The sequence below is a fragment of the Rubrobacter marinus genome (assembly GCF_011492965.1).
In the GTDB taxonomy this organism is placed as follows: Bacteria; Actinomycetota; Rubrobacteria; order Rubrobacterales; family Rubrobacteraceae; genus Rubrobacter_F; species Rubrobacter_F marinus.
Map to the genome: position 1 here is coordinate 3556164 of NZ_CP045121.1, position 228494 is coordinate 3784657.

A 228494-nucleotide genomic window follows, 5' to 3' on the forward strand; every position below is an offset into this window, starting at 1 on the left:
AGTCCGAGATCATGATCCCGAGGATCGGCCCGAGGAAGGCCGAGTAGAAGTTGATGAACGTGAAGAACCACTGGCTCGTCAGGAGCACCCACGGGAACGTAACCACCGAGAGCACCCCGGTGAGGATCGTCCCCTGCTTCCAGGTGAGGTTGAAGATGTCCTGGAAGACGACGGTCGGCGGCAGGATGTTGATGGTGAGGTTCGTCGTCACCTGCGCCAGCACTATAAACACGAGCAGCGCGATCCCGATGCCCACCGAAGGCGCCACCTCCATCAGGGCGGCGACCGGATCCCCCTGTCCCGCGACGGTCGCGGTGACCACCCCCATGGTGAAGATGAAGATCCAGGGGGGAACCACCCCGAGGACGTGCCCCCAGACGTTCGTCCGCACGTTCGCGGGCTTGAGGTAGCGGGTCAGGTCGGAGATGTTGAGCATGACCGTGGCGAGGATGCCAATGGCCGCGGTGAGCGCCGTGAAGAACGGCAGGCCCCAGGAGCCCGCCCCGAACCACGCGCCCTGCAACGCCACGCCGTTGGCGCGCACGATCACGAACAGGAAGAACGCCATGAGCACGAAGATGACGACGCTCATCGAGGCATCGAAGAGCTTTATGGACTTTATGCCGTACCAGGAGATGACGGTCTGCACGGCCGTAAAGAGCACGAAGTAGATCGCCGTGTAGTTCGGCAGGCCGAACACCGTGTTCGCCACGGCGTTGACGGAGAGGGCACCGATCCAGGACCCCACCCCGTACCAGGCGATCGCCGGGAGTATGCGCAAGACCGCCGGCACGACCGCACCGCGGCTCCCGAACGCCGAGCGACACTGCACGGCGAAAGGGATGCCGTACTTGAGCCCGGGGGTCCCGTTTATGCAGAAGAAGATCACCACGAGCACCGCCGAGACCAGCATCACCACGCCGGCCTGGAAGATGTTCAGGCCCCCCGCCGGGGCATCATGTTCGCCCCAGAACGAAGATCTGGATCACGATCAAGGACGCCCACCACATCAGTACGTAGGACGTCAGCCCGAAAACCCTCTCCCCTCGGGACCGGCAACAGCCCGTCCCTGCGCTGTCCGGCCTGTGAAGCGGAAACGCGATCCTCGCTCCCCATCTCGCTCCTCCCCTACGCTTCTTGTAACATCGGCAACGGTAGAGGACCGATCCGTATTTGTCAAACAAATACGCCGGTATGGCATAATCCCTGCGGATCCGGCCAAAACTGGAGGGCTTCTGGGGTGCGCGGGGAGAGGCGGCGCGGCGAGACGCGCAAGAGGAAGACGTACGAGCGGATAGCGGCACGCATTCGGGCGTCGATCTCCTCGGGAGAGCTGCGTCAGGGGGACAGGCTGCCGAAGGAGGCGGACCTCGCGGCGAGCCTGGAGGTGAGCCGTCCGACGGTGCGCGAGGCGCTCAAAGTGCTGGAGGCGATGAGGGTGCTGGAGAGCTCCACCGGCCCGACGGGCGGAACGTTCGTCCGGACGCTCAACGGCGCGGGGGTAGCGGAGCACCTTTCGGAGTCGATCGGGCTCTTGCTCGACGTCGACGCGCTGACGCTCGAGGAGTTGCACGCTTCCAGGGAAGCGATCGAGATACCGGCCGCAGGGATGGCCGCCCTTCGGCGGACGCCCGAAGACCTCGCGGCGATAAAGGAGACCATCGAGCGTGACGGCCTCAAGGATTCGGACAGTTTGGTGGCAGACGTCTCTTTCCATCGCGCGGTCGCGGCCGCTTCCGGCAACAGGATGCTGAGCGTCTTTATGGGCTCGGTGCATCTGACCGTGAGGAGACTGGCCGAGCGCTACGAGATGCCGGAGGTCAAGCAAGCCTCCCAGACGCAACATCAGCTCATCTACGAGGCGATCGAAGCCGGGGACGAAGACCTGGCTGGATCCCGCATGCGCGAGCACCTGAGGTTCGCGGGCGAAGTCTACCGCCAAGCCATCCCGAGGTCCGATCCGGACGAGCGCTCAGGGAAACGTTAGAAGACCGCGCTTCTCCGTCCGGCGCGGCGGACTTCGTGCCCTTGCCCCTGGGGTGGTGGCCGACGACCGGCTCCGCGAGGCCGGAGCGCAGGCCCCGCCCGACCGGCTCGCCGCCCGCGCCGGCCAGCTCGTATGGATGGACGCCGAGGAGGCCGCGGATGCAAACTCCTGCTCGCGAACGCTACAATGCGCGGGAGCCACGACCTTTGATCTCGTACACCGGCGCCCGGCGCCGCCGACGCGCACCCCGAGGACTCCGTGATGATCGGCGACACGACACGGACACCGACGTCAACACGGTCATCGAGAGCGGCCTGGAGACCATCCCCGTCCTCTCGGGCATTACGAGCCGCGCGGACATCGAGCGGTGCTCTCACCGTTCCCTCGCGTCGTCGACCCCGTCGCAGAGGTAGAGCCATAGATGTAGGGAAGGGACGGCTTTGGCGGAGGCGTCAGCGGGCAGAGATCGAGGACCGTCTGCCCGCGCGGGAGCGGATGGCGTGAGAGGACGGGAGGACAAGGGGACCACTATCGTCTGCCTCGACTTCGACGGTACGCTCGTGGACGACGAGGGCCGTATCCACCCCGCCGACGTCGAGCTCCTGGCGAACGAGCGCTCCGTCGCCTTCGTTCCGGCGACCGGACGCCCGCTCCACTCGGTGCGACGCACGTTCGAGCGCTACGAGCTCTTCGTGGGTCGCCCGATACCGTTCCCGCTCGTCCTGGAGAACGGGGCGGCGGTCTACGACGAGAACGAGGAACTGCGCGCCCAGCGCTGCTTCGACCCCGACCTCCAGGACGCCCTCATGCGCGTCGTCCTGGCCTCGACGGGGGCGAACTTCCTGATCTACAGCCTGGACGAAGTCGGGTTGCTGCGGCCCGACGAGAAGCTCCTGTCGCTGGTCCGCCGCTTCGACATGGACCCCCAACCGTTCGACCCCGACGCGATGAAGCCCCTGACGAAGGTGGCGGCCACCGCCGGGGACCTGGAGACGCTGCGCGCGTTCGAGGCCAGCACCGCGGGGCTGCCGCTGGAGCTGACCTACTCCCTGCCGAACGTGCTGGAGCTCACCCCCGTCGGCGTCCACAAGGGCCAGGGCCTCGCCACCCTCCTGGACGGGACGGAGCGCGCCGATGCCGGAGGGGAGGTCGTGGTCGCGGGGGACGGCGAGAACGACCTGGCGTTGTTCGACCTCGCGACCCTGTCCTTCGCGCCCGCGGACAGCCCGCCGGAGATACGAGCCCGCGCGGATCGCGTCCTCGACGTGCGAAAGGAGGGGCTGCTCACACCGATCCTGCGCGAAGTCCGCGCACGAGCGAACGGGGCATGACCCCGGCTCCGCGGGCTTCAGCCCTTCGCGATCTCGAGGCCGAGCTCTCGGAACGGGCCGAGGATCTCCTCCGGAACGTCGTGATCGGTGGCCAGGTGGGTGTACGCGGTCGCCGGCGCGACCACGAAGGAAGAGGCCGTGCCGAGCTTCTCGGCTGAGGCCAGCGCCACCACCCGGTCTGCGCTCTCGATCATCGCGCGCTTGACGAGCATCTCCTCGTAGTAGGGGTGGCTGACCCCGACCTCCGGGTGCATGCTCCAGATGCCCTGCAGGCACAGATCGGCGTTGACGGAGGCGAACGCCTCGACGGTCTGCGCGCCGACGGCGAGTATGTTGTCCTTATACAAGGTGCCCCCGATCACGACCACCTCCAGGTTCGGGTGCTCGGCGAGCGCCGCCGCGGTCGTCGGGCTGTGTGTTACCACGGTGGCTTCGAGGCCCGCGGGCAGGTGCCGCACCACCTCCAGCGCCGTCGTGCCGCCGTCGAGGATGATCACCTGCCCGTTCTCGACCAGCCCCACCGCCGCACGCGCGACCGCGACCTTGCCCGCCGACGCCTGGCGCCTGCGAGCCTCGTGGGTGCCGGTGACCGCCGAGCGCGGCAGCGCGCCGCCGTGGACCCGCCGGAGCTTGCCCGCCTCCGCCAACTCGCGCAGGTCGCGCCGCACCGTGTCCTCCGAAACCCCCAACGCCACGCTCAGGTCGCTCGCCACGAGCTTCCCCTCCACCCCGAGCATCTCCAGGATGCGACCCCGCCGCTCTTCCTTTAACATCGTTACTCCTGCCCGTTTTTCCGTATTTATCGTTGTTTCTGCACACAAAGCCTTGACAGTGCGCGTTTTCATCCGTATCGTTTCGCACAAGGGATTGTCCCCGGCGCGCACAGTTTACCGATGGGGAGCGTGGGGCCGGGAGGAACGGGGAAAGGGGACGAGCGGTGGAGAAGACCTATGTGATGGGCATAGACGAGGGCACGACCGGGGCCCGGACGCTCATCTTCGACGGGGACGGCGAGATCGTCGCCGAGGCCGCGCGCGAGCTGACGCAGCATTACCCTCGTGCCGGTTGGGTCGAGCACAACCCGGTCGAGATACTCGAGGTGCAGTTGGAGACCATGCGTCACGCCCTGGAGAAGGCGCAGGTTTCGCCGCGGGGCATCCGCACGATCGGGCTGACCAACCAGCGCGAGACCGCGATGGTGTGGGAGAAGGAGAGCGGGCGGCCGATCTACAACGCGATCGTCTGGGCCTCGCGCCAGTCCGCCGACGTCATCGAGCGCTGGGCGGCGGCGGGGTTGGCCCAAGAGGTCCGCGAGAAGACCGGGCTCATAATGGACGCGTACTACTCCGCTTCAAAGATCGCCTGGATCCTGGACCGCGTGGAGGGCGCCAGGGGACGGGCCGAGCGCGGCGAGCTCTTGGCGGGAACGATAGACGCGTGGCTCATGTGGAACCTCACCGGCAGGGAGCGCTTCGTCACCGACTACTCCAACGCCGCGCGCACCATGATGTTCAACATCCACGAACTCAGATGGGACGAGGAGCTTCTGGACGGGTTCGGCATCCCGGTCACCATGCTGCCGGAGGTGCTCCCTCCGACGCCGACTTCGGGACGGTGGGGCAGGTGTTCGGGGCCGAGGCCCCGATACAGGGCGTGCTCGGGGACCAGCAGGCGGGCCTCTTCGGCCAGGCGTGCTACGAGAAGGGGCTCGCGAAGATGACGTTCGGGACCGCGGGCGTCTTCGTGCTGAACACCGGTTCGGAGCCCGTGGTGCTCGACGGTGTGACCGCCAGCAGCGCGTGGGGGGTGAACGGCGAGGTCGCGTACGAGATCGAGGGCGTCATCTACGCCTCCGGCAAGACGATGCAATGGCTGCGCGACGACCTGAAGCTCTTGCACACGGCCCCCGACAGCGAGTGGTACAGCGGCCAGGTGCCGGACACGCAGGGGGTGTATCTCGTCCCCGCGTTCACCGGCCTGGCCGCCCCCGAGTGGGACATGTACGCCCGCGCGGCCATCGTGGGCATGTCCAGCAACACCAACCGCCTCCACGTTATCCGCGCGGGGCTGGAGTCGATGGCCTACCAGACCAGGGACGTCGTCGACCGGCTCCTCCTTTCGGGCGAGGTGGGGCTCTCGGAGCTCAGGGTCGACGGGGGTGCGGCGAAGAACTCGATCCTCTGCCAGTTCCAGGCCGACATCCTCGGCATCCCCGTGATACGCCCGAAGAACACCGAGGCCACGGTGACCGGTGCTGCGTACCTCGCGGGGCTCTCCAGCGGGCTGTGGAAAGACCTGGGCGAGGTCGCCTCGCTCTGGCAGGAGGAGCGCGTCTTCGAGCCCCGGATGTCCGAGGAGCGCCGCGAGCAGCTTTACGCCGGCTGGAGGGAGGCGGTCAAGCTCACCCGCGGGTGGGCCAAGAAGGTGGTCGTCGACTAGCGTTCTGGGTATGCGAGGGTCGAGATGAACGGATACGAAAGGGGAAGCGTTTGACGTTCGAGGAGAAGCTGGCGGACCCGACGGACCTCGACGGGCTGCGCGAGGCGCTTCGCGCGGCCGACCCCGAGGGGAGGCTCGCGCCGCTCGGGATGGGCCGCATCGAGATCGGGCCCGACGCCTCGGGCTTCCTGCCCGAGGCCGTCCTCGAGCTCGTCGGGGACGAAGGCGGGCGCGTCGTGCTAGTGACCGACGCCACGCCGATACGGCGGGGCTCCGAGGACCTGAAGGAGATGGCCGGGCGCCTGCTGCGCGAGGCGGGTTTCACGGTGGAAAGGGCGGTGGTGGGCGCCGGCCACGACGAGCTGCACGCCGACGAGGAGGCCATCGCCGAGGCCGAGGCCGCCGTCGCCGGGGCTGATTGCGTGGTAGTCGTCGGGTCGGGGACGATCTCGGACGTCTGCAAGGTCGCCACGGCGCAGACGGGCGGCACCCCGCTCGTGGTCGTGCAGACCGCGGCCTCCGTAAACGGCTACTCCGACGACGTCTCGGTGCTGCTCAAGAGCGGGGTCAAGCGCACCGTCCCCTCGCGCTGGCCGGACGTGCTGCTCGCCGACCTCCCGACGCTCGCCGAGGCCCCGCACGCGATGAACGCCGCGGGCTACGGCGACGCGATCGCGATGTACACCGGCCCCGCCGACTGGTACCTGGCCTCGCTCGTGGGGATGGACGACTCCTACCACCCGGCGCCCATAGAGATGGTCCTGGGCTACGGCCCGGACCTCGTCGAGAGCGCGGGCGCCGTACGCCGCCACGAGCCGGAGGCGCTGGAGAAGCTCGTGCGGGCGCTCACGCTCGGGGGGATCGCCGCGGGGGTGACGGGGACCACGGCCTGCCTCTCCGGCACCGAGCACCTCGTCAGCCACCTGCTCGACATGAACGCCGGGCAGAAGGGCCTCCCCTTCGCCTTCCACGGCGCCCAGGTCGGGGTCGCGATGCTGCCTGTGGCCGCCGCCTGGGAGGTGTTGCTCGCCGAGTTCGACCCCTCCACGGTCGACGTCGGCGCCTGCTTCCCGGAGCCCGAGGCGATGGAGCCGGTGGTGCGCGAGGCCTTCGCCGGCATCGACCCGACCGGGGCGATGAGCGACGAGTGCTGGGGCGACTACAACAAGAAGCTCGTGCGCTGGCGGGAGAACAGAGAGACGTTCGAGGCGTTCCTGAACGACTGGCCCCGCCACCGCGCCGAGCTGAAGGAGATGGTGGCCCCGCCCGAGAAGCTGGCCGGGGCCCTGACCGGGGCCGGGGCGCCCGCGCGCTTCGGCGAGCTGGATCCCCCGGCCTCCCCAGAGGTCGTCCGTTGGGCGCTCGGGAACTGCCACCTCATGCGCAACCGCTTCACGGTCGCCGACCTGCTCTTCTTCCTGGGCTGGTGGGACGACGCCTTCGTCGAACGGCTCCTGGACCGCGCGCGCTCCGCGGGGGGAGGGCTTTGAGGGTTAACCATCCGGTGGGTAGGGAGGAAACCGAGTGAACCCGTCGACGAAGGGTACCGCTCGTCCCGAGGGCCGCGAGAGCGCTTCTCGGGGCACGGAGGCGACTTCACGGGAGGGTTGCCGCGTGATTTGACGGAGAAGCGAAGTACGGCGGCAACGAATCGCAGGCGAAACGAGGAGGTAGATCCGGTGGCTCACGTAGGAGACATGGTTGCGGAGATGCTCGCCCGCTACGGGGTGGAGCAGGTCTTCGGGCAGCCGGGGGGGCAGACGGCCGCCCTGTACGACGGCATCGCGAAGCGATCGCCGCGCATCCGCCACATGCTGGTGCGCGACGAGCGGAGCTCCGCCTACGCCGCCGACGCCTACGCCCGGCTCACGGGCAAACCCGGCGTCTGCGACGTCACCGTCGGCCCCGGCACCACGAAGTTGACCGACGGCTTCGTCGAGTCGTTGAACGCCTCGGTCCCGGTTATCGCCATCGTCGGCGAGCTGCCGAGCGACTGGGAGCCCTTGCGGGACAAGGGCGTGGCGTCTCAGGGGTTCGACCAGATCAGCTTCCTCAAGAGCATCACCAAGGCCACGTACACGGCCGCGAGCCAGAGGTCGCTGCCGCAGCTTATCCGCTCGGCGTTCCGGACGGCGACCTCCGGGCGGCCCGGTCCGGTGGCGCTCGTCATCCCGCACGACGTCATGGACGCCGAGTGGGACGGGGACGAGACCGCCCTTGAGATCGACGACCGCTACACGCGCGCGCCGGCCTACCGTCCCGTCGCGCCCCCGGACGACATCCAGGAGGCCGCGGACCTTCTGGGCCGGGCCCAGAGGCCGGTCATCGTCGCCGGCGGCGGCGTGCTCGGCTCCCGGGCCACCGACGAGCTGACCCGGCTGGCCGAGACCGTGGACGCCGTGGTCGTGACCACCTTCACGGGCAAGGGCTCGATCTCCGAGACCGGCCCCACTCCGGGGCGTGCTGAACCCCCTCGGGGGCTGACCGCCAACAGGGTGGTCAAGCGGGCGGACCTCGTCTTCTGGTGCGGGAGCAAGGTCAGCCAGAACACGAGCGTCAACTGGACGATCCCGGCGCCCGAGCAGGCGACGATACACCTGGACGTAGACCCGGCCGAGCCGGGGCGCACCTTCCGGCCGACCGTCGCGCTCAACGGGGACGTAAAGTCGACGCTCTCGGACCTGCTGAACCGCGTCGAGCCGCAGGAGCGCGCGGACTGGCTGGACGAGGTGGGCAACATCAAGGAGGAGGAAGCCGCCCCGATCCGCGAGGAGGAGGCTTCGGACGCGGTCCCGCTCGCCCCGCCGCGCGTGATGCGCGAGCTCAGGGAGAGGCTCTCCGCCAGGGACGTCGTCATCAGCGACGCCAGCTTCTCGGCGGGCTGGATCTCGGCCTACCTCAAGGCCCCCGAGGCGGGGCGCAACTGGATCTTCGCGCGCGGGCAGGGGGGCTTGGGCTACTCGTGTCCCGCGGCGCTGGGGGCCGCCGTGGCGCGGCCCGACGACCGCGTCGTGACCATCAGCGGCGACGGGGGCTTCTACTACGCCATCGGCGAGCTCGCCACGCAGGCCCAGAACGGCTTGAAGGTCATAAACGTGGTCCTCAACAACGGCATCCTCGGCTGGCTGCAGATGTGGGAGGAGATCTTCTTCGACGGCATGCGCCAGTCCGTCGACCTCGAGACGGAAGCGAGCCAGCCCGACTTCGCCGCGGCCGGCGCCGCGATGGGCTGCCTCGGCATCAAGGTCGAGCGGCCCGAGGAACTCGGCGAGGCGCTGGAGCGCGCCTTCGCCGCCGAAGGACCGGTGGTCCTGGACATCCGGATCGACTCCAGGGCGACGCCACTGCACAGCTTCCGTCGCCGCCTCGCCGAAGGGGCCGAAGGCAGAACCTTCGACCGCCCCGGCACCACCTACGAGCTGCGCCCGTGGAACAGGTCCGCAGAAGCCGCCGACATCGAGCAGGAGGGCGTGATCGCAGAGTAAAGCAATGCCGAAAGGTCCCGAAGCCCGCCCGGGCCGAGGCGACCCATAAGGGAGAGAGACCGAACCCGCGGGTCATCGCGTGGGGAACGCGATGGCCCCGCCCGAAACGGCATCCAGGCTTCGACCGCCGACGGAGCGTCGCCGAACAGGGGCCGAGGGGACGGCCAGGGGAAGAAACGGTAGGGAAAGGAAGCAGAAGGATTATGGAGAACGGCAAGCCGATCGTGGTGACCGTGGATGCGGGATCCGGGAGTTGCAGGGCGCTGGCGTGGGACGCCGACGGGCGCATGCTCGGGCTTTCGCAGCAGGAGTGGAACTACAAGGCCTCGGAGTACCCGGGCGGGATGGACTTCGACACCCGGGACGGTTGGCGGCGGGCGACCGAGTGCATAAAGGCCGCGCTCTCCCAGGCGGGCGCGAGGCCCGAGGACGTCAGGGCGATCACGGCCACCAGCATGCGCGAGGGTTTCGTCGTCTACGACGAGGGGGGCCAGGAGATCTGGGCCGTCCCGAACGCCGACGCCCGCGCGCAGAAGGAGGCCAAGGAGCTCATAAGGGACGGCCTCGCCGAGCCGATCTACAAGCGCGGCGGGGACTGGACCTCCATCGCCGCCTCCGCCCGGCTGCGGTGGATAGAGGCTAACGCGCCCGAGGTCTGGGAGAAGGCGCGCCACATAACGATGCTCGGCGACTGGGTCCTGCAGAAGCTCTCCGGCGAGTACGTCACCGATCCGTCCTTAGGCTCCTCCTCGGGCCTCTTCGACCTGAAGACGCGCGACTGGTCGAGGGAGACGGCCGAGGAACTCGGGATCTCGCGCCTCCTGCCGCGCGTCGCCGAGTCGGGCGTCGTGGTCGGAGCTGTCACCAGGAGAGCCGCCGAGGAGACGGGCCTCCGGGAGGGGACCCCGGTGGTCGCGGGCGGGGCCGACACCCAGCTTGGCCTCCTCGGGGGCGGGGTCGTCGAGGCGAACCAGTTCGGGGTGGTAGGCGGTACGTTCTGGCTCACGGCCGGGATCGCCGACAACGCCCTGATCGACCCGGGCATCCGCCTCCGGACGCTCTGCCACGTGATCCCGGACCGCTGGATGATCGAGGGCGTGGGCTTCGTGCACGGCCTCTCTACCCGCTACGTCCGCGACGGGCTCCTCAGGGCCGCCAACCCGGACATCTCCACCGAGACCGGCTACGACAAGCTCGACGAGCTGGCTTCCCGGTGCCCCCCGGGCGCCAACGGCGTCTCCTACTTCGCCTCGAACGTCATGAACGCCCGCTCCTGGAAGCACGCCCCGCCGTCCATCGTCGGCCTCAGCCCCTTCGCCATCGACGAGACCGGCCTCGGGGCCATCTTCCGCGCGGTGATGGAAGAGGGCGCCTACGGGGCGCGGGGACACATGGAGATCCTCGAGGAGGTCTACGGGCGCGGGGTGGACGATATCACCTTCGTCGGCGGCCCCTCCCGCAGCCCGGTGTGGGCGCAGATCCTCTCGGACGTGCTCGGCGCGCGGGTGCGGGTCCCGGAGGTCCTGGAGGCGACCTGCCTCGGCGCGGCGCTCTGCGCCCTCGTCGGCGCCGGGGCCTACACGGACCTCGCCGAGGCGGCGACCGCCACGGTCACCACCGCCAGCGAGTACGAGCCGAACCGGCAGAACAAGGAGGCCTACGACGACCTCTACCCGCGCTGGCGCGCCCTCAACGACCACATGATCGCCGCCGCCGACAAGGGCCTGGCGCCGCACATGTGGACGGGCGCCGGAGCCGGGGGCCAGGAGTCGGACGAGCTGGACGAGGCCGCCGCCGCGAGCGAGGTTCCCAGCTAGAAACGGATCGTCCGCGGGGCGAAGACTATCGTCTGCTGGCGGAGGTCTTCGCCCCGGCCACCCTTCGAGAGCCCGGCTCGCGGCCGGGTCCGAGGCATGAGTGAGCCTCTCCTCGCCGACCGCGTGGCGGAGCGGGTCTACGGGGACTCGCCCGCCGGGACTGGACCGACCAGCACAGCACGAGACACATCAGGAGGCAAATACCATGGCCGGGCGCATACCCGAAGACATACAGGATCAGACCTTCGACCTCATAGTCGTGGGCGCCGGGATCAACGGCGCCGGCATAGCCCGGGACGCCGTGTTGCGCGGCCTCAAAGTGCTACTCCTGGACAAGGGTGACCTCTCCAGCGGCACGTCCAGCTGGTCGAGCCGGCTCATACACGGCGGCTTGCGCTACCTGGAGTACTACGAGTTTTACCTCGTCCGGGAGTCGCTCTCCGATCGCGAGAAGCTCCTGCGGATGGCCCCGCACCTCGTAAAGCCCATGCCGTTCGTCGTCCCGATCTACGAGCACAACAAGCGGGGACCGAAGATGGTCCGCCTCGGCATGATCGCCTTCGACCTTCTCTCCTTCGACAAGAGCCTCGAAACCCACAGGATGCTCGGCCGCGACGAGGCGTTGAGGACCGTGCCCGGCCTGAACCCGGAGGGCCTCCGGGGCGCCGCCCTCTACTACGACTGCCAGGTCGAGTACGCGGAGCGCCTTGTGGTCGAGAACGCCATCTCCGCCCGCGAGCACGGCGCCGTCGTGCTCACCTACGCACGGGTCGAACGACTCGTCCTGGAGGACGGGGCCGTCCGGGGGGTCGAGTTCGCCGACGCGCTGGGCAACGGAAGGACGTACACGGTCCGCGCGCCCGTTACCGTAAACGTCTCCGGCCCCTGGGTGGACCGGGTCCTCGCGAGCCTCGATACCCCCGGCGTCGAACCGGACGCCGGGCGCTTCATGGGCGGCACCAAGGGGACGCACCTCGTCGTCGATCCCTTCCCCGGGGCCCCCGCCGAGGTGCTGTACTACGAAGCCATCTCGGACAACCGCCCGATCCTGGTCATCCCCTGGAACGGACGGTATCTGATCGGGACGACCGACATCCGTTACGAGGGCGACCTGGACCTCGTCGTCGGCGACGAGGGGGAGATCCGGTACCTCCTTCAGGAGACCAACGCCCTGATCCCCGAGGCGAAGCTGACGCGCGAGGACGTGCTCTTCACATACTCGGGCGTCCGCCCCCTCCCCTACAACCCCGAGGGGGAGGCCGGCGGCGTCACCCGCAGCCACGTCGTCTTCGACCACGCCGAGGGCCGGTCCGCCGCTGGCGGCAAGGTGAAGAGCGCCAGCGCCGAGTTTCCGCAGGTCGGAGGCCTCCTCTCGATCATCGGCGGCAAGCTGACCACCTACCGCAACCTCGCCCGCCAGACGACCGACGCCGTCTTCAAGAAGCTGGGCCGGAAGGCTCCCCCGTCCGCCACGGACCGCGTCCCGCTCCCCGGCGGTGCCCTACGAGACTTCGACGCCTTCTCCGCGGAGTTCAAGGCGAGGAGCGGGCTCAGCGAGATGCTGGCGTCCAGGCTCCTGAAGATCTACGGCGCCCGCGCGGACGACGTGCTCGCCGAGGCCGGGGGAGAGCCCTCCCTCAAGCTGCCCCTCACCTCCCCCGCCACCGTGGAGACGGCGCTGATGGGCTGCGAGGTCCTGTACGCCTTCCGCCGGGAGATGGCCCAGACCCTGGCCGACGTCCTGCTGCGCCGCTCGATGGTGGCGTACGGTCCCGACGTCGCCCTCGACGTAGCCGACGCCGCGGCCGAGGTAGCGGTGGAACACCTCGGCTGGTCGAGGAAGCGCGCCGAGCGCGAGGTGCGCCAGTACCGCGAGTGGATCGAGCGCTACACCCCACGCGCGCTCGCCACCGCGGGGCTGTCTCCGGAAGGGGGTGAGCGGGCTTGATGTTCTCCGGGGAGGTAGCGTGGGTCACGGGTAGCAGCAAGGGTATTGGGCGCGCGGTGGCCATCGGCCTCGCGGAGCACGGCTGCGACGTGGCCGTCCACTACAACAGGGGCGAGAGCGAGGCCCGGGAGGTGGTAGAGCGGATCGAGGCCACTGGCCGGGCCGCCATCGCCGTCCGGGGGGACGTCTCCGACTCCGGGGACGTCGGGAGGATGGTCGGGGAGATCGAGGAGAGGTTCGGGCGCCTGGACGTGCTGGTGAACAACGCGGGCTCCTTCGTCGAGCGGCGCTCGTTCGAGCAGATGACCGAGGACCTGTGGGACCGGGTGATGGCGGTGAACCTCAAGAGCGTCTACCTGTGCTCTCAGGCGGTGCTGCCCATGATGAAGAGGCAGGGCGCGGGCAAGATCATAAACATCTCCTCCATGGCCGCCAGGACCGGCGGCAGCTCGAGCTCCATCGCCTACTCGGCGGCCAAGGGCGGCGTCAGCACCCTGACCCGCGGGATGGCGAAGGACCTGGGCCCCAAGGGGATCCGGGTCAACGCGGTAGCTCCGGGGCGCATCGACACGCCGCTGCACGAGGAGTTCACCCCGGCCGAGAGGCGCGAGGAGGCGGCGCAGGGCATCCCCCTCAAAAGGGAGGGCACGCCCGAGGAGATCGTCGGCGCGGTGCTGTTTCTCGCCTCACCGCACGCCAGCTACGTGCTCGGCGAGGTCATCGAAGTAAACGGCGGCATCCTTATGGATTGACCTGGCGCCGGCGCCTTGCGCGGTCTGAAGTCGAGGCGAAGATCGTCGCGCCCGCAGGCGCGGGGCTCGTCGAGGTAGAAGGAGGCTATTTATTGGCAGCGGCGATTTCTACGAGACGGACAGGGGTGAGATGCCCATGAAGATGGGAGAGCTCACCCGTGGCACCGGCGTCGGTACAGGCCGACATGGGCACCAGACGCTTCTCCGGCGACGTTTCTCCTCGCCCTCCGGTCACGAGCTCGGCGGCCCCGAAGAACCGCGGGCGCGGGTGGTCGCGGCCGGCCCCGCGACGCGCGGCCTCTGCCGTCACCGTGAGGTAGACGCCCGGCAGATGCCCGGGGGTCTCGCCCCCGTCGAGTACGCGGTGATACCGTCGCGCGTTGTTGATCGGAACCTGTACGAGGTACAAGGGCTTGGAGGTAAAGAATGAAGCATCAGGACCTGCGTGAGAGCGTGGCCCGGGTCGCGCGCCAGCTCGTCTCCTCGGGGCTCGTCACCGGCACCTCGGGCAACGTCAGCGCACGCACCCCCGAGGGAGACGTGCTCATCACCCCGACCGGCCTCGACTACGAGGTAATGGGGCCCGAACACGTGGTGCTCGTGGACGTGAACGGCAACCACCTGGAGGGCGACCTCGCGTCTTCCAGCGAGACCCCGATGCACACCGGCATCTACAGGGCACGGCCGCAGGTGGACGCCATCGTGCACACGCACTCGCGCTACGCGACCACGCTGGCGTGCCTGGGGTGGGAGATCCCCCCGGTCCACTACATGCTGACCACGCTCTCGGAGGACGGGCGGGTGCCCATCGCCCCCTACGCCCTCTACGGCACCGAGGAGCTCGCGAACAACGCGAGCGAGGCGTTGGGCGAGTCGCGCAACGCCTGCCTGCTCCGGACCCACGGCACCATCACCCTCGGCGAGAGCCCCGAAAAAGCCTTCTCGCGCACCGTGACCCTGGAGGAGATGGCCGAGATCTACTACCATGCCCGCCTCGCCGGAGGCCCCATCCTCCTCGACCGGGATCAGGTCGCCGAGGTCGCCGCCAAGATCACCGGCTACGGACAACCGAAGGCGTCTTCCTAGCACGGCGCCCGGGGCGTTCGCCCCGCCGCGGTCGGCAGACGCCGTCGCCCCTCGAAAACGGGCCGCTTCAGCGGGGGAAACGGCCCGGATCTCCCCCTACTACGCTTCTGGCATCACCGCGACCTTGATGCCCTCGCCGCTCGCCGTCTTGTCTATGGCCTCGAGCGCGTCCCGCAGCGGGAACCTGTGCGTCACCATCTTCTCGACCTCGACCCGACCGGATTCTATGAGGCGCATGGCGGCCTCGTAGTCCGAGCGGCGGGAGTTGGAGGTGCCGGTCAGGACGAGCTCGTTGTAGTGGATCAGGTTCGCCTCCACCTCGGACCATCCCGCCCCGCGAGCCCGCGAAGATGTTCACGGCTCCCCCTTGCGGGTCATCTTCAGCGCGTCGTTGACGAGCGCGGGCACCCCGATGCAGATCACGGATACGTCCACGCCCAACCCGTCCGTGTGCTCGGCGACGACGGCCGAAAGGTCCTCGTTCGCGGGGTCCACCGTCACGCTCGCCCCGAACTCCGACGCGGTCTTCCTGCGGTCCTCCGAGGTCTCGCTGACGATCACGGTCCTCGCCCCGGCGAGCAGGGAGAGCTGGAGGTGGAACAGGCCTATCGGTCCCGAGCCTATGATGAGCACGGTGTCGTCGAGGCGCGTGCCGGAGCGGCGGTGCCCGTTGACGCAGCAGGAGAGCGGCTCGGCCAGAGCCAGGGCCTCGGACGGCAGATCCTTCCCGGCGACGAACAGGTTGCCCGCCTCGACGGCGTCCGCGGGGACGCGCACGTACTCGCCGAGGCCGCCGTCCACGACGTAGCCCACGATCCTGGCGTTGGCGCACATGTTCTCCAGGTCGCGCCGGCAGAAGTAGCACCTGCGGCACGGGATGACCGGGGCCATCGCCACCGGCGCCCCCACCTCGTAGCCGCGGACGTTCCTGCCCGCTTCGGCGACGTGGCCGGCCATCTCGTGCCCGATGACCACGTTCCGGTCTATGCCCTTGGTCTTCTCCCCGCGCAGGATGCGCAGGTCAGTCCCGCAGACCGTGTTGGCCCCGACCTTCACCAGGACCTCGTCCGGCCCGATCTCCGGCGTCGGAACCTCCGCGACCTCCAGCTCACCGGGACCGCGGAATACGGCGGCTAACATCGCTGCCTCCCCGTCTTCATCGTGTTCTCCTCATGGCGTTTCGCCTCCCCCTAGCCCGTGCGGGGCCACACCGGCGCCAGGGCCTCGGCGATGGCCGTGTACGTCTCGTAGGCCTCCTCCAGCCGCCGGTGACGCTCCGGGTCGGGCTCGTGGACGCGCAGGATGCGCACCGTCCGCTCCGTGGCCTCGTCGAGCGAGCGGTAGACGCCTGCCCCCACCCCGGCGCACACCGCGGCACCCAGAGCGCCGGCCTCGTCGGCGTCGGGGATCTCGATGGTCAGGTCGAGGGCGTCCGCGAACATCTGGCTCCACAGCTCGCTCCTCGCCCCTCCGCCGGTGAGGCGGACCCGCGTGAAGTCGGAGACCGGCCGCAGGGTGTCCACGTGCCACTTGTGGTTGAAGACCGTGCCTTCGAAGAGAGCGCGCAGAACGTGACCTCGCGTGTGCCAGCCCCTGAGGCCGAAGAAGCCCGCGGTCGCTGCGTCGCCGTAGGGCGAGCCGTACAGGAACGGGTGGTAGAAGACCCGCGACTCTTCCTCGAGCACCTCCTCCACCTCTTCGTTGACGAAGGCGAAGGGGGAAGTCCCGCTCTCCTTCGCCTTCTCCACCTCCAGGGGGCTGAGGCGTTGGACGAACCACTCCAGGTTCGTCGCCGAGGCCGGCGAGGCGCCGAAGTTCGCCCATAGACCCGGGACCACGAAGTTGCGGCACAACCCGGCCTCGTTCAGCACGGGCCTGTCCGAGACCACCCCGTTGATCGACCAGGTGCCGGCGATCATGGTGAGCTGGCCGGGCTTCGTGCAGCCGACGCCGACGGGGCCGGCGTCTATGTCGTGGGCCCCCGCGACGACCGGCGTGCCGGCCGCGAGCCCCGTCGCCTCGGCCGCCTCGCGCGTGACCTCGCCGGCCACCCCCGTGCACGCGACCACCGGGGGCAGCTTCCCCTGCAGCTCTCCCAGGCCGTAGAGGGAGAGCACCTCCGGGGAGTATTCTTGCGTGTTCACGTCGGTGAAGCCGCTGCTCGACTCGGTGGTGTCGGTGGCGTACTCCCCCGTCAGCTTGAGGCGGAGCCAGTCCTTGACGAAGAGGACCCAACGCGCGCGCTCGAAGCTCTCGGGCTCGTGCTCCTTGAACCAGGCCAGGAGGGTGGCCGCGAGCGACGAGAACGGCTTCTGGCCGGTGACATCGAGCGCCCGGTCCGCAACGCCCGCCTCCTGCCAGCGCTCGAGGACCGTGTAGGCCCTGGAGTCGAGCGAGAGGACGCCGGCCCGGACGGGGCGCCCCCCCTCGTCCACGAGGTAGACGCCGTCGCCGTGGCCCGTAACCCCGACGGCCGTGATCTGGCCGCCGTCGATCCCGGCCTCGTCGAGGGCCTCGCGGATCGCGCCGCAGCACCTCTCCCAGAGGAGGTCCATGTCCTGTTCGACCCAGCGTGGGCGGGGGCTCTCGTGGACGTTGTTGACGGCGCCCGAGCCCCTCGGGCGGCCGTCCTCGTCGAAGACGACGGCCTTCGTGACCGTCAGGCCGCTGTCTATCCCGAGCAGGTAGGCACTCATCGCTTCTGCAGCTCCTCCACGTTGACCGTGTTCCTGGGACGCCCGGTCTCGTCGAGCTCCCGGACGGCCTCGCCCACCATCCGCACGGAGTTCTCCCAGGCGCTCGAGGTGCTTCCGGCGACGTGCGGGGTCAGGGTCACGTTCTCCAGCTCCAGCCAGGGGCTGCCCTCTTCCAGGGGCTCTTCGTCGTGGACGTCGAGCCCGGCCCCGGCGATGCGCCCCTCCTTCAACACCTCGAGGAGATCGTCGTAGCGCACCATGCGGCTCCTCGCGGTGTTGATGAAGAACGCCGTCGGCTTCATCTGCTCGAAGTGCTCCCTGCCGATAAAGCGGCTCGTCTCGCCGCTCAAGCGGGCGTGGAGGCTCACGAAGTTCCCCTCGCGGAAGATGGTGTCCAAGTCGTCCACCTTCTCGCCGCCGTGGGACGAGATGGTCTCCCCTTCGACGTACGGGTCGTAGACCAGGAGCGTCACGCCGAAGCCGGAGAGGCGGGACGCGAGCTGGCGGGCGACCTGGCCGAAGCCGATCAGGCCGACCGTGCGGCCGGAGAGGTCGTAGGGCTCCTGCGGGAACTCCTTGGGCCACCGGCCCGCCCGGATGCCGCGGTCCGACCGGGCGATGCTGCGCGTCTCGGCGAGCATCAGGCCCAACGTCTGCTCGGCGACCGACGAGGCGTTCCGGCCCTGGAGGTTGACGACCGCGATGCCGCGCGCGGAGGCGGCCTCAACGTTCACGTTCTCGAAGCCCGCGCGCGCCACGATCACGGCCTTCAAGTTCGGACCGGCGTCGAGGACCGCCTCCGAGACCGGTGCGAAGTGCACCACGAGCGCCTCGGCCTCTCCCAGGGCTTCGACGACCTCTTCCGGCGCCGGCACGGCCTCCGGGCCCTCCTGCTCCATAAGCTGCTGCAGGTGGTGCTGGTCCTCGGCCGTCTCCCCGGCCCAGGAGACCTCGCGGAGAGGCCCGAAGTCCTCCCCCATCTCCTTCTCGATGGCCTCCCTGAACCGCGCCGAGGAGAGGAACAGGTCGCCCACGCAGAGCACGTCCATCCCGCTACCTCCCCACGGGGGCGCCGTGCACGGCCTCGCGCAGGCGGGCGGACATCTTCGAGGGGTCGTCGGCCTGCCAGACGTTGCGCCCGAAGACGATGCCCCTGGCGCCCGCCCCCACGGCGTCCCTGGCCGCCTCGATGGCCTCCTCGGGGCCGCTCCTCGAGCCGCCCAGGGTGAGGACCGGGACCGGGCAGCCCTCGATCACCCCGGCCATCGTCTCGGGGTCGCCGGTGTACTCGGTCTTGATCAAGTCGGCCCCGAGCTCGGCGGCCATCCGGCACACGTAGGCGAGAAGGTCCGGGTCGCGCCTGTCGGCGGCGCGCGAGCCCCACAGCACGGACTCGACGATAAGGGGTATGCCGGCCCGGTGCGCCTCGCGGGCGGTGTCGCCGATCGCGCGCACGTTGTCCGCGAACACGTCGCCGTCCTCCGGACCGAAGACGAGGTACATCACCATCGCCTCCGCCCCCAGGGCCAGGGCGTCCCGCGGGGTACAAACCACCCTGTGACGGTCGCCGAGGTACTTGACGCGCTCGTCCATGTGGATAAAGTCCGCGCGCACGATCGGCAGCGGCGCCCCGCGGAACGCGAACAGGTGGGCGGACCTCTCGAGCAAGCCCGGCGAGATCAGGACGCCGTCCGGCTCGCCCGCTACCACGTTCTCGACGATCTTCATCGGCCGCCCGGCCTCCGGCGGGACCCTCAGGCTGAGCCCGTGATCGAAGGCCACGATAAACGAACGCCCGCTCTCGCGGTCGAATAACCGCTCGGCCCTAAGCTCTGCTCCAACCAAAACCTTCTCCTTCTCTCCGTCCGTACAACATCGAATGCTTATCGGTCGGGGCCGCGGAGTACGGCCCCGACCACCCTCTACACCCCCGCCGCGGCCGCGGCACCGCCGCTGGCAACGTGGCGCACCGTCTTGTGCATCGACTCGCGCATCTGGGGATAAGTCTCGACGTAGCGGTCCACGTAGAACTGGTACTCCTCGTGGCGCGCCGCGTCCGGCTCGATGGTGCGCTCGGTATGCACCATGTTCCGGGCGGCGGTCTGCACGTCCGGATACACCCCCGCCCCGACCGCGGCCAGCATCGCCGAGCCGAGGACCGGGCCCTCGCTCTCGCGCGTAAAGGAGACCGGGACGTTGGAGACGTCGGCGTGCATCTGCATCCACAGCTCGCTCTTCGTCGGCCCGCCCGCGACGACGGCCTCCCCCGGCTCGAACCCGTTCTCGCGCATGGTGCGGAAGATGTGCTCGGTGCCGTAGCAGATGCCCTCGAGGATCGCGCGGAACACGTGCCCAGGACCGTGGCCCAGGGAGAGGCCCCAGATCATGCCTCGCGCCAACGGGTCGGTGTACGGCGTCCTGTTCCCCTGGAAGTAGTCCACGACCACGAGCCCTTCGGAGCCCACCGGCACCCCCTGCGCCATCTCGTTCAAGACCACGTAGGGGTCCACTCCGCGCCTCTTCGCCTCGGCCGCCGCCTCGCCCGCGAAGCCGTTCTTGAACCAGGCGACGATCGAGCCGGTCGAGACCTGCCCGCCCTCGACGGTGTACTGGCCCGGAACCTGAGCGTGGCTGTACGACCCGAAGAAGCCCTGGCCGTAGTGGGGCTCGGCGGCCTGCCCGATCATGACGTGCGAGGAGCCGGTGATGAGCGCCATCTTCCCGGGGTCGACCACCCCGAGGCCCAGGGCGCCCACGAACGCGTCCACGCCACCTTGAGCCACGGGGGTGTCGGGCTTGAGGCCCATCTCCTCGGCCACCTCCCGCCTCAAGCCTCCGACCACGGTGCCCATGTCGAGCACGGGCTCGGGGAACTTCTCCAGCACGTCCCCGAGGCCCACCGCCTCGTAGAGGCTCTCCGGCCAGCCGCCCGCGTCGCGGTCGTAGTACCAGCGGATGGACGTGTTGTTGATCGAAGCCGTCCACTCGCCGGTGAGCTTGTGGATCATCCAGTCGGTGTACTCGCAGACGTGCTTCGCGCCGTCGTAGGTCTCCCGCTCGTTCTCCTTCAACCACAGGGCCTTCGAGGGCATCCACTCGGCGGAGACGGCGCCGTAGCCGTTGTACTTGAGCGCCGGGTCGCCGGTCTCGCGGATGCGCTGGGCCTGGTCGGAGGCGCGCACGTCCATCCACAGGAGCGCCGGGCGCATGTGACGATCCCGCTCGTCCATCGCGACCACGGTGCAGCTCGTGCTGTCCATGGAGATACCCGCGATCTCCTCCGCCGAGACGCCGCTCTTCTCCATCGCGCCCTTCACCGCTTGCACGAGGCACGGCCACCACTCGTCCGGGTCCTGCTCGGCCCAGCCCGGACGCGGGAAGCGCGTCCCGTACTCGACGCCGTGGAAGGCCAGCGCCGTGCCCTCGCGGTCGAAGATTCCGACCCTCACGCTCCCCGTCCCGCCGTCTATCCCGATAAGGTACGGGCCCTCAGCCATCTCTGCTCCTTTCCCCCGCCGCCGAAGCGGCCACGACCGTGCTACGACCTTGCCCGCCTTCGACAACCCCACCGCTCGGCCTCCGCCCGCCGGTGTCCCCCATCTTCGTTCGACCCGGAAGCCCTACACCCCCGCGCCGCGAACGCCGCCCCATCCGTGAACGGGATACGCGGCCCGAAGACCGTTCCGAAGGCAACGCTGGTCGAGAAGTCGAAGCCTCCGCCGGCCAGTCTATCGGCCGCTCCACCAGCACCTCGAAGCCGGCGAAGACCAGAGCCGGCTTTCCACCTATCGCCGCGCCCAACGCCCCGCCCGCGAACGCCGCAAAGAGCAACACCAGCCGGACTCCACCGCGAACCTCCCCTTTCCCATTCTCCCCGGTCTTCCGTCCGAACAGCGCAGGACCTAGATAGTATCCCTTGTGCGGAACGATACGCAGCAAAACACGCACAGTCAAGGCGAATTGCGCAAATGTGAGTATTAATGCGTAAATACGTGCGGGTACAAGAGCGCGTACGTCGCTCTCGGGGACTTTCGGCGGCCCCGCCCCTTGTTGCCAAAATCCCGACAACACCTCGAAGCCCTTGCTGGCCACCCACCGCGCTACCTCGGTTTTTAACGGCTTTCGTCCTTAGAGCTGCGTTAGATCGTGGTCAAGAAGGGGGCTCCTAGCCGTCGAGCCACGCCCTCAGGTGCCCGCGCACCGCCCGCTCCGCCAGGCGCTCGGCCTCCCCCTCGCCGCCGGGGAGCCGGCCGGCCATCGCCAGGGCGACCAGGCCGTGCAGCGTGCCCCACGCGATCGTCACCTTCTCCCACACGCCTTCCTCCTCCTTCCCGTACTTCGCGAGCGCCTCCGCGAGCGTCCCCGCCATCGCTTCGGCTATCTTCTCCCCCTCCTTCCTCAGCTCGGCTACGGGGAACGACACCCCCCCGAGGCCGTACATGGCCTGATAGAGGTCCGGGGCCTCGAACGCGAAGCGGCACCAGGCGCGCGACATCTCGAGCAGGGCCTGCTCCGGGTCGTCGGAGGAGGCGCGGGCCTTCTCGATGGCCCCCAGCTGCCCGGCGTAGCCCGTCCGCACGAGCTCGAGCAGCAAGTCCTCCTTCGAGTCGAAGTGCTCGTAGACGACGGGCGGGCTGTACTCGACCAGGGCGGCGATCTTGCGGATCGTGACCGCCGGCCACCCCTCCGCCCGGGCGATCTCGCGCGCGGCGGCGAGGATGCCGTCTCTGAGCTGCCGCCTCTGCCTCCGCCTGCGCTCCTCGATGCCCAAGGCCCCACCTCCTTCTGTCGTTGATCGAAAAACTAACATAGTTAAGGAGCGCCGTCAAGCCTCCGAGCGCGCGGCGGTGGTCGCCATGAGGGACCCGGCCTGACGGACGCGGGCCCGGTGCAGCCACCGCGGCGGGTCCACGTAACCGTTTCCTGGACCTCCGAGACCACGGCGTAACGTCGGCGTTCTCGCTTACGACCGGACGACCGTTCTCGTCCTTGGATGTACCGACGCCCCCTTGAGCTCCGGGTCCCGTGATCGGTGTCTTCGCTCCGCCTCCGACTCGAAAACCGCCTCCTCCCGGATCGGTCACCGTATCGGCGTGGAGTGCTGTCCGGTGACTCCGATCCCCGTGGACGGGAGTGGGTGGGCTCGCTGCCGTATCGCCCTCGTCGTCGCCGGCCGGGCAAACTTCGCCAACCACTCCCTCACCCCAACTCCAATCCCCGCCGGCGCGTGCGCCCGGCGTGGTAGGTCCGCCGGGATCGGTGAGGTTCGCCGGGTTCCTGAAGACGAAAGCCTGCACGCCCTCCCGAGGAACTCGTCGAAGGGGAACGGCCGGTCTCCGGCGGAGCGTTGGCCGCTCCCGAGGTAAGCTCGTACCTCGGCTTCCGAGTCGTGACCTCGAGATAACGCGAAGCTCCGACGATGCTTTTTGTTGACCCGGACAGGAGATTCGGCTACCGTACGCCGACTTGTCTTGCGGAGGGTTAGGGGGCGGAGATGGCGAGAGCGATCCGGGCGTGGCTGGCTTCCATCTTCTGCGTCGCGACGACGCTAACGCTCCTTTCGGGATGCGCGCTGTACGCAGGAGGAGAAGGTGGCGGAGGCGAAGGCGGAGGGGGCGCTATAACCTTCCTCCACTGGCGCGGCGAGGACCAGCAGGTCTTCGGGGAGCTGGCCGAGGGCTTCGAGGAAGAGACGGGCATCCGCGTCGAGCAGAGCGTGTTGCCCAGCGACGCATACACCGCCCAGTCGCAGCAGACGATCCTCTCGGGCCGCGGGGCGGACGTCTTCGCTACCCAGCCCGGTAGCCAGTTCCGCCAGCTCACGGATGCGGGGGTCTACGCGGACCTCACGGACGCGGAGTTCACCGGCCGCTTCGACGAGCAGTTCATCGAGGCCGGACGCACGGAGGGCGGCGAGCAGCTCACGCTCCCCTACCAGCTCGTCTTCAACATCCCCGTCTACAACGTGCGCCTGCTCGAAGAGGCGGGCTTCGATGAGCCGCCGCAGGATTGGGAGGGCTTCCTCTCGCTCTGTGACGCGCTGAAGGAGCAGGGCGCCGCGCCCATCGCGTTCGCCGGAAACACGAGCGCCAGCCAGTTTATCAACCCGATGCTGATGAACAACCAGCCGAGCGACGACATCTGGCAACGGGTCGAGGCGGGCGAGGCGCGGGTCACGGAGGACTGGTACGTCGAGACGCTCTCCCAGATCGCGGAGCTCAGAGACCGGGGCTGCTTCCAGGACGACCCGTTGGGCTCGACGCAGGAGGGCATCTCGGCGCTCTTCGCGCAGGAGGAGGCCGGGATGATGGCGCTCGGGTCCTACCAGATGGCGACCGTCGCCGAGCAGAACCCCGACATCGAGCAGGATCTCCTCGCCCCGATCACGGTCCCCGCCGAAGAGGCCAGGTACGACGGCATCTACACCTCGACGTTCATGCTCGGGGTGAACGCCAAGGGCGAAAACCAGGAGGCGGCGCGCCAATGGGTCGAGTACCTGACGCGCCCGGAGAACGCGGCCACCTACGCCAACGACACGGGCCAGCTTCTCACCCTGAGCGAGGTCGACTACACCTCGGAGATCCTTCGGACGCAGCAGCCGTGGCGGGAGAAGCGCCTGCTCTTCCAGCCGCGCTTCGAGCTGACCGTCGAGGAGATCGACCAGGGCATGCGCACCTCGGTGGAGGACATCCTCTCCGGCTCCGCCCCCGAGGAGGCCGCCCAGAGCTTCCAGAGCACGATAGACCGCGCGATACAGGAGTAGGAAAAAGGCCGTGTCCACCGGCAGGCTGACCCTCTCGGGACGAACGGGAAAGGGGCCGAGGCGGCGGCGCCAGAGCCGGACCCTCCTGCTCTTCCTCCTCCCAGCCGTCGTGATCTACGGCGTGTTTCTGGCCGTGCCGGCGGTGGCGGCCCTCGCCATGAGCTTGACGGACTGGGAGGGCGTCGCCGGGGGCGACCCGTCGTTTGTCGGGCTGAGCAACTTCGGGGGGCTCGCGACGGACGGGATCTTCCGCCAGACCTTCTCGAACAACGTCAAGTTCACGCTGTTCGTCCTCGTGGCGCAGACGGTGGTCTCGCTGCTGCTCGCCCTCCTGCTCGTCAAGAACACCAGGGTCAACGTCTTCTACCGCGTCCTGTACTTCTTCCCGACCATCATCTCGTCGGTCTCGGTGGCTCTGGCCTGGATCCTGATGTACGACCCGAACATAGGCGCCCTGAACATCCTTCTCGAGCGCGCGGGGCTGGGGGGGCTCCAGCGCTCCTGGCTCGGCGACCGGGGGACGGCGATCTTCAGCCTCGCCTTCGTGCAGTTCTGGCAGCACACGGGGCAGGTCATGATCATCTTTATCGCCGGGTTGCAGGCCATCCCGAAGGAGCTGTACGAGGCCGCGCGCGTGGAGGGCGCGAACCGCTGGCAGACGTTCCGGTACGTGACGTGGCCGCTCCTGGCACCGGCGGCGGCGATCGTGGTGGCTTACACGACGATCCAGAGCTTCAGGGCGTTCGACCTCGTCATCGCGCTCACCGACGGCGGCCCCTCCTACGCGACGGAGATCCTCTCGACCTGGATCTACCACGTCGCCTTCCGCGACAACAACTTCGGCTACGCGTCGGCGGGGGCGGTGGTGTTCATGGTGATCCTGGGGCTCCTCACGGCCCTCCAATTCCGCGTCCTGCGCGTGGACCGCTAGGGAGGGGGAGAAGGTGCTCCGCGCCATACCGCGCCAGATCGCCCTGATCCTCTTCGCGCTGCTCATACTCGGTCCCCTGAGCGTGGTGTTCTTCGCCACGCTGAAGACGACCCAGGAGCTCTACGGCGAGCCCCTCGCCCTGCCGGCGACCCCGGACCTCGGCAACTACGCCCGGCTCTTCGAGTCGGAGAACATGATCGTCTACTTCCTGAACAGCGTGGTCGTGACCCTGGGGTCGGTCTTCTTGATCCTGCTGTGCGGCAGCCTGGCGGCGTACGCGATCTCGCGCATGGGGGGGTGGGTCGCGGCGTCCCTGTTCGCCTTCTTCGTCGCCGGGCTCTTGATCGCCCCGCAGGTCTACATGGTGCCGCTGTACACGATCGTCGACGCTCTGGGCCTCGTGGACTCGCTCCTCGGGATTATCCTGGTAAGCGTCGCCTTCCAGATCCCCGTCTGCGTCATGATCCTGACCGGCTTCATGCGCGGCCTGCCCCGCGACCTCCTCGACGCCGCCTTCGTGGACGGCGCGACGGAGTGGACGACCTTCCGCCGCATCGTGCTCCCGCTGACGCGCCCCGCCCTCGCCACCGTGGCGACTTTCTCCTTCGTGATCACGTGGAACGACCTCTTGTTCCCGCTGCTCTTCCTCCGGACGGACGTGAACAAGACGCTGCCCCTTGCCCTCCTGGAGTTCCGGGGCCAGTACCTGACCGACTACCCGCTGCTGTTCAGCGGCGTGATCGTGGCGACGATACCGATCGTGATCGCCTACGTCTTCCTACAGAAGTACTTTATCGAGGGGATGACCGCCGGCTCCGTGAAAGGGTAACGAACGACGATACGCCGCTGATGACGATCGCCGCTTCGAGAAGCGGTTCCTCGGGGCCGTAGCCGTCTCGGCCGTACCTCGTGCTCGTTACTCGGCGACTGCTTGGGGTCGCCTTCGCCCCGACCTCGGGCCTGCAGCGGATAAGCGGCCCCGAGGGCATCGTCGATCTCCGTGCGCCGCGCTTCGATCCGGATTGGCCCGAGGGGAGCGCCCCGTCTGTACAGGGTCCCGCCACCCTCGGCGCACGGTACCGTCGAGGGGTTGGAGGCGAGGTTTCGTGCGTCCGCCCTCGCGCCTCGGCGCTCGTACGGCATCCCCCAACGTCTTGCTATGCCTCTGTCAGACGGCCAACGAGCCCGTGGCGTCCACTTCGGGAGGGACCGGGTTGCGGCGACCGCTCCGCCCTCGTGCGGCACGGACGACGTCCAGATGCCGGACGAAATCGGGGCTCTCCATCCGGGCCTTGCAGCGCTTTAGCCTGCCCAGGGCGTAGGCCAGAAAGTCTTCCGCCGCGTTGCGGTTGGCGTGCTGGACCAGGGCCCAGAGCGCCCAGTGGAGGTCGCCGACCGCCTTGTAGAGTAACAATCGGGAGCGGAGCATCGGCGAGACCGCTCCGCCGTAGTAGGCCAGAAGCATCTGCCGGTCCTGCTCGGGCCCGAGCCCGGCCTCCACCGAGAGGGCGCCCAGATCCCACATCGGGTCGTTCATTCCGGAGTACTCCCAGTCTATGACGTAGATCCGCCGGCCCGTATCGAGTAAGTTCCCGGGCCACGGGTCGTTGTGGCAGGGGACGAGGCGGACGGGGGACTCCTCCAGCACCCGCCGCACGGCTCCGGCCCCGCGCGCGAGCTTCTGATAGACCGCCGGCACCGGTGCCCCCAGCCCGCTCAGGAGGACGAGGTAGCGCTCCATCATCGAGAAGGCGTCGAAGCGGGACACGAACGGGCGTCCCCCGTCGTGGACCTTGCGAAGGGCCAGCGTCGCCCGGACGAGCGCCCCCCGCTCCCGGCCAAGCCTCCCCCCCTCGTCCATCGAGCGGCCCTCGACGAAGCGGGTGAGCATCGTGCCGTCCCTCGGATCGCAGTACACCACCTCGGCGTTGATCCCCAGGCCGGCCGCGACCCGCGCGTTGTGTCCCTCCGACGCCCGATCCACGAACCCCGAGGTCCCCGTTCCGGACAGGCGCATCACGTAGACCCCGCCGTCGGTGATCACCTTGTAGCTCGCGTTCGTGAGGGCGCCGCTCAGGCGCTCGACCCGGACGTCGCCGGTCCCCGTGCCGACGGGCAGGGACGCGCGGGACAGCACGGACAACGCCGTGCCCAGCAACAACCGCGGCCCTACCTCGGGCCATAACTGAGGTGGTAGCATCTGCTCCTTCCCACGGCTCGCGTTCCCTACGCGACACCCAACGCCACCTCAGTGTAACCCTTGCGTAAATTTCGCGTTAAATGCTTGCGGGCTCGCTAGCCCTTGGACGCGTAGATCACGGTCACCTGGCCGATGCTGGGGCGCAGAGCGTCGTTGCGGGCGACGTAAGATTCCAGCTCGCCGCGCTCGTCCAGATCCCTGATGCGTACGAGGGCGTGCTCCAGGCTATCCTCGTCGGCGAGCGACCAGACCGAGTCGCCGTCGCGCCACTCTTCCCTCAGCGGCCCGCGCGGGTCGAGGTAGGACTCGCCCTGAACCGCCGCGTCCGTCGGGGCGAAGCGTCCCCGGAGCTCGAAGCCGCAGTCGGCGAGGATTTCGGCCAGCTCGTCCAGGGGGGCGTAGCGGGACCGGAGGGCGTCGGCGGCGGCCCGGATCAGGCCGTAGTGCCAGTAGCCGTGGAGGAGCTGCTCTTGCGAGCAGGTGTTGACCACGAGCGCGCCGCCGGGCTTGAGGACCCGGGCGAGCTCGCGAAAGACCCGGCGGTGTTCCGGGAAGCCTCTGGCGGGGTCGTCCGGAAGGTGGTGGAGCACCTGGTTGATCATCACCCCGTCGAAGCGCCCGTCCTCGAAGGGCAGTTCGTCGATCCGGGCGGTCTCGAAGGAGACGCGCCCCTCGGCTTCGGCCCCGGCCAGCTTCTCCGAGGCGACCCGGAGCATGCCGGGGTTCAGGTCGACCGCCGCTACGCGCCCGACGTGGTCGAGCATCGCCAGGGAGTAGTTGCCGGTGCCGCACCCGGCGTCCAGGATCTCCATCCGGTCCAAGGGCGTCCCGAGCGACGCGCCCGCGTGGGCGAAGCATCCGACCGAGATCTCCGTCCCGACCGGCCGCCGCGTCTTGTCGTAGTTCCCGGATTTTCTCGTGTAGTCCTCGTAGCTGCTTATGCCCGACCCCTCTCCCATGCTAGCCTTCCAAACATCTTCGCCTCGCCCATTCTACAGAAGGGCATGAGGGCCCCGATTTCACGCATTGTTCATGCCTCGTTTACCTCCCTTTCACCCGGTTCACTTCCTACGAACCTATACTCGGGCGCGATGCAGGACCCCGAAGGAAGGACGAGAAGCTTGGCTTTTCGAAGCGTGGGAATCAACCTGCCGCACCCGTACCCGGACGGGGTCTCGGGCTCTCGGAGCATCTCGAATACGTGAAGGAGGCCGGCGCAGACTTTGTGGAGCTGTGGCCGCAAAGCCTCGGGCGATCCTCGGGGCGCGCTGGATCCCGCCCGCCTGGACCGCGTCCTGGAGCCTCTGCTCGACGCAGGTCTGGCCTACACGGTCCATGCCCCGTTGGAGATCGACCTGATGGACCCGACCAGCCGGGAGCTCCAGCGCGACGTCCTGGACGCCAGCTTGCGGTTCGCCCGTGCCGTCGGCGCGGACGTCGTGGTCTGCCACGCCGGCCAGAGGGTCGGGGCGCGCGACGCGCCTCACAGATTGAAGGACCAGCTCGCCTGCGAGAGGGACGCCCTGCGCGAGGCCGGGGAGATTGCCGGGGAGATGGGCGCCGTCATCGCCGTCGAGAACTACTACCCCGAGCTGCCCATCCTGCGCGGAGAAGTCTACGATTACTCCGTCTGGCCCTCCGAGCTCGCCGAGCAGATCTCGGCCGTCGACCACCCTTGCGTCGGCCTCTGCCTCGACGTCGGGCACGCGGCCCTCGCCGCGAGGGCCTTCGGCTTCGACTACCTCGAAGAGTGCGCCGCCGTGGCCCCCCTCGTCCGCCACCTACACCTCCACGACAACCTCCGAAAGCCCAACCTCACCGGCAACCCGCCCGTCTCGGAGCACACCGTCTACGGCCTCGGGGACCTCCACCTCCCGCCGGGCAGGGGCACCATCCCCTCGAAGAGACTTTCCGCCGCATGGATTTCCCCCACGACCCTTCCTGCTGCGTCGAGCTCTCCCCGAACTCTCGTCCCTGGCCCCGGAGGCTCTGCGGACCGCCCGCGGGCTCGCACACACGGCGACGACGCCCCGGAGAAAAACCCCAGCCTAGAGAACGGCGTACGCCAGGGGTTCTCCCGGCAGGAGACCGCGAGCAGCGATGGAGCGAAAACGGGTCCACCCGCGCGTCACCACCAGTGCCCCACGAGTAAGGAGGCCGAGGGCAAGATAGGGCCGGTCGCCGAAGAGCTCCTCTCCCGCCCGGGACGGTACCGCCCGTAGCGCCTCTGTCGCCCCAGGCGCTACGGCGCCGTACACGAAAGGGCGCGCTTCGCCCCGGCCCCCGCCGGAGGGGATCTCCGGTGCCCTAACCGAAGGCCGAATCTTCCACCGCCGCCTCCACGGGGGCGGCCGGAGGGGCTACCGAACCGAAGGGCTATTTGGACCCCGAAGCCGCGGTCGAGGAGATCCAGGCGCGCCGCCGTAGTCTCGCTGCCCAAATTGGAGACGGAGGCCGGTCCGTTGGCCGGAGTTTGTGCTTCGCGCGAGTAAGTCATCAACCCCGGAGGAACAGCCGGACGGCGGCGAGCAGGCCGCGGGATGTGGGGACGCCCGGACGGGCTCTCACACAAACGAGAGGTCCGGCCCTTCACTCCTTCGGCCTCTCCGTCGGCAGGTGAAGGTCGAACCGCACGGCGGACAGGCGGAGGAGCAGCGTGACCGCTATGGACGCCGTGAGGGTTATCGCTCCCGGTCCCGCCCACGCGATCAGTACGACGTAGGTCGTCGCCCCGGCGACCGCGGCGATCGCGTAGATCTCGCGCCGCAGGATCAGCGGCGTCTCGCCGCAGAGCACGTCGCGCACGGCGCCGCCCACGACGCCGGTGATCGCGCCCATGATGACGGCGACGAGCGGCGAGACCCCGGCATCCAGCCCCGCGCGCACGCCCAGCACCGCGAAGACCGCCAGCCCGAAGGCGTCGGCGACGAGCAGCGAGACGCGGGCGGCCTGTGGAATCGGGCGTAGACGAGCGTGCAGACCGCCGCGGCGGCGATGACGTAGAGGTAGACGGTGTCGGTGAGCCAGAAGACGGGCCGGTCGAGGATGACGTCGCGCAGCGTACCGCCCCGATGGCCGTCACCGCCGCGACGACCAGCACGCCGAAGAGGTCCATCCCCCGGCGCCCGGCCGTCAGGGCGCCGCTGACCGCGAAGGCGAACACCCCGGCGAGATCCATCAGGTAGAGGTACATGCGCCGAGAGGTTAGCAGCGAGGGGGCCGGCCCGCTGTCGAGTCCTCCGAGGACGGGGTCGGGACGGTCGCGGCCATGTCTCTTCTCCCCTTTCGATGCTGGCGGGCGTACGAGCGGGTGTACCCCGGGCTCCATCTCGTCACGCCACTATCTCCGGCGCCCGCGCTCCCCGTCCTTTGCCATGAGACCGAAGCGGAGAGTCCAACCGATGATAGATCGCCGCGAGCTCGGATCGTTCGTCCCTGCCTCCTACGAGAGTTCCTCTGCGCCTACCCGAACTTCGGCGGGCTCGGCGAAGTGTTCCTGGATGTACTTCTCGCCCTCGTCGCAGAGCAGCGTCACCACCGTCTCGAGCTCGGGATGGGCCTCCTTCACCTTTCTGGCGGTGACGAGGTTCGCCCCGCTGGAAGGCCCGACGAAGAGGCCGTAGCGCTTGGCGAGGCGGCGCATCTCCTCGACGGCCTCCCCGGATTCCGCCGTCAGCGTGACGTCCACCAGCCCCTCGTGGCGCTCGAAGATGCCGGGGACGAACCCGTCGGAGATCCCCTCGATGAGGTGCTCCCCGATCTCGCCGCACAGGAGCGTCTTCGACTCCGAAGGCTCCATGGCGAACAGCTTGACGCCCGGGTTGACCTCGCGGAACGCCTGCCCGACGCCCACCAGCGTGCCGCCGGTGCCGACGCCCATCACCAGAGCGTCGGGGACCTTGCCCTCCGGCAACTGCGCCAGGATCTCCGGCCCCAGCCAGGTGCGGTTCTCCTCCACGTTCCACTCGTTCTCGAACTGCCCCGGGTTGAAGTAGCCTTCACGCCGGCCGAGCTCCCTGGCCTTCTCCAGCGCCGCGTTGACGTGGAACTGGCCCGTCAGGAGCACGTCGGCCCCGAAGGCCCGGCTTATGGCGAGCCGCTCGCCGCTCATCCCCTCGGGCATCACCACGAGCATCCCGTAGCCCTTCACCGCGGCGACCATCGAGAGGGCGTTGCCGGTGTTGCCGCTCGTCGCCTCGACTATCGTGTCGCCGGGCTTGAGGAGGCCCTCTTCCTCGGCCCGCTCGATCATGTACTTCGCGATCCTCGCCTTGATCGAGCCCGAGGGGTTGAGAAACTCGCACTTGCAGTAGATGCCCTCGATCTCCAGCATCGGCGTGTTCCCCACGGCATCGAGGATGCTGTTCGAGATGTTCGTAGATACGTTCGACGCCGCCATGATCTACCTCCCCATCCGTCGTGCTACGTCGCTTCACGGTACCACCGCTTGCCGCGGAGGCCATCGAGGTGGAGGAGGTCGTTCCCCCGTGGCGCCGGTCGTCTTGGCGCGCCGGTCCACGCGGCGCCTTCGGGTGGACCGCGCGGGCTCGGCGGTGGTCACGGCGGGGCCGCCCTCGGGGGCGCCGGTGAGAATCGGGGCGAGGTCGAACTCGCGGGCCAGCGGCGAACCCGACGCGGACGTTCGGACGTACCGTTGCCGCGCCCAACGCTGGCCGAGAGCCCGAGCCGCCGGCGCTGCGGCGCGGCGAAGGTCTGCGCGCGACACGGACTCCCGGCAGTCGGGTTTTGTGCTCCCGAGGATCGGTGGGCGGCGCGTTCTCGCACGTGCGCGGCGCCGGAACCCCGGAGGCACGAAGCTCCTTCGAGGAGTTTGCCTCTTCCCGCGCCCTGGCGGAGGAAGACGACCTCGCGCAACACCTATGGGAGTACGGACCGGACGGCCCACCGCGGGCACTCCCGGTGCTGGAGGCCGCGCCGAACAACCGGCACCAGCTCGATCCCTTACGCCGCGGCGGCGGTGAGCGATTCGTGAGGTTGGTCCCTCGTGTTTTACACGGATGCGACGGTCGCCGACTCCGGGATCGAGAGCCGCGCCATGGGCGCCGTCGACAGGCCGAGGAACGCTACGCCTACGAGGCTCGACGCGCCCTGGAGGGATGGGGAGGCGCGTTGTCCCTCTGTCGCGCCCGATTCTTGGACGCCGCGTCCTCCTACTGGCTGGCGGCCAGGTGTACCCTGGGGCCGTGGCGGTTGTCCGGCAGCAGGGAGAGGATCTCGACGCGTGCGTAGCCGCTCTCGGAGAGGAGCCTCCGCAGCTCGTCGAGGGTCGGCCAGAAGGCCGTGCCCGAGACCCCGCTCTGGGGGTCCGACGGGTCCTCCATGCGCACCCAGCCCCGCAGCCCCTCCCTCGTGGTGAGGTCCCACTCGGGCCGGGCGTACTGGGTATCGAGGTAGAGGTTCGGCGAGACGGCGGCCAGGCGCTCGACGAAGGCGCGGGGGTTGGGGAGGTGGTAGAGGAGCCCGCAGCAGAAGACCGCGTCGAACGCGCCGTAGGACGAGAGGTCGTCCTCCTCCAGATTGGTCACGTGGAACGTCGCGTTCTCCGCGCCGAAGAGCCCCTTCAAGAACTCGGCCCTCTGCACGCTCTCCGCCCTGGCCTCCAGCCCGACCACCTCCCGCGCCCTCCTGGCGAGCTCGACGGTCATGGCGCCTTCTAGCGAGCCCGGCTCCAGCACCCTGCCCCTGGAGGCCTCGGGGAACGCCCGGAAGAACTCCCCCAGGCGGGGGCTCGCGTGGCGTGAGCCCCTCCCGTAGGTCTTGCCGTTCATCCGTACCCCGGTGACCCACGGTGCGCGCCGCTCGAAAGCGTCCGAGAGCAGGTATTCGAGGAGCCTCGCGTCGGAGGCGCGGGCGGCCCCGAGCTCGGCCAGCTCCGCCTTCAGCGCGCGGATCCTCCTCGCCCGCTTCTGGGAGGTCCTGCGGGCCCCACGCAGCCCGTCGGCGAGCCTCTCGGTTTCGCCGGACGGCCCGGAAGCCTCCTCCCGGCCTACCCCGGCCTCCAGGCGCAGGAAGGCCCTCAAGCTGCCTACGGCCAGGGTGCGGCGTATCGAAAAACGGGGCACTCTAGGCTCCTCCGGGAGATCCTCTCGGGGCCATCCTAGCAGCTTACCCGGCCGCTTCCGGTGTCTCGCTGCCCGTAGCGCCGCCACGCTGCAACGAAACGGACGTTCTCTGACGGCCTACTCCGGCGTCCGGCCCGTGCCGATCAAACCCTCCCGCGAAAGCACGCTCGTACCGGCGGGTGACGAGGTCTCGGACCCCACTCCCAGTCCGACGGCTCCCGGACCTTCGAGGGCGGGTCCATGCGGGCTCTCAGGGGCAGGTAGGCGTAGGGGACGAGCGAGATCAGGAACACACCGACGCCCTTCGGGACGATCCTCCAATCCAGGACCTTTCTCGGCTCGACGAGGAGCACGAAGGCGGCCGCGGCCGGGAGGAGCAGGCCGCTCGTCAGGTTGTGGGTCATCGCGAGGTTGACGTGGGCCTGCCTGGACTCGAACCAGGGACCTCTTCCTTATCTGGGAGATCGTCCCATCTTCGCCTCCTACCGTCCGGTGCCGGAAACCCGCCTATTTAAGCCGTTTTCTCTTCCGTGCGAGGTTCGTGAGTTCGCCGGGTGTCGCGGGATGCCGGCCAGGTTGGTGTCAGCGTTGGTGTCAAAAAGGACCGCTTCGGCGTCGAGTATTCGGGGTGAAACCCTCAGGGTCCCGGCCGGCCGTCCGAAAATTACTGAGAAGAAGTCTACGGCGGCGCGTTCCACGGATTGTTCCAACGGGTGCCCCTGCTCCAATGGTCGCGCTCGCGTTTCTCCATATGCCTCAACCTCGAGCGTGCCGTCCCGAGGTCGGCCGCCCGGCACCGCCGCTCAGCCTCCCGCAAAGCCAACTCCGCGAACTCATCCACGTGTTGCGCGGCCCGGGCGAGATCGGCGATAAAGTCGGCGGCCTCCCTCCACTTCTTCGCGGCTTCGGCGTCGCGGACGCGATCACGCTCCTCTTGCTCTGCGTCCGCGGCGCTCTCCTGCTCCTCGTGACATTGCGGGGGAGGTCGCCCCTCCCAGTAGGCTTGTAGGTCCTCCTCCATGATCCGGCGCTTTCCGGCGCGGCACTTCATCGCCCGCAACTTGCCGAGCCGGATCCAATTGTGCACCGTGCCCGGGCGGACGCCCTGCTGCTCGGCTACCTCGTCCACGGTGAACCACCACCCGGGCAGCGCCTCCCTTTCCTTGGGGGTTAGATCGGCGAGCCGCACACAATCGTCGCGTATGTAGTCGGGTTCCTTGGACCACCATTCGCATACCCCGCGCTCGTGTTCTTCACAGAGAAAGACCGACAAGTACCTGGCAACCGCGGGTTACGGACAACGTCGTTTGGCGTCTAAGGAGACTTCGCAACGGGGAGTGCGAGAAGGGATATGCAAAACTTCCGCCTTGGCGTCGACCCGCCTCCTATCTCCCCCGCTACCGCTCGCCGTCAAGGTGGCATACCTCCCTAGCCTGCATCATCGGCGTCCAGAGCGGCCGTATAGCAAGTCGCGTACCCCACGTCTTCTCCTATCCCTCTTCGCCCGCGCCGGTCGGGTGGCGCGGGAGGCCCTCCTGGACGGGCACTTTAAGGCCCGCTCCTTCTATACCGCGCCCTATCTCAGTCCTAACCTCCTCGTAGGCCTCTCTTTGCCTCTCCGCGATCTTTCCAGCTACCCCAAGCAACTCCACCGCGTTGGAAATGGTCCTCTCGTAGGAGATCACGTCGGGCCCGTAGGCGAAGGCGGCGACAACGTAGCGTCCGACCTTCGGGTACCCGTAGCCGGAGCCCCGCCGGTCGAGCAGTCGGGCAACGAACACAGCCCGATGGGCCACACCGCGTTGCTCACCTCGAGGGACCTCGGTGCTCTCGCGCCCGCTCAGCAGCCGCAGGAACTCCTCGACGCTCGCCGCCTCCACCTCGGAGGGGCGAACTCACGCCGTACGAGAGGGCCGTTTTCTCGGGCTCGACGGACCCGCCGACCGCCCCGATGACTCATCTCTTACGCCGATACCCGGCGGGCCTTGCCCGTGGCACCGCGACCGGCTCCGTGCCCTCGACGACCCGGTTGGAGATCTCACCTATCCCCTCCACGGCCATAGTCACCACGTCGCCGACCTTCAGCGGCGGCGGTTCCCGCCGGCCGGCTCTTCCCCACAGCTCCGCGAGGCAACCGCGTCCGCAGGTGCCCGACCCGAGTACGTCCCCCGGGCAGACCCAGGTCCCGCGGGAGGCGTAGGCGGCCAGCTCCTCGAACGACCAGGCCATGTTCGCCAGCGTGTCGTCGCCGATCTTCTCCCCATTGACGGAGACCGTCATCTCGAGGTGGAGACGCCCGTCGCGGCGGTACGGTTCGAGCTCGTCGGCGGTCACAATCCAGGGCCCTAGAGTGTTCGCGGTGTCCTTGCCCTTGGCGGGCCCGAGGCCGATGCGCATCTCGTGGCCCTGAAGGTCCCTCGCCGACCAGTCGTTGAAGATCGTGTACCCGGCGATGCGATCTTCTGCCTCCTCCGGCGTAAGGTCGCGTCCGGGCCCGCCGATCACCGCCGCCACCTCGAGCTCGAAGTCGAAGAGCCCGCAGCCGGGAGGCACCGGTATGTCGTCGAACGGACCCGTGATCGCGTGAGGGTTGGTGAAATAGAACGTAGGTATCTCGTACCACTCCGGCGTTACCTCCCCCCCGCCTCCTACGACTGCTTTCACGGCGCCCTCGACGTGCTCCTCGAAGGTGACGAAGTCCCTGATGGTCACCGGCTCCACCGGCGAGAGCAGACGCGCCTCGCTCATCGCAACGGGCTGGCCTAATTCCAGATCCTCCCGTTCGGTAGGAGACATGGCGAGCAGGTCGAGCACCCCGACGCGCTCGGGTAGGGGCAGGATCTCGCCGTCCCTGACCGCGCCGAGCTGGTCGACGCCTGCGACCTCATACCTCGCGATGCGCATAGATCCTCCCAACCTTCGCGTGCGTCAATGGACGCATCATACGGATTGCGTTCTTCCAGGACATTTCGGCCAGCGGATTCCAGGCTCACCACCCGGCGGAAGAGGCCGCCTTCTCTAACGTACCCCGGCCTGACGAGCTTGCCGAGCATGGCGGAAACCTGGAGGTGGTTGTAACCCTGTTCCCGGGCGAACTTTTCCACCGCGGCTTCGCCGTCTTTCACGCTCCAGGGCAGTTCTAGGACCCCTGTGGTGAGCTTGTCGGCGCGTGCAAGTCGATGCTGCCCGTGTGTGTCGCCTCCACCTAGTCCAGGATCCCGACCACCCGGGCCGGCGCGGCGCTCGCGCCAGCGAGCCGCAGCGGGAAGCAGGCCACCCGGAAGCCTGTCGGGGGCAGCGATCCTAGGTTGACGAGGCGCTCGATCTGCGAGTAGGGCAGATCCGCCTGGTGCGCCTCCCAGAAGATGCCGCTCTCGTCCCGCCCGATCGCCTCCTCCGCCTGAAGGTGCAACGGACGATCCCACCCCCAGGCATCGATGCCCATGACCCGCACGCCCCGCTCGAAGAGCCAGCGCGTCGCCTCCGCCGTAACGCCGGGACCCATGGAGGCGTATTCGGGGTCCCCGTAGAAAGCGTCGCGGCCAGTGCGCACCAGCACGATGTCGCGCTCGCGCAATTCGTGTCCCGCCTCGTCGATGGCACGAGACATCTCGTCCGCGGTAACGGCCTCCCCGTCGGCTTTGTCCGTGAAGTCCACGACCACGCCAGGCCCGAAGAACCAGTCCAGCGGCAGCTCATCGATGGTCTGAGCCCGCTCGCCGCCGACGGTCGAGTTGTAGTGCCACGGCGCGTCCACGTGCGTCGAGTTGTGGGTGCCGAAGCTCGTGAAGGTCTCCCGCGCCCAGCCCTCCCCGTCGCGCAAGAGGCGCGGGGGAACCCCGAAGAGCGCCTGGGCCTCGGCAGCGCCGCCAGCGTGGTCCAGGTAATCGATGTCGGTCCTCCATAACGCCGGGGTCTCCGGAGGGCTCGGAACGATGGGGGCGGACAGGTCGATAAGCGACCCGCTGCGCGCTCGGATCTCCGGTCGGTCGCGCCCCGACCCACGATTCTCCGCGTTCATAAGCTCTTCTCCACACTCACCGGCAGTCGAGAGAGGCCCCTCAGATCGTTGTTCAGGTGACGCTCGGGCTCCCCTTCGATCTCGAACCGGCGCACCCCGCGCGCGAGGTGCTTCATGACGGCGACGAACTCCATGCGCGCGAGGCCCTGCCCGGCACACCGGTGGATCCCGTGCCCGAAGGCCAGGTGGTCCGTGGGGTTGCGGCTCACGTCGAACCTCTCCGGTTCCCTGTACTTGCGCTCGTCGCGGTTGGCGGAGCCGTACATCAGCATCACCTGGGCGCCCTCGGGCAACGTCGCGTCGCCGAGATCGTGATCGCGGGTCACCCGGCGCCCGAAATAAGGGATCGGGGATTCGATCCTCAGAACCTCGTTGAGGGCCATCGGAATCGCACTGTCGGGATCCTCGCGGACCAGGTCCCACTGGTCGGGGTACCGGGCGAACAACCAGATGGCGCTGCTGATGGCGTGGATGGTGGTGTCGAGACCGGCGGCGACGTAGGACGCCATCAGCGAGACGCAGGATTCGTGCGGGATCTCCCCCCGGTCGGCCGCTTCGTAGATCGTCATGCCCATGCTTCCCGGCATGAGACGGTCCGGCGTGGCCACCGTGGAGAGGTATTCGAACAGCTCTCCGAACGTAGCCATCCCCGCGAACGTCCGCTCGTTGGCCGGTCCCAAGGCGTTGAAGGTCCCGTCGGCGAAGGCGGCCAGCCGGTCCCGTCCTTCCTGCGGTAGCCCGATCAGGTCTATCACCACCGATGCGGGGACCGCATGCGCGAGGTCTGCGACGGCGTCGAAATGGCCCCGCGCAAGCGCTGCCCCCACGATCTCCTCGGTCCTCTGCTCGATGGAGGCCTGGGCATGCTGCCTCAAGAGGCGGGGGGAGAGCCCGTAGTCCAAGGTCCTCCTGCGTTCCTCGTGGACGGGCGGGTCCGCCCCCAGCACCGTCCCAGCGGACGCCTCGTTCATCTCCGGCGTCAGCGCGATACCAGCGTTCGAGAACGTGGCCCAGTCCGCGGCGGCGGCCCGGACCTCCGCGTAGCGGGGGAGGGCCCACACGTCGATACTCTCCAGGTAAACGGCGGTGCCGGCCTCCCGCAGCCGCTCGTAGTAAGGGTACGGGTCCGCCAGGGCTTCGTCCGAGAAGAGATCCACGTCGGAGGAAGGGTACGCAGCTTGTGGGCTCATGTATTCGCTCCTAGTTCAGGGGTGGCTCGGCGGCCGCGGGCGCAGGTCTTTCACGCTGGTTGGACGAGGAAGCCGCCGACCGCCGCCATCTGTCCGGGGACGTCCTCGGCCGTGTGGCGCATCGCGATCCTGGTGTCGGCGTCAGCACCTCCTTCGAGCTCGGTTTCTCCGTGACCCTCGGCTCCTTAACGGCGGGCGCTAAACGGCGTTTTCTTTTCAGTGTCCATAGCTTCTGTTCCTCCTCGGTCGGACAGGCTACTCGTGCTCGTAGAGTCCTCGCCCGCTCTTGCGCGCGAGCCTTCCTGCGGCCGCGTAGCGTTGCAAGAGACCAATCTCGGGCGCCTCCGTTCCCTTCCCCAGCGAAGCACCTCTACCCGGCGAGCGGTCCGTGAGGCCACCCGCCGCTTGCGCTCCCAGTGCCAACAAGTATGAGGGAGCGGTGTTCCTGTTACTATGGCCGCAAGGATAGAAATGGCGCCGACGTTTATCCCCAGAGACAGTCCGGTCGAGGTGGGCGACTTGCGAACCGAGAGACGAGGCCCTGGATCGCTGGCGGAGGACTGCCTGAGGCGGGCCGCGCTGAACCCGCGGGAGCGTTCGGCGGCCCTGCGAGGCGCCCTGGCTCAGGTAATCACCGCCGCTCCTGTCGCGGGCACGGCCTTGATCCGTCCACGAGCAGAAGACTACGGCTCCTGGTCCGTAGAGTATGTGGGGCCTTCTGCAACGGAGATGCTTCGCTGGATCGCCGCCCGTCTAGATGACTCATTCGAGATCATGGTTCATGCTCTCGGACAGAGGCCGCCGTGCCTGCAAAGACGATCGCACCTGTACGATGCGTGGCCTCTGTTGTTCCCTCTTCGTCCCAAAGCGCCGATTCCGGGGGCGCTCTGGATCGTCTGGTCGGAACCACGGCAACAAGCACCTTCGCTCATCAAAGGGGTCGATGACTACAAGAAGGGTTTGGAGATGCTGCTCGAGGTGGAGTACAAAGAGCACCTCTATTTCCACCGCGCGGACGATCCTCTCGGACCGGAACTTCGAGAAGCCATCACCGACGGGGACGGCCAGGCGCTACCGACGTTGCTGAACACCGCCAGGATGGCGTCGGATTCCGATCTCACCTTCTGGGGTGACGCCGCCAACGGCGCCATCGAGATAGAGTGGCACATCGGAGCCACGGGGACCGGCTTCAACCTCGAGCTTCCCGTAGGCGAAGGGGTTGGAGGCCGGGCATTCGCCCGCCGAGAGGCAATTCACGTAGATGATTACCTTAACAGCAAGTACCGACACCCGGACGTACGGGACGACGTCGACAAGCAAGGCGCCCGAACGGTGCTCTCCGTTCCCCTGAGCGGTCGGGTCCCCGGTTCGGGCGCGGTCCTCTACGGGGCCAGGAGAAGGGTATCGCGTTTTACCGCGGCGCAGCGCGTTTTGCTGCTCCGGCTGGCGCGCAGCGTCGAGCCCTTGATCGGCGAGAGACCGGTGTCCCGGTACTTCTTCCCCTCCGACGACGCGTACCTCGCCAAGAAGAGGTCCGAGCTGCGCCGCATCCTTACGCGCTCCAGCAAGGTGCAGGACCTCGAATCGTGGGTTGAGAAGTTCGCTAGAGGACCGGCCATCGTCACGAACGCCGAGGGGCGTCCCTACGCGCCGAGCAGAACCGATAGGTTCGAGGAACTCCGATGCTCGCCGGCGAGCATCGGAGTTCCTCGAACCGTCGCGTTGGCACCCCATGGGGAGGTAGAACGCGGTCACCTTCACGTATGGTCCACGGTGTCCCTGCCGCCGGCGGGATGGCCGGATTTTCTCGACGACGTAGCCGCGGCATGCAACGTCGTCCTGGACCGCGCGGAGCAGACGAACGACCGGTTGAGCAGCTTGCGCACCAACTGGCTCGAAGAAGTCATGCGGTCGCCCACTGCGGAGACGTGTCGCGAAGGGCGCCGTCTGGGCTTACCCGTCGACGGCGGCGGAGTGTGGGCGTTGGCCTGGGCCGGCGGAGAAGAAGCGGCCGGAAACGCGAACCGCGCTTGGGCGAAGCTGGTAGCCCAGGAGATCGCCTTGGACAAACTTGGGAGCCCTCTCATCTTAACGAACGGTGCGGTCGGGGTTTTCCTGCTCGACAAACCCGCGCGCGGCGAACCCTCGGCGGTAAGGGACGCGCTACTGGAGGCGCTCGAGCCCGCCGCCCTCTGGCTGGTGCACGGCGCCGTCTACGACTCCTTCGAGGGGTTGCAAGGCAGCCTCCTTCAGGCCGTCACGACCGCCAAGGGGCTCCGGCAAGACAACGACGGGCGATACGTCTCGGACGTTGGCGGTGTGGGGTTGCGTAGCTTGCTGGCGAAGCCGGAACTCTCCGAACACCTGGAATCGTTCACGGATGGCCTGCTCGCACCGCTCTTGGCGTACGACTCGGAGACGGGCTCGCGGCTGACCGAGACCCTGGCCCTGGTGCTTACCGTGGGATCGCACGAGGAGGTAGCCAGGCGCCTCAACGTGCACCCCAAGACGATCGGGTACAGGACGCGCCGCGCCGAAGAGATCTTGGAGAAGGATCTGGGCTCGCCGACCGACAAGATTGCCCTCGGCATGGCCGCTTTCGTGTGGGCCAACAGTCAACGGAGCCGTTAGAGAGGTCGGTTTGTCGCCGGTTCGCGAAGGTCGGGAGGGAGCGTGCTCGGTCACTTATGCTTCTCCTCTCGACACAGTGTCCCGAATTTACGCCTACCGCGCTCGCGTTCTTGCCCACCAAGCCCAACGCATCCCGACGCTTTTCCGAGCCGCGACAGGAGAGGACCTTGCTGGTCCCTCGGCAATTGGGGCAGGGGGCGGTCCTCACCTCCATCGGTCCGCCGCTACGGACGACGCCGTCGAAGCAGCGTCCGCACTCCCTCTCCACCAACCTGGTCGAGCCGTGGTGGAAGACCCCCACTCGTTGGCCCTCGCTGGCCGCTTCTTCAAGACTTGGCGGCAGATCGAGAGGCAATCTCGCGCGCCGTCGAGTACTGGAACGCCCACCGTCACCCGTACGTCTGGGGACGGCGCAGGCGGCATCGGGCGGCTCGACGATTCGAAGTCACGGCCATGCCGACCGTACCGGCGGTGGGTGGATGAACGCGTACCGAACTTAGCGTATGCGCCAGATGCTATCGCTACCCCTTGACAGCCTTAACTAACTTAGTTAACACAGTGAGCATAGGTCGAAGAAAGAAGGATCATGGGCATCAAGGAGCGCGGGCAGAGGCAGAGGCAGACGCTGAGGAGCGGCATTCTGGCCGCGGCGCGCGAGATTGCCTCGACGGAGGGTTGGCGGGCGGTGACGATCCGCAAGATCGCCGCGTACGTCGAGTACAGCCCGCCCGTGATCTACGAGTACTTCGACTCCAAGGAGGACCTGCTCCTCGAGCTCGTGCGGGAGGGCTACGCCGGCCAACTCGAAGCCATCGAGAAGGCCCGGAATTCCTCGAACGACCCGGAAGAGGCCCTGCTGGCCATGGCCCGCACCTGGTGCCGCTTCGCTTTCGAATCCCCCGACCTCTACCAGGTCATGTACGGCCTCGGGGGGGTCTCGTTCCCCGTGATGGAGTTGCAGAAGGAAGGAGAGAAGATAGCCGGAACCATGGCCGAAGTGCTGGAGGAGATACTCGTCGAGAACGGAAAGGAAACAAAAGACGTCTGGACCAAAGTGACGCTGGCGTGGGGCGCTTTCCACGGCCTCGTGGCCCTCGCCATGGCCGGCCGCCTCCAGGGCGGCAACGAAGAGGCCGAGAAGCTGACGGATCAGGCCGCCCGCGACCTCGTGAACGCGTGGCTCGCCGCATAGAGGGAGGAGCCCCCCTTTTTTTAGCCACTACTTAACTAAGTCAAATATAAAGACGATGTTAGAAACTGATCGATAAGAGGAGACAAAGATGAACCGCATTATGTTTAGTCGGGGGGGCGAGATCCGGCCGGCCGCCGTGGTCGTGGTGGGCCTGCTCCTGTCGGCGATAGCCTTCGCCGTGAACACCTTGATCGCAGGCGCGGCCCCGCCGGCTTTGGGGGCGCCGGGCGAGGTTGCCCAGTTCGGCATCGTGAAGGTGCTGCTGGCGAGCGTCCCGGCCGTCTTGGGCAACACCTTGGGCTTCTACATGTCCTACCGCCGCTACGACCCGCGGGCGCTCGTGAAGTTCCTCGCGCCGGCCGCGGGGTTCTACGCAGCGTTCATGTCCATACCCGTCTGGGGTTTGATCTCCGGCGGAACCTTCACCACTTTCGTCGTCGGCGCCATCATCAACGCCGTCGCCGTCGCCGTCGCGGTGCCAGCGCTGCTCGCCCTGCGGCCGACGCCGGAGATCGTCCCGGAACCCGTCACTTATGGCGCTGGCGAGGCCCTGGCCCAGACGGCGATCAAGTAAGTACCCAGGTAACGCAACCCCGAAAGGAGCACCAACAATGCTGAAGACCACAGAGACCAAAACGACCACGAGGACCGAGATAGTGATGCCGCGCGAGGGCGGGCCGGGGGTGCTCGAGGCGCACCGGCGGGACCTGCCCTCCCCCGAACCCGGGCAGGTCACCGTCCGGGTCGAGGCCGCGGGGGTCGCCTTCTCCGAGGTGCAGATGCTCAAGGGCCGCTACTTCGGCCAGCCCAAGTTCCCCTTCGTGCCTGGCTACGACCTGGTGAGCGAGGTGGAAGAGGTCGGGGAGGGCGTCGACGACGGACTGCTCGGCGCCCGGGTCGCCGCGCTGACGGAGACCGGCTCCTGGGCCGACCGCGTCGTGCTCGACGCGAAGGACGTGACGCCGGTGCCCGCGGGCCTCGACCCCGCCGACGCGGTCTCGGCCGTCACCAACGGGGTCACCGCCTGGCAGATGATCCACCGGGCGGCGCGGGTCCGCCCCGGGCAGACCGTGCTCGTGCACGGCGCTTCGGGCGGGGTAGGGACCCTGCTCGTGCAGCTCGCGCGCCTCGCGGGTGCCGAGGTGATAGGGACCGCATCGGCCAGAAAGCACGAGTACGTGCGCGCCCTGGGAGCCACGCCGGTCGACTACAGGGACGACGTGCCCGCCCGGGTGCGCGAGGTCTCGCCCGAAGGCGTGGACGCCGTCTTCGACCACGTCGGCGGGCCCGGGCTCGTGGACTCCTACCGGATGCTCCGCCGGGGCGGGACGCTCGTCACCTACGGCTCCGCCTCCACGCTCTCCGGCACCGGGCACTGGATCAAGCCGTACCTGCCGATCTTCGCCCGCGTCCTCCGCTGGAACGCCACGCCCGACGGCAGGCGTGCGACGTTCTACTACGTGAGGCGCTGGCCGAAGCTCTTCCGGGAGGACCTCGCGACGGTCCTCTCGCTGCTCGCAGGCAGGAAGATAGAGGCGCACGCGAGCACCCGGATGCCGCTCGGCAAGGCGGCCGAAGCCCTCGAGTTCCTGGCCTCCGGCCGGGCGAGCGGCAAGGTGGTGCTCGTGCCGGAATCGGACGCCCGGCAGAGCTCCTAGCCACCAGTACCAGGATCGGGAGGTCAAAGCGATGGGCAACCCGAACAAGACGACGCGGACCATCCTCAGGTGGACGCATGTTCTGGTCGGCTTCCTGATCGGGGTCTTCGTCTACACCTCGGCGCGCGACAGCGAGACGTTCGTGTTGCTCATGCAGGCCGCCGTCCTCCCCGCCGTAATCCTCACCGGGGCCTGGATGTGGCAACAGGCCCGCATCCGGCGCCTTCTCCGTCGCCTCCGCAGCAACCTCCGACGGACGGGAACGAACGGGCTGAAGCCGCCGGAGGGGACGCACGAGGGCACGACCGTCCTTTAACTACAATTCACCATAGTTAAAAAACGACCTCGGTCGCGAACGGTAGAAGGGAGTAGGGAGATGGCGAAGACGATGGTTGGTAGAGGCGGACCCGCGTTCGGGGCGTCCGCGGGGAGGTGGCTCGTGGGGGTCCTCGCCGTCGCCGGGACGTTGCTCCTGGCCTACGTGCTCTCCCCCGGGTTGCGCGCGGACTTCGGCGGTCTCGTCGCTCCTTTGGGCGGGCTCGCGGCCTCCCTGGGCGGGATGGCGACCCTCCTGGCCGGTACGTACGCGACGATCATCGAGGACGTGATCCTCTCGTTCGGGGCCTCCGCGCCGATCGTCTTCTTTTCGGTGATGGTCGCCCAGGTCTTCGTCGCGCCGATCCCCTCGGCGCCCGTCACCCTGACGGGGGCGATCGCCTTCGGCGTCTGGGAGGGCTTCGCGCTGAGCCTGGCGGGTTCGGTCGTCGGCTCGGTCCTGGCGTTCTTAGCGGTGCGAAGGTGGGGCGAGCCGTTGGTCGCGAGGCTCGTGGGCCGGGAGGTCCACGACAGGTACGCCGCGAGGCTGGACGTCAAGGGCTGGTGGCTCTTCGCGGTCCTGCTCGTCCCCTTCACGCCGGACGACGCCGCGGTCGCCCTGGCGGGGATCTCCAAGCTCGCCTTCCGGCGCTTCCTCGTGGCGATGGTCTTGGGCAGGATACCGGCCGCGCTGATGACGGTGCTCTTGGCCTCCGGCGCGGTGGCGGGCTCGACGACCGCGATCGTCACGGCGGGCCTCGGCGTCGTCGCGCTGCTCTCGCTGGGGTTCGTCTACCGGGGCCGGCTCGAGGGCTGGGCGACCCACAGCGTCGGAGACGGGCAGGCTCTCGTAGATCCCGTCGAGGCATCGCGGGCGGGAGACGCGCGATGAGCCTCCCCGTAGGAAACCTCGCCGCGGTGCCCGGGACGCGTAGCGGGACCCAGGCTGGCCGCGGAGACCGGTCTGTGTCATGCTTCTCAACCCGCGCATCTCTTCGCCACGGGAAGGGCTCGCATCTGCTCGCCACGTCCACGGTGCCCTGATCCGTAGCGTCGGCCAAGCACCCGCAACAGGAGGAGGTAAACGGTATGGATGAAGGCGCATCCGTGGTCCTGGTGCACGGCAACCCGGAGACCGAGGCGGTATGGGACCCGTTGCTGACCGAACTGGGCCGCGATGACGTCGTACGCCTCTCACCGCCGGGCTTCGGAGCCCCGATCCAGCCCGGCTTCGGCGCCACGGTTACCGAGTATCGCGACTGGCTGATCGGTGAGTTGGAGGCCTTCGATAGACCCGTCGACCTGGTCGGCCACGACTGGGGCGGCGGGCACGTCGTTAACGTGGCGATGGCCCGCCCGGACCTGCTTCGCAGCTGGGCGTCCGACACGGTGGGCCTGTTCGATCCCGGCTACGTCTGGCACGACCTCGCCCGAACGTGGCAGACCCCGGGCGAAGGCGAAGAGTCGGTCGCCCGGCTGCTGGGGGGCACCGCGGAGCAGCGCGCCGAGCGCATGGCCGGGCGCGGCATGGATCGGCGGGTGGCCGAACCGCTGGCCGCCGGACAGAACGAGGAGATGGGCCGCGCCATCCTGGCGCTGTACCGCTCGGCCGCGCAGCCGGTGATGGCCGAGCTGGGCAGAAACCTCGAAGCCGCCGCCGAGCGACCCGGCCTGAGCATCCTGGCCACCGGGACGAGCTTTTGGGCTCCGAAGAGATCCGCCGCCGCGCCGCCGAGAGGGCGGGGCCCGCACCGAGGTGCTGGAGGGGTTGGGCCATTGGTGGATGGTGCAAGACCCGGCGAAGGGGCGGCCGCGCTACACGCCTTCTGGTCCTTGCTTTAAGTCTTCTCGTCGGCGCCGGGGTTGATCGGGCGCGACGGGGAGGTCGAAGACGCCGCCTCGCTGACGCGCGTCCTCTCCGTCAACGAGCGCGAGAGGGAAGAGATGGGCCGGGAGAGCCCGAGGATCACCGCCCGCCACGACGCGGGGGAGACCCTCGACGCCTTCGGGGATCTCTACGGCAGACCTCGCCATCTATTGCCCGGCGTATGCGAGCCGTCAAGCCGGCCGAAAAGAGGGACGCCGGGCTTCGAAAAACCCAAGGGGCTGGCCAAGTAGAAGTGGGAAGTGCCCTTCCGGGCCGAGAGGCGACACCGGTTCCGGAGCGCCGACGTCCGTCATCTCGACGTCTTGGACGAGAGCCTCGTCGGCTCCAAGGCCTACGCGATCACCATCTTGGAAGACTATTCCAGGTTCGTCAGGCAGAGCGCGCGGCCGCGGCGGGAGCCTAGGTCCAGCGCGATCGAGACGGTCGGGACGACGGCGGGCTAAACGCCCGCGAAGGCGGCGGACGACCGTGCAGACGCAGGAGAGGACGTGGATCGGAGGGCCGCGTCTCAGCGGAATGCGTCGGCGTGGCGCTCGCACCAGTCGCGGAAGGTCCGCGGCGCGACGCCGGTGAGGTTCTCGACGTCGTCGGCGATCACGCCGGCCCGGCCCGCGCGGAACAGCTCGTTGAGGTTCTGCATGGCTTCGGCAGCCTGGACGGGGGTGCCGTCCTTGATGCTGTCCTGCGCGAGCTGCTCGGGCGTGACGTCGACGAAGTCGATGGAGCGTTCGAGGACATCGGAGAGGATCCCGACCTGCTCGCGGGAGGTGAGCGCCTCCGGCCCGTTGAGGATGTAGCCGTCGCCGACGTGGCCATCCTCGGTGAGCACGAGCGCGGCGACGCGCGCGACGTCGTCGGGATCGACAACGGGCACGCGACCCGGGTCGGTCGCATCGACGACGCGGTTGTGCTCGCGGACCCCCTCGGCCCACCGCAGCGCGTTCGACGAGAGGCCGCTAGGTCGCAGGTAGGTGACGTCGAGTCCCGACTCGACGAGCAGGTCCTCGCGAGCGGCGAGCGTCGCGCCGATGATGGGCAGGGGCCTGAGGCGGGCGCCGATCGAAGAGAGCAGCACGATCCGGTTCACCCCAGTGGAGTGCGCCGCGTCGATCATGATCTGCGTCTGGCTCGTGCCCTCGCCGGCGTGGAGAAGGAACACGCCGCCGACGCCGTCGAGCGCCGCGGCGACGCTGCCTGCGTCGTCGAGATCCCCGACGGCGATATCGATGCCATCGGGGAGGAGTTCTGCGCGAGACGCGCTACGGACGAGGGCGCGGACGTCGTGGCCTTCCGCGTGCAGCTGCTCGACGACGCTGCGGCCGATGTTGCCGGTTGCTCCGGTGATGAGGTACATGGTTGGTCCTTTCGAGATTGGTTGGGTTACCAGGGGAGATCGCCGTCGCGGTCGCGAAAGGCTCCGGTCGGCGTGTCGGGCCCGCCGAGGGCGAAGGCGATGATGGCGTCGGTTCCGTCTTCGAGCGGGTGACCTTGTCCGCCGCTGAGGTCGGTGGCGGTCATGCCGGGGTCGGCGGCGTTGAGGCGGATACCGGGCAGTAGCTGCGCGTAGCGGGCGGTCAGCATGTTGATCGCGGATTTAGCCGCACTGTAGAGTGGCGTGCCAGCGCGCGACTCGATCCGGCTTGGGTCGTGGAACAGCGCAAACGAACCCGTTCCGCTGCTCGCGTTGACGATGCGCGGGTCTGAGGCCCGCTCGAGGAGCGGGAGGAAGGCGTGGATCACCCTGACGTAGCCGACCACGTTGGTCAGCAGCACCCTGGCCGCGTCGTCGCCGTTGTACCGGTGGACGTCGCGCAAGGGTCCGGTGACGCCGGCGTTGTTGACCAGCACGTCGAGGTGCCCCTCTTCTTGCTCGACGATCTCGGCGGCGTGCCGGACCGAGTCGTCGGACGTTACGTCCAGTTGGATGGGGCGCACGCCGACGGTCTCGGCGGCGGCGCGACCACGCTCGATGTCACGGGCGGCCAGGTACACGCGGGGCCCGGCGCCGGTGAGGCGTCGAACCGTCTCCAGGCCGATGCCTTTGTTGGCCCCGGTGACCAGGCTCACCGGTGCGCTCTCGGGGGTTGTCGTCATCGTTGATGCCTTTCGCTTGCTTGGGTTTCAACTCTCACATGGTGCTGGGCGGTGTCGCGCCGGGCCGCCTCGGCGACGGACGCTTCGGGTGCGTCCGCCGTGTGGGTGATCTCAGGCGGCGGAGCGCTCGCCAGCCGGCCGGCGGCGCAGGTTCGCGCGCTCGATGGCCGGCGGGTCGTAGGCCATGTCGAGCTGTCCGACGTCGGTCCCCGGCGGGACGACCTCGTCGATCCGGTCGAGGACCTCGCCGTCGAGGACGGTCTCGGCGCCTGCGAGCAGGTCGTCGAGGTGGCCCATGGTGCGTGGGCCGGCGATGGCGGAGGTTACGCCGGGGTGGGAGATCGCGAACGCCATCGCCATGTGCGTCAGCGTAATTCCGGCCTCTTCGGCGATGGGTATGAACTGCTCGACGGCGTCGATGCGGCGCTCGTCGCTGAGGTGGCTGAACACGCTCGCGCGGCGCAGGTCGGTCTGCTGACCCCTGCGGACGCGCCCGGTGAGCAGGCCCTGCGCCAGCGGGCTCCAGACGATGGTCCCCATCCCGTAGCGCTCGGCGACGGGCAGGACCTCGCGCTCGATGCCTCGGTTGAGGATGGAGTAGGTCGGCTGCTCGGTGCGGAACCGCTCCAGGCCGCGCCGCTCGGAGACCCACTGCGCCTCTACCATGTCGGAGGCTGGGAAGGTCGACGATCCGATGGCGCGCACCTTGCCGCTGCGGACGAGGTCGGTGAAGGCGGAGAGCGTCTCCTCGACGTCGACGCTCGGGTCGGGTCGGGTCGGTGCGCCTGGTAGAGGTCGATGTGGTCGGTCTGCTGGCAGCGCAGCGACCCCTCGACGGCCCTGACGATCCACCGCCTCGAGTTGCCCCGCCGGTTGGGGTCGTCCCCCATCGGCCAGTGGAACTTCGTCGCCAGCACGACGTCGTCGCGCCGGCCCTTGAGCGCCTTGCCGACGATCTCCTCGGACTCGCCCTGGGCGTACATGTCGGCGGTGTCGACAAAGTTGATCCCCGCGTCCAGGGCCTTGTGGATGATCCGGACCGAGTCTTCGTGGTCGGGGTTGCCCAGGGCGCCGAACATCATCGCGCCCAGGCAGTAGGGGCTGACCTTATGCCGGTGCGTCCCAGAGGTCTGTAGTTCATGCAGACTTCCTTCCTTACGCTGCCGTGAGCCGGTCGCGGCGGGTGGTAGAATCTGGTGCGTTGGCAACCGGATAGCCTGTCCGCCGTACTATAATCCGTAACGGATAGGTTGTCCACTTGGAGATCACGATGCGCACGGACCAATCCCAACCGCCCCGGTCCACCCCGCCCGCGAGGCGCGCCGACGCCGAGCGCAACCGGGCTAAGATCCTCGTGGCCGCCCGCGCTGCGTTCGCCGACCCGGACTCCGGGGTGTCGATGGCCGAGATCTCGCGCCGCGCCGGCGTCGGCATGGCGACCCTCTACCGCAACTTCCCCGGCCGCCGGGAGCTCCTCGAGGCCCTCTACACCGACGAGGTCGACGCCGTCTGCGAGGCCGCCGGGACCGTCGACGGCGAGACGCCCGGGGCGGTGTTCATGGCTTGGCTGCACCGCTTCTTCGCCTTCTACGCCAGCAAGCGCCACGTCGCCTCCGAGCTGCTCGAGCACTCGGACGGCAGCAACCCGATGTTCAACGAGAACCGCGCCCGCGTGCTCGCCGCCGGACGGCCGCTGCTCGCCGCCGCACAACACACCCACGAGGTCCGCGACGACCTCACGATCGATCAGGTCCTCGACATGGTCGCCGCCGTCGCCAGGATCCCCGGCGACGCCGGTTACCTCGAGCCAATCCTCCGAAGCGCGCTCGACGGCCTGCGCCCCCCGACTGATGCGGGCCCCGCGCAGGATAACCGGTAGGACGGCCGGTCCCGAACCGGAAGGAGATCTACGGGGCGGAGTAGGAAGCCATCCACTTCGGCTCGGCGCGAGGTCCTTCCGAAGGCCTCCCGCCCTCTATTCAACGTACGTCCTAGAAGGAACGGTCTCCGAAGTTCGCAGGACATCAATTCCTTATCGTAAATTGGCATGTGGGTTTCGTGCCTTCCGTAAGGGAAATCGGGCTAGGTTCGCATACCTCGTCATTAAGTGCGCGACACATAGCGGGAGTGACGTTGGCAGGAAGATTCGGGGCTCGAGCGTGATCGCGGTCCATACCTACAGGGTTTCACGCTTTTTCGAAACCTCGAACTCCTGCTACGCTAAATCCGCCCACGCGTCGCAGGGTTTATGGCGAGGTTTGAGGTTCGGGCGGTACTGCAAGATTGCATAGAGATTCAGAGGCGCCGTGTGCCAGTACAGCGTCATCGCCCGAACGGTCATCGACCTTTGAGGCTCGTAAGCCTCCGAATCAGAGCGTCCTTCCTGCCAGACTGGCGGCACGCATACGCCGGGCAGTTGCGGCGAGGTCTGCTCTACGGGATGGTGACGCGGTCCGACCGCACCGGGAGCCCCGGACGCTGGCCGCGCGGCCGGCGTCTTGAGCGCGGGATTGGGGAGGCGCACGCGAGCGTGATATCGATGGGCGCGGCGCAGAGACCCGGTGCGTATCCGACGATAGCACCCCCCATTGCGCCAACCCGCGAACGCGATTCGAGAGAACGCCCGATACCGCTTGACGGCTCTACTTAACTGTGTTAGAAAATAAACCAACGATAACACAGAGGGTGTTTGTGGGCACGGAGGAGCGTGATCAGAGGCGGCGGCAACGGGCAGCACCTTCTCCGGCACGCGCGAGGTCTACTCGGCGGAAAGGCCGGCGGACCGGTCCGCGCACGAGTACCCGGACGCGCGGCCCAACCACGAAGGGATCCGTCCTCCGCGCGTCCTGTTTAATTTAGTTCAGAAAATTGAGCAATGTTCGAGACCTGTCGGAATGTGGGGTGATTGGGGATGGATGCCATCGCGCCGGTCTTCGGGTCGCCCGTCTTCTTCGGCCCGCGCCCTCCGGCGCCGACCGGACCGGGCCATGACCGCCCGTCACGCGACGCGCGAAGCCCGACCAGGTCCCCGCCGACGGCGAATAACGCGGCGTTGTCGACGGAAGCAAAAAAGCTATTGGACGCCGCTCACAACCTTCGCCTATATGGGCGGATCGAAGAGTCATGACCCCGGCAGCGCGGTACCGAACGGATAGGTAAGCGATCCTCATGGAACTCAGGCATCTCAGGTACTTCGTCGCGGTGGCGGAGGAGCTCCACTTCGGTCGGGCGGCCGAGCGGCTGCGCGTCGCGCAACCGGCCGCGACCCAGCAGATACGGCGGCTGGAAAGGGAGCTCGGTCTGCAACTGTTGGTGCGCTCGAGCCGCGGCGTGCGGTTGACGGAGGCGGGGGGCGCGTTCTTGAGGGGCGCGCGCGAGTCTGGACAACAGCGAGCGCGCCGTCCTCGAGGCCTAGAGGGCGACCTCCGGGGAAGAGGGGCGCGTGCGAATGGGTGTGGTGAGAAGCGCCACCCACGGGGTTCTGACGGGGCTCGTCGGTCCGTTCGGCGAACGCTTCCCGGGGGTGTCGCTCGCCGCGCGCGAGATGAACTCGCTCGCGCAGGTCGAGGCGCTCGGGGCCGGGAGACTGGACGTCGGGTTCCTGTATTTGCCCCCCGACCGCGGTCCCGGGGACCTGGAAGCCGAGACCTTCGCAGAAGAACCGCTGGTCGCGGTCTTGCCCGCGTACCACCCCCTAGCCGACTCGAGGCGGGTGAGGCTCGACGCGATGTTCGGGGAACCTTTCGTGGTCGCCGACCGGGCACGGGAGCCCGGTTGGAACGAGCAGTTTCGGGAAGCGTGCAAAGGGCACGGTTTCGCCCCCGGGGTGGCGGTGGAAACGACCGAACTCTTGGTGGCTTTGGGGTTCGTGGCGGCCGGGCCGGCGTGGCGCTGCTTCCGGCCCCCGTCGGCAACCTGAAGATCGAGGGCGTCGCCTACCGACAGCTCGCGACGCCGGCGCCGACGGCGAAGCCGTCCGTCGCCTGGAGCCGGACGTCCCTGTCCCCGGCGGCGAGCGCGTCGCTGACGTTCGTGAGGAGCATCGCCCGCCGGTAAGGGCCGCCGCCGTTGCCCGCACCAACCCGACACGTAATCGCTACCCTGCGGCCTAGGAGGTCGAGCGGGATCCCGAGATCGATGTGGATGTACGTCGATCGTCCACCTCCTCTAGCGCGCGAAGCTCGACCGGGTCCTCGCCGTTGATGGATAACGCGGTGTTATCGACGGACACTACTTGCCCGAGAGCAGGGCGTACTCGTAGGGGCCAAGTGTCCATGCTTCTTCGGTCTCTTCGCTGGTCCACCGCCGCTTCATCTGCCTACCCATCCTCGGCCTTTTGCGGGTCGGCGATCCGGGCCTCCGGCTGCGCGGGATCCGGTGTATTTGCTAGCGGTTCCGCGCTGAAGCCCGACCCCAGCCGCCTGCGGTAGTCAGCCTTTATTGCCCTTGGCGGCGCTGTCCTTCAAGCCGAAAGTCGCGACGAAGGAGACGAGCGCGGCGGCCGTCAGGAGCAGCAGGGCGTCAGAGTACGGGGGGGGGGCCGAGTTTGCGGTGAAGAAGGGGTTGATCGCTCCCGTTTCGGCCCCCTGGCGTGCCGCCAGAAAGGTGGCGGCCATGGCGGGCCCGAACCCACCGCCGAGGGCGAAGAGCGTCTGGTATATCCCGAGTCCCACCCCGCTCTCCTCAAGGGACAGCGAGGCCGCAGCCGCGTTGAAGTTCGGGGATTGGACAATCGAGAAGCCCACGCTCAGGCCCAGCACGCCGAACATAACGGCCGCAGAGGGGGCACCGGCGGCGAACGCAGAGATGGGAACATAGAGAGCCCAAATACGACGAGCCCGGCCCGCACGAGCGTCCGTGGCCCCAGCCGATCCGAGAGCCTGCCCGCGACCGGGGAGAGAACCGCCAAGACGAGCGCCCCGGGCGCCAGCACCAGCCCGACCACGGCCGCGGAGAGCCCGTTGACCTCGGTGAGCATCAGCGGAACCAGCACCATGCTCCCCAAGTAGGCGAACATCGAAGAACGCCGTGACCGACGCGGCCATAACCCCCCCGTTGCGGAAGAGGTGCGGCGCGACGAACGGGTTGGAGAACCGCCTTATGCGTCGGGCGAAGAGGGCGGCGAATATCCCGGCCACCATGAAGCTGCCCCACGAGACGGGGCTGGCGAACCCCACGACCTGTCCTTGCGTCACCGCGAAGAGCGCGAGCCCCGCCGAAAACGCCAGCGAGAGCCCGCCCGGAACGTCGAAGCGGCGCAAGGCTGCCACGAAACCCGCCGGCTTTTCGGGACCGCCGCCGGCGGTCCCGGGCATGGCGTGGAGGGCGCCGGGGATGAGGAGCACGGCAGGGATCAGGGTCAGGTAGAAGAGAGAGTGTCAGCCCGCGAGCCCGGCGACGAAGCCGCCGAGCACGGGTCCCACGGCCGCGCCGACGCCCAAGCTCGAAGAGAGCAGACCGATCGCCGTGCCCCGCCTTCCGGGCGGCATCGCCCTGACGACCGAGGCGAAGCCGAGCGCTGGGATGGCCGACGCCCCGGCCGCCTGCAGCAGGCGCCCGACAACCAGCAGCGGCAGGCTCGGCGCGAGCGCGCAGGCCAGCGAGCCCGCGGCGAGAATGAAGAGGCCGAAAGCGAAAGTCCTTCTGGGACTGTACAGGTCGGCGACGCGCCCGTAGAGCGGGATAGTAACGGCGACGACAATCAGATACCCCGTCACGACCCACCCTGCCTGCCCCTGCGTCGCCCCGTAATCCCGCCGGATGTCCGGCACCACGACGTTGACGCAGGTCTGGTTTAAGGCCATGATCAGCATGGCCGCCACCACGACGACGAGGAGTAGGCGAGCGCTCCTTCGCCCCGCCTGTGGACGAACCCTCGGCGGTACCGGCACGGGCGGCGCTGGTGTTATCGCTCATCTTGGGCGTTCTCCTTCTTGAAATCTTTGAGATCGCAACGGCCTTCGGCGAGCGTAAGGGGGTAGTCACTGCGTGAGGCGTTTGAGTGCGATCACGGTGTCGGTGCCCTTGACGGGTTGCCGTTTGGGCCAGTGGCCTGACGCTAGGGCACGCTCAGCCGCTCGGTGTGCCATTGCCCGAAAGGGAAAGACGGTCGTCCATCGCACTCACCGCGTGGTGCGTCTGAGGGCGATGACGTTGTCGATAACGGTGGTGGTTTCCCCGGCCGGACCGGTAGCTTGGCGCTCGGGAACCCCTACGAACTCGCTCTGCCACAACTCGGGGTCGAGCTGGAGCCCTGCAAGCTCTTCCTCGGGGGTAGGGAAGGCGGCGTCGGGATCCGCCCAGGGCGGGGCCGATCCGTGGGACACGATGAGCAGCAGCCCGTCTGACGCCACTGCGGACGCCGCCTCTCTAAGCACCTGCTCGCGCGGGAACTCGACCGGCGACTGCAGGTACTGGGCGGAGACCAGGTCGAACCGACCGCCCGGAAAAGTCCGCGCCAGATCATGGCGTTGAAACTCGATGTGGTCTGACACACCGGCGGTTTGCGCGTTCTCCGCCGCCCGCGAGAGGGCCGTGGCGGAGATGTCGACGGCGACCACCCGCCAGCCCCGCCGGGCCAGCCAAACGGCATCGTCACCCCGCGCGCAGCCGAGATCCAGAGCCCTGCCTCCGGGTAGAGATTCGGCGAACCTTACGAGCGCCCAGCTAGGCCTTCCATCAGGGGGCCGCGTCGAGGATTTGTAGCGCTCCTCCCAGAAACGCTCTGCCTCGCCGACCTTCGCCTCGCCGGTGTCTCCACGGTAACGCTGGTTCTCCATCGGTAGGTTTCCTCTCCTCTCTCCGCCGTGCCTCCAATAACCTGTATCCGGTTGCGTGGGTTGACGAGCGCCCATCCGTTCATGGCTTGCACCACCGCGGCCTAAAAACTAGTTAGCCGGTCCGCCTCATCGCAGACCCTTCAGATCCGGGTGTCCGTCGGTGAAGGAGCGCCGGCTCTCGGGAGATGCCAGCCGATGGGTACAAGGCACGCACGAGACCATCAAGACCTCCGCGTCTTCCTCGCTGAGCACGTCGAAGTTGTGGGGCAACCTGGCGTTGAAGAAAGCCGCGTCCCCGGGCTCGAGCACGGTCCTCTCCTCGCCCAGGGTTAGCCTGAGCCTGCCCTTTATCATGTACAGCCACTCCTGGCCTTCGTGCTCGTGCAGCTCCTGATCCGCCACGCGATCCGCAGGATAGATGACCTTCACCGCCTCTAGGCCCTCCGGACCGGCCTCCGGTACCAGCCGCTGCAACCGGACGCCCTTGCCCTGGAAGACAGGCGCCTCGCCTCCGCGTACCACCGTGCCCGGCTCCGGATCCCCGGGCTCCTCGAAGAGCTCATCGAAGCGCATGCCCAGGCCGAAGGCGAGCCGCAGCGCACCGTCAAGCGAGGGCTGCCGCTCCCCGGATTCAAGCCGCGAGATGTGCGCCGCCGAAGTGCCGGCCGCGGCCGCGAGCCCCTCAAGAGTCATTCCTTGCTCCCTGCGCGCCCGCCGTATCTTGGCCCCAAGCCCGGAAAGCACCCGTTCTACCCGATCCTCTGCGGGCCTGTCACCCGCCGTGCCTAAAGTCTCCATACAGGCACTGTATCATGAAAGCAATTTTATTGCGCAAATTTTATGTCATATAGCCCATTGAAAAACCCATCGCTGAGCCATGCCGCGACGGTGGAGTGGGAGTAGGGAGGAAGGGATCATCTGAGGAAAATGGCCCGTTAAGGAGCGAAGGGCGAGCCCAAGAGCGGGCGGCGATGCGCCGGGGGCCGCGGCGCGTCGGGGGATGCGATGCTCGCTACCGGGGGCTTCTCAAGGCCTCTTCCTCGCCGCCCGAGATCTCCAGCAGCGCGGCAATGGCACGCGCGAGTTCTTTTTCCAAGCGTCCGAGGAGCCCCGGGACCCCGGCCAGGTCGCCGGAGCTCCCGACGTCTTGCAGCTCGTGGCAGAGGGCGGCCACGAGCTTGGCGCCCATGTTCCCGCTCGCCCCCTTCAAAGCGTGCGCGACCCGTTCGACCTTCGCGGCGTCCCCCTCGTCGACGGCCTCCTGAAGCTCCGCGAGGCGCAGCGAGGCGTCTTCCGAGAACATCGTCGCCAGCTCCGAGACTATGTCCGGCTCCCCCTCCCTTTGCAGCTCGCGCAGGGACTCGATCACGGCCCGGTCGAGGACTCCTTCCGGCCCATCGAGGGAAGGAGCGACCGCCGCATCGTCCGCGGCGTCTTCCGGGTCTTCGGGGTCCGGCGAGACCCAGCGGAGGAGAACCGCGCCCAGATCCTCCGACCTGACGGGTTTGGAGACGTAATCGTCCATCCCCGCTTCTAGCACCTTCTCCCGGTCGCCGCGCATGGCGTTCGCCGTCATGGCGATGATCGGGGTGCGGCGTCCGGGACCTCCTTCGCGCCTGCGGATCTCGCCCGTCGCCTCGTAGCCGTCCATGTTCGGCATCTGCACGTCCATCAGGACGGCGGCGTAGCCCCTTTTGGAGAGCGCCTCGAGCGCTTCGAGGCCGTCGGCGGCCAGGTCCACCCGGTAGCCGAGCTTCTCCAGCATCCGCGTGGCGACCCGCTGGTTCACCGCGTTGTCCTCGACCAGCAACAAGCGCTCCCCCGCGCCGGTCCTACCCTCGCGGACCGAGTGACGGGTGACGAGACGCGCTTCCTCCAGCCCTTCCGGGGGAGGATTTCCCACCACGGTTGCCAGGGCGTCGTAGAGCTCGGACTGCCTGACCGGCTTCGTCAGGTATGCCTCCGCCCCCGCCTCGGCGGCCCTAAGCCCGTCGCCGCGTCGGCCATCCGATACCAGGAGCAGCAGGCGGGTCGACGAGATTCCAGGGTCGCCCTTGATCTCGCGCGCGATCCTCAAAGCGTCGGTGCCGGAGGTTGGCGCGCCGAGGAGCACCACTTCGTAGGGTTTCCCGCTCTCGGCGGCGGAGCGCAGCTCCGCGAGCGCCGGCGGGCCGCCCTCGGCGGTGGCGCCGTAGATGCCCCAAGAGGAGAGCTGGCCCTGAAGGATCCGGCGGTCCTCGGCGTCGTCTTCCACGATCAGGGCGCGCAGGCCCCGAAGGTCCTCGCGGGGCGGCGGGACGGCCGGCGCCGCTTTCGCCTGCTTGCCGAACGGCAGGACAATCCAGAAGGTGCTGCCGACGCCGGGCTCGCTCTCCACTCCGATCTCCCCGCCCATCAGCTCCACCAGCTGCTTGGAGATGGCCAAGCCGAGCCCGGTGCCGCCGAAACGGCGGGTGGTCGAGGCGTCGGCCTGGGAAAAGGCCCGGAAGAGGCCGCCCCTCTGCTCCTCCGTCATGCCGATCCCGGTGTCGGAGACCTCGAAGCGCACCAACGCCCTCTCCGCGTCCTCCCCCACGAGGCGGACCCGCAAGATCACCCCGCCCTCTTCCGTGAACTTGATCGCGTTGCCGACGAGGTTGGTGAGGATCTGCCTTATCCGACCAGGATCCCCCTTCAGGGCCGCGAGCAGGCCGGGCTCTACGGAGCTCGAAAGGTCTACGCCCTTCTCGCGGGCGCGCCCGGACAAAAGCCCGACCGTCTCCTCGACCGCCGCTACGAGGTCGAAGTCGATGACCTCAAGGCGCATCTTGCCGGCCTCTATCTTGGAGAAGTCGAGTATGTCGTTGATGATCGTGAGCAGCGCCTCCCCGCTGGAGCGCACGGTGTCCGCGTACTCGCGCTGCTCGGGGTCGAGGTCCGTGCCCAGGAGGAGCTCGGCCATGCCGATGACGCCGTTCATCGGGGTCCTTACCTCGTGGCTCATGCTGGCCAAAAACTCGCTCTTGGCCCGGTTGGCGTCGTCGGCGTCCCTCACGGCCGCTTCGAGCTGGACCGTGCGCTCCTCGACCCGCCGCTCCAGCGTCCTGTTGAGCTGCCGGACCTCCTCCTCGGCCCGCTTGCGTTCGGTTATGTCGAGCACCGTGCCGATGAAGCGCACCGCTTGACCGGCCTCGTCGAAGAACGCCTGCCCCTGGGCCGCCACCCACCGCTCGACCCCGTCCTCAAGCCCGACCGTCCTGTACTCGGTGTCGAAGTGGCCCCCGCTCTCGGGATCAAGGGTGGCCTGCACGATCCGATCCGTCCGCTCCCGATCCTCCGGGTGCAGCCCGGACAGGAAAGTTTCGTAGTCCACCCCGGCTTTGGGCGACAGGCCGAACACCGCTTTGCAGCGATCGTCCCACCTCAGTTCTCCCGCAACGGGATCGAAGTCCCACGTCCCGAGCCCCGTCGACCCGACCGCCAGGCGTAGCCGATCCTCGCTCAGGCGAAGCCTCTCTTCGTTCTCTCGCAGCTCGGCGACGACGGCCTGAAGCTGCGCGGTGCGCTCCTCGACCCGCCGCTCCAGGCCCTCGTTGAGCTCCCGGATCTTGGCCTCGGCCCGCTTGCGCTCGGTGACATCGCGGATGGCGCTGACGCGGACGGGACGTCCGCGGTACCTGGACGCCGTACCGCGGATCTCCATGTCGAAGCGCGTGCCGTCCTTACGGAGGCCGACGGCCTCGTACCAGCCCTCGAAGCCGGCGGCGATATGGTCGCGTATCAGGTCCCTGGACTCCGGCGCCGCGGTCTCCAGCGCGGACTTGCCCACTACCTCCAAAGGCTCATAACCGAACAGGGCCGTGTACGCCCGGTTGACCTCGAGGATCTTGCCCCGTTCGGTGATCGCGATCGCTTCGAGCGTCGCATCGGTGAGGACCCTGAACTGCCGCTCGCTCTCCCGAAGCTCTTCCTCGATCCTTTTTTGTTCGGTGACGTCGTGCATCGCCACCACCGCGCCGAGCTTGTTCCCCTCGCCGTCGTAGAAGGCCTGCCCGTTGGCCACGAGAGTGCGGACGAGGCCGTCCTTGGGCACGATGACCATCTCGGCGTCGCGCACGTTCTCACCGCGGTAGGCACGAAACAGGGGGATGTCCTCCTTGTCCATGGGGGTACGAGCGTCGGTCTGGTACAGGTCGTAGTGGCGGGCCCATTGGTCCGGCGGGATCTCCTTCTCGCCGACCCCGTGGAACTCGCGCGTGGCCCGGTTGAACAGCGTCAGGTTGCCCCCGGCGTCGCAGGCCACGATGCCCTCTTTGAGGTTCTCCAACACCGCGGCTAGAAACTCGCGCTCCCTGGTCAGCTCCGCCTGCGCTCGCTTTTGCTCCGTGACGTCGCGCATCGCGACGACGCGGACGGAGCGGCCCCGGTACGTGGACGATCTCCCGTGGATCTCCTGAACGAAACGCGAGCCGTCCTTCCTCAGCCCGACGGCCTCGTACGGCTGCTCGAAGCCGGAAGAGATGTTGCGATGCACCAAGTCCCGAGACTCGGGCGCCACGAAGTCCAGCGCGAACCTACCCACGATCTCCGAAGGCTCGTACCCGAACATGTCGGCGCAGGCCCGGTTGACATCGAGAATGTTCCCCCGTTCGATGATCGTGATCCCTTCGAGCGCGGCGTCCGTCAGGCTGTAAAACCGCTGCTCGCTCTCCCTGAGCTTCTCCTCCACCTCTTTGCGCTCGGTGATGTCCGAAAAGGTCACGACGGCGCCTGTCACCTCGCCTCCCTCGGAGATGGGGGTGCTCGCGTACTCCACCGGGAAGCTGGTCCCGTCCTTGCGCCAGAACACCTCGTCCGAGACGCGGCGGACCGCCCCGTCCTTGAATGCCCCGTAGATCGGGCACTCCTCCTTCGGGTAAGGCGTCCCGTCGGGCCTGGTGTGGTGGGTGAGTTCGTGCACGGGCCGGCCGATTAGCTCTTCGGCCTCGTAGCCGAGCATCCGTGACGCGGCAGGGTTGACGAAGGTGACCCTTCCCGCCTGGTCCAGCCCGTAGATGCCCTCGCCCGCGGAGTTGAGGATCGACTCGTTCCGAAGGACCTGCCGCGCGAGATCCTCGTACGCGCGCTCGCGATCCGTAACGTCGCGCATGATGCCCCTGAAACCGACAGCCTCCCCGCTTTCATCCCTCGCGAGGCTCACGGACGTCTCGACGGTCCTCTTCGTACCGTCCTTCCTCACCGCCCGCGAGCCGAAGCCGGGGTCGGGCGTGCCGGTCCTGTAGACCTCGTTGAAGGCGGCGCGGACCTTCTGCGCGTCCTCGGGATCGCAGTGGGCGCGGTAGTTCGTCCCCTCCAGTTCCTCGGCAGTCCGGCCGAGCATCTCGCACAAAGCCGGATTGTAGGAGGTGAGGTTGCCGGCCAGGTCGACCTCGAAGTAGCCATCCCTCAACTGGGCCAGCACCGAGCCGTACCCCTCATTGTTGGACAGCAGGGTCATACCGGCCCGCCCCCGCGAGAGGATGCTCCTAAAACCTTCATCCCCAGCTTGTTCGACATAGCATTATTTTATCGTCACACGAACACAGAGACTTTAACCCGTCCGCCGCCGCGAAGGTCGGCCCCGCGGGGGGCGGACGGGTAGCCACCGGCCGCGAGCCGGGCAAGGCCGCGTCTCATGGCCCGGCGCCTTGGGCTCCCGGTCCGTGCGTCCCGGCGTAGCGCTTCCGGCGCGCCGATCCGCTAGCAGGCCCGGGGGCTCCGCTCGTCGCCGATCAACCCCTCGGCCTCCTCCGTGACAGAGACGAGGTCCTCCATCGAGGGGTTGGCCGCTTCCCAACGCCTCCCGCCCACGCAGACACTCGAAGGCCGGTTCGGATCGGGGGAGAGCTGCACCCACGCGACCCTGCCACCGGAGCCGAACGCGTTGGGGAGGCCGGTGACCACCAGGTGGGGGTCGAAGCGCGCCACCCTCTCCCTTAGCGTCCCGAGCTCGGCGGTCTCCACCTCGTCGGCGGGGCGCAGCAGCCGAAAGGCGCCGGCGATCGCGTCCCGGAAGGCGCGGTATTCGTCCTCGAAGGCGACCAGGATGCGCATCTCGATTAAAACCCCTCCCCGGGAGCGGTACCACGTGTACCCACTCGTTCGTAAACGTTACTGCCCAAAGGGCAACTTAGAGTAACGCAAGGCTCGGGGCACAATCTCCGCCGCGCCCCCTGGCCGGGCGACGGGGACGGGCTCTACCGCCGTCGCGTTCCCAGGCGCCTCAGCGCGTCGAGGATCCGTCCCAGGTCGGCGCCTTTGGTCAGCACCTCTTTTGCACCCGCCCGCAACGTCAGCCCGCGGCGTTCGAGGTCGCGACGGTCCGCGAGCGCCAGCACCGCGACGGCCGGCTCCGCCTGGACCAGCTCCGCCGCGAGCTCGGCCCCGTCCCCGTCGGGCAGGCCGAGGTCGACCACCGCGGCGTCGAACCGGTGCCCGCAGCTCGAGCGCACTAGCCCGCGGGCCTCGGCGAGCGACCCGGCCAGGCCGGCCGCCTCTAGATCCGGCTGGGCCCCCAGCACTATGGCGAGGGCCTGGCGGAAGGCGGCGTGGTCGTCCACGATCAGCACCCGCAGCGTCTTGCGTCCCGTTTCCATGAGAGGCCGTACCTCAGAGAAAGCAACGCCCATGTCACGAACGAGCGTACACCGGGAAGCGGATCGTCGGTATGGAAAAATCGTCCCGCCCGCGCCTGGGCTTTTGTCCCGTGTCGGTCGCGCGTACGATGCGGTCTTGCCCGACGACGAAGAGGCCGTCCTCGAGGAGGCCCCGAAGAGCCTGCGGAAGGCCGCGCGAAGGGTGCGGGTCTACGCCGCCGCCTTCGGGCTCTGCGCCGGCGGCCGTGCGTCTGGGCCGTGCGCTGGGACGCGTCGCACGCTTCGCGCCGTCGTCGGGCCGGTCGCCGTTCTCGTGGACCAGGTGGACGCCTTGTCGCTATCGCTGGCTCGTGATCAGAAGGCCCTCAACGTGGTGCTTAGCACGGTGGCGAGGCTACGCCTGTTGCCGAACGTCCGCGTCCTGTTCTCGTGTCGGGTCTTCGACCTGAACAACGACCCGAGGCTCAAGCGCGTCGAGGTGGCTCAGCGGTTCGCCCTACCGCAGCTTACCGACGGGGAGATCGCAGACGTCCTCCGCACCCAAGCCGTTGATTTCGGCACGCTCTCCGCCGCCACACGGGAGCTGCTGCGTATTCCGTTGCATCTGGACCTCTTCCTACGGATCTTGGAAGACCGGGGCGCCTCGGGCGTAGGGGGAGCCGTCGACGATATAAGCACCTTGCAAGACCTGTACGCCCTATTGTGGCAAGAGGTCGTGCTCGTTGCCGATCCCGAGGGACCGCCTGCTCACGAACGCGAGCAAATACTGCGATTGATGACCGATTACATGGACCGCGAACGGCGCACCTCGGCACCGGGGTCGGTCTTCGCGCGCTCTGATGTTCGGCACCTGGAAGAGGCTAGGCGATGGCTTGCCAGCGCCGGCGTAATCGTCCAGAGCGGTGCGGGTTGGAGCTTCCTGCACCAGACGTTTTTCGATTATTGCTACGCGAGGCAGTTCGTCGACAGCGGCGGAAGCCTTTCCTAGAAGATCTTGGCGGGCGATCAGGGCCTTTTTGCCCGCCCCCAACTCGTCCAGGTGCTCGCGTACCTGCGCGGCAGCGGATCTTCCGCGTTTCTAAGAGAGCTGAACCTCCTCTTCCGCGCAGAGGGCTTACGCTTTCATCTAAAGGAACTGCTGTTTGGCTGGTTCGGCGCTCTGCCAGACCCGACGGACGACGAGTGGCTCCTGACCCGCAGGCTGCTCGCCGATCCCGCCACGCGGCCCAGAACACTGAAGGCGCTGGGAGGGAACCCAGGATGGTTCGCGCGCCTGAGGGGACGACCCCTCGAGGACCTGCTCGCGCGGGACGATCAGGTGCTGGACACCGAGGTTGTTCCGTACCTCCTCTCGATGGTGGACCTCGAACAGGAAGCGGTCACCGGTTTGTTGCGACCCTTCCTCGGCCGTAGCGACCACTGGATCGTGCGTGTGAGCTGGGTTCTGGGGCGTATCCGCGACTGGCACGCCCTGGCGGCGCTCGAGCTCTTCGAACTGCTACTGCACGAGGTTCCGGCGTCCGAGGTAGGGAACACGCATGAGCTCGACGAGGTGGTAAAAGCCTTCCCCCGAGAGGGATGCCGCTTGATACAGCACGTGCTAGGTCGATCCCTGGACGCACACTTGGAGGACGGCCCGTCGTCCCCTCGCGGTGGCCTAATGCGGGACATGCCGCTGCACAACTACACGCTCCAGGAGGCCTTCAAGGCGGCCAGCAGCGCCGCGCCGGGCGACTTCGTCGAAGCCGTATTGCCGTGGCTACAGCGGGTTGTTGGTCTGACGGACCCACCGGACTACGAACCGCCCTACTTTGCCCCGGACGCGCTCTCCCACGGCTGGTACGACTGCCTGGACCCCGCGCAGAGCATCTTCATTCGTGCCCTGATAGACGCCTTGACCACTCTAGCTCGAACCGAACGCGACCGATTCCGAATTCTCGCAGGACGCCTGGCGGCGATGCCGTACCAAACCCCGCAACAGCTGTTGGCGCACGTCTATCGGGCGGTGCCCGACGCGTACACCGGGGACGTCCTACGGTTCCTTCTCGGGGACAGACGGCGGCTGAACCTCGGCGACCACCAGCAGTACGACAGCCGCAAGCTCATTACGGCCGTCTACCCATTACTCACGGAAGCCCGAAGGACCGAGCTCGAGACGTACATCGTCTCTTGGGATCTCATCCTGCCATACCGTGGCTTGGAGGGTCTACGATATCGTAAGCTAGAGCAGCTGTACCTGCTCCAAGCCATCCCCGGCCGCTACCTAACCGACCGCGGCGCGCGCTATCTCGCCGAGCTCGAGCGCAAGTTTCCGGGCGTCAGGGCCAGAGAAGCCCCGCTTATCACGGAAGCCCGAGCCGTGGGATCGCCCATCGACGAAGGCGCCCACGCTAAGATGTCGGACGAGGCCTGGCTGCGCGCCATGAGGAAGTACCGCGGCAAAGTCAGACACCCCGAGTGGCACAGAGGAGGCGCGCATCAGCTGGCGGCCAGCCTACAACGCCGGGTTAAAGAAGAACCCGAGCGATTCCACGCTCTCGCCATGCGCGCGCCAGAAGACGTGGATGATGAGTACGCTGGTGCTTTTATCAACGGCCTTGCGGAAACCGAAGCCCCGGCGGAGTGGTTGTTCGACGTGGTAGACCGCTTCGGCTGCGACCCCACGCGCCACATCGGGAGAACCATCGCCTGGGCGCTCGAGAAGCGCTACGACGAGGGTCTGAACGAGGGCATGCTGGATCGTCTCGAAGGCGTCGTCCGCGGGCTCATGGGCGACGACGAGAGGCGGGCGGAGCAGGGTGGCGATGGTCCATCCGGCGTCTACCTCAACTCGGATCGCGGCGCCTCGATGAGGACGTTAATGCAAGCGCTCGACAGCCGGAGAGAAGAAGGCGACGAAGAGCGTATGTGGTCGCTGATCGAGCACGCCGCCGGCGACTCCTCGACGGCCCTGCGCGCGGGCGCCATCGAAGAGCTCCTGTACCGCTTGCTCACCGAGGACCGGGGACGGGCCGTGGCGCTGTTCGAGAGGCTGATGGACGGCCACCCCGCCCTGCTCTGCGACCACGACGCCACGAGCTTCATGTACTACGGCTCCTACAGGCACTTCTCGAGGATGGAGCCGTTCGTCCGCGACCTGATGGGCCACGCGGACGAGAAGTGCGCCCAGAGGGGCGCCGAGCTCGCCTGCGTAGCCGCGCTATCGTCGGCGGACGCTTTGGGCTCGGACGTAGACCTTTCCACCGCCCGGGCGTTGGCTGAGGCCGCGATAACCGGACCGCCGGCCCTGCGACGCGGCGCGGCAAAGGTCTACGCACGCAACATGGATTCCCGGCGCTCGGACCTCTGCGCCCGAGGCCTGATGCGGCTGCTGGACGACGGGGACGACCAAGTCAGGAGATCGGTGGGCGGCGCATTCATGCACGTGCGCGGCGCCGGAGACCCGGAGGTGCGCAGGTTCGTCGAGGAGTTCGCCGCCTCCCGCGCCCTGGCAAGCGAAGAGGACGACTTTGCGGAGTACCTCTGGGAGTACGGACCGGACGATCCCCCTTGGGCGCTTCAGGTGCTGGAGGCCGCGCTCGACAACCGGCACCCGGCAGGCTCCATACGCCGCGGCGGCGAGCAGTTCGTGAGGCTCGCCCTTCGCATGTACACGGACCCTACCGCCGACGCAGGCATCAAGAGCCGCGCCATGGACGCCTTCGACAAGCTGATGGAGCGCTACGCCTACGAGGCAGGGCGCGCCCTCGACGAATGGGACCGAAGGTGACGATGCACGGCGCCTTGCTCCCACGTCCCGTCGCGGCGGCGTACCCGAGGCGCAGACCGCGCCAATCCACGCGTTGGTGTCAGGTTGGTGTCAAAAAGGGCCGGGAGCTATCCCGGCCCTTCGCTCTGTCTCAGCCCATTCCGCTTAGATAAAACGGTTTGCTTTGTGGGCCTGCCTGGACTCGAACCAGGGACCTCTTCCTTATCAGAGAAGCGCTCTAACCGGCTGAGCTACAGGCCCTTGTGCCCGGCGCCATCAGAAGGACGGCGGCTCGAACCCGGCTATTGTACAACACGGTATGGCGCGTTGCCGCATGAGGCTAGATTGAAGGGGCAAGGGTCGGGAAGTAGAATCGGTCGGCACGAAATAATCTTTTCAAGATCCGCCGCGGGAGGCCCTATCGGCGCCGGCGGTGTGAGAGGAGCGTAGAAACCAGTGAGCGCAGACGGCTTTACCCGGATGTCGATCTACGGGATAAACCTGGACCTCTTCAGCTCGAGCCCGATAGTCATCCTCAAGGTCGAGGGGGAGAACCGTTACCTTCCCATCTGGATCGGCCAGGCGGAGGCCCGTTCTATCCTGATGAAGCTCCAGAACCAGGAGTTCTCGCGCCCGCTGACCCACGACCTCGCCGCGTCCCTCGTGAGCGAGCTCGGGGGCTCGATGGAGCGCATCACGGTGACGGAGCTGAAGGACTCGACGTTCTTCGCCACGATCCACCTGCAGATCGACGGCCGCGCCGTGGAGGTGGACTCCCGGCCCTCCGACGCCATAGCGATCGCCGTGCGCACGGGTGCCGCCATCTTCGCGGCGGACGACGTGATCGAGGAGGCCGCGGTCGAGTTTCAGGACCAGGAGGCGCTGGAGGAGGCCCCCGAGGACGAGGTCGTGGACAAGTTCAAGGACTGGATGAACCGGGTCTCCCCGGAAGACTTCAAGTAGCGCGGCCGGGGCGGCGGGTCCGGCCGCCCCTATTCCTTCAGCTTGCCCAGCAGGCCCTTCTGTTCTTCCTCCAGCTTCTTCGCCCTCTCGGCGGCCCGGCTCACGGCGATGGTGGCGAAGATGACCACCACGGTTATGAGGATGGCGTAAAGAAACTGGCCCACCAGGGCGCCCCCCGCCTCACCGAAGATCGTGGTGAAGAGGTTCTGTATCGCGGTGTTCCACGCCAGCGCGGCCACGAGGCCCAGGGCCGTCGAGATCAGGCCGGAGAACTTGTCCAGAACTTCGCCCGTCACGGGTTCCTCCCCTTCTATCCGCTCTCTGCCGCGTGCTCGTCCTGCGGCCCGTACTCGGGGTAGGCCCTGATGAACTCCTCCACCGAGCCCATCCCCCACCCGACGATCACCTCCGACGTCTCGCCGGCGAAGGAGGCCCGGACCTGGGCCTCCCGGCGCACGCTGCGCCGGACGTACTCCCAGGGCGTCTCCCCGCGGCGGCGCTCGAGCGTCTCGACGTAGACGAACCGGCCGCTGGATCTTTCGCGTACCATCAAGAGGTCCACGGCCTCGCCTCCGACCTCCCCCCGAGGGGCTCCAGTACCGACACGCCCGCGCACAGACCGGCCTCTTCCCAGGGCCACCGTCCCCGTCCGCCGGCACCCCGAAGGGCGGCGCGCTGACAAACATCCTACCCTTACCCGTGGCGACGTGCAGCCCCGAGACGAACAGGCCGCCCTCCCCCACCGCCGCCAGCCCGTCGCGATGGACGTGACGCCCGCCGTCTTCTCCCTCCAACCCGCCGACGGCCATGCCGCACGGAGGCGCAGGGGCGTCAGGTCCCTGAAGGAGCGGCGCAGCGCGTAGAGGACGAGGGCGGCGCGTCCGGCGGCGTAGCCCGCCGCGGCCCGGCCGCCGATCGGAGGTCCGCCGCCTCCTCCGTGTCCACCGGGGCGGCGGGGAGGCCCTCGGGGCGCCGAAGTCCCCGTGTATCGTCTTCGCGACGATGCGCTCGCGGTGCCCGGCGAGCGCGAGCCGGCCGAGGTCCTCGGCGCCCACGCCGACCACGAGGGCGAGCGTCCCCTCCTCCAGCCCGGCCTCCCCGGCCGCGTCGGAGTCCAGGATCTCGCCTACAGCCAGAGCCTCGACCCCGCCCGGCCTCGTCCAGTCCCTCGCCCCCGCGGCCAGCGCGCGCCTGCCCAGCGAGTCCGGGTCCCCCGCGCGCGACGCGCTACCGGGCGAGAAGAAGGAGAGGTCGTCCTCCTCTATAAAGCCCTCGCCCGCAGCCCAGAGGGCGCCGGACTCCGAGAGCTCCCGGACCCCGGGCTCCCCGATCTCCGGCAGCGCGACCTCCGAGAGGCGGCGAGAGAGGAGGCGCGGCACCTCCTCCGGCGGCATGCCCAGCGAAGAAGCAGGGACCTCCGCGACGATCAGGAGGCCCCAGCGCGGGGCCGAGAAGAGGTCGGGCGCGGCGTGCGTTCCGGAGACCGCGACCCGGCCGAAGCCCTCACGGGAGGCCGCCGCCTCGACGGGGCTCTCCACGCCGGGGAGACGCGCGGCGGGGAGGGCGCGCTCGAAGGCGCGGTCCGCGTCGGCCGCGTCCGGCGCGTAGACGGCGACCTCGGCCTCTTCGCCCTCGCCGCGCCACTCGAAGTCCGCCGCGTGCTCGACCATGGCCGGGGGCCCCTACTCCAGGACTACCAGCGCGTCGCCGGGGCGGACCGCCTGGCCCGCCTCGACGAGCACCTCCGAGACCACGCCGTCTTTCTGGGCCCGGATCTCGCTCTCCATCTTCATCGCCTCCAGCAGACAAACCGGCTCGTCCACGGAGACCTCTTGCCCCTCCTCGACGAACACCTTCACGATGGTGCCCTGCATGGGGGCAGCGACGGTCCCCTCTGAGACCGCCGGCCGCTTCGCGGACCCGCCCTTCCCGCGCCGCTGCGGCGCCCCGCTGCCCACGGGCGCGGAGCCCCCGCCGGCCTCGTCCCCGTAGACCTTGACGCGGAAGAGCTTCCCGTTCACCTCGACCTCGACCTCGCGCGCCGTCTTCTCCTCCGCGCCGTCGGCCGTCGCGCCGATGCTGTGGGGCTCCATCTTCAGCCCCTCCATCCGCTCGGCGACGAAGCCCGTGGTGTAGGCCCCCTTCACGAAGACCTCGTCGTCCAGGATCGCCTCGAAGAACGGGAGCGTCGTCGCGATCCCCTCGACCCTGAACTCCGTGAGCGCCCTTCTGAGGCGCCTCAGGGCATCCGGCCGGTCCGAGCCGCGCACGATGAGCTTGGCGAAGAGCGGGTCGTACGACTCCGGGACGACGCCCGGCTCGCGCAGGGAGGAATCCACCCGGACCCCCGGGCCGCCCGGCTCCTCGTAGACGGTGACGGTGCCGGGGCTCGGAGCGAAGTTGTTGGCGGCATCCTCGGCGTTGAGGCGGACCTCGATGGAGTGTCCGCGCCAGGCGACGTCGTCCTGCGCGAAGGGCAGCTTCTCGCCGGCGGCGACGCGGACGCTCGTCTGGACCACGTCGATCCCGGTGACCTCCTCGGTGACGGGGTGCTCGACCTGCACGCGCGTGTTCATCTCCAGGAAAAAGAACTCGTCGCCCTCCACGAGAAACTCGACGGTGCCGACGTTGTCGTAGTCGACCGCGTCGGCGGCGGCGACGGCCGCGCGGCCCATCTCCTCGCGCATCGCCGGGTCGATGGCGGGGCTCGGGCACTCCTCCAGGAGCTTCTGGTGGCGGCGCTGGATGGAGCAATCCCGCTCCCCGAGGTGAGCGGCGTTGCCGTGCTTGTCGCGCACCACCTGTATCTCGATGTGGCGGGGGCCCGCGAGGTAGCGCTCGACGTAGACCGAGCCGTCCCCGAAGTACGCCTCGCCCTCGCGGCGCGCCCGCCCGTAGGCGTCTTCGGCGGCGCCCTCGCTCTCCGCGACCGCGAAGCCCTTGCCGCCGCCGCCCGCCGACGCCTTCACCGCGACGGGGTAGCCGTGCTTCTCGCCGAAGGCTCGCACCTCCTCCACGGAGGAGATCTCGCCCTCCGTCCCCGGGACCATCGGGACGCCCGCCTCCTTCATGATGCGCCTCGACTCGACCTTCGAGCCCATCGCCTCTATGGCCTCGGGGTGCGGCCCGATCCACACGAGGCCGGCTCTCTCGACGGCCCTCGCGAACGGCGCGCTCTCGGCCAGGAAGCCGTACCCCGGGTGGACGGCCTCCGCCCCGCTCCTCCGGGCGACCTCGATCAGCCCTTCGATCTTCAGGTAGCTCTCGGTCGCGGGCGCGGGGCCGACGTGGTACGCCTCGTCGGCCAGACGCGCGTGCAGGGACTCCCGGTCGGCGTCGGAGTAGACCGCCACGCTTCCTATGCCCATCTCCCTCAGCGCGCGGATTATCCGCACCGCAATCTCGCCGCGGTTGGCGACCAGAACCTTCCCGAACACCTAGACCATGCCTTCCCAACTAGAGTACGACCACAAAGAACCCGCAAGCTTCATCTCCCGGGGCGGCGCGTGTCCGAGCAGGCCCGCGAGCCTCCACCGGTCGCGCTTGGGTAGCCGGACCTCGGGGCGCTCCCTACGGAGCACCTCGAGCGCCGCCGCTATCGCCGCCGCCTCCTCGGGACCGGGCTCGGCTCTCAAGACGCGAAGATCTCGACAACGGGCACGAGCACGTACTCGAACAGCACGAACGCGAAGAAGAGCAGACCGAAGAGCCCCGCCGCGGCACCCACCACTATCAACGCGGTCCTCAGCCAGATCCTGTCCCCTCCGTCGCGATCGGCCGTGCCGCGGTAGGCGGGGCGCGACGAGGCGGGCAGACGGAGGGAGAGCCCGCACAGCGTCGCCCCGAACCCGAAGGCGAAGCCGTAGAGGGCCGTCCCGAGGTGCCCCGCCTCGGCGGTCGGGTACGAGGGCAGGCCCGCCACGTAGGTCCCGAGAAAGACGATCCCGAACATCGAGGCCAGCCCCACGAGGAAGCCGAAGAGGTTCCCCAACCCGCCGCGCTCGAGGGTTCGGCGCACCGGTAGCGTAGCGAGCACGGCGAGGACCAGACCGGCCACGAGACCCGTCATCAACACGAGCAGGCCGAGGGCGAGATCCGAGCCCAGCAGGACGAGCACGTCCAGAGCCAGAAACACGGCGACGGCCGAGATCAGGGCGGCCCGGCCCCCGCCGCTGGCGGGCAGGAGGCTGCCCCCTCTCAAGCGAGCCCAGAACCCCCCCGGACTGCTCAAAGCGGGATGTTCCCGTGCTTGCGCGGGGGGCGCTCGGGGCGCTTGGTCCGGATCATGGAGAGCGCCCTGATGAGGTACGGCCGCGTCTCCCTGGGGTCGATCACGTCGTCTATGAACCCCATCTCGGCGGCGACCATCGGGTTGTTGAAGCGCTCCTCGTAGTCCGCGATCAGCTCGGCGCGCTTCGCCTCCGGGTCCTCGGCCTCGGAGATCTGGCGGCGGAAGATGATCCCGACGGCCGCGGGAGCCCCCATCACGGCGACCTCGCCGGTCGGCCACGCGACGTTGACGTCCGCCCCGATGTGCTTGGAGTTCATGACGTCGTAGGCGCCGCCGTACGCCTTGCGCGTGATGACGGTCATCTTCGGCACGGTGGCCTCGGAGAACGCGTAGAGCAGCTTCGCGCCGTGGCGGATGATCCCGCCCCACTCCTGATCCGTCCCCGGCATGAAGCCCGGCACGTCCACGAACGTGAGGAGCGGGATGTTGAACGCGTCGCAGAAGCGCACGAACCGCGCCCCCTTCACGCTCGCGTCCATGTCCAGCGTCCCCGCGAGCACGGCCGGCTGGTTCCCGACGACGCCGATCGCGTGACCGTCGAGCCTCGCGAAGCCGACGACGAGGTTCTGCGCCCAGCCCTCCTGCACCTCGAAGAACTCCCCGTCGTCGACGACGCCCGAGATCGCCTCGCGCATGTCGTAGGGGCGGTTGTTCGAGTCGGGGACGAGGGAGGCGAGTTCCTCGTCCGCCCTTTCGGGGTCGTCCGTGGGCGGGAAGTACGGGGCGCTCTCGAGGTTGTTCTCCGGGAGGAACGAGAGGAGGTAGCGAACGTCCTCGAGACAGGTCTCCTCGTCGGGGGAGGCGAAGTGGGCGACGCCGGACTTCGTGTTGTGGGTCGCGGCACCCCCGAGGTCCTCGAAGGAGACGTCCTCGCCGGTGACGCTCTTTATGACGTCGGGGCCGGTGATGAACATGTGGCTCGTCTCCTCGACCATGAACACGAAGTCCGTGATCGCCGGCGAGTAGACCGCCCCGCCGGCGCACGGGCCCATGATCACGCTGATCTGGGGCACCACCCCGCTCGCCATGACGTTGCGATGGAAGATCTCCGCGTACCCGGCGAGGGAGACGACCCCCTCCTGGATGCGCGCCCCGCCCGAGTCGTTTATCCCACGATGGGGCATCCGGTGTTCATCGCGAGGTCCATGACCTTGCAGATCTTCTGCGCGTAGACCTCGCCCAAGGACCCGCCGAAGATCGTGAAGTCCTGGCTGAAGACGCAGACCTTCCTCCCCGAGACCTCGCCGTACCCGACGACGACCCCGTCGCCCAAAGGCTTGTTGTCCGCGAGCCCGAAGTTGTGCGAGCGGTGGACCCTGTAACGGTCGAGCTCGACGAACGTGCCCTCGTCCAGCAACAGCTCGACCCGCTCGCGAGCGGTGAGCTTGCCCTTCTCCTTCTGCCGCTCGACGGCCTTCTCGGGGGCCTGGTGCGCCGCCTCCTCCCGGAGGCGGGAGAGCCCCTCGATCTTGCCTGCGGTCGTGTTTTCGCCCAACCTCTCTTCCTGCATAGCCGAAGATTCTAGCACCACGCACCCTCGCACACCCAGCTTCTCCGCTCCCCCGGTGCGCCGGCCCGGATGCGAAGGACACGCTTGCTGCACCTATCGGACCATTGTCTAAACGCATTCGAGCGTTACTATCTTATTCGTTGTTGCGGATAGATCCTTCCGAATCGGGAGGGCGGAGACGGAGGTGAGAGCGGGGCTTTAGATGTTCGCACGTCCAGGCAGAGACAAGCAAGCAGCAGTCTTAATTTACGGAGGATAGAGTTGAAGAAGTTCACTACGGTAGCGGCGACGTTGGCGATGGTTCTCGTGGCGGCGGTCCCGGCCTACGCCCAGGACGCCACCATCGAGGGCGACGATAACAGCGAGAGCAACGAGACTTTCCTGCTCGCCGGGGACAACAGCCAGGTCGCGCTCAACGACTCCTCGCAGTCCCTCGACCAGACCGCCTTCCAGTACAACAGCCCGGTCGTCAACATCGACGGCGACGAGAACCAGGTAGCCCAGGGCGGCAACAGCGTCGAGGCGGACCAGGCGCAGTACAGCTTCAACGTCCTCTTCGGCGGCTTCAACGACGCCGACTTCGACGGCATCGACGACTCCTTCGACTACTTCATCGCGTTCGGCGACTTCGACGGCGACGGTGTCGACGACGAGCTCGAGAACTAGGACGTCGGTTCTAACGACTTTGGGGGCGTAAACGCCCTCATCGTAGAGCAGTAACCCCCGCAGGGCCGCGCCCGGGTTCGAGCGCGGCCCCTGCGGAGGCAGAAGGGGAGGGGCGGCGCCGAAGGGCGCGGCCCCTCCCTTCCTCGTCGTGTAGATCCGGGACCGCGGCGGTGGTCCGTCGCCCTTCGTGAGGGGCTTCCGCCGCGAGCGCCGGTAGTAGAATATAGGCATCATCCCCACTTCGGGAGAGGAGGCGGCCATGTCCATCTTCGAGGAGTTGGCGGAGTTCGGTTGCGAGCAGATCCTGTTCTGCCGCGATGAGGCCACGGGTCTGCGGGCGATCGTCGCGATCCACGACACCACTTTAGGTCCGGCTCTGGGCGGCTGCCGGATGTGGCCCTACGGTACCGAGGAGGAGGCGGTGACGGACGTGCTGCGCCTGTCGCGCGGGATGACCTACAAGGCCGCGGTTAGCGGGCTCGCCCTCGGGGGCGGGAAGTCCGTGATCATCGGCGATCCCGATCGGGACAAGTCCCCGGAGCTCTTCCGGGCCTTCGGCCGCTTCGTGGATTCCTTGGGCGGCCGGTACATCGTCGCCGAGGACGTCGGCACCACGCCCGAGGACATGGAGAGAGTCCGCTCCGAGACCCCCCACGTCGCCGGCCTCGACGCCGCGCGCGGCGGCTCCGGGGACCCTTCGGTCTTTACCGCCCTCGGCGTCCTCGCGGGGATGCGCGCCTGCGTCGAGGAGGTCTACGGCTCGCCCTCGCTGGAGGGCCGAACCGTGGCCGTCCAGGGCCTCGGGCACGTCGGGTACCGGCTGTGCCGTCTCCTCCACGAGGAGGGGGCGCGCCTCGTCGTCGCCGACCTGCGCCCGGACGCCGTGGCGCGCGCCGTGGGGGAGTTCGGCGCGGAGGCCGTGGAGCCCGCCGGGATCCTCTCGGTCCCCTGCGACGTCCTCGCCCCCTGCGCCCTGGGCGCCGTGGTGAGCGACGCGACGCTGCCGCACCTGCGGTGCTCCGTCGTCGCGGGGAGCGCCAACAACGTCCTCGCCGAGGGGCGCCACGGGGAAGCCCTCCGGGATCGAGGCATCCTCTACGCCCCCGACTACGTCATAAACGCCGGCGGGCTCATAAACGTCTCCGGCGAGCTGGAGGGCTACGACGAGGGGAGGGCGAGGGGGCGGGTGGCGCGCATCTACGACTCCGTCAAGAACGTCGTCGAGATCTCCAAGAGGGACGGCGTCCCGACGAACGCCGCCGCCGACCGGCTCGCCCTGGAGCGCCTCGGCGCCGGGCGGCGCCCGCTGGCGGCGGCCGGTTAGGCCGGGTTACAGCGCCAGGTTGTCTATAAGGTGGGTGCCGCCGACGGAGGCGGCGATCAGGGCGCGCGCCGGGCGCCCGTCGAGCGTGGGGAGCGGCTCCAGCGTCCCGGCGTCGACGACGGCGACGTACTGGAGCTCGACGGTCGGGTAGTCCTCGCAGACCCGGCGCATCGCCTCCGTCAGGGCCCCTGCGTCGCGCTCGCCGTCGGCGGCGAGCGACGCGCCTTCCCGGAGGGCGCGGTAGAGCGCCGCGGAGGCCTCGCGCTCCTCAGGCGAGAGCCGGGCGTTCCGGCTGCTCATCGCCAGGCCGTCGGGCTCGCGCAGGGTCGGGCCCGGCACGATCTCGACCTCGAAGAAGAGGTCGCGGACCATCCGCTGTATCACCCTGAGCTGCTGGAAGTCCTTCTCGCCGAAGTAGGCGCGATCCGGCGCCACCACGTTGAAGAGCTTGGCGACGATCGTGGCGACGCCCCGGAAGTGGCCGGGACGGACCGCGCCCTCCAGCACCCGCCGAGCTCCCCGACCTCGACGACGGTCTGCGAGCTGCTCGCGCCCCCTCCGGCGCCGTACATGGCCTCCGTCGAGGGGGCGAAGATGGCGTCGCAGCCGGCCTCTTCGAGCAGGCGGCTGTCGCGCTCGAACGGGCGCTCGTACCTGTCGAGGTCCTCCCGGGAGCCGAACTGGAGCGGGTTCACGAAAATGGAGGCGACGAAGACGTCGTTCCCGGCGCGGGCCGCGCGGGCGAGCGAGAGGTGCCCCTCGTGCAGCGCCCCCATCGTCGGGACGAGGCCGACCGTGCGCCCCTCGCGCCGCCACTTCTTCGAAAGCGCCTGCATCTCCTCCGGCGTCTCGACGATGCGCATGGGCTAGCGCACGGGGGGTTCGGCCGCGCGCGGGAGGTCCCCGTCGGCCCCGTGGCGCGCCCTCCAGCCCTCCAGCTCGTCCTCCGGCATGGACCAGCCGTGCTCCTCCACCGGGAAGGCGCCGGAGCGCACCTCCTCGACGAAGTCCCGCGTGGCTTGCGCGAGGATGGCGCGGGCCTCGGCGTAGCGCTTCACGAAGCGGAACGGCGCACGCTTCGAGAGCCCGACGAGGTCGTGGAAGACGAGGACCTGGCCGTCGCACGCGGCCCCCGCGCCGATGCCGATCGTCGGGACGGAGAGGGTCTTCGTCAGAAGCTCCGCGACCTCCCGGGTGACGGCCTCGAGCACGACGGCGGAGCAGCCGGCCTCCTGGAGGGCCAGGGCGTCCCGCAGCAGGTCTTCGGCGGCCCCGCCCGTCTTGCCCTGCACGACGCCGGAGAACCTCAGCGCGGACTGCGGGGTGAACCCGAGGTGGCCCACGACCGGGGCCCCCATCTCGATGATGGCGCGCACCGCCTCGAGGGTCGCGGGCCCCGCGCCCTCCAGCTTGACGGCGTGCGCGCCCGCGCGCATCAGGTCCGCGCCGTTCCTCGCCGCCTCGGCGACGGTCGTGTAGCTGCCGAACGGGAGGTCGGCGACGATCGGGACGCCGGGGCGCGACGACTCCTTGACCCCCCGCGCCACCGCCTCGGTGTGCCGGATCATGTCCGCCATCGTCACGGAGATGAAGTTTTCGTAGCCGAGGACGACGTTCCCCAGGGAGTCGCCGACGAGGAGGCAATCCACCCCGGCGTCGCAGCAGAGCTCGGCCGTCGGGGCGTCGTACAGCGAGATCATCGCCGCCGGCTCGCCGCGCGCCTTGGCGTCGCTGAGGACCTGTATGGGTGAGAATCTGGCCATGGCGCGAGTTTACCGCAGCGGCGCCCCGCTAGCCCCGCTCGGTCCCGCCGACCGCGGCGCCCCTCACGGCCGGCGCCTCTTCCACCTCTTCCAACCCTCGGTCGTGGCGCACGACGAGGGCGAGGATGCCGGCCGCGAAGACCGCGGCGGCGAGGAGGAGCAGGCCCGCGTAGAAGCTGCCCGTGGCGTCGCTCAGGGCCCCCACCGCGTAGGGGCCGACGAACCCGCCCAGGTTCCCGACGGAGTTGATGAGCGCGATCCCCGCCGCCGCGGCCGTCCCGCTCAGAAAGGCCGTCGGGAGCGACCAGAAGGTCGCGAGGGTGCCGTAGATGCCCAGGGAGGCGATCGTGAGCGCGGCCATCTCGACCACCGGCGAGCCCGTCGCCCCGTCAGGATCAAGCCTATCGCCGCCACGAACGCCGCGATGGCGACGTGCCGGCGCCGCTCGCCGGTCCTGTCGGAGTGTCGGGCGAGGATCACCATGCCGACGGCCCCGCCAGGTAGGGGATCGTCCCGAGCAGGCCGACCGCCAGGGTGCCGAGCCCGGAGAGATCCTCGATGATGAGGGCAGCCAGAGCGAGACCCCGTAGAGGCTGGTGACGACCCCGAAGTACACGGCCGAGAGCAGCCAGACCTTGCCGTTGAGGAGGGCCTGGCGCGTGGTGTACCCGCCGCGGTCGGCCTTGATCCCGTCCTCGCGCGCCAGGGCGCCGCTCATCCACTCGCGCTCCTCCGGCTCCAGCCAGCGGGCGTCGTTCGGGCCGTCCGGCAGGTAGTAGAGGACGACGAAGCCGAGGAGGATGGCCGGGATGCCCTCGGCGAGGAACATCACCTGCCACCCGGCGAGCCCTAGAAGTCCGTCCAGGGTCAGAAGGTAGCCCGAGAGCGGCGAGCCGATCACGCCCGCGATGGGTATGGCGGCCATAAAGTAGGCGACCCTGCGGGCGCGCTCGCGGGCGGGGAACCAGTAGGTGAGGTAGAGGATCATGCCGGGGAAGAAGCCGGCCTCGGCGACGCCGAGGAGGAAGCGAAGCACGTAGAAGCTCACCGGCCCCTGCACCAGGAACATCGCCGCCGAGATGGCGCCCCAGGTGAACATGATCCGGGCGATCCAGACCCGCGCCCCTACCCTCTCCATGATCAGGTTGCTCGGCACCTCGAAGACGAAGTACCCGATAAAGAAGATGCCCGCCCCGAGCCCGTAGACCGCGTCGCTGAAACCGAGGTCCTCGTTCATCTGCAGCGCCGCGAACCCGACGTTCACCCGGTCCAGAAACGACACGATATACAGCACGAACAGAAGAGGGATGAGGCGCAACGTCGCCTTCCGGAGCGCCCTCCGCCCCGTCTCGCCAGCCGCCGCGTTCTCCACCAGAACCTCGCCCTCTCCGTGTGCCAAGAACCGGGGGCAGGTTAGCAACCTCCTCCCGGTACCTCAACAGGGCTCCGGCCTTACCCTGCCCCAGCTTCGCGGGGAGAACCAGGGGCCCCTCCGTCCGGTCCCAACCCCTCCAGACGCCGCTTCACGGCGTTCAGGAAGCGCAGCACGGGGCCGCCGTCGGTGACGCGGTGGTCGAAGGAGACCTCCAGGTTCATCATGCTGCGGATCGCTATGGCGTCGTCCACGACCACGGGCCGCCTGACGATGGCCTCGGCGGAGAGGATCGCCACCTGGGGGTGGTTTATGATCGGGACGGAGACCACGCTCCCCAGGGCGCCTGGATTGTTGACCGTGAAGGTGCCGCCGGAGACGTCCTCGGGCGAGAGCCGGCCCTCCCGGGCGCGGCGCACGGCGTCGTCGATCCTCCGCGCGAGCCCCAGGGTGTTCAGGCCGTCGGCGTCGTGGATCACCGGCACCACGAGGCCCTCCTCGCGGTCCACCGCTATCCCGATGTTCACGCGCTTTCTGAGGACGATCCCGTCCCCGTCCCACACCGAGTTCATCACGGGGTGCTCCCTCAGGCTCTCGGCCACCGCCCCGACGACGAACGGCAGGTAGGTGAGCTTCACGCCCTCGCGCCCGGCGAACTCGCCCTTCAGGCGCTCGCGCAGGGCCACGAGCCCCGTGACGTCCGCCTCGACCATTGTCCAGGCGTGCGGTATCTCGCGCTTGCTCTCGGACATGCGGTTCGCGATGGCCCGCCGGATGCTCGTCAGCCCCACCACCCGGTCGCCCTCGTAGACCGGCGCCCTCTCCCGGGCGGGGACCTGTTCGGGTTCCATCGCGGGTGGGGCCTCCGTCGTGGCGGTTCGAGCGGCTCCGAGCCTCGCGATGTGTCCCTCCATGTCCCCCTTCGTCACCCGGCCGCCGGCGCCCGTCCCCTCGACCTCGGAGATGTCCACCCCGTGCTCCCCGGCGAGCCGCCGGACCACCGGGAGGAGCGGGTGAGGCGCAGCGTCTCCGCGCTCTGGACGCCGTGGCCGTTCGTCCGGCCGGCCGCCTGGCCGTTCCGCTTCACCGCCCCGCTCGCTACGGGCTGGGCCTCCGTGTCGGCGGCGGGGAACTCCTCTGTTGGCGTTTCGGCGGAGGGGGCCTCCATGGGCGGGGGTTTCCGGCGCGTTCTCCCTCGCTCGCGAGGGCGACGAGGGCGATCTCCGTCCCCACGCCGACCGTCGTCCCCTCGGGACGAGCAGCTTCTCGATCCTGCCGGCGACCGGCGAGGGCAGCTCGGCGTTCACCTTGTCCGTGTCCACCTCGGCGAGGGGCTCGTCCAGCGAGACCTCGTCGCCTTCGGCCTTCAGCCAGCGCGCTATCGTCCCTCCGTAACGCTCTCCCCGAGCCTGGGCATCGTCACCGGTCGGGCCACGGCCACCTCCTCCCCGAGTGTTCAGTAGCGGGCGAGCTCGAGCATCGCCCGCTCTATCTTCGCGGCGTCCGGCACGAAGGCGTCCATCATCGGCCTCGCGAACGGCGCCGCCGGGACGTCCGGCGCCCCGAGGCGCATCACCGGGGCGTCGAGCCACTCGAAGGCCTCCCGCGCGACGACCGCCGAGATCTCCCCCGCCACCGACCCGGTCAGGTTCGCCTCCACGACGACGAGGAACTTGCCGGTCTTCTTTGCCGAACGCAGGATCGTCTCCCGATCCAGCGGGTAGAGCGTCCGGGGCTCGACGACCTCGGCCTCCACCCCGTGCGCCTCGGAGAGCCCCTCGGCGACCTCCAGGACCGTGTGGAGCATGAAGCCGTAGGAGACGACGGTTATGTCGTCCCCTATCCGGTGGACCCTCGCCTCGCCGATGGGGACCTCGTAGTCCTCGTCGGGGACGTCCTCCTTGAGGAGGCGGTAGGTCCGCTTGTGCTCCAGAAAGAGGACGGGGTTCGGGTCGCGGATGGCGCTCTTGAGCATGCCCTTGGCGTCGGCGGGGTACGTCGGGGCGACGACCTTGAGGCCGGGGGTGTTGCAGAACCAGGCCTCGATGCTCTGGGAGTGGTAGAGGCCCCCGCCGTGGACGGCGCCGTAGGGGGCGCGGATGGTGATGGGGCAGCTCCAGGCCCCGTTCGAGCGGTAATGGAAGCGCGCCGCCTCGTTGACGATCTGGTCGAACGCGGGCGTGATGAAGTCCCCGAACTGGATCTCCGCCACGGGCCGCATCCCGTTCACCGAGAGGCCGATGGCGGCACCCACGATCAGGCTCTCCGCCAGCGGCGCATCCAGTACCCTTCCGCCCCCGAACTCGTCCTGCAAGCCCTGCGTTACCCGGAAGACCCCGCCGGCCCTCCCGACGTCCTCTCCGAGGATCATCACCGATTCGTCGGAGCGCATCTCCTCCGCGAGCCCCTCGCCGATGGCCTGCAGCAAGCTCTTCGTCGCCACGAACGTCACCTCCCGGCGTAGACGGGACCCAGGGCGTCCTCGGGCTCCGGCGGCGGCGCCTCTTCGGCGCTTCGGGAGGCTTCGGCGACCTCGGCCCTTATGCGGGCGTCCACCTCTTCCCTGGCCTCGGCGTCCAGGACCCCGATCTCCTCCAGGTAGCGCTCGAAGCGCGGGATCGGGTCCTTGAGGCGCCAGGCCTCGATCTCCTCCCGCTCGCGGTAGCGCCGGTCGTCGTCGTCGGAGGAGTGGGCGGTGATGCGGTAGGTCTTCGCCTCGATGAGCGTCGGCCCTCCCCCTCCTCGCCCGCTCGAACGCCCCCTCGCCGCCTCGTAGACCGCGAGGACGTCCATCCCGTCCACCTCGACCCCGGGAAAGCCGTAGCCCTGGGCCCTGCCCGCGATGGACCCCGCGACCTGAGCCTTCTCGGGGACGGAGATCGCGTAGGCGTTGTTCTGCACGAGAAAGACGACGGGCAGGTCGTGGATGCCGGCGAAGTTCATCGCCTCGTGCCAGTCTCCGCCGCTCGTGGAGGCCTCCCCGCCGCAGACGAGCACCACCCCGTCCTCGCCGCGCACCTTGAACGCCAGCGCCGTCCCCGTCGCCTGCGGGTACTGCACCCCGACGGGGGCCGAAGCGGTGACGATGTTCAACTCGCGGGCGCTGAAGTGCCCGGGCATCTGGCGCCCGCCGCTGTTCGGGTCCTCCCGCTTGCCCATGACGCTCAGGAGCTGCTCGCGGGGCGACTGGCCCAGAAACAGCGTCATCGCCAGGTCCCGGTAGTACGGGTAGAGGTAGTCGTAGCCCGGGCGCATGCCGTAGACGGCCCCCACCTGCGCGGCCTCCTGGCCCTGGCAGGAGATCACGAACGGGGCCTTCCCCTGGCGGTTCAGGATCCAGGACCGCTCGTCCACCCTCCGGGCCAGAAGCATGGAGTAATGCATCCTCAGCAGGTCTTCGCCGGTCAGCCCAAGAACCTCGTGCCGCGCCCGCGCGTCCTTGACGTCCACGTTCCCACTCCTCCTTCCCCAAAAGGGGAGCTAGAAACATCTATTACGCGCCCGTAGTATATCCCCTCGTTGCGCTTACCGGGTCTCCGGGCAGGGCTCCCCGCATGGAGCAGCGGCGGCTCGCGGGCACCCCCGGACCGCGGGGCTACGACCTCCGGCCGTGGGGGCGGGGGCTAGACCTCCTTGTAGAGCGTCTCGGCGGCGGTGATCGGGTCGACCTCGCGCTCGCGGACCTTCTCCATGAGCCCGGCGTCCTCCCGCGAGAGGCGTTCGCGGATCTCCTTCTCCAGCTTGTTCGTCGCCCATGCGAGGACGAACTCCCGCATCGCGGCGAGGCGGCGCCCCTCCATCCGCCCGCTCTCCCGCAGAAACTCCCGGTGACCCTCGATCTCGCCCTTCAGCTCCTCGACGCCCTCGCCGTTGTCGCCCCGCGTCAGGACTATCGGGGGCACCGGGGCGTCGGGGTCGAGCTCGTGGCCGATCTCGAGGATGGAGCGGACCTCGGCGGCGGCGCCCCTGGCCTGCGGGTGGTCGGCCTTGTTGATGCAGAAGACGTCCGCGACCTCCATGACCCCGGCCTTGAGGGCCTGCACCGCGTCCCCGGCCCCCGGCTGGAGGCAGAGGACCACCGTGTCCGCCGCAGACGCCACCTCGACCTCGCCCTGCCCGACGCCGACGGTCTCGTACAGGATCACGTCTATCCCGTAGGCCTCCATCGCCATCGCCGCGAGCCTCGAGGCCCCGGCCAGGCCCCCGAGGTGTCCCCGGCTCCCCATCGAGCGTATAAAAACGTCCTTGTCCAGAAAGTGATCGGCGAGGCGGATGCGGTCGCCGAGGATGGCGCCCCTGGTGAACGGGCTCGAAGGGTCCACCGAGACGACGCCGACCTTCTTTCCCTCCTCGCGGTAGAGGCGGATCAGCTTCGCGATGATGCTGCTCTTGCCGACGCCCGGAGGGCCGGTGAAGCCGATGGTGATCGCGCGCCCCGTGCGCGGGTAGATCTCCCGGATCATCTCGGGCACCGCGGGGTCCTCCCCCTCTATCTTCGAGATGGTCCGGGCCAGCGCCCGCCTGTCCCCCCCCAGCAGCCGCTCGACGAGGTTATCGTCCCTCACCCTATCCCTCCTCCGGTTCGCCGGACGTACTTTACCAAGCCCTCCCCGGCGACGGACCACGGGCCCGTAGCAGCGGCGCTCCTGCACGAGAGGGGACCAGGGACCAAACACGCGCGACCCTGAGAATGGGGTCCCGCCAACCCTCCGCAAAGCAACGGAGGGGCGGCTCCGGAGAGCCGCCCCCGTTAGGCGAAGCGTCGAAGTCCTAGCCTTCCAGCAGCAGGGACTCCGGGTCCTCGATAAGCTCCTTGATGCGCACGAGGAAGCTCACGGCGTCGGCGCCGTCGACGATGCGGTGGTCGTAGGAGAGGGCCAGGTACATCATCGGGCGGATCTCGACCTTCCCGTCCACGGCCACGGGGCGCTCCTGGATCTTGTGCATCCCCAGGATCGCCACCTGCGGCGTGTTGAGGATCGGGGTCGAGTTCAGGGAGCCGAAGATGCCGCCGTTGGTGATGGTGAAGGTGCCGCCCCTGAGGTCCTCGAGGCCGAGCTTCCCGTCGCGGGCCTTCCTGCCGAGCTCGGAGATGGTCTCCTCGATGCCGGCGAAGCTCTTCCGGTCCGCGTCGCGCACCACCGGGACGACGAGCCCCTGCTCCGTGTTCACGGCGACGCCGATGTCGTAGTAGCGCTTCATGATCAGCTCGTCGCCCTGAAGCTCGGAGTTGATCTTGGGGAACGCCTTCAGGGCCCCTATGGACGCCTTGGTGAAGAAGCTCATGAAGCCGAGCTTGACCCCGTTGCGCTCCTGGAACGCGTCCTTGCGGCGGCTCCTGAGCTCCATCACGGCGGACATGTCCACCTCGTTGAAGGTGGTGAGCATCGCCGCGGTCTGCTGCGCCTCGACGAGCCGCTTGGCGATGGTCTGCCTGCGGCGCGTGAGCTTGACGCGCTCCTCGAGGTCGCCCCTGCCGTCCTCGGACGCCGGGGCCGGCTGCGCGGGCTGCTCCTGGCGCTGGCCGTTGGGCTCGGGGGCCTGGGCCGGGGCCTGCGTCTGGGTTCCGCCGCCGCCCTGCTCCCGGATCAGGCGCTCCACGTCGTCGCGCGTGATCCGCCCGCCCGAGCCGGAGCCCGAGACCTCGGCGAGATCCACGTCGTACTCCTGCGCGAGCTTCCTCACGGACGGGGAGGCCCGGCCACCGCCGTCCTCGCGGTGCCCGTTCGTCTCCTCGCCCGCCGACTCCTGCGCCTGCGGCTGCGGCGCCTCCTCGGCCTCCTGGGGCTCCTCCTCGGCCTCTTCCTGCTCGGGCTCCGGCTGCGGCGCGGAGCCGTCGCCCTCGCCGATGGTGCCTATGACCTCGCCGACGTTGACGGTCTCGCCCTCGCCCTTGGAGATCGACTCGAGTACGCCGCCCTCCTCCGCCTCGACCTCGAAGTTGATCTTGTCGGTCTCGAGCTCGACGAGGGCCTCGCCGGCCTCGACGGGCTCCCCCTCGCTCTTCAGCCATTTGCCGACCGTAGCGTCGGTGACCGACTCACCGAGCTCCGGCACGTGTATCTCAACTGCCACGCTTCACCTCTCCCTCTCCTCTATGACCCGGCACGCGCCCTGCGGCTCTCGTTACGCGGAGCCGCCGTCGCCGACGGGCGCCGTCTCCTGAACCTCTTCGACGCCGTCCTCGCCGCTCGCGTCCTCGTCCGCGTCCTTGAAGGCCTCGCGGACCATCTCGGCGTGCTCCTGCTTGTGGAAGCCCGCCGAGCCCTGCGCCGGGCTGGGCCGGGCGGGCTTGCCGACGTAGCGTACGGGCAGCTCGCCGTCGACGAGCTCCCTGAGGCGCGGCTCCATAAAGGACCACGCCCCCATGTTCCGGGGCTCCTCCTGGACCCACACGATCTCCTGGAGGTTCGGGTAGCCCTCGACGACGGCCCTTATGTCCTCCTCGGGGAACGGGTAGAGGAGCTCGACGCGCGCCACGGCCGTGACCCCGTCCTGCTCCCGCGCCTCGCTCCCGACGAGCTCCGTGTAGATCTTGCCGGAGCACAGGATGAGCCTCTCGACCCCATCGGCGTTCCCCTGCATCTCCGCGTCGTCGATCACGGGCTGGAACTTGCCCTCCGTGAGCTCCTCGAGCGTGGAGGAGGCCAGGGGGTGGCGGAGCAGGCTCTTCGGGGTCATGAGGATGAGGGGCCGCTTGTTCTCGCTGAGCGCGGCCTGGGCGCGCAGGAGGTGGAAGTACTGCGCGGCGGTGGTGCAGTTGGCGACGCGGATGTTCTCGTGGGCCGCGAGCTGCAGGTAGCGCTCGAGGCGGGCGGAGGAGTGCTCCGGGCCCTGGCCCTCGTAGCCGTGCGGCAGGAGCAGGACGAGCCCCGAGGTCCGGCCCCACTTGGACTGCCCCGAGACGACGAACTGGTCGATCATCGGCTGCGCGACGTTCGCGAAGTCCCCGTACTGGGCCTCCCACAACACGAGCGTCTCCGCGGCGTTCATCGTGTAGCCGTACTCGAAGCCGACGACGGCGATCTCCGAGAGCGGGCTGTTGTGCACCGCGAAGGAGGCCTTCGCCCCCGGGAGGTGCTGCAGCGGCACGTAGGGCTCGTTGGTCTCCACGTCGTAGAGGGCCGCGTGGCGCTGGGAGAAGGTCCCCCTCGCCGAGTCCTGGCCGGTGAGCCGGACCGGGACGCCGTCCTCCAGAAGCGTCCCGAAGGCGAGCGCCTCGGCGTGGCCCCAATCTATCCTGTTGCCGCTCCCGTTCAGCTCCCCGCGGTTCTTGTTGAGGAGCCGCTCCAGCTTAGGGTTCGGGTTGAAGCCCTCCGGGGTCTCCAGCAGGGCCTGGTTTATGCGCGCGAGATCCTCGGCCGGGACCGCCGTCTCTGGGACCTCGACGAGCGGGGTGTGGGGCTGGTCGGTGACCGCGTCCTCCTCGGCGAGCTCCTCGTTCTCCGGGTTCTTGCGGATCTCCTCCATCTGGGACATGACCTCTTCGACCATGGCGTCGGCCTCGCCCGGCTCGATGATGCCGCGCTCCTCGAGCGTCTTCGCCCACACCTCGCGCACGGTGGGGTGGTTGTTGATGGTCTCGTACATCTTCGGCTGGGTGTACGTCGGCTCGTCGCCCTCGTTGTGGCCGAAGCGCCGGTAGCCGATAAGGTCGACCATGAAGTCCTTGGCGAACTTCTCCCGGTAGGCGTAGGCCATGCGCGTCGCCGCGAGGCAGGCCTCCGGGTCGTCGGCGTTGACGTGGACGACCGGGATCTCGTAGCCCTTCGCCAGGTCGCTCGCGTAGGTGGTCGAGCGGGCGTCCTTCTTCTCGGTGGTGAAGCCGATCTGGTTGTTGGTGATGATGTGGATCGTGCCGCCCGTCCGGTAGCCGGGCAGGCGGGAGAGGTTCAGCGTCTCCGCCACCACGCCCTCGCCCGGGAACGCGGCGTCCCCGTGGATGAGGACCGGCAGCGAGGCCTCCTCGTCGCGCCCGGGCTCCCCGGCCCCGTCGCGGGTCTCCTGGGCGGCGCGCGCCATCCCCTCGACGACCGGGTCGACGTGCTCGAGGTGGCTGGGGTTGGGCGCGAGGTTGACGAGCACGTGCTGGTCGGCCACCTCGTCGCCGAGGTGGTAGCCCCGGATGCCGAGGTGGTACTTCACGTCCCCGACCCAGCCCCCGCCGGGGCTGCCGGCGGCCGAGGAGTCCTCGCCCTTGTCCGGCTGCTGGAACTCGCCGAAGATCTTCTTGTACGGCTTGTCCAGGACGTGCGCGAGCACGTTGAGGCGGCCGCGGTGGGCCATGCCGAGGACCATCTCGGGCGTCCCGGCGTCGGCGGCCGAGCGGGCCAGGCCGTTGAGCATCGGCACCACCATGTCCACGCCCTCGACGCTGAAGCGCTTCTGCCCGAGAAACGCCCTGTGGAGGAACTTCTCGAAGGAGTCGACGCGCGTGAGGCGCATCAGGAGGCGCTTCGCCGACTCGCCCTCGTGGCGGCGGTAGAAGCGCCCGGACTCGACGGCCTCCCTGAGCCAGAACCGCTCCTCGGGGTTCGTCACGTGGCCGAAGTCGTAGCCGGTGGTGTTGCAGTAGATGTCGCGGAGCTCCTCGACCGCCTCGCGCGCGTTGCTCGTGCGCTCGGCGACGGGCCCGCCGATCACCAGGGTCGGCAGGTGCTCGAGGTCTTCGTCCGTGATCCTGTAGAACGTCGGGTCGAGCGTCGGGTCGCCGGGGGGCTCGCTCCCCAAGGGATCCAGCCTCGCCGCCGTGTGGCCGAAGTCCCTTATGTGCCGGACGTGCTTGGAGGCCCCGACGGCCTTCTCCACGTCGAGCTCGACCGTCGCCCCTCCGGAGCCGTTGCGCGAGCCGTTCGCGCCCGAGACGTCCTTGGGCGGCCCCCACTCCTCGAAGAAGCTCCTCGTCCGCTCGTCGACGGAGTCGGGGTCTTCCCTGAACCTTTCGTAAAGCTCCAGAACGTAGCCGAGGTTCGGGCCGAAGAATTGGCTCTCGGTACGGTTTTCCAACAGGATCACACCCTCACGTATCTTCTCGCATGTTTCCGGCCGAGCCACCGTTGTACGGCCGGGCCTGCCCGCGCCGCCGCGGGTGCCGTGCTTTCTCTCATACTACCGCATCTCCTACCGGCGTTCTTACCCCGAACGGCGCGCCAATCACCTCGAAAGGGGCGATTTTATGCCGCGTAAGCCCCGCTATCCCCGGGCTCCGTCGAGCGCCGAGCGCAGGTCCTCGGCCATCCCCGAGTGGCCGAACTTCTCCGCCTTGCCGACGCCCTCGGAGTAGGCGGCGCGGGCCTCGTCCCCGCGCCCGAGGCGCTCCAGGACCTCGCCGAGCCTGAGGTACGCGTTGCCCTCGTCCTCGTGCGCGTCGAGGTAACGCCTCAACACCGCCGCCTCGTCCTCGTCGCGGCCGGCCTTGCCGTACTCGTTGGCGAGGGCCAGAAGGCCGGTCGGGTTGTTCGGGTTGTCCGCGAGCATCCGCTCGAAGTACTCGATCCTGTTCTCCAAAAGAAGGCTCCCCGTCTCCGAAACACCGCGGGCCGCGGCCTTTGGCGACCCCTCGTGCGTTAGTATAGGGCAAGCAGGTTTTCGTCCAGAGTCCAGGGGTATCCGAGAGATGAGATCAGGGGATGCAATTGAAGCGTTTCGAGACCCGTGCCGTCCACGCCGGTGAGCGCCGCGCCAGGGAGAACGGCGGGGGCAAGAACGGCGGCGGCGGCAAGGGCTTCTACCCGATCTCGACCCCCGTCCACCTCTCGACGACCTTCGCGCACGACGAGATCGAGCAGACCGACAGGGTCCTGGGCGGCGAGGAGTTCGGCTACAGCTACGCGAGGTACGGCAACCCCACGGTGACGGCCTTCGAGGACGCGGTCGCCGCCCTCGAGTGTAGCGGCGACCCCGACGGGGCCCGCGCCTTCGCCTTCGCCTCGGGGATGGCCGCGATGCACGCGGCCCTCTCGGCGGCGGAGCTCGGCGGCGGGGGGACCGTGCTGGCGGCGGAGCAGCTCTACGGCTCGACGGCGACGCTGCTCGTCCAGGTCTTCGGCGCGGCCGGGGTCGAGGTGCGCTTCGTGGACGTGTGCGACCTCGAAGCCGTCCGCAAAAAGGTCGCCGAGCTCTCGCCCCGCGCCGTCGTCGTCGAGACGATCTCCAACCCTTTGCTGCGCGTCGCGGACGTGCCGGCGATCGCCGAGATCACGCGCGAGGCGGGCTCCACCCTGATCGTGGACGCCACCTTCTCCACCCCCTACCTTCAGCGCCCCCTGGAGCTCGGAGCGGACATCGTCGTCCACAGCGCCACAAAGTACCTCTCCGGCCACGGCGACCTGACCGCCGGCATCGTGGTCGCGGGCGCCCCCTACGACGGGGCCCTCGACTCCCTGCGCAAGCTCGTCGGCGGCACTCTGGGCCCCTTCGAGGCGTGGCTCGCCCTGCGCGGCCTGAAGACCCTACCCCTGCGCATGGAGCGCCAGTGCGAGAACGCGAGCGAGGTCGCCGGACGCCTGGCCTCCCACCCGAAGGTCTCGAAGGTCAACCACCCCTCCCTCAAGAACCACCCGGACGGCGAGGTCGCCCGCCGCGTGCTCGACGGCTCCGGCGGGCTGCTCTCCTTCGAGCTGGCCGCCGGGGACGGGGAGGAGGGCCGCGCGGCGGCCTTTCGCTTCCTGAACGCGCTCGAGCTCTGCGTGACGGCCCCGAGCCTCGGGGACATCTACACGCTCGCCATACATCCCGCGACCTCCTCCCACCGCGAGCTCTCCCCTCCCGGCGCAAGCGCCTCGGGGTGGAGGAGAACCTGATCCGGGTCTCCCTCGGCATCGAGCACCCCGACGACGTCTTCGCGGACCTGGAGCAGGCCCTGGAGAGGGTCTAGGAGGGCCGGAGCGTGTGCGGCCCGGAGACCGGCGGCCCGGCCAACGGGGACGAGTACGTCCTCGACACCCCCACCGTCCGCTCGTTCGTTGCCAGGGTCAGGGAGACGATCTCCCGGGCGAGCGGCCCGGAGGAGGCGGTCGAGGGCCTACGCCCGGTCTTCTCGGAGCTTCTCGCGGACGAGGGCTGGCTCCCTGAGAAGTACCGCTCCCCCGTCCCCGAGAGCGGGATGGGCGGCGGCATCGGCCAGTGGCTCCTCTTCCGCTCGGCCGGGCGCGACCTCTCCCTCTTCGCCCTCGTCGTGCCCCCGGGTGCCGCCACCCCCGTCCACGACCACCTCGCCTGGGGCCTCGTCGGGCTCTACAGGGGAGAGCAGGAGGAGACCGTCTACGACGCCGAGGGGGAAGAGCTGGCCGTCAGGGTAAGCCGCACGGTAAAGAGGGGCGACTTCTACGGGCTCCTCCCGCCGAGGGACGACGTCCACCGCGTCCGCACCACGGGCCCGGAGACCTCCGTCTCGATCCACCTCCTGGCGAACGACACCGGCTGCGTCTGGCGCCACTCCTACGACCCGGAGACCGGGGCGGTCTCCCCCTTCCGCAGCGGCTACGCGAACCGCCCCTGCCCGCCGGACGACGGACGGTAGGTGCGCGGGCATGGGGCGACGCCTCGCCCGCCTCGCGGTCCTTCTAGCTTTTCTCCTCATCGGGCCGTGGGCCGGCGCGTCGCGCGCGCAGGGTGAGGGTCCGGAGGTCTTTGTCGCGCGGGTCGAAGGCTCCATAGACGGCCGGACGGCGGCGTACGTCTCGCGCGTCGTCGCCGAGGCCGAGGAGGCCGGGGCCGCGGCGGTCGTGCTGGAGCTCGACACCCCCGGCGGCAGCCTGGACGCGACGCAGAGGATCGTGCGCGCCGAGAGCAACGCCGAAGGGGTGCCGGTGGTGACGTACGTAACCCCGCGCGGGGCGCGGGCGGCGAGCGCAGGGACGTTCGTGGCGATGGGGAGCGACGTGGCGGCGATGGCGCCCCAGACGAGGCTCGGGGCGGCGCACCCGGTCCTCGCGACGGGGGCGGAGATCGAGGGGCCCCTGGGCGAGAAGGTGACGAACGACGCCGCCGCGCTCATGGTCGGCCTCGCCGACGCCCACGGCAGGGACGAGGCCTGGGCGGAGAGCGCCGTCCGGGAGAGCGCCGCGGTCGACGCGGCCGAGGCGCTGGAGCTCGGGGTGGTGGAGCACGTCGAGGAGGACCTCCGGGCGGTGCTCGACGAGGCCGACGGGACCCGGGTCGAGCCGAAGGGTCTCACGCTGCGCACCCGGGGGCGGCGCTCGTGCAGCAGCCGCCGACCTTCGGGAGCGGACCGGGATCCCGCCCGCCCTCCTGTGGGTCCTGGCGGGGCTCTCGGCGCTCGCCGTGGCGCTCGCGGCCCTCGGGTACTGGCGGATGGTGCGCGAGAGGGTCACGACGGGGGCGGAGGGCATGATCGGGGAGGTCGGCACCGTCCGCCGAACGGTGGTCGAGGGGATGGGCGGCCTCGTCTTCGTCCACGGCGAGCGCTGGCGCGCGGTGCCGGAGAGAGCCGAGCACGCCCCCATAAGCACCGGCACCAGGGTCGAGGTCGTCGCCCTCCGGGAGGGGGCGGTCGTGGTGCGCCCCGCCGGGGCGTCCGACCCCGGCGATCGAGCCTGAGGGGGAAGTGGACGCGGGGCTCCCAAGCTGCGAGAGTTGATCCCTACACGGAGGTTGACGGAGCAGAGGAGGCCGGCTGTGGCTAGGACGCACTACTTCCCGGGGGACAGGGTCCACTACGTCTGGGACAACGAGCTCGAGCCGGTCCTGGAGGTGGAGCCGGGCGACACGGTCGTCTACCAGACGCGGGAGGTGTCGGACGGCCAGATCACGCCGGACTCCACCGCCGACGCCCTCGCGACCTTCGATTGGGACCGCGTCTACCCCCTCTCGGGGCCGGTGAGCGTGCGGGGCGCCGAGCCCGGCGACGTCGTCGAGGTCGAGGTCGTGGACATCCACACCTTGGGCTGGGGCTGGACGGCGGTCATCCCCGGCTTCGGGCTCCTGCCGGAGGACTTCCCCGACGCGTACCTCAAGATCTTCGACCTCACGACCGGCGACTACACGCTCTTCAAGGACGACGTGCGGATACCCGTCGAGCCCTTCTTCGGGACGATGGGGGTCTCCCCGGCGGACACCACCGAGAAGCCCGTGATCATGCCGCCCGGGCCGTTCGGCGGCAACATGGACACGCGCCACATCACCAAGGGCTCCAGGCTCTACCTGCCCGTGCAGGTGCCGGGCGGCCTCTTCTCCTGCGGCGACGCCCACGCGGCCCAGGGCGACGGCGAGGTCTGCGTCACCGGCATCGAGAGCCCGATGTACGCGGCGCTGCGCTTCGGCCTGATCAAGGGCCGACAGCTACGCGCCCCCCAGTTCGTCACCCCGGGCCCCCTCACCCCGAAGTCCGAGGGGGCCGGCTGGTACGCGACGATGGGCGTGGGCCCCGACCTCATGCGGGCCACGCAGGACTCCATGCGGGCGATGGTCGACCACGTCAGCGCGACCTACCACATGGAGCCGGTCGAGGCCTACGTGCTGGCGAGCCTCGCCGTGGACCTCAAGATCAGCGAGGTCGTCGACCGGCCAAACTGGATCGTCTCCTCGTACCTGCCCCTCGCGCTCTTCCGGTAGCCCGGATGAGAGTAGGCTTCGTCGGCCTCGGCCTCATGGGCGCGCCGATGGCGAAGAACCTCATGGCGGCGGGCCACGAGCTCGTCCTGCACAACCGCACGAGGCACAAGGCCGAGGAGTTGGCGGGCGAAGGGGCCACCGCGGCCGGTAGCCCCAGGGAGGCCGCCGAGGGCTCGGACGTCGTCATCACCATGCTCCCCGGGCCGCCGGAGGTCGAGGCGGTCTTCGGGGAGATGTTGGAGGCGGCCGGGGAGGGCACGCTCCTCGTGGACATGAGCACGAGCTCGCCGATCCTCGCCCGCAAGCTCGCCGGCGAGGCCCGCGAGAAGGGGATAGGCACCCTCGACGCCCCCGTCTCGGGCGGGGACGTCGGCGCGATCGAAGGGACGCTCTCGATCATGGTCGGCGGAGAGAAGGAAGACTTCGAGCGGGCCAGGCCGCTGTTCGAGGCGATGGCGGGACGGTCACGCACGTCGGGGGCCGGGGGCGGGCCAGACCGTGAAGGCGTGCAACCAGATCGTGGTGGCGCTCGTCATCGAGGCGGTCTCGGAGGCGCTGGTCCTCGGCGAGAGGGCCGGGGTGGAGCCGTCGAAGGTCCTCGACGTCCTCTCGGGCGGGCTCGCGGGCAACAAGGTCATGGAGGTCAAGCGCGAGAAGTTCCTCTCGCGGGACTTCTCCCCGGGCGGGAAGTCGAGGTTCCACCTCAAGGACCTCGGGATCGCGCTCGCGGCGGCGCGGGAGAGCGGGGTCCCCCTCCCCGTCACGGCGCTCGTAAACGAGATGTTCGGGGCGCTGGTGGCGCGAGGGATGGGGGATCGGGACCATTCGGCCCTGGTCTCCCTGCTCGACGGCTGGGCGCGGCCGGCGGGCGGGCAGGGCCGCCCGTAGAAACCCGCTCCCCGGGGTAGAACGCTACCTCGTGCTTCAGGTTCCCCAGGAAACGGAGAGACGTTATGCAGAACGGGTTTGATCTCGTGGTGGTCGGGGCGGGACCGGGTGGGATGGGGACGGCGTACTACGCCGCGAGGCTGGGGCTCCGGGTGTTGCTGGTCGAGAAGGACCGGTTCCCGCGCGACAGGGTCTGCGGGGACGGTATGCTCGCCCAGACCGTCGCGGAGATGGAGCGCCTCGGCCTCGGCGACTACCTCGCGGAGGAGCACCACGGCGTGATCGAGGGCTTCAACATACGCACGAAGACCGCCCGCTTCTCCGAGGGGCTCCCGCCGGACCCGCGCGCCTCGCGCGGCTACGTCGTCCGCCGCAGCGAGTTCGAGCCGAAGATCATGGAACGCACCCTCGCGGCCGGCGCGACCCTCCGGGAGGGCGTCGAGGCGCGGCGCGTCCTGCGCTCCCCGGCCGGCGAGACGCGCGGCATCGAGCTCCTGGACGAGTCGGGCGCGCCGGAGCAGATCCCGGCGCCGATGGTCGTGACGGCGGGCGGCTGGGGCGGCTTCGAGGGCGGGAGGCAGGAGGGCCTCGCGGCGATGGTCGTCTCGCGGCAGTACTTCTCCGGCCTGCCGGACCCCGGCCTGCCCCAGAGAAACCTCCTGCAGGTCTGGTTCACGGCCGACATAGAGAGCCTCGGGGTGGGGTACGGCCGGATCTTCTACCTCAACGACGGCTCCGCGAACGTGGGGGTCGCGGTCTACGGGCACAACCTGCCCGGGGAACCGGCCGCCCGCGAGGCCGCCCTCCGCCGCCTGCACGAGAGGTTTCTCGCCGAGCCGGAGGTCGCGGAGATGCTCGACGGCGCGGAGCCCGAGGAAGAGATGGCGAGCCGGACGTTCGCGTCGAGCGGCTACGGGGTCTCGCGCAGCGAGGCGGGCCTCTTGAAGGTCGGGGACGCGGGCGGCACGAGCCACCCCGTCAGCGGCGAGGGGATAGGCTTCGCGCTGGAGGCCGGGCGCCTGGCCGCCGGGTGGGCGCACGAGGCCCACCGCCGGCGCGACTTCTCCGCGGCCCTCCTCTCGGGCTACGCGCGCCAAATCAAAGGGCTCCACTCCCTCCGCCAGCCCACGACCCAGGGGCTCGTCTCGCTCGTCAACCGCCTCCCCCGCCTCGACCTCATGGAGCCGGTCTTCGAGCGCTGCCCCTCCGACGAGCGGCTGCGGCGTACCCTGGCCGAGTGCCTCGCCGGCAACAGGGACGCGGGCGTGATGCTCCGGAGGCACCCCGCGACGGTCGCCCGCGCCGTCGGTGCGGCGGTCCGCAGGGTAGTCGCCCGGACGTAGGTCAGGCTTCTGCCGAAAAGATTTCAGAAACCTGTCCTTCTTCGGCGACTGGCGCAACTGGCTCTCGGCTTTCGTGTCAACAGCCGGTCCCTTCCTTACGGGATGCATTTGATGAAAGTTGTTAGGTTGCGAACAGCGCAGTCCAGGAACAGATCAAGTGGAGCAATCGCCGAAGATCTTTTGTGGAAAGATAGGCGCTAGATTTCATGGAGGATCTGTGCGGAACTTGAATTGAGCGAGTGCAGCTAAATCAATTTTGTATGCGTGTCGCTTGAATATGCAGGAACACCCCGTCGCGCAAGCTCATAAGGCTCGAATAGGTTACGATCGCTTGAACGCTCGTGCCCAAGACGTGGAACTCCACTACCTCACCTTGCTGCGGAATGCCAGTTACTTCTTCCACATAGACTACCTGAGCAGTGATCAGGTTCATCATTCTCGCCACTGAAAAGGACTCAAGGTTGGTTGCTTCGTCATAGACATAGTGGGGGGCAGGAACTCTCCGTTCCGTCATATGGCTCCTCCTTGTCGCCCAATTCGTCGACAAATTTTACAGTCCAAGCGAACTTTGCTCGTCAAGCGCTCCCGATCTGGTCGAATCCCCTCGTTGCGTTCGAGGAGCGTCGAAGGCCTTTATAGCGTACGCTCTTCGGTGCATGAGGGTGCTCAGGGCTATGAAGACAGACGAAGAAGGTAAGCCGGAGATCGCCAGAACCGCCCGAACTCTAGGAGTTAGGATCGGTGGTCGAAGACCGGACATAATCGTGGCGGCGTCAGGCTTCGTGCTTCCCGAAACAGGCGGTATGAGCGTAAGCCCTCCGCCTCCGGAGAATCTGCCCGAGCATCGACGTCCGGAGGAGTACGGTGGCATCGGTAGAGATCCGATTTGGGAGTTAGACACGGACTACCTGCCCCCCAATCTCAAGTACAGGCCCGACCCTAGAAACCCCGACCGGCATGGCTTTGTAGAACCAACAGTTCCCATGCATCTGGATGATTGCGAGACTTCTCTCGGATTGACTAGAGAGCTGTGGCAACCCTTTCGCTCCTGAACACACGATTCGGGCAGTCTCTAAACACTGCAAGCGTTTCGGTACTCGTGTGATAATAAGTCGGTACCGCTGACTAGAATGAACCGTTGTAGACCTTAGGTGAGAAGGCGATGGAGCAGCACCAAATAAACAAAGCACAGTACGGTTACTTGCGCCAGCTGGCGTACTCTACGCCAGCCGAGAGGGTCTCCGACGTCCTGCAAGGTCAGGTAGAGCAAATGATTCGCGCAGGCCACTCCCGAACTGAGTTGTATGAGGACTTGAAGCGGCTCGTTCTGGAGCTACGACAATCCGGACGGGAAGATCTCGAAGACAGCGTTATGGACGTTATGGACGTACTTGCTGGCTGGTCCGCGCCTTCCGCCCAGCCGTAGTCCATCCTCGAGCAACTAGAGGCGTCGCGATTCCGGTTCGACCTGCTTGCACAAACCTCTGGGCGTCTTGACCCGGTGACAAGATTCAGCCCGAAACCTGATTTGCAGAACGTCCCTCAGGAGACGCCGAGCTGCCTCTTTACCTCCTCGGGGTCCGTCGTCGGCATCTGGCAGGCGTGGTTGACGCAGACGTAGGCCGTCGCCTTGCCGCCCCTCGTCGGGCGCTCGGCGAGGAGCGGTATCAGGGCCACGGCGGCCTCGTCTCCTTCGGGCGCCCCGACGACCACCTTGTTGGGCCTGTAGCCGGAGAAGGCGGCCTCGGCGAGCGCGCGGGTCTCCGGCGCCCCGGGCTCGCCGACGATCGCGACCTCGTAGGGCTGGGAGAGGTAGAGGTCGAGCGCCGAGAGGAGCCGGCCGAAGGCGCCCGGGATCTGGGCCATCCCGCCGCTCAGGTCCTCCAGCACGGCCCCGGCCCGCTCCCGGTAGTCCTCGCGCTCCAGGACGATCGAGAGCCTCAGCAGAACCTCCACCGCGACCGAGTTGCCCGAGGGAGCCGCGCTGTCGTAGACGTCGCGCGGGCGCGTGACGAGCTCCTCGTGGTCGGAGGGGGTGTCGTAAAACGCGCCCCTGTCCGCGTCCCAGAAGAGCTCCAGCATCGCGTCGGCCAGCGCCCGGGCCTCCTCGATCCAGCGCCGCTCGAACGTCGCCTCGTACAGCGAGACGAGGCCGTCGGCCACACAGGCGTAGTCCTCCAGGTAGCCGTTGAACCGGGCCCTGCCGTCCTTGAACGAGCGGTGGAGCCGCCCGTCCTCCTTCATCCTCCCGATCAGGAACGCGGCGTTGTTCCGGGCGGCCTCCAGGTAGTCCTCGCGCTCGGGCAGCACGCGGGCGGCGAGCGCGAAGGCGCGCAGCGCCAGCCCGTTCCAGGCGGCGAGTACCTTGTCGTCCCGCCCCGGCCGCACCCTTCCTTCGCGGACCTCGTAGAGCTTCGCCCTGATGCCCTGGATGCTTCCCGCGAGCTCCTCGATCGAGAGGCCGAACTCGCGGGCGACCACCTCGGGCGGACGGGCGACGTTGAGGATGTTCTTCCCCTCGAAGTTGCCGCCCTCCGTGACGTCCCAGTATCTCAGGGCGAGCCTCGCCTCCTCGGGATCTAGCGCCGCCTCGATCTCCGCGGGCGTCCACACGTAGAACTTCCCCTCCTCGCCCTCGGAGTCCGCGTCCTCGGCGGAATAGAAGCCCCCCTCGGGGCCCGTCATGTCGCGCAGGAGGTAGTCGAGGGTCTCCGTGGCGACGCGGCGGTAGAAGGCGTCGCCCGTGGCCTCGTAGGCCTCCAGGTACAGCCTGGCGAGCAGGGCGTTGTCGTAGAGCATCTTCTCGAAGTGCGGGACGAGCCAGTACTCGTCGACGGAGTAGCGGGCGAAGCCGCCGCCGAGCCCGTCGTAGATGCCCCCGTTCGCCATGCTCCGCAGGGTCAGCTCCAGCCCGGAGAGCGCGGCCCTGTCGCCGGTCCTCGCGTGGTGGCGCAGCAGCACCTCCAGGTTCATCGCCTGGGGGAACTTCGGCGCCCCGCCGAAGCCGCCGAAGCGGTCGTCGAGCTGCCCGAGGAGCGCGTTCGCCGCGTCGTCGAGCAGCCCCTCGGAGAGCCCGGTCCGGGGGATGGAGGCGTTGTTCGCCGCCTGGAGGTACTCGCGGACCCCCTCGGCGCTCTTCAAGACCTCGTCGCGGCGGTTCGTGTACGCGTCGGAGAGGCTCTGGAGGACCTGCCCGAAGGCCGGCATCCCGCGGCTCGGCACGGGCGGGAAGTAGGTGCCGGCGTAGAACGGCGCGCCGTCCGGCGTCATAAAGACCGTCATCGGCCAGCCGCCGTGGCGCGTCATCGCCTGCGTGGCGGCCATGTAGATGGAGTCGACGTCCGGCCGCTCCTCGCGGTCCACCTTTATGTTGACGAAGCCCTCGTTCATGAGCCTCGCCGTCTCCTCGTTCTCGAACGACTCCCGCTCCATCACGTGGCACCAGTGGCACGCCGAGTACCCGACGCTCAGGAGCACGGGCTTGTCCTCGGCCCTGGCCTTCTCGAAGGCCTCCTCCCCCCACGGGTACCAGTCCACGGGGTTGTCCTTGTGCTGCAAAAGGTAGGGGCTCGTTTCCTCAGCCAAGCGATTGGCCATCTCTCAACACCTCCCGCCGCCCGGAGGCGGCGCGTACGACGGTCGAAGCCTTCGGCGAAAACCTACCACACGCACCGTTCGCGGCACTCCCGGAGTACCGTACCGGCCTCCCCTCCCCGCGGCCGTGGCCAAGCTCGCCGCCCCCTCCGGGACGAAGGGAGCGCCGGGGCGCCGACGGTTCGTCTCCCTCGTGCGCATACATTGTGCTTTTTCTTGCTTTGTTCGTGGTTCCGGGTAGGGTGTGGGGAGCAGGGTGGCGAAGGGAAAGAGGCGGTTGAGGTGGGCGTGATCTCCCGCGGCGGTTGCCGCGTTTCGGTGGCACGATCCATGCGTACGATGCCGGGAGGATCGGGGTCGGAGGATGGCGCTGATCTTGTTTTTGGAGTACCACTGCGCGTTCCGCCAGGCCGCGGCCTACCTGCTGAACCGGGAGCCCGACCTCGAGGTGGTGGCGCAGGCCTCTTCGGTGGCCGAGGGCCGCGAGAGGATGGCCGAGGGCCGCGTAGATTCCGCCATCGTGGACGTACCGCTGCCGGACGGGGGGGCGTGCGAGTTCGTCAAGGAACTGCGCGAGGCCGACCCGCCCGTGCCGGTGCTGGTCCTCACCCACCTCGAGGGGCGGGAGGAGCACGGGCGGTACCTGGCGTCGGGCGCGAGCGAGGTGCTCTCCAAGGAGGCCTCGTACGCCGAGGTCCTCGCCGCGGCACGGAGGCTCGGGCGCCGGGCGAGGAAGAGAGCGCGCGCGGGAGCCCTACGTCCGCGGAGCACCCAGGAGAGCATCCTCTCGGAGTAGCCCCTCCTCGCGGGGAGGCACGTTTGCCCCTCGTCTTACGCGGCGCCGGACACCTCGAACTGGGCCATCATGTCGTGGTCCTCGTGCTCGATGTGGTGGCAGTGGATGGGGAACTTGCGCGCGTAGGGGCCGGGGGTGCCCTCGATGGGGACCTTCGGGAACTTGATGAGGACCCGCACCCTGTCGTTGCCGTCGAGGAAGACCGTCTCCTTGTACCCGCTCTCCCACGGATGCGGGGGCCGGCCGTTGCGGGTGAGGATCTTGAAGTTGACCAGATGGGGGTGGATGGGGTGGATCCAGCCGCCGCCGTTGTTCACGAACTCCCAGACCTCCACGTCGCCCTCGCGGGGCCTGGCGTCGACGCGGCGCGCGTCCCAGATCTTGCCGTTGACCGTCCAGAACCCGCCCGTCCGCTTGAAGACCCACGTCCTCGTCCGGACGGCATCGGCCTCGACGCAGGGCTGGTGGGTGTCGTCGATCTGGTCTTTCGCGGGACGCAGGACGGCCGGGACGGTGCTGTCGTCGCTCGCCCTGCGCGCCACGTCGAAGCGCATGATCTCCCGCGTGGTCTCCTCGTCGGCCCTCAGGTTCTCGAGGGTCACCCGGCTCTCGGGCCCCGTGCCGACCGGGACGCCCGCGAAGTTCACGACCACCTCGTAACGCTCGCCCGGCGAGATCGGCAGCGAGCGAACCCGGACCGGCCTCTCCAGCAGGCCGCCCTCGGAGCCGATCACGGTCAGGGGCTGGCCGTTGCTCAACGCCAGCCCGTACACCCGGGCGTTGGAGCCGTTGAGGATGCGCAAGCGGTAGCTGCGGTTGGCCACGGTCATCTTCGGCCAGGGCTTGCCGTTCACGAGGATCACGTCGCCCTCGACCCCGTTCGTGCTGTGGTCATCCGCCTCGAAGGGGTAGAGGAACCGCCCGTCGGCGTGGAACAACCGGTCCTGTACCACCAGCGGCACGTCGAACTGACCCTTCGGCAGCGGGAGGTTGTCCTCGAACTCGTCCCCGATGAGGTACAGCCCCGCCAGGCCCTTGTAGACGTTCGTGGCGGTGTGGTGCGCCACGTGGTCATGGAACCACTGGGTGCGGGCGTTCTGCCGGTTGGGGAAGACGTAGGTCTTGGCTCCGCCCGGCGGCATCTTGTCTTCCGGATAGCCGTCGGAGTCGCCGTCCACGTAGGCGCCGTGCATGTGCAGCGCGGTATTCTCGGGCAGGTCGTTGGTGACGGTCATGGAGACCCGGCGCCCTTTCCTCGCCGAGATCATGGGCCCCGGGAACTGGCCGTTGTAGCCCCAGATGGGCGTGGGGAGCCCCGGGATGATGCTCGCCGTGCCCTTCTTCATCGTTATGTTGTAGAAGTCCGTCGTGGCCGACGCACGCGTGGGCGGGAGCGGCTTCGGGATCGGCAGCTCCGCCCCGAAGGGGGGCGGCAGCTTCTCCAGCTGATCTCCGAACTTGGTCCTCGCCGAGCGCTCGAGGGGCAGAGCGAACGCGGCGGCCCCCAGAAGCCCCAGCCCGAGTACCTCCCTGCGGGTGAACCGGCGTCGTCCTGCTTGCATCTCCGTCCGTCCTTTCGCCCATGCCACGGCCACGAAGACCCCGGACGGCGTGCTCGTGCCCACCGGCGCAGCCGCCCGGTAGCGACCTCCGTATGTAAAAATAATGTCTTGCAAACGAGGCCTCGTCTGCGCCCTTATGCACCATCTTTTTCTAGTCACGGGTGACTAGCCCCCATGGGATGGCACGCCTGGGCTAGACGGAAGATCGGTGCTCCGCGACCCTGCCGGGGACGCGCGGTGCCCGCGCGGGCCGCAGGTTTGGCCGGTTGCCCGTCGGGTACATCGCAACCAAGAGTACAGGCGACCCGGAGGAGGCGATTTTCCGGCATGTGCTACACGAGCAGGGACTACAGGGCGGAGCAAGAGGCCCGCAGGAGGCGCGAGGAGGCTCGCGAGAGCCAGGCGGCGGGCAAGACGGAGCGCCGCGGCAAGGATGAGGCCCCGAAGAAGCGTGACCGGGAGCTCGTCAGGGCGTAACCGAGCCAGGAATCTCCAGAGGCTCCGGGGTTTCGGCCCCGGGGCCTTTGCTATGCTTCCCCCAGGATAGTCGGGACGAACAGGAAGGAGCGCCGTGAACGCGCAGGAGTTGGAGAAGACCGCCCGTTCCCTCGTGCCCGAGGGGAAGGGCATACTCGCCGCCGACGAGAGCTTCGGGACGATCGGGAAGCGCTTCGACGCGGTCGGCATCGAGTCGAGCGAGGAGAGCCGCAGGGACTACCGGGAGATGCTCTTCACGACGCCGGGGATCGGGGATTACCTCGCGGGCGTCATCCTCTTCGACGAGACCGTCCGCCAGAAGGCCTCGGACGGGAGGCTCCTCCCCGAGGTCCTCGAGGAACAGGGCGTCATCCCCGGCATCAAGGTCGACGGCGGCGCCAAGGAGATGGCCCTCTCCCCCGGCGAGAAGCTGACCGAGGGCCTCGACGGGTTGCGCGAGAGGCTCGAGGAGTACCGGGAGATGGGCGCGAGGTTCGCCAAGTGGCGGGCGGTCATCACCATCGGCGACGGCATCCCCACCCAGAACTGCATCGACGCGAACGCCTTCGTGCTCGCAAGATACGCCGCCGCCTGCCAGGAGCAGGAGATCGTCCCCATCGTCGAGCCCGAGGTGCTCATCGACGGGGACCACTCCATCGAGCAGTGCGAAGAGGCGACGGAGAAGACCCTGCACGCGACGTTCGCCCGCATCTTCGAGGCCGGCGTCGACCTCAAGGGGCTGCTCCTCAAGCCGAACATGGTCATCACCGGCAAGGACGCCGCTGAGCAGGCCGGCGTCGAGGAGGTCGCCCGCCGCACCGTCGAGACCCTCCTGAGGAGCGTGCCCGCCGCCGTCCCCGGGATCGTCTTCCTCTCCGGCGGCCAGAGCGACAAGCAGGCCACCGCCCACCTCAACGCCATGAACAAGCTCTACGACAACCTCCCGTGGGAGCTCTCCTTCTCCTACGCCAGGGCGCTCCAGGACCTGCCGATGAAGACCTGGAAGGGCGACGCGGGCAACGTCGAGGCCGCCCAGCAGGCCTTCTACCACCGCCTCAAGATGAACGGCGCCGCCCGCTCCGGCAGCTACTCCGAGGAGATGGAAGAGGCGGCGTAGAGCCGCAGACCCCTCGCGCGGGCGGACGGCGGCTCCCCGCCGTCCGCCCGCGCCGACGTCGACCCCGTCTCGCGTCGGTCCCGACCGGAGCAGAGAGAAGAGGGTAGACGAGGCCCGAGAGACCACGGATCGTCGGCGCCATGGACCGCGGGCCGCGACGAGCGACAAGAACGAGGCTCCCCTCCTGCCGACACCACGTTCTTCTACAAGCCGATCGCGAACGCTTGAGCGACCACGGCGCCCCCGGCGAGGCGGAAGGCCCTGACGCCGCCGGTCGCGGGGTTCGAGCCGGAACCCCGGACGTCGAGCCCGAGCCCCGCGACCGCGAGGGGCACGAGTGAACCCTTTCCTTGCCCGGCCCCTCGGCTCCGGTCAGGCTCTACCCGAGCCCATGCACCGGCGACCGCGGTCCGGGCTCGGTAGCGCCGCACTCGACCGGGGAGGCGTTGTGGTGACGGACTGGCAATCCACGCGGGTTTGGAGGTCGCTCCTCCTGCCGGCGGCCAATCGCCTGATGCGGGCGTGGCTGCGCTCGCGATGGCACCGGCCGGTAAGCTCCTCGATGATGGTGCTGACGTATCGGGGCGTCAGGAGCGGCGAGGTCTACTCTTTCCCGGTCGGCTACGCGGAGGACGAGGAGGGTCTGGCGACCTTTACGCGGTTCCCCTGGTGGAAGAACTTCCGCGAGAGGAGGCCGGTATCCCTGCGGCTGCGGGGGCGTGAGGCGCGGGGGACCGCGGTGGCGGTTAGGGACCCCGAAGTGGTGGCCCAACGCCTCGCCGACTACCTGAGGCGCAACCCGCATGACGGCAGGTTCTTCGGCGTGAGGATAGGCCCCGACGGACGGGCGGACGGGGAAGATCTGGCGCGCGCCGCCGACTCTCTGGTCATGATCCGCACGCAGTTGGAAGAGGCGCGCACCCCCTAAGGTGGGGCGACGCCGGGGAGCCGTCGCAAAGCCGGATACGGCACCCGCACGCGCCGGAACGCCCCGGCTAGCTTACGAAGCGTGGCGGCCGGGGTTGTCGAGTCGGCGCGGGAGGATCGGGGTATCGCGGGGGCTCGGGCTACCTCTCGTTCTGGGTGCCGTTCTCGTCCCTGAAGCCTAGGTGGATGTGGTCGCGGTGGAGTTCGGTCTGGTCTCTGTCGAGGATCCAGCCCTCCTCAGGCGAGCGGTCGAGGGCCTCGGTCCAGCCTGGGGGCCCGATAATCTGGTCGGGGCGCTCGTCCCTCTGGAGGCCGGCGAGGATCCAGCCGACGTCCCGCACGTCCGGGTCGTTGCCGTTGCCCTCGACGGGCTTGCCGTCGACGTCCCATATGTCCGCGGCCCGGCCGTGGTAGTGGGTGTTCGGCAGGCCGCCCGCCTCGCCGTATCCCTCGGGGATCAGCGGCCCGTCCTCGACGCCGGGGAGAAAGTAGTGGCCCTCCTTGAAGGCGTCCACGCAGATTCTGTGCTCCGCCGTGATCGCGCGGAGCGCGACGACGACGCGCTCGTCCACGATCCCGGCCCTCAGGTCCTCGACCGCCGCGGGCGAGGCCCCGAAGTTCGGGTCCTCCAAGAGCGCCCTGACCTCGCCGCTCACGGGCTCCTCTTCCTCGTCGCCGAAGAACCGGCCGAGCGAGATGCCGGTGTCGTCCAGCCCCTCCGGGCAGCGCACGTCCTCGGCGCTCAGCCCGTCGCCGAGGTGGCGAGGCCCCACGGCCAGCACCCCGAGGACGCAGATGGCCGCCACGACCGCGAGGGCCAGGGCCGCGCGCGCGACCCTCCCGACCACGCTCAAGCGCCGCCTACCCCGAGAGACCTGAAGAACGAACCTTGCATCGCCCCACATTCTACGAAGGGATTTTCGTTTCGACTCGTGCCGCCCCGCGCTCCCTATAGAATCTGCGTGTTGGGCCGGGAGGAGCGAACGGAAGGAGAGGATCATGCTGGAGCTCTACCAGAAGGAGAGCTGCCCCTACAGCCGGAAGGTGAGGGCGCGGCTGAGCGAGCTCGGCCTGAGCTGGGTCGCCCACTCCACGGAGGAGGGCAGCCGCTCGTCCGAGGTGCTGGAGAAGCTGAGCGGCTCGCACCAGGTGCCGTTCCTCGTCGACGCCGAGCGCGGCGTGATGATGGCCGAGTCCGACGCCATCGTCGAGTACCTGAACGAGCACTACGCATCCGGGAGGTCCTGAGCCCGCACACCCGCGCCGGGACCGCCCCGAACGACCGGCGCGGTCCCGGCGCCCCTCCTCTACGCCCCCTCCGCACGGGGCACTCTGCCTCGACACTCCCTCAAGGGTTGGCCGCGGCATAGCAGCCCTGTTAAAGTTGGATATCTAGTCGTCCGGCAAGGTTGCATGGGACGAAACTTGTGTGGGTGCGTAGGAGGGGGAAGGGCGTGACGGCTTCGTCGAGGCGGCTATGCGTGGCACTGGGGTTCCCTCTGCGCATTCTTGTTTCTGTTGCAGGCATCCACCGGGGCGCTCGGTCAGGGCCCGGAGGACGCCGCGGACGCCGGAGCGGCGCCCCGTCTGATCGTCACCTACGAGGAAGGGTCTGCCGAGGGGCCGGGGACGGCGCCGTCGGGCCACGAAGGTCGAGGCCGAGGGTGAGATCCCGCCGTCGGCGCCGAGGTCGTCTCGGTGCCGGGGCGGCCGGCGGGGGCAGCTCCCCGAGGACGTGCGGCGCGCCAAGGAGAAGATCGAGGAGGAGCCCGGGGTCGCGGCGGTCGAGTACGACCACGCGCGCGAGGCGTCCTACACGCCCGCGGACCCGGGGTTCCCGGAGCAGTGGGGCCTCAAGAAGACCGGTTTCCGCTCGGCCTGGGACGCGGCACGCGGCGAGGGCGTCAGGATCGCCGTGGTCGACTCCGGCGTCGCCGCGGGACACCCGGACCTCGCGGGCAAGGTCGTCGCCCAGAGGGACTTCGTCAACGGGGACGGTACCGCCGACGACGACTTCGGGCACGGCACGCACGTCGCCGGCATCGCCGCCGCCCGGACCGGGAACGGGACCGGCGTCGCGGGCGGCTGCCCCGGCTGCGAGCTGCTCGTCGCCAAGACGATGCAGGGCAGGATCGGCTACGACTCCGACGTGGCGCAAGGGATAATCTGGGCCGCGGACAACGGGGCCGACGTCATCAACCTCTCCCTCACCGGTCCGGCCCCCTCGGGCGTCCTGGAGAGGGCGGTGGATTACGCCTGGGACAAGGGGTCCGTCGTCGTCGCCGCGGCGGGCAACAGCGGGGACGGCACCGTCCAGTACCCCGGCGCCTACTCCAACGTGATCGCCGTCGCCGCGGTCGACCGCTCGGAGAACCGCGCGTCCTTCTCGACCATGGGCGGCTGGGTGGACGTCGCCGCCCCCGGGGTCGGCGTCCTCTCCACCCTCCCCGGCGGCTACGGCTACATGAACGGGACCAGCATGGCGACCCCGCACGTCGCGGCGCTCGCCGGGCTCCTCGCCGAAGAGGGGCTCTCCAACCAGCAGATCAAACACCGCATCGTCTCCAACACCGCCGACCTCGGCCCTCCGGCCGAGACCCCTTCTTCGGCACCGGCCGCATAGACGCCGTCCGCGCCCTCCGCGTTCCGACGGGCGCTCCCCCGCCCGGAGCCCGAGCCCGCGCCGGCGCCCGACGCCCCGCCCGACAGGGGCGGCGACAACCGGCGCACCCTCGCCGCAGACGAGCCGGATGAGCCCCGGCAAGAAGAGCCCGCGCCGCCCCGCCGGAGGAACCGGAGCCCGCCCCCGCCAGGGAGGCCGCTCCGCCCGCCCCGAGCCCCCGGCGGAGCCCGAGCCCGCCCGGAGCCCGAGCCGGTCGTCCGGGCGGCGCCCCCGAACCGGTAGCGGTCGTGGAGCCGCCCGCGAGCTTGTCTTCCAGGACGACGAGGAGCTGGAGGAGAGGTTCCGGCAGGCCGAGGGCAGGCTTCGGCCGCGAACCCCGCCCCGAGGAAGGGTGCGCCCCGCGGGCACCGACCCCGCCGGGGACGAGCCGGAGACCGGCTTCGCGACGGCCATGATCGACGGCGTGCTCTCCGCGGTGCGCTCGGTGCTGGAGGGCCTGGGCCTCGTCTCCCCGGCCGAAGCGGAGGGGGAGGCCGCGAACCCCGCCCCGTGCGCGGAGACGGCCGGGCTCGCGGGCAGGAGCTAGGCGCAGCAGCCTCGGGCAAGCCCCGAACGCGTACGCACAGGGGCTTCATCGCGCAACCGGTATCCGGGGCCGGCTTCGAGGTCGTCGGGCATTCGCGGGCGTTACGTGTAGCAGTTCGGGGGGCTTGGCGCCCTTCTCGTAGGGCCCGTCGGGGTGTTGGGGATCAGGGGCGGCGCGGTCCGGGGCCCTGAGGGCGAGCGGGATGGCGCCGCCGAGAAGCATCAGGACCGAGGTGGCGTAGAGGGCGGGGCGTAGGAGCCCGTCGCGTCCGCGGAGAGCGCGAGGAGGACGGGCGCGCCGAGGCCCGCCACCCCGCGGCGGCCACCATGCTCCCGTAGATCGTGCCGACGTCCCCGGAGCCGTAGTAGGCGTCGACGAGCGCCCCTATCGTCGCGTAGCCGCCGCCGTAGCAGGTGAGCACGACGAACGAGAGGGCGGCGAACGCCGCGAACGAGCCCGTCCCCGGCGGGACGAGGGGGAGGGCGAGAAAGGCGGCGGCCTGGAGCAGGAACATCGCCACAAAGACGTTCTCCCGGCCGATCCTGTCCGAGAGGGAGGGCCAGAAGAGGCGCCCGGTCGTGTCGGCGACGGCCATGAGGACGACGAAGGCGGAGGCGAGGGCGGCGGTCGCCCCGCCCAGATCGACGGCCATCGAGCTTGCGTCGGAGAGGATCGCGAGCCCCGCGGTCGTGTTCAGGAGGAACATGGCCCACAGGGCGTACCACTGCCACGTCCTCAGGGCGCGTCCGAAGCCCCGCGCCGGCCGGTCCGTGGCGGGGCCGCCCCGCGCGGCGGGCGCGAGGTAGCCGGGGGGTCCCTCAGGAGGAGGGCCGCGCCGCCGACGAGCACGGCGTAGGCGGGCCCGAGGACGGCGAAGGCCGAGAGGGGCCGCCGGTCCAGGAGATCAGGGCGAGCGCGACGGGGGCCCCGATCACGGGCCCGGCGCCGAAGCCCAGGACGGAGAGGCCGTAGGCGAGCCCCGGCTTGTCCGGGAACCACCGGGGAGCGCCGCCACGGGCGCGACGTACCCGAGCCCCAGCCCCACCCCGGAGAGGCCGTACAGGAGATACAGCGCGGTCAGGCTCTCCCCGAAGACTCCGGCGAGGAAGATGGCGCCACCGTAGAGGACGCCGCCGAGGACGCCGACGGCGCGAGCGCCCGCCCACCGGATCAGGAGCCCGCCCCCGAAGGCCGCGAAGCCGGAGAGCAGGTTCGCCAGAAAGAAGGCCGCGTTGACGCGGGCCACGCCCACCCCGTAGACGGCCGAGAGCGGCTCCCGGAAGACGCTCCAGGCGTAGAAGGAGCCGAACCCGGCCTGCACCACGATCGCCGCCAACGCTACCACCCAACGCCTCGAAACCTTCAGCCCAACCCCCCTCGTCCTGCCCGGAACGCCCCGCGCGCCGGCGGAACGGGGAGATCTTACCCTTCGGCCACGGCAGCGTAGACGAGCGGATTACCCGAAGGGTACTTCCCGCTTGCCCACTGGGAGAGACGGCGCAGACCAACGCAATCGCCACCGCCCGTCCTTCCCCGCCGCCCGTGCTAACAACCTCGCTCACGCGCATGAGGGCGGACCGCACCTTCCGGACGACCGCCCGATCCCGCGGGTGAGCGGCGGGGCGACGACGGATTCGTAGCAATCCGTTCCAGGAATGCTTTAGCTTCCCCACCTCGTTAGGTAACATGAGGAGCGTCGAGAGATTCTGGTTGGGGGGGAATATGCTGTTTCCGGTGAGGTTGACGACCGTCGTGCTCGCTTTCGTCTTTGGTTTCGCGCTGTTTCTGTTCACGCAGGTAGGGGCCTGGGGCCAGGCCGGGGATGCCCCGCCGGGCGGGGCCGTCGAAGCGGAAGACGGGGAGGTCTACGCCGCGGCGCGGCTGGTCGTCACCTACGAGGAGGGGGCGCCGGAGGCGGCCGAAGAGGGGGCCGTCGAGGAGGTCGAGGGCAAGGTCCAGGAGGAGATAGCGCCCCTCGACGCCGAGGTCGTCGCCCTCCCCGAGGTGGCCGACGAGCAGCCGGGCGAGGCGCGCCAGGACGCGCTCGAGCAGGCCAGGCAGGAGCTCGAGAGCGAGCCGGGCGTCGAGGAGGTCAGCTTCGACTACCTCCGCAGGCCCACCTACACCCCCAACGACGCAGGCTTCCCCGAGCAGTACGGCCTGAAGAAGCCCGGCTTCCCGCAGGCGTGGGGCTCCAGCAGGGGCGACGACGGGGACGGCGTCAGGATCGCCGTCGTGGACACCGGCATCGACGCCGGCCACCCCGACCTCCGGGGCAAGGTCGCCGCCCAGAGGGACTTCGTGGACGGTGACGGGATCGCCGAGGACGACGCCGAGGGTCACGGCACGCATGTCGCCGGCATCGCCGCCGCCGCGACGAACAACCGTGCCGGGATCGCGGGCGGCTGCCCGACTGCGAGCTCCTCGTCGCCAAGGCCCTGACGTCCGAGGAAGGCGGCTTCGACTCGGATATCGCCGAGGGGATAATCTGGTCCGCGGACAACGGGGCGAAGGTGATCAACCTCTCCTTCGGCGGGCCGGAGCCCGCCCGTATCCTCAAGCAGGCCATCGGCTACGCCCACAGGAAGGGCGCGGTCGTCGTGGCCGCCGCGGGCAACGCCGGCGAGAGGGACCGCGAGTACCCCGCCGCCTACTCCAGGACCATCGCGGTGGCCGCCACCGACGAGCGGGACAGGCGAGCCCCCTTCTCCAGCTCCGGCCGCTACGTCGACGTCGCCGCCCCCGGCGTGGACGTCCTCTCCACGGTCCCCGGCGGCTACGCCTCCTACAGCGGGACCAGCATGGCCGCCCCCCACGTCGCGGCGCTCGCCGGGCTCCTCGCCGGAGAAGGCCAGTCCAAGCGCGAGATCAGGCGCAGCATCCTCTCCACCGCCCAGGACCTCGGCCCCCGCGGACGAGACCAGGAGTTCGGCGCCGGCCGCATAGACGCGAGCAGGGCCGTGAGGTAACTCCAGCAAATAACCTTAGCTCGTTGAGGGGGCCGAGTACGTCATGTACTCGGCCCCCTCGTCGTATGTCTAAGCGGGTACGCGCATAACGCCGTTATGACTCGGACCCGAAGTCCGAGCACCAACCGAGACAATCTGCTAGATTCGGTCGGCCCTCACGATAAGGCGCTTGGCGAACGTAGTGAGGGGCGTGCAGGTTTGCAGCGACATCATGTCGCGGTTACGCACCTCGCCCATTACCCACGACTCGTCCGGATCGACTATCAGCTTCTCGGCGACCCGGTAGCGGTAGGTCTCTCCCCTGCCCTCGACGATCACCTCGTCCCCGCGCTCGAGCCTGCCGAGGTTGTAGAAGAGCAAGCGGCTGCCCGTCCCCGGGTAGCCCAGCCTGTGCGCGGCCAGGTAGACGTTCTTCTGCGTGCCCTCGTCCCACGGCATCTTCGTCTCCGGTACGTGGCCGATGCCAGCGTTCAGGGCCGCCGGGGAGTCGGAGTCGAAGACCGGCGCGTCGTAGACGCCGAGTGAGGGTAGCGTCAGCGTCATCGCCGCACCGGGCTCCGGTGTGAACCGGCGCTCCTCCTCGATCTCACCCGGCTTGGGCTCGGCCACCGTGGGTTATCTGCCGGCAGGGGCGTCGATTGGACCGGAGATTGAGCCTCCTCGGGCGGAGGCTCGGCAGGAGGAGGATCGGAAGGAGGAGGCTCCGATCGTCCGTCGTAGGACCTCTTTAGAACTAGTGGCTCTTCGACGGTCGTCTCCGCCGGGACTGCCGCCAGCTTTTTGGGCTCCTCGCGGCTGGCAATTACCATAACGGTCACTATTGCGAAACCGACAGAGAAGACAGAAAGGGCTACGCCGATCCTAAGAAGCATCCTTACACTCGTCTACCAGAGCGCTACGGGCTCTGGAATTTACTGATCCGCACCAGGAACACGGCGAATAGGACGATCAGCCCGGCCCCGCCAAGGACGCCCGCGCCCGCCCCACCCGTGTCGGGGAGGTCCTTGTCCGGGATCGTGTCGTCGTCCACGTCGTTGTCGTCGTCGCTCACGTTCCCACCGTTGTCATCGCCATCGTCGCCGTTGTTACCGTTCGCTGCGCTCGTGCAGTCTTCCACGGTAATCGTATAGTCGGCGCTAGATGCCACGACGTCCAGGAAAAAAGTTCCGGGCGCCTCATTCACGATTGAGGAATCGGAGCCGGCACCAGACTGGCTAATAGTGGTGATGGGGTCCTCGTTCTCGTCGTTGACGATTATCCCCAGGAAAGCGTCTTCGTTATTGTCGGTGGAACTAGTGACGTCGAAAGTTACTCGGAACGACTCGCCAGTTATATCGAATGTCTCTGTTTGCTGGTTTCCGCTGCCCGTGAACTCGTCCAGCACTGTTTCCGCCCCCGGGCAGTTGCTGCCCTGGTCACCGTTCTGGGCGAACGCAGGCGTGGACGCGAACACGGTATAGAACAAGACCAACCCTGCCAATAGAAGGCCCGGCCCTATACGTGTTCTACTAAAGACCCCCATCTTTGCCCCCTCTCTAAACCCGCAATAAGAGCGCATGATACACCTGGACCGAAGCATTCTGCTACAGATCCCTATCTGAACAGGCGTGCTCGGGCCGCTCTGTGGTCCATACTTCTCGAACAGGCTCCATTGCAGGCTTATACACTTCGGTATCTACTAATCCACGTCAGGAACCCGACAAACAGGGCGAGTAACGCCGCCCCGACAAGAACACCTTTACTCGTTCCGCCCGTGTCGGGTAGATTCTTGTCGGGGATGGTATCCCTATCCACGTCGTTGTTGTCGTCGCTGATGTTGTCGCTGCTGTCGTCATCGTCGCTATCGTTGGTATTGCTGTCGTCGCCGTTGTCGTCGTTGCCGTTGTCGTCGTTGCCATTACCGTTGTCGGGGTTTTCGTCCTCGTCTTCAACGGCTGGTGCTTGCACAGTGGTAGTCTCCGTAGCCGTTTCGATGGGACCGCGTATTCCCTCAACGAAAAGCGCAGCGGTGTTCTCTATGGTCCCAGCCACTTCCGGCTCGACCACTATCTGGACTGTGGAGATCTCGCCAGGGCCAAAGGCACGTTCTGCGTTGCACTGGACGACACCGGCGGTGACTTGGCAGACGTAATCGTCCGACTCCACCTCGACAAAGTCGACCACGTCCAGCGGCAGATTGTCCGTAATGGCTACGCCGGACACGGGGTTGGCTCCGCGGTTCTGCACTCTGATGGTGTAAAGGAGCAGATCTTCTACGTCGCTCACCGGGTCCGGGTCGTCCAGCTTCTCGATTGAAAGGTTGGGGACTACGTTAGTGGTTACTTCGTTCGAGTTGACTGGCGTGGTGGGGTTCGCCTGTGACGTGGAAGTCGCGCTCGCGCTGTTAGTAATCGGACCGGCTGTCGAGGGGGCCGTTACGTTCAATGTTATCTGTGCGCGGCCGTTAGCCGAAACGTTGACAGGATCACATTCCACTGTGCGCCCACTAGGGTCGGTAAGCGCGAGGTCACATCTAGCACCTTCGGAACTGACGAAGGTTAAGCCCCGTGGAAGCTGGTCTCTAACCACAACGAGCGTATCCGTGGCTGTCGCGTTAGTAACAGTCAAAACGTAGCTGAAGTTAGCACCGGGCTCCACCGTTGCAGGACCTTCTTTGGTTATGGAGAGTCCGGGAGTCTGAGCCCACGCTACATGCTGGAATAGTACTAAGCCAAGTGCCGCCAGCAGCGCTGTCAGTACGGTCTTGCTCCTTAGTATTGCTTCCCCCACCAAGACTCACACCGCCCTCTCGCGCCAACCCACCGGGACCTCTGTAAGAGCCGTCCCCTCATGTACTGCCCACCCGGGGTTCGGCTGCACCGCCCCGGATTCGCGCCCCTCCCGAATTGCGCGGCGGCTCGGTGCAGTAGGCATGATACACATACCGTCACTGCCCGTATACCGCTGGCGGACGCCAACACACCAAAAAGCGCTCCCCCATCAGGTAAAACGGAGGAGCGTTCATATCGTCTGCAAGAAGGTATGGCTCAAAAAAGCGCCGTAGCAGTGTTCCTCGCCCTACCCGTACCGCCAGCGGGAAGGTCGGAGCCCTAATTCCCACCCTTCCACCAGTCCATGCGCTCCCACCACTTCGCGTTGTCGGCGCGTCCTACCTTGAAGTTCCACGTCCTGGAGCCGGTCGCTCCCCCGGCGTCGGTAGCCATTATCTTCACCTCGTGCTTGCCTTTCGCAAGGGCCTTGGAGGGCGTGTACGAGAGCCTGTTCTCCTCGGCGTCGTAGCGGGCCTCGACCTGCTCGCCGTCCACGAAGAGCTCGATGTTCTCTGCGGAGAGGTCGCTCTGGGCGTCCCTGACGGTGGCTTCGATGGTCGGGGTGTTGTCCCTCGTGCTCCCCCTCGGCGACCGCTGCGTTATCTTGGGGCGATCGCTGCTGGGGCTCACGCCGGTGGTGAAGGACCAGACCTTGTCTTTCGCCGGGGTGGCGGACGCCTTTCTAGCGCTGCTGAGCCCGCCCTTCAGCACGGCGGTGTAGGTCGTCCTGGGCTCCAGAGCGGCGGTCGGATTCAGGGTCGCCCTCTTTCTCGCCGGATCGTACGTGACCCTGGCGGCGACGCGCGCGGTTTGCCCCCGCTTCCTCAGCGTGAAGGCGCCGGCGGCCTCCACGGAGGCCTCGTCCATCGCCTCGGAGAAGTTCGCGCTGACGTTGGCCCCCACGGGCACGTTCTTCGCCGCGTTCGCGGGCGCCACGCTCCTTACCGGCGCTCCCGCGGGAGGCGGCGGAGCAGAACCCGCCGCGATGGCAGCCGCGTTCGCGTCCACCATCTTGCCCGCCACCGTCCTCCCGCTCGTGCTCGGGGCGGGCTTGCCGCTGTTCATGATCGTCTGCTTGATCCCGACCGGGTTCTTGAGGAGCGACGGGTTCGCCGACGCGACCAGGGCGGCGGCACCGGCCACGTGCGGCGAGGCCATCGAGGTGCCGTCGTAGTAGACGTAGGAAGCCCCGGTATCGTGCTGAGGATGCTTACGCCGGGCGCGGAGATGTCGACCGAGGTGGCGCCGTAGTTGCTGAACGAGGCCATGCCGCCGGTGTTTTCGACCGCCGCTACGGAGAGGATGTTCGGGCTGGTGTACGAGGCCGGGTAAGCGGGGGCCGCACCGTCGTTGTCGTCCCCGATCTGATCGGCTCCGCCGTTGCCCGCGGCGGCGACGAAGAGCTGTCCGGAGGCGTCGATTGCGTCCTTCAGGGCCTGGTTATAAACGGTACCGCCCCACGAGTTGTTGGAGATCCTCACGCCCTTGCTCTTGGCGTACTGGATCGCCCGAATCGCGGAGGAGACGGAGCCGCTGTTGGGACCGGTCCCGAGAAAGTTGAGCGCCATGATCTTGACGTTCGGGGCCACGCCAACCACGCCCCCACCGTTCACCGAGGCGGCGATGGTGCCGGCGACGTGCGTGCCGTGGCTGTCGAGCCGCGAGTCGTGGACCGTGTTGTCGTTGTTGGCGAAGTCCCAGCCGTTGACGTCGTCCACGTAGCCGTTGCGGTCGTCGTCCCGTCGGTTGGTCTCCTTGCCCCCGCCGGACTCGCCGGGGTTGACCCACTTGCGGCTCGCGAGGTCGGGGTGCGTGAAGTCCACGCCGTCGTCGATAACCGCGACGACGAGGTTCGGATCTCCCTGCGTCACGCCGGAGGCCTCCAGGGCGTTGGTGTCGAAGTCGGGGGAACCGGGCGAGCCCTCAATGCTCTGGCCGGTGTTGTTCAGGCCCCACAACTCGCCGAAGCGCGGTTCGTCGGCGTAACCGAAGGGGCTGAGGATATGGTCGGGCTCGGCGTACTCGACGTCGGGGCGGCGCTCGAGGTCGCGGACGGCCTGCTCGACGGGTTGCCCCTCGACCTCGGCGACCTCGGCGTCTACGAGGTCTAGAGTCTCGACCTCTTCGAGCCCCTCGTCCCGCCGGGCGTCGGCCTCCTCGGCGCTCGTGGCGTCCTCCTCGAACTTGACTATGATCCGGCCCGGTACCGCCTCCGCCTCCGTCGGCGTCTCGAAGCTGGGAGCCTCGTCGCCGGGGGAGCCGTTCGGGGTCTGGGCCATCGCCGCGCCCGGCGAGACGGCCGCGACCAGCAGGCCTATAAGGAAGATCTTGCCACGTCGTCCCCGCATGCGCTCCAAGTGCAACACCCTCCCGTCTACCCCCACGTTCCGAGAACAGCTCTGCCACCGCTAGGCAGAAAGGTCGTCCTTAGCTTGCCCGTACGAAACCCACAATGGGGTACTGCCCCCATGAGGGCGTCCTAGTCGGTCGACAAGCTTGTTTCTGGGCCTCTTGCGACCTTCCCGGAGCGCGCGATCGCCTCCTGCGCCTTGGAGGATGAGCGCATGAGGCGGGTGGTGTCCCGTACGGGCCAAGGCCCGCTATTTGTTGGAGAGGTGCGACAAACCCCATCGCTGCATGTGGGGCTTTGGCGCGACCGAGCAGGCTTACGGGGTGCGGAAGTAGCCCTCTATGCCCGTCTTGAGGGCTTCGGCGATCTGCTGCTGGCGGGCGCCGGTGCCGTCGGAGAGGAGCCGTCCCTCCGCGTCGCTGGTTATGAAGACGGTCTCGGCGATGGCGGCGGGCATCTCGCTCTTGAGGAGCACGCCGGAGGCGAACGAGTAGGGGTCGCGCCTGGGGATGCCGAGCGCCGGGTGGAGCCCGTCGAGCAGGGCGACCGCGAGCGCCTTGTCTTTTCTCCACTTGCCGAACAGGACGGTGGTGTAGTTCGCGGCGGGGTCGGAGGAGCCGTTCATGTGCACCGAGACGAGGATGTCGGCCCCGGTGCGGTTGGCGTAGGCGTAGCGGTCGCTGTTGGAGAGGGTCCCGTCCCCGGTGCGGGTCATGTAGACCGTGGCGCCCGAGGCTTCGAGGAGCGCCTTCAGCCTGCGGGACACGTCGAGCGTCTGGTCCTTCTCCACGAGCCCGTACCTCGCGTTCGCGGCCCCGGCGTCGCCGCCGCCGTGACCGGCGTCCACGACGATCTTCTTGCCCGCCAGCACGCCCGGCGCCTCCTGGGCTTCGGCGCCGCGATCAAGGGCCGACGCGGCCAGGAGGAATGCGACGAACACCGCAAACATCACCAGCGCCCACGCCCTCATCGAACGGCTGCTCTGCATCTCGTCTCCCTCCCGTTGGCGCCCAGACCTCGCGTATCGTCGCCACAAGCATAACCGTGCTCCGCACGGATAGGAATACTCCGGCAGGCGAAACATACGGTTTTTGCGAAACCGTTCGGGCTCCCGCAAGCTCGCCGGGGGTTCGTCCCCTGCGGCTCGCACCGGCTCTTCCGTGGAGCGTGCAGGCGCCACGGGAGCCCGGGGGCGGGCGCTATCTGGGCGTCGTGAGGGTGGCTTCGCCCCTGGCCACGGCGGCGTCCAGTTTGTCCCAGCGCACCTCGTTGGAGCCCTTCAGGAGGTTCAGGTGGGCGTCCTTGTACTTTACGCCCACGTATTCGTTCCGGGCCCACTCGAGCACGGACTGGCCGTGCCACTCGAAGCCCTGCGCGTGGGTGGGCCGGAGCTCCTTGATGGAGTATTCGAGGTCGAACTTGTTGTGTCCGGGGCGGCTGTACGCGTCGTCCGGGGGCAGGTTGGCGACGCGGGGGTCCATCTTGCCGAGAAAGTCGAGCCCCGGCCCTCCGGTGTAGTAGGGGATGGTTCCCACCCCGAACAGGCCCACGGTGGCGTCGGGCGTGGTGAACTCCCGCAGCGCGAGGGCGACGCTCATCCTCCTCTCGTTCAGGTACTCCTCCTCCGACTGCCGCTGCATCGTGATCTCCGGCGCGAAGCGGAGGTTGACGAAGGCGAGGACCGCGAGGACCGCGAGGACCGAGACGAGGCCGGGCAGGAGCCGGAGGGCGCGGCTCCTGCCGGAGAGCTCCCGGTACGCCGGCGCGTCCGAGGCGGCCGAGACGGCGCGCAGGATCGCCCGGACCCCCAGGACCAGCACGAGGGGCATGGCGGGCGAGAAGATGCGCCAGAGGTTCCAGGCGTCCCCGCCGGTCCAGACCTGGTAGAGCAGCGTGACGCCGAAGACGCCCGCGAGGAGCAGCGGGCCCCTCCGCCGGTCGAGGAGGAGCGCCGCTCCCGCCAGGGCCAGGAGCACCCACGTCTCCTCCAGGAACGGCACGGTGAAGCTCGCCCCGTTCGAGATCCTCTCGAGCAGCGGAACGCCGCTGACCTTGAGCGTGTAGGTGTTCGGCAGGAGCTCGCCGTAGTAGGCCCAGCGGAAGGCCTGGTGCCCCGCCACGAACAGGGCGAGCGGCCCGAAGAGCGCCAGGAGGCGCGGGGGGGCGAACGCCTTCGGCACCCCGTAGAACGCGTAGAGGAAGATGGGGAGGGCGAAGACCACCGCGTCCGGCCGGGTCAGGAACGCGAGGCCCAGGGCGACGGAGACGAGGGCCCCCTGCACCGGCTCGCCGTCCCGGACGTACCTCAGCACGAACAGGACGCTCAGGGAGACGAGCACCGCCAGCAGGCCGGTCTCCATCCCGAGCAGGCTCCAGAACAGCAGCGGGTAGTACGACAGCCCGCAGAGGAAGGCCAGGGCGCGCAGGAGGCCGCGGTGCCGGCCGGCCTCGTCCGCGAACAGGTGCTCCGCTATCCGCATGACGAGGTAGGCGTTCGCCAGCATCAGGGCGACGCCGAAGACCTGCACCGCCAGCACGGCGCCGGACTTGTCGAAGAAGGCGCTGGCGAGCGCCATCACGAGGGTCATCAGGGGGTTGGTGTAGCCCTCGACGTACTCGCCCGCGTTCCACACCAGCCCCAGGCCGTGCGCGAGGTTCCAGCCGTAGCGCATGGAGATCATGGCGTCGTCGAACAGCACGAAGTAGCGGTTCCCGTCGAAGGCGAGGACGGAGGACCGGTAGATGAAGAGCGAGGCCCACACGACGAAGCCGACCCCGAGGCCCAGAGCGGCAAGGGTGCCCGCACGCCCCTCGCCAGGCTTCGCGTCTGTTCTCTTCGGGCGAGGCACGGCGCGCATGGTACGACAGCTTTCCCCGCCTCGTTGCCGCTAAACCGGGCGCGCGGTGCCGCGAGGGCCTCCCGGACCCGACCGGACGGCGCCGGGCGTCCCCGCCGGAGGGGTCGGGGCGTGCGCCGGGCAGGTCCCGTTCGGCGCCGCCGTTTGGCGGCGTCTGCGAGGGGTAGTTTCCATCCACGGGCCGACGCCCGTCATTGAAAGCGAAGAGAGGGGACGCAGAGCCGTGCCGAAGCCGTCTAACACCGCGAAGATCACCCACAACCTGGGGCTCGCCACCTGGTTCGGCGGGTCGTTGTTCGGCCAGATCGCGCTGAACCCCACCGTGGACAGCATCAGCGACAAGAGCGAGCGCGGGCGGGTGACGAACGAGGGCTGGGCCCGCTTCAACGCCGTCGAGCTGCCGGCCATCGCCGCGACCCTGGCCTCCTGGCGCTTCGGCGGCCTGCGCGACGACGCCGAGATCCGGGCGCCCGGCCTGACGCGCCTCAAGGACGTGCTGCTCGGCGGCGCGGCGTTCAACGGGGTCATGTCCGGCATCCTGGGCGCGAGGCTGGCGAGCCAGGCCGCGAGCGGCCAGGTGCCGATCCAGTCCGGGCTGAAGCCCTCGCGCGACACCCCGCCGGAGGCGGCGGCGTCTCAGCGCTGGATCGCCTTCTTCGGGACGGGCGCCACGACGCTCTCCGCGCTGGTGATCGCGATCTCCGGGGTCATCGAGACCCAGAAGCCGAAGCCCCGCGGCGTGATCTCCAAGATCTTTACGAGCTAGCCCCTAGCAGCGGTCGCGGAGGGGACGGGCGGCGGTCTCGTCGCCGGTCCCCTCCGCGTCGAAGCGGAACCAGTTCTCGTAGCCGCAGGCCGCCACGCTCGCACGCACCGCCCACGAAGGGTGCCTGAACACCAGGCTTCCGGCGTGGATCTGCAACCGGACGGCCAGCTCCCGGGTCGTTTGCAGGTCCAGGAACGTCACCCCGGAGAGGTCCACCACCGCCGTCCTCTCTCCGGCCTCGTCCAGCCTCGCGCGCAGGGACTCCAGGTCCCGTACGTCGAACTCGCCCGAAAGCTCCACCACCTCGCCGTCGTGGAATATCGGACGCTGCCTGATCTCTCCCATTCCCGGCCTCCCCGAAAAGCATGCGGCGGGTCTCTCCAACGTCTACGACTTTCGACCGACGAGGTTTCGCATCCGTTACGGTCCCGGACGGGCTCCCGCGCCGGCGGTGCGTTGCGACACAACGCGCCTCGCGGGCATCGTTCTCCGCGCCTGCGAGCGTCTGTTAAGGTGTGCTCGGGCCGGGGGTACGAACGGCCCGTTCGTCCGCGTGGTGGAGGACGCTTTTGCTGTGACCGCAGCCGGGGAACACAACTTGCCTGGAAGGGCCGCCAGCGGCGACGTCGACGCGTTCGCGCGATTGGTCCGGGAGCACTCGGCGCTCGTATACCGGGTAGCTCTGCGCATCCTCGGGACAGAGGATGCGCAAGACGCGAGCCAGGAGGTCTGGATCCGCGTCTGGCGGAGCATCGGCAACTTTCGAGGAGAGAGCGCCTTCAGCACCTGGCTCTACAAGATCACCGTGAACACCTGTTTGAGCGCCCGGCGCAAGGAGCAGGGCATGCGGATGCGCGAGTTCGACGGAGAGTTCCCCCAGCTCCCGATACAGCCGGGCGGGGAGGACGACCCCGAGGCCGCCATCCTCGACGGGGAGCGCAGGGACGAGCTCGTGCGCGCCCTCGAACGCGTACGGGCCGAGCACCGCGCGGCGCTCGTGCTGCGGCACATGGAGGGCCTCAGCTACGCCGAGGTCGCCTCCATCCTCGACGTCCCCGACGGCACGGCCAAAGGCTGGGTCAGCCGCGGCCGCGCCGCCCTGCTCGTCGCGCTGGCCGAAGGGGCCGAGATCGAGCGCAACCTCGACGGGGAGGCGTCGTGATCGGGTCCGAGCGCTGGGACGTGCTGGAGAGGATCGGGGCCTACGCCGCCGGCGAGCTCGTGGGCGAGGAGGCGCGCGAGACGGAGCGCCTGATCTTGGAGAACCCGGAGGCGCGGCGGCTCGCGGCCTCCTACGCCCGGATGATGGCCCTGCTCGGCGCCATCGGCCAGGAGTCGCCCGAGCCCCCCGAGACGATCGCGAACCGCGCCATCAGGCGCGCGTACGTCTCGGCCTTCTTCCGCCAGACGGAGAGCCTCTTCACCGACGTCGGGCGAGCCTACGTGGAAGCTTTCGTTTATTATCTCGGCTTGCGTGGGGACGGCGAAGGACGCGTCCAGCGGGCCTACTAGGGGAGGGCAGAGATTGATGGACACCCTGGAGAAGATCCTGGCCGACCTGGGTGGCGCGGCGACGGAGTTCGTCCCGAGGCTCGTCGGCGCGGTCGTCGTGATGCTCGTGGCGCTCGTGGTGGCCCTCCTGCTCCAGCGCCTGGCGAACCGCCTGCTCGACGCCCTCGGCCTCGACGACCTCTTCGACCAGACCGGGGCCTCCGCATCCCTCTCGCAGCTCGGCTACGACGGCGGCCCCTCGCGCCTCCTGGGACAGGTCCTCTTCGCCGGGACGATCCTCACGGGCCTCGCCGGCGCCCTGAGCGTCCTCGGCATCGCGTCGCTGGAACAGACCATCGACCAGCTCGTCAACCTCTCGGGGAGGGCGCTGGTGGCGCTCGTGATCCTTATCGGCGGCATCATGCTCGCCGGGTGGCTCTCGGAGTTCGTCGCCCGCGAGGCGGAGGGCGCGGGCCTGCGCGGGGTGCGCATCTTCCAGCGCGTCGCGTTCGTGACCGTCCTCACCATCTCCGGTCTCGTCGCCGCGAGCCAGCTCGGCCTCGAGACCTCCGTCCTCGTCCTCTTCGCCATCGTCATCTTCTCCACGATAGGCCTCGTCACCGCCATCGCCCTCGGCGGCGGGCTCGTCACCCTCTCCTCGAACATCGCGGCGAGCTCCTACGTCCGGGAGGGGATAAACGTGGGCGACGAGATCTCCCTCGGCGAGATCGAGGGCAGGGTCGAGGAGGTGGGCCGCGCCGCGGTCGTCCTCCGCTCGGAGGACGGCTACCTCTACCGCATCCCGAACAACGCCCTGCTCGAAGGCATCGTCAGGAAACGGGCGGGCTAGCCGGCGAGCCTCGCCAGCGCCCGAAACAAGACCCGGAAGAACGCCCCCCGGTCCAGCCCGACCCCGACGTCGGCGTTGGACGCCCTCCCTTCGACGCCCCGGGGGCCGCAGACCGTCCGGCCGCGAGCCTCGCCCTCCTGCTCCACGTCCACCCGCATCCGGCGCGTCCGTACCATCCCCGGCTCGATCACGCAGGCGACCGCGACCGCGTCGTGGACGGGCGGGGTCCGGAGGCCGGACGGTCCCCCACCCTTCACGACGGCCCCGACCAGGCGAGCGGCGAGCTCCCCCATCCGCCCCAGGGAGAGCATCCTCGCCGCCTCCTCCGGCGCGACGCCGGACTCGCGGGTGGCGTCGAGGCCGACCATCGTGATGGGGAGCCCGCTCTCGAAGACCTCGCGGGCGGCCTCCGGGTCCGCGTGGACGTTGAACTCGGCGTGGGGCGTGACGTTCCCCGGCCCCATGCTCCCGCCCATGAGCACGATCCGCGCCACCCGCGCCTTCAGCTCCGGGTGCTCGCGCAGAAGGATCGCCACGTTCGTCAGGGGGGCGAGGGCGACCAGCGTCACCGGCTCGGCGGCCTCGCGCAGGGCGTCGGCCATGAGCCCGACGGCCCCCCTGCCGTCCGGGCCGAAGGTGGGCTCGGGAAGCGGGATACCGCCGAGCCCGTCCGCGCCGTGGACGTCCTCCGCGGCGACGAGCGGCCCCCGGAGCGGGCCCTCAGCCCCCGCCCCGACGGGGACGTCCCCGCGTCCCAGAAACGAGAGCACCTTCAGGGCGTTCGCCGTGGTCTTCTCCAGCGACACGTTCCCCGCGACCGTCGTCACCGCCCGCACGTCGAGCTCCTGGGCCCCGCAGGCCAGCATGATCGCCACCGCGTCGTCGAGGCCGGGGTCTACGTCCAGGATCACGGGCGTGGGCCGCATGCACGCGATGGTAGCAGGCCAAAGGGCGGGCTCGCGCGGCAAGAAAAAGCCGCGCCGGCTATAAAATTCACAGCTATTGGGCATGCTATGTGGCATATACACATAGGAGAAACATATGCGCGCGGCGCGTCCCCTGCGGGGAGGCCGCGGGCCAAGCTAGAGAACGCTGGAGGAAGGTCGAGATGAAGAAGCCGAAGCCGCCGATCGGGGACCCGGCGCACGACGTGCTCGGGTACGAGAGGCAGCCCCTGGACGCGATCTTCAGGCCGCAGAACGTGGCGGTCATCGGGGCGACGGAGCGGCAGGGGAGCGTGGGGCGCACGATCATGTGGAACCTCATCTCCAACCCGTTCGGGGGGACCGTCTTCCCGGTCAACGCGAAGCGGCCCAACGTGCTCGGGATCAAGGCGTACCCGACGATCTCCGAGGTGCCCGCGCAGATCCACCTCGCGGTCATCGTGGCGCCCGCCCCGACGGTGCCGGGGATCATGGAGGAGTGCGTCGAGGCCGGGGTGCCCGGCGCGATCATCATCTCCGCCGGGTTCCGCGAGACGGGGGCCGAGGGGGCCGAGCTGGAGGAGCGCATCCTGGAGATCGCGCGCCGCGGCAGGATGCGCGTCATGGGCCCGAACTGCCTCGGCGTGATGAGCCCCGTCACCGGGCTCAACGCGACCTTCGCCCACGGGATGGCCCAGCCCGGCAGCGTCGCCTTCCTCAGCCAGAGCGGGGCGCTCCTGACGGCCATCCTCGACCGGAGCAGGAGGGAGAACGTCGGCTTCTCGCACTTCGTCTCCGTCGGGTCCATGCTCGACGTGGACTGGGGCGACCTGATCTACTACCTCGGCGACGACTCGAAGACGAAGAGCATCGTCGCCTACATGGAGTCCATCGGCGACGCCCGCTCGTTTCTCTCCGCCGCCCGCGAGGTCGCCCTGACGAAGCCGATCATCGTCATAAAGGCTGGCCGCACCGAGGAGGCGGCCAGCGCCGCGCAGTCCCACACGGGCTCCCTCACCGGCTCGGACGAGGTGCTCGACGCCGCCTTCGCGCGCAGCGGCGTCCTCAGGGTCGACGGCATCTCCGACCTCTTCCACATGGCCGAGGTCCTCGGCAAGCAGCCGCGCCCCAGGGGCCCGCGCCTCACCGTCGTGACGAACGCCGGCGGCCCGGGGGTGCTCGCGACGGACGCCCTCATCCGGGGCGGCGGCGAGCTCGCGGAGATCTCGCCCGAGACGATGGAGGGGCTCAACGGCCTCCTCCCCGCCCCGTGGAGCCACGGCAACCCCATAGACGTCCTCGGCGACGCCACCCCGGACCGCTACGCCAACACCCTCGAGGTCGCGGCCCGGGACCCGGAGAGCGACGGCCTCCTCGTCGTCCTCACCCCCCAGGACATGACCGACCCGACCGGGACGGCGCAGGGGCTCACGCGCTACGCAAAGACGAGGGGCAAGCCGGTCCTCGCGAGCTGGATGGGCGGCCCGGACGTCGCGGCGGGGAGGAGATCCTCAACCGCGCCGGCATCCCGACCTTCGACTACCCGGACAACGCCGCCCGCGTCTTCGCGGACATGTGGCGCTACACGTACAACCTGCGCGCCATCTACGAGACCCCGAGCTCGCCACCGGGGACGACGAGCCCGACCGCGAGCGCGTCGAGGAGATCATCTCGAACGCCCGCGACGACGGGCGCACCATCCTCACCGAGTGGGAGGCGAAGGCGATCCTCGCCGCCTACGACATCCCCACCGTCGAGACGCGCATCGCCCGCACGGGCGAGGAGGCCGTCGGCGCCGCCGACGCCATCGGCTACCCCGTCGTCCTGAAGCTCTTCTCCGAGACGATCACCCACAAGACCGACGTCGGCGGCGTGAAGCTCGACCTGACGGACGCCGGGGCCGTCCGCGAGGCCTACGCCGCCATCGAGGCGTCCGTCGCCGAGAAGGCGGGGCCCGGGCACTTCGACGGCGTCACCGTGCAGCCGATGGTCGACCTCGGGGACGCCTACGAGCTTATCGCCGGGAGCAGCGTCGACCCGCAGTTCGGGCCCGTCCTGCTCTTCGGGAGCGGCGGCCAGCTCGTCGAGGTGTACAGGGACAGGGCGCTCGCCCTGCCGCCCCTCACCACCACGCTCGCGCGGCGCATGATGGAGCGGACGCGCATCGTCGAGGCCCTCAAGGGCGTGAGGGGGAGGGACCCCGTCGACCTCTCGGCCCTCGAGAAGCTCCTGGTGCGCTTCTCGCAGCTCGTCGTGGAGCAGCCCTGGATCAGCGAGCTCGACATCAACCCGCTGCTCGCCTCCTCAGAGCGCCTCATCGCCCTCGACGCCCGCGTCGTCCTGCACGACCCGTCGACGGCCGAGGAGGAGTTGCCGAAGACCGCGATCCGGGCCTACCCGAACCAATACGTCTCCCGGGAGGAGCTTGACGACGCCACGCCGGTGACGGTGCGCCCCATACGCCCCGAGGACGAGCCCCTCATGGTCAAGTTCCACGAGTCGCTCTCCGAGCGCAGCGTCTACATGCGCTACTTCCACATGATGAACCTCGACCAGCGCACCGCCCACGAGCGCCTCACGAGGATCTGCTTTATAGACTACGACCGGGAGATGGCCCTCGTCGCCGAGCGGCGCCACCCCGAGACCGGGGAGCGCGAGATCATGGGCGTCGGGCGCCTGAGCAAGAACCACGTCTCCGCCGAAGAGGCCGAGTTCTCGCTGCTCGTCAACGACCTCTACCAGAGGCGAGGCGTCGGGACGATCCTGCTCGGCCGGCTCCTCGAGGTCGGGCGCGAGGAGGGCCTGCACCGCATCACCGCCGAGATACTGCCGGCCAACCGCCCCATGCAGAACGTCAGCCGCAAGCTCGGCTTCAGCCTCCGCCACGACCCCGAGGAGGGCGTCGTACACGCCGACCTCGACCTCTACCAGCACGCGTAGAAGGGGCGAAGGCAAGGAGAGGGGGCCCCGGGGCGTCGCACCCCGGGGCCCCCTCTACGCGCAGCGGAATATCCTAGACGCTGAGATGGCGCTCGATCTGGGTGAGCTTGTAGCGCGCCATCGCCAGGTTCGCCTGCTCCTTGTGGAGCGCCAGGTAGAGGAAGAGGCTCTGGTCGCGCTCGAGGATGCGGATCAGGTGGTACTGCGACGTCAGCGTGATCAGGATGTCCTCGATCTTGTCGTTGAGGCCGAGGTTCTGCATGACCTTGAGCTTGGAGCGGACCACGTCCGTGTTGCCGGCCGCCGCGATGTCGAGGTTGAGGTTCGGCCCCCCGCCCGCGGTGCCGAGCGTCATCCCGCTCTGCCAGTCCACGAGGGCCGCGCCTACGGCGCCGTCCAGGCTCATGGCCTCCTGCAACGACTGGTTCACGTCCGCCATCTTCTCTCCCTTCTTGGCCCGACCCCGTCCGACGGCGCCGAACCGCTCCTGGTCCCCGCTGCGCCTCGAGAGCCTAGCGCTCTCCTGCCACGTCTCTTCCGTCTGCTTACCGTTATCGACCCGGAGACCGAAAGACTTTAGCTCGGGGCCACCGCCCCGCCGCCTCTCTCTCGGCCGTTCTCAGGAGCCCCCTCCCCCTGCCACGCCCTCCGCGAGCGGCGATGCGCCGCGCCGGATAACTATACGTACCCCCTATTTGACGGTCAAACGCCTTGCCGCTCTGCGCTCTGCGTCAGGGGGGAGCCGAGGAGCCCGAAGACCGCGCCGGCGGGCAGGGGCCTCGAGAAGAAGTAGCCCTGGGCGAGGTCGCAGCAAAGCTCGCGCAGGCGCGCGAGCTGCTCGGCCGTCTCCACCCCCTCGGCCGTGACCTCCAGGCCCAGGGTGCGGGCCAGGCTCACCGTCGTCGCCACGATCGCCGCCGACTCGGGGTCGTCCTCGAGGCGCCCGACAAAGGAGCGGTCGATCTTGAGGTTGTCCACCGGGAAGCGCCTGAGGTAGGAGAGCGACGAGTAGCCGGTGCCGAAGTCGTCGATCGCGACCCGTATCCCGAGGTCCTTGAGCCGCCGCAGGGTGACGAGGGCGGCGTCGACGTTCTCCATTGCGACGCTCTCGGTCACCTCCAGCTTCAAGCTCCGGGGCGAGAGTCCCGTCTCTTCCAGCACGCCCTGGATCTGCTCGACGAGGTTCGGCTGGCGGAACTGCCGGGCGGAGAGGTTCGCGTTGAGCGTCGGGGGGGCGCAGTCGCCGGGCAGCTCGTCCTGCCAGGCCCGCACCTGCCGGCAGGACTGCTCGAGGACCTGCAGCCCGATCTCCACGATGATCCCGGTCTCCTCGGCGAGCGGGATAAACTTCCCCGGCGGGATGAGGCCCTTCTCGGGGTGCTCCCACCGGACCAGCGCCTCGACCTCGCGGACGCAGCCGTACCCGTCGCCCCCGAGCGAGATTATGGGCTGGTAGTGGACGACGAACTCCTCGCCCTCGACGGCCCGCCTGAGGTCGGCGCGGAGGTCCAGGCGCTCCAGGACGGCGGCGTGCATCTCGGGGTCGTAGAACTCGTAGCGCCCCTTCCCCGGTTCTTCGCCGTGTACATCGCCACGTCGGCGTTGCGCAGAAGCTCCTCCGCCCCTCCGGCCCGTCCCGATCGCGATCCCGATGCTCGGCTTCACGATGATCTCCTTGCCCTCGAGCACGCACGGCGCCCCCAGGGCCTCGAGCACCCTCTCGGCGACGCTCACCTCCGCCCTCGCCGCGAACTCCCCGACGGCGGCGACGTCCTCGAGCAGGACGGCGAACTCGTCCCCTCCGAGGCGCGCCACCGTGTCCCCCTGCCGGATGCACGAGGAGATGCGCCTCGCGACCTCCACGAGCAGCTCGTCGCCCGCGGTATGCCCGAGGGAGTCGTTGACGGTCTTGAAGTCGTCGAGGTCCAGGAACAGGACCGCCAGGGACCCGTCCGCGTGGCGCTCCAGGCGGCGCAGGGCGTGGGCGAGGCGGTCGGCGAAGAGGGCGCGGTTGGGCAGCCCGGTCAGCGAGTCGTGGAAGGCCTGGTGGGCGAGCTGCTCCTCGAGCACCTTGCGCTCCGTGACGTCGAGCATGAAGCCCTGGCGCACCGAGGCGCGCCCCTCCTCGTCGCGCAGGACGAACGCCTCGTCCTGAACCCACACCACCCGCCCGTCGCGATGGACCATGCGGTACTCCGTCCTCAGGGGCTCCCCGCCGGACGAGGCCCGGGCGTGCTCGGTGAGGACGCGGTCCCTGTCCTCGTGGTGCAGCGCCTTCTCGAAGAACAGCGGGTCCTCGTACCAGCGGTCGACCCCGTAGCCGAGCAGCGCCTCGACGCGCGGGCTCACGTAGACGAGGCCGCTCTCCGGGTCGAGGCTGTCCACGTAGGTCACGGCCGGGGTGCGCTCGACGAGCGTCCGGTACTTCTTCTCGGCCTCCCTGAGCGCCTCGGCCGCGTGCTTGAGCTCCGTGATGTCCCGCGCGGAGGCCAGCAACAGGCGCCGGCGGCCGTAGTCCACGGCGCCGACGTGTACCTCGACCGGGAAGGTCGTGCCGTCCTTGCGCCGGTGCTCGGCCAGGTGGAAACCCGCGGTGATGGAGCCTATGCGCTCGGACGAGGCGTGACGCCAGAGCGAGCCGTCCTCCGACCTCCAATCAGCGTCGGAGGACAGCGTGCTCGCGAAGTCCTGCACGGAGAGCTCGAGCATCTCCTCCCTCGTGTAGCCCAGCGAGCGGCACGCCTCGGCGTTGCAGTCCACGATCCTGCCCGCCTCGTCGTGCAGCAGCAGGGTATCGACGGACTGGTCGAAGAGCTGCTTGAAGCGCCGCTCGCTCTCCTTGAGGGCCCGCTCCGCCTCGACGCGCTCGGTGATGTCCAGCGCGAGGGATAGTACGCTGACGAGCTCGCCCCGGTCGTCCAGGAGCACCGAGCTGTGCCACTCGCAGTGGACGATCGAGCCGTCCTTGCGGTAGTTGCGGTGCCTGAGGACGACACGCCCCTCCCGGCCCTCGAGCATGTGGCTTACGACCTCCTCGCGCACCTCCTCCTCGTCGTCCTCGTGAACGAACCGCATCTCTTCGAGGGAGCGGCCGAGGATCTCCTCCGCCCGCCAGCCGAAGATCCTCTCCGCCTCGTGGGACCAGTTGAGCACCCGCATCTCCCGATCCCACTCCAGGACCCCGACCGGCGAGTTCTCGAAGTGGAAACCGAGCCTCTGGTAGGCCTCCCGGACCTTCTCCTCGGCCCGCTTGCGCTCGGTGACGTCGCGGGCGTTCAGGACGACCCCGGCGACGTTCGGATCGTCCAGGAGGCTCGTGAACGTCGCCTCCACGTGCCGCCACGAGTCGTCCCTGTGCCGCAGGCGCACCTCGCCCACCAGGCTGGACCCCGGGCTCGCGATGGCGCCCCGGATCAAACCGCGGTGCGCCTCGTCGTCCTCCGGGTGGACGATGGGGGACGCGTAGATGTTCACGCCCACCCTGTCCCCGTACCCCATCACCCTCCCGAAAGAGGGGCTCTGGTACAGGATGTACCCCTCCTCGTCGACCACCGTGATCATGTCCGCCGAGTTCTGGATGAGGGACCTGAACCGCTCCTCCCCCTCGCGCCGGTACGTCCTCTCGGCGAGGATCGCGCTCTCCAGCGCCAGCGAGACCTGCGAGGCGAGCGCCCTGAAGCCCTCCCCGAAGTCCTCCGGGAAGTCGCCGTCGGCGGCGGCCGAGATGATGCCCCGCGGCTCGCCCTGCACCAGCAGCGGCCCGACGAGGACGGCGCCCCTCTTCGGCTCGAAGCCCAGGGTCTCCCTGGCCCTCTCGTTGTCCGCCGGCCCGACCTCGACGACGCGCCGCTCGCGGTAGCTGCGCACTATGTTCGGCATCCGCTCCGCGTCCACCCTGACCCCCTCGGCCTCCTCCGCCCCCTCGCCCTGCGAGGCCACGACGACGAGGCCCGAGAGCGGCCCCACCATGATGGACGCCCGCGCCCCGGACGCCCCTCCCGAGAGCTCCAGGACCGCCCTGGTCGCAGCCCGGTAGATGTCCTTGCGGCCCACCGCGCCCATGAGCTCCGTCCCGACGCTCCCGAGGGCCCGCTCGCGGGCCGCGATCCGCTCGTACCTCTCCGAAACCTCCTTGAGCCTCCGCAACAGGCCCTCCATGCGGAACAGCACCAGCAGGAACAGCACCGCCGACACCCCCGCTATGACCGGCACGTTGGCGTGCTCGCCCCGCACCTCGTCGACCACGATCATCGCCGGAGCCATGAGCGAGGCCGCGGCGAGCAGAACGAGACGCCGCCACGTCAGCGCCCGCACCCCGACCCCCTCCGCCGGCTCCGAGAGGACGCGCATCGAGGGATGCAGGGCCGCGCCGCCGAGGAGAACGTAGGAGAGCAGCCACCCGAGGTCTACCACGCCGCCGGAACGGTAGGAGCCGGCGAGCTCCAGAGCCCCGTAGGTTATGTCGGAGACCACGAAGCTGAACACGCCGAGGGCGAGCATCCGGTACGACGGCACCCGCTCCTTGAACGTGGTCACGAGCCTGACCAGCACGGCGAAGACCAGCAACGAGAGGAGCGGGTAGACGATGGAGAAGTAGCGCTGGACGGGCGGGACGCTCATGTCCTCCGTGTACGGCTCCACCACGAACACCCACGCGAGCACGCCCACCCCTATGCTGACGATAAGCGCGTCCAGCAGGCTGCTCCGGTCCCTGCCCGGCGCCCGGTTGCGGATCATGAACAGCAACGCGGCGATCAAGAGCGGGTAGGCCGCGACGTAGAAGACGTCCGCCAGGGAGGGGAACGGCGCCGTCTCCCCGAAGAGCAACGCGTGGTTGCGGAAGAACACGTCCCCGACGAGCAGCGCGAGCTGCCCCGCCGCCAGCAGGTACCACACGAGCGCCCGGCGGGGCCGGTTGATCCGGACGCCGCCCATGATGGCCGCCACCACGCCCACACCAAAGAGGCTGTACAGGATGCCCTGAGCCCCGGCGGGCGCGTAAAAGTACGACCCGATGGCCAACGCCCCCACGGCGAGACAAACGGCCCACGCCCACCCCGAACGCCGCCCAACGCCGGCCCCTAGAAGGCACGAGCCCGCCCGAACCCGTAGCCTCGCAACCCCGAACGATCTTGCCCGAGTGGCCGCCTACAGGGAGCACACCCCACCTTCCAAAGTCTTGCTACACCCATGCTTGGTATTCGGACCCCTCGGCGAAAAACTTTAGCCCCCGGCGCACCCGCCCCCACTTGCAAACGGTTCCCACAATCAGAATCAAGAATTACTCTTGATTTATTGGTGGTCCCGAGTAAAATACACGAGTTGCTTTCGGATGAGACGAAGAAGGCGGGGAGGGTCCCGGTATGGCGGCGCTGATGGAGAGGTTGGGGTTCGGGGGGCGGGAGATGACGGCCGCCGGGCACAGCAAGGACTTCGTTTTGAAGGTGGTGCAGCCCTCACTGGTGGGGCTCATGGACGGCTCCGTGTCGACGCTGGCGCCGCTATTTGCGACGGCGTTCGCGACGGGGGATCCGCGGGTGACGTTTCTGGTGGGGCTGGCGGCGGCGGTGGGCGCTGCGATCAGCATGGGCTTCTCGGAGGGGCTGTCGGACGACGGGTCGCTGACGGGGCGGGGCAACCCGACTATGCGCGGCGTGATCACGGGCGTCGCGACCTTCGTTGGCGGGATACTCCACACCCTGCCGTTCCTCCTGCCCGACGTCTCGGTCGCGCTCTACGTGGCGTTCGCCGTGGTCGGGGTGGAGCTTCTGGCGATCTCGGCCATCCGCTACCGCTACTTCAAGATGAGCTTCGTGGTGTCCGCGCTCCAGGTGATCCTGGGCGGCGTGCTGGTCTTCGCCTCCGGCGTGCTCATCGGGAGCGCGTGACGTAGCACGCACCAAGAAGAGGGGGTCTCCGAACTCGGAGCCCCCCTCTTACTCTAGTTCGCCTTCCCGGACTCCGGGGGCGGGAAGCGGCGTCCGCCCCCGACCTCGCCCGGTGGACCCGCGGCGACGTCGTAGCGCAGGTAGATCACGCCGTCCTTCTCCACCACGGGGTAGCGCTTGAGCTTGACCGGCGGCAGGTTGGCGAAGACCTCGACGGCCTTCGAGTAGGGACGAAAGCCGTAGATGCGGCCCTTGGGGCCCGATACCATCTCGCCGGTCTCGACGTCGAAACGCGCGCAGTGCCACGGGCACTGCAAGGAGCCGTCGGAGAGCACCCTGCCGACGCCCAGGGCGGCCGCCTGGTGGCGGCAGACGTTCGAGACCGCGAACGGCTCCCCGTTGGAGACGCCGACCGCCAGCGTGCCCCGCTTCGTCTTCACCGTGGTAACGCCGTCGGGGCCGAGCTCGCTGCGCGCGGCCAGCCTCTGGCCCAAGGGCACGCCCTCGTCCTTCCGGCTAGCCCTGCGGCGGCGCGTAGAGCTGGAGGTCGTTCCCCTCGGAATCCTTGAAGGTCGCGACGCGGCCCCAGTCGTGATCGGAGATCTCGGCCGGGAACTCCACGCCCTTGCTCCTGAGCTGCTCGACGGTCTCCTCGATGCTATCGTCGGGCTGGAAGGTCAGGACGGGCCCGCCGCCGGCCTGCGTGCCCTGCGGCTCCCTGCCGTTCAGGCCGATCCTGATGCCGTTGGCGTCGACCTCCGCCCAGGGACCGTCGCGCTTGACCACGGGTAGGCCCAGGGTGTTCTCGTAGAAGTTTACGGCCCGGTCCGTGTCCTGCACCGGCACCCACACGTTCGCCATGCCCTTGATCATGCCCGACTCCTTCTCTCCGATGTCCATCTGCGTTGCGGGATGTTTTCTACCCACCCGCGGGGGGAGCAAATCAGCCGAAGACCTCGCGGAAGCGCGTGACGATCCTCTCCTCCACCTCGGCCAGCGGGACCTCCCGGCCGAGCTCCCGGGCGAGGCTCGTCACCCCGAACTCCTCGATGCCGCACGGCGTGATCCTGTCGAACCACGAGAGATCCGTGGTCACGTTCAGGGCGAAGCCGTGGGAGGTTATGCGTCCGCTGGAGAACTTGACGCCGATGGCGGCGATCTTGGAGCCCGCGACCCAGACCCCCGTGTAGTCCGGATGCCTCCCCGCGCCGAGCCCGTAATCCCCGAGCACCCGGATCAAGACCTCCTCCAGGTCCCTCAGGTAGCCGTGCGTGTCCAGCACCTTGAGGCGCAGGATGGGGTAGCCGACGATCTGGCCCGGCCCGTGAAAGGTCGCGTCCCCGCCCCGGTCGCTCCAGAACACCTCGGCGCCCAGGGCGCGCAGGTACTCCTCCCCCGCCCCGAGGTTGGCCGCGTCCTTGGCCGCGCGCCCCACCGTGTAGACCGGAGGATGCTCCAGCAGGAGGAACGTGTCCGGCGCGAGGCCCTTCTTCCGGAGACGGACGAGCTCCTTCTGCACCTCCCAGGCCTCGGCGTAGGGCACGAGCCCGGGGAGCCGGCGGACGTCGAGTGGTGCGATGTACTCCTCCAGTTCCATACGTTCAGGCCGCGACGTACTCGCGGATGTCCACCTGCACGCCGGTCCGAGCCGCCTCCTCGACAGCGGCCAGAAGCTGGGCCGTCGTCTCCTCGTCGACGTACTCCTCACCGCACACCTCGCACACCTCGGCCGGAACCTTCTTGAACACAAGGATCATGCGGTCTCGCTCGAGGGTTACCGTGGCCGTGCCCGCCCTCAATTTGCCCTGCTTGCAGACGACGCACTTCAAGGCTTCTTCCTCCTAAAGTCCTGCTCCCAGAGGGCAGGAGTCGGCTCGTAAACCGTTATGACGAAGGTCTCGCCGCTCTGAATACCGTCCGCGGCAACCACGTGTATCGGTCGCGTTCCGTGCCAGGCGAGGACCAGACGGCTTGGACAGGGCGTATCGTCCGGGTAACTCCTGATGGTTTCGCCCTGCTCCAGCACGTGCCTGACAGCTTCTACGCCGATCCCGTGTTGCGACATACGCTCGATGGCATGCGTCCGAAAGACCAGAAGCAAGGTACGCCGCCAGACCTCTCACCGTCTTATGAGCCGACGGTCGCCTCTCTCTTACGGGCGTCGGAGGTCTGCTCGTGGGCGTGGTAGGAGCTGCGGACGAGCGGGCCGCTCTCGACGTGCTTGAAGCCGAGCTCGACGCCGTACTTTCTGAGGCTCGCGAACTCCTTCGGCGTGTAGTAGCGGCTCATCGGCAAGTGGTTCTCCGTCGGGCGGAGGTACTGGCCGATGGTCAGGATGTCCACGTCGTGGTCGCGCAGGTCGCGCATGGTCTGGTGCATCTCCGCTTCAGTCTCGCCCAGGCCCACCATGAAGCCGCTCTTCGTGAGGCCGTCCGGGTTGAGCTCCTTGGCGTAGCGCAAGACCTCCAGGGAGCGGCGGTACTTGGCCTGCGGGCGGACGGCCGGGTAGAGGCGCGGGACCGTCTCGATGTTGTGGTTGAAGGTGTCGGGGGCGGCGCCTACGACCGTTTGTATGGCGTCGCGGTCACCCTTGAAGTCCGGGGTGAGGACCTCGACGGCGCAGCCGGGGACCTGTTCGCGGATCTCGCGGATCGTGGCGGCGAAGATCGAGGCGCCTCCGTCCAAGAGCTCGTCGCGGTTCACGCTCGTGATGACGGCGTGCTTGAGGCCCATCTTCGAGGCCGCGTCGGCGACGCGGTACGGCTCGTCGAGGTCGAGCTCCGTCGGCTTGCCCGTGAGGACGGCGCAGAAGCCGCACGAGCGGGTGCAGACGTTGCCCAGGATCATGAACGTCGCGGTGCGGTTGTTCCAGCACTCGCCGATGTTCGGGCAGCGCGCCTCCTCGCAGACCGTGTGCAGCCCGAGGCCGCGCATGGTGTCCTTGATCTCCCGGTACCCCTCGCCGCCCGGGATCTTGGCCTTGAGCCAGCCGGGACGGCCGTGGGAGCCGGGCAGGCCCGGTCGCTGCTGGCGGAAGGGAAGGTACTCGGTCGGGACCCCGTCGGGCGGCGCGGCCACGGGCTTGTCTTCCCAGCGGTGCCTGACCTCGAAAGTCTTGGTACCGTTCTCGAGAACCTTCAGGGAGATCTTTCTGCGGGCCACTCTTCTACCTCCTCGCGCCTGGTGCGTCCTATACTACCGCACCGGCCGGGGCCCGTACTGTGTCCCCGTCGCCCCCTAAGCCGCGGGCTCCACGCAGGCCGGGCCGTCGTTGGAGGGCCTGTTGACGGCGCGGCTCACGGGGTAGGCCGTCATCGCCCCGGAGGGGTACGGGGCGAGCAGGGGCTCGAGCGGGGCGGGGTCGCGCAGGTCCGGGTCCAGCCACGTCTCGTACGCCTCGGGGGGCAGGATCACGGGCATCCGGTCGTGGATCTTGCGCATGAGGTCGTTGGGCCCGGTGGTGAGGATGGCGCAGGTGCGAAGCTCCTCCCCGTCCCTCTCCCACCTCTCCCAGAGCCCGGCGAAGGCGAAGGGCCTCCCGTCCTCCATCTTGATGTGGAAGGGCTGCTTGCCGTTCCCCATCTTGCGCCACTCGTAGAAGCCGTCGGCGAGGATCAGGCAGCGGCGCTCCTTCATCGCCTTTCTGAAGGAGGGCTTCTCGGCCGCGGTCTCGGAGCGGGCGTTGATCATGCGGTTGCCGATCGCCGGGTCCTTCGCCCACGACGGGACGAGCCCCCACCTGAGCACCTCTAACCGCCTACCACCCTCGCCCCCGTCCAGGACCGCGGCCACGTTGCGCCCCGGCGCGACGTTGTAGCTGGGCTGGATCTCCGGCAGCGGCCCCGTGATGCCGAACTCCTCCGCCAGAACCTCGATCGGCCTCGTAAGCGTGTACCTGCCGCACATCTCCGCTCCTCCCGGTCGGATGGCAACCGAACTACCGTAATTCTACGCCCGAGGAGGCCGCCTCCCCACGGTCGATCCGCGGCGCCGCGGAGACAAACCCCGCGCCTCTAAGAGGGCGGTGCCACGCCCCCGGAGATACCGCCCGGCGAGATGCCGCCCGCCGCCCCGATGCCGAGCATCGCCTTCGCCCCTTCGGCGAGGCGCACCTGCATCTCCTGGGCCTCCCTGAAGAACGCCGCCAGCTCCGCCTCGCCGGCCGCCTCCGCGTCGTTCGCGTACCCGTTGCATCTCTCCGCCTCTTTGAGGGCGTGGTAGAGCACGCTCACCAGGTCGTAGTGCTCGTCCCTCGTGCCCGTCGTCCCCTCGCCACCGTCCATCTCGGTCCCTTCGCTCTCTCGCCGTCCTGACGCTTCGCGTTACCCGGCCCGGAAGCCGCGCAAACGGCTCAGAACACGGACGCAGAGCGACCCCGCTCGCGGCGCGGCTACCGGATCACGGCCGAGAGCGGCAGAGGGGTGATCCCCCACCCCTCCCGCGACCGGAACCCGGCGTAGGAGAACCCACCCCCACGGAACGAGACGTACCTCCCCCGGTCCCCCGGATGGTTCGGGTCGTAGACGTAGACGCGGACCTCCTCACCGGCCCGCTCGACGCGGTACGGCACCACGGCGTGAGCACGGTACAGGCAGCGGAGGAACCGCCGGTTCGCGGCGGGCCCGAAGTTGAGGACGCACGGGTCCGCCCCACCGGGCAGCCCCAGCCGGCCGGGCAGACCGTAGGTCCTCCCGCCGCCGGAGGCGAGCCAGTCCCGGACGGCCGCGAGGACGACGCGCGGCCGGAGCTGCCGGGCGTGGCGGCGCCTGAGAGACGCAAGGACGCCGGGCGTCGGCCGTAGATCTGAGACGGGCGTCCCTCCCGCGCCCTCCTCGTACGACGCGAGGGCCGCGACGGCCATGCCGAAGCAGAGGCCGTTGCCGTACAAGAAGGCGTCGAAGGGGCGCAGGAGCTTCCCAAAACCCGTCCGGCGTGGGACCTCTCCGACGGGGTTGCGGAACCCGAAGCCGTCGCGCGCCGGGTCGAACGCAGCCCTCAAAGATCTGCGAGGGAGCCGCGCAACCCCGCCCCTCTCGCGCCCGAAGAAGAGCCGTCCGGCCGTGAGCCGCGAGGGGCTCCTTCCGCAAGAAGCGGGGGCGACGAGACGTCGCCCCCGCTCTGATTCCCCGTAGCCGATGGCTCGGAGCTAGAAGTGGATCGGGTGACCCTCGGAGGCCATAGCGGCCTCGCCCATCACCTCGGAGAGGGACGGGTGGGGGTGGATGGTCATGCCCATCTCCTCGGGGGTGCCCTCGACGAGCTTGGCGAAGACCCCCTCGGTGATGAGGTCGGTGACGTGCGGTCCGATGGCGTGCATGCCCAGGATCAGGTCGGTCTCCGAGTCCACGACGATCTTGACGAAGCCGTTGGGCTCGCCCTCGATGAGCGCCTTGCCGATCGCCCGGAACGGGAACTTGGTCTCCCTGGCGTCGTAGCCCTCGTCCTCGGCCTGGGCCTTGGTGAGGCCGAAGGACGCGACCTCGGGGCGGGTGAAGGTGACGCGCGGGACGAGGCTCTGGTCCAGCGGCATCGGGTTCTCGCCGGCCATGTGCTCGACGGCGATGATCCCCTCGTGCCCGGCGGCGTGGGCGAGCCAGTAGCCCCCGATCACGTCGCCCGCGGCGTAGACGCCGTCCTCGCCGGTCCGGTAGAACTCGTCGATCTTGATGGTCCCCTTCTCGGTGAGCTCGACGTTCGTCACGTCGAGGTTGAGCTCCTCGGTGACGGTCTTGCGCCCGACGGCGACGAGCAGGCACTCGGCCTCCAGCGTCCCGTCGTCGTCGCCGGTCTCGCCGGCCGGCACGCTCTCCCCGCCGTAGGAGCCGCCCTCCTCCTGGGCGCCCTCCTTCTTGTCCTGGCCGGCCGGGGCGGTCTTGATCTTCACGCCGGTCTTCGTCTTCTCCAGGCTCCCGGAGTCGGCCATCGTGCTCGTGAGCACGTTGATGCCGCGGCCCTCGAACTCCTTCTGGAGGGCGGCGGAGATCTCCGGGTCCTCGCCCGGCACGATCCTGTCGAGAAGCTCGACGAGAGTGACCTCGGTCCCGAAGTCGTTGTACATGCTCGCGAACTCGGACCCGACGGCGCCCGAGCCGAGGATGATGATGGACTCGGGGTAGTCGTCGTTCTCCGTGACGATGTCGTCGCTGGAGATGACCCTGTCCCCGTCGAACTCGAGCCCCGGCAGGCTGTTGACGGCGCTGCCGGTCGAGATGAGGACGTTCTTGGCCTCGAGCTCGTGCGTCTCGCCGTCGTGCGTCTCGACCTTGATCTTCTTGGGCTCGATAAACGAGCCGACGCCGTTGTAGACCTGGACCTTGTTCTTCTTCATGAGGCCCTGAACGCCGCGCCTGAGCTGCGTGACGACCTGCTCGCGCCGCTTGGCGACCGCGGGGTAGTCGAGCTCGACGCTGCCGATCTTGACCCCGTAGTCCTCGGCGGTCCTCGCGTCGTGCAGCAGGCTCGCCGTGTGCAAAAGCGCCTTGGTGGGGATGCACCCGACGTTGAGGCAGGTCCCGCCGAGGTGCCCGCCCTCCCGCTTCTCTATGAGGGCCACCTTCATCCCCAGCTGGCTCGCGCGAATCGCCGGGATGTACCCCGCGTTCCCGCCGCCGATGATCACCAGATCGAAACTGTCTGCCACCTTGCTTCTCCTCTCCTAAAGTACTCCCAATTCTAGCCCTTGTTCCCCCCCGAAACCATCTTCACGCTGGCACGAGGGACAGTAGAAGGTAGCCCTCCCCCCGACCTTCTCCTTGACGACGCGCCCCCCGCAGCCCGAGGGACACGGCCGCCCCGCCCTCACAAACACCCGCAGGTGATCCTGGTGATGCCCCTTGCGCCCGAGCACGTCGCGGTACAGGTCGAAGGTCGTCCCGCGGTGCTCGATCCCCGCGCGCAGGTTCTCCCTCACCGCCCGGTGCAGCGCCGCCCACTCCCCCTCCGAGAGCGTGTTCGCCTTGCGCCTCGGGTGGACCTTTGCGTCGTAGAGGATCTCGTCGACGTAGATGTTCCCTATCCCGGCGACGACCTTCTGGTCGAGCAGAGCGGGCTTGATCTGGACCCTGCGCCCGCCCAGAACCCCCTTGAGGTGCCCCGCGTCGAAGCCCTCCCCGAGCGGTTCGGGCCCCAGCGACGAGAGGCGCGCCTCCAGCTCCCCCGCGTCCAACAAACGGGCGCGAGTGAATCCGGTCTCGTCCCTGAGAAAGAGCCGCCGACCTCCGTCGAGGCCGAGGACGAGCATGACCGCCGTCTCGGGCTCGGCGACGGGCGGGACGAGCAGGAGCTGCCCCCCGATCTTGAGCTGCAGGACGAGCGAGTCTCCCCCGATCAGCTCGACGATGAGGTGCTTCGCCCGCCTCCTCGCGCCCGCGATGCGCGCCCCGCGCAGACGGCCGGCGAACTCCTCGACCGACGGACCCTCGACGAGGGCGGGCTGCGATACCTCGACCCACTCGACCGTCGAGCCGACGACGAGCCCGCGCAGGTCCTCCTTGATCGTCTCGACCTCGGGGAGCTCGGGCACGGGCTACGAGTTCGCGGCCCCGACGGCGGGACCGGAGGGGAGCGGCGCGGGCTCGCCGTAGACGGCCCTGTAGAGCCCGTCGAGCATCACGCAGCGGGCGTCGAGGGAGGCCATCGTCCCGTCGCGGACCTTCCTCTGCCCCTCCTCATCCTCGGCGTAGGGCGCGATGGCGTCCATCATGATGCGCGCGTGCGTCACGTCCATCGTGACGTGGCTAGTGAAAATCTCCAGCGCCTCCGACGGCAGCCCCGCCGCCTTCTTGAGCCCCTCGGAGAGCTTCACGTAGATCGGGGGGACCGGCCACTCGCTCGCGGGCCCCAGGGCGCCGAGCCCGAGGCGCACGTCGGGGTCGCGCGTCAACTCCCTGTGCCGGCTGACGTACAGCTCGATCTCCGGCAGCGTCCGCGGCGCCTCCCACTCCTCCTCGGTGATGTCCAGGGCGCGCAGGAAACGCCGGTAGAGCGCCGGGTGCGTCTCGTCGGGGTTGAGGTGGCCGTACTCGTCGAGCAGGATCTCGGCGAGCGCGAGCTGCAACGGCTCGTCGTACCCGCAGTTCGAGATGAGGGACGCCAGATACAACCGGCTCACGCGGACGTGGCGGTAGTACTGGATCGCGAACGTCCTCACCCCCTCCTCGCTCACATCCCCCTCACCGAACCGCTCCAGAAAAGGATGCACGAGCGCCGGGTGCCCGATCACCTCCCGCTTCAACCGCTCAAGAAACTCGCCGGATTCCAACCCAAAACCTCCGTCCATCGCCCTTTGGGTTAAGTGTACCCCCGCCCGCCACAGGACGCCGCCATACCGCGAAAAACCGTTCTTTTGCAGAAGGAATATCATTGTTTCACTAGTCTCAGTGAAGTATAATCTGGTCATGACAGAGGTGAGGAGCAGCATGGCACAGGATTGGCTTTCGGTACCGCGGCGGCGTGAGGACGAGCGGCTCGACCCGCACGTCTACAAGCGCGGGGTGAACGGGCTGACGGTCGAGGAGGCGCTCCGGCGGGCGTTCCCGCGGGTCATGGCCATTCTCGAGCGCAGCGGCGAGGAGTACTCGGAGTTCGAGGGGGAGTTGGTGCGCGGCACGATCCGGGCGTGCCTGATCTCGCAGGTCTCCCGGGCGAACCTGTACCGCATCGCGGGCATCCTCGTCGCCGACAGGCGCGACGAGGGGGCGCACAGGGGCCGGTCGCTGGCGCTCGCCTACGTCTCGGCGCTCCGGGAGGCGTTTTTGCCGGACATCTCGGTCGGGGAGCGGGTGGTCTCGCCCGTCGGTTCCGGCGAGGTGCGCTACGTCTCCGGCGACGGCTCCAACGCGGCCGTCGAGCTCGACGGCGGCCCCCGGCGCGAGGTCTGGCTGCCGACCCTGCGTCTCCTGCGCCTCGACCCCGAGGACGAGCCCGAGCGGCGCGCCTCCTAGACCGTCCCGCCTTCTCCGCGATCCTTGATCCCCGTCCGTTTCGGGTAGACTCAACCCGACGTGGGAGCAACGAAGGGTGAGGCTATGGAAGCTACGAAGGCGCGGGTGATCATCAACCCGTCTTCGGGCGGCGGTGCGTACGATCCCGAAGAGCTCCGCTCCGAGTTCGACGGCTACGACCTCGAATGGGTGGAGACCGAGGGCCCCGAGGACGCCGTAGAGGCGGCGAAGGAGTGGAGCGAGGGGCTGCTCATGGTCGCCGGCGGCGACGGGACCGTGAACGACGTCGTCAACGGCCTGGGCAAGGCCGGGTTCCCGGAGAGCGTCACCCTGGGCATCCTGCCGGCCGGGACGGGGAACGACCTCGCGGCGACGCTGTGCATCCCCGAGGACGCCGACGCGGCCGAGGACGTTATCCGCCAGGGACGCGTCCGCACGCTCGACGTGGCGCGGGTGCGCTCCGAGGGGATCGGGGAGCGGTTCTTTATCAACGTGGCGACGGGGGGCCTCGGGGCCGAGATCTCCTCGGCCAACGACGAGGACCTCAAGAGCAAGTGGGGGAAGCTCTCCTACTTGAGGGCCTCCTTGGAGGTCGCCCGAAACTTCGAGGTCCGCGAGATCGTCATGTACCTGGACGGCGAGAAGCGCGAGACGCAGGCCGTCAACGTAGCGGTAGGCAACTGCCGCTACGCCGGCGGCGGCTGGCTCGCGGCCCCGAGGGCCAACCCCGAGGACGGTCTCCTCGACGTCGTCATCATCGAAGCGGCCGGGCTGGCGGACATCCTCGCCCTCACGCCCACCGCGCTCGCGAAGTCCGACTACCTGGACAACGACGGCGTGTACTTCACGCGGGCCAGGGAGATACGCGTCGAGACCCAGCCCCCCGGCCTCGACTTCACCGCCGACGGCGAGGTCATCGGCGACGAGCCCGCGGAGTTCGTGGTGCTCCCCAGAGCCCTCAAGGTCATCGTCGGCCCGGAGTACACCCCCGACCCCGCCTGAACCCTCTCGACCCACCGATAGCATCCCAGCCTCCTCGTTCGATGCCGCGTCCGCCAGCGGGCCCACCGGGGGCTGGCCCGGTGCTACCATCAGCGCTATGGAACAGGTAAAGGTCTTGCTCTTCGGGGCGGCGGCAGATCAGGCGGGGGTCAGGGAGGCCGAGTTCACGGCGAACGGCGTCACCCTCGACGAGCTGTGGTCTATGCTGACGCTCAAGTATCCGGCCCTCTCGCCGATGCGCGGCACCCTGGCCTTCGCGGTCAACGGGGAGTACGCGAAGGGGGAGGAGACGGTCAGGGCCGGGGACGAGGTCGCGGTGCTGCCGCCCGTCTCGGGGGGCTAGCGCTTGTTCCGGATCGTGGAAGTGCCCATAGACGTCGGCGCGCTCGTCTCGGGCGCGTTCCGTCCCGATTGCGGGGCGGTGGCGACGTTCGTGGGGACGACGCGGGTGGACGAGGGCGCCGGGGCCGAGGTGGAGTACCTGGAGTACGAGGCGTACCGCCCGATGGCCGATCGGAAGCTGGAGCAGATCGGGGCGGAGATCGAGGAGCGCTGGGACGTGGGACACGTCTCCATCGTCCACCGCCTCGGGAGGGTCGACCCCGGGGAGCCCAGCGTCGTTATCGTGGTGGCCTCGCCCCGGCGAGGTCCGGCGTTCGAGGCTAGCCGCTACGCCATAGAGCGCATCAAGGAGATCGTCCCGATCTGGAAGCGCGAGATCTGGTCGGACGGCTACGTCTGGGTCGGCAGCCAGGTCGGCACGCGCTCCACGCCCGCCGGGTAAGCCCGGCTCAACCGTTCGTCCCCGGGACCGGCGCGCCGGTTTCTACGGGGAGGCCCTGGGGCCCGGACGCCGGGCAGGCAGCCCCCGAGCGCCAGCGGCGTGGGTGCGGCGGTTCAGGGGAGAAGCTGGAGCGCCACGTAGACGACGAACGCGGCGGCGAGCGCCATGCTGCCCGCGACGACGACGAGGTACGCGGCGACGGCGGGGGTGAAATCTCCCTCGATGATCCTGCGGCGGTTACGGAGAAACTGCGCCGTCCCTATCACGAGCGTGAGGCATCCCAGAAGGGCGAGCGCCACCCCGAAGATCCCGGAGGCGCCTATCGAGGCGTCCTGGACGCCGGCGAGGGCGCCCGCCCGCTCCACGACGAGGCCTATGGAGATGAGACCGACCCCGGTCCGGATCCAGGAGAGCAGGGTACGCTCGTTGGCGAGATGCTCCCGCACCTCGGCCTCCCGCCGCTCGGACCTGTCCGGCCTCTCTTCCATGCGGGGAGCTTAACCCGGGGCGCCGTCCTGGGCACGACGGCGCCGGCAACGTATACGCCGGAAGCGCGAGAGCGGGTTGTATACTCGGTGCTCATGAGCAAGGTTCGCGGCGACTCCGGGATGGATTTCGGCATAAGGGTTGGGGCGGTCATGGAGCGGGACGGGGCGCTGCTCCTCGTGCGCCACGACAAGCCGGGGCGGGAGCCCTACTGGGTCCTGCCCGGGGGACGCCTGGAGCCCGGCGAGACCATCCCCGAGTGCGCCGAGCGCGAGATCGCCGAGGAGACGGGCCTCGACGGGCACTTCGCGAGGGTCCTGTACGTGAGCGAGTTTCTGCGCGAGGGGCGGCACACCGTCGACGTCACGGCCCTGGTCGAGGCGGAGGGCGAGGCGGCGCTGGGCAGCGACCCGGAGGTCGAGCCGGGTTCGGAGCCCACGCTGCGGGAGCTGCGCTGGGTCGGGCCCGAGGAGCTGCGGGAGATCACGCTCCTGCCCGGTCACCTCAAGGAGAGGCTGCTGCGGGACGGTCTTCGCGGAGAATCCAGGGGTGAGGTCTACCTGGGGGGTGGCGCGGATGCTTGACGACCCGGGCTTGCTGCTGCTCTCGGTGGTGGCGCAGAACGTCGTGCTGATCCTGCTCACGGTGGGGCTGTTCTGGGCGGGGGTCTTCGTGGCCCGCAGGCTCGGGTCGAAGGCCGGTTACGGGCTGGACGCTCTCGGCGTCTCGCGGCCCAGGGGCGGCGCTCTCGCGGGAGCCGGGATCGGCTTCCTGGTGGGGCTCGGGGCGGTGATCGGGAGCCTGGTCATCGGAGGGCTGAGCGCGGTCGCGCTGGAAGCCCTGGGTTTCTCGGCCGAGAACGAGGCGCAGCAACCCCTGCTCGAGGGCTTGCGGGGCTGGGTGCGGGAGAGCCCGGGGCTCGCGATCGGGGCTGCGTTTCTCGTGATCGTGCTCTTCGGGCCCGCGGTGGAGGAGTTCGTCTTCCGCGGCGCGATCTTCGGCGGCCTGTACCGCCTGGGCGGGTTCTTCTCGCGCGTGGCGGGCGGGGACGGTACCTCGCGCAACGTAGACCGGTTCTCGTTTCTCGGGGCGGCGCTCTTCTCGTCGGCGGGCTTCGCCGCGCTGCACCAGTCGGCGGTGATAGCCCCGGCGCTCTTCGCCCTTGCCTTCGTCCTCTGCGCCCTCTACCGGAGGACGGGCAGCCTCCTGCCGCCCATCGTGGCGCACGCGACCTTCAACTCCTTCACCGTCCTCGCCATCGCCCTGAGCGCGCTCTACCCGATCCCGCCGGCCGCCTAGGCCCCCGGCTCTCGCGGCGGCCCTTCGCCCGTGTAGCGGGCGCGGGGCCGTATCATGGTGCCGTCCTCGTACTGCTCGATGGCGTGGCCGATCCAGCCGATCGTCCTGCCCAGCGCGAATAGGGCCAGCGGCGTCCCCGGCGGCAGGCCGAGGACGCGGGCGACGACGGCGAGGCCGAGGTCCACGGTCGGCTCCTCCCCGATAAGATCCCTCGCCGCCTCGCAGACGGCCCGCGACAGCACGACGCCTGGAGAACCGGGACGGGCCTCTTCCACGAGGCGCAGAAGCTCCCTCCCCCTGGGATCCCCCTCCGGGTAGAGGGAGTGCCCGAAGCCCGGTATGGACTCCCCCCTCCTCAGGCGACCGGCGAGCACGGAACGAGCATCCCCCCCGTCCCCCGCCTCGCGCAGCAACGCCTCCGCGAGCTCGGTCTGCCCGCCGTGCCTCGTGCCGCCGAGGGCGGCGAGGGCCGCCGCTACCGCCGCGTAGGGGGTAGCCCCCGAGGACGCGACGCAGCGGGCGGTAAAAGCGGAGACGTTGAGCTCGTGGTCGGCGCAGAGGACCAGCGCGGCCCCGATGAGCGCCCGGGCCCCCGGCTCGTCGGGGGCCCAGGCACGGGCCAGGGCCCCCGCCACGTCCCCGCTCGCCTCCCCCGCCGAGATCGCGACCAGGGTACGCAGGATGCGGGCACCGGTCCTCGCCACCGCGGCGGGCCGCAGGTCGTAGGCGGCGGGATCCCCAGAGGCGGCGAGGGGCAGCAGGACACTGAGGGTCTCCAGGGGCGCGAGGTCGTCCAGGCCGCTGCGGGCCTCCCGAACGCGCGCAGGGAGGACGGACGGTTCCTCGGGGAACAGGCCGGGTGCCGCCGTCGGATCGCCGGTCCAGATCAGGGCGGCCACCTCCTCGACGCCGCCCCCCCGGGCGAGCCCCAGGACGTCCCGACCGCGATAATAGAGCCGGCCGTCGGAGATGAGGGTGATGGCCGACTCCATCACCGGCGTCCCCCAGTTCAGGACCCCCTCCGCCGCCCTGTCGGGATTGCGCCGCCTCTCGGCCCTCTCCCTGAGCCTCCGCACGTCCTCCGCCCGGTACCGCCGCGCCCTCCGATTCCCCTCGCCGCCGCTCTCGGAGCGGACCAAACCGCGACTGACGTACGCGTACAGCGTCGGCAGAGAAACCCCCAACCCCCCCGCCGCCTCCCGCGCACTCAAGTACCTCTCGTCCCCCACCGGAGAACCTCCCAGCCCCGAAACCGAACGATCCTCCGAACTATACATTGATTTGTTTATCAATGTTGACGGCAGCCTCGAATCATCCTACGCTGGAGCTAAGGGTCGGCGAAGCAGAGGAGGCGAGTGTGTTCGGGCGGAATCTGGCGGAGGAGCGGGAGCGGTACGGCCTGGCCTCGCGGGCTCTTTTGCAGAAGGGGGACGTGCCGGGGACGAGGCTTACGGTGACGTGGGTGGACGTCGCCCCCGGATCGGGGCAGCGGTTGCACTACCACGACGCGGAGCAGGTGTACGTCGTGCTGGAGGGACGGGGCAGGATGCGCGTCGGCGATCAGGAGCGGGAGGTGGGGAGCGGGGACCTCGTCTACGTCCCTTCGGGGGCGAAGCACGGGATCGAGAACGCGTCGCAGGAGACCCTCGTCTACGTCTCCGCGGCCACCCCGGCCATGGACGTCGAAGCCGCGTACGACACGGGTGGGCTCAGGCGGGACGGAAGGGAGGAGACGTGAGCGAGAGGGGTGCCGGTTTCGTGCCGGGTCTGGAGGGCGTCGTGGCGGCGGAGACGCGCCTGAGCCACGTGGACGGCGCGGCGGGGGAGCTGACCGTGGCGGGTTTCCCGGTGGAGGAGCTTGCGAACAGGGCCACCTTCGAGGAGGTCGTCTACCTTCTGTGGCACGACGCCCTGCCGGACGCGGGGCAGCTCGCGGACCTCCGGGAGGCGCTGGCGCGACGGAGAGCGCTGCCACGGGCCACCCTGGACCTGCTGAGGGCGGCGGCCTCCGAGGGGACGCCCCCGATGGACGCGCTGCGGATGGCGGCGGGGACGGCGAGCCTGCGGGCCGGAGATGCCTCCGCGGACGGAGACGCGGCCTACGAGGAGGCGCTCGCCGTCGTGGCGTGTCTCCCGACGATCGTCGCGGCGTACCGGCTGCTGCTCGACGGGGAGGAACCGGTGGACCCGGACCCGGAGCTCGGGCACGCCGCGAACTACCTTTACATGCTCGGCGGCGGGGTCCCCGGCGACGGCTCCGTTCGCGCGCTGGAGGCGTACCTCGCCACCGTGGCGGACCACGGCCTGAACGCCTCGACCTTCGCCGCGCGGGTCATCGTCTCCACGGGCTCGGACCTCGTCTCGGCGGTGGTCGGGGCGCTAGGAGCGCTGAAGGGTCCGCTGCACGGCGGCGCCCCGGGCCCGGCGCTCGACGTGGTCTTCGAGATCGGGGAGGCGCGGAGGGCGGAGCCCGTTCTGCGCGAGAAGCTGGGGCGCGGCGAGCGGCTCATGGGCTTCGGCCACCGCGTCTACAAGGTGCGCGACCCGCGGGCCGACGTGCTCGCGACCGCGGCGGAGCTTCTGTACGCGACCGACGGCGACGCGGCGCTCTACGGGCTGGCGTTGGAGGTGGAGAAGACGGCGGTGGCGCTCCTCGAGGAGCACAAGCCCGGGCGCAACCTCCAGACGAACGTCGAGTTCTACACGGCGCTCCTCCTGCACGGCCTCGGCCTGCCGACGGAGCTTTTTACGCCGACCTTCGCCGTGGGGAGGGTGGCCGGCTGGACGGCGCACTGCTTCGAGCAAACGGAGCGGGGCCGGCTTATCCGGCCGCAGTCGGAGTACGTCGGCGAGCGCGACCGACGTTGGCTCCCTATCGAGGAGCGGTGAAAGGGCGCCGTCCGTGCGGCAGCCCTGAGCAACAAAAAACGGCCCCTGGAGAGATCCAGGGGCCGTACCCTTTGAGTACCGCAGGTATCTGGTCTTATAGCACGTCCGCCTGCAACATGTGGAGAGGCGGAAAGTGTTTAACCTAGGATCCCGCAGGGAATTTCGGAGGGCCCTAGGTCAGAGCCACCTCTCCCAGAAGATACCTGCAACTGCTACTCGGTGCGTCTATCTGGATCACCTCCTCTCCGTGCCTTCAACTGACAGGGATTCTACTACTAGCCCATGTGTACGACAAGGGTACGGAAAAGTAGATTATTGCGGCTCGTTCTGCTCGTGGTAGGAACGTGAAGAAACCCGCGAAAACCTTCCCAAAGACCCTCCGTTGGGGCAACGCTCCGCCGCCGTGCGGCCCCACGACGGTCTCCTTTCTTCGCGGCGGGCCGAGGCCTAAACTACACGGGCTCGGCTCGAGGAGGGAGGGCGTGTGTCGTGGTGAGGGCGATGCTTTGCAGGGGATGGGGGCCTCCTTCGGTCCTCGAGGCCGGGGAGGTGGCGGGGGCGCCGCTCGCGGCCGGCGAGGTCCGGGTAGCGGCACGGGCGGCCGGGGTGAACTTCGCGGACAACCTCATGGTCGCGGGCCGCTACCAGTTCAAGCCCCCTTCCCGTTCAGCCCCGGCTTCGAGGCCTCCGGCGTGGTCGCCGGGATCGGCGAGGGGGTCCGGGACGTGACGGTCGGCGACGGGGTCATGGTCGCCCTGCCGCACGGCGGGTTCGCGGAGGAGGTCGTGGCGCCGGCGACGAGCGTCTTCCGGCTCCCGGAGGGCATGGACTTCCGCACGGCCGCGGCCTTCCCGGTGGCCTACGGCACCGTCCACCTTGCCCTCGTACACCGCGCGCGTCTCCGGCGGGGGCAGGTCCTGCTCATGCACGGGGCCGGCGGCAACGTGGGCCGTGCGGCGGTCGAGGTCGGCAAATACCTCGGCGCGACCGTGCTGGCGACGTCGGGGAGCGAGCGGGGCCTGGAGGCCGCCCGGGAGCGCGGCGCGGACGGTCTCATCCGGTACGACCGCGAGGACGTCAGGGACAGGGTTCTGGAGATCACCGACGGCGGGGGCGCCGACGTGGTCCTGGACCCCGTGGGGGGAGACCTCTTCGACGCCTCGCTGCGCTGCGTCGCCTGGTAGGGGACGGTGCTCGTCATAGGGTTCGCGGCGGGCAGGATCCCGGAGGCCCCCGCCTGGCGGCTCCTGCTGAAGAGCGCCGCCGTGGTCGGGGTGGACTGGGGCGGCTACCTCAGGCGCGAGCCCGAGACCGTGCGGGCGGCCACCCGGGAGGCGCTGCGCATGTACGCCAAAGGGGCCCTGGACCCGACCCCCTCGCACGCCTTCGGGCTGGAGGAGGCCGCCCGGGTGCTCGAAGCGCAGGCCGCGCGCGAGCTACGGGGCAAGGCCGTGCTAACGATCGGCTGAGGCGTTCACGCCGTCGGCGAGGCGGCGCCTGAGGAGGTCGAAGGCGCGGTTGGCGGTGCGCTCCCGGATCGCCTCCCGCGAGCGACGCCAGGCGGAGAGGTCGAGCTTCTCGACGGCGGTTTCTCCGCCGCTGGCGAGCCCGACGTAGACGAGCCCGACGGGCTTCTCGTCCGTCCCGCCGTCCGGGCCGGCGATGCCCGTGACGGAGAGGGCGAAGTCCGAACCGGCGAGCTTGCGCGCCCCTTCCGCCATCGCCCTCGCGACGGGCTCGGAGACGGCGCCGTGTTCCACGAGCAGGTCGTGGGGGACGCCGAGCAGGTTTTCCTTGGACTCGTTCGAGTACGTCACGAGCCCCTCCGTGAAGAAGGCGGATGAGCCTGACATGTCGGTGAGGCGCTTGGCGAGGAGGCCGCCGGTGCAGCTCTCGGCGAGGGCCAGGGTGGCGCCCTCCTTCTTGAGGAGCTTCGCCAGGGCGCTCTCGATGGTCTCCGAGTCGACGCCGAAGTAGTACTCGCCGGCGCGAGAGAGGATCTCCTCGGCGACGGGCTCTATCTTCTCCTCGGCCTCCTCCGGCGTAGCGGCGCGAGCGGTAATGCGCAGCTTCACCTTGCCCTGGCTGGCGAGCGGGGCGACCGTCGGGTCGGAGGCGTCGAGGAGGTCCTGGACCTTCTCGGCGAGGGCCGACTCGCCGATCCCGGTAAAGTGCAGGATGCGCGAGACGATCGCGCCATCCGTCCGCTCCTTGACGAGCGGGGCGAGCGTCTCCTCGAACATCGCCTTCATCTCGCTCGGCACCCCGGGGAAGGTCGCGACGAGCGCGTCGTCGAGCTCCAGGAGGGCGCCCATCGCCGTGCCTAAAGGGTTAGGGATAAGCTCCGCGCCCTCGGGGAAGAAGGCCTGCTTGTAGTTCGAGGGGCTCGGGGTCCGGCCGAAGCGCCGGAACATCTCGTCCACGTGCTCGCGCGCCTCGGGCCTCTCGACCATCTCGCGGCCGGCGGCCAGCGCGAGGCACTCGTTCGTCAGGTCGTCGGAGGTCGGGCCGAGGCCGCCGGTCGTGATCACGAGGTCGGCGCGCGCGGCGGCCTCGAGGATCGCGGCGACGATGCGCTGCTGGTTGTCGCCGACCGTGGTGTGCCTGTAGATCGCGACGCCCAGGGGCGCGAGGTGGCTGCTGATCCAGGCGGTGTTGGTGTCCACGAGGTCCCCGAGAAGCATCTCGGTCCCGATGGTCACGATCTCCGCGCTCTTTATGGTCCCCGTCTTCGCCGCGGCTTCGGCGCTCGTGCTCTCGTTTTGCATCCCGTTATTCTACAATCCCATCCGTTATGAACGATGATCGCCTTTTAAAGGCCGCGACGGGTTATGCCCGCGAGCGCCTCTCCGACAAACGCTACGACCACACCCTGCGCGTCGCCGAGACCGCCGAACGCCTCGCCGGGCTGCACGGCCTCGACCCGGAGAAGGCACGGCTCGCGGGCCTCCTGCACGACCTCGCCAGGGAGACGGACGGCGAGGAGCTGCTCCGCATAGCGGCGAAGAACGGCGTGCCCGTCGGCGATCCGGAACACGAGAAGCCGAATCTCCTGCACGGCCCGGTGGCGGCGGTGGTCGCGCGGACGGAGCTCGGCGTGGAGGACGGGAACGTCCTCGAAGCAGTCCGGGTCCACACGACGGGGGCGCAGGGGATGGGGCCGCTGGCGCTCGTGGTCTTTGTGGCGGACAAGATCGAGCCCGGCCGCGAGGGCGAGTGGGTCGAGAGCCTGCGCGGGCTCGCGGAGAGGGACCTGAAGGAGGCGGCGAGGGCCTCGCTCGAATCTTCCATCTCCTACACCGAGGAGCGGGGGCGCGCGGTGCATCCGAGGAGCCGCGAGGCGCTCGCGTGGCTAGAAGGTCAGGGCTAGAAACCCGTCGAAGCTGCGGCCGATGGCGGGGTAGAGCTCGTAGAGCCCGTATCCGGTGGCGAGGACCGCGAGGGTAGCGACGACGAACTCGGAGGCCCCGCCGGAGCGGACGCCGCCGGGCAGGAGCCTGAAGGGCTTGCCCATCGGCCACAGGAGCGGGACGCCCCTGGTGTTCAGCGCGTCGGCGAAGAGGTGGGAGGCGTAGCCGGCGAGGAGGGCCCCGTAGAGGCCGGGGACTAGCGCGGCGAGCGGCGAGACGATGGCCGCGAAGATCAAGACCCCGAGCAGCGAGTGCGTCAGCGTCCGGTGGCCGACGGTGCGGAACAGCACGAACGAGAGCGCCCTCAGGCCCCAGCTCACGGGCCGCGCCAGCCCGTCCAGGACGGGGCTCTTCGTGCGGCTCAGGCCGTTGCCGAGGCGGCTGCGGGGGTTGTCGACGTCCGGGATCCAGGCCGCGACCGCCGCCGCGGGGTAGGCGTAGAGGGCGGGCTCTTCTCCCGCGAAGAGCGAGGCCCCGACGAGGGCCGCTATGCCGAAGACGGCGTGCGTGGTCGCGTTCATCGAGGCGGCAGTTTAGCAAAGGGAAGAGAAGCCGCTGTCGAGGTCGAAGCTCGCGCGGCGGCGAGCGTCCGAGCGGACTACGTTACCCGGGGCGGTCGGCGGCGCAAGCAGAGACGATCTTCTTCATCGCCTCCGTGGAGTCGCGCGCGAAGCGTCTCTGCAGGAGGCGCGCGAACGGGTAGCCGATCCACGCTAGCGGGTGGTTCGGGCGGGAGAACGCGAAGACGCTGTAGGAGACGGCGCCGCTCCTGCGGTCGTGCTCGACGACGAAGCGCTCCTCCCCGCGCTCGGCGTGGCCGGGGAGCGTCCCGTAGGCGAAGCCGAACCGCTCCACGTCGCCGCTCTCCTGCACGAGGTAGACGATCCGGGCGGGGTTGAGGGACCAGAACCCGGCGTGGCTCGCGAGCACGCCGACCGTCGCGCCGACCTCTACCGGGGCGTCGTCGGGGCGGACGCCCACCCAGCCCAGGCCGAACTGCCGCCACGAGCGCAGGGCATCCTTCGCGCGCCCGTAGGCCTCCTCGCCCTCCCCGAGCCCCACGCGGTAGCGGTCCACTACGTAACCCTTCGGCGCATCGCCTCGCGTGGCTCCGACCCGCTCGTAGGAGAACGGGAGGTTCTTCTGCGAGGAGACGAAGCGTTCGATCTCCGCCTCCGACGGCTTCCTGGGCAGGAACACGGTCCGGGGCCTACCGATCCCGCCCGGCGAGGTTCAAGAGAACACCCTTTCGAGGCGACGGGAGATGCGCGCCCAGTGCGAGCCGTGCCAGAAGACGCGCCCGCAGCTCCGGCAGCGCCAGAACTCCCTCCGCTCCCGGGCGACGCCGGGGGGGACGCGGCCGGCGACGGCCTCCGGGGGGACGGTCTCCAGCTCGCCGTTGCACTCCATGCAGCGGGAGGGGCGCGGCTCCAGCTCGAACCTCTCGATCACCACGCGGAGCTGCTCCTCCACGGGGAGGTGCGGCAGGAGGAGCAGCTCCAGTCGTCCGTCCCTGACCGGCGCCCGCTCCAGAAAGCCCCGATCCCCCGTGAGCATCACGCGCCCCTCCCTCAGGGCCCTCTCCGTGAGCGCGCGGTCGTCGATGTTCGTTCCCTCCCGGGCGTAGTACGTATCGTAGCCCGCGGCGCGCAGCCACCTGGCGAGGCCCCCGAGCATCGCGTCGCAGAGGAACTCCATCGGCTACCCCGTCCCCGAGGAGCCGAAGCCGCCCTCTCCCCTGCCGTCGGCGCTCTCCTCGAGGGTCTCGGCCTCGACGAAGAGCGCCTCTGCCGCACGCACGAGGACGAGCTGGGCGATCCTCATCCCCGGCACGACCTCGAAGGTCTCCGCGCGGTCGTGGTTTATGAGGGGGACCTTGAGCTCGCCGCGGTAGCCGGGATCTACAAGCCCCGGCGCGTTCACGAGCGAGACGCCGTGGCAGACCGAGAGCCCGCTCCGGGGCAGCACGAGCCCCGCGTACCCCTCGGGAACGACGACCGCCACCCCCGTCCCGACCACGGCCCGCTCGCCTGGGCCGAGCGTCGCCCCTTCGGCGGCGGCGAGGTCGTAGCCCGCGTCCCCGGCGTAGGCCCGCGAGGGCGTTTGGGCGTCGGGCTTGAGCTTGCGGAAGGAGATTTTCAGGGGCTGATCCCGGTTCATCGCGAGCATGGTAGCACCCCGGGACGCCGCTCCTCCGTGGGCTCCGACACGGGCAAGGGCGGGGGGCCGAAGTGCTATTCTTAGGGTATGAGCGAGAAGAAACAGCGTTACCTGGTCACCTCCGCGCTGCCCTACGCCAACGGCCCGTTGCACATCGGGCACATGGCCGGGGCGTACCTCCCGCGGACGTCTTCGTGCGGTACCTCCGGATGCGGGGGAGGACGTGGTCTTTGTCGGCGGCACCGACGAGCACGGCGTCCCCATCACCCTAACGGCCGAGCGAGAGGGGAAGACGCCCCGCGAGGTGGTGGACCACTGGTACGCGCACATGAAGGAGACCTTCGATCGCTTCGGCGTCTCCTTCGACAACTTCTCGCGCACCTCGACGCCGCTGCACGCCGCGAACACCCAGCTCTTCTACGAGAAGCTAAAAGAGGGCGGCTACGTCTCGGAGGCCGAGTCCAAGCAGATGTACAGCCCGACGGAGGGCCGTTTCCTCCCCGACCGCTACGTCGAGGGGACGTGCCCGGTCTGCGGCTACAAGGAGGCGCGTGGGGATCAGTGCGACAACTGCGGCTCGTGGTACGAGGCGTACGAGCTTATAGAGCCTCATTCGAAGATCACGGGCGGGCCGGTCGAGGTCAGGGAGACGACGCACCTCTACCTCGACCTCCCGAAGTTCACCGACCGGCTCAAGGCCTGGGTCTCGGGCCAGGACCACTGGCGCGACTCGGTCAGGAACTTCGTGCTCGGCATGATCGGGGGCGGGTTGGAGCGGCGCCCGATCACCCGCGACATCGCGTGGGGGGTTCCCGTCCCCGAGCCCGGCTTCGAGGACAAGCGCTTCTACGTCTGGTTCGACGCCCCCATCGGCTACGTCTCCTCCACGATGGAGTGGGCGGAGAACGTGGGCGAGCCCGACCGCTGGCGCGAGTACTGGCAGGAAGGGGACACCAAGCTCGTCCACTTTATCGGCAAGGACAACACGGTCTTCCACGCCGTGGTGTGGCCGGCGATGCTCATGGGCGTCGGCGAGGGCGGAGACGAGCCGTACGTCCTCCCCTACGACGTCGCGGCGAACGAGTTCATGAACCTGGAAGTGGTCGTGGACGGCGAGCCGCGCGCGATGCAGATGTCCACGAGCCGCAACCTCGCCGTCTGGCTGCACGAGGCCCTGGACAGGTTCCCGGCCGACCTCCTGCGCTTCTACCTCGCCTCCATCCTGCCGGAGACCGGAGACGTGGTCTTCTCGTGGCGCGAGTTCCAGAGCCGGGTGAACTCCGATCTGATCGGCACCCTCGGCAACTACGTCAACCGCACCCTCTCGTTCACCGAGAAGTACTTCGACGGCTCGCTCCCCCGCCCGGAGAACCTCTCCGACGAGGCCCGGGAGGTCTTCGAGGACTTCAAGGAGTTGGAGGCGCGCTACGAGCGCCGGATGTACGCGCAGCGGCCGCGCGACGCCTTCGGGAGCTTCTCGCGATGGGGCGGCGCGCCAACCGCTTCTTCGACGCCGCGGCCCCTGGAAGAGCCGCAAGGAGGACCCGGACGAGGCCCGCGCCGCCCTCTACGCCTGCGCGGTCCTGCTCGGCTCTATCGCCTACCACGCCTCGCCCTACGTCCCCGAAGCGATGGAGACGCTCCGGGGCTTCTTCGACGGCCCGATCACCCGCGTCTCGGACCTCGACCCGCTCCCCGAGGCCTACGGCGTCTCGGGCGCCAAGCCCCTCTTCAGGAAGGTCGAGGACGGCGAGGTGGAGGCCGCCGAGGGGAAGCTGGCGAGCGCGGCCAGGGCCTAGGAGGAGGCCCTCCCCGAATACGTCCCCTTCCGCCCGCCGTCCACGCGGGTAGAGAGGACGAGGATCGCCAGCCCGGCGACGGCGATGGTGCCGAGGGCCGCCCGCAGCCCGAAGACCTCCGCGAGCCCGCCGACGATCACGGGCCCGAGCAGAAACCCGCCGTAGCCCAAGGTCGTGACGACCGAGATTGCCGCCCCCGCGCGCTCCGGCGCGAGGTCCCCCGCGACGGAGAAGGCGATCGGCACCACGGCGGAGAGGGCGACCCCGACCAGGAGGAACCCCAGGACGACGAGGGCGGGCTCCGTGGTCGCGAGCGCCAGCGCCATGCCCGCCGCCGTGAGGAGACCGGCGCCCGCCAGCGTGCGGCGGTTGCCCAGCCTGTTCACCGTCCAGGCGGCCCCGAGGCGGCCCGCGGCCATCGCGGCGTGGAAGACGGCGACGCCCGAGGCGCCGAGGAGCGCGGGGAGGGCGAGCCCATCGCGCAGGTAGATCCCGGACCAGTGCTCCATCTCCCCCTCGGAGAGGAGGCCAAGGGTGGCGATCGAGGCGACGAGCAGGAGCGGCAGGTTGGAGAGCAGCCCGCGCGCGGGCTCGTCCCCTTCGCGTGAAGGCGCCTCCGAAGCTACCGGACGGGTCGCGGCCACCCCGAGGAGCGCGGCCAGGAGGGGCAGGAGGACCAGCCCGTAGACCTGCCGGTACCCCACGCCGGCCGAGAGCAGCGCCCCCGCCGCCAGCGCGCCCGCCACGCCGCCGCCGCTAAAGGCCGCGTGGAAGAGCGACATGATGCGGCGGCCCGAGGCCCTCTCGAGGTCCACGGCCGCCGCGTTGATCCCGACGTCGTAGAGCCCCGAGGCGCCGTATAGGACCATCAGGACCGCGATGAGCGCCCCGTAGCCGTCGGCGAAGGCGAGGCCCGCTATCCCCAGCCCCAGGACTCCACCCGACGCCAGCAAGAAGGGGCGCCGCCCGACCGCATCCACCGTTCTGCCGAGCAGGGCCATGGCGGCGATGGACGAGGCCGCCCCGGCGAAGAGCGCGAGCCCTAGAGGGCCGGGCGAGAGGCCCAGGGAGCGGCTGAGGTCGGTCAGGAGGACGGCGAAGGAGCCCCAGAAGACGCCCAGGAAGACGAACGCCCCCAGCGTGGCCGCCAGGGGCTTCCGTATGCGGGCCGCGGCTGGGGGGCCGCTACTCGGTCTCGTAGCCCTTCTCCCGCCAGGCGTTTATCCCGCCGTCCATGTTGGCGACGTTCGTGTAGCCCATCTCCTTGAGCGCCTTCGCCGCCAGCGCCGCCCGGCCGCCCACCGCGCAGTGGACCACTATCCGGGCGTCCCTGTCCGGGAGCTCGTCGGCGGCCTTGTACTCCAGCATGCCGCGCGGGATAAACTTCGCCCCCTTGATGTGGCCCGCCTCCCACTCGTCCTGCTCGCGGACGTCCACCACGGTGACGTCCTCCCCGGACTCGAGCGCGCCGTGGACCGCGTCCGCGTCGGTCTGCTCCGTCTCGGCCTTCGCCTCGGCGACCATCTCCTGGTAGCTTTTCGCCACGCTCACCCTCCCACTAGGGACCTATGACGCCGTCATGGTAGCACCGCCGCTGCACGGAAAAGCCCCTCACGGGAAGCGAGGCGCAGCATCCGGTCGCGTGCGTCGTAACGGGGACCGGGAGCGTCCACGCGCGGGCGCAGCAGACGCACGGGACGCCCGGGGAGGCTCCGGCCCCCGGAGGCGCGGCGTGCTCCGCCGCCGCAAGCACGGTCCCCGCTATCGCCGCTCGAGGATCGGCCGGTCGCGTCTCCACGGGTAGCGTGTAGATGCTTGCACCGTGTACGCGTACGGGCCGGGGTAGCATCAAGGAGACACGTCTACGGCACAGGTCCCGACGGGCGAAGCCCGAAGAAGATCGGGGCGGGCTGGATCACTGGAGGGAGAGGTTTGGCGGACTACGATCTGTTGGTCATCGGGGGCGGCACGGCGGGGCTCGTCGCGGCGGCGGGCGGCGCGTCGCTCGGAGCCAAGGTCGCGCTGGTCGAGCGGGACAAGCTCGGGGGCGAGTGCCTCAACTACGGGTGCGTCCCGACGAAGGCCCTGATCCGCAGCGCCAAGGTCGCCTCCCTCATGAGGAGGGCGCCGGAGTTCGGCGTCCGTCCCGTCCCGGTCGAGGTGGACTTCCCCGCGGTGATGCGAAGGATGCGCGCCGCGATGGAGGAGGCCGGCGAGCGCGACAGCCCCGAGCGCTTCCGCTCCCTCGGCGTGGACGTCAAGCTGGGCGAGGAGGCCACCTTCGTCTCCCCGCGCGAGGTCTCCGTGGGTGGCCGTCTCCTGAGCGCGCGCAGTGCCATCGTCGCGACCGGCTCGCACGCCAAGCCGCCCCCCGTCGAGGGGCTCCGGGAGGCCGGCTACCTCGATAACGTCAGCGTGCTGGGGCTTCAGAGGCTTCCCGCCTCGATGGTCATCGTCGGCGCGGGACCGATCGGGACGGAGTTCGCGCAGATGTTCGCCCGCTTCGGCTGCCGGGTGGAGTTGATCTGCTCGGGGGACAACCCACTCCCCATCGAGGAGCCGGAGGTCGGGGGGGCCGTGGTCCGGGCCCTCGCCGCCGATGGCGTCAACCTGCACCGGGGCTACCGCGCGGTCTCCGCGCGCCGCGAGGACGGGGAGAGGGTCGTCGTCGCCCGCAACGAGACCGGGGAGGAGGTCGAGCTGCGCGGCGAGGAGATCCTGGTCGCCGCCGGCCGCGCCCCGACGGTGGACGGTCTGGGGCTCGAGAACGCGGGCGTGGAGGTCGGCAAGGAGGGCCTGGTCGTGGACGAGCGCCTCCAGACCACCGCGGAGGGGATCTACGCGGCCGGGGACATCACCGGCGGCCCACGCTTCACCCACGCCGCCGAGTACATGGCGCGCATCGCGTTGCAGAACGCCCTCTTCCCCATCAAGGGCAAGACGGACTTCTCGACCGTGCCTTGGACCACCTTCACCGACCCCGAGGTCGCGAGGGTCGGCCTCACGGAGAGCGAGGCCAGGGAGAAACACGACGGCGTGGAGACCTACACCCACGACCTCCCCGACCTCGACCGGGCCATCGTCGACGGCGAAGGGAACGGGTTCTTCAAGATCGTGACCGGCAGGCGCGGCAGGATCCTCGGCGGCCACGCCGTCGCCCCCGACGCGGGAGACGTCATAGCCGAGGTCGTCCTCGCGATGCGAAAAGGCCTCCCCATAACCGACCTCTCCCGGACCGTCCACGTCTACCCCACGATCTCCGAGGGCGTGAAGGGCGCCGCCGACAGCTACTACCGCAGGAAGCTCTTCGGCGGTCGCGCCAGAAAAGCCCTCGGCGCCTACTTCACCGTACGCCGCCTCGTGGACGACCGGCGCCGGAAAGGGAGCAAAGTCTAGAGAGGGGACCGCGGCGATCCCGAACGCGACGGTTCTGGCGACGGACCAGGCGTCTCGCCGGGCCTCGGCCCGCCGCGGAAGGCAGACGCCGAACGGCCGAAGCGTAGGCGAGCGGGCAGGGACGTTCGCCCCGCCCGCATACAGTCGAGGCTTACGCCTTCCTGTGCTTCGTCGTCACCTTGTGGGTACCGTCGGGGAGGGTCTGCAGCTTGTAGTCGCCGAAGAGGATCGGGTCGGCCGTCACGAGGCAGAGGAAGAGCCTGACGGCGAGGTTGCGGATCTCGCTCTCGGCGTGCTCGTCGGCGCGCATCTCGATGATGTGCCTGAGCGCCCTGACGTTCCCCGTGAACACCATCGGCGCCTCGGTCTCGTTGGGCAGCAGCGACCGCGCCGTCTGCTGGACCTTCTTGCGCGCGTCGGTCGCGGCGTCCGCTTCGAGCAGCGCCGCCCCCTGACCCTGCCTCTCCAGGAGCCTCCCCGCCATCGCCTCGTATCCCGCCGCCGCCCCGTCGATTCGCTCCTCGAAGAGCCGGTGCAGCTCGGCGTCCGCCGCGTACTCCGGCCGCTCCACGAACCGCAACACGGAGCCGGAGACGTAGCGCTGCGAGACCTGCGAGATCCCGACCCCCGCCCTGTGTCGCACCAGCTCGTGCGTGACGCTCCGGCTGATCCCGTAGAGCAGGAAGCTGAAGCTCGCGTGCTCCAGCACGCTCCCGTGCCCGGCCGACGTCAGCCGCTCGAAGTAAGAAGCCGCGTTCTCGTTCGTGGTCCTGCGCGGTCCGAACGACGCGTAACACAGCTGCCCCGCCGTCTTGCAGAGCTGCGAGGAGTCGGGGAGAGCCGTCGGGTCATCGACGTAGCCGGGGAAGCCCAGAGAAGAGTCGAAGCCGTCCAGAAAGCCCCCGAGGCCCCGCACGTTGGTCTGCGGCCTCGCCAGCAAGACGACGCCGGGCTCCCTCAGATAAGCCGTGCCACCGCCCGTCCGATGGACCGCCGAGTGGATGGCCGGGAACCCGTCCGCCACGCTCCCGCCCAGCTCATCGAACAACCCCGAAATACGACCCCGCTCGATGGTCTCCAAAAGTCTCCCTTCTCCGCACGACTCGATGGCAAGGGTAGCGCATCTGGATCGAGCAGTCTGCCCAAAAATCTACGCGAACCCGCGGTCGAGCAACGTATCAGCCGCGGGTCACGGCGTAGACGCCAGGTTCTCCGAGGTATTCCGGCCGTTCCCGCCCAGAGAGCCCTCCGTGGAAGGCCGAAGATCCACATCATCCTCGCAAAGCTGGAGGCCCCTCCCGTCGCTCTACGGGGAGGGGCCTCCGGGCCGCGAGCCGGGCTTTTTCGGCGGGTATCGCTCTAGACGGCCTCGGAGAGGGCCCGCCTGAGGGTGCCGGCGTAGCGGCCGGTGCGGATGGTCCTGAGCGCCTTGATCTCGACCTGCCGCGCCCGCTCCTGCGAGATGCCCAGGGCCTCGGAGACCTCGCGCAGGGTGCGGATCTTGCTGCCGTCCAGGCCGTGGCGCATCTCGAGCACGCGGGCCTCGCGCTCCGGCAGGGCGGAGACCGCCTCCTTGAGGGTCCCCTCCCACTGGCCGATCTCGATCCTGGCGTAGTCGTCGCCGGCCCGCTCGTCGGGGAGGAGGTCGCCCATCTCGGCGCCGTCCTCCGCCCCTATGCGGGCGTTCGTGCTCCCTACCGGCTGGCCGACCTCGCGCAGGCGCCGGGCCTCCTCCTGCTTGATGCCCAGCCGCTGGGCCAGCTCCTCCTCGGTCGCGTCGCGGCCGAGCTCGACGCTGAGGGCGGCCTCGGCGCGCCGGAGGCGGAAGAGGGCGTCGACGACGTGGGCCGGCAGCCGCACCGGGCGCGCGTGGTCCGCGATCGCGCGCGTGATGCCCTGGCGGATCCACCACGTCGCGTACGTCGAGAAGCGGTTGCCCAGCTCGGGGTCGAAGCGCTCGACGGCCTTGATCAGGCCGGCGTTCCCCTCCTGGATCAGGTCCTCGAACGACACCCCGCGCCCCCGGTACTTCTTGGCGATGGAGATGACGAGCCTCAGGTTGGACTCGATGAGCCGCGCCCGCGCGGCAAAGTCCCCCTCCCGGACCCGCCGGCTGAGGTCGCGCTCCTCCGAAGCGTCGAGCAACCGCCCGCCCCGTATCTGGTTCAGGTACTGCGTAAGGGTGTCCTCAGCCATCTTCCTCTCCCCTCTCTCCCTACCGGCCCGCAGCGTCCCGCTACGCCGCCGGATGCTTCCCCCGGGCTGGACCGCCACCCGCGGCCCCCGTGCGTCACGAACCGCCCCAGCACGCGATCGTCGAGGCTGCTCGTCACGACCCAGCTCTCGCCGCAAACACGGCACTCGAGCCCCAGAATCCTCCGCTCGTCCGGCCCCCGCCCGGCCTCGCCAGGATCTCCTCCTTCAACGACCCCAGGCAGCAGACCGGCAAGCCCCGGACGTAGACCTCGTCCTCCGGCCTCCCCGCCGGCGCCAGCGTCGTGTCCGGCCTGAGGGCCTCCTTCTTGCGCGCCACCTTAAGCGGCCCCTTCCTCTCCCCTCGCCCGCCCGCTCGACGAACGCGCACTCCTCGGGCTCGAACGGGAGCGGCGCCTGCCACGACGCCCCGCACGACGGGCACTCGAAGGAGTCGTCGGCCCCCAGGCGGTCCTCTGGCAGCAGGCCGGCATGTCCATCTCGTAGAGCGTCTCGTCGCCGAGAGCGGCCACCCACATGCGTCCCACTACGCGGCCCTCCCGGAGAGCCGTCCGATCCACTCGCTCGCCTCGCCCCGCGTGAGCTCGGAGACGGGCTTGCCGACCATGTTCTCGAACTTCGGGAGGCCGTCCTCGACGACGTCCGCTATGAGCGCCTCGAGGTAGTTGAGCTGCTTGCGAGTCGCCGGCAGCGACTCCTTGGACACCTCGCCGCCCTGCGCGACCGCTCCCCCGGACTGAGGAGCACCCTCGGCCCTCCCGGCCTCCGGCCTCGCGCCCCTGCGCGACTCGTAGGACGGCTCGGGATCGTCCCCGAGCTCCTCGATGGAGGCGACGCCGACGTTGATCGCGTCGCGAAGAGCGCGCGCCTTTGCCCGCGTCTCGGCCATCCTGATGATGTGCGGCGCGATCATGCGCCCGACGTTCTGCGGGCTCGCGTCGCCTATCCCCGTGAACTTCCCGTCCTCCGTCCGCACGACGGCCCGCGCGATCGCAAGCTCGCCGTTCTCGGCCGTCGGCACCTGCAACAACTCGGTCTCGATGCTCCTCAAGCCCCGCGTGTGCGCCTCCTCCAGAAGCCCCGCGTACAGCACGAACCGCTTGCCCTGACGCTCGATCATGTACTCTTCGCGCATCCCGCTATACCTCCTCCGGCGCACGTACACCGGCTCCGCTATCTTCACTGAAATGAGTGAGAATAAGGGCAAAAATAGAAGCCATCTCAGGCGATCCCCTCGTAGGAGTACTGGCGGCCACCGGGGGCGGCGGTGTTCTTGGTGCGGTGGATCAGGCCGAGCTTCACGAGCCGGGTCGCCCTGTTGTTCATGGCGGTGTGGTTGAGCCCGAGCTTGGCCGCGAGGTCCGCGTTCGTGATCGAACCGGCCTCGTAGATCGCGCGCAGCGTCTCCACGAGGTGCTCCGGCACGTCGCCCACGATCCCGGGGCTCGCCCCTACCTCGTCCACCCTCACCATGGCCAGCGAGCGCTGCCTGAGGGACGCCTCGACGTTCTCCAGCAGCTCCCGATCCTCCTCGACCAGCGCCACGCGCCGGTCCCCGTACTCCCCGGACGCTACCCGGGAGACGAGCACGCCCACGGCCTCGTCCGCGAACGAGTAGTCCATGAGCTCCACGCCCCGCGTGTCCACGTACAACACGCCACCCACCGGCAACCCCTCCAGGACCTCCGCGAGCGCCTCTCGCACCCGGCGGCCCGTCCCACGGGTCACCATCAGCTTGCCGCCCGCCTCCCCGGACGCCACGTCGTAGACCGCGTACGGCCTCTGATCAGCCAACGTTTCCGCTCTCACTGTCTTCAGTGAACTCATATGTGGAGATTATAAAGGGTGTCCGGAGCAAACGCAACATGAAATTTCGGCAATTCACCCGTCGGATTATCCCCTATATGCGTGGGCTCGCCACGCGGGGTTTGCGCACCGGGGCGCCTCGTCCGGGGGGGCGGTTCACGAGGCGGGCTCTTCGGGGGCCTTCCTGGGGAGGGAGACCCTGACGAAGGTGCCGGGGAACCGGGGGACGTTGCGGGAGTTCGTCCGGTCGCCGTAGAAGGTGACGCGGCCGGAGCCGGAGCGCAGGGAGAGGGAGCCGCCGGCGCGGGCGGCGATTTGGCCGACCACCGCGAGGCCGCCGCCGCGCCCGATCTCGCCGGTCCCCGTCACCCCCATCTTGAGGGCGTGGCGCAGGGCTTCGTTGTCCGTCTCCGTGAACTCGGCGTATTGAGGGTTGCGCGAGAGCGTCTCCCGCACGCCGACGCCTCCGTCGGCGATGGCGACGAGCACCTCCTCGCCCTTGCCGCGACCCCCGCTCACGATGTGCTGGTAGGCCTGGACCGCGGCGTAGGCGCCGAACGGGGAGTGGCCGTGCTCGACGGCGTTCGCGCAGATCTCGGAGAGGGTGGCGCAGATCGCGGCCCGCTCCCGCAGGAGGTAGCCCCGATTCTCCAGGATCTCCGAGATGCGGTTTATGATCCCCGGGATCTCGTCCTCCGAATGGAAGTTTATGAGCTCCTGGAGCGTCCCCGGGTTGCCGCGCCGCCGCTCTTCGAGGGCCGCCACGTCCACGTTCGTCTCCACCCGGTGGCCGAAGATCCTGAAAAAATCCATCCGCTCCAGGTACGCCGCCACGTTGTGGCCCGGTATCCTCACCCCGACGAGACGGGAGCGCGAGATCAGGAACTCCAGCAGCGCCGCCAGCCCGCAGAGCCCGGCCGGCTCCACGAACTCGACCGGCCGCAGGTCCAGCACGACCGACCCGCCGCTCACCCCCTCCGCCCCCTCGAAGGCGGGGTCCAGGCTCCCCAGGGTCAGGATGCCGCGCATCGCGCCCCGCCGTCGGATGTCCAGCTCGAGCTTCGTCGCCGTCATGCCTGTATTGTAAGCAAGATACCCACCGCCGCGTCCTTCGGCGCCCTCCTCGCGATTCCTGGTGTTCGCGGAACCCATGGTAGCGGCGCGCGGGCGGCGCTCGCCGGGTTCTCTACCGGTCGTCCCAGCGGCGCTCGTAGAAGAGCTCGGTGTAGCGCTTGTTGTCGAAGCGGCTGATGATGGAGCCGTCGCCGCTCTCCTTGAAGCCGAGCTTCTCGAAGACGCGCTGCATCCTCACGTTGTGGGCGAGCGTGGAGCCGCGCACGGTCTTGAGCCCCATGGTGTCGAAGCAGTAGGAGAGGAGGAGCTCCACGGCCTCGGCGCCGTGCCCGTGGCCCCTCAGGTCGTCTCGCCCGATCTTGATGCCGAGCTCGCAGCCCCCGTTCCGGAAGTCGTACAGGGTCGCCATGCCGATCGGCTCGTCCCCGTCCGTCCTCGACTCGATTATAAAGGTCTTGACGGACGAATCCTTCCAGCGCGAGAGGTAGTCGCGGCGGGCCGCTTCGAGTGACAGCTTGATCGGGGCCGCCCGTTCCAGGCGGCGAGCTCGGGGTCGCGGTCCCACTCGTAGGCGGCCTCCACGTCCGACTCGCGCGGGGGCCTCAAGACCACCGTCTCCCCCTCAAGACATCGAGCTCTTCGGCGCGTATGGGCTCGCTCCTTCCGACGCTTCCGTGCGCGGGGCTCCTCGCCGGGTCACGAAAGTATAGATCGTTCCTCGTATAGAATACCCCCACGGGGGAGACTGTAGTCCGGCGGACGCGGGTCGGGGCGGTCGGTGACGAGCAGCACGGTTGGGGAGAACTTCTGGGGCTCTAAGGGCAGGATCCGGGACGGCGTCTGGGGCGACGTCCCCGTGGACAAGGCCGTTCGCACCCTCCTCGAGACCTCCGCAATGACGCGCCTGAAAGGCGTAAGCTCTCTCGGCTTCGCCCACTTCGCCTTCCCCGCCGCCCGGCACACGGGCTTCGACCACGCCGTCGGCGTCTACCACCTCACCCGCCTCACCCTCAAGAGGATCACGGACTCCGGCGCCTACCTGGAGGACCGCGACGTCCGGGGCTCCCTCGCCGCCGCCCTCCTGCTGGACGTGGGCAGGTACCCTCACCCCTGGGCCGTCGAGGGCATAGCCCTCCCGGGCATAGCCCACCGCGACGCGGAGACCCGGCGCATCATCGAGGAGACCGAGGTGGCCGAGGTCCTCCGCGAGACCTGGAACCTGGAGCCCCACAACGTCTTCCGCCTGGTCGCGCAAGGAGGCGACGGGTCCGATGCGGGCTCCGGTATCGGGACGCCCCTGCGGGACCTCACGCCTACCGAGCACCTCGTCCGGGACCTGCTCTCGGGCGCCCTGGACCTCGCGGCGCTCGACGGCCTGGTGCGCGACACCCGCGGGGCCAAGCTCCCCTTCGGCAACATGGACGTCGAGGCGCTCATCAGCTCCTTGCGCATCGTGGGGCAGGACAACCGCGCCGTTCTCGCCCTCGACGAGTCCGGGGTCGGGCACCTCCAGGCCCTCGTCTTCGCCCGCTACCTCATGCACTACAACGTCTACGGTCACCACGCCCTGCGCGTCCCGACCGCCATGTTTCTCCGGGCGGTCCAGGACGCCGTGCAGGCCGGCGAGATCTCGGCCGAAGAGCTCGTCCGCCAGGACGACGCCGGGGCGCTCGCCCTCGTCTCCGGCTCCGCCGAGCCCGGCGGCTCCTCCGCCACCCTCGTCAGGCGCCTCACCGAGCGCCGCCCGTACAGGCGAGCCCTGGAGCTCGACGAGCGCCACCCGAGCTACGCCTCCCTGATCCGCCTGCGCGACGACGCCTCCTGGCGGCGCAGGGTAGAGGAGGCCTGGGCCCGCTACCTCACCCGCTACCGAAAAGGCGTCGCCGGACCCTTCGACATCCTCATCGACCTCCCGGAGAACAAACGCTTCAGCGTGGGGCTGCGCGTGATCCTGCGCTCCCCCGGCCTCACGTACGGCGAGCGCAACCCGGTAACCTGGCAGGGCGTCTCGGGCCTCTCCGAGGAGGACATGCTCCGCTACCACGCCCCCCTCCACCGGGTCCGCATCGCGACCGCAACCGACGACCTCGCAACCTCCGTCCGCCGCCACGCCGACGAGCTCTTCACCATCGCGGAGGAAGTGGGGTAATGATCGCGGGCAGAAGAAAAGGGCCGGTGTCGATAGGAGGAAACCCTCTTCCGGCCCTTAGCGGTACTCGGACGAGTTCCGCTTTGTGCCGGTCATTATAAAGGACGGCGCCACCCCGTGCAAACTATCGAGGGAGCATGGCCCGGCGTGCACGCAAGCGCGTGAGGTTTCTAGAAGGTAGGAGCTCCCGGTGCCGGCTGCAAAAACCCGATATCGTTCACAACGAAGACTCAGAATCGAGGGCTCGGAGCGCTCATCGAAGCGGGGAATGGGTAATACTAGAGTGAACAGTTCGATGACCTAGCACGGAGTAACGGGTGTTTTTTCTAACCTACGCAAGCACGGCCACACAGGACCTATCGAAGGCCGACCTCAACGAGTTGCTGGCACAGTGCCGCAAGAACAACGCCGATCTGGGCGTCACGGGGATGCTGCTCTACAAAGACGGCAACTTCATGCAGGTCCTCGAAGGCGAGGAGAGCACTGTCCGCTCGCTCTACGCGAAGATCGGCGGCGACCCGCGGCACAAGGGCGAGATCCTGCTGCAACAGGGCACCCTCGAGGAGCGGCAGTTCCCCGGCTGGTCCATGGGATACCGGGACCTCGACTCCCATGAGGCAAGCTCCATCCCCGAATACAGCGAGTTCCTGAACACGCCCCTGACCGGCGAGGAGTTCTCCGCGAACCCCAGCCGCTCCCAGAAGCTCCTACTCTCCTTCAAGAGGAACATGTAAAGCCGTATCTCCGACCTCGGCACGGGCCCCGATGGGCGAAGGAGACGTCGCAACCCCGAGCCCGAGTGCTATAATCCTCGCCGTACGGGCCGCTAGCTCAATTGGCAGAGCAAAAGACTCTTAATCTTTAGGTTCCAGGTTCGAGTCCTGGGCGGCTCACTCGAAAAGGCCCCGCAAAACGCGGGGCTTTCGCTTTCCCGCCGGTCCGGCTTTCCGGCCCCGACCCCACCCTTGACCCCTACGGGGTCCTCCCGAGGGCGTCCCCGAACCTGCCGAAGGACTCCCTGAGGTAGCGCGAGGAGAGGTTGCTGTAGGTGTCGAGGGTGGTCTTTATGGACGAGTGCCCGAGTATTTTTTGCATGACCTCGGAGGACTCCCCCGACTCGACCCAGAGCGTCGCGAAGGAGTGCCTGAGGTCTTAGGGGCATGAGCGGGAGCCCCCCCCCTTTTGAGGAGCGGCTTGAAGTGCTGGCGGTTGAGGTTCGTATGGTCTATGGCGGTGCCGCCCTTCGAGGGGAAGACGAGGTCGCGGTGCTTCGGCAGCCCCTCCCACGCCTCGGCGTGGCGTGCGCGCTCCTCGAGGTAGCGGGAGCGGTGCACCTTGAGGGCGGCCGCGGCCTCCGGCAGGAGGGCGACGGAGCGGCCCTTGCCCGTCTTCGTGGTCTCGCGCATGTACGCCCCGGTCAGGGTGGCGGACCAGGAGCGACGGATGAGGAGCTCGCCGTCGGTCCCGGGGTCGTTCAGCCTGACATCCTGCCACTCGACGCCGAGGATCTCGCCGGGCCTCGGGCCGGCCAGGCACCACACGATCCACAAGGCCTCGAGTCGCTCGCCGTTCGCGGCCCCGAAAAAGGCCTCCTGGTCGGTGAGGGCCAGGGTGGGCCGCTCCTTCTTTTCGGCGCGCGGCGGCTCGGCGTCGCGGGCGGTTGACCGGCAGGAGACCCTGCGCCGAAGTTAACCCGCGCTTCACCGGCCTGAAACACGCGGGGGGCCGGCCGGCGTATGGTGGGCGTCCAGGAGCAGGGGGGTCAGGGGCGCCCGACCGTCGGGACGCTGCCCGCGCCCCTCGAGGCGGAACGAGGAGGAGCGATGGGGAAGACGCGCGAGGCGGGAGAGGCGGGGGCCACGCTGCGGATGCGGGTACTGGCGGCCGTGGTGGCGGCGGTGTTCTTGGCGCTGTGGGCGCCGGAGCCCGCGCTGGCGAGGAACATCACGAGCAGCGGCGGTCCCAACGGGCCGTGCGGGCCCAACAGCTCGGTCGTGCTCAAGCTCAAGTACAAGGGCGACGCCAGCATCTCCTACATGAACCGCGACGGCACGTACCGCCTCATCCCCCTGCCCACCCACTACTTCTCCTTCCCGGAGACGTTCCGCACGAACCAGGACGGCCTGGAGTGGTGGAGGCTGCGGGTCGTCACCGACTGGGGCTGGGTGAGCGACATGGGCTCCTACGGCTACTGCGACTGACGCGCCGTCGGCGCGGCCCATGGCGACTTAGCCGGTGCGGCTGCCGACGTCGCTCGAGGTAGGGCGATCGTCCGGACAGTCCGAGTTTTTGGGCCGGGGTCCTTCGGGGCTCCGGCCCTTTCGCGCACCACGAGACGCGTAGAATGGGCGCGAGATGAGCGAGCCGCGCCCCCACCTTAAAACCCTGGAGGAGATCGAGCCGACGTGCGTGCCCGGCCTCGTGGAGGTCCTCCGCACCGAGGGGATCGAGGGCGTCCGGTACGCTCCGTGGGACGCGACCTGCTGGCCGGTTGAGCGCCCGCCGACAAGAGGCGGCCCCCTCGGCGCGCCCGGGGCGGGGACCAGGAAGGCGCCTCGGGCGCGGTCAGGCCCCTTCGGTAGCGGAGCCTTCCACCCGGCCGTAGAACGCCTTCCAGGCCTCTATCACTTCCTCGTCGTCCGGGTAGACGAACCAGTGGGCGTCCGCCGCCGCCTCGAGCCTCGCAACCTTCAGGTCCGAGAACCCTCTTCCATTATTGCGGTGGTCGCGCAGCAACGCGAGCAGGATGGGGCGGGTCTCTCCCAACTCGCCCTCCGATAGGTGCCACCGTGCCGCCATCCGTGCAATATCGTCTACTCCAGGTAGCCCCGCAATGGTCCGAAGTATGCAATGCACCGGACCGTACGGTTCGAGCTTACGACCGCTCCCCAGCGTAGAGGTTGAAGAGGGCGTCGACGTGCCGCTGGTAGTCCTCCAGCGCCGCGATCCAGAGATCCAGGTACGCCTCCCCAGCGGCGGTGAGCGAGTACCTCCTGCGCGCCGGCCCGCCCTTTGAGGTCTCCCACTCGGACGTGCACCAGCCTTCCCTCTCCATCCTTCTGAGCGTCCGGTACAGCGTGCCGGGGTTTGTCGCCTCGGCCCCGAACCGCGTCAAGCGCCGCATCAGCTCGTACCCGTAGGACTCCTGCTCGCGCAGAGACGCCAGCACCACCGCCTCCAGCCAGTTTTTCGGGCGGGCCTCGACCTTCGGGGGCACCCCTCCTTCCGGCCCTCGCCCGTCTACGATGACCGCATTCCTTCGTCGGCGCTCTCCGCTTTGTGGGGGTTACCGCGTTCTTCCCCGGCCGGGCCGCCGTTCTCCTCGATCAGTTCGATGGCCCGCTGCGGGGTCGGTATCTCTCGGACCCAGTAGGTGGTGTCCTTCACCTCGTGGGAGATCTCGAACGCCGGAGCGTCGGTCTTCCACGACCACGGGTAGGCCAGTATCGACACGACGCTGTCGTGTCCGACGACGAGGTGGTCGACGAATCCCGCGTCGAGCTTCCACCCGGCCTCTTCCATGGCCCTCTCTATGGCTTCACGGCTCATCGTCACCCCCGTACCAGCCCCGTCCGGATGCTAGCGCATGGGAGCGCCGAAAGCTACGCTATGGCCCCGGTCGCCACCGGCAGGAACGGAGGGGCACGGACCGCGAGCAGCACGCGGCACTGGGCAGGGAGGGCCCCGGCTTGCTCCTCGAGGCATAGTCGACGCGTTCGCCGAGGCCCCCACCCTCACTCCGAACGTGCCTCAGCTTCCGGCGCGGAGGGTGCATGATCTCCTTGCCGAGCACGCGGAGTCCTCCACTATTCTGCGTCGCAGGGTGTACTCGACATCGTCGGCGCGAAGCAAGGCGCACGTTTCTCGCATAGTGCGTACCGCTTGCGAGTGGGGTCCTCGCTGAGCTTGCGCCGGAGTCTCACGCGCAAGCTCGAGGTAAAAAGCAATCGAGAAGACCGTGAAACGTCGCGAAGTCCTTACGATGCGTCCCCGGTAGCGAACCATGACCTCGGCAGATTGCTTCAGCGCAAAGAGACGGGGACGGCGCTAAGGCCGTCCCCGTCGGAAGCCGAAATCTTCTCGGCTTATGTAGGAGTAGGAGAGTGCAGGCTCTCCCCTATCCCGAAGACCCTAGAAGAGGGTCGTGCGTCCCCTACCTGCGCCGAAGAACGGCGAACGCCAGGACGCCCGAGCCCAGGAGCAGGGCGGCGGCGGGCAGAAGAATCGCGGGACCACCGCTGGACGGGAGATCCTCGCCGCCCATCATGGTGGACTCTTCCATCATCGTGTCGCTCATCATCATGGTGGTCTCTTCCATCATGGTGGTCTCCTGCGCCATGGCTGCCGGCACCAGGATCAGCATGGCCAGCATCGCGGCCGTCGCCAGAATAGCTATCTTCTTCACAGAGATGTCCTCCTTCTACCTACACGGTCATTCTTGTCCCGCCTGCATATCAACGTCCCATTCGGGAAGTTACCCGGTAGTGTACACACTCGAAACAGCGAAGTCTCTATTTTCTTAACTTTTGCTAACAAATTTAACATGATGGAAAGCAAGCTCGGCGGCTCGGTCGTCGCGGGGGCCGCTAGGGGGCGGTGCGGGGGAAGTAGGATTCGAACCTACGGGCGTTTTACCGCCTCTGGTTTTCAAGACCAGCGCATTCGGCCGCTCTGCCATTCCCCCGGTTGCGTCCGCCGATTATACGGCCTCGTGTTCCGCGCGTCGGGTGGTGGCGGCTCGCCGGGGCCTAGACCTCGAAGGCCGAGGGCAGACGTCGTTGAGGACGCAGTTCGGGCAGTCGGGTTTGCGCGCCTTGCAGACGCGGCGGCCGTGGAAGATCAGGAGGTGCGAGAAGAGGGCCCTCTCCCCTTCGGGACGAGCGGGATGAGGTCGCGTTCGATCTTCTCGGGGTCGTGCTCGCTGCTGAGGCCGAGCCGGTTGGAGAGGCGCCGGACGTGGGTGTCCACGACCACCCCCTCGTTTATGGAGAAGGCGTTGCCGAGGACCACGTTTGCGGTCTTTCGTCCCACCCCGGGCAGCCCGACGAGCCCCTCCATCGTGCGCGGGACCTCGCCCCCGTGCTCCTCCTCCAGCGCGCGTCCCATCTCAATCAGGGCGCGGGCCTTGTTGCGGAAGAAGCCCACCGTCCGGATCTCCTCTTCCAGCTGCCCCCGATCCGCCCGCGCGTAGTCCCCGGCGGCACGGTAGCGCTCGAAGAGGTGCTCCGTCACCATGTTCACCCGCACATCAGTACTCTGGGCGGAGAGCATCGTGGCGACCAGGAGGTCCAGCGGGGTCTCCCAGCGGAGCTCGGTCCGCGCGTCGGGATACTCCTCCTTGAGGCGCGACAACACCTCGCCGATAGGCGCGGGTCGTTCCCCTCCCTGTTTGTTGCGCCGTCCTCCCAAGTCGGTCGGGGATTATAGCGCCGGTAGGTCCTTTAGGACCAGTAGGATCGGGACATTCGCCCATGCGCCCACGGGACCTATTTCCTATGTAACCGCGCGCCGCCCGAAAGTATCGTGGTGCCCACACAAAGCAACGGGTGAAACGATGGGGAGGACGCGGCATGGAACAGAGGGTAGAGCGGACATCGAATCACTCCGAGGGGACAGGCGGCGGTCCGGACATCCTCGGTCTCTACATGGCGCAGGCGCGACGACACCGGCTACTAAGACGCGAGGAAGAGGTCGCCCTCGCCGCTCGCATTCAGGCGGGAGACGAGGCGGCCTACGAGGAGCTCGTCCGGTGCAACCTCAGGCTCGTCGTCTCCATCGCCCGCGGGTACGCGGGGAGGGGCCTCGAGTACGCGGACCTCATCCAGGAGGGCAACCTCGGGCTCATGCGGGCCGCCAGGGGCTTCGACCCGAAGTTCGGCACCAAGTTCTCGACGTACGCGACGTGGTGGATCAAGCAGTCCATGGGCCGCGCCATCTCCAACAAGGCCGTCGCCATCAGGCTACCCGTCCACGCCGCCGAGGAGGAGAGGGCCGTCAACGGCGCCCGCAAGCACCTCCGGTCGTCCACCGGCCGCGAGCCCACCCTGGAGGAGATCGCCGTCTTCACCGGCAAGAGCAAGGGGTGGGTCAACAACGCCCTCACCGCCCGCAAGACCGTCGTCTCCTACGACGTCCCGATAGGCGCGGACGACGACGGCTCCCTCTCGGACCTGCTCGCCGACGAGGTCGAGACCGGCGCCGAAGACCTCTTCGCGGAGGGTGCGCTCAAGGTCCACGTCCGCTGCCTCCTCAAGGCCCTCCCCGAGCGCGAGCGCCACCTCATCGAGCGCCGCTACGGCCTCGACGGGGGCGAGGGCGCCACGCTTGAGGAGATCGGGCGCGAGCTCGGCGTCACCCGCGAGCGGGCCCGCCAGATCCAGGCGACCGCGCTGCGCAGGCTCCGCACGCGCGCCGTGGACGAGGAGCTCGACTCCTTCCTCGAGCTCTCCAACACCCCGGCCTGATGGGGTAGCGGCCACCTTCCTCCGGGGGGTGGCCGCGGCCCGTCGCGAGCCGTTAGACTGTCGCGGATCGGTTCACGGCGAATCAGGCGAAACACGGGGGTAGAGCGCATGGCAAAGGTCTCCTTCGACCACACGAACCTCGTCGAGGTGGAAGGGGGATCTCCGAGACCGAGCTTGAGGGGCTCTCCTCCCGCCTCGAAGGGGCAGCATCGACGCTCCTCGAGAACCCGCCCGGCTTCTTCGAACTCCCGAAGACCGCCGATCCCGGACCCTCGAAAGCCCTGGCCGAAGAGGTGCGTGCCTCGGGTGCCACGGACTTCGTACACGTCGGCATCGGGGGCTCGGCCCTGGGGCCCATCGCGGTGCAGCGCGCCCTCAACCACCCCTACTACAACGCGCTCCCAGACCGTGGCGGGCCCCGCGTACACTTCGCGGAGAACACCGACCCCGCGACGCTCGCGGCCATCCTCGACGTCGCCGACCTCCGGAATACGTGGGTGAACGTCGTCACCAAGAGCGGCTCCACCGCCGAGACGATGGCGAACTTCCTCGTCGTCCGCGGCGCCCTCATAGAAGTTCTGGGCGAGGAGGGCTACGCCGAGCGCGTCGTCTTCACCACGGACCCCGAGGAGGGCTACCTCAACCAGATCTCCGCGCGAGAGGGCATGAGGACCCTGCACATACCGCCGAACGTCGGGGGCCGCTTCTCCGTTCTGACCCCGGTCGGTCTCTTCCCCGCCGCCGTCGCCGGCCTCGACGCGGACGCCCTCCTCAGGGGTGCTGCCGAGTGCGCCGACGAGGTCCGGGAGATGGGTGCGCAGCACCCGGCGGTTCAGGGCGCGGCCTACCACTACCTCATGGATGCGAACAAGGGGCGCAACGTGCGGGTGATGATGCCCTACGCCGACGCCCTCGACCGTCTCGCGGCGTGGTTCGTGCAGCTCTGGGCCGAGTCCCTGGGGAAGGACGGCAAGGGCTCCACGCCGCACGGGGCGGTCGGGACGACGGACCAGCACTCGCAGGTGCAGCTCTACATGGAGGGGCCGCAGGACAAGGTCATCGAGATCGTGGAGGTCGAGGAGCACGCGCGCGACCTGCCCATTCCCGAGGCCTACGCCGACCTCGAAGGCGTCGGCTACCTCGGCGGGCACACGATGGGCGAGCTCCTGAACGTCGAGTGCGATGCCACGCGAAAAGCGCTCACCGAGGCCGGGCGCCCGAACTCCACGATAAAGCTCGGCGCCATAAACGAGGAGAACCTCGGCTACCTCTTCCAGGCGCTGGAGGTGCAGACCGCGATCTCGGGATCGTTGTACGGGGTCAACGCCTTCGACCAGCCGGGTGTCGAGGCGGGGAAGCAGATCACCTACTCCAGGATGGGCCGCCCCGGCTACTGAACTTCGCCGGTACATGCGCCGGAGCGTGATCCCTCACCCATCGCTCCCCCCTCGAACGGGTATGTTGTTCGCAAGACGAACATTCCGGGAGGGTGAGCTTTGGCTACGAGCGAGGTACGCGAGGAGCGCGTCCACGAACTGAACGAGGCGGAGGTCCGCGAGAGCGGAGACTACGTCCTCTACTGGATGCAGCAGTCCCAGCGCGCCGTTCACAACGACGCCCTAGAGTACGCCGCCGGGCGGGCAAACGAACTCAGCCTGCCGCTCCTCGCCGTCTTCGGGCTCACGGACGACTACCCGGAGGCGAACGCCAGGCACTACGCCTTCATGCTGGAGGGGTTGAAGGACGCCGGGGAGACGCTGAGGGATAGGGGGATCCAGTTCGTGGTCGGCAGGGGCTCGCCCGACGAGGTGGCGCTTCGGTACGGCGAACGCGCCTCCCTCATCGTCACGGACGGGGCGTACCTGAGGCCCGAGAAGGCCTGGAAGCAGCTCGTCGCCGAAGAGGCCGGTTGCCTCGTCATCGGGGTCGAGTCGAACGTGGTCGTCCCCGTGGAGCTCGCCTCGAACAAGCGGGAGCACGCCGCCCGAACGCTCCGGCCGAAGATACACAAGCACCTGGACCACTTCCTCGTCGCGCTGGAGCCCACGAAGGTCGAGCACGACTCCCTCGGGCTGGACGTCGAGGACGGTGTCGACCTCTCGGACATAGACGCCGTCCTCGACGGCATGGACCTCGACGAGGGCGCGTGGCCCTTGAGGGGCATGTACACGGGCGGGGCGACCGCCGGCAGGGAGGCGCTGGCATGCTTTCTGAAGGAGAACTTCGCCGAGTACGTCGAGCACCGCAACCAGCCGCAGACCAGCGACGTCTCCCACATGAGCAAGTACCTGCACTACGGGCACCTCTCGCCCGTCTACGTGGTGCTGGAGGTCATGAACTCGGGCGGGCCCGAGGACGACATAGACTCGTACGTCGAGGAGGTCGTCGTGCGGCGGGAGCTCTCCATGAACTTCTGCTTCTACACCCCGGACTACGACTCCTACTCGTGCCTCCCGGACTGGGCCAAGAAGACGCTGGAGGAACACAAGGGAGACGAGCGGGAGTACGTCTACACGCGCAAGCAGCTCGAGAACGCCGAGACCCACGACCCGTACTGGAACGCGGCGATGAGGGAGATGGTCCACACGGGCTACATGCACAACCACATGCGCATGTACTGGGGGAAGAAGATCCTGGAGTGGTCAAACACCCCGGAGTACGCCTACGAGACCACGCTCTACCTCAACGACAAGTACTTCGTGGACGGCCGCGACGCCAACTCCTACGCCAACATCGCCTGGGTCTTCGGCAACCACGACCGGGGCTGGAAGGAGCGCGACGTCCTCGGCAAGATCCGCTACATGTCCGCCGGAGGCCTGGAGCGCAAGGCGAAGCCCAAGGAGTACGTCGAGAAGGTAGAGCGCCTCGTCGAGGAGGGCCGCCCCGAGGCGCTCTGACCCGTCGAGCTCCCCGCCCTAGCGGAAAGCGGGGATGCCGGTGATGGCGTTGCCTATGATCAGGGTGTGGACCTCGTCGGTCCCCTCGTAGGTGCGAACGCTCTCCAGGTTGTTCATGTGGCGCATGATCGGGTACTCCAGGGTGACGCCGTTGCCGCCGAGGATCGTCCTCGCCTCGCGCGCTATTTCGATGGCCTCCCGGACGTTGTTGAGCTTGCCGACGGAGATCTGCTCGGGCCTGAGGGTGCCGGCGTCCTTCATCCGTCCGAGGTGCAGGGCAAGGAGCGTGCCCTTGTCTATCTCGATCATCATGTCCGCGAGCTTCTTCTGGACGAGCTGGAAGGAGGCGACGGGCCGGTCGAACTGCTCGCGCTCCTTGGCGTAGCCCAGGGCCACCTCGTAGCAGTCTCGGGCGGCGCCCATCGCGCCCCAGATGATCCCGTATCGTGCCTCGTTGAGGCAGGCGAACGGGCCTTTGAGGCCCTTGACGCCGGGGAGCATCGCGCTCTCGGGGAGGCGCATCTCCTCGAAGGTCAGGTCGCACTGGATGGAGGAGCGCATCGAGAACTTGCCGGTGATGTCCTTGGCGTGGAAGCCCGGCGTGCTCGTCGGGACGACGAAGCCCCTCACCGGGTTGCCCTCCTCGTCGGTCCTCGCCCAGAGGACGGCCACGTCGGCGATGGAGCCCATGCCGATCCAGCGCTTCGAGCCGTTTATGACCCAGTCGGTGCCCTCCTTGCGGGCGAAGGTCTTCATCCCGGCGGGATCCGAGCCGGCGGAGGGCTCGGTGAGGCCGAAGCAGCCGATCGCCTCGCCCTTCGCCATGGGGGGCAGCCACTCCTCCTTCTGCTCCTCGGAGCCGAACTTGTGGAGGCCGCTCATCGCCAGCGACCCCTGCACGCTGACGAAGGTGCGCAGGCCGGAGTCGCCGGCTTCCAGCTCCATGCAGGCGAGGCCGTAGGAGACGGCGCTCTTGCCGGCGCAGCCGTAGCCAGAGAGGTGCATGCCGAGCAGGCCCATGGCGCCCATCTCCGGGGCGATCTCGCGGGGGAAGTGGGCGTCCTCCCACCACTTCGCGACGTTCGGCTTGATCCCCTCCGCCACGAAGGCGCGGACCTCGTCGCGGACCCTTAGCTCCTCCTCGCTCAGCATCGCGTCGATGCCGAGGAAGTCCATCGGGTCCGGGCGCTCGCGGCCGGCCGGCTTCCCGTCGGTCCTCACGTTTGCAACGTCTGCCCTGGTGTTCTGCGCGGTATCCATGCCACAAGTCTACCTTTGGGCCCCGCCCCGGGCCAACGAGGTTCGGATACAATCATCTCTTACCGGCAGAAGGCGAACGAAGGGAACCGGTCTCCTATGAAGTGGCTCAAGGTCTACGGTCTTCCGAAGCTCCCGCTGTTCCTGGCGCGCCTCGCGATGCGCCTCGGGCTGCCCGGCCCGACCTGGTACAAGTGGAAGGCAGCCTCGGCCGGGACCGGGGTGATCCTGGACGAGATGATCCGGGCGGCCGACGACCTCGGCTACGACGGACAGAAGGTCGGCAAGCTCGCGATGAGCCGCATCGGCGAGAAGCAGGGCGCGGGCCTGCGCGAGCAGCTCGGCGTCAAGACGATGAAGGACACCGTCGACGTCGTCATGCTCGCCAACCGCTTCTTCGACATCGAGATCACGCTGACCGAGACCAAGGACGGCGAGTACGTCATAAACGCCGACCGATGCCCGTGGTTCGGCGGGATGGGCCAGGAGGGCGTCGAGGGCTGGGACGTGAAGCCGTGCGCGGCCTTTTCGACCTACGAGAAGGCGATGGTCAACGCCATCAACCCGAACGTGAAGCTTTCCTACACCGAGAAGCGCACCACCGGCGGCCACACCTGCCGCGGCGTCTACCAGTACCGCGACGCGGAGCTTGGCGACGGCCCGGAGGAGGGCGTCACCCCGGAGATGGTGAGCATCGGCCGCAAGCCCAAAAAGTAAGGGTTCGCGGCGGCTTTCTCACCCCGCGCCCCGGAGGCCGGGGCCGCTCCACGGGGGTTCCGGATGGTCCTCGGCACGGAGAGACCCGGCGAGCCGGACGCAGAAAACCGCCGTGCTAGACTCGCTGCGATCGTCACTTCTTAAAGCGGCAGGGAGGGTGTATGGAACGAATCGAGATCGACACCGCGCGCGGCAAGGAGCGGGTACCGCCGGGGCAGTACCTCGTCGGGGACCGCTGGCCGATCCTGACGTACGGCTCGACGCCGCGGTTCAACCCGGAGGTCTGGGACTTCGCGATGTCGGGGCTCGTGGAGAACCCGTTGCGGTTCACGTGGGAGGAGTGGAACGAGCTACCGACCGTCGAGGTCAAGGCGGACATGCACTGCGTCACCTCGTGGAGCAAGCTGGACAACGTGTGGAGGGGCGTGAGCGCGAGGCACCTGCTGGACCTGGCGCAGCCGAAGCCGGAGGCGAAGTTCTTTGCGGTTCATTGCGACGGCGGGTACACGACGAACGCGCCGGTGGAGGAGCTCTACGAGGAGGACGCGCTCTTCGCGACGCACCACAACGGGGAGCCGCTGGAGCCGGGGCACGGGTACCCGCTGCGGCTCGTGATCCCGCGCCTCTACGCCTGGAAGAGCGCGAAGTGGATCCGGGGCGTCGAGTTCATCCCCGAGGATAGGCCCGGCTTCTGGGAACAGAACGGCTACCACGCCTACGGCGACCCCTGGCAGGAGCAGCGCTACAGCTTCGGCTTCTAGCCCCCGGCAAGAACCTCGACGACGGTCGCGTGCAGGCCCGGGGGTAATCCCCCCGGGCCTCTTCCGTGCCGCGCGGCGAGATCCGTGCGAGCGCGCCGCCGCGGACCGACGGGACGGGGCGCTACAAAGCCCGAAGAACCGCAGGGTACGTTCGAGGCCGGAGGCGAGGTCGGTCTCGGGCTTCCAGCCCAGCTCCCTCGCCGCTTTCGAGGGGTCCACCGAGCTCCTGGACTGCTCGCCGGGCTTGGCGGGCCCCCTCTCGGGCGGCAGGTCGCGCCCGGAGAGGCGCTGCATCCGCTCGTAGAGCTCCGTCACGCTCGTCTCGACGCCCGTGCCGACGTTGTACGCGCCGCTCGGCGCGTCGCCCTCGAGGGCGAGCACGTTCGCCCGGGCCACGTCGCCGACGTACACGTAGTCGCGCGTCTGTTCGCCGGTGCCGAAGATCGTGGACGGCCGCCCCGCCGCCAGGTTGCCCGAGAAGATGGCGACGACGCCGGCCTCGCCGTGGGGGTCCTGGCGCGGGCCGTAGACGTTGGCGTAGCGCAGGGCCCAGTAGCGCAGGCCGTGCTGGGCGCGGTAGTAGTGCAGGTATCGCTCCCCGGCGAGCTTGGAGACGCCGTAGGGAGAGACGGGGTACTGCGGGTGGCCCTCGGAGGCGGGAAACTCGCCCTGCTCGCCGTAGACGGCGCCCCCGGTGGAGGCGAAGACGACCTTGCCGACGCCCCCGGCGACGCAGGACTCGAGGAGGCGCACCGTGCCGAGGACGTTCACGTCGGCGTCGAAGTCGGGCTCGCGCACGGAGCGACGGACGTCCATCTGGGCGGCGAGGTGGCAGAGGGCCTCGGGCCGGAACGAGCGGAAGACGTCCGCGCAGCCCGTGCGCACGTCGGTCTCGTGGAGGGCGACGCCCTCGGGGACGTTCTCCTTCCTCCCCGACGAGAGGTCGTCGGCGACGGCGACCTCGTGGCCGCGGGCGAGGAGGGCCTCGACGACGTGGGAGCCTATAAAGCCCGCGCCGCCGGTGACGAGGACCCTCATCCCCCGGCCGCAGTCTTTGCCGCCCCTCCGGCGAACCAGTCGATCGTGGTCTTCAAGCCCTCCTCGGCCCCGACCTTCGGCTCCCAACCCAGAATCTCGCGCGCCCTGGTGATGTCGGGGCGGCGCTGCTTGGGGTCGTCGGCGGGGAGGGGCTCGTGGGCGAGGGGGCTCTCGCTGCCGGTGAGGCGCAGGATCGCCTCGGCGACCTCCCTCACCGTGTACTCGACGGGGTTGCCGATGTTCACCGGGCGCGTCTCGGCGCTCCTCATGAGGCGGAGGACGCCCTCGATCAGGTCGTCGACGTACTGGACGCTCCTGGTCTGGGAGCCGTCGCCGTAGATCGTCAAGGGGGAGCCGGAGAGGGCCTGATGGATGAAGTTCGGGATCATACGCCCGTCGTCGGGCCTCATGTGGGGGCCATAGGTATTGAAGATGCGCACGATCCTCGTGTCTACCCCGTGGTGGCGGTGGTAGGCCATCGTTATGGCCTCGGCGTAGCGCTTGGCCTCGTCGTAGACGCCCCTCGTGCCGACTGGGTTGACGTTGCCGAGGTAGCCCTCGTGCTGGGGGTGGACCAACGGGTCGCCGTAGACCTCGCTCGTCGAGGCGACCATCAGGCGCGCCCCTTGGCCTTGGCGAGGCCGAGGGCGTTGTAGGTGCCAAGGGCGCCGACCTTGAGGATCTGGATCGGGATGCGCTCGAAGTCCTTCGGGCTCGCGGGGAGGCGAAGTGGTAGACCTCGTCGAGGGGGCCGGGGACGTCGATGTACGTCGTCACGTCGCTCTCGACGTACTCGAAGCCCGGGGAGCCCACGAGGTGGGCGACGTTCTCGCGGGAGCCCGTGATCAGGTTGTCCACGCAGACCACGCGGTGGCCCTCGCCGAGGAGCCTCTCGCAGAGGTGGCTCCCTATAAACCCGGCCCCGCCGGTGACGAGCGCCCGCCTCCCGCCGTCAGCCACGCCCGAAGCCCCTGTACAGGAGCCCCGCGTCGAGCGCGGCGGCGGGGTCGAGGACGTTGCGGCCGTCCACGAGTAGCTTCGGATCCTCCATGAGGGAGGCGGCCTTTTCGGGATCCAGCGAGCGTACCTCCTCCCACTCCGTGACGACGACCGCCGCGTGGGCCCCGGCCAGGGCCTCGTAGGGGTCGAAGACGACCTTGAGGTCGGGCAGCATCGCCGCGGCCCCCTTGCCGGCGACGGGGTCGTAGCCGACCACGCGGGCGCCCAGGGAGTTGACGAGGCGCGCGATCTCCAGGCTCGGGGCCTCCCTGAGGTCGTCCGTGTTCGGCTTGAACGCGAGCCCGAGGAGGGCCACGCGCTTGCCCTTGAGGGTGCGGAGATCCCGCTGGAGCTTCTGGATCACCGCCTTCCTCTGGCGCTCGTTCACGGAGACGGTGGCGTCGAGCAGGGCGGGCTCGTGGCCGTACTCGCGGGCGACGGCGCGCAGGGCAGCTACGTCCTTCGGGAAGCACGAGCCGCCCCAGCCGATGCCGGCGTTCAGGAAGCGCGCCCCGATGCGGTCGTCAAGGCCGATGCCGGTCGCGACGTTCGTGACGTCCGCGCCGACGAGCTCGCAGAGGGCGGCCATCTCGTTGATAAAGCTGATCTTCGTGGCGAGAAAGGCGTTTGCGGCGTATTTGATCATCTCCGCGCTCGCCAGATCCGTGGTCACGAACGGGACGGCGTCGCGGGGCCTCGGGTCGAGCTGCGTCGGGAAGCTCTGCTCGACGATGGGCTGGTAGAGCGCCCTCATGGTGTCCAGAGCGTCGCGCTTCTCGGCGCCGAGCACGATCCTGTCCGGGAACAAGGAGTCGTAGACCGCGCTCCCCTCCCTCAGAAACTCCGGGTTGGAGACGACCCGGTAAGGGACGTTCCCGCCGTCGACCTCCTGGGCCCCCTCCCTGACGAGCATCGAGACGTAGTCCCCGCTCCCGACCGGCACCGTGCTCTTGTTGACCACGACGAGCGGCTTCTCGCGCGCCCGCTCGCGCTCCGCCTCGGCGAGCGCCCTGCCCACGCTCCGGGCGACGGCGCCGACGCTCGAGAGATCCGCCGAGCCGCCCTCGCCGGGAGGTGTATCGACCGCTATAAACAGGACGTCCGAGTCCCGGACGGCCCCGGGCAGGTCCGTGGAGAAGGAGAGCCGCTTGCGGCCCCGGGCCACGAGCTCCTCGAGGCCGGGCTCGTAGATCGGGACGCGCCCCTCGGCGAGCTCGGCGACGCGCGCCTCGTTCTTGTCCACGCACCGGACCCGGTGCCCGACGTGCGCGAGGCACGCGCCCGTCACGAGGCCCACGTACCCGGCGCCCACGACCCCTACGTTAAACTCTTCCACGCAACATCTCCCGGTCTTACGCGGGCCGAGGCCCGCGCGAAAGCATCACACTTGGTTACAAGCCACAGATTGTACCCACCGCCGGCGGATCATGCCCCTAGTAGGCGCCCTCGTGGCGGACGACGGCGCGCACGGTCTTCAGGATGATCTTCACGTCCAGCCCGAGGGACCAGTTCTCGATGTAGTAGAGGTCCAGCCGGACCATGTCCTCGAACGAGAGGTTGCTCCTCCCGCTGATCTGCCAGTACCCGGAACACCCCGGGATCGCCGCGAGGCGCATCTTGTGGCGCTCGGTCATCTTCTCGAAGTCGCGTATGGGCAACGGCCGCGGCCCAACGAGGCTCATCTCGCCCTTGAGGACGTTTATAAGCTGCGGCAGCTCGTCGATGCTCCAGCGGCGGATGAAACGGCCTATGGGCGTGACGCGCGGGTCGTTCTGCATCTTGAAGATCGCGCCGTCCGCCTCGTTCTTCGCCTCGAGCTCCGCCTGTCGCGCCTCGGCGTCGCTGTACATCGAGCGGAACTTGTAGCAGAGAAAGACCTTCTCGTCGGCCCCGACGCGCTTCTGCTTGAAGAAGACGGGCCCCGGCGAGGTGAACTTTATGAGCGCGGCGACCCCGAGCAGGAGCGGCGAGAGGACGAGGAGACCGAGGGCCGACCCCGCGACGTCCAGCATGCGCTTCAGCGCCCGCTGCGTGTTGTCCAGGCGCGGGTAGCCGACCTCCAGGAGCGGCAGGCCCATGTTCTCCGAGAGGACGGGCGTGCTCCCCATGAGCGTCACGGCCCCGGGCACGACCTCGACCCGGACCTTGCGCAGGCGCATCGAGCGCAGGAGGTTCAGAAACTCCGCGTCCCCGAGCTTCTCCGCCCCCGAGAGGACCACGTTTCGGGCCCCGGTCCGGTCGAGCATCGCCCTGAGCCCCGCGAGGTCGACGCCGCCTTCGTCCGAAAGGTCCATCTCCCCCACGCAGACGTACGAGCCGGGCTTCGTCTCCATCACCTCGCGCACCCTGGCGCGGGAGGCCGGCTCGCCGACGAGGATCGTGGGTGCGCGGCCCAGGCCCCGGCTGTAGACCCTCTCGATCGCGCGCTCGTAGAGCGTCCTCAAGGACCCGGAGACCGCGAGGGCGACCAGGGCGGAGAGCAGGATCTCCCGAGCCCGAAGCCGCTCTCCTCGTAGATCGCCGACCCGAAGACCAGGAGCCCCGCGCCCCACATAACCGCCCCGATAAGCGCCCCGGGTTGCGCCTCTTCGCCGCCCGGTCGTAGAGGTCGTGGGCGGCGAAGACCGAGATCCAGACGACGACCACGACGGGCAGGAGCGGCGCGACCTCCGCCAGCCGCCCCCCGCCCCCGACGAGGTACCCCGCCACCGCGAGCCCGGCGAGGAGCGCCAGGGCGTCGACGACGGCGAGGATCAGGACGCTCAAGGGACGGCGCATCCCGTAAAAACCGAGCAGCCTCTTGACGACGCGCTTCAAGGCCCGAAGCCCCATGCTCGCGGGACACGACGCCCTTCGTGCCTCCTACGCACGGCGCTTCTTCCCCTTCCTGCCGAGCTTGTAGAGCACGGCGTTCCAGCCGGACTCGACGAACTTCTTGTCGCTCGGGCTCAGGCCAAGGGCCACGAGCCCCGCGGCGAAGACGGCCAGGTAGAAGGCCCCGACCACGATCACCGCGACGAACCCTACCTCGAGCGGGAGGACGAGGCGCAGGAGGTAGGCCGCCACGAGGGCGACGCCGCCCGCGAGGATCGCCTTCAGGTACGCCGGGGTGTAGGGCCAGAGCCCCAGGGTGCGCTTGACGGCCACGAGGGTCACGGCGTTGACGGCGATCATCGCGAGCGCCGTGGCGACTGCCGAGCCGACGATCCCGTAGCGCGGGACGAGGAGGAAGTTCAGGAGGAGGTTCAGGATCACCGTGCCCACGGTGGCGTACATGACTATCCGCTGGCGATCCGTCATGGCGAGGAGGCGTCCCGTGGAGCCGACGGAGGCGCTGAACATCTGCGCGGCGGCGACGATGACCAGGACCGGCCAGCCCTCGACGAACCGCGGCCCGAAGACGCTCATCACGTCCCTCGCGAGGACGACGGTGGCGAGAAAGAAGACGAGGTTCGCCGTGAACACCCACCGGGAGACGTCCTTGTAGGTCTCGTCGAGGTCCTCCATCCGTCCCCGGCGGTAGAGGTCGGCGATGATCGGCGAGAAGATGCCGTTGAAGGCGATCACGAACACGCTCGCCAACAGCGCCGTCCGGGCGGCGGTGTTGTACAGGGCAACCGCCCCCGTCGTCACGAACGCCCCCACCACGAGCGTCGAGGTCCAGGTGTTGAGGTGGCGCATGAAGCTCGCCACGATCATCGGCCCGAGACCCTGAAGAGGTCCCGCGTCTCGAAGACGCTCGGTACGTCCGCGTCCGCTATCTTCGGGAAGACCTTGCGCAGGTAGAAGAGCCCGAGGATGGAGCCCAGGACCATCGAGGTCACGTACGCCCCGACCGCCCCGAAGACCGGGGCGCCGAGAAAGTACAGGACGACGACGAGGACGAGGGCGGTCAGGGGCTGGACCATCTGCTGCACGAAGGCGGAGTACTTGACGATCTTGAAGCCCTGCGTCGCCCAGAGCGACATGCTCATCACGGTGAAGAACGGTATGGAGAAGGAGAACGCCTTCAAGAGCGTCTCCAGGAACGGCTTGTCGAAGACGCGCACCGCGAGGTACCCGGACGATAGGAAGACCGCCGCCGCGAGCACGAGGCTCAGGGCGAAGCTGAGGATGAGCGCCTGCACGATGGTCCCCTTGACCCGCGCGTCGTCGCCCGCCGCCCGGTAGTGGGCGACCCAGCGCACCAGGCCGTTGTCCATCCCGAGCTGCGAGAGGATGTTCGCGAGGTTCACGATGGTCGTCCCGAGCAGGTAGGCGCCCATGAGGCTCGGGCCGAGCGTGCGGGCGAGCACGAGCTGCATGGCGAAGCCTAGTATACGGCCCGTCCCCTGGCCGAAGGAGCCGACGCCGACGCCGCGCGCGATCTGCCCGACCCGCCCGTCGTGGCTGTCGGCCTTCGAGACGTCCTCGTTTACTACTTTGGGGGCTTCCTCCAACAGACCTCTCTCCGGCGAAACCGGGCGCGCCGCTAGCGCGCCGAAATGCCTATCCTACACCACGCGAACGACCGGTAGACGCGCCCACCCTATACGGCGGCCGGCTCCCGCCCGTGCCCTAGTCCTCGTACGAGTACCCCCGCAGGAAGCCGAACTCCTCCGACCTCCGGCGCACGTACTCGACGTCCTCCGGGGTCCACTCGACCTTCTCCCGGCTCCGGCTCGGGGCGCGAAAGACCATCCCCGAGCAGTCCCTCAGGTAGTCCTCGGAAGCCTCCAGGTCCAGGGAGGCGCAGAGCCTCCGGAGCTCGCGTTCGGGGTCGGACACGATCTCCTCGTGGCGGACCTCGAAGACCTCCGAGGGGTCGGTGCGCTCCACGAAGCGCCGCATCGCCTCGCAGAGGGCGAAGTAGTCCTCGATGTTCCTCTTGAGGTCCCGCCCCCGCCCGCCGCTCTTCCAGTCGAAGACGCCGTCCCGAAGCATGGTGCTTATGTTGTCGTAGGGGTTCCTGACGACGTGGACGTACTTCACCGGGACGCCGGCGACCCTACGCAGCTTCTCCTGGAGGCCGGGGTTCCGGTCGAGCCTGAGGGTCGAGAGGGCGCCTTTCTTGTCCCCGATCACGCGCAGCCTCCGAAAACGGCCCTGCCACTGGCCGGGGACCCTGTAGGAGTAGACGTTCCAGTCGCGCCCGGCCTCGCCGTAGCGCCGGGAGTTCTCCAGGAGGAGGTGGAAGAGCTGTGTCCGGCCGAAGCCGTTCTGGAGGTACCGCAGGGCGTCCTGCTCGTGCGCGATGATCGCCTCGGGGTGGGCGTCGAGGAGGCTGCCGAAGAGGCTGTGCCCGCTCTTGGGGTAGCCCACGAACATGCAGTAGGTCTCTACGCCGGCGAAGAGCTCCCTGTTCCTGCGCCCCTCGAAGGAGGACCGGAGGTAGGAGCCCGCGAGGTCGAGGCCCCGGGATGCCTTCCTCACGCCGGTTGCGAGGGTCTCCCTCATGAGATTACCGTCCTCCGCGCGGTCTCTTGGCCCGAAAACAGCGGCTATTCTACGGGAGGCCCCTCGCGGTGTCCACGCGGCCGGCCCTCGCTTGCGGACCCGCTCCCCCTTGGCGTATAACTGTGGCGCCTTGGACTCCCCCGAACACGCCCCGCGCCCGAAGAAGCTCGGCTACCTCTCGGCCGCCCCCAGGGTCTCGACCCGCCCGGACGCCGAGGCCGGCGGCCCCCGCTCGCACGTGCTCGGCGTGATCCGCGCCTTCGAGTCTTTGGGCTGGACGGTGGACCGCTTCATCGTCGGCGACCGGATGCCGAGAGGCGTGGCCGGAGGCGGCAGCGAGAAGGCCCTCTCGGGGAGCCGCGCGCGCACCCTCGCCGCCGACCTCACGCGGCTCGCCCTCGGGCTGTTCAACGCCCTTCGCGCCCGGCGGGAGCTCTCCGGCAGGGTCGACTGGGTCTACGAGCGCCACGCCGTGCTGCAATCCCTTGGCTGGGTCTTCCGGCGGGGCGGGACGCCCTGGATCCTCGAGACCAGCGGCCTCTACTCCGACGAGGCCAAGACGGAGCGAAACAGCCTCGTCCTCACGGGTGTCGCCCGCAGGCTGGAGGTCTTCGCCTACGACCGCTGCGACGTCCTCGTCTGCGTGAGCGAGCCCCTCAAGGAGCTCGTCGTCCGGGAAACCGGCGTCCGCGAGGACAAGATCCTGGTGGTCCCCAACGGGGTCGACGCCGCTTTCTTCGACCCGGCCCTGCACGAGCCTCGTCGCCTCTTCGACGGCTTCACGGTCGGGTTCGTGGGGAGCCTCCTCGAATGGCAGGGCCTCGACCGCCTGCTGCGCGCCGTCGCAGCACTCCGGGCGGAGAGCCTACCGGTGTGCGTCGCCGTCGTCGGGGACGGGCCGGCGCGGGAGGGGTGGGAGGGGCTCGCGCAGGAGCTCGGAATACTCGGTGAGGCGGTCCGCTTCGTGGGCCGGGCGCCACTCGACGAGGTGCCCGGCTACATCGCCGGGTTCGACGCCGGGTTCTCCGGCCAGCAGGGGATGAAGATCGGGGCGATGTACCACTCGCCGCTGAAGCTCTACGAGTACCTCTCCATGGGCAAGCCCATAATCGCCACGGCCTACGACGACGCCAGAAACCTCGTCCGGGACACGGACGCGGGCTTCCTCTTCGAGCCCGGAAACACCGAAGACCTGCAAAGGGCCCTCCGCGAGGCCTACGCCTCCAGGGAGACGTTCCCCGAGGCCGGACGAAGGGCGAGGGAGGAGGTGCTCGGGCGCCACAGCTGGGAGGCCCGGCTGCGCGCGATGATCCCGAGGGTCGAGGAGATCTTGCATCGGAGAGAGCGTTGAACGTGCCGTCCTACAGCCTCCTCGGCGTCAGGGTAGACGCCCTGACGGAGGGCGACCTCTCGGCCCTGATCCGGGAGGCCGCGGCAAGGAACGAGCGCCACCTCGTCCTCAACCACAACCTCCACAGCCTCTACCTCTACCACCACGACCCCGCCTTCCGAAAGCTCTACGACCGCGCCGACCACGTCCACGTCGACGGGATGCCGCTCGTGTGGGCCGGCAGGCTGCTCGGGTACGGCCTGACGCGCGAGAACCGCCTGACGAGCGTGGACTGGCTCCCCCACGTCCTCAAGACCTGCGCCGAGGAGGGCCTGCGCGTCTACTTTCTCGGCTCGGAGCCCGGCGTCCCCGAGGGTGCGGCGGCGCGCTTTCGGGAAGGTGCGCCCGGTCTTCGGGTCGAGACGCACCACGGCTACTTCGACGCCGCGCCCGGGAGCCCCGAGAACGAGCGGGTCCTGCGGGAGATCGACGAGTACCGGCCGCACGCCCTGATGGTCGGGATGGGGATGCCGCGCCAGGAGCGCTGGATCCTCGAGAACCTCGACCGCCTCCAGGCGAACACGATATGGAACCTCGGCGCCTTCATGGACTACGCCGCCGGCGCCGTCCCGACCCCGCCGCGCTGGATGGCGCGCCTCGGCCTGGAGTGGCTGGCCCGCTTCGCCGCCGAGCCCCGGCGCCTCTGGAGGCGCTACCTCCTGGAGCCTCCCTTCGCGCTGGTGCTCCTCGCGCGTGACCTGGCCCGGCGATACGGGCCGAGGGGAATAGGCGGGCGCTCCTAACCCCCCGTCCCGGCGCCGTACCCGAACCGGGCCAGAAAGGGGAGCGTCAGCGCGGTCACGAGCCAGCGGTCCCCGTCCTTCATCTTCTGCGTCCACTCCCTGTCCGGCCTCAGCTCCACGACGCCCGTCCGGAAGCGGCTCGGGTTGCCCCCCACGTTGTGGTTCGGGCCCCGAAGCTCGACCCCGCGCTCCGAGACGAACGGCAGCGAGCCGGGCTCCTCTCCCAGAAGGTCCAGGATGCGCTCCACCGAAGGCCGCGGCTCCCGGACGAAGTCCTCGTAGCGGAGCATCAGGTAACGTTCGGGGGCATCGTCCCGGAGGTCTTCCGCCGCGACGTTGCACAGGTCCCACTCCAGGGAGCTCTCGACGGGGTGGTGCTGGGGCATGTACGCGAGGCCCCTACCCGCAGGCGTGCTCCGCTTCTTGCGCCGCCACGAGTAGGCCACGGCGCGCGGGTCGCGGACGAGGTGTACGGCGTAGCGCTCCACGCCGGGGACCTCCCCGAGGACGCGGCCGTAGAGCGGGAGCTTCGAGGAGTCCACGACCACCCTGCTCCCCGTGACGTTGGAGATCTCCCGGTAGAAGCGTCCGAGGGCGTCCCTGTACTCCTCGGTCCACCTCGAACGGAGCCTCCCCTCGCCGGGCTTCGTGAGCGACAGCGGGATGTGGCGGGGGCGCGTGCTCGTCCTCTGGACGCGGGCCATCGCTCGGGCGTCCACGCCCTCCGGGCCGCCGAAGGCGCGCTCCAGCACGGGCCTCCACACCTCGCACTCCTTGAAGCGGGCGCCGCAGGAGCAGGTTCCGTCGTTGGCGAGGCGGTTCCAGACGTAGACGAACTCCCCGACCGGGAAGAAGCCCTCGATCTGGCCGAGGATGTTGTCCAGGATCGTGCTGCCGCTCCGCCCCGACCCCGCGATGTACAGCACCTTGACCTTGTCGTCCGAAGAAACCGTAAGCCCCCTTCCGCCGGAACATCGGCAATGTTAGCAAAGCCCTCCGGCCCCTAGCGCAGGACCGAGGCGTAGATCTCCTCCAGGGCGTGCGTCCGCTCCCGGAGATCGAACCTCTCCCGCACCCGCTCCACCCCCCTCTCCCCCATCCGCCGCCGGAGGTCGCCGTCCTCCAGGAGCCGGGAGATGTGGCTGGCGAGCCCCTCCCAGTCCCCCTCCTTCGCGAGAAAGCCCGTCTCCCCGTGGGCGACGACCTCGGGGATGGGGCCGCCGTCGAAGCTCGCCACCGGCAGCCCCGTCGCCTGCGCCTCGGCGAAGACGAGCCCGAACCCCTCGGCGTCCCCGGTGCTCGCCGTCACGCTCGGCACGCTCAGCACGCTCGCCCGGCCCATCCATGAGCGCACCTCCCCGGGCGGGAGCGCCCCGAGGAAGCGGTAGCGCCGGAGCGTCTTCCCGGCGAGCTCTTCGAGCGGGGCGCGCAGCGGACCCGTCCCGATCACCGCGAGCTCCGCCTCCGGCACGGCCTCCTGCACCCGGGACATCGCCCGGACGAGAAACTCGCAGCCCTTCTTCTCGACGAGCCTCCCGACGAAGAGCACGACCGGCCCCCGCTCCGCCCCGGGCTCGGGGCGGAACAACCGCGTGTCGACGCCGTTGTAGTGCACCACGATCTTCTCGGGCGGAAATCCGACCTCCACGAGGCGCCCCTTTATGTACTCGGAGACGGCCAGAAAGAGCCGTCCCTCCCGCTGGAGCGCCGGCCGGCCCCTGAGGTAGGCGCGGTGGCGGTAGAAGGAGCGCCGGGCGTACTCGTCCGTCATCGTCGCGTCGAAGCCGTGGAAGGTGGTGAGCAGGGGCACGCCGAGGCGCCGCGCGAGCGGCATCGCGCTCACGCCGTCCGGGCCGAAGTGGGCGTGGACGAGCGCGGGCCCGAGCCGCTCCAGACGCCGGTAGAACCCGGGCGCCGCCCCCCGCAGCTTGTAGAGCGCCTCGGCGGTCTTGCCGAAGGGGCCGCCCCCGTTCACGACCACCGTCCTCTCCCCGGGCAGGTCCAGGCCCTCCACCCGGCGGGAGCCGGCGTAGAAGGGGACGAAGCGTTCGAGGCCCTCGGCCTGGTCCCGCACAAAGGTCTCCGAGTACGCGAGCAGGCCGTCCCGGTAGACGACGATCGGGATCTTTGAGCTCAAGCCCGCGCTCCCTAGCGGAGCCAGCCGGAGAGGTCCCGGTCGAGGAGGGTCTCGAGCTTCGAGATGTCTTCCCTGTAGCCCTCGATCAGGCCCCGGCGCACCTCGTCGGGGAAGGGAGGCTTGACGAGGTTGCGGTTCCTCAGGGCGTTCAGGGAGCCCTCGACCATCCGGCGGCGCAGCCCCTTCGGGAAGAACGGCTTGAGGGCGCTCTTGACGGGGTTCGGGCGGAGCAGGAACCGGTGCAGGGCGTGCAGGCGCCTGCTCTTCGGGACGCCGGAGACGTTGTACCGGGCCGAGACGTCCGGGACGAAGGAGGGGTCCACCCCTATGAATTCGTGTATGTCCCGCAGCACCCGTTCGGGGCTCCCCTCCAGGTCCTCGTAGAGGTAGACGCGCAACCTCTCGGGGCCGAACGCCTCGTAGTAGCGGGAGAGCTGCTCGTGGTAGAAGCCCATGCGCCTGTAGTGCCAGATCGGGCTCCACCTCCCCCCGATCCGCCCCTCCTCGGCCGCGAGCGCCCTCCCGAAGTCCGGGATGGGCTCCCGCCCGTCGCGCACCATGTGCAGAAAGCTGGAGAACGCCCGATCCGCCGGGTTGCGCAGGACGGCGACGAGCTTGGCGTCCGGAACGTGCCGACGAATCCCCCCGACGGCCTCCTCCATGTACAGGTACATCGCCGAGGCCTCGCCCCGCGCCCGCTCGCCGTTCGCGCCCGCGAAGAGCTCCCGGTAAGCCCCCTCGTCGCCGACCACCATGTGGCCCAGGGTCTCCCGGTCGCGCGGCCCGCGGAAGTCGAGGTCCTCGCCCTCGAAGGCGAAGAAATGCGGCTCCTTGACCGGGCTCATGAAGACGTCCGGGTGCTTCTTGAGGTGCTGGTAGAGCGCGGTCGTCCCCGCCTTCTGGGCGCCGACGATCAGGAAGTTCGGCATCCTCCCGTCGCTCACCGGAGCCACCCCGAGAGGTCGCGCCCGATGAGGCCCTCGAGCTTCGAAACGTCCTCCGCGTACTCTTCCACGAGCTGCCTGCGTTCCCGCTCCGGGAACGGGGGTTTCACGAGGATCTTGTTCTGCATGTTCAGGAGGAGCTTGCGGCGGAACTTCTTCGGGAGGAGCGGCTTCACCGCCGACTTGAGCGGGTTGTCCTTGCGGAGGAGGTCGTTCAGCCTCCTGCTCCTCGGGATGCCGGTCGCGTTGTAGCGCGCGGGCGGCTTGGGGACGAACGAGGCGTCGACCCCGAGAAACTCGTAGGCGTCGCGCACGACCCCGGCCGGGTCCCCCTCGAGGTCCTCGTAGAGGTACGCCCTTATCCTTTCCGTACCGAAGGCCTCGCGGTAGCGGGAGAGCTGCTCGTGGTAGAAGCCCATGCTCTTGTAGTGCCAGATCCAATCCCAGTTCTCCCGCTTGCGCTCGTCCTCCAGCGCGAGCGCCTCCCCGAAGTCTTTCACGGTCTCGCGGCCGTTGAGGAGGAGGTGCAGAAATCCCGAGTAGGCCCTCTCGGCGGGGTGGCGCAGGACCGCGATGAGCCTCGCCTCCGGCACGTGGTGCTTTATCCGGCCGACCGCCTTCTCGCTGTACAGGTAGACGGGCGAAGCCTCGCCCAGGGCGCTCTCCGTCGAAGCGCCCTCGTAGAGCTTGCGGTACTCGTCGGGGTCCGTCACCGACCAGCGGTTGATCCTCTCGTCCGCCCCCGGCGCCCGGAAAGCGGGCCTCTCCCCCTCCAGCGCGAAGAAGTTCGGCTCCTTGACGGGGCTCATGAAGACGTCCGGGTGCTGGGCGAGGTAGTGGTACAAGGACGTCGTCCCCGACTTCGCCGCCCCTATCACCAGGAAGTTCGGCATCCTCCCGTCGCTCAACGCATCCACCCCGAGAGGTCGCGCCCGATCAGGCCCTGGAGCTTCAGCACGTCCTCCCTGTACTCCTCCACGAGCTCGCGCCGCGTCTGTGGCGGTATCGGCGGCGCCTTCTCCAGGTTGCGACGCTGCAGGTCGACCAGAAGCTTTTTGCGCAGTCCCTCGGGCACCAGGGGCTTGAGTGCGGTCTTGACGGGGTTTCGACCCCTGAGGAGGGAGTGGACGAGCCTGTTCTTCGGGACGCCGGAGACGTTGTGCTTGAGCGAGAGGTTCGGGGCGAAGGCGTCGTCTACTCCGAGGAACCCGTAAGCGTCGCGCAGCAACGCCCGAGGATCCCCCTTGAGGTCCTCGTAGAGGTAGACCCGGATCCTCTCCTCCCCGAACGCCTCGTAGTAGCGCGAGAGCTGCTCGTGGTAGAAGCCTCGACGCTTGTAGTGCCAGCCGTAGGCCCACCCCTCGCGTATGCGCTCGTCCTCCAGCGCGAGCGCCTCGGCGAAGTCGCCGGTCGTCTCCCTACCGTCCCTCACCTTGTGCAGAAAGCTCGAGTAGGCCCTCTCGATGGGGTTGCGAAGGACGGCGATAAACTTCGCCTCGGGGACGTGGTGCTTTATGCGGCTGACGGCCTTCTCCAGGTACAGGTAAAGCGGCGAAGCCTCGCCCAGGGCGCTCTCGTTCGAAGCACCCGCGAAGAGGGCCTGGTAGCCCTCCAGCGTCGTGACCGCGTCGGCCTCCCCGTCGCCCGGGCCCCGGAAGCTCGGGCTCTCGCCTTCGAGGGCGAAGAACTTTGGCTCCTTGACGGGGCTCATGAAGACGTCCGGGTGCTGGTTGAGGTAGTGGTACAAGGACGTCGTCCCCGACTTCGCCGCCCCTATCACCAGGAAGTCGGGCATGGTGGCACGCCGTCGTGCTACGTCGCGCATCGCTAGTGGAGCTTCTCCCCCACCCCTTCGGCGCGCCTGTTGCGCACCTCGGGACCGGAATCCTCCCAGCGTTTGGCGTCGGCGGCGTACTTGAGGGCGACGGCCGCCAGGGCGAAGAAGAAGAGCGTCGAGGGCGGCACGTACCAGTGCCACTCGAGGACGGAGTGGACGAGGTAGACCGCCGCGGCGGCGGTGAGGCCGGAGAGCAGGAGCCTGCGGTCCCCGGTCGCCCTCCAGGTACCCCGCGCGGCATAGAGCCCCAGGACCCCGGCGAAGCCAACGAGCGCCGCGAAGGCCACGACGCCGGTCTCGGTGCCCTGCTCCAGGTAGACGTTGTGGACCTGGCGCACCCCGCTGAAGCCGGGCCGGTTCTCCAGCCAGGTGTAGTGGAAGGTCCCGGCCCCCGTCCCGGTGAGCGGGTGCTGCTTCCACTCCTCCCAGGCCACGCTCCAGTACTTGCTCCGGGAGTTCGAGCTCAATGAGGTCAGCCGGTCGTTGGCCCGCTCGGTCTCCTCGATCCCCGTGGCGAAGGTGCCCGCGATCCCGCCCTTCTGGAGCTGCTGGCTCACCACCGTGTAGCCCACGACGCCCACGCCCACGACGACGATCGCGACCGCAGCCGCCCCGAGGGCCCGGCGCGTCCCCGGCAGGAGCTCATAGTTCTCTTTCAGGGTCGCGTAGACCGCCTGGAAGAAGAAGGCCGCGACGGCGGCGATCACGACGTCGATGCGGAGCGCGGCCCCGTCCGCGAGCCTCTCCTGCGCCGGTATCCCGACCTCGAAGAGCCTCTCCAGCCCCTGCGCCTGCTGGACCACCCAGAGCAGCGGCACCGAGAACAGGAGCAGGTTGGCGAACGTCTGCAAGCGGTTGCCGGAGAGGGCGAAGAGGACGAGCATCCCCACCCCCACCGCCATCAACCCGCCGCGCGAGAGCGTGAAGTAGAGGGCGAGGGAGCAGACCATCAGGCCGACGGAGTAGAGGCCGCGCACGATCGGTCCCCGAAGCTGCGTCATGCGCGCGAGCCCGAGCACGATCCCCATGCCGAGCACGACCGCCACCGTGTTGGGGTACTCGATCGTCGAGCCGATCCTCACGGCGTCGACCGTCCGGGGCGGAAACTGGACCGGGTCCGTCTTCTGCAACAACCCGTATCCGCCGACGGCGGCCGAGATCAGGAACAACCCATCCATGAACGGCGGCACGAGCCGTCTCGACGACAGGGCCGCCAGGGCCATCGCGAAGGTCGCCAGGTACATCGACGAGCGCAACAGCTCCTCGACGGTCTCCGGCGGGCTTATGGTCCAGATGAGCGACAACCCCTTGACGAAGACCAGCACCGCCATCAGGCCCACGAGGACCCAGCCGATGCGGGGAACGTCCGCGTAGAAGTTGCTTATAAACAGCGTGAAGAAGGCGAGCACGAGGATCACGCCCGCGACCGGGATCCAGCGCTCCTCCCCGAAGAGGCCGCGGTTGAGCATCCCGTAGGCCGTGAGCGCCACGATCGCGCCGAGCACGAAGGCCTTGAAGGCCACGAGCCTGCGGCCCGGACGGCCGTTCTTGCCCTCGCGCGGGCGGCCCTCGATCCCGTTATCCGTCATTCTCCGAACATCTCCTAAACACTCCCGTTCAGTACCACCCCGAGGAGGTTGACCCCGGCGTCGAGCAGGTCGTCCGTCGCCTCGCGGGCGTCGCTCTTCGGGGTACGGGTGGCGTGTATGACCAGGAGCACCCCGTCGAAGCTCCCCGAGAGCACGGGCGAGTCTAGCACCTCTCCGGCGACCGGCCCGTCGAGGAGCACGACGTCCGCTTCCTCGCGCATCGCCCGAACGGCCCCGACGAGACCGTCGGACTTCATCCTCGCCTCTGCGTCCGGCAGCACCGGACCGGTGGGGACCACGAGCAGCCCCGGCGCGACCTCGAAACCGTACGCGCCCGGCGACCGGCCGTTGCCTATGGCGTTGGTCACGCCGGTGAAGTTTGGCTTGTCGAAGAGCCGGTGCAGGCACGGGCGGTCGAGGTTGCAATCGAGGATGGCGACCCGGCGGCCGGCCTCCCCTCCGGCCAGGGCGGCGCCCAGGCCCAGGCACACGCTCGTGCGCCCCGCCCCGGGCTCCGGGCTGGTCACGACGACGCTCCCGACGGGCCCCCTGGGCAACGAGAGCAGGTTCTCCGCCAGCTCCCCGAAAGGTCCGTCGGGCGCGAACCCCCGGTCCAGCGCCCACGCCGCCTCCGCCGAGACCTTCGGCCCTAGCTCAACCAACCTTCTCCTCCGGCGCATAATCCGGGATAACACCGAGGACCGGCGCCCGGAGCGTCAGCTCCGCGTCCCGGGCCCCGCGCCACCTGCGCGTCCCGCTCTCGAGGGCGAAGGCGACCCCACCCCCCAGCAGCAGCCCGGCGAACCCGGCCACGGCCCCGTACAGCAGCGGGGTCGACACCCTCCCGCTCAGGAGCTCCGGCTCACGGGCCACCGTGACCTCGGCGGCCAGTGTCCCGCCGACGGGCCCCTGCCGGTTGAGCTCCTCCGTCCGCTCCACGAAGACCTCCGCGTACTCGCCCGCCACCCGGCGGGCCTCCCCCGCGTCCTCGGCGGAGAAGGTCACCAGGATCTCGCCGGCGCGGTAGTCGTTCTCCAGCTCGAGCCTCTCGTTGAACTCCTGCGGGCCCGACGTCCAGCCCGCGCGCTGCATCGTCTGCCGGGACAGCTCGGCCTGGGGAACCTCGTCCCTCACCCGGTTGATGAGGGCCTCGGAGCTCTGCCCGGCGCCGGGCTGAGCGGCCAGGTTCGCCTCCCCGGCCACGGGATCCTCGGGTCCGAGACCGTCGTCGGTGGCCCGTACGGACAGCGCCGCCCGAGCGACGTAAGCCGGTCCCCAGAACAAGGTCAGGAGGGTGGCCGAGAGCATCAGCGCCAGGGCGATCCCGCCGACCAGGAGCCTCCGGCCCCACAGCGCGTTGAGGAGCTCGAAGAGGGTGACGTCGTCCCTCTGCTCCCACCGCCAGCCCTCAGACTTCACTGTTCAGCACCGTCTCCCGGTAGCCCTCGGGGTCCGTGTTTAGAAGCTCGAGGATAGCCGGGGCCTGCTCGGCTCCGCTCTCCGCGAGCGCCGCCCGGGCCTCGTCGTAGCGGCCCTCGACCACGAGGGCGTCGGCGAGGGCGAGGTTCACCGAGGTCACGAAGGCCTCCCGCTCCTCCCGCTTCGCCCCCTCGGCCTTCTCGAGGTTGGCGCTCGCCCTCTTCTTCGCCTTCAAGAGCGTCTCGACGCCCTTCTCCGGGTCCCCCGTCCGCACGTAGATCTTGCCGAGGTTGAACAGGCCGCGCGGCGGTATCTTCTCGAGCTCGACGAGCTTCTCGTACTCCTGCTTGGCCGCCTCGAGATCCCCCACCTGCGTGTGAGCTTGCGCGAGGGCGAAGATCAAACCCGTATCCCTGGGGATCTTCTCGAGCGCCGCAGCGTAGCTGTCTACGGCCGCCTCGGGCTGGTTGAGCCTGCTGGACTGGAGGTTCCCCAGATACACGAAGTTGGCGTAGTTGGCGGGGTCCCGATCTATGGCCTCCCGGAGCGCCCTCTCGGCGGCCTCGTCCTGGCCCTGCTGCTGGAGCAGGTTGGACTGGACCATCAGCGGCATGGAGTCGAACGGGTTGAACCGCGCCGCGGCCCTCGTCTTCTCCACCGCCCCCTCGATATCGCCGGCGGCGGCGAGCTGCTGCTCCTGTTTCATGTAGGCGACAGACATATACAACGAGCCTGCAAGCAGGATCAGCGCAACGACGACGAAGCCGACGGCGACCTTGAACACGCTACGAACGGAGGAATCATTCACAGGGAACGAGGATATTACAAGAAACGCCCGAGGTACAAGCGCGGTCCGCGAAACTCGAAGTAGAAATGGAGGAGCACGACAAAGAGAGGCGGGCCCCCGAAGGGACCCGCCTCTCGTTACGGCCGTAGCCGCCTGGTGCTAAGTTAGGTAATTACCTAACGATGCGGCGAGCCACGAGGCCACCGGCAACCAGGAGGGCGCCCGCGCCGAGCGTCAGGAGGCTAACGCCACCCGTCGCCGGGAGCTCACCAGCGGAAGCGGAGCCACCAGCGGAGGAACCACCAGCGGAAGCGCCAGCGCCAGCGGAGGCACCGGAGCCGGAAGCGGCGGCGGCGGCAGCGGCGGCGGCGGCGTCGCCCTCGCCCTCCTCGACAACACCGTCGTCGTCCTCGTCAACGTCGACCTCGTTGAAGCCGCCCTGGAGGAGGTTCACGCAGTACTGCACCTGCTCGGCGTCGACGCCGTTGCCGCCCTGGGCGACCTCGTTCTCGTCGCCGGAGATGTTCGCGACCGGGTTGTTGTACTGGTACGCGACCTGGTCGAGAACCTGCTCGCAGTCGTTAACCGCGACCTGGCTGTTGTCGCCGGCGGTGGCGCTGGTCTCGTCGGTGACGCTCTCGTCGTCGCCCTCGATGACCGCGTCCTGCGCGAGCGCCGGAGCAGCCGCAACCAGCACCATGGCCAGGAGAGCCGCCAACATCATCAACTTCTTCAACTTCTACCTCCTCAAAAGAGGGTTTTCATGACGGGGGTCATTTTTCCATCAGCTATCTCCGTTGTCAACGGAAAACCACAGCTTTTTTCTCTTTTTCTTAAAAAAACTTAACTTTAGAGAGGGGAAATTAGTGCCCGGGGAGGCTCGCGTAGCTCCCTTATACCCATATCCCCGAGAAAAACGCCTCACGCGCGGCCGACCACGGGCACTTTGCCTACGTCTCGATGTGTGCGCTCCGGGGAGAGGGCCCGCTCGGGGGTCCCTCCTGACTTTCGTATCGGCGCTTGCGGGCTAGTTGTCCTGCGTGGTGGCCGCGGGGCGCCTGGGGCTGTCGTAGGTGGACGTGAAGGTGCCGGCGAGGGAGGTGCTCCTACCCTCCATGACGAACCCTCCTTCCGGGGTGAGTTCCGTCGTTATCGTGATGCCCTGCGAGGGGCGAAACGCGGGACGCCCCCTGGCGTTCGGTATGGGGTTCTCGCTCGTGTAGACGCCGGCCTCCGGGTAATCGCCGCTGGCCCTTCCGATTCGTTCGTAGCGTTGCGCGGCCTGCTGGACGCTCGCTGCGATCTCGACGCGCTCGAACTCCGCGGCCCTCTCGCGCTGCTGCAAGAAGGTCGGCACGGCTATCGCGACCAGGAGGACCACGACGGCCGCGGCGACGGGCAACTCGCCGCGGCCGACGCCCGTAACGCGCCGCCGTCTGCTCCGCCGACTTCCCACGACGGTTTCGGCGTCAGGGGTCGCGGCGGGACCTTCTCTTGACGGGAGGATCTCGGTCTCTTCCTCTGGCTCTGCGTCTTCGGCGTCCCTCAGACGCATTACCGCGACCGAGGCGCCCAGCACGCCCCAGAAGGCGACGTCGGTCGCGACCGAAGGAAAGGCCGTCTGGAGCTGCAGCACGTAGGCCAGGACCGCGCCGGAGAGCGCTGCGAGGACCCACCCGCCGCGGCGGTAGGCGTTGCGGAAGTACGAGACGAGCAGCCACAGGTAGGCGGCGAGGCCCAGGATGCCGGTGGTGGCCGCGACCTGCAGCAGGTGGTTGTGCGCGCGGTCGAGGCCGCGGACCTCCCCCCTGCCGTCTTCTATCAGGGCTCTGAGGTCGTCGCTTATGTAGGGGCGGGAGGGGGCGCGGAAGTTGTCGGGGCCGTGCCCCAGCAGCGGGCGGTCCAGGATCATGGGGACGGTGTCGCGCCAGATGTACAGCCGGGTCTGCATGCTTATGTCGCCGCCGTCGCCTGAAGCGCCGCGGCTCACGCCGAAGCTAGAGGCCAGACCGCCGGGGGCTACGGCGAGGGCGGCGCCGGCGCAGACCAGCAGGATCAGGGGGAGAAGGAGCGCGAGCCGGCTCCTCCCGCGCTCGAGCAGCCAGGCGAAAGCCCCCACAAATGCCAGGTAGGCGACGAGGACGGCGCAGAAGCGGAGGGAGAGCGTGGAGAAACCGAACGCCGCGGAGGCGGCGACGGCGACGGCCATCGCCGCGACGAGGACGGCCACGGGGACCGCGAGGGGGTGCAAGGTCCCCATCCTGCGGCGGGCCGCCAGGAGGACCAGCGGCAGGGCCAGCGCCGCGCCCAACAAGGCGCCCCTCGACTCGGCGTAGATCCAGCAAGCCCCGATCAGGGCCAGGGCGAGAAGCCACACGAGCCTTCGGAGCCGCGTGCCGGCCCCCATCCACAGCGCGGCCGCAGCACCCATAGACAGGGTCAGGTAGCCGGAGAGGGTGAGGGAGTTGCCGATCGTGGCGGAGGAGCGGCCGAGGTCCGCGAAGGGGACGTTCCCCCAGCCCGATACGGGCTCGAAACCGTAGTTCTCGGCGATGCCGTACACGGAGACGAGAGCCGCCGTCGTGACCGCGGCGGCGAGGAAAACGCGCAGCCGCGAGCGGGACGCCAGGCCGCGGGCGAGCGCGTAGAAGAGCAGGACGCCGGCGGCGACCGAGAGCAACCCTTCGCCCCGGTCGCCGTAGAGGCTGTGCGCGGGCCTTTCGGAGAAGAGCGCGCTCAGGGCCGAGACGCCGAGGAGCGCCAGGACGGGGAGCAGCACCGGGAGCCGCAAGGGTCTTCCGTCGAAGACCACCATGCCCGCGACGGCGACGAGGAGCGCGACGGAGGCCGCGAGGAACGCCCTCAGCTCCGCCGTGTAGTAGGCCGCGCCGGGGTTGGAGAGCGCCGCTTCGGGGTCCACGGAGACGGGGACTAGGGCGAGGGCCGCGGCCGCCGCGATCACGCCGACGAGGCCGAACCACCTCGCCGCGGCCCCGGACGGACCCTTGCTTCGTTTGGCGCCCTCTGCGGACAAAAACACGCTCCGTAACCCGAAACCAGATCCCGCCGATTATAGGGTACGAGGCGAACGACCGTCCCCGGCTGATGGCAGGGGCAGCGATCTCACCCCGGCTCCATCAACGGTCTAAACGCGGGTTCGAGCTGGGAGACCGAGGCTCCGGTGACGGCGAATTTACGGAAGAGGGGGGCGGGGCCGATGCCTCGGCCCCGCCCCCTGAACTCCGAACAGCGTTCGTTAGCGGGAACCGAAGTTCGCGGTCCACATGGTCCCGTTGCTGCCCTTGTAGTTACCGTAAAAAGCGCCTATACCGATCTGCTTGAAGTTCTTGTTGAGGATGTTCGCTCTATGACCGGTGCTGTTCATCCACTGGCTGTGCGCCTTGTCCGCAGAAGCCGTCCCGGTCAAGGAGTTGAAAGCGATGTTCTCGCCTACCGTCCAGTATCGTCCGGACCGAGGCGTGTATCCGTACCTCTTGAGACGGTTGGCCATCGTCTCACCGTTGTAGGAGTTGTGGGAGAAGTAGTCCCTATCGATCATCTCCTTGGAGTGGGCGCGAGCCGCTCGTTGAAGGGCAGGATCGACACAGAACCTGGAGAGCCCCTTGCTAGCGCGGGCCTGATTGTGCAGGTCCAGCGACCGCTTCTCGGAATCCGCCAGCGTAATGGTCCCGCCGGCACACGTCGGCACGGTAGCGGCAGCTTCGGCCTTTCTCGGCTGGACCGCGGATGCTCCCAGAACTGCGACCGTCGCCAGAAGCATCGCCACGAAGACCACCGACGCATACCTCAAGACCATCTGAAACCCCCTCCATGCACCGACTCGTCGGCTCACTCCCGTCTCATCGGCAAAAACCACTCGTTGTCATCCATATTATCGGCACGCGAGCGCGAATGCTTTAGCCGATGGAGGGGGACATAATGCCTCCGGCATAGGGCTTCGGCAGCCGGCACGTATGCCGGTAGAGCACCTCGGTTGTTCCAGGGAGCCAAGTATTAGGGGAGTGACGAACGCGACTCGAAGCCTACCCGGAGGCCGTGGAGGAGCTTTTGGGCCGTCCGTGAAAGGAGTCGCGGCCCGCTCGGGCGCGGCGCTATTTGTTGATGGATCTTATGAACGTGACGATGAAGACGGCGGAGATCAGCATGAGTCCTCCGGCGGCGACGAGGCCGAGGGCGACGAAGAAGAGGGTCCCCGAGTCCGCTTCGCCCCACTCCCTCGTGGCCCAGACGAAGGCGAAGAGGGCGGCGAAGAAGGTCAGCAGGATCAGGATCATGCCGCCTGGGAGGTCCCGGATCTGGATCGCCGCCTTCTCGACGGCGTAGGGGAGGCGCCCCTTCGGGTAGCCCGTCTGCTGGACGTTCTCCAGGGCGCCCTGGAACTCCCTGTCGCCGGCCAGACCGATGACGCGCGAGAGGTAGTAGGCCTCCTTCGCGGACTTGCCGGACCTGAGCAGTTCGAGGTAGTTGCGCCTGTAGAGCTCGACCGCGCCCGAGTGCGGGGAGGCGAGCTGCTTCAGGAAGGCGTGCGTGTCGAGGCGGCTCGTGTAGCGCCTGACCTCGCTCTGGGAGGGTCGCTCGCCGGGGCTCAGGCCCTCGCTGCGGCGGCGCATGATCTCGGCCACCTCCAGAAAGAACATCTCGCGGGAGAACTCGAGGGCGCTCTGGCGCTCGCGGCGGCGGGAGGAGATCTCCGTCCTTATCCCGCGAGCCCGGTACTCCTCGCGCCTGAGGCGGTAGACCTGCTCCTGGTAGAAGTCACGGTCGGGGAGCGAATCGGCAGAGTCGCGTAGCCCGTAGGCCTCTTCGAGAGTCTCCGGAATCCTACGTTCTTCCATAATCCGGCCTGATCTACGCTCCTACCCGCCTACCCAACCTTGGGATGGGAATCATACCACGCACGCAACATGCGTAGCCCCGATCAAACCCTCTCTTCGGGCTCGAGAGCGACGCCCCGGGTCTCCCAGAGAGCATAAGAGAGGGACCCGCCGCGCGCCCTGACCTCGAGGTGCCCCCCTCGGCCAGGCCCCGAGCATCGCCCCGGCCTCGGCCACCGTCAGCGACGTCTCCATCGCCGCCCCCGCGGGCGTCAGCTCGCCCCGCTCCCGCAACGCCCCGAGGAGCTCCCGCTCCCTGCCGTTCCCGGAGGGCAGATCCTTCTCGCCGTCCACGACGCCCGCGATGCCCCGGATAAAGAGCCCGAAAGCGGGGAAGATCGCCCACCCGAACACGAAGATCAGCCACGACATCTCTTCGAAAAGGGTCAGCAAGAGGATCGAGGCCACGACGATCGGCACGATCACGACCGCCCCCACCGCGACGCATGCTTCGGGGCTCATCTTCCCGACGTCGAGCCCGAAGAAGTCGTGCGAGTGGGGACGGCCGCGATGATGGCCCGCGTGGCGGGGCTCGCGGGGTTGCACGTCCTGGCGCGGTCTCCGGTCCAAGGTCATCCTCCTTGCCCCAAATATAGCAGCAAGCCGCGGGACGGACCACGCCGCAGAGCGACGAATCGACGGCCCGGAGATGCTAACCTCTCCGCGAGCGGAACGGAGGTACGGTGGTCTTGGATACGAGGGATCTCAGGGGGCGCGTCGAAGGCTCGAAGGACGCGTTTCTGGAGGAGCTGAAGGAGTTTTTGCGCATGTCGTCGGTCTCGGCGCGCGAGGGCGACGACGCGGACTTTCGCGGCTGCGCCGAGTGGGTGCGCCAGAAGCTCGAGGAGGCGGGGGCAGAGGCGCGCCTCATGGAGACGCAGGGGCATCCCGTGGTGTACGCGGAGATCGGCGAGGGGGACCGGACGCTCCTCTCTTACGGGCACTACGACGTGCAGCCTCCGGAGCCGCTGGAGCAGTGGGAGAGCAACCCGTTCGAGCCGACCGTGCGCGGCGGCTCCCTCTTCGCGCGCGGCGTCGCCGACGACAAGGGCGACGTGATGTCCCGCATCCAGGCGCTGCGCCTATATAGGGAGGAGGTCGGGCCGCTCCCGTTCAAGCTGAAGTTCTTTATAGAGGGCGAGGAGGAGGTCGGCAGCCCCAACCTCGCGCCCTTCGTCCGGGCCAACGGGGAGCTGCTCCGGGCGGACGCCTGCCTGTGGGAGGGCTCGATGAAGGACGAGGCGGGGAGGCCGATGGTCTTCTGCGGCACGAAGGGGATGGCCTACGTCGAGCTGCGGGCCAGGGGCGCCTCCCACGACCTGCACAGCATGTACGGCGGCATCGCCCCGAACCCCGCCTGGCGGCTCGTGCAGGCGCTGCGGACCATAAAGGACGAGAACGGCGAGATCACGGTGGACGGGCTCATGGAGCTCGCCGAGCCGCCGTCGGAGGGGGACCTGGAGGCGTTGAAGAACATCCCCTTCGACGACGCGGCGCTAAGGGAGTCGTGGGGTGTGGACCACCTGGACCGGAACCTCACCGGCGAGGCGGCGCTCAGGGAGTACCTGCTCAAGCCGACGGCGAACATCGCGGGCATCCACTCCGGCTACGCCGGCCCGGGCTCGAAGACGATAGTTCCTTCCGAGGCGTACGTGAAGATGGACTTCAGGCTCGTCAAGGGCCAGAGCCCCGGCCCGGTGGTCGCCCTGATCCGGGAGCACCTCGAAAAGCGCGGCTTCGACGACGTGGAGGTCGTGGACCTGCACGGGGTCGAGGCGGCGAAGACCCCGGTCGACTCGCCGGTCGTGCGGACGGCGATCGAGGCGTGGGAGGGGGTCGGCGCCGAGGCGGTCGTCTACCCGACGGTCGGGGGGAGCGGCCCCACCTCGCTTATAGCGACGGAGCTCGGGATACCGACGATCATGACGGGTGCCGTGGCGAACGCGGGGAGCCGCATCCACGCCCCGAACGAGTCGGTCAAGCTCGACGACTACTTCGAGGCGATCTCGTACTTCGCGGGCTTCTTCGGGAGGTTCGCCTCTTGACGGATGGGGTCCGCGAAGGCGGCCTGAACCTCCCGGAGCGGGTGCGCGAGAGCCTGGCTTCGGCGGTGGCGGAGAGGGGCGTGCAGGCGCGCGTCGTCTCGACGCAGGGCCGGGAATCCATGAAACCGCCGCAGGGGCACGTCGTGGTAGCGGCGGAGCCCGAGGAGATCGAGGGCGTGAGGGGCCCCGCGCGGATCGTGCGCAGGCTGGAGCACTACAAGACCTTTTACGGCCCCGTCGTCCGCCTCGCCGTGAGCGTCTACCCCATGGACGGCGAACCCCTGAGCGCTGGGACCGTTCTCAACATCAGCCAGGTCAGCGGCGACGCGGCCCTCTCGGGGCTCGGGCGGCAGGGGAGCCTCTACCTCCACTTCTACGCCGCCGAGGGGGGCGACCTCTCGTACGCGTTCTCCAAGGAGGTGCCGAACGGCCCCGAGCAGCGGGCGGAGGCGAAGAAAGTCCTGAAGATGGCCCGCGACGCCTACGCCCAGACGCGGGAGGACAGGCGGAGCTTCCGGCGGGCGGTGATGCTCGCCGAGAAGCAGTTCGAGCTTCCTGTACCTGAACCCGACGTCGAGGCGTAGCCGAACCGAAAAGTCCTGCTTATACTGCGTCACGTGATCAGGAGGACGAGAAGCGTGAGCCGCCCGTGAGGGATTTCGCGGCCCGGATCGACCGGGCGCTCTCCTCTGCCAGAAAGCATGGGGTACGCTTCTCCGCTGGCGCGGGGGCGGGGGACATGGAGATGCAGGGGCTCGGAAAGGGCACGGAGGACGAGGGGCTGCCCGTGGGGGGGCCGGACCACCTGGAAGGGAGGCCGGGCTGGAGGGACCCCGGGGTCCCCGACGGCTCCTCCAAGCTGTGCTACTTCCTGGACGGGGTGCAGAGCACGCGGGAGATAGGCAGGATCGGGGCGGTCCCCATCGTCGTCACGACCGTGGCGGCCACGATCATCAACCGGTGCGACCGCCGCTTCTCGCGCGTGGGGATCGAGGAGGGGCCGCCGGTCGTGGTGCGGGCCGTGATCCTGCCGAACAGCATCGGGGACGAGAAGGTCGCCGCCCTGTGGGAGGCGCTAACGAGCTCGGGGCTCGTCGGCCTCGAACCGGGCGAGGACCCCCACCACCCCGACCTCCTCCTCGACTCGACGGAGTACGCGGCCAACCCCGACCCCTCGGACTACGTCGGGCTCAGGGAGAGCGCGATGGTCCGCGTGCGGACGCTGCGCGAGCGTCTGGAGACGGCGCTCCTGAGGCGCTGGGAGACCGACGATCGGGTGCTCGGCGGCGACGACTGGATCGCCGTGGACGGGCAGCTCAGGGACATCAAGGAGTCGAACCGCCGGGCCGTCGGGCTCATAAAGAGCGTGGCCCGGCCGGAGTTCACCGGCGAGGAGATAGGCGTCCTGCTCGACCTCGAGCCGGGGATGAGGACGACGAGCTTCGTCCCCGGGTGGCAGCGGGAGCTCCCCCCCAACGAGCGGCGGACGTCGTGGTACATGAGGATGTGGCCGCCCCAGAGCGGCGCGGACGCTCTGGGCTCGCTGATGCGCGTGGAGGCGCAGCGCGGGACCTCGGCCGAGGAGGTAGACGAGATCTCCCGCTGGATCCTGGCCGAAAAGGCCCCGCTCGCGAAGCCCGACTCGCGCTGGCCCGCGATGATCTACCCGATACAGTACGTCGAGAAGGTCCTGAAGCCCACGGTACAGGGCTCCGAACGAGCATTCGCGCGCCTCGAGCGCGGGCTCGCCGCGAACGGAGGGAACTAGATGCCCAACCCGCTGCACCCGGAATTCCTGGATCGGACCGACGGCCCCATCGGCCGCGTCGTCACCAGCGAGGACCAGCCCGCGACCGCACACGAGTTCTTCTTCTGGACCTCAGAATCCGAAGCGGCCAAACGGCTCGACATCGGCCACATCGTCGCCGCCGAGGCTGAGGACGCGACCGCCGTCGCCGTCCTCGACGACCCGAAGCGCTACTCCGACCTCCAGAGCTTCCTCGACGACTTCTACGCCTTCGACGGGGACCCTGCGGTCGAGGCGCTATCGGAGCGCGTCGAGATCCTGGTCTTCCGCGCGCGCGTCCTCGCCACGAAACACCGCCAGGAGCGCAAGAAGAGCAAGCGGCCGGTGAAGACCGGGCCCGTCTACTTCGCGACGAGCGAGGCGATCGAGTTCGCCCTCGGCTCGGAGGACTTCTCGGGGACGAAGATCCCGATGCTCCTCCACGAGAACGGCAACGAGAGGGACGGCTCCCCCCAGCGCACCCCCCTCTACGTGGACGAGGACTACCTACTCGGCCCCGAGGCCGGGCACATGAACATCACCGGCATGAGCGGCCTCTCGACGAAGACGAGCCACGCCCTCTTCACCATCTCGTCGGTCTTCCAGAAGGCCGAGGGGAAGACCGTCGCCGCCCTGATGTTCAACGTGAAGGGCGCCGACCTGCTGTTCCTGGACAAGCCGGTCGAGGTGAGCCGCGAGGACGACCCGGACCTCGCCGAGCGCTACGAGAGGTCCCGCCAGCGCGGGCTCTCCTCCGAAGAGAAGGAGATGTACGAGGCCCTGGGCCTGGAGATGAAGCCCTTCGAGAAGCTCCGCATCTTCGCGCCCTTGCGCCACGGGATGGACCAGGGGGACCGGACGGTTTATCCGTCGGATCTGCCAAAAGCTGCCCTGAACACCCTGAGGAACGCTCGCGGCGAGTCCGGCATAGTCCACCCCATCGTCTGGGACCTCGGGGACGTGCTGCCGCACGCCGGGCGCATCTTCGAGCAGTCGGACTACGACGACAAGTTCCGGGGCTTCGTGGAGACGCTGCGGGCCGACGGGATAGACACCCAGGACCAGTTTCAGAGCTTGATGCGCGAGATCCAGGACTACTTCGAGGACGAGGAGTCGAAGCCGTCCTGGCGCGGCCACAACCGCATGACCATCAACAAGGTCTGGAACCGCTTCAACGGCCTGCCGAGCAAGTGCGGCGGCCTGCTCGTCGGCGGCAGGGTGGAGTACTCCGGCTCCCCGAACGTGGAGGACGCGTTCTCCGACCGCGAGATGCGCGTCGTGGACATCTCGCACCTCTCCGGTGTCCCGCAGGACCTCGTGGTCACGAAGGTCATCAACGAGGTCTGGGAGAAGGCCGAGAAGGGGCTGCTCGGGGTGGACAAGCTCGTGATCTTTGTGGACGAGCTGAACAAGTACGCCCCCTCCGGCTCCGCGAGGACCTCGTCCCTGAAGGACACGCTGGTGGACATCTCGGCGCGCGGGCGGCACCTGAGCCTGACGCTCTTCGGGGCGCAGCAGTTCAGAAGCAAGGTCGACGACGAGGTGATCGGGAACGCCGCGACGAGCCTCTACGGCCGCATCGGCGACGAGGAGCTGACGAACTCGAGCTACCGCTCCTTTTCGAACACTACCCGCGAGGAGCTGTTGCAGCTGGAGAAGGGCCGTCTCCTGTTGCGCCACGCCCACTACGCGGTGCCGGTCTTCGGCCGCTTCCCCCGGCCGCCGGTCCTCATGGGCAAGCAGGGGACGGACATCTACGGGAGCCGCAACGTGGACACGGCGACGGAGGTTCAGAGCGTGATGCGCCGCCTCACGTCGAAGCCGCCGGCGCTCGTCGGCATCCGGGGGGACATCGCGGGGATGGAGGACGAACGGGTGCGCGAGGCCCTGGACGCCGTGAACGCGATGTCCCAGGGCGACGGAGGTATTCGGGATCCCTACAACGCTTTCCTCCGGACGCTGAAGAAGCCCGGCGCCACGCGGCGCACGCGGGCCAACTCGGCGGTGCTGCGGGGCCTCGAGCGGATGCGGGACTAGGGATCGACCTCTCGGACGGTAGAATGGTCTCAAGACCGTGGATCTCTAGAAGGGGAGCAGGACGCTGGTAAGGGTCGCCCACATCTCGGATACGCATCTCGGCTACACGAGGTACGCGAAGCTCAACCCGCAGACCAACCGCAACCAGCGCGAGGTCGACGCGCAGGAGGCGTACCGGCGGGCGGTCGATGCCATCCTGGAGCGTGACGTGGACCTCGTGATCCACTCGGGCGACGTCTTCGACTCCATCCGTCCGGCGACGCACGTGATCATCAACTTCCTGAAGCAGACGGGCCGCATCACCCAGCGGGACATCCCGTACTACGGCATCGCGGGCAACCACGAGACCCCGCGCCTGCGCGCCACGACGGCGGCGCTGGAGTACGGGAACATGATCGGGGCGTACTTCGCCCACGGCTTCGAGGTGGAGCACGAGCCGGTAGACCTCGGCGATATCCGCCTCTCCCTCGCGCTGATCCCGCACGGGGCGGTCGGGGACGCGCAGGTGGTCGTCACCCCGGACCGGGACGCGGACATCAACATCATGGTCACGCACGGGACGGTGCCGGGGCTCGTCGTCCACGGGCACGAGCTCGGGCAGGTGGACCTGCCGGAGCGCGTCCTCGGCGGGGACTTCGACTACGTGGCCCTCGGCCACTACCACTACTTCCACGAGCACAAGAAGAACACCTACTACGCCGGCGCGACCGAGCGCTTCGGGTTCGGGGAGGTGGATTCGGAGCCGGGCTTCGCCATCCTCACCTTCGGCGGGGCGGACGGGGTGGAGATAGAGCACGTGCCCATCGAGGCGCGGCCCATGATCGACCTGCCGAGGATCGACGCCGAAGGGATGACCGGCGGCGACCTGAACGAGGCGATCGCCGACCGGGCCGCCCGCGCCGACATAGACGGGGCGATGGTCCGCCAGAAGGTCGTGAACGCGCCCGTTGGGCTCGCCGGGGAGCTGGACCGCCCGCTCCTGAGGGATCTCAGGCGGCGGGCGCTGGACTTCTCGTTGGAGATTTCGGAGTCCGGGAGGGCCGATCTTCCGGACCCGGACGGGGAGGTCGAGGCGAGCTTCGGGTCGCTGGAGGAGGAGTTCAAGGCGTTCGTCGGGGGGCGCAGGGAGAGGGGCGAGCTCGACGCCGCTTTCGCGGGAGAGTTTCTGGAGAAGGGGCTCGGGTACCTGAGGGGCGCCGGGGCCGCGCCGGGGGAGGGGGCGGCGTGATCCTGGAGCGGCTCTACCTGGAGAACTACAAGCAGTTCCGCGAGCCGACCGAGCTGTTGCCGCCGGAGGGGGCCGTTGGCGTCGTGGGGAGGAACGGCTCGGGGAAGAGCACGATCTTCGAGTCCATCCTGTGGGCGTTCTTCGGCTCCCGGGGCGGAGGCCCGCGCTTCGCGAACGACGCGATCCCCTGGAGCGGCGGCACCGTCGCGGACAAGACGATCGTGGACGTGACGCTGAACCTCGGGGGCACCTCGTACAGGGTCTCCCGCACCCTCCACCGCGGCAAGACGGAGGCGAAGATCTTCGTCGGGGACGGCGTGGAGCCGCACCTGAGCGGGTCTTCGGAGGTCGCCGAGTGGGTGCAGGGGCAGCTTCTGTGCATGGACCGGACCGCCTTCGAGGCCACGTTCTTCGCCCGGCAGAAGGAGCTGGAGTTCTTCGCGGGGGTGACCGGGGTCGAGCGGCAGCGCGAGATCGCGCGCATCCTCGGCATAGACCAGGTGGAGGGCGCCCAGAAGCTGCTGCGCGCCGACCGGAAGGAGCTGAGGGACGGGGCCGCGGCCCTGGAGAGCATCCTCGCGGGCACGGACCACGAGCGCCTGGCTGAGGAGCTCCGCGAGGCCCGGGAGGAGCGGGAGAGGCTCGTCTCCGAGGCGAAGGGGCTGGACGGGAAGATCGCGGCGGCCGAGCAGGAGCTCGCGGAGGCCCGGGCGGAGGGCGAGAAGCTCGAAGGCGCCTACCGGCGCCACAACGACCTCCACAGGGAGCTCGCGGCGGCCGAGGGTGCCAGGGAGCGCGCGGCCGAGCGGGAGGCGGAGCTGAAGGCGCGCCTCGCGGGGCTCGAGGAGGACGAGGAGACGATCGGCAAGCTCCTCCCCCGCACGGAGGAACTGCCACGGGTGGCGGAGGAGATACGGGGCCTGGAGGAGGCCCGCAGGCGCCACGAGCGGCGGGAGGGGGCGCAGCAGGAGGCGAAGCGGCGCAGGGTCGGCGCCCACAGGGCCGTCTCCGAGGCGACGGACCTGCTGGAGGAGCTCGACGGCGACGGGGACGGGCCGCTGGAGGGGTGGGCCGGGATCTTCTCCGTCGAGGAGGACGGGGAGCGGGTGCGCAGGGCGGCGGAGGTACTGGGGCTGGCCGCGGAGGCCCACGAGGAGGCCGAGACCCATCTTGGCTCGCTGCGAGAGCGACGGTCGCGTTTCGAGGAGCTTGCCGCCGGTGAAGAGGAGCTCGCGGAGGCCAAGGAGGGCTGGGAGGCCGCCAAGACGCACGCGTCCAGCCTGGAGGAGGCGCTGAGAGACCTGGACGACGGGGAACTCGACGGGCGCATCGAGGGGCTCAAGCGCAAGGAGCGCAGGCTGGAGCGGCAGTCGGCGCAGCAGAGGGGGCTCGCCGACGCGGACGAGCGAGACGCCGAGAAGCTGGAGAAGGCGGCGCGCATGATCGAGTCCTCGGACGAGGTCGCCGAGTGCCCGACCTGCCACCGGGGCTTCGAGGCGGACGAGCACGCCGAGGTCCTCGAAACCCTGCGGCGGGACGCGGCGGGGTACCGGGCCCAGGCCGAGGAGGCGAGGGAAGAGTGCCGGCGCCTCGACGAAGAGGCGAGGGAGCTTCTGAGGGAGCTGGAGGAGATAGAAGACGTCCGCGAACGGGTGCGCTCCCTGCGCGAAGATCGCAAGGCCGCCGAGGCGCGGGGCCAGCTCTTGCAGGATGCCCTCACCCGCATCGGCGGCCGCGTCGCGATCATCAAGGAAGGTCTCAGGGGCCTCGCCCCGGTGACGGAGGAGGCGCTCGCCGAGGCGGCCTCGCGCGCCGGCCGCCTCAAGACCTTCCGCGACGCCTACCCGCGGGTCGAGGGCCTGCTGGGGAGGCACGAGAGCGCGCTCGCGGAGGCGGTGGAGCTCGAAGAGGAGGCGGCTCGTCTCGGGGAGGGCCTGGTCTATGATGCGCGACGCCACGAGGAGTTGCGCGTCGAGAGGGCGGAGATCGAACGCCTCCGGGGGCAGGTCGAGACCTTGCAGGCGCGCCTCTCCTCCCGCCCGGAGGTGGAAGAGAAGCTGGGAGACGCCACGGCGGAGGAAGGCGCGGCGAAAGAGCGTGCCGGGGCGTTGCAGGAGAAGATCACGGCGCTGGCCTTCGACGAGGACGCCTACCTCGCCAACCGGGAGAGGGTGGCGCAGGGGGAGGCGGCCCGGGAGGAGCTACGCAGGGAGCGGGACGAGCTCCGGGAGATGGCGCGCAGGGTGCAGAGCAGGGTCGAGGCGCTGGAGGGGGAGCTCAGGCGCTACGAGGAGGGGCGCAGGGCCGCCGACGAGAAGGCCGCGGGCGCAGCGCGGCTCGGGGAGATGGACAAGCTCTTCTCGGAGTTCTACCGGGAGCTCACGGCGAGGGTGCGGCCGAACCTCGAGCGCGAGGCGTCCTCGCTCGTGCGCGAGCTCACCGACGGGCGCTACGAGAGGATCGAGTTCGACCAGAACTACGGGGTCAGGCTCTTCGACGGGCTCTCGGACGCCTACGAGCTCTCGCGCTTCTCCGGCGGCGAGGCGGACATCGTCAGCCTCTCGGCCAGGGTCGCGCTCTCGAAGATGATCTCCGCCCAGGGCTCCGAAGCCCTCGGCTTTATCGTGCTCGACGAGGTCTTCGGGGCGCTCGACGCCGACCGGCGCCGCAACGTCCTCCTCGCCCTCGACCGCCTCAAGAAGACGTTCGGCCAGATCTTCGTGATCTCCCACGTCGCCGACGTGCAGGAGTCGGCCCTCCTCGACGAGCTCTGGGCCGTCGAAGAGGACGACGAGGGCCGGAGCTCGATCCGCCGCATAGACGTCTCCGCCGGGGCACCCGAGGTGCTCTTGGGCGAAGTCGCCGGCAGGCCGTAAGGTTCCACGATGGACGGAAGGCCCTGGCGCGCGTCCTTTGCCCTGGCGGGCCCGGCGGGCGAGCCGGTGGACCTGGCCCGTGCGTTCCGCTCGCACGGCCTCGCTTCCCTGCCGCCGATGCGCCTCGACGAGGAGACGGACACCCTGGAGGCGACCCTCCCGGTGCGGGGGTACGCGCCGCGCACCGTCCTGATCCGGGCGGACGGGTCCGGGGCCGGGCTCGCGGACGTCTTGGGCCCCGCACCGGAGGCCGAGGAGGGCGAGCGGATACTGCGCTCGGTGCGCCACGTGCTCCGGCTCGACGAGGACCTCTCCCCCTTCTACGGGCTCGCGGCCGGCGACCCCGAGCTCGCCTGGGCCACGCGGGGGGCGGGGCGCATGATCCGGGGCGCCACCGTCTTCGAAGAGGTCGTGAAGACCATTTGCACCACCAACTGCGCGTGGTCCGCCACGACCAGGATGATCGGGGCCCTCGTCGAACACCTCGGCGAGAGGGCCGTCGGGGCCCCACGGACGGGGACGCTCGGGCGCGCCTTTCCGACCCCGGAGGCGATGGCCAGAGCCGGCGAAGACTTCTACGGGGACGTGGTCCGGGCCGGGTACCGGGGCCGCTACCTGCTCTCCCTCTCGCGTTCGGTGGTCGAGGGCGCGCTGGACCTCGAGGCCCTCGACACGCCCGCCGAGGTTTTGCCGGACGAGGAACTGGAGCGGCGCCTGCTCGCGCTGCCGGGGGTCGGGCCGTACGCCGCGGCCCACGTCATGATGATGCTCGGCCGCTACTCCCGCCTCATCCTCGACTCCTGGACGAGGCCGACCTACGCCCGCCTCGCGGGCAAGGAAGAGGTCTCGGACGGGGAGATCGTTGAGCGCTTCTCCCCCTACGGCCGGTACGCCGGGCTCGCCTTCTGGCTCTACCTGACGCGCGGTTGGATCGAGGAACCGGAGAAGCCAGTCCCCTCGACGCCGTAGGCGTCGCTCCTGCTCGAGTAGCGCGGGTGTATGGAGATCGCCGAGGCCCCGCGAACCTGGCCCTGACCGCTGCTCAGCGCCGTCGTCCCGACGGTGACGCGAAGCTGGCTCGCCGGTACCCGAGCGCAGTGCGCGGCCGTGAGCACGTGGGTCTCGTCGATCAGGGTTCCGCCGCAGGCGAAGTCGTTCAGCGTGCCGGGGGCGTCGTTGCGGACGTACGCCGTGAACGGGTACTTGCCGTCCGGCACCGCGGTGCCGCCGACCACCCTGGTCTCGCGCGGCGGCTCGTCGGCGGCTAGCCACCCCGGTGCCCAGCGCCGCCGCGGCCAACAACACGACGGCCGAGCGGTGCCAACGGTGCCAGATCTAACCTTCGGACACGCTCCCTACGCCTTCGCCCACGCCGATCTCCCCTCCGAACCCTTACGCCGGTATCTCGTACCGATAGCTTGTCGGTACAACGGCCCGAGAACGTTGGCGCGTACGCCGAGCCCTCGCCACCACTTCGTAGGTTTCTGGCTCCTACTCGGAGACCGCCCTGGAAGAGTACTCCTAAGCGGTCCGTCCCTGGCCCTCCTCGGGCCGTCCGGCGCGCGCGGAGAGGGCGTCGACGACGCCGCGGGCGGCGCCCGCCGCGAGGTCCGTGAGCCGGAAGGCGGTTCCGCCCCGGCCGGAGGCGACTTCTATCTCGAGCGTCGCGAGATCCAGGCGCTTCTGCAACGGGGAGACGGAGAAGCCCCGGGATTGCAGGCGCCCGCGCGGGGCGACGACCGTGGTGCGCGCGAGGCGCCGGGTGCGCAGGATCACGCGGTCCTCGTTGAGCGCGTAGCCCCCGGCGCGGTGGCGGACGAGCCCGTAGAGGGCGGCCGGGGGCACGAGCAGGAGGGCGAGGAGGCCCAGGGGTACAGAAAGACCGAGAAGGGGGCCGCCACGACCAGCGCGGGCAGCGACGACCGGAAGGCGTAGCGCCGCCGGGCGCGGGCGGGCAGCGGCTGGAGGGAGGAGAGCGGGGCCGCGAAGAGGGGGCGGCGGAGCGCAGGAAGTCCTCGGCCTCGCTGCGGCGCAGCAGCGGGAAGAGCACCGTGGAGACGCCCTCCTCCGTCCCGAAGCCCGCGCTCTCGACGCGCAGGGCCGCGAGGCCGAAGGGCTGCCTGAGGGCGCCCTCGACGAGCCTCACGGCCTGGATGCGGGCGAGGGGCACCGTGGTCTCGTAGCGGTTGAGGAGACCTCGCTTGATGTGCAGGTACTTGCCGTCGGCAGAGCGCGAGAGGGTGAAGCCGGCGTGGGCGAGCACGGTTCCGAAGATCGCGAGCACCCACGCGAAGAGGGCGACGAAGAGGACGAGCAGGAGGGCCGCGAAGATCGTGCGCGGCAGCAGCGCCTCGGAGAGCCTCTCCGCGAGGTTGCCGGGCAGGAGGTCGTCCACGATCTGCGAGCCGCCGGCGACCACCGAGATCGCCACCCCGAGCTGGCCACTCGTCAGCCCCGCGACGAGGAGCGCCCCGGTCGAGAGCTTTCGCAGGACGGTCGGGGAGGGCTCTTCGACGGCCTCGCCCGTCTCGTCGAGGGTCCTGCGCGCCCGGGTGAGCTCCTCCCTCAGCTCCCGAGCGTCGGGGCGCGAGAGGGCGGAGAGCGAGACCTCGGGCTCTCCCGCGCCCCCCGCCGCCTCGAGGCGCAGCTCGACCACCCCGAAGACGCGCTGCACGATCCCCTGCACGGTGTTCACGCTCTGCACGTGCTCCAGGGGCAGCGAGCGCTCGCTCTTCTGCAGGACGCCGCGCTTGAGGTGGAACGCCCCGCCGGAGATGCGGTACGTCGTCGCGCGCCAGGAGAGCACGCCCCAGACGGCGCTCAGGGCGGCGAGCACGACGAAGGCGAGAAGCACGAGTAGCAGCGTCCTCATCCCGAATTCCCCGTTGACGAGCGCGGCGATGCCGGGGAAGGCGGCGACCCCGGCCCAGCGCCGGACCGTCGAGATCGCCGAGAGCAGCATCCCCACCGGGTGCAGGCGCCGCTCCTCGATCCCGGCCAGGGCGCTAGAGCTCATCGGCCTCGCGGGTGAGCTCGGCGATGCGGTCGCGCACCTCGGCGGCGGTCCCGGTGGCGAGCTGGGGGATCTCGTTCGGGCCCGCCGCCGTGTAGAAGACGACGGTGGAGAGCCCGAATCTACGCTGCAAGGGGCCCTGGCGGGTGTCGACGTGCTGCACCCGCGCCATCGGGACGAGCGTGCGCGTCACCCTGAGGAGGCCGCGCTGGAGGTCGACCTCGAGCTGCCGGATCTCGTACCTCCACCGCCGCCACAACAGCGGCGGCAGAAAGACCACGAGAAGGACGGCGAGCGCGAGCGCCGCCAGGACGGGCAGCGCCGCGAGGTACGCCGCCGCCTCGTTTCTGTACAGGACGTAGGTACCGAAGGCGCCGCCCGCGAGGATGGGGAGGGCCTGCAAGGCCCCCGTCACGCGCCAGAGCGAGCGGGCGCGCGGGTCGAGCCTCTCCCCTGGTTCGGCCTTCAAGAAGGCACTAGCCCAGCGGGACCACGACGCGCTCGGGCACCGCCGGCCTCCCGCGGAGGTCCTTGGCGGCGAGCTGGCCGCAGGCGGCGTCTATGTCCCCGCCGCGGCTGGGCCTCAGGGTCGCCGAGAGGCCGAGCTCCTTCGCGTGCTGCAAGAACTCCTTCGCGCGGCCCTTCGAGGTGGCGGAGAAGCCGGTGTCCGTCCAGTTGAAGCGGAGCAGGTTCAGGTGGTAGAGCGGGTGGTCGAGGAGCGTGGCCAGCGCCTCGACGTGGCGGGGCGCGTCGTTCACGCCGGCGAGGAGCGTGTACTCGAAGAAGAGCTTGCGGTGGGTCTCGTCGACGTAGTAGCGGGCGGCCTCCATAAGCTCCGGGATGGAGTGGCGCGACGCCACGGGCATGATCTCCTGCCGCTCGTCCTCGAACGGCGTGTGCAGGCTTATGGCGAGGTGGAACTGCTCGGGCTCGTCGGCGAAGCGCCTTATCTTGTCCACGAGCCCGCTCGTGGAGACGGCGATGGAGCGGGCGGCGAGGCCGAAGCCGTCGCCGTCGTTGAGGACCCGGAGCGCGGTTATAAGCTCGCGGTAGTTCAGGAACGGCTCGCCCATCCCCATGACGACGACGTTGCTGACGCGCTCCCCTTCGGGCTTGAGGTCGCGGGCGGCGACGAAGACCTGCTCGGCGATCTCGCGCGCCTTCAGGTTCCGCTTGATGCCCATGAGCCCGGTCGCGCAGAACTTGCAGCCCATCGGGCAGCCGACCTGCGTCGAGATGCAGACCGTGTTGCGCCCGGCCTCGGGGATGTTGACGGTCTCTATGAGGTGGCCGTCGTGCGTCTTGAACAGGTACTTGCGCGTCCCGTCGGAGGCCTTCGCGACGCGCAGGAGCTCGAGGGCCGCGGCGGGCGCCCCCTCGGCGAGGGCCTCGCGCAGAGGCTTGGGGAGGCTCGTCGCCTCCTCCCAGTCCCGGATGAGGCCTCGGGTGAGGGCGCGGTAGGCCTGTCCGAGGCGGTAGGACGGCTCGCCCCTCTCCTCGAAGAGACCCTTCACGTCCGGCATAAACTGTTCGGCCTTCAACCTCATCGCTCCTCTTGCTCGTGCGTAAAAAGGGATTATAAGACGGGAGAGCAAAACCGGAGCGAGGGACTGTAGAATTGGACGAGTGAGCGTACTCGATCCGTTCGTCTTCCTTTTCGTGCTGCTCCTCGTCTGGCGCGGGGCGCGCCTCGGATTCCTGGCCGGGGCGTTCTCGCTCGCCGGGGTGGTGCTCGGGGCGGCGCTGGGATCCAGGCTCGCGCCCGCCCTCCTCGGGGACCGGGGGGACCTCCTCTACGGCTCCGCGATCACGCTGGCGAGCATCCTGGCCTTCGCCGTGATCGGGGACATCCTGGCCCGCTCGGCGGGCGGCTACCTCCGCGAGAAGCTCGCGAGCCCGGCGTCGCGGTGGCTGGACGGCCTCGGCGGGGCGGCGCTCGGGGCGGCCCTCTCCCTGACCCTCGTGTGGGTAGCCGCGATCCTGGCCCTCAGCGCCCCCTTCCTCTCGCCCACGCACCCCGCCATGCGCGAGTCCGCGTTCGTGCAGGTTCTCGGGGACCGGATGCCCTCCCACCTTCTCGCCCAGGCCGTCGCCCGCCTCGATCCCCTCCCGGAGTTCCGGGGCCCCGAGGCCGACGTCGCCGAGCCGGACGAGAACGTCACGCGCGACCCGGACGTCTCGGCGGCGGCCTCGCGCGTCGTCAGGATCAGCGGCGTCGCCTGCGGCTACGGGGTCGAGGGCTCCGGGTGGGTGGCGGGCAAGAACCTCGTGGTCACCAACGCGCACGTGGTCGCGGGCGAGCTCTCCACCCGCGTCCAGCCCGCGGGCACGGGCGTCCCCCTCCCCGCGAAAGTGGTCGTCTTCGACGAGCGCAACGACGTCGCGGTCCTCAGGGTTAAGGGCTTGGGGCTCCCGCCCCTGCCGCTCGACGAGCCCGGGAACGACGAGCCCGTCGCCATCCTGGGCTTCCCGGAGAACGGCCCGTACGACGTGAGGAGCGGGCGCACCGGCGAGACGGAGCGCGTCATCTCCTCGGACGCCTACAACCGCGGTCCCGTGGAGCGCACCGTGACGAGCTTCCGCGGCTACGTCCGCCCCGGCAACTCGGGCGGCCCCGTCGTCAACGGCGACGGCGCGGTCGTCGCGACCATCTTCGCCAGCCGCGCCGACTCCGACAAGGCCGGCTACGGCATCCCCTCCTCCATCGTCCAGCAGCTCGTCGAGCTCGCCAAGGACCGCAGAACCCCCGTCCCGACCGACGAGTGCGCGAACTAGAAGCCCGCTAGCTCCTTCCCGGGCGATGGAGGACCAGGAGATCCGTCCGGGAGAACCTCGGTCTCGCGCCGTACGAAACGCCCGCGACGGGGTATCGAGGATCGCTGGGGTTCCACCTCTCTTCGTATAGATGCATCTGGCGGGTCGAGATTTAGTCCATTTGTCTCATGCGAGCGGCCCCGGGGGATGGCACCATCCGGCGACGTGGGAACGTGGCGAGGAAAGGGGACCGGGGCATGGTCAGGGCACTGCGTTGCGGCTGCGGCAGGAGGCTGGAGGCGGGCGACGACGAGGAGCTGGTCGGGCGGGTGGCCGGGCACCTGAGGCACGAGCACCCCTCGAGCGCGCTGGACGAGGGCGGGGTGCGGGCCTTCGTGTCCCACGCCTACACGCTGGATCGGGCCGCGCCCTACGACGACGGGGAGGGGCCGGACGAGGAGTTCGGGCCCGAGCCCTACTAGCTTCTCCAGCGTCATCCGTCCGCGTGGTAGGTTCCCGGCGGCCGCGCGAGCCACTTGCGGGGCCCGATCCGATATGCGGCCCCGAAGGTCCACGACGGCGCGCCCCGCGGCCCGGCCACACGCATGGGGATCGGCTCCGCGCCGACACCTGCTGGCCTCCACGCGGGAGATCCAACGGTAGTACGCCCGTATACCGACCGCGCGTTGCCGGGCGCAACCGACCTCTACTCGACGAGTCACCGTTATGAGGAGGACCCCTATGACCAACGAGAACACCCTCCAACCGGACGCTCCCGACACCGTCGTTCTGGTCCACGGCTTCTGGGTAACCCCGCGCAGCTGGGAGCGGTGGGTCGATCGCTACGAGAGCCGCGGCTACCGCGTGCTCGCTCCTGCGTACCCCGGCTTCGAAGTAGAGGTCGAGGCGCTGCGCGAGGATCCTTCTCCCGTCGAGGCGCTCACCATCCCGGCCATCGTCGAGCACTTCGAGGGCATCATCGGGGAGCTAAATCGCCCGCCGATCATCGTGGGCCACTCGGCGGGCGGGCTGCTCACGCAGATCCTGCTCGACCACGGTTACGGGGCCGCGGGGGTAGCCATCGACTCCGTGCCCGCCGAGGGCATCAGGGTCGTGCCGGTCTCGCAGATCAGGTCACTCTTCCCCATCCTGAGAAACCTCGCCAACCGCCACAAGGCCGTCGGTTTCACCCCCGAACAATGGCACTACGCCTTCGCCAACACCCTCTCGCGGGAGGAGTCGGACGAGGTCTACGAGCGCTACCACATACCCGCGTCGGGCAGGCTCGTGTGGTCCGGGCCCCTCGCCAACTTCACGCCGGGCCACCAGGACACCTACGTGAACTTCAGGAACGAAGACCGCGCGCCCCTGTTGTTTATAGCCGGGGGCGAGGACAACATCATGCCGCCCGCGGTCAACCAATCCAACGTGAAGCACTACCGCCGCACCAGGTCCATAACCGACTACAAGGAGTTCCCGGGGCGCTCCCACTACAGCGTCATCGGGCACGACGGCTGGGAGGAGGTAGCCGACTACGCCCTCGAGTGGGCCATAGAGCACGCCGCTACACGACGGCAGCCCGCGACCAGATAAGCAGCCCCAGGGTCGGGAGGAGAACCGCGAGCGCGGACCATCGGAACGGTCCGCGCTCTGGAACAGCGTAATCCGCGAAGCAAAAGGACGGGGCTACGCCGTGGCGTGGCGGCAGACGGTTACCGTCTGAGGGCCGTGTCCGGACGGGAGCGGCGGCACGCTGCCTGGCTGGAGTACGTATGCCCGGGCACGAGGAAAACGAACCTACGGAGGCGTGCCCCGCTCGGTTATCCCGGCGTGTGTCTTCGTGTGGGCGACCTCTGGATCTCCCCTTACGGTTTCGTCGGGCTTTCGCACGAGGCTGGTGCCGCTCGAGATCACGACGACGAGCGCGGCCACCGACCACACGAACGCGAGCAGCCAGTACTCCCGGGCGGGGTGGATCCCGCCCAGCAAGTAGCCCTGGAAGAAATTTATGGCGCCGTGGAAGAGCGTGGCGATAAGCACGCTGCCTCCGGTGTGCAGGTAGATCCAGGCGAACAAGACGGAGTACGCGGTGGTAAAGAGGAAGAAGGCCGGGATCGGCTGGCCGTACTGGGGTGTTCCGGGGACGAAGAACGCCGGCAGGTGCCACGCGCTCCAGAGCAAGCCCAGGACCAGGCTGGCGACGAGCGCCGATCTCGTAGCCAGCAACCGGGGGAGGGCGTACCCGCGCCAGCCCAGCTCCTCGCCGACGATGAGGACGAAGATCACCAGTTCGAGGACCGAGAGCTCGCCGAGCCGGGAGGGGGTCGGCGCGCCGAGCAGGAGATGCAAACCCGCCGCCGCGAGCGCGAGGGCCGCGGGCAGCCCAAACGCAACCGCGTACCAGAGCGCCCCGACGCGCCACCGCAAGAGGCGACCCCACAACCCCTTCAGCCCGGTCCGGCCTCCGGAAACGGCGACCACGATGGTCGCCGCGAGCGCCGGCCCTACCAGGCCCAGCAGGCCGAGGAGCGGTGAGACCTGCAGGAGGGGATACACCCACCACGTGAGGGCGTACGCCAGGACGAAGAACGCGATTAGCGGGTAGCGCTTGATGGGTGCGAGCACGGTGCCCACAACGGCCTCCTCTCAGCGCCTACGGCGGCGGGGCAATCGCCGCAGCCACGGAACGGGCGAAGGCCGCCGCCGATCCTAAGCCCGCGGACCGCCTTGGCGCGGGAGGTCCGGCGGGACCACGGCCGCTGGCGCGGCCCGACGCCGGAGCCGCGCCGCGAGACCAGTACGGCAGGCGTCCTGCGACGAGTTCTTCCTACCTAGACCTCATGTCCCACTACCTCCTCGAGCTGCCTCAGTTGCGCCTTAGCCGAGACCATCGCCAACACTCGATCGCGCAACCGGCACAGCAGGGGGTTCTCGAGCTGGCCGACCATGCCCACGCGCCACCGCCGCCGCGTTGTGCTCCGTGAGCGCGAACGACGGCTTCACCGCCACCGTCCGCTCCACGAAGAGGCGCGCCGCCTCGTAACGGGGCAGGCTCTCGACCTCCGGCAGACGACGGAGGTCGGGGAGGGTGAGCGAGGGGACGGGCCAGGCGACCTCCCCGATGATGCCCAGGGACTCCCTGCTGGTGGCCAGGACGCGCAGCCCGGGACAGGAGCGCAGCAGCCCCTCGGCGAGGGCGGCGCACGCCCCGATGAGGTGCTCGCAGTTGTCCAGGATCAGCAGCAGTTCCCTACTTCGGAGGTGGCCGGAGAGCGTCTCGGTCAGCGATCGTCTCGGCTGCTCGCGAGCTCCCACCACCGAAGCCACCGCCTGGGGCACGAGAGAAGGGTCCGACAACGGCGCCAGCTCCACAAGCCAGACGCCGTCCTCGAACCCCTCCACGAGACCCCGTGCCGCCTCTAGAGCGAGCCTCGTCTTGCCGCAACCACCCGGTCCGGTCAGCGTCAGCAAGCGGGCTTCCTCCAGCAACCGCCCCACCTCCGCCAGCTCCTTCTCACGCCCGACAAACCCGCTCAGCTCGAGGGGCAGATTGTGGAGGGAGCCCGCGCCGCGAAACCCGCGGGGGACGGCGACCGGCCGGCCGCGATCACCTCCTCGGGCCTTGCGGGTGGGATGCATCGCGTCGGGCATCGACATTGCTCCCAAAATTACTTGCAGTCGCCCCGCGATTGTAGCCGCCAGAAGATCGCATGGAAAGGGCCGGTGCCATGTGCGAGCAGCTTCGTACGTGCACCTCGCCAGACTAGAGCCGTGCCGCATCCGGTTGACCGCCGTTCCGGGCTAATGATACTTTTGTTACTTAGGGTGTGCTGTCGGGGATCGACGGATGCGGGGGATGGTCTGGCAAGCGGCGCGAAGGCATGGGGAATGTTGCGCCCCGCCGGGGCGGTTACTGTTGTCGCGCCGGACCAGAACGGGCCTTCGTGGGACGAAGACGGCGGGCTTCGACGAGACGAGGCATAGATGAGGCGCGCTCTGGACCACGACCAGGAGGAGGAAGGCATGTCCAGCACGCAACAGGACCAGCGGGGAGCAGGCGCGGAGGAGCGGGCGACCGACTTCGACGCGGTCGTCGTCGGGGCCGGGTTCTCGGGGCTGTACATGCTCCACCGCTTGCGCAACGAGATGGGGCTCACGGCGCGGGTCTTCGAGGAGGGCGACGGCGTGGGCGGGACGTGGTACTGGAACCGCTACCCGGGCGCGAGGAGCGATTCGGACAGCTACATCTACTCCTACTCGTTCGACAAGGAATTGTGGCAGGAGTGGGAGTGGAGCGAGCGCTACCCGGGCCAGGAGGAGATCCGCGGCTACCTCGAGCACGTGGCCGACCGCTACGACCTGCGCCGCGACATCCAGCTCTCCACCCGGGTGATCGGCGCCACCTTCGACGAGGAGAAGGGGGTCTGGGAGGTAAGCACGGACGCCGGCGACACCGTCACGGCGCGGTTCTTTATCGCCGCCGTCGGGGCCCTCTCGGCGGCGACCCGGCCGGACATTCCGGGCCGCGACGCCTTCGAAGGCGAGTGGTACCACACCGGGCTGTGGCCGCAAGAGGGCGTGGACTTCACCGGGAAGACGGTAGGGATCATCGGCACCGGGGCCACCGGCATCCAGGCCATCCCCCTGATCGCGGAGCAGGCCGAGCACCTCACCGTCTTCCAGCGCACCGCCAACTACGCCATCCCGGCCCGCAACGGCCCGGTTGACCCGGAGGTCAAGAAAGCGCGCAAGGAGGACTACGAGGGGATCTGGGAGCGGGTCCGCAACTCCTTCGCCGGGCACGAGCTCTGGTTTATCGAGCGCGGCGCCCTGGAGGACTCCCCCGAGCAGCGCGAGCGCGAGTACCGGGCGCGGTGGGACCGCGGCGGGTTCGGCCTGTGGGTGGGCAACTACCAGGACATCTTCGCCAACAAAGAAGCCAACGACACGATCTCCGAGTGGATGCGCCAGAGGATCGCCGAGCGGGTCGACGACCCCGAGACCGCCGAGAAGCTGACCCCCCGCGACCACGCCTTCGGCACCAAGCGCGTGCCGTTGGAGACGAACTACTACGAGGCGTTCAACCGCGACAACGTCGAGCTGGTGGATGTAAAGGAAACGCCGATCGAGGAGATCACCCCGACGGGGCTGCGCACCGAGCACGCCGAGTACGAGTTCGACGCCCTGGTCTTCGCCACCGGCTTCGACGCCATGACCGGCCCCTTGAACAGGATCGACATCCGCGGGCGGGGCGGTCGGCTCTTGCGCGAGAAGTGGGCGGAGGGGCCGCGCACGTACCTCGGGCTGACCAGCGCGGGCTTCCCCAACCTTTTCTTTATCACCGGGCCCGGCAGCCCGTCGGTGCTCACGAACATGCCGGTCTCCATCGAGCAGCACGTCGAGTTCGTCTCGAAGATCGTCGGCGACATGCGGGAGCGCGGGGCCGAGACCATCGAGCCGACGCAGCGGGCCGAAGACGAGTGGAGCGGCCACGTGCAGGAGCTGGCCCACGCGACGCTGTTCCCCGAGTCCGCCACCTGGTACATGGGCGCGAACATCCCCGGCAAGCCGCGCGTCTTCATGCCCTACCTCGGCGGAGCCGGACCATACCGGGAGAAGTGCGACGAGATCGCGAAAAACGACTACGAGGGGTTCGTCCTCAACCCGTAGAGCGAGGGCGGCGCACCGTTCTCGTGTGCGCCGCTCCATCCCGCCGAGGGGTTGATTCACGAGCGGCGATAAGGCCGGGAGCGCCGCTCCTGCCCCGACTGTAAACGTGCTCCCGGTGTTTCGTGCGTGCGGAGGCGGCGCCGGGTTTCGGCCACTGGCATCATATTCGTGGAAGAGACAGGCGCGCCGCCTCCGGGGTGGCGCGGGGGCGAAGGGAGAGCGGCAAGTGATCGAGAATCCGTACTACTCGCCGGAGTTTCACGGTTCGTACGAGCTGTTCTCCCTGGGCGATTTCGTCCTCGAAGAGGGCTACACCCTGCGCGACTGCAAGCTCGCCTACACGACGTTCGGCGAGCTGAACGAGGCGAAGGACAACGCGATCCTGGTGACGACGTGGTACTCGGGGACGCACCAGATCTTCCGGGACGCCTACATCGGCCCCGAGCACGCGCTGAACCCGGAGAAGTACTTTATCGTCGTCATAAACCAGATCGGCAACGGGCTGTCATCCTCGCCCCACAACACGGTGGGTCCGCACGCCATGTCCCGGTTCCCGCACGTCAGGATAGGCGACGACGTCCGCGCGCAGGAGAAGCTGCTGCGCGAGCAGTTTGGCATCGAGAGCCTCGAGCTGGTCACGGGCGGCTCGATGGGGGCGCAGCAGACCTACGAGTGGGCGGTCCGCTTCCCCGAGAAGGTCAAGCGGGCGGCCCCTATAGCCGGAACGGCGAAGAACACCCCGCACGACTTCATCTTCACGCAGGCGCTGATAGAGGCCATCACCTCGGACCCGGGGTTCCGGGATGGCTGGTACGCCTCCCCCCTGGACGTTCGCGAGGGGCTGCACCGCCACGCCAGGATCTGGTCGGTCATGGGCTTCTCGACGGAGTTCTGGAAGGGCGAAGGGTGGAGACCTCTGGGCTTCGCCTCCGAGGACGACTTCCAGGTCGGCTTCATGGACGCCTACTTCGAGGTGATGGACCCCAACGACCTTCTGTGCATGGCGTGGAAGTGGCAGCGGGGGGACGTCAGCCGCCTCACCGGCGGCGACCTCGGCGCGGCGCTCGGCCGGGTGACGGCCAAGACGTACGTCATGCCGATCAGCGAGGACATGTTCTTCCCCGTCCGCGACTGCGAGGCAGAGCAGAAGCTCGTCCCGGGCAGCGAGCTGCGCGTCGTGGACAGCGTCGCAGGACACCTCGGCCTGTTCGGCTTCGAACCGGACTACATGCCCCAGATCGACCGGCACCTCGGCGAGCTTCTCGAAACACCCGCGTAGGCTCGCCGCCCCACCGTCGGGTTCCCGCCCGAACTCGGCGTCTGCCCTTCGGGAAGCCGGCCGAGGGGCTAGCGGTTCTCCTGGATGATCTTCTCCAGGGAGAGGCGGCTGCGCTTCAGCTCCGCCTCGACGACGGAGAGGCGAGCGAGCTGGGACTCGCCGAGCCGGTCGCGCTCCACCTCGGAGGCGACGGCGGCGGAGGCTTCGTCTATGGCGGTTACCGCGCTCTCCAGGAGCAAAAGGTCTCGCTCTTCCATAGGGGCAATACTACCGGAAGCCGTACCTCTCGTTGTTGCGCTTCGCAACGAGGTAGGCGTCGATCGTCGCCCAGAGGCCCACGATGGGCATGAGGACGAAGCCGATAAGGACGGTCGTCAGGGCAGCGTTGATAAGCTGCACCACTATAAACACGACGCCCTTCGTGACCTGTCCGTTGTAGATCTGCCCGAGCCCGGAGAGGATCAGGCTAAGCACCGCCGCCAGTAGCGGGCTCCTCATCGCGTCCTCCTCATCGCCGAATCACGCGTCACCCATGGATACGCCCGGCGCTCCTACCGGTTGCGCCGCCGGGGTTTCCCCTCGAGCCCGGGTTACTCCTCGGTCGCCGCTCACCCAGGCGCGAGTATCGCGGCCGGAACCTGATGAGAGGGCCGTAGCGGCGGGCTCTGTTCGTGGAGACCCGGCGGGAGGCAAAAGGCTTACCGCCAGGGGGCCAGCTTGCAGACCTCCGGCGACAGGCACGCCGTCGTCTCCTCCGGGGGAGCGGGCCCGCCCAGGTGGTAGCCCTGCCCCGGATCGCAGCGCAGCTCCCCGAGTTCCTCGATCTGCCTTCGCCCTCGATGCCCTCGGCCACCCGGGGCGTGCTCAAGACAACCTCATCGATACGGCCTGCAAGCTCCCGACGGTGCGGTCGAAGGCGTCTTCGTGCTCGGCGTACTCCTCGCGCTGCTCCAGGTGCCCCAGGGTGTAGGCGCTGGCGTCCTGGGCGTTGTACTGCACGCACAAACTCGACTCTCGCGCCAGACCCTCGGAGGCCCGGAGCTTCAGGGGCCGAACTTCTCGTTCGTCGCTGTGGAGACGCTCCACGACCACGAGGACCACCATCCCCGGCACGAGGAGCAGGATCAGGAGGGTGGGGATCAGGGAGCGTACGTATGGCCTGGCGAACACGGGCGCCCCTGCAACACCTCGCGGAGGGGGCGATCGGCGGCGACGGACTCTCGCACGCGCCACAAACCTGCTCTCGCTTGCGAAGCGCCAGACTCCGCTGGAGACCGAGCGTACTGCTTCTAGTTAGTTCTTCGACTCGCGTGCGTTCCGAGGAGAACCCGGCCGCGGCCTCTCCCTCATAAAGGGCATCGGGCAGGGGGTAGGCTCCTCGTTGCGGCCCCCTCGCCATCCGAGGCGCCGCTCGCGCGCACGTTCGGCGGGCCTACCGTCTGCGGCGCTGGAACTCTCCCTTGAGCCTCAGGTACTCGTCGTCCTCGGCCGCCGCGCGCCACTTCTCGTAGAAGATCTCCGCGGCCCGGCTCTTCTCGGGGTCGGGCTCGTCCAGGGGCTTGCTCTTGTTCCCGCCCTTGTGCATCGCGTAGCGCCTGGACCGCGTGTACCCCATCTGCAGGTACTTTCTCGCGACGTCCATCCCGACGAAATCCCCCTCCGCCGCGTAACCCCGGAACTTCTCGTGGATGGCGTCGGCGGATTCGCGCGCCGCCTCGACGGTCTTGAAGCTCCACAGCGGCAGGAGCTCGCCCTTGTAGGGCTGGGCGTGGAAGACGCCCTCCTCGCCCCGGCCGATCCGGTACGCCTCCGGGTGCTCGCGCAGGTCCACGCCGTCGTAGGGATAGCTCATGCTCCCCTTATACACCCACGTCGTGGCGCCCGCCGAACGCCGGAACACCCCGTAGCCCCAGGCGCCCCACGCCCTGCAGAGGGTCCCAACCTCGAACGAGCCTGCGACGCGCCCGGTCGGGCTCCAGGCCGAGCACCGCGCGCACGAGCAGCGGCGCGACGGCCGCCGCCCAGGCCTGCGGGCTGCACGAGGTCGGGTAGGGGACCGGCTCGGGCCGGTCCCGCCGAGAGTAACCGGCGAAGACCTCCGGCAGGCGGTGGCCGAAGGATGGCGCGGCGTCGAGGAGGGCGAGCGCGACGCGTCCCGCCTCCTCCCGAAGGCCGTAGCGGGAGAGGCCGTGGGCTATCAGAGCGTTGTCGTGCGGCCAGACCGCGCCGGTGTGGTAGCCCTCCGGGTCGTAGCCGCCCTGCCCTTCGGCCATCGTCCTTATCCCGAAGCCGCCGAAGAGCCCCTCCCCGAGGAGGTGATCCGCCAGGCTTCCGGCCCTCTCCCGGGGGACTATGCCGCTCCAGAGGAGGTGCCCCGCGTTGGAGGTCAACGAGTCGACCCGGCGCCCCTCGCCGTCGAGCGCGAGGGCGTAGTAGCCCCCTTCCTCGATCCAGAAATCCTCGTTGAATCGAGCTTCGAGCTCCGCGGCCTCGCGCCGCAGCTCCCGAGCGAGGGGCGCGTCGTGCCACGCCGCCTCGGCGAGCTCGGCGCCGCGCAGCAGGGCGTCGTAGGCGTAGCCCTGGACCTCGCAGAGCGCGACGGGGCCGCGCGCTTCCCGGCCGCTCCGAAAGAGGATGCAGCGGTCGGAGTCCTTCCAGCCCTGGTTCTTCAGGCCGCGCTCGGAGCGGGAGAGGTAGTCCACGTATCCGTCCCCGTCCGAATCTCCGTGCTCGCGGAGCCAGGCCAGGGCTCGTCGGGCAGGCCCCTCCATCTCCCTCGCGAACGCGTCGTCTGCGGTCCAGCGCCACGTCTCGTTCAGCAGGACGAGGAACAGCGGCGTCGCGTCGACGGTGCCGTAGTAGGGAGAGTGCGGCACCTCGCCGAGGGCCGCCAGCTCCCCGAGCCTCGACTCGTGCGGGATCTTGCCGGGCTCCGCATCCCGGTAGTCGTCGAACCCCTCGGACTGGAGGCGCGCCAGCGCCCTGAGAACGCTCCTCGCCGGCCCCTGCCCGAGCACCACGGTCGCGTACGCGGTGAGCAGGGCGTCCCTCCCGAAAAGGGCCATGTACCACGGCGCCCCGGCCGCCGGCACGCGGAGCCCCTCCCCCGCCTCGAAGGAGAGCGCCTCCAGATCCTCGATCCCCACCGCCCAGGCCTCCCGCAGCGCCGCGTGACCCGTCTCCAACGCGGGGACCTCCCGTAGAGCGCCCGCCGCTCGCGCGCCCACGGCACCGCCCTCCCCCCTCCTCCAGCGCCACGGATACCACGAAGGTCTGCTCCTCCCCCGCCCCGAGACGCAGGGAGAACGCCGCTCCGTCTTCCCCATAGACCGGCTCCACGCCCTCCCCCGAGAGCCGCACGGTCGTCGCGCGCCCGAAGCCCCCGTTCTCGTAGGCGAGGCGTACGGCCCCGGCCCCGGCCTCCCGCGACACCTCGCGCCGCCTCCGCGCCGCCGCGCCCCTGACCTCGAACAGGTCGGCGAAGTCCGCGTCGAAACGGAGCTCGACCCGAATCTCGACGGGCGCGCCCGTCCCGTTGCGGAGCAGGATCTCCTCACGCATCCCTCCCCCGAGCTCGCGCCGCCTCTCCACCCGGACCCCGGCCCCCGTCGCTCCCCCTCGAACGAGGCCACGGAGCCCCTCACCCGTCCCCCCGCGGCGCCACCCCCTCGCCGTCCACCAGGAGCACGAGCTTCGACAGGTGGCGGGTATCCCTGAAGAAGAGGCCCTCGCCCGCCTCGTCCAAGTCCCCGCCCTCGCCCGACACGCAGTACGCGCCGGGCGAGACGACGCTCACGAACTCCCGCGTCGCCCCCGAACCGCCCCGGCCTCGCTTCCCCTCCATGCCGGCAGGCTCCCACGAAGGTCGGGGCGCCGTCAACCGGCGCCCTCGCGCCGGGCCACGCCGCCACAGAGACCGCAACTCGCCTCGATCTCCCGCGGACCACGCAACCTTCCGAAATCCGTTGCGAACGCCTCTTGATCGTTCGTTCAAGTGCTGCTAGAGTTGTCTTGAATAGACGTTCAAGGAGTTGGATGAGCGAGCAGTACGTAGAAGAAGGTGATCGGCGGCGGGAGATCATCGAGGCCGCGTTGCGGGTCTTCTCGGAGCGGGGCTTCGGGGGGGCGACGATCAAGGAGATCGCGCGGGAGGCGGGGATACGGTCTCCGGCTTTGATCTACTGGTACTTCAAGGACAAGCGGGCCTTGTTCCAGGAGGTTCTTGGGGCGAAGGTGCCCGTGGTGCGGGCGGTGGCGGACCTCGCGAGGGTGATGGACCTGCCGCCCGAGGAGGCTTTGACGAAGCTCGGGCGGGCTTATTTCGCCTTCGAACGCATGGACGCGAGGGTTTTGCGGCTCGTGATCGGGGAGGCCATACGCCGCCCCGAGGTCGCCGAGGCGTTCGTCAGGGCCGGGCCGGGGCGCGTTCTCGAGTTCTTGAAGCGGTACCTGGAGCGCCAGATCGAGCTCGGACGTCTACGCCCCCACGACGTGCGCTCGGGGGCGCGGATGTTCGTCGGGATGCTTATACCGCAGCTCGCGGGGAAGCTGTTCTTCCCGGCGATGGTGGAGGACGGGCTCACCGACGAGGAGCACTTGAGGAACGCCGTGGAGACCTTTTTGAGAGGACTGGCGCCCGAAAGCTAGGGAGAGGAGAGAGCCATGAGCCTCACGCACGCTACCGGGGTGAAGACGAACGAGGACGCGGGAGTTCTGCGGACCACGTGCTGCGTGGTGGGCGGCGGTCCGGCCGGGGCGGTGCTGGCACTCCTGCTGGCGCGCAAGGGCGTGGACGTGACGCTCCTGGAGGCGCACCCGGACTTCGACCGGGAGTTCCGCGGCGACACGCTGCACCCCGTGGTTATGGAGATCATGGACACCCTGGGCCTCGCCGACAAGCTCCTGAAGCTGCGGCACTCCAAGGTCGAGACCTTCTCCCTCCAGACCGCCTCCGGGCCGTTCACGCCGGTGAACCTCAAACGCCTGAAGACCCGCTTCCCGTACATCACCCTGATGCCCCAGACGAGCTTCCTCGAGTTCATCACGCAGGAGGCCTCGCGCCACCCGAACTTCCGGCTCGTGATGGGCGCGAAGGTGCGGGAGCTTATCGAGGAGGGCGGGGCGGTCCGGGGGGTCCGCTACGAGGACCGGAGCGGCGAGGAGCACGAGGTCCGCGCCGTCCTCACCGTCGGGGCCGACGGCCGCGGCTCGCGGGTGCGCCGCCTCGCCGGCTTCGAGCCCATAAAAACCTCTCCGCCCATGGACGTCCTCTGGTTCAAGCTGCCCCGGGAGGAGGGCGACCCGGCCGGCGTCGTGGGCGCCTCGGCCGGGGACGCATCGCGATCATGCTGGATCGCGACGACTACTGGCAGGCCGGCTACGTCATCCCCAAGGGACGTTCCCCGAGCTGCGCCACGCGGGCATCGAGGAGCTGCACCGCCGCTTCGCGGAGCTTATCCCCGAGTTCGCCGACCGCCTCGTCCACCTTACGGGCTGGAAGCAGGTCTCGCTGCTCAGCGTCGAGTCGAGCCGGTGCGAGAGGTGGTACGAGCCGGGGCTCCTGCTTATAGGGGACGCCGCGCACGTGATGAGCCCGGTCGGGGGCGTTGGGATCAACTACGCCATCCAGGACGCCGTGGCGGCGGCGAACATCCTGAGCGGGCCGCTTCGGGAGAGCCAGGATCGGCTCGTCGACCTCGACACGGGGTACCTCCGAGCGGTGCAGCTTCGCCGCGAGCTGCCGACGCGGACCATACAGGCGGCGCAGTCGCTGATGCAGCGCCGCGTGCTCGCGGTCGCCCTCGGCTCCGACGAGCCGTTCGAGCCGCCGCTCGCTATGCGCCTGTTCCTCCGGGTGCCGGTCTTGAGGGACATCCCCGCCCGCATGGTCGCCTACGGCCTCTGGCCCTCCCGCGTGAAGGAGGGAGCCTACCCCGCCGCCGCGCCGGGCGAGGCGGCGTAGGGTCGTGTCCGGCGGCCAGGAGGTCTCGGCCCCGCGGAGCAGACGCGGGGCCAGGCTCCCGTGGTTGTGCCTCTGGCTCGTTTTACTGCCCGGCCTGCTGTCGGCCGCCTGCGGCGCCCGGCCGGAGGAGAGCGTCGGCCCGTCCCCGGGTGGCTCGTCGGAGATGCCGTCTCCGCCCACCGTGCCCGAGGGCACCGCGGAAGGAGCGAGCGGGGCCGGCGCGGGAGAGGCGAGGAGCAGCCCGGAGAACGGGGAGCTCGACGCGCGGTTGATCTCGGCCGCCGGGAGCGGCGACGCGGGGACGGTCGAGAGGCTCCTGGGCGAGGGCGCGAGCGTCCGTGCCCGGGACGCGGACGGGCGGACCGCGCTCGTCGCCGCGGCTTACGGGAACCACCTCGAAGCCGCGAGGGTGCTCGTGGGGGCGGGCGCGGACGTCAACGCCAAGGACGAGACCGAGCAGAGCGCGTACCTCATCTCCACGAGCGAGGTCGGCGACGACGGGCGCCTGCTGGAGCTCACGCTCGAGAACGGCGCGGACGTACGTAGTCTTGACTCGTACGACGGTACAGGGCTCATCCGGGCCGCCGATCGGGCCACGTCCGGATCGTCGAGAGGCTCCTCGAGACCGAGACGGACGTCGACCACGTCAACGAGCTGGGCTGGACGGCGCTCCTGGAGGCGGTCATCCTCGGCGGCGGGGACGCGCGCCACACCGAGATCGTGCGGCTCCTCGTCGAGGGCGGCGCGGACCCGAACATCCCGACGGCGAGGGCGTCACCCCGCTCGGGCACGCGCGCGCCAACGGCTACGACGAGATGGCGGAGATCCTGGAGGCCGCCGGCGGGCGCTGAGGGGCGCGCTTTGCAGAAGCCTCCGGGACGGCGTCGCGGGGGACCGCGAAATACCCCGCCTGTGAACGGGTTTATTTGCCCCCGGGTGCCTTTAAAGGTAGATTACGTGGGCTCGGAGCCGGTGCTCTGGTGCGGGCTGATCTTTTCTTCGGCATCCTAGAAGCTAGGGGAGCGGGTACATGTACAAAGAGATCTACGTTCCGGTAGATAACTCGGACTACTCCAACCAGGCGTGCGTCATCGGGGTGGACGTCGCGCGCCACTTCGGGGGTAGGGTCGCGGGCTGCCACGCCTACGCCGCGAAGATGCACGACGTGCGCTTCCGCCAGATGGAGTCGGGGCTCCCGGAGGAGTTCCGCGACGAAGACGAGATGAAGCGCCAGCGCAAGATCCACGACCAGCTCATCACCAAGGGGCTGGAGATCATCACCGACTCCTACATCGACGTCCTCGAGCCGCTCTGCGAGAAGTACGACGTCGAGCTCGTCCGCCGCTCGCTGGAGGGCAAGAACTTCAAGGTGATCGTCGAGGACGTCAACGAGAACGACTTCGACCTCGTCGTCATCGGCGCGATGGGCATGGCCGCCGTCAAGGACACCGTCCTCGGCACCGTCACCGAGCGCGTCGTCCGCCGTCTCACCAAGGCCGACACCCTGATCGTCAAGGACCTCGACCGCTCCCCGTTCGAGCACATCGTCGTCGCCGTCGACGGCAGCGCCAAGTCCCTCGGCGGCCTCAAGCGCGCCATCGAGCTCGCCCGCGAGTTCGGCGGCACCGTCGAGGCCATCTCGGTCTTCGACCCGTACTTCCACTACGCGATGTTCCACTCCATCGCCGGCGTCCTCTCCTCCAAGGCCCAGAAGGTCTTCCGGTTCAAGGAGCAGGAGAAGCTGCACGAGGAGATCATCGACTCCGGCCTCGCCAAGATCTACACCGCTCACCTCGAGGTCGCCAAGAAGATCGCCGCCGACGAGGGCGTGGAGCTGAAGACGACGCTCCTGGCCGGCAAACCGTTCGAGCAGACCTTGAAGTACGTGAACGAGGTCAACCCGACGCTCGTGGTGATGGGCCGCATCGGCTACCACTCCGACGACGAGATGGACATCGGCGGGAACACCGAGAACATGATGCGCTACCTCCCGACGAACGTCCTCGTGGGCAACTACGAGTACCAGGCGCCGGACCTGTACACCGCCGCCGAGCACATGACGTGGACGAAGGAGGCGCTGCAGCGCATGGACCGCGTGCCGGGCTTCGTGCACGGCATGGCGACCGGCGCGATCCTGCGCTACGCCATCGAGAAGGGCTACACGGTCATCACCGCGACCGTCATCGACGAGGTCATCATGACCATCCTGCCGCCCGGAGCGATGGAGTCCATGCGGGCCATCGGCGACCAGATG

Annotated in this window: 209 protein-coding genes, 3 tRNA genes and 25 pseudogenes (2 of these 237 cut by a window edge); 97 read left to right on the top strand and 140 right to left on the bottom strand. The window is 69.0% G+C overall.

Going from position 1 to position 228494, the window contains the following annotated elements; translation table 11 throughout:
• Window positions 1-913, bottom strand: the 5' portion of a protein-coding gene (locus GBA65_RS18300) for a cytosine permease (protein WP_407691115.1). It extends 278 nt beyond the left edge of the window; the window shows 913 of its 1191 coding nt (coding positions 1-913); it begins with the start codon at window positions 911-913; its stop codon lies off the left edge, out of view.
• A 327-nt stretch (window positions 914-1240) separates the two neighbouring features.
• On the opposite strand from GBA65_RS18300, the gene GBA65_RS18305 reads away from it, so the two are divergent.
• Together GBA65_RS18305 and GBA65_RS18310 are read left to right on the top strand one after the other, a co-directional pair.
• Window positions 1241-1987 (top strand): FadR/GntR family transcriptional regulator, encoded by a 747-nt coding sequence (locus GBA65_RS18305; protein WP_166397780.1) that lies wholly within the window; start codon window positions 1241-1243, stop codon window positions 1985-1987.
• Between the two features lie 500 nt (window positions 1988-2487).
• A complete protein-coding gene (locus GBA65_RS18310) occupies window positions 2488-3318 on the top strand; it encodes an HAD family hydrolase (RefSeq protein WP_166397781.1) in 831 nt (276 codons plus the stop codon).
• Window positions 3319-3335: 17 nt separating this feature from the next.
• Here GBA65_RS18310 and GBA65_RS18315 read toward each other — a convergent pair whose 3' ends face one another.
• Complete coding sequence (locus GBA65_RS18315) at window positions 3336-4091, bottom strand: DeoR/GlpR family DNA-binding transcription regulator (RefSeq protein WP_166397782.1); 756 nt, start codon at window positions 4089-4091, stop codon at window positions 3336-3338.
• A gap of 164 nt (window positions 4092-4255) precedes the next feature.
• Here GBA65_RS18315 and GBA65_RS24630 point away from each other — a divergent pair, with 164 nt between their 5' ends.
• The 8 genes from GBA65_RS24630 to GBA65_RS18350 all read left to right on the top strand — a co-directional run bounded on the left by GBA65_RS24630 (window position 4256) and on the right by GBA65_RS18350 (window position 14845).
• Complete coding sequence (locus GBA65_RS24630; RefSeq protein WP_228281461.1) at window positions 4256-5038, top strand: FGGY family carbohydrate kinase; 783 nt, start codon at window positions 4256-4258, stop codon at window positions 5036-5038.
• Complete coding sequence (locus tag GBA65_RS24635) at window positions 4942-5757, top strand: FGGY family carbohydrate kinase (protein ID WP_228281462.1); 816 nt, start codon at window positions 4942-4944, stop codon at window positions 5755-5757. The genes GBA65_RS24630 and GBA65_RS24635 overlap by 97 nt, the downstream gene beginning before the upstream one ends.
• Window positions 5758-5807: 50 nt before the next feature.
• Window positions 5808-7247: an iron-containing alcohol dehydrogenase gene (locus GBA65_RS18325; RefSeq protein ID WP_166397783.1), complete on the top strand. Its 1440-nt coding sequence runs from the start codon at window positions 5808-5810 to the stop codon at window positions 7245-7247.
• Between the two features lie 189 nt (window positions 7248-7436).
• Window positions 7437-9242, top strand: coding sequence for a thiamine pyrophosphate-binding protein (locus GBA65_RS18330; protein WP_207955911.1), 1806 nt, complete (start codon window positions 7437-7439; stop codon window positions 9240-9242).
• Between the two features lie 203 nt (window positions 9243-9445).
• Window positions 9446-11059 carry an FGGY family carbohydrate kinase gene (locus GBA65_RS18335; protein WP_166397784.1) on the top strand — a complete coding sequence of 538 codons (1614 nt, stop codon included), beginning with the start codon at window positions 9446-9448 and terminating at the stop codon, window positions 11057-11059.
• 205 nt (window positions 11060-11264) lie between these two features.
• Window positions 11265-13007 carry a glycerol-3-phosphate dehydrogenase gene (gene glpD, locus GBA65_RS18340; protein ID WP_166397785.1) on the top strand — a complete coding sequence of 581 codons (1743 nt, stop codon included), beginning with the start codon at window positions 11265-11267 and terminating at the stop codon, window positions 13005-13007.
• The gene (locus GBA65_RS18345) at window positions 13007-13759 is read left to right on the top strand and encodes an SDR family NAD(P)-dependent oxidoreductase (RefSeq protein WP_166398595.1); all 753 of its coding nucleotides are present in this window, start codon (window positions 13007-13009) and stop codon (window positions 13757-13759) included. The genes glpD and GBA65_RS18345 overlap by 1 nt, the downstream gene beginning before the upstream one ends.
• Window positions 13760-14185: 426 nt before the next feature.
• The gene (locus GBA65_RS18350) at window positions 14186-14845 is read left to right on the top strand and encodes a class II aldolase/adducin family protein (RefSeq protein WP_166397786.1); all 660 of its coding nucleotides are present in this window, start codon (window positions 14186-14188) and stop codon (window positions 14843-14845) included.
• Between the two features lie 99 nt (window positions 14846-14944).
• Here GBA65_RS18350 and GBA65_RS23600 read toward each other — a convergent pair whose 3' ends face one another.
• From GBA65_RS23600 to GBA65_RS18380, 7 genes are all read right to left on the bottom strand, one after another.
• The gene (locus GBA65_RS23600) at window positions 14945-15163 is read right to left on the bottom strand and encodes a hypothetical protein (protein ID WP_207955912.1); all 219 of its coding nucleotides are present in this window, start codon (window positions 15161-15163) and stop codon (window positions 14945-14947) included.
• 36 nt (window positions 15164-15199) lie between these two features.
• Window positions 15200-15985 (bottom strand): alcohol dehydrogenase catalytic domain-containing protein, encoded by a 786-nt coding sequence (locus GBA65_RS18355; protein WP_207955913.1) that lies wholly within the window; start codon window positions 15983-15985, stop codon window positions 15200-15202.
• A gap of 50 nt (window positions 15986-16035) precedes the next feature.
• Window positions 16036-17541 (bottom strand): FGGY-family carbohydrate kinase, encoded by a 1506-nt coding sequence (locus tag GBA65_RS18360; RefSeq protein ID WP_166397787.1) that lies wholly within the window; start codon window positions 17539-17541, stop codon window positions 16036-16038.
• Entirely contained in the window at window positions 17538-18590 is a 1053-nt protein-coding gene (locus GBA65_RS18365; protein WP_166397788.1) for a 2-hydroxyacid dehydrogenase, read from the bottom strand. The genes GBA65_RS18360 and GBA65_RS18365 overlap by 4 nt, the downstream gene beginning before the upstream one ends.
• Before the next feature lie 4 nt (window positions 18591-18594).
• Window positions 18595-19386: a class I fructose-bisphosphate aldolase gene (locus GBA65_RS18370; protein ID WP_166397789.1), complete on the bottom strand. Its 792-nt coding sequence runs from the start codon at window positions 19384-19386 to the stop codon at window positions 18595-18597.
• 77 nt (window positions 19387-19463) lie between these two features.
• Entirely contained in the window at window positions 19464-21038 is a 1575-nt protein-coding gene (locus tag GBA65_RS18375; protein ID WP_166397790.1) for an FGGY-family carbohydrate kinase, read from the bottom strand.
• A gap of 668 nt (window positions 21039-21706) precedes the next feature.
• A complete protein-coding gene (locus GBA65_RS18380; RefSeq protein ID WP_166397791.1) occupies window positions 21707-22312 on the bottom strand; it encodes a TetR/AcrR family transcriptional regulator in 606 nt (201 codons plus the stop codon).
• A 723-nt stretch (window positions 22313-23035) separates the two neighbouring features.
• Here GBA65_RS18380 and GBA65_RS18385 point away from each other — a divergent pair.
• The 3 genes from GBA65_RS18385 to GBA65_RS18395 are packed head-to-tail and all read left to right on the top strand — an operon-like array spanning window position 23036 to window position 26064.
• Window positions 23036-24304 carry an ABC transporter substrate-binding protein gene (locus GBA65_RS18385; protein ID WP_166397792.1) on the top strand — a complete coding sequence of 423 codons (1269 nt, stop codon included), beginning with the start codon at window positions 23036-23038 and terminating at the stop codon, window positions 24302-24304.
• A gap of 10 nt (window positions 24305-24314) precedes the next feature.
• Window positions 24315-25235, top strand: coding sequence for a carbohydrate ABC transporter permease (locus GBA65_RS18390; protein WP_207955914.1), 921 nt, complete (start codon window positions 24315-24317; stop codon window positions 25233-25235).
• 13 nt (window positions 25236-25248) lie between these two features.
• Window positions 25249-26064, top strand: a complete 816-nt coding sequence (locus tag GBA65_RS18395; RefSeq protein WP_166397793.1) for a carbohydrate ABC transporter permease — start codon at window positions 25249-25251, stop codon at window positions 26062-26064.
• Between the two features lie 339 nt (window positions 26065-26403).
• Here the strand turns inward: GBA65_RS18395 and GBA65_RS18400 are convergent, their stop codons facing one another.
• The gene (locus GBA65_RS18400) at window positions 26404-27396 is read right to left on the bottom strand and encodes a choline kinase family protein (RefSeq protein ID WP_166397794.1); all 993 of its coding nucleotides are present in this window, start codon (window positions 27394-27396) and stop codon (window positions 26404-26406) included.
• Window positions 27397-27530: 134 nt separating this feature from the next.
• Complete coding sequence (locus GBA65_RS18405) at window positions 27531-28394, bottom strand: class I SAM-dependent methyltransferase (protein WP_166397795.1); 864 nt, start codon at window positions 28392-28394, stop codon at window positions 27531-27533.
• 264 nt (window positions 28395-28658) lie between these two features.
• Between GBA65_RS18405 and GBA65_RS18410 the strand changes: the two genes are divergently transcribed.
• The gene (locus GBA65_RS18410; RefSeq protein WP_166397796.1) at window positions 28659-29657 is read left to right on the top strand and encodes a sugar phosphate isomerase/epimerase family protein; all 999 of its coding nucleotides are present in this window, start codon (window positions 28659-28661) and stop codon (window positions 29655-29657) included.
• 367 nt (window positions 29658-30024) lie between these two features.
• Here GBA65_RS18410 and GBA65_RS23605 read toward each other — a convergent pair whose 3' ends face one another.
• From GBA65_RS23605 to GBA65_RS18455, 10 genes and pseudogenes are all read right to left on the bottom strand, one after another.
• Entirely contained in the window at window positions 30025-30321 is a 297-nt protein-coding gene (locus GBA65_RS23605) for a trimeric intracellular cation channel family protein (RefSeq protein WP_407691024.1), read from the bottom strand.
• A pseudogene (locus tag GBA65_RS26785) lies at window positions 30207-30763 on the bottom strand (trimeric intracellular cation channel family protein). The gene GBA65_RS23605 and the pseudogene GBA65_RS26785 overlap by 115 nt, the downstream one beginning before the upstream one ends.
• A gap of 114 nt (window positions 30764-30877) precedes the next feature.
• Window positions 30878-31834 (bottom strand): PLP-dependent cysteine synthase family protein, encoded by a 957-nt coding sequence (locus GBA65_RS18420; protein ID WP_166397797.1) that lies wholly within the window; start codon window positions 31832-31834, stop codon window positions 30878-30880.
• A 772-nt stretch (window positions 31835-32606) separates the two neighbouring features.
• Entirely contained in the window at window positions 32607-33518 is a 912-nt protein-coding gene (locus GBA65_RS18425; protein WP_166397798.1) for a class I SAM-dependent methyltransferase, read from the bottom strand.
• Between the two features lie 143 nt (window positions 33519-33661).
• Entirely contained in the window at window positions 33662-33922 is a 261-nt protein-coding gene (locus tag GBA65_RS18430; protein WP_166397799.1) for a hypothetical protein, read from the bottom strand.
• 275 nt (window positions 33923-34197) lie between these two features.
• Entirely contained in the window at window positions 34198-34707 is a 510-nt protein-coding gene (locus GBA65_RS18435) for a helix-turn-helix domain-containing protein (RefSeq protein ID WP_166397800.1), read from the bottom strand.
• A 301-nt stretch (window positions 34708-35008) separates the two neighbouring features.
• Window positions 35009-35398: a hypothetical protein gene (locus GBA65_RS18440; RefSeq protein ID WP_166397801.1), complete on the bottom strand. Its 390-nt coding sequence runs from the start codon at window positions 35396-35398 to the stop codon at window positions 35009-35011.
• 76 nt (window positions 35399-35474) lie between these two features.
• Window positions 35475-36422: a fumarylacetoacetate hydrolase family protein gene (locus tag GBA65_RS18445; RefSeq protein WP_166397802.1), complete on the bottom strand. Its 948-nt coding sequence runs from the start codon at window positions 36420-36422 to the stop codon at window positions 35475-35477.
• A 301-nt stretch (window positions 36423-36723) separates the two neighbouring features.
• Window positions 36724-37539: a cyclase family protein gene (locus tag GBA65_RS18450; RefSeq protein ID WP_166397803.1), complete on the bottom strand. Its 816-nt coding sequence runs from the start codon at window positions 37537-37539 to the stop codon at window positions 36724-36726.
• Window positions 37536-38729: a cytochrome P450 gene (locus tag GBA65_RS18455; protein ID WP_166397804.1), complete on the bottom strand. Its 1194-nt coding sequence runs from the start codon at window positions 38727-38729 to the stop codon at window positions 37536-37538. Before GBA65_RS18455 ends, GBA65_RS18450 begins: the two co-directional genes overlap by 4 nt.
• A 966-nt stretch (window positions 38730-39695) precedes the next feature.
• On the opposite strand from GBA65_RS18455, the gene GBA65_RS18460 reads away from it, so the two are divergent.
• The 9 genes and pseudogenes from GBA65_RS18460 (at window position 39696) to GBA65_RS18500 (ending at window position 46856) form a co-directional block, all read left to right on the top strand.
• Window positions 39696-41360, top strand: coding sequence for a GAF domain-containing protein (locus GBA65_RS18460; protein ID WP_166397805.1), 1665 nt, complete (start codon window positions 39696-39698; stop codon window positions 41358-41360).
• A 586-nt stretch (window positions 41361-41946) separates the two neighbouring features.
• A complete protein-coding gene (locus tag GBA65_RS18465; protein ID WP_166397806.1) occupies window positions 41947-42552 on the top strand; it encodes a TetR/AcrR family transcriptional regulator in 606 nt (201 codons plus the stop codon).
• Window positions 42553-42640: 88 nt separating this feature from the next.
• Window positions 42641-43126 (top strand): hypothetical protein, encoded by a 486-nt coding sequence (locus GBA65_RS18470; RefSeq protein ID WP_166397807.1) that lies wholly within the window; start codon window positions 42641-42643, stop codon window positions 43124-43126.
• 37 nt (window positions 43127-43163) lie between these two features.
• Window positions 43164-44210 carry a medium chain dehydrogenase/reductase family protein gene (locus GBA65_RS18475; RefSeq protein ID WP_207955916.1) on the top strand — a complete coding sequence of 349 codons (1047 nt, stop codon included), beginning with the start codon at window positions 43164-43166 and terminating at the stop codon, window positions 44208-44210.
• Between the two features lie 31 nt (window positions 44211-44241).
• Window positions 44242-44526 (top strand): hypothetical protein, encoded by a 285-nt coding sequence (locus tag GBA65_RS18480; protein ID WP_166397808.1) that lies wholly within the window; start codon window positions 44242-44244, stop codon window positions 44524-44526.
• Between the two features lie 60 nt (window positions 44527-44586).
• Window positions 44587-45417, top strand: a complete 831-nt coding sequence (locus GBA65_RS18485) for a TVP38/TMEM64 family protein (RefSeq protein WP_166397809.1) — start codon at window positions 44587-44589, stop codon at window positions 45415-45417.
• A gap of 197 nt (window positions 45418-45614) precedes the next feature.
• Window positions 45615-46367: pseudogene (locus GBA65_RS18490) on the top strand (alpha/beta fold hydrolase).
• 21 nt (window positions 46368-46388) lie between these two features.
• Complete coding sequence (locus tag GBA65_RS18495; protein WP_166397810.1) at window positions 46389-46643, top strand: hypothetical protein; 255 nt, start codon at window positions 46389-46391, stop codon at window positions 46641-46643.
• Between the two features lie 9 nt (window positions 46644-46652).
• Window positions 46653-46856, top strand: coding sequence for a hypothetical protein (locus GBA65_RS18500; RefSeq protein ID WP_166397811.1), 204 nt, complete (start codon window positions 46653-46655; stop codon window positions 46854-46856).
• A 65-nt stretch (window positions 46857-46921) separates the two neighbouring features.
• Here GBA65_RS18500 and GBA65_RS18505 read toward each other — a convergent pair whose 3' ends face one another.
• From GBA65_RS18505 to GBA65_RS18515, 3 genes and pseudogenes are all read right to left on the bottom strand, one after another.
• Entirely contained in the window at window positions 46922-47767 is an 846-nt protein-coding gene (locus GBA65_RS18505) for an NAD(P)H-binding protein (RefSeq protein WP_166397812.1), read from the bottom strand.
• A 26-nt stretch (window positions 47768-47793) separates the two neighbouring features.
• Window positions 47794-48507, bottom strand: a complete 714-nt coding sequence (locus GBA65_RS18510; RefSeq protein ID WP_166397813.1) for an SDR family NAD(P)-dependent oxidoreductase — start codon at window positions 48505-48507, stop codon at window positions 47794-47796.
• A 111-nt stretch (window positions 48508-48618) separates the two neighbouring features.
• Window positions 48619-49648, bottom strand: a pseudogene (locus tag GBA65_RS18515) (aldo/keto reductase).
• Window positions 49649-49765: 117 nt separating this feature from the next.
• On the opposite strand from GBA65_RS18515, the gene GBA65_RS18520 reads away from it, so the two are divergent.
• The 3 genes and pseudogenes from GBA65_RS18520 (at window position 49766) to GBA65_RS18530 (ending at window position 52426) form a co-directional block, all read left to right on the top strand.
• Complete coding sequence (locus GBA65_RS18520) at window positions 49766-50386, top strand: TetR/AcrR family transcriptional regulator (RefSeq protein WP_207955919.1); 621 nt, start codon at window positions 49766-49768, stop codon at window positions 50384-50386.
• Between the two features lie 1289 nt (window positions 50387-51675).
• A pseudogene (locus GBA65_RS26790) lies at window positions 51676-51798 on the top strand (LysR family transcriptional regulator); the annotation flags it as partial.
• 157 nt (window positions 51799-51955) lie between these two features.
• Window positions 51956-52426, top strand: a complete 471-nt coding sequence (locus GBA65_RS18530) for a LysR family substrate-binding domain-containing protein (protein ID WP_166397814.1) — start codon at window positions 51956-51958, stop codon at window positions 52424-52426.
• A gap of 511 nt (window positions 52427-52937) precedes the next feature.
• On the opposite strand, the gene GBA65_RS18535 is transcribed toward GBA65_RS18530, so the two are convergent.
• The gene (locus GBA65_RS18535; protein WP_166397815.1) at window positions 52938-53180 is read right to left on the bottom strand and encodes a hypothetical protein; all 243 of its coding nucleotides are present in this window, start codon (window positions 53178-53180) and stop codon (window positions 52938-52940) included.
• Between the two features lie 74 nt (window positions 53181-53254).
• Window positions 53255-53524, bottom strand: a complete 270-nt coding sequence (locus tag GBA65_RS26795; RefSeq protein ID WP_166397816.1) for an MFS transporter — start codon at window positions 53522-53524, stop codon at window positions 53255-53257.
• A gap of 83 nt (window positions 53525-53607) precedes the next feature.
• On the opposite strand from GBA65_RS26795, the gene GBA65_RS18545 reads away from it, so the two are divergent.
• The gene (locus tag GBA65_RS18545; RefSeq protein ID WP_166397817.1) at window positions 53608-53874 is read left to right on the top strand and encodes a hypothetical protein; all 267 of its coding nucleotides are present in this window, start codon (window positions 53608-53610) and stop codon (window positions 53872-53874) included.
• Window positions 53875-53885: 11 nt separating this feature from the next.
• Here GBA65_RS18545 and GBA65_RS18550 read toward each other — a convergent pair whose 3' ends face one another.
• From GBA65_RS18550 to GBA65_RS18575, 6 genes are all read right to left on the bottom strand, one after another.
• Window positions 53886-54320 (bottom strand): MFS transporter, encoded by a 435-nt coding sequence (locus GBA65_RS18550; protein WP_166397818.1) that lies wholly within the window; start codon window positions 54318-54320, stop codon window positions 53886-53888.
• 309 nt (window positions 54321-54629) lie between these two features.
• Complete coding sequence (locus tag GBA65_RS18555) at window positions 54630-55286, bottom strand: class I SAM-dependent methyltransferase (protein WP_166397819.1); 657 nt, start codon at window positions 55284-55286, stop codon at window positions 54630-54632.
• A gap of 126 nt (window positions 55287-55412) precedes the next feature.
• The gene (locus GBA65_RS18560; protein WP_166397820.1) at window positions 55413-55979 is read right to left on the bottom strand and encodes a cupin domain-containing protein; all 567 of its coding nucleotides are present in this window, start codon (window positions 55977-55979) and stop codon (window positions 55413-55415) included.
• 319 nt (window positions 55980-56298) lie between these two features.
• The gene (locus GBA65_RS18565; protein ID WP_166397821.1) at window positions 56299-60762 is read right to left on the bottom strand and encodes a PAS domain S-box protein; all 4464 of its coding nucleotides are present in this window, start codon (window positions 60760-60762) and stop codon (window positions 56299-56301) included.
• 242 nt (window positions 60763-61004) lie between these two features.
• Window positions 61005-61358 carry a hypothetical protein gene (locus tag GBA65_RS18570; RefSeq protein ID WP_166397822.1) on the bottom strand — a complete coding sequence of 118 codons (354 nt, stop codon included), beginning with the start codon at window positions 61356-61358 and terminating at the stop codon, window positions 61005-61007.
• Between the two features lie 143 nt (window positions 61359-61501).
• Window positions 61502-61900, bottom strand: coding sequence for a response regulator (locus GBA65_RS18575; protein ID WP_166397823.1), 399 nt, complete (start codon window positions 61898-61900; stop codon window positions 61502-61504).
• Between the two features lie 136 nt (window positions 61901-62036).
• On the opposite strand from GBA65_RS18575, the gene GBA65_RS18580 reads away from it, so the two are divergent.
• Together GBA65_RS18580 and GBA65_RS18585 are read left to right on the top strand one after the other, a co-directional pair.
• On the top strand, window positions 62037-62888 hold the full coding sequence (locus tag GBA65_RS18580) for an NACHT domain-containing protein (protein WP_166397824.1): 852 nt from the start codon (window positions 62037-62039) through the stop codon (window positions 62886-62888).
• Window positions 62889-62894: 6 nt separating this feature from the next.
• Window positions 62895-65669 carry a hypothetical protein gene (locus GBA65_RS18585; protein ID WP_166397825.1) on the top strand — a complete coding sequence of 925 codons (2775 nt, stop codon included), beginning with the start codon at window positions 62895-62897 and terminating at the stop codon, window positions 65667-65669.
• 166 nt (window positions 65670-65835) lie between these two features.
• Here GBA65_RS18585 and GBA65_RS18590 read toward each other — a convergent pair.
• Window positions 65836-65909, bottom strand: a tRNA-Ile gene (locus GBA65_RS18590).
• A 195-nt stretch (window positions 65910-66104) separates the two neighbouring features.
• Between GBA65_RS18590 and GBA65_RS18595 the strand changes: the two genes are divergently transcribed.
• Window positions 66105-66611, top strand: coding sequence for a bifunctional nuclease family protein (locus GBA65_RS18595; RefSeq protein WP_166397826.1), 507 nt, complete (start codon window positions 66105-66107; stop codon window positions 66609-66611).
• Window positions 66612-66640: 29 nt separating this feature from the next.
• Here GBA65_RS18595 and GBA65_RS23620 read toward each other — a convergent pair whose 3' ends face one another.
• The 5 genes and pseudogenes from GBA65_RS23620 to GBA65_RS18620 form a co-directional block, all read right to left on the bottom strand.
• Window positions 66641-68281: a DUF5654 family protein gene (locus GBA65_RS23620; protein WP_207955920.1), complete on the bottom strand. Its 1641-nt coding sequence runs from the start codon at window positions 68279-68281 to the stop codon at window positions 66641-66643.
• Window positions 68282-68293: 12 nt separating this feature from the next.
• Window positions 68294-70048, bottom strand: coding sequence for an acetyl-CoA carboxylase biotin carboxylase subunit (locus tag GBA65_RS18605; protein WP_166397827.1), 1755 nt, complete (start codon window positions 70046-70048; stop codon window positions 68294-68296).
• Window positions 70049-70246, bottom strand: a complete 198-nt coding sequence (locus tag GBA65_RS18610) for a hypothetical protein (protein WP_166397828.1) — start codon at window positions 70244-70246, stop codon at window positions 70049-70051.
• Window positions 70243-70812, bottom strand: coding sequence for a hypothetical protein (locus GBA65_RS18615; protein WP_166397829.1), 570 nt, complete (start codon window positions 70810-70812; stop codon window positions 70243-70245). Before GBA65_RS18615 ends, GBA65_RS18610 begins: the two co-directional genes overlap by 4 nt.
• 26 nt (window positions 70813-70838) lie before the next feature.
• A pseudogene (locus GBA65_RS18620) lies at window positions 70839-72412 on the bottom strand (acyl-CoA carboxylase subunit beta).
• A 261-nt stretch (window positions 72413-72673) separates the two neighbouring features.
• On the opposite strand from GBA65_RS18620, the gene GBA65_RS18625 reads away from it, so the two are divergent.
• A complete protein-coding gene (locus GBA65_RS18625; protein ID WP_166397830.1) occupies window positions 72674-73078 on the top strand; it encodes a hypothetical protein in 405 nt (134 codons plus the stop codon).
• A gap of 259 nt (window positions 73079-73337) precedes the next feature.
• Window positions 73338-74402 carry a Glu/Leu/Phe/Val dehydrogenase gene (locus tag GBA65_RS18630; RefSeq protein WP_166397831.1) on the top strand — a complete coding sequence of 355 codons (1065 nt, stop codon included), beginning with the start codon at window positions 73338-73340 and terminating at the stop codon, window positions 74400-74402.
• A gap of 6 nt (window positions 74403-74408) precedes the next feature.
• Here GBA65_RS18630 and panC read toward each other — a convergent pair.
• The 12 genes and pseudogenes from panC to GBA65_RS18680 form a co-directional block, all read right to left on the bottom strand.
• Window positions 74409-75265 (bottom strand): annotated as a pseudogene (panC, locus tag GBA65_RS26800) (pantoate--beta-alanine ligase).
• Window positions 75266-75268: 3 nt separating this feature from the next.
• Window positions 75269-76165 carry a 3-methyl-2-oxobutanoate hydroxymethyltransferase gene (gene panB / locus GBA65_RS18640; RefSeq protein WP_166397832.1) on the bottom strand — a complete coding sequence of 299 codons (897 nt, stop codon included), beginning with the start codon at window positions 76163-76165 and terminating at the stop codon, window positions 75269-75271.
• A 28-nt stretch (window positions 76166-76193) separates the two neighbouring features.
• Window positions 76194-77537: pseudogene (locus GBA65_RS18645) on the bottom strand (MFS transporter).
• A gap of 80 nt (window positions 77538-77617) precedes the next feature.
• A complete protein-coding gene (locus GBA65_RS24645) occupies window positions 77618-78508 on the bottom strand; it encodes a dihydrolipoamide acetyltransferase family protein (protein ID WP_266096519.1) in 891 nt (296 codons plus the stop codon).
• The gene (locus GBA65_RS24650) at window positions 78463-78705 is read right to left on the bottom strand and encodes a hypothetical protein (RefSeq protein ID WP_228282041.1); all 243 of its coding nucleotides are present in this window, start codon (window positions 78703-78705) and stop codon (window positions 78463-78465) included. Before GBA65_RS24650 ends, GBA65_RS24645 begins: the two co-directional genes overlap by 46 nt.
• Window positions 78706-78838: 133 nt before the next feature.
• Window positions 78839-78997 (bottom strand): annotated as a pseudogene (locus tag GBA65_RS26805) (lipoyl domain-containing protein); the annotation flags it as partial.
• The gene (locus tag GBA65_RS24655) at window positions 78994-79980 is read right to left on the bottom strand and encodes an alpha-ketoacid dehydrogenase subunit beta (protein ID WP_166397833.1); all 987 of its coding nucleotides are present in this window, start codon (window positions 79978-79980) and stop codon (window positions 78994-78996) included. The pseudogene GBA65_RS26805 and the gene GBA65_RS24655, both read right to left, overlap by 4 nt.
• Window positions 79981-79985: 5 nt before the next feature.
• Window positions 79986-80921 (bottom strand): thiamine pyrophosphate-dependent dehydrogenase E1 component subunit alpha, encoded by a 936-nt coding sequence (locus GBA65_RS18660; RefSeq protein WP_166398600.1) that lies wholly within the window; start codon window positions 80919-80921, stop codon window positions 79986-79988.
• Window positions 80922-81160: 239 nt separating this feature from the next.
• The gene (gene meaB, locus GBA65_RS18665) at window positions 81161-82102 is read right to left on the bottom strand and encodes a methylmalonyl Co-A mutase-associated GTPase MeaB (RefSeq protein WP_166397834.1); all 942 of its coding nucleotides are present in this window, start codon (window positions 82100-82102) and stop codon (window positions 81161-81163) included.
• 205 nt (window positions 82103-82307) lie between these two features.
• Entirely contained in the window at window positions 82308-83612 is a 1305-nt protein-coding gene (gene odhB / locus GBA65_RS18670; protein ID WP_166397835.1) for a 2-oxoglutarate dehydrogenase complex dihydrolipoyllysine-residue succinyltransferase, read from the bottom strand.
• 51 nt (window positions 83613-83663) lie between these two features.
• A complete protein-coding gene (locus GBA65_RS18675; RefSeq protein ID WP_228281469.1) occupies window positions 83664-86552 on the bottom strand; it encodes a 2-oxoglutarate dehydrogenase E1 component in 2889 nt (962 codons plus the stop codon).
• Window positions 86553-86729: 177 nt separating this feature from the next.
• Entirely contained in the window at window positions 86730-87044 is a 315-nt protein-coding gene (locus GBA65_RS18680) for a hypothetical protein (RefSeq protein ID WP_166397836.1), read from the bottom strand.
• Between the two features lie 122 nt (window positions 87045-87166).
• Between GBA65_RS18680 and GBA65_RS18685 the strand changes: the two are divergent.
• The 8 genes and pseudogenes from GBA65_RS18685 to GBA65_RS18710 all read left to right on the top strand — a co-directional run bounded on the left by GBA65_RS18685 (window position 87167) and on the right by GBA65_RS18710 (window position 93343).
• Window positions 87167-88413, top strand: a pseudogene (locus GBA65_RS18685) (trans-sulfuration enzyme family protein).
• A gap of 12 nt (window positions 88414-88425) precedes the next feature.
• Window positions 88426-89058 (top strand): cysteine dioxygenase family protein, encoded by a 633-nt coding sequence (locus GBA65_RS18690; protein WP_166397837.1) that lies wholly within the window; start codon window positions 88426-88428, stop codon window positions 89056-89058.
• Between the two features lie 10 nt (window positions 89059-89068).
• Window positions 89069-89557 (top strand): annotated as a pseudogene (locus tag GBA65_RS27030) (NfeD family protein); the annotation flags it as partial.
• A 376-nt stretch (window positions 89558-89933) separates the two neighbouring features.
• The gene (locus GBA65_RS26810) at window positions 89934-90098 is read left to right on the top strand and encodes an NfeD family protein (RefSeq protein WP_456115082.1); all 165 of its coding nucleotides are present in this window, start codon (window positions 89934-89936) and stop codon (window positions 90096-90098) included.
• 78 nt (window positions 90099-90176) lie between these two features.
• The gene (locus GBA65_RS18700; protein ID WP_166397839.1) at window positions 90177-91112 is read left to right on the top strand and encodes an acetamidase/formamidase family protein; all 936 of its coding nucleotides are present in this window, start codon (window positions 90177-90179) and stop codon (window positions 91110-91112) included.
• 47 nt (window positions 91113-91159) lie between these two features.
• Window positions 91160-91516 (top strand): annotated as a pseudogene (locus tag GBA65_RS26815) (NAD(P)-dependent oxidoreductase); the annotation flags it as partial.
• A 94-nt stretch (window positions 91517-91610) separates the two neighbouring features.
• Complete coding sequence (locus tag GBA65_RS24665) at window positions 91611-92000, top strand: NAD-binding protein (RefSeq protein WP_228281474.1); 390 nt, start codon at window positions 91611-91613, stop codon at window positions 91998-92000.
• 65 nt (window positions 92001-92065) lie between these two features.
• Window positions 92066-93343: an NAD(P)/FAD-dependent oxidoreductase gene (locus tag GBA65_RS18710; RefSeq protein WP_166397840.1), complete on the top strand. Its 1278-nt coding sequence runs from the start codon at window positions 92066-92068 to the stop codon at window positions 93341-93343.
• A gap of 250 nt (window positions 93344-93593) precedes the next feature.
• Here GBA65_RS18710 and GBA65_RS18715 read toward each other — a convergent pair whose 3' ends face one another.
• Complete coding sequence (locus tag GBA65_RS18715; RefSeq protein WP_166397841.1) at window positions 93594-93857, bottom strand: hypothetical protein; 264 nt, start codon at window positions 93855-93857, stop codon at window positions 93594-93596.
• 1028 nt (window positions 93858-94885) lie between these two features.
• Window positions 94886-96928, bottom strand: coding sequence for a thioredoxin domain-containing protein (locus GBA65_RS18720; RefSeq protein ID WP_266096520.1), 2043 nt, complete (start codon window positions 96926-96928; stop codon window positions 94886-94888).
• A gap of 373 nt (window positions 96929-97301) precedes the next feature.
• On the opposite strand from GBA65_RS18720, the gene GBA65_RS18725 reads away from it, so the two are divergent.
• Window positions 97302-97733, top strand: a complete 432-nt coding sequence (locus GBA65_RS18725; protein ID WP_166397843.1) for a response regulator — start codon at window positions 97302-97304, stop codon at window positions 97731-97733.
• 35 nt (window positions 97734-97768) lie between these two features.
• On the opposite strand, the gene GBA65_RS18730 is transcribed toward GBA65_RS18725, so the two are convergent.
• Complete coding sequence (locus GBA65_RS18730; protein WP_166397844.1) at window positions 97769-99358, bottom strand: multicopper oxidase family protein; 1590 nt, start codon at window positions 99356-99358, stop codon at window positions 97769-97771.
• Window positions 99359-99622: 264 nt separating this feature from the next.
• On the opposite strand from GBA65_RS18730, the gene GBA65_RS18735 reads away from it, so the two are divergent.
• Entirely contained in the window at window positions 99623-99772 is a 150-nt protein-coding gene (locus GBA65_RS18735) for a hypothetical protein (RefSeq protein WP_166397845.1), read from the top strand.
• Window positions 99773-99866: 94 nt separating this feature from the next.
• Window positions 99867-100889, top strand: a complete 1023-nt coding sequence (locus GBA65_RS18740; RefSeq protein WP_166397846.1) for a class I fructose-bisphosphate aldolase — start codon at window positions 99867-99869, stop codon at window positions 100887-100889.
• A gap of 203 nt (window positions 100890-101092) precedes the next feature.
• Here GBA65_RS18740 and GBA65_RS25550 read toward each other — a convergent pair whose 3' ends face one another.
• Window positions 101093-101224, bottom strand: a complete 132-nt coding sequence (locus GBA65_RS25550) for a hypothetical protein (protein WP_266096521.1) — start codon at window positions 101222-101224, stop codon at window positions 101093-101095.
• Between the two features lie 116 nt (window positions 101225-101340).
• Here GBA65_RS25550 and GBA65_RS18745 point away from each other — a divergent pair, with 116 nt between their 5' ends.
• Window positions 101341-101817, top strand: coding sequence for a hypothetical protein (locus GBA65_RS18745; protein ID WP_166397847.1), 477 nt, complete (start codon window positions 101341-101343; stop codon window positions 101815-101817).
• Window positions 101818-101956: 139 nt separating this feature from the next.
• On the opposite strand, the gene GBA65_RS18750 is transcribed toward GBA65_RS18745, so the two are convergent.
• Entirely contained in the window at window positions 101957-102670 is a 714-nt protein-coding gene (locus GBA65_RS18750; RefSeq protein ID WP_166397848.1) for a hypothetical protein, read from the bottom strand.
• A gap of 145 nt (window positions 102671-102815) precedes the next feature.
• On the opposite strand from GBA65_RS18750, the gene GBA65_RS18755 reads away from it, so the two are divergent.
• The 3 genes from GBA65_RS18755 (at window position 102816) to GBA65_RS18765 (ending at window position 105025) form a co-directional block, all read left to right on the top strand.
• On the top strand, window positions 102816-103064 hold the full coding sequence (locus GBA65_RS18755) for a glutathione S-transferase N-terminal domain-containing protein (RefSeq protein WP_166397849.1): 249 nt from the start codon (window positions 102816-102818) through the stop codon (window positions 103062-103064).
• A gap of 487 nt (window positions 103065-103551) precedes the next feature.
• On the top strand, window positions 103552-104439 hold the full coding sequence (locus tag GBA65_RS18760; RefSeq protein ID WP_166397850.1) for a S8 family peptidase: 888 nt from the start codon (window positions 103552-103554) through the stop codon (window positions 104437-104439).
• Between the two features lie 127 nt (window positions 104440-104566).
• Window positions 104567-105025 carry a hypothetical protein gene (locus tag GBA65_RS18765; RefSeq protein ID WP_166397851.1) on the top strand — a complete coding sequence of 153 codons (459 nt, stop codon included), beginning with the start codon at window positions 104567-104569 and terminating at the stop codon, window positions 105023-105025.
• 163 nt (window positions 105026-105188) lie between these two features.
• Here the strand turns inward: GBA65_RS18765 and GBA65_RS18770 are convergent.
• Window positions 105189-105776, bottom strand: a pseudogene (locus GBA65_RS18770) (hypothetical protein); the annotation flags it as partial.
• Window positions 105777-105956: 180 nt separating this feature from the next.
• Window positions 105957-106370 (bottom strand): OFA family MFS transporter, encoded by a 414-nt coding sequence (locus GBA65_RS18775; RefSeq protein ID WP_166397852.1) that lies wholly within the window; start codon window positions 106368-106370, stop codon window positions 105957-105959.
• Between the two features lie 377 nt (window positions 106371-106747).
• Between GBA65_RS18775 and GBA65_RS24670 the strand changes: the two are divergent.
• A pseudogene (locus GBA65_RS24670) lies at window positions 106748-107994 on the top strand (S8 family serine peptidase).
• 138 nt (window positions 107995-108132) lie between these two features.
• On the opposite strand, the gene GBA65_RS18790 reads toward GBA65_RS24670, so the two are convergent.
• The 7 genes and pseudogenes from GBA65_RS18790 to GBA65_RS18815 form a co-directional block, all read right to left on the bottom strand.
• Window positions 108133-108603, bottom strand: a complete 471-nt coding sequence (locus tag GBA65_RS18790; protein ID WP_166397854.1) for a sortase — start codon at window positions 108601-108603, stop codon at window positions 108133-108135.
• 286 nt (window positions 108604-108889) lie between these two features.
• A complete protein-coding gene (locus GBA65_RS18795; RefSeq protein WP_166397855.1) occupies window positions 108890-109378 on the bottom strand; it encodes a hypothetical protein in 489 nt (162 codons plus the stop codon).
• A gap of 275 nt (window positions 109379-109653) precedes the next feature.
• Window positions 109654-110763 (bottom strand): DUF11 domain-containing protein, encoded by a 1110-nt coding sequence (locus GBA65_RS18800; protein ID WP_228282008.1) that lies wholly within the window; start codon window positions 110761-110763, stop codon window positions 109654-109656.
• Window positions 110764-111083: 320 nt separating this feature from the next.
• The gene (locus GBA65_RS23630) at window positions 111084-111869 is read right to left on the bottom strand and encodes an Ig-like domain-containing protein (RefSeq protein WP_323127103.1); all 786 of its coding nucleotides are present in this window, start codon (window positions 111867-111869) and stop codon (window positions 111084-111086) included.
• Window positions 111870-111917: 48 nt separating this feature from the next.
• Window positions 111918-113152 (bottom strand): annotated as a pseudogene (locus GBA65_RS23635) (S8 family peptidase); the annotation flags it as partial.
• 318 nt (window positions 113153-113470) lie between these two features.
• Window positions 113471-114142, bottom strand: a complete 672-nt coding sequence (locus GBA65_RS18810) for an N-acetylmuramoyl-L-alanine amidase family protein (RefSeq protein ID WP_166397857.1) — start codon at window positions 114140-114142, stop codon at window positions 113471-113473.
• A 211-nt stretch (window positions 114143-114353) separates the two neighbouring features.
• A complete protein-coding gene (locus tag GBA65_RS18815; protein ID WP_166397858.1) occupies window positions 114354-116012 on the bottom strand; it encodes an ArnT family glycosyltransferase in 1659 nt (552 codons plus the stop codon).
• A 223-nt stretch (window positions 116013-116235) separates the two neighbouring features.
• Here GBA65_RS18815 and GBA65_RS18820 point away from each other — a divergent pair, with 223 nt between their 5' ends.
• A complete protein-coding gene (locus tag GBA65_RS18820) occupies window positions 116236-116778 on the top strand; it encodes a hypothetical protein (RefSeq protein ID WP_166397859.1) in 543 nt (180 codons plus the stop codon).
• 3 nt (window positions 116779-116781) lie between these two features.
• Here the strand turns inward: GBA65_RS18820 and GBA65_RS18825 are convergent, their stop codons facing one another.
• Entirely contained in the window at window positions 116782-117123 is a 342-nt protein-coding gene (locus GBA65_RS18825) for an STAS domain-containing protein (RefSeq protein WP_166397860.1), read from the bottom strand.
• A 229-nt stretch (window positions 117124-117352) separates the two neighbouring features.
• On the opposite strand from GBA65_RS18825, the gene GBA65_RS18830 reads away from it, so the two are divergent.
• The 3 genes from GBA65_RS18830 to GBA65_RS18840 are packed head-to-tail and all read left to right on the top strand — an operon-like array spanning window position 117353 to window position 119119.
• Window positions 117353-117940, top strand: coding sequence for an RNA polymerase sigma factor (locus tag GBA65_RS18830; RefSeq protein ID WP_166397861.1), 588 nt, complete (start codon window positions 117353-117355; stop codon window positions 117938-117940).
• Window positions 117937-118290, top strand: a complete 354-nt coding sequence (locus tag GBA65_RS18835; protein WP_166397862.1) for an anti-sigma factor family protein — start codon at window positions 117937-117939, stop codon at window positions 118288-118290. The genes GBA65_RS18830 and GBA65_RS18835 overlap by 4 nt, the downstream gene beginning before the upstream one ends.
• A gap of 16 nt (window positions 118291-118306) precedes the next feature.
• Complete coding sequence (locus GBA65_RS18840) at window positions 118307-119119, top strand: mechanosensitive ion channel family protein (protein WP_166397863.1); 813 nt, start codon at window positions 118307-118309, stop codon at window positions 119117-119119.
• On the opposite strand, the gene GBA65_RS18845 is transcribed toward GBA65_RS18840, so the two are convergent.
• Window positions 119116-120030, bottom strand: a complete 915-nt coding sequence (locus GBA65_RS18845; protein ID WP_207955928.1) for a nucleoside hydrolase — start codon at window positions 120028-120030, stop codon at window positions 119116-119118. The two genes, GBA65_RS18840 and GBA65_RS18845, sit on opposite strands and share 4 nt — an antisense overlap.
• A gap of 197 nt (window positions 120031-120227) precedes the next feature.
• Here GBA65_RS18845 and GBA65_RS26820 point away from each other — a divergent pair.
• A pseudogene (locus tag GBA65_RS26820) lies at window positions 120228-122982 on the top strand (bifunctional acetate--CoA ligase family protein/GNAT family N-acetyltransferase).
• Window positions 122983-123055: 73 nt separating this feature from the next.
• On the opposite strand, the gene GBA65_RS18855 reads toward GBA65_RS26820, so the two are convergent.
• Complete coding sequence (locus GBA65_RS18855; protein WP_166397865.1) at window positions 123056-123421, bottom strand: hypothetical protein; 366 nt, start codon at window positions 123419-123421, stop codon at window positions 123056-123058.
• Between the two features lie 263 nt (window positions 123422-123684).
• Window positions 123685-128004, bottom strand: coding sequence for a PAS domain S-box protein (locus tag GBA65_RS18860; RefSeq protein ID WP_166397866.1), 4320 nt, complete (start codon window positions 128002-128004; stop codon window positions 123685-123687).
• Between the two features lie 341 nt (window positions 128005-128345).
• On the opposite strand from GBA65_RS18860, the gene GBA65_RS18865 reads away from it, so the two are divergent.
• A complete protein-coding gene (locus tag GBA65_RS18865; RefSeq protein ID WP_166397867.1) occupies window positions 128346-128870 on the top strand; it encodes a VIT1/CCC1 transporter family protein in 525 nt (174 codons plus the stop codon).
• A 53-nt stretch (window positions 128871-128923) separates the two neighbouring features.
• On the opposite strand, the gene GBA65_RS18870 is transcribed toward GBA65_RS18865, so the two are convergent.
• The 12 genes from GBA65_RS18870 to GBA65_RS18925 form a co-directional block, all read right to left on the bottom strand.
• Window positions 128924-129364 (bottom strand): Rieske (2Fe-2S) protein, encoded by a 441-nt coding sequence (locus GBA65_RS18870; protein WP_166397868.1) that lies wholly within the window; start codon window positions 129362-129364, stop codon window positions 128924-128926.
• Window positions 129365-129386: 22 nt separating this feature from the next.
• A complete protein-coding gene (locus GBA65_RS18875) occupies window positions 129387-129743 on the bottom strand; it encodes a VOC family protein (protein WP_166397869.1) in 357 nt (118 codons plus the stop codon).
• Window positions 129744-129813: 70 nt separating this feature from the next.
• On the bottom strand, window positions 129814-130467 hold the full coding sequence (lipB, locus tag GBA65_RS18880) for a lipoyl(octanoyl) transferase LipB (protein ID WP_166397870.1): 654 nt from the start codon (window positions 130465-130467) through the stop codon (window positions 129814-129816).
• 4 nt (window positions 130468-130471) lie between these two features.
• A complete protein-coding gene (locus GBA65_RS18885) occupies window positions 130472-130699 on the bottom strand; it encodes a type II toxin-antitoxin system MqsA family antitoxin (RefSeq protein ID WP_166397871.1) in 228 nt (75 codons plus the stop codon).
• The gene (locus GBA65_RS18890) at window positions 130696-130935 is read right to left on the bottom strand and encodes a DUF4258 domain-containing protein (protein ID WP_407691117.1); all 240 of its coding nucleotides are present in this window, start codon (window positions 130933-130935) and stop codon (window positions 130696-130698) included. The genes GBA65_RS18885 and GBA65_RS18890 overlap by 4 nt, the downstream gene beginning before the upstream one ends.
• Before the next feature lie 62 nt (window positions 130936-130997).
• Window positions 130998-132032 carry a lipoyl synthase gene (lipA, locus tag GBA65_RS18895; protein WP_228281477.1) on the bottom strand — a complete coding sequence of 345 codons (1035 nt, stop codon included), beginning with the start codon at window positions 132030-132032 and terminating at the stop codon, window positions 130998-131000.
• A 75-nt stretch (window positions 132033-132107) separates the two neighbouring features.
• Window positions 132108-132776: an SOS response-associated peptidase gene (locus tag GBA65_RS18900; protein WP_166397873.1), complete on the bottom strand. Its 669-nt coding sequence runs from the start codon at window positions 132774-132776 to the stop codon at window positions 132108-132110.
• Window positions 132777-132883: 107 nt separating this feature from the next.
• Window positions 132884-133153 carry a hypothetical protein gene (locus tag GBA65_RS18905; RefSeq protein WP_166394815.1) on the bottom strand — a complete coding sequence of 90 codons (270 nt, stop codon included), beginning with the start codon at window positions 133151-133153 and terminating at the stop codon, window positions 132884-132886.
• A 107-nt stretch (window positions 133154-133260) separates the two neighbouring features.
• Entirely contained in the window at window positions 133261-133869 is a 609-nt protein-coding gene (locus tag GBA65_RS18910; RefSeq protein WP_166397874.1) for a hypothetical protein, read from the bottom strand.
• A gap of 147 nt (window positions 133870-134016) precedes the next feature.
• Window positions 134017-135510: a dihydrolipoyl dehydrogenase gene (locus tag GBA65_RS18915; RefSeq protein WP_166397875.1), complete on the bottom strand. Its 1494-nt coding sequence runs from the start codon at window positions 135508-135510 to the stop codon at window positions 134017-134019.
• Between the two features lie 15 nt (window positions 135511-135525).
• On the bottom strand, window positions 135526-136392 hold the full coding sequence (gene mutM, locus GBA65_RS18920) for a bifunctional DNA-formamidopyrimidine glycosylase/DNA-(apurinic or apyrimidinic site) lyase (RefSeq protein ID WP_166397876.1): 867 nt from the start codon (window positions 136390-136392) through the stop codon (window positions 135526-135528).
• A gap of 3 nt (window positions 136393-136395) precedes the next feature.
• A complete protein-coding gene (locus GBA65_RS18925) occupies window positions 136396-137130 on the bottom strand; it encodes a TenA family transcriptional regulator (RefSeq protein ID WP_166397877.1) in 735 nt (244 codons plus the stop codon).
• A 157-nt stretch (window positions 137131-137287) separates the two neighbouring features.
• Here GBA65_RS18925 and GBA65_RS18930 point away from each other — a divergent pair, with 157 nt between their 5' ends.
• From GBA65_RS18930 to GBA65_RS18945, 4 genes are all read left to right on the top strand, one after another.
• Complete coding sequence (locus tag GBA65_RS18930) at window positions 137288-137812, top strand: hypothetical protein (protein WP_166397878.1); 525 nt, start codon at window positions 137288-137290, stop codon at window positions 137810-137812.
• Window positions 137813-137896: 84 nt separating this feature from the next.
• Window positions 137897-138814, top strand: coding sequence for a diacylglycerol/lipid kinase family protein (locus GBA65_RS18935; RefSeq protein ID WP_166397879.1), 918 nt, complete (start codon window positions 137897-137899; stop codon window positions 138812-138814).
• 97 nt (window positions 138815-138911) lie between these two features.
• Complete coding sequence (moaD, locus tag GBA65_RS18940; RefSeq protein WP_166397880.1) at window positions 138912-139157, top strand: molybdopterin converting factor subunit 1; 246 nt, start codon at window positions 138912-138914, stop codon at window positions 139155-139157.
• A 3-nt stretch (window positions 139158-139160) separates the two neighbouring features.
• Complete coding sequence (locus GBA65_RS18945; RefSeq protein WP_166397881.1) at window positions 139161-139598, top strand: molybdenum cofactor biosynthesis protein MoaE; 438 nt, start codon at window positions 139161-139163, stop codon at window positions 139596-139598.
• A 113-nt stretch (window positions 139599-139711) separates the two neighbouring features.
• On the opposite strand, the gene GBA65_RS18950 is transcribed toward GBA65_RS18945, so the two are convergent.
• Window positions 139712-140086 (bottom strand): YidH family protein, encoded by a 375-nt coding sequence (locus tag GBA65_RS18950; protein ID WP_166397882.1) that lies wholly within the window; start codon window positions 140084-140086, stop codon window positions 139712-139714.
• A 93-nt stretch (window positions 140087-140179) separates the two neighbouring features.
• Between GBA65_RS18950 and GBA65_RS18955 the strand changes: the two genes are divergently transcribed.
• Both GBA65_RS18955 and GBA65_RS18960 read left to right on the top strand, forming a co-directional pair.
• Window positions 140180-140668 carry an NUDIX domain-containing protein gene (locus GBA65_RS18955; RefSeq protein WP_166397883.1) on the top strand — a complete coding sequence of 163 codons (489 nt, stop codon included), beginning with the start codon at window positions 140180-140182 and terminating at the stop codon, window positions 140666-140668.
• Entirely contained in the window at window positions 140634-141383 is a 750-nt protein-coding gene (locus tag GBA65_RS18960; protein ID WP_166397884.1) for a CPBP family intramembrane glutamic endopeptidase, read from the top strand. Before GBA65_RS18955 ends, GBA65_RS18960 begins: the two co-directional genes overlap by 35 nt.
• Here GBA65_RS18960 and GBA65_RS18965 read toward each other — a convergent pair.
• On the bottom strand, window positions 141380-142612 hold the full coding sequence (locus GBA65_RS18965) for a citrate synthase family protein (protein ID WP_166397885.1): 1233 nt from the start codon (window positions 142610-142612) through the stop codon (window positions 141380-141382). The genes GBA65_RS18960 and GBA65_RS18965 overlap by 4 nt on opposite strands.
• A 128-nt stretch (window positions 142613-142740) precedes the next feature.
• Between GBA65_RS18965 and GBA65_RS18970 the strand changes: the two genes are divergently transcribed.
• The 5 genes from GBA65_RS18970 to GBA65_RS18990 all read left to right on the top strand — a co-directional run bounded on the left by GBA65_RS18970 (window position 142741) and on the right by GBA65_RS18990 (window position 145741).
• A complete protein-coding gene (locus GBA65_RS18970; RefSeq protein WP_166397886.1) occupies window positions 142741-143121 on the top strand; it encodes a cupin domain-containing protein in 381 nt (126 codons plus the stop codon).
• Complete coding sequence (locus GBA65_RS18975) at window positions 143118-144272, top strand: citrate synthase/methylcitrate synthase (protein ID WP_166397887.1); 1155 nt, start codon at window positions 143118-143120, stop codon at window positions 144270-144272. Before GBA65_RS18970 ends, GBA65_RS18975 begins: the two co-directional genes overlap by 4 nt.
• A 489-nt stretch (window positions 144273-144761) precedes the next feature.
• A complete protein-coding gene (locus tag GBA65_RS18980; RefSeq protein ID WP_166397888.1) occupies window positions 144762-145001 on the top strand; it encodes a hypothetical protein in 240 nt (79 codons plus the stop codon).
• On the top strand, window positions 144965-145456 hold the full coding sequence (locus tag GBA65_RS18985; protein WP_166397889.1) for a zinc-binding dehydrogenase: 492 nt from the start codon (window positions 144965-144967) through the stop codon (window positions 145454-145456). The genes GBA65_RS18980 and GBA65_RS18985 overlap by 37 nt, the downstream gene beginning before the upstream one ends.
• A 6-nt stretch (window positions 145457-145462) precedes the next feature.
• Complete coding sequence (locus GBA65_RS18990) at window positions 145463-145741, top strand: zinc-binding dehydrogenase (protein ID WP_166397890.1); 279 nt, start codon at window positions 145463-145465, stop codon at window positions 145739-145741.
• On the opposite strand, the gene GBA65_RS18995 is transcribed toward GBA65_RS18990, so the two are convergent.
• The gene (locus GBA65_RS18995; RefSeq protein ID WP_166397891.1) at window positions 145727-147040 is read right to left on the bottom strand and encodes a competence/damage-inducible protein A; all 1314 of its coding nucleotides are present in this window, start codon (window positions 147038-147040) and stop codon (window positions 145727-145729) included. The two genes, GBA65_RS18990 and GBA65_RS18995, sit on opposite strands and share 15 nt — an antisense overlap.
• A gap of 26 nt (window positions 147041-147066) precedes the next feature.
• Here GBA65_RS18995 and yqeK point away from each other — a divergent pair, with 26 nt between their 5' ends.
• Window positions 147067-147642, top strand: a complete 576-nt coding sequence (gene yqeK / locus GBA65_RS19000; RefSeq protein WP_166397892.1) for a bis(5'-nucleosyl)-tetraphosphatase (symmetrical) YqeK — start codon at window positions 147067-147069, stop codon at window positions 147640-147642.
• Here the strand turns inward: yqeK and GBA65_RS19005 are convergent.
• The 4 genes from GBA65_RS19005 to dut all read right to left on the bottom strand — a co-directional run bounded on the left by GBA65_RS19005 (window position 147625) and on the right by dut (window position 149842).
• Window positions 147625-148203 carry a metal-dependent hydrolase gene (locus tag GBA65_RS19005; protein WP_166397893.1) on the bottom strand — a complete coding sequence of 193 codons (579 nt, stop codon included), beginning with the start codon at window positions 148201-148203 and terminating at the stop codon, window positions 147625-147627. The genes yqeK and GBA65_RS19005 overlap by 18 nt on opposite strands.
• An 82-nt stretch (window positions 148204-148285) precedes the next feature.
• The gene (locus tag GBA65_RS19010; protein WP_166397894.1) at window positions 148286-148882 is read right to left on the bottom strand and encodes a DUF1990 family protein; all 597 of its coding nucleotides are present in this window, start codon (window positions 148880-148882) and stop codon (window positions 148286-148288) included.
• 33 nt (window positions 148883-148915) lie between these two features.
• The gene (locus GBA65_RS19015; protein WP_166397895.1) at window positions 148916-149380 is read right to left on the bottom strand and encodes a DUF5615 family PIN-like protein; all 465 of its coding nucleotides are present in this window, start codon (window positions 149378-149380) and stop codon (window positions 148916-148918) included.
• Between the two features lie 3 nt (window positions 149381-149383).
• Window positions 149384-149842, bottom strand: a complete 459-nt coding sequence (gene dut / locus GBA65_RS19020; RefSeq protein WP_166398605.1) for a dUTP diphosphatase — start codon at window positions 149840-149842, stop codon at window positions 149384-149386.
• 223 nt (window positions 149843-150065) lie between these two features.
• Between dut and metG the strand changes: the two are divergent.
• Together metG and GBA65_RS24680 are read left to right on the top strand one after the other, a co-directional pair.
• Window positions 150066-151229, top strand: a pseudogene (metG, locus tag GBA65_RS26825) (methionine--tRNA ligase); the annotation flags it as partial.
• Window positions 151230-151407: 178 nt separating this feature from the next.
• A pseudogene (locus GBA65_RS24680) lies at window positions 151408-151641 on the top strand (hypothetical protein); the annotation flags it as partial.
• On the opposite strand, the gene GBA65_RS19040 reads toward GBA65_RS24680, so the two are convergent.
• Together GBA65_RS19040 and GBA65_RS19045 are read right to left on the bottom strand one after the other, a co-directional pair.
• A complete protein-coding gene (locus GBA65_RS19040; RefSeq protein ID WP_166398606.1) occupies window positions 151638-152804 on the bottom strand; it encodes an MFS transporter in 1167 nt (388 codons plus the stop codon). The pseudogene GBA65_RS24680 and the gene GBA65_RS19040 overlap by 4 nt on opposite strands.
• Window positions 152805-152826: 22 nt before the next feature.
• Window positions 152827-153186, bottom strand: coding sequence for a rhodanese-like domain-containing protein (locus GBA65_RS19045; RefSeq protein WP_166397896.1), 360 nt, complete (start codon window positions 153184-153186; stop codon window positions 152827-152829).
• Window positions 153187-153573: 387 nt separating this feature from the next.
• Between GBA65_RS19045 and GBA65_RS19050 the strand changes: the two genes are divergently transcribed.
• Window positions 153574-155037, top strand: coding sequence for a dihydrolipoyl dehydrogenase family protein (locus GBA65_RS19050; RefSeq protein ID WP_166397897.1), 1464 nt, complete (start codon window positions 153574-153576; stop codon window positions 155035-155037).
• Window positions 155038-155188: 151 nt separating this feature from the next.
• Here GBA65_RS19050 and thyX read toward each other — a convergent pair whose 3' ends face one another.
• The 7 genes from thyX to GBA65_RS19085 all read right to left on the bottom strand — a co-directional run bounded on the left by thyX (window position 155189) and on the right by GBA65_RS19085 (window position 160696).
• Window positions 155189-156118, bottom strand: a complete 930-nt coding sequence (gene thyX, locus GBA65_RS19055) for an FAD-dependent thymidylate synthase (protein ID WP_228281480.1) — start codon at window positions 156116-156118, stop codon at window positions 155189-155191.
• Window positions 156119-156396: 278 nt separating this feature from the next.
• Window positions 156397-157233, bottom strand: coding sequence for a sigma-70 family RNA polymerase sigma factor (locus tag GBA65_RS19060; protein ID WP_166397898.1), 837 nt, complete (start codon window positions 157231-157233; stop codon window positions 156397-156399).
• A gap of 133 nt (window positions 157234-157366) precedes the next feature.
• Entirely contained in the window at window positions 157367-157570 is a 204-nt protein-coding gene (locus tag GBA65_RS19065; protein ID WP_166397899.1) for a hypothetical protein, read from the bottom strand.
• Window positions 157571-157777: 207 nt separating this feature from the next.
• Window positions 157778-158386: a hypothetical protein gene (locus tag GBA65_RS19070; RefSeq protein ID WP_166397900.1), complete on the bottom strand. Its 609-nt coding sequence runs from the start codon at window positions 158384-158386 to the stop codon at window positions 157778-157780.
• A gap of 86 nt (window positions 158387-158472) precedes the next feature.
• On the bottom strand, window positions 158473-159045 hold the full coding sequence (locus GBA65_RS19075; protein ID WP_166397901.1) for a MarR family transcriptional regulator: 573 nt from the start codon (window positions 159043-159045) through the stop codon (window positions 158473-158475).
• 168 nt (window positions 159046-159213) lie between these two features.
• Window positions 159214-160131 carry a hypothetical protein gene (locus GBA65_RS19080; RefSeq protein ID WP_166397902.1) on the bottom strand — a complete coding sequence of 306 codons (918 nt, stop codon included), beginning with the start codon at window positions 160129-160131 and terminating at the stop codon, window positions 159214-159216.
• A 112-nt stretch (window positions 160132-160243) separates the two neighbouring features.
• Window positions 160244-160696 carry a GNAT family N-acetyltransferase gene (locus tag GBA65_RS19085; RefSeq protein ID WP_166397903.1) on the bottom strand — a complete coding sequence of 151 codons (453 nt, stop codon included), beginning with the start codon at window positions 160694-160696 and terminating at the stop codon, window positions 160244-160246.
• 213 nt (window positions 160697-160909) lie between these two features.
• Between GBA65_RS19085 and GBA65_RS19090 the strand changes: the two genes are divergently transcribed.
• The 3 genes from GBA65_RS19090 to GBA65_RS19100 all read left to right on the top strand — a co-directional run bounded on the left by GBA65_RS19090 (window position 160910) and on the right by GBA65_RS19100 (window position 163173).
• Window positions 160910-162280: an HD domain-containing protein gene (locus GBA65_RS19090; RefSeq protein WP_166397904.1), complete on the top strand. Its 1371-nt coding sequence runs from the start codon at window positions 160910-160912 to the stop codon at window positions 162278-162280.
• A 317-nt stretch (window positions 162281-162597) separates the two neighbouring features.
• Window positions 162598-163014 (top strand): BLUF domain-containing protein, encoded by a 417-nt coding sequence (locus tag GBA65_RS19095; protein WP_166397905.1) that lies wholly within the window; start codon window positions 162598-162600, stop codon window positions 163012-163014.
• Window positions 163015-163100: 86 nt separating this feature from the next.
• A tRNA-Lys gene (locus tag GBA65_RS19100) sits at window positions 163101-163173 on the top strand.
• 79 nt (window positions 163174-163252) lie between these two features.
• Here the strand turns inward: GBA65_RS19100 and GBA65_RS19105 are convergent.
• Together GBA65_RS19105 and GBA65_RS19110 are read right to left on the bottom strand one after the other, a co-directional pair.
• Window positions 163253-163378 (bottom strand): annotated as a pseudogene (locus GBA65_RS19105) (site-specific integrase); the annotation flags it as partial.
• Window positions 163345-163830 (bottom strand): site-specific integrase, encoded by a 486-nt coding sequence (locus GBA65_RS19110; protein ID WP_166397906.1) that lies wholly within the window; start codon window positions 163828-163830, stop codon window positions 163345-163347. The gene GBA65_RS19110 and the pseudogene GBA65_RS19105, both read right to left, overlap by 34 nt.
• A 273-nt stretch (window positions 163831-164103) precedes the next feature.
• On the opposite strand from GBA65_RS19110, the gene GBA65_RS19115 reads away from it, so the two are divergent.
• Window positions 164104-164481 (top strand): hypothetical protein, encoded by a 378-nt coding sequence (locus GBA65_RS19115; protein WP_166397907.1) that lies wholly within the window; start codon window positions 164104-164106, stop codon window positions 164479-164481.
• Between the two features lie 364 nt (window positions 164482-164845).
• Here the strand turns inward: GBA65_RS19115 and GBA65_RS19120 are convergent, their stop codons facing one another.
• The 6 genes and pseudogenes from GBA65_RS19120 to nth all read right to left on the bottom strand — a co-directional run bounded on the left by GBA65_RS19120 (window position 164846) and on the right by nth (window position 167689).
• Entirely contained in the window at window positions 164846-165046 is a 201-nt protein-coding gene (locus GBA65_RS19120) for a hypothetical protein (protein WP_166397908.1), read from the bottom strand.
• A 109-nt stretch (window positions 165047-165155) separates the two neighbouring features.
• Window positions 165156-165497 (bottom strand): helix-turn-helix transcriptional regulator, encoded by a 342-nt coding sequence (locus GBA65_RS19125; protein WP_166397909.1) that lies wholly within the window; start codon window positions 165495-165497, stop codon window positions 165156-165158.
• A 23-nt stretch (window positions 165498-165520) separates the two neighbouring features.
• Window positions 165521-165829: a hypothetical protein gene (locus GBA65_RS19130; protein ID WP_166397910.1), complete on the bottom strand. Its 309-nt coding sequence runs from the start codon at window positions 165827-165829 to the stop codon at window positions 165521-165523.
• Between the two features lie 604 nt (window positions 165830-166433).
• A complete protein-coding gene (locus GBA65_RS19135; RefSeq protein WP_228281482.1) occupies window positions 166434-166685 on the bottom strand; it encodes a hypothetical protein in 252 nt (83 codons plus the stop codon).
• Window positions 166686-166879: 194 nt separating this feature from the next.
• Window positions 166880-166964 (bottom strand) — tRNA-Ser (locus tag GBA65_RS19140).
• A gap of 15 nt (window positions 166965-166979) precedes the next feature.
• Window positions 166980-167689, bottom strand: a pseudogene (gene nth / locus GBA65_RS19145) (endonuclease III).
• Window positions 167690-167850: 161 nt separating this feature from the next.
• On the opposite strand from nth, the gene GBA65_RS19150 reads away from it, so the two are divergent.
• From GBA65_RS19150 to GBA65_RS19160, 3 genes are all read left to right on the top strand, one after another.
• Window positions 167851-168744, top strand: coding sequence for a sigma-70 family RNA polymerase sigma factor (locus GBA65_RS19150; protein ID WP_166397911.1), 894 nt, complete (start codon window positions 167851-167853; stop codon window positions 168742-168744).
• Between the two features lie 293 nt (window positions 168745-169037).
• Complete coding sequence (locus tag GBA65_RS19155; RefSeq protein ID WP_166397912.1) at window positions 169038-170141, top strand: glucose-6-phosphate isomerase; 1104 nt, start codon at window positions 169038-169040, stop codon at window positions 170139-170141.
• A gap of 99 nt (window positions 170142-170240) precedes the next feature.
• Window positions 170241-171641 (top strand): deoxyribodipyrimidine photo-lyase, encoded by a 1401-nt coding sequence (locus GBA65_RS19160; RefSeq protein WP_207955933.1) that lies wholly within the window; start codon window positions 170241-170243, stop codon window positions 171639-171641.
• 18 nt (window positions 171642-171659) lie between these two features.
• Here GBA65_RS19160 and GBA65_RS19165 read toward each other — a convergent pair whose 3' ends face one another.
• Window positions 171660-172817: an acyl-CoA dehydrogenase family protein gene (locus tag GBA65_RS19165; RefSeq protein ID WP_407691118.1), complete on the bottom strand. Its 1158-nt coding sequence runs from the start codon at window positions 172815-172817 to the stop codon at window positions 171660-171662.
• A gap of 180 nt (window positions 172818-172997) precedes the next feature.
• On the opposite strand from GBA65_RS19165, the gene GBA65_RS19170 reads away from it, so the two are divergent.
• Window positions 172998-173615 carry an L-2-amino-thiazoline-4-carboxylic acid hydrolase gene (locus GBA65_RS19170; protein WP_166397914.1) on the top strand — a complete coding sequence of 206 codons (618 nt, stop codon included), beginning with the start codon at window positions 172998-173000 and terminating at the stop codon, window positions 173613-173615.
• Window positions 173616-173911: 296 nt separating this feature from the next.
• Complete coding sequence (locus tag GBA65_RS19175; protein WP_266096613.1) at window positions 173912-174376, top strand: molybdopterin-dependent oxidoreductase; 465 nt, start codon at window positions 173912-173914, stop codon at window positions 174374-174376.
• A 132-nt stretch (window positions 174377-174508) separates the two neighbouring features.
• Here the strand turns inward: GBA65_RS19175 and GBA65_RS19180 are convergent.
• The 7 genes and pseudogenes from GBA65_RS19180 to GBA65_RS19210 all read right to left on the bottom strand — a co-directional run.
• Window positions 174509-175414: pseudogene (locus tag GBA65_RS19180) on the bottom strand (SDR family oxidoreductase); the annotation flags it as partial.
• A pseudogene (locus tag GBA65_RS26830) lies at window positions 175411-176374 on the bottom strand (UDP-glucuronic acid decarboxylase family protein). The pseudogenes GBA65_RS26830 and GBA65_RS19180, both read right to left, overlap by 4 nt.
• Complete coding sequence (locus GBA65_RS19190; protein ID WP_166397916.1) at window positions 176367-177749, bottom strand: UDP-glucose dehydrogenase family protein; 1383 nt, start codon at window positions 177747-177749, stop codon at window positions 176367-176369. Before GBA65_RS19190 ends, GBA65_RS26830 begins: the two are co-directional and overlap by 8 nt.
• Window positions 177750-177846: 97 nt before the next feature.
• Window positions 177847-178965: a sugar transferase gene (locus tag GBA65_RS19195; protein WP_166397917.1), complete on the bottom strand. Its 1119-nt coding sequence runs from the start codon at window positions 178963-178965 to the stop codon at window positions 177847-177849.
• 310 nt (window positions 178966-179275) lie between these two features.
• Window positions 179276-180112 carry an MATE family efflux transporter gene (locus tag GBA65_RS19200; RefSeq protein ID WP_166397918.1) on the bottom strand — a complete coding sequence of 279 codons (837 nt, stop codon included), beginning with the start codon at window positions 180110-180112 and terminating at the stop codon, window positions 179276-179278.
• Window positions 180109-180852 (bottom strand): oligosaccharide flippase family protein, encoded by a 744-nt coding sequence (locus GBA65_RS19205; protein ID WP_166397919.1) that lies wholly within the window; start codon window positions 180850-180852, stop codon window positions 180109-180111. Before GBA65_RS19205 ends, GBA65_RS19200 begins: the two co-directional genes overlap by 4 nt.
• Before the next feature lie 118 nt (window positions 180853-180970).
• Window positions 180971-181825, bottom strand: a complete 855-nt coding sequence (locus GBA65_RS19210) for a sulfotransferase family protein (protein WP_166397920.1) — start codon at window positions 181823-181825, stop codon at window positions 180971-180973.
• A 154-nt stretch (window positions 181826-181979) separates the two neighbouring features.
• On the opposite strand from GBA65_RS19210, the gene GBA65_RS19215 reads away from it, so the two are divergent.
• Window positions 181980-183200, top strand: a complete 1221-nt coding sequence (locus tag GBA65_RS19215; RefSeq protein ID WP_207955935.1) for a glycosyltransferase family 4 protein — start codon at window positions 181980-181982, stop codon at window positions 183198-183200.
• A 2-nt stretch (window positions 183201-183202) separates the two neighbouring features.
• Entirely contained in the window at window positions 183203-183982 is a 780-nt protein-coding gene (locus GBA65_RS19220) for a WecB/TagA/CpsF family glycosyltransferase (protein WP_228282011.1), read from the top strand.
• Here the strand turns inward: GBA65_RS19220 and GBA65_RS19225 are convergent.
• The 14 genes from GBA65_RS19225 to GBA65_RS19290 all read right to left on the bottom strand — a co-directional run bounded on the left by GBA65_RS19225 (window position 183979) and on the right by GBA65_RS19290 (window position 198160).
• On the bottom strand, window positions 183979-184908 hold the full coding sequence (locus GBA65_RS19225) for a sulfotransferase (RefSeq protein ID WP_166397923.1): 930 nt from the start codon (window positions 184906-184908) through the stop codon (window positions 183979-183981). The two genes, GBA65_RS19220 and GBA65_RS19225, sit on opposite strands and share 4 nt — an antisense overlap.
• 77 nt (window positions 184909-184985) lie before the next feature.
• A complete protein-coding gene (locus GBA65_RS19230) occupies window positions 184986-186119 on the bottom strand; it encodes a glycosyltransferase (protein WP_166397924.1) in 1134 nt (377 codons plus the stop codon).
• Window positions 186120-186130: 11 nt separating this feature from the next.
• On the bottom strand, window positions 186131-187063 hold the full coding sequence (locus tag GBA65_RS19235) for a sulfotransferase family protein (protein WP_207955936.1): 933 nt from the start codon (window positions 187061-187063) through the stop codon (window positions 186131-186133).
• Window positions 187060-187971 carry a sulfotransferase family protein gene (locus GBA65_RS19240; protein ID WP_207955937.1) on the bottom strand — a complete coding sequence of 304 codons (912 nt, stop codon included), beginning with the start codon at window positions 187969-187971 and terminating at the stop codon, window positions 187060-187062. Before GBA65_RS19240 ends, GBA65_RS19235 begins: the two co-directional genes overlap by 4 nt.
• Window positions 187968-188888, bottom strand: coding sequence for a sulfotransferase family protein (locus GBA65_RS19245; RefSeq protein WP_207955938.1), 921 nt, complete (start codon window positions 188886-188888; stop codon window positions 187968-187970). Before GBA65_RS19245 ends, GBA65_RS19240 begins: the two co-directional genes overlap by 4 nt.
• Window positions 188889-188890: 2 nt before the next feature.
• The gene (locus tag GBA65_RS19250) at window positions 188891-190489 is read right to left on the bottom strand and encodes an O-antigen ligase family protein (RefSeq protein WP_166397925.1); all 1599 of its coding nucleotides are present in this window, start codon (window positions 190487-190489) and stop codon (window positions 188891-188893) included.
• A gap of 14 nt (window positions 190490-190503) precedes the next feature.
• Window positions 190504-191151 carry a CpsD/CapB family tyrosine-protein kinase gene (locus GBA65_RS19255; protein ID WP_166397926.1) on the bottom strand — a complete coding sequence of 216 codons (648 nt, stop codon included), beginning with the start codon at window positions 191149-191151 and terminating at the stop codon, window positions 190504-190506.
• On the bottom strand, window positions 191144-191908 hold the full coding sequence (locus tag GBA65_RS19260) for a Wzz/FepE/Etk N-terminal domain-containing protein (protein ID WP_166397927.1): 765 nt from the start codon (window positions 191906-191908) through the stop codon (window positions 191144-191146). The genes GBA65_RS19255 and GBA65_RS19260 overlap by 8 nt, the downstream gene beginning before the upstream one ends.
• Window positions 191898-192692 carry a tetratricopeptide repeat protein gene (locus tag GBA65_RS19265; RefSeq protein ID WP_166397928.1) on the bottom strand — a complete coding sequence of 265 codons (795 nt, stop codon included), beginning with the start codon at window positions 192690-192692 and terminating at the stop codon, window positions 191898-191900. Before GBA65_RS19265 ends, GBA65_RS19260 begins: the two co-directional genes overlap by 11 nt.
• A 175-nt stretch (window positions 192693-192867) precedes the next feature.
• Complete coding sequence (locus tag GBA65_RS19270; RefSeq protein ID WP_166397929.1) at window positions 192868-193431, bottom strand: hypothetical protein; 564 nt, start codon at window positions 193429-193431, stop codon at window positions 192868-192870.
• Between the two features lie 291 nt (window positions 193432-193722).
• Entirely contained in the window at window positions 193723-195729 is a 2007-nt protein-coding gene (locus GBA65_RS19275) for an O-antigen ligase family protein (protein WP_166397930.1), read from the bottom strand.
• A 222-nt stretch (window positions 195730-195951) separates the two neighbouring features.
• The gene (locus GBA65_RS19280) at window positions 195952-196512 is read right to left on the bottom strand and encodes a CAP domain-containing protein (RefSeq protein ID WP_166397931.1); all 561 of its coding nucleotides are present in this window, start codon (window positions 196510-196512) and stop codon (window positions 195952-195954) included.
• Between the two features lie 295 nt (window positions 196513-196807).
• On the bottom strand, window positions 196808-197551 hold the full coding sequence (locus tag GBA65_RS19285) for a hypothetical protein (protein ID WP_166397932.1): 744 nt from the start codon (window positions 197549-197551) through the stop codon (window positions 196808-196810).
• Between the two features lie 51 nt (window positions 197552-197602).
• On the bottom strand, window positions 197603-198160 hold the full coding sequence (locus GBA65_RS19290) for a hypothetical protein (RefSeq protein ID WP_166397933.1): 558 nt from the start codon (window positions 198158-198160) through the stop codon (window positions 197603-197605).
• 119 nt (window positions 198161-198279) lie between these two features.
• Between GBA65_RS19290 and GBA65_RS19295 the strand changes: the two genes are divergently transcribed.
• From GBA65_RS19295 to GBA65_RS19325, 7 genes are all read left to right on the top strand, one after another.
• Window positions 198280-199635 carry a M20/M25/M40 family metallo-hydrolase gene (locus tag GBA65_RS19295; RefSeq protein WP_166397934.1) on the top strand — a complete coding sequence of 452 codons (1356 nt, stop codon included), beginning with the start codon at window positions 198280-198282 and terminating at the stop codon, window positions 199633-199635.
• Window positions 199632-200219, top strand: coding sequence for a hypothetical protein (locus GBA65_RS19300; protein WP_166397935.1), 588 nt, complete (start codon window positions 199632-199634; stop codon window positions 200217-200219). The genes GBA65_RS19295 and GBA65_RS19300 overlap by 4 nt, the downstream gene beginning before the upstream one ends.
• Before the next feature lie 65 nt (window positions 200220-200284).
• Window positions 200285-201403, top strand: coding sequence for a hypothetical protein (locus GBA65_RS19305; RefSeq protein WP_166397936.1), 1119 nt, complete (start codon window positions 200285-200287; stop codon window positions 201401-201403).
• A complete protein-coding gene (locus GBA65_RS19310; protein WP_166397937.1) occupies window positions 201404-203458 on the top strand; it encodes an ATP-binding protein in 2055 nt (684 codons plus the stop codon). It begins immediately after the preceding gene.
• Window positions 203459-203540: 82 nt separating this feature from the next.
• Window positions 203541-204686 carry a metallophosphoesterase family protein gene (locus GBA65_RS23670; protein WP_228282012.1) on the top strand — a complete coding sequence of 382 codons (1146 nt, stop codon included), beginning with the start codon at window positions 203541-203543 and terminating at the stop codon, window positions 204684-204686.
• A complete protein-coding gene (locus GBA65_RS19320) occupies window positions 204683-207562 on the top strand; it encodes an AAA family ATPase (RefSeq protein ID WP_166397938.1) in 2880 nt (959 codons plus the stop codon). The genes GBA65_RS23670 and GBA65_RS19320 overlap by 4 nt, the downstream gene beginning before the upstream one ends.
• A 9-nt stretch (window positions 207563-207571) precedes the next feature.
• Complete coding sequence (locus GBA65_RS19325) at window positions 207572-208531, top strand: DNA-3-methyladenine glycosylase family protein (RefSeq protein WP_166397939.1); 960 nt, start codon at window positions 207572-207574, stop codon at window positions 208529-208531.
• On the opposite strand, the gene GBA65_RS19330 is transcribed toward GBA65_RS19325, so the two are convergent.
• The 5 genes and pseudogenes from GBA65_RS19330 to rlmN form a co-directional block, all read right to left on the bottom strand.
• Entirely contained in the window at window positions 208474-208797 is a 324-nt protein-coding gene (locus tag GBA65_RS19330) for a trypsin-like serine protease (protein WP_166397940.1), read from the bottom strand. The genes GBA65_RS19325 and GBA65_RS19330 overlap by 58 nt on opposite strands.
• Window positions 208798-209083: 286 nt before the next feature.
• Window positions 209084-209407 carry a PH domain-containing protein gene (locus GBA65_RS26835; RefSeq protein WP_407691119.1) on the bottom strand — a complete coding sequence of 108 codons (324 nt, stop codon included), beginning with the start codon at window positions 209405-209407 and terminating at the stop codon, window positions 209084-209086.
• A 217-nt stretch (window positions 209408-209624) separates the two neighbouring features.
• Window positions 209625-210578: pseudogene (locus GBA65_RS26840) on the bottom strand (PH domain-containing protein); the annotation flags it as partial.
• Window positions 210568-211044 (bottom strand): PH domain-containing protein, encoded by a 477-nt coding sequence (locus GBA65_RS19340; RefSeq protein ID WP_166397942.1) that lies wholly within the window; start codon window positions 211042-211044, stop codon window positions 210568-210570. The pseudogene GBA65_RS26840 and the gene GBA65_RS19340, both read right to left, overlap by 11 nt.
• Window positions 211045-211051: 7 nt before the next feature.
• Window positions 211052-212122 (bottom strand): 23S rRNA (adenine(2503)-C(2))-methyltransferase RlmN, encoded by a 1071-nt coding sequence (gene rlmN, locus GBA65_RS19345; RefSeq protein WP_166397943.1) that lies wholly within the window; start codon window positions 212120-212122, stop codon window positions 211052-211054.
• Window positions 212123-212201: 79 nt separating this feature from the next.
• Here rlmN and GBA65_RS19350 point away from each other — a divergent pair, with 79 nt between their 5' ends.
• From GBA65_RS19350 to GBA65_RS19360, 3 genes are all read left to right on the top strand, one after another.
• Window positions 212202-213350, top strand: coding sequence for a MarP family serine protease (locus GBA65_RS19350; protein WP_166397944.1), 1149 nt, complete (start codon window positions 212202-212204; stop codon window positions 213348-213350).
• A 236-nt stretch (window positions 213351-213586) separates the two neighbouring features.
• A complete protein-coding gene (locus GBA65_RS19355; RefSeq protein WP_166397945.1) occupies window positions 213587-213811 on the top strand; it encodes a DUF1059 domain-containing protein in 225 nt (74 codons plus the stop codon).
• A 259-nt stretch (window positions 213812-214070) separates the two neighbouring features.
• Window positions 214071-214922: an alpha/beta hydrolase gene (locus GBA65_RS19360; protein WP_166397946.1), complete on the top strand. Its 852-nt coding sequence runs from the start codon at window positions 214071-214073 to the stop codon at window positions 214920-214922.
• Between the two features lie 204 nt (window positions 214923-215126).
• Here GBA65_RS19360 and GBA65_RS19365 read toward each other — a convergent pair whose 3' ends face one another.
• Entirely contained in the window at window positions 215127-215963 is an 837-nt protein-coding gene (locus GBA65_RS19365; RefSeq protein ID WP_166397947.1) for a CPBP family intramembrane glutamic endopeptidase, read from the bottom strand.
• 243 nt (window positions 215964-216206) lie between these two features.
• Entirely contained in the window at window positions 216207-216980 is a 774-nt protein-coding gene (locus GBA65_RS19370) for an ATP-binding protein (protein WP_207955939.1), read from the bottom strand.
• 333 nt (window positions 216981-217313) lie between these two features.
• Here GBA65_RS19370 and GBA65_RS19375 point away from each other — a divergent pair, with 333 nt between their 5' ends.
• Together GBA65_RS19375 and GBA65_RS19380 are read left to right on the top strand one after the other, a co-directional pair.
• The gene (locus GBA65_RS19375; protein ID WP_228281484.1) at window positions 217314-218999 is read left to right on the top strand and encodes a flavin-containing monooxygenase; all 1686 of its coding nucleotides are present in this window, start codon (window positions 217314-217316) and stop codon (window positions 218997-218999) included.
• A gap of 226 nt (window positions 219000-219225) precedes the next feature.
• On the top strand, window positions 219226-220278 hold the full coding sequence (locus GBA65_RS19380; RefSeq protein ID WP_166397949.1) for an alpha/beta fold hydrolase: 1053 nt from the start codon (window positions 219226-219228) through the stop codon (window positions 220276-220278).
• 68 nt (window positions 220279-220346) lie between these two features.
• On the opposite strand, the gene GBA65_RS19385 is transcribed toward GBA65_RS19380, so the two are convergent.
• The 7 genes and pseudogenes from GBA65_RS19385 to GBA65_RS25565 form a co-directional block, all read right to left on the bottom strand.
• Window positions 220347-220535: a hypothetical protein gene (locus tag GBA65_RS19385; RefSeq protein ID WP_166397950.1), complete on the bottom strand. Its 189-nt coding sequence runs from the start codon at window positions 220533-220535 to the stop codon at window positions 220347-220349.
• Window positions 220536-220545: 10 nt separating this feature from the next.
• Entirely contained in the window at window positions 220546-220776 is a 231-nt protein-coding gene (locus GBA65_RS19390; protein WP_166397951.1) for a hypothetical protein, read from the bottom strand.
• 366 nt (window positions 220777-221142) lie between these two features.
• On the bottom strand, window positions 221143-221448 hold the full coding sequence (locus GBA65_RS19395; protein ID WP_166397952.1) for a hypothetical protein: 306 nt from the start codon (window positions 221446-221448) through the stop codon (window positions 221143-221145).
• 262 nt (window positions 221449-221710) lie between these two features.
• On the bottom strand, window positions 221711-222130 hold the full coding sequence (locus tag GBA65_RS19400; protein WP_166397953.1) for a DUF4385 family protein: 420 nt from the start codon (window positions 222128-222130) through the stop codon (window positions 221711-221713).
• Window positions 222131-222137: 7 nt separating this feature from the next.
• Window positions 222138-223463, bottom strand: coding sequence for an amylo-alpha-1,6-glucosidase (locus tag GBA65_RS19405; protein WP_166397954.1), 1326 nt, complete (start codon window positions 223461-223463; stop codon window positions 222138-222140).
• 139 nt (window positions 223464-223602) lie between these two features.
• Window positions 223603-223839: pseudogene (locus GBA65_RS26845) on the bottom strand (glycogen debranching N-terminal domain-containing protein); the annotation flags it as partial.
• Between the two features lie 79 nt (window positions 223840-223918).
• Entirely contained in the window at window positions 223919-224122 is a 204-nt protein-coding gene (locus GBA65_RS25565; protein ID WP_166397955.1) for a glycogen debranching N-terminal domain-containing protein, read from the bottom strand.
• A gap of 191 nt (window positions 224123-224313) precedes the next feature.
• Here GBA65_RS25565 and GBA65_RS19420 point away from each other — a divergent pair, with 191 nt between their 5' ends.
• The 5 genes and pseudogenes from GBA65_RS19420 to GBA65_RS19435 form a co-directional block, all read left to right on the top strand.
• A complete protein-coding gene (locus GBA65_RS19420) occupies window positions 224314-224925 on the top strand; it encodes a TetR/AcrR family transcriptional regulator (RefSeq protein WP_166397956.1) in 612 nt (203 codons plus the stop codon).
• Window positions 224926-224940: 15 nt separating this feature from the next.
• Window positions 224941-226240: pseudogene (locus GBA65_RS26850) on the top strand (FAD-dependent oxidoreductase).
• Between the two features lie 163 nt (window positions 226241-226403).
• A pseudogene (locus GBA65_RS26855) lies at window positions 226404-226643 on the top strand (ankyrin repeat domain-containing protein); the annotation flags it as partial.
• A 200-nt stretch (window positions 226644-226843) separates the two neighbouring features.
• Window positions 226844-227251 carry a hypothetical protein gene (locus GBA65_RS26860; protein WP_407691120.1) on the top strand — a complete coding sequence of 136 codons (408 nt, stop codon included), beginning with the start codon at window positions 226844-226846 and terminating at the stop codon, window positions 227249-227251.
• A gap of 19 nt (window positions 227252-227270) precedes the next feature.
• On the top strand, window positions 227271-228494 hold the 5' portion of the coding sequence (locus GBA65_RS19435; RefSeq protein ID WP_166397957.1) for a universal stress protein. It continues 1101 nt past the right edge of the window; only the first 1224 of its 2325 coding nucleotides appear in the window; the start codon lies at window positions 227271-227273; the stop codon falls past the right edge of the window.

Coding starts and splice junctions, on each gene's coding strand:
- GBA65_RS18315 (WP_166397782.1), bottom strand. CDS start 4,091: ATGTTAAAGGAAGAGCGGCGGGGTCGCATCCTGGAGATGCTCGGGGTG.
- GBA65_RS18335 (WP_166397784.1), top strand. CDS start 9,446: ATGGAGAACGGCAAGCCGATCGTGGTGACCGTGGATGCGGGATCCGGG.
- glpD (WP_166397785.1), top strand. CDS start 11,265: ATGGCCGGGCGCATACCCGAAGACATACAGGATCAGACCTTCGACCTC.
- GBA65_RS18345 (WP_166398595.1), top strand. CDS start 13,007: ATGTTCTCCGGGGAGGTAGCGTGGGTCACGGGTAGCAGCAAGGGTATT.
- GBA65_RS18350 (WP_166397786.1), top strand. CDS start 14,186: ATGAAGCATCAGGACCTGCGTGAGAGCGTGGCCCGGGTCGCGCGCCAG.
- GBA65_RS18355 (WP_207955913.1), bottom strand. CDS start 15,985: ATGTTAGCCGCCGTATTCCGCGGTCCCGGTGAGCTGGAGGTCGCGGAG.
- GBA65_RS18360 (WP_166397787.1), bottom strand. CDS start 17,541: ATGAGTGCCTACCTGCTCGGGATAGACAGCGGCCTGACGGTCACGAAG.
- GBA65_RS18365 (WP_166397788.1), bottom strand. CDS start 18,590: ATGGACGTGCTCTGCGTGGGCGACCTGTTCCTCTCCTCGGCGCGGTTC.
- GBA65_RS18375 (WP_166397790.1), bottom strand. CDS start 21,038: ATGGCTGAGGGCCCGTACCTTATCGGGATAGACGGCGGGACGGGGAGC.
- GBA65_RS18385 (WP_166397792.1), top strand. CDS start 23,036: ATGGCGAGAGCGATCCGGGCGTGGCTGGCTTCCATCTTCTGCGTCGCG.
- GBA65_RS18405 (WP_166397795.1), bottom strand. CDS start 28,394: ATGGGAGAGGGGTCGGGCATAAGCAGCTACGAGGACTACACGAGAAAA.
- GBA65_RS18420 (WP_166397797.1), bottom strand. CDS start 31,834: ATGGCGGCGTCGAACGTATCTACGAACATCTCGAACAGCATCCTCGAT.
- GBA65_RS18430 (WP_166397799.1), bottom strand. CDS start 33,922: ATGACCCACAACCTGACGAGCGGCCTGCTCCTCCCGGCCGCGGCCGCC.
- GBA65_RS18445 (WP_166397802.1), bottom strand. CDS start 36,422: ATGCGCATCGCGAGGTATGAGGTCGCAGGCGTCGACCAGCTCGGCGCG.
- GBA65_RS18450 (WP_166397803.1), bottom strand. CDS start 37,539: ATGAACGCGGAGAATCGTGGGTCGGGGCGCGACCGACCGGAGATCCGA.
- GBA65_RS18455 (WP_166397804.1), bottom strand. CDS start 38,729: ATGAGCCCACAAGCTGCGTACCCTTCCTCCGACGTGGATCTCTTCTCG.
- GBA65_RS18460 (WP_166397805.1), top strand. CDS start 39,696: ATGCTGCTCGAGGTGGAGTACAAAGAGCACCTCTATTTCCACCGCGCG.
- GBA65_RS18465 (WP_166397806.1), top strand. CDS start 41,947: ATGGGCATCAAGGAGCGCGGGCAGAGGCAGAGGCAGACGCTGAGGAGC.
- GBA65_RS18470 (WP_166397807.1), top strand. CDS start 42,641: ATGAACCGCATTATGTTTAGTCGGGGGGGCGAGATCCGGCCGGCCGCC.
- GBA65_RS18475 (WP_207955916.1), top strand. CDS start 43,164: ATGCTGAAGACCACAGAGACCAAAACGACCACGAGGACCGAGATAGTG.
- GBA65_RS18480 (WP_166397808.1), top strand. CDS start 44,242: ATGGGCAACCCGAACAAGACGACGCGGACCATCCTCAGGTGGACGCAT.
- GBA65_RS18485 (WP_166397809.1), top strand. CDS start 44,587: ATGGCGAAGACGATGGTTGGTAGAGGCGGACCCGCGTTCGGGGCGTCC.
- GBA65_RS18505 (WP_166397812.1), bottom strand. CDS start 47,767: ATGTACCTCATCACCGGAGCAACCGGCAACATCGGCCGCAGCGTCGTC.
- GBA65_RS18510 (WP_166397813.1), bottom strand. CDS start 48,507: ATGACGACAACCCCCGAGAGCGCACCGGTGAGCCTGGTCACCGGGGCC.
- GBA65_RS18530 (WP_166397814.1), top strand. CDS start 51,956: ATGGGTGTGGTGAGAAGCGCCACCCACGGGGTTCTGACGGGGCTCGTC.
- GBA65_RS26795 (WP_166397816.1), bottom strand. CDS start 53,524: ATGTTCGCCTACTTGGGGAGCATGGTGCTGGTTCCGCTGATGCTCACC.
- GBA65_RS18545 (WP_166397817.1), top strand. CDS start 53,608: ATGCGTCGGGCGAAGAGGGCGGCGAATATCCCGGCCACCATGAAGCTG.
- GBA65_RS18550 (WP_166397818.1), bottom strand. CDS start 54,320: ATGCTGATCATGGCCTTAAACCAGACCTGCGTCAACGTCGTGGTGCCG.
- GBA65_RS18555 (WP_166397819.1), bottom strand. CDS start 55,286: ATGGAGAACCAGCGTTACCGTGGAGACACCGGCGAGGCGAAGGTCGGC.
- GBA65_RS18560 (WP_166397820.1), bottom strand. CDS start 55,979: ATGACTCTTGAGGGGCTCGCGGCCGCGGCCGGCACTTCGGCGGCGCAC.
- GBA65_RS18565 (WP_166397821.1), bottom strand. CDS start 60,762: ATGACCCTGCTGTCCAACAATGAGGGGTACGGCTCGGTGCTGGCCCAG.
- GBA65_RS18570 (WP_166397822.1), bottom strand. CDS start 61,358: ATGCGCATCCTGGTCGCCTTCGAGGACGAATACCGCGCCTTCCGGGAC.
- GBA65_RS18575 (WP_166397823.1), bottom strand. CDS start 61,900: ATGGAAACGGGACGCAAGACGCTGCGGGTGCTGATCGTGGACGACCAC.
- GBA65_RS23620 (WP_207955920.1), bottom strand. CDS start 68,281: ATGGTCGAGCACGCGGCGGACTTCGAGTGGCGCGGCGAGGGCGAAGAG.
- GBA65_RS18630 (WP_166397831.1), top strand. CDS start 73,338: ATGTCCATCTTCGAGGAGTTGGCGGAGTTCGGTTGCGAGCAGATCCTG.
- panB (WP_166397832.1), bottom strand. CDS start 76,165: ATGGCCAGATTCTCACCCATACAGGTCCTCAGCGACGCCAAGGCGCGC.
- GBA65_RS24650 (WP_228282041.1), bottom strand. CDS start 78,705: ATGGAGGCCCCCTCCGCCGAAACGCCAACAGAGGAGTTCCCCGCCGCC.
- GBA65_RS18660 (WP_166398600.1), bottom strand. CDS start 80,921: ATGCATTACTCCATGCTTCTGGCCCGGAGGGTGGACGAGCGGTCCTGG.
- GBA65_RS26810 (WP_456115082.1), top strand. CDS start 89,934: ATGGGCGGCCTCGTCTTCGTCCACGGCGAGCGCTGGCGCGCGGTGCCG.
- GBA65_RS18710 (WP_166397840.1), top strand. CDS start 92,066: ATGCAGAACGGGTTTGATCTCGTGGTGGTCGGGGCGGGACCGGGTGGG.
- GBA65_RS18715 (WP_166397841.1), bottom strand. CDS start 93,857: ATGACGGAACGGAGAGTTCCTGCCCCCCACTATGTCTATGACGAAGCA.
- GBA65_RS18725 (WP_166397843.1), top strand. CDS start 97,302: ATGGCGCTGATCTTGTTTTTGGAGTACCACTGCGCGTTCCGCCAGGCC.
- GBA65_RS18735 (WP_166397845.1), top strand. CDS start 99,623: ATGTGCTACACGAGCAGGGACTACAGGGCGGAGCAAGAGGCCCGCAGG.
- GBA65_RS18755 (WP_166397849.1), top strand. CDS start 102,816: ATGCTGGAGCTCTACCAGAAGGAGAGCTGCCCCTACAGCCGGAAGGTG.
- GBA65_RS18765 (WP_166397851.1), top strand. CDS start 104,567: ATGAGCCCCGGCAAGAAGAGCCCGCGCCGCCCCGCCGGAGGAACCGGA.
- GBA65_RS23630 (WP_323127103.1), bottom strand. CDS start 111,869: ATGAACAGCGGCAAGCCCGCCCCGAGCACGAGCGGGAGGACGGTGGCG.
- GBA65_RS18810 (WP_166397857.1), bottom strand. CDS start 114,142: ATGCAGAGCAGCCGTTCGATGAGGGCGTGGGCGCTGGTGATGTTTGCG.
- GBA65_RS18815 (WP_166397858.1), bottom strand. CDS start 116,012: ATGCGCGCCGTGCCTCGCCCGAAGAGAACAGACGCGAAGCCTGGCGAG.
- GBA65_RS18825 (WP_166397860.1), bottom strand. CDS start 117,123: ATGGGAGAGATCAGGCAGCGTCCGATATTCCACGACGGCGAGGTGGTG.
- GBA65_RS18840 (WP_166397863.1), top strand. CDS start 118,307: ATGGACACCCTGGAGAAGATCCTGGCCGACCTGGGTGGCGCGGCGACG.
- GBA65_RS18855 (WP_166397865.1), bottom strand. CDS start 123,421: ATGGCGGACGTGAACCAGTCGTTGCAGGAGGCCATGAGCCTGGACGGC.
- GBA65_RS18865 (WP_166397867.1), top strand. CDS start 128,346: ATGGCGGCGCTGATGGAGAGGTTGGGGTTCGGGGGGCGGGAGATGACG.
- GBA65_RS18875 (WP_166397869.1), bottom strand. CDS start 129,743: ATGATCAAGGGCATGGCGAACGTGTGGGTGCCGGTGCAGGACACGGAC.
- lipB (WP_166397870.1), bottom strand. CDS start 130,467: ATGGAACTGGAGGAGTACATCGCACCACTCGACGTCCGCCGGCTCCCC.
- GBA65_RS18890 (WP_407691117.1), bottom strand. CDS start 130,935: ATGTCGCAACACGGGATCGGCGTAGAAGCTGTCAGGCACGTGCTGGAG.
- GBA65_RS18900 (WP_166397873.1), bottom strand. CDS start 132,776: ATGTGCGGCAGGTACACGCTTACGAGGCCGATCGAGGTTCTGGCGGAG.
- GBA65_RS18905 (WP_166394815.1), bottom strand. CDS start 133,153: ATGGACGGTGGCGAGGGGACGACGGGCACGAGGGACGAGCACTACGAC.
- GBA65_RS18930 (WP_166397878.1), top strand. CDS start 137,288: ATGGCACAGGATTGGCTTTCGGTACCGCGGCGGCGTGAGGACGAGCGG.
- GBA65_RS18935 (WP_166397879.1), top strand. CDS start 137,897: ATGGAAGCTACGAAGGCGCGGGTGATCATCAACCCGTCTTCGGGCGGC.
- moaD (WP_166397880.1), top strand. CDS start 138,912: ATGGAACAGGTAAAGGTCTTGCTCTTCGGGGCGGCGGCAGATCAGGCG.
- GBA65_RS18950 (WP_166397882.1), bottom strand. CDS start 140,086: ATGGAAGAGAGGCCGGACAGGTCCGAGCGGCGGGAGGCCGAGGTGCGG.
- GBA65_RS18955 (WP_166397883.1), top strand. CDS start 140,180: ATGAGCAAGGTTCGCGGCGACTCCGGGATGGATTTCGGCATAAGGGTT.
- GBA65_RS18995 (WP_166397891.1), bottom strand. CDS start 147,040: ATGCAAAACGAGAGCACGAGCGCCGAAGCCGCGGCGAAGACGGGGACC.
- yqeK (WP_166397892.1), top strand. CDS start 147,067: ATGAACGATGATCGCCTTTTAAAGGCCGCGACGGGTTATGCCCGCGAG.
- GBA65_RS19005 (WP_166397893.1), bottom strand. CDS start 148,203: ATGAACGCGACCACGCACGCCGTCTTCGGCATAGCGGCCCTCGTCGGG.
- GBA65_RS19015 (WP_166397895.1), bottom strand. CDS start 149,380: ATGGAGTTCCTCTGCGACGCGATGCTCGGGGGCCTCGCCAGGTGGCTG.
- dut (WP_166398605.1), bottom strand. CDS start 149,842: ATGAACCGGGATCAGCCCCTGAAAATCTCCTTCCGCAAGCTCAAGCCC.
- GBA65_RS19060 (WP_166397898.1), bottom strand. CDS start 157,233: ATGGCTGAGGACACCCTTACGCAGTACCTGAACCAGATACGGGGCGGG.
- GBA65_RS19070 (WP_166397900.1), bottom strand. CDS start 158,386: ATGCGCGAAGAGTACATGATCGAGCGTCAGGGCAAGCGGTTCGTGCTG.
- GBA65_RS19080 (WP_166397902.1), bottom strand. CDS start 160,131: ATGACGGCGACGAAGCTCGAGCTGGACATCCGACGGCGGGGCGCGATG.
- GBA65_RS19115 (WP_166397907.1), top strand. CDS start 164,104: ATGGGGAAGACGCGCGAGGCGGGAGAGGCGGGGGCCACGCTGCGGATG.
- GBA65_RS19130 (WP_166397910.1), bottom strand. CDS start 165,829: ATGAGCCGTGAAGCCATAGAGAGGGCCATGGAAGAGGCCGGGTGGAAG.
- GBA65_RS19150 (WP_166397911.1), top strand. CDS start 167,851: ATGGAACAGAGGGTAGAGCGGACATCGAATCACTCCGAGGGGACAGGC.
- GBA65_RS19165 (WP_407691118.1), bottom strand. CDS start 172,817: ATGGACTTCCTCGGCATCGACGCGATGCTGAGCGAGGAGGAGCTAAGG.
- GBA65_RS19170 (WP_166397914.1), top strand. CDS start 172,998: ATGAAGTGGCTCAAGGTCTACGGTCTTCCGAAGCTCCCGCTGTTCCTG.
- GBA65_RS19175 (WP_266096613.1), top strand. CDS start 173,912: ATGTCGGGGCTCGTGGAGAACCCGTTGCGGTTCACGTGGGAGGAGTGG.
- GBA65_RS19200 (WP_166397918.1), bottom strand. CDS start 180,112: ATGATCGTGGCGAGCTTCATGCGCCACCTCAACACCTGGACCTCGACG.
- GBA65_RS19245 (WP_207955938.1), bottom strand. CDS start 188,888: ATGCGCGACGTAGCACGACGGCGTGCCACCATGCCCGACTTCCTGGTG.
- GBA65_RS19250 (WP_166397925.1), bottom strand. CDS start 190,489: ATGACGGATAACGGGATCGAGGGCCGCCCGCGCGAGGGCAAGAACGGC.
- GBA65_RS19280 (WP_166397931.1), bottom strand. CDS start 196,512: ATGGTCTTGAGGTATGCGTCGGTGGTCTTCGTGGCGATGCTTCTGGCG.
- GBA65_RS19285 (WP_166397932.1), bottom strand. CDS start 197,551: ATGGAAGAACGTAGGATTCCGGAGACTCTCGAAGAGGCCTACGGGCTA.
- GBA65_RS19310 (WP_166397937.1), top strand. CDS start 201,404: ATGCCCAACCCGCTGCACCCGGAATTCCTGGATCGGACCGACGGCCCC.
- GBA65_RS19325 (WP_166397939.1), top strand. CDS start 207,572: ATGGACGGAAGGCCCTGGCGCGCGTCCTTTGCCCTGGCGGGCCCGGCG.
- rlmN (WP_166397943.1), bottom strand. CDS start 212,122: ATGAGGTTGAAGGCCGAACAGTTTATGCCGGACGTGAAGGGTCTCTTC.
- GBA65_RS19355 (WP_166397945.1), top strand. CDS start 213,587: ATGGTCAGGGCACTGCGTTGCGGCTGCGGCAGGAGGCTGGAGGCGGGC.
- GBA65_RS19360 (WP_166397946.1), top strand. CDS start 214,071: ATGACCAACGAGAACACCCTCCAACCGGACGCTCCCGACACCGTCGTT.
- GBA65_RS19370 (WP_207955939.1), bottom strand. CDS start 216,980: ATGCCCGACGCGATGCATCCCACCCGCAAGGCCCGAGGAGGTGATCGC.
- GBA65_RS19375 (WP_228281484.1), top strand. CDS start 217,314: ATGAGGCGCGCTCTGGACCACGACCAGGAGGAGGAAGGCATGTCCAGC.
- GBA65_RS19385 (WP_166397950.1), bottom strand. CDS start 220,535: ATGGAAGAGCGAGACCTTTTGCTCCTGGAGAGCGCGGTAACCGCCATA.
- GBA65_RS19390 (WP_166397951.1), bottom strand. CDS start 220,776: ATGAGGAGCCCGCTACTGGCGGCGGTGCTTAGCCTGATCCTCTCCGGG.
- GBA65_RS19400 (WP_166397953.1), bottom strand. CDS start 222,130: ATGAGCTATCCCTACGACGGCGTGGACCTGCGCGAGCACCCGGAGGCG.
- GBA65_RS25565 (WP_166397955.1), bottom strand. CDS start 224,122: ATGGAGGGGAAGCGAGGCCGGGGCGGTTCGGGGGCGACGCGGGAGTTC.
- GBA65_RS19420 (WP_166397956.1), top strand. CDS start 224,314: ATGAGCGAGCAGTACGTAGAAGAAGGTGATCGGCGGCGGGAGATCATC.